A 230,686-nucleotide genomic window follows, 5' to 3' on the forward strand; every position below is an offset into this window, starting at 1 on the left:
ATCGCCACGGTGAGCCCGTCGGCCGGGCCGGGGCGCGCGGAGGGGTCGGAGGGGTGAGTGGTGGTCACGGCGGCGCTCTCCTGGAAGGGGTCGGGGTTCAGTATGCCGCCGGGGCCTGCGCCGTACTGTCCCGGGGTTCCAGCCGGGGCAGCTCGCTCTCCCGTACCCGCGGCGGGCCCCCGGCCAGGACGGCGAGGAGTTCCTCGGCCGCGAGCCGGCCGAAGGCCGTCGTGTCGCGGACCAGGGCGGTCAGCCGGGGGTGGGTGACGCGGCACAGGGCGGAGTCGTCCCAGGCCACGAGGGACAGCCGGGACGGGACGGGAATGCCGAGCTCGGCGGCGACGGCGGCGCCGGCCACCGCCATCACGTCGTTGTCGTAGACGAGGGCGGTGGGCGGCCTCGGATCGGCGAGTACGCGCCGGGTGGCTGCGGCGCCCTCCGCGTCGGAGTAGTCGGTCACCACCGAGCGGACCTGCCCGGGGCCCAGCCCGTGCCGCTCGGACCAGGCGCGCAGCGAGGCCATCCGGCGGGCGGTGTGGGCGAGGCCGGGCAGGCCGGCGATGTGGGTGATCCGGCGGTGCCCGAGCCGGTGGAGGTGGTCCAGTACCTGGGTCATGGCCCCGGCGTCGTCCGCCCACACCGTGGACAGGGTGGCGGGTACGCCCTCCGGACCGGGGGAGCCGTCCCGTCCGGCGCCCTCGGGAACCCGGCTCGCCGCGCCGCCGACCGGGTCGCCCACCGAGCCGTCCGTCACGTCGCCCGTCGGGCTCATCGCCGCCGTGGTCACCGTCGCCTCCGTCGCCTCCGTTGTCACCGTCGCCTCCGTTGTCACCGTCGCAGTCGTGCCGACCATCACCGCGGGGAGGCCGAGCCCGGTCAGCAGCTCCGGCCGGGGGTCGCGCGTACGCGGGTCCACGACGACGACCCCGTCCACGCGTCGTTCCGCCCACCAGCGCCGGTAGACCGCGCACTCCGCGTCGATGTCCTCCACCACCTGGAACAGGAGCGCGATCCGTCCGGCCGCCAGGACCTCCTGTATGCCGGAGACGAGTTGGAGGAAGAACGACTCCACGCCGAGGGTGTGGGCGGGCCGCGCGAGGACCAACCCGACCACACCGGCGCGCGCCCCCGACAGGGCCCGGGCCGCGCTGTTGGGCTGCCAGCCGAGCTCCTCGGCGACGCGCCGGATGCGGGCCCGGGTGTCCCGGGAGACGCCGGGCCGGTCGTTGAGCGCGAAGGAGACGGCGCTCTCCGACACCCCGGCGCGGCGGGCGATGTCCTTGATCGTGGGTCTGCGGGCCATGGCCGGCTCATCCTCCTGCGGTGGCGCGAACTGCGATGGCCGGACCGTACGCGATCCCGCGCGGGTGAGGCGCCTCCAAGTGGCATGGCACATCGGGGCGGGACGAACGGGCCGCACACTCGAAGGGGGAGTGGAAGTAGGGCCGCAACAAGGGCAGTTCACGAGGGAAATAGCCGCCGAAAAGACGACTGAAGCGCATCGGCGCGGCCGGGCGGCCGATCTGCGCACCCGTGCCCGCAGGGCCTTAAGCGCATAAGTTCCCCTGCCGACAATCCGGTTGCGTCAACTCCGCCGCGCGGCCCGCGCACGGCGCGAATGGCCCTGTTGACTTAGTCCCGAACACCCGGCAGTTTGCGGGGAGTCCGCTGAATTCCTGCGAACTCCGGGACCCACATGCCCGACGAATGCCCCCCTCCACCTCCCCTCCGCGCCCCACGCTTCGGCGTCAACTACACCCCCGCGCACGGCTGGTTCCACCACTGGTTGGACTTCGACCTCGACGACGTACGGGCCGACCTCGATTCGGTCGCCGCCCTCGGCCTGGACCACGTCCGCGTCTTCCCGCTCTGGCCGGTGTTCCAGCCGAACCGCACGCTGATCCGGCCGCGCGCGGTCGAGCAGCTCGTCGCGCTCGCCCACGCGGCCGCCGAACGGGGGCTGGACGTCGCGGTGGACGGTCTGCAAGGGCACCTGTCGAGCTTCGACTTCCTGCCCGCGTGGACCGGGACCTGGCACCGGCGCAACATCTTCCACGACCCGGACGTGGTCGCCGCGCAGGAGGAGTACCTGACCACGCTGGCCGCCGCCCTGGCCGACCGGCCGAACTTCCTCGGCATGACGGTGGGCAACGAGATCAACCAGTTCGCCGACGCCCCGCACCCCGACCCCGACCGCGTCGACTCCGCCCGGGCCGCCCGCTGGCTGGAGCGGATGCTGGCCGCCTGCGACAAGGGCGCTCCCGGCCGGTTCCACGTACACGCCGAGTACGACGCCGCCTGGTACCGGGACGGGCACCCCTTCACCCCTGCCCAGGCGGCCCGGCTGGGCGCGGCCACCGCGGTGCACTCCTGGGTGTTCAACGGCACGGCGCAGCGCCACGGGGCCACCGGGACGGCGACCGAGCACCACGCGGCGTACCTGATCGAGCTCTCCAAGGCCTGGGCCTCGGACCCGCACCGGCCGGTGTGGCTCCAGGAGGTGGGGGCGCCGGCCCCGCTGGTGCCGCCGGAGCGGGCCGCGCGGTTCACGGAGGCCACGGTGGCGAACGCGCTCGACTGCGCGGACGTGTGGGGGGTGACCTGGTGGTGCTCGCACGACGTGTCCCGGGAGCTCGCGGACTTCCCGGAGCTGGAGTACGGCCTCGGCCTGCTCACCAACGACGGCCGGATCAAGCCCGCCGGGGCGGCGCTGGCCCGGACGGTCGCCCTGTGGCGGGGCAGTGAGCACCGGCCCGCGCCCCGCTCGACCGCGCTCGCCGTCGATGTCGGCGGGGCGGAGGCCGCGCCCGGCCGGTCGGTGTGCGGGCCGGGCGGGGCGTTCTTCGAGGCCTGGGCGGCGCTGACCTTCCGGGGGCTGCGTCCGGCGGTGGTCCTGGCGGACCTCGCCCACGATCGGGGCCACCTGTCGGCGCGCGGCATCACCGAGGTACTGCGCGTGGACGACGTCACGGGCACCGCCTGAGCCCGCGCCGCGCCCACGCGCATCCCTGAACCCCACACCCCTGAACCCCGCACCGCTGAACCCCGCACCGCCTGAACCGGCACCGCCCGACCCGCCCCCGACGCACCGTCCGAGGAGCCCCCGTGCCCGAGTCCGGCAGCAGCGCCAACCCCCGCACCCCCGCCGCCCGCGCGCGTCCGAGCCGGCGCGGCCTGCTCGCCGGCGGGGCGGCCTCCGGGGCGGCCGCGCTCCTGGGAGCGGGAGCCCCGGCCCTGGCGGCCACCGCCCCGACCGCGCCCACCTCTCCCCCGGCCGCCCCGACAGCTCCCCCGGCGTTGGCCCCGTACGCCTCCTACTGGTTCCCCGACTCTCTGCCCGGTGGCGCCCCCGGCCCCGGGGTCACCTGGCGCTCCCTCGCCGGGTGGACGCCCGAATCGGACCCCGACCTGGCCCACAACGCCTCGTGCGTCCCGCTCGCGCCCCGGTTCACCCCGGTGCCGCCGCATCCGGGCGCCCGCGCCGACCAAGCCCGTATCTGCGCGCTGGTCTCCTTCGCGCCGACCGCGCGGAACCCCTCCCAGGGCTCCGCGACCGCGGACTACTACGCCCTCACCCACTGGGCGTACCTCGACGAGCTGGTGTTCTGGGGCGGATCGGCCGGCGAGGGCATCGTGCTCGCGCCGAACGCCCCCGTCGTCGACGCCGCCCACCGCAACGGGGTCCGGGTGCTGGGCAACGTCTTCCTACCGCCCGTCGCGTACGGCGGTGATCTCCAGTGGACCCGGGACCTGGTCCAACGGGACTCCCTGGGCCGGTATCCGATCGCCGCGAAGCTGGTCCGGGTGGCGCGCGCGTACGGCTTCGACGGCTGGTTCGTCAACGCCGAGACCGACGGAGGCGACAGCGCCCTGGCCACCCGGATGCGGGGGTTCCTGCGCGCGCTGCGCGGCGCGGGTGAGCCGTACGGTCTGCGGATCACCTGGTACGACGCCATGAACAGCACGGGGAGGGTCGGCTGGCAGGGGGAACTCGACGCCCTCAACCAGGAGTTCTTCGAGGACCGGGCCGGTCGGGTCGCGGACACGATGTTCGTCGACTTCCGGTGGACCGCGCGTTCCCTGGCCGCTTCCGGAGCGCTCGCCGCCCGACTGGGGCGGTCGGCCTACGAGTTGTGGGCAGCGGTGGACACCGAGGCCCGGGGCTGGGACACGCCCGTCGACTGGGACGCCGTCATCCCGCGCGACCGCGATCACGTGGTCGGCTACGGCTTCTACCGGCCCGAGTGGACGCTCGGCCACCTGTCCGACCGCTCCCCCGGCGCCTTCCACCAGGCCGACGACCGTTTCTGGACCGGCGAGTCCCTCGACCCCTCCCGGCCCGCGCCCGAAACGGGCTGGCGGGCCCCGGCGACCGCCGTGGCGGACCGCTCGACCGTCGCGGCGCTGCCCTTCGCCTGCGCCTTCAACACCGGGCACGGGTTGCGCTGGTACGAGGACGGGCAGGTCACCTCGGACGCGCCGTGGAACCACCTCGGGCTCCAGGACCGGCTCCCGGGCCGTCGCTGGGCCGTGGAAACCGACGGGGTGCGCCCCGCCGTGACCCTGGATTTCGCCGACGCCTGGCGCGGCGGCTCCAGCCTGCTCGTGGCGGGCGGGCTCACCGCGCCCGTCGTCATCGGCCTGCACTGCACCCGCCTGCCCCTGTCCGGTCCCACCATCGTGGAACTGGTCCACGCCGCCGGGTCGGGCCCGGTGGCGGTGGAGGTCGGGATCGCCCTGCGCGAGCCGGCCGCCCCGGGCGACCCGGTCCCGTACACCTGGCTCACGACCGCGACCCGGAGCACCGGGCGTGGTTGGCTGCGCGCCCGGGCGGCGCTCGACGCGCCGGCCGGGACGACGGCGTACGCGATCGCCGTACGGATCACCTCGCGCGGGACGGGGCCGGTGCTCTGGCGGCTCGGTGCCCTGACGGTGCGCGACGCCACCGCGCGGCGGCCCCCGGCTGCCCCGGACGCCCTGAGGGTGGACGCCTGCGCCCGGCGGGACGGTACGGCCGAGCTGCGCCTCTCCTGGCGCCGGGCGGCCGGGCCGGTCCGCCACTACGAGCTGCACCGGAGGCTCCCCGACGGCACCCGTCGCTTCCTCGGCGGCACCTGCGGCACTGCCCTGTACCTGCCCGCCGTCAGCCGCTGCGGTCGGGAGCCCGCGACCGTGTTCGAGGTACGGGCCGTCGACGAGCTGTACGCCGGCTCCGCCCCGGCCCGTACCGCACTCGGATGGGACTGAGCCTCAGGAGGCGTGCGGGCCGGTGCGCGGGACCGTGACCGTCACCCGAAGTCCGTGGGGCGGGTTCTTCTCGTACGAGAGGGACCCGCCGCCCGAGGCGAGCAGCGCCCGGGAGATGGACAGCCCGAGGCCGGAGCCCTTGACGTTCTGGTGGCGCCCGCTGCGCCAGAAGCGGTCGCCGACGCGCTGGAGTTCCTCCTCGGTCAGGCCGGGTCCCCGGTCGGCGACGACCACGTGGACCGTGCGGCCCTGCGCGGTGACCGACACCTCGACTTCCTCACCCTCGGGGGTGAACTTGAGGGCGTTGTCTATGACGGCGTCCAGCGCGCTGGACAGCGCGATGGGGTCGGCCCACCCGGTGACGGCGGCCGGGCCGGTCTCGGTCAGCCGTACGCCCTTCTCCTCGGCGTAGGGCCGCCAGGCGGCGACCCGTTCGGCCGCGAGCGCGCCCACGTCCGTCAGGGTGATCTCGGCGGTGGCGTGCTCGGCCAGCGCCAGGTCCAGCAGGTCGTCCAGGACCTGGGTCAGGCGTTTGCCCTCGGTGCGCACGGAGGCGATCTCCGCGTTTCCCTCGGGCAGTTCGAGCGCGAGCAGCTCGATCCGCAGGAGCAGCGCGGCGAGCGGGTTGCGCAGTTGGTGTGAGGCGTCGGCGACGAACGCCCGCTGCTGCTCCAGTACGTCTTCCACGTTGTCGGCCATCTCGTTGAACGAGTGGGCCAGCCGCTGGAGTTCCGGGGGGCCGCCGGCGGCGGCGACCCTGGAGTTCATACGTCCGGTGGCGATGCCGTGCGCGGCGGCGTCGAGGGTGCGGACGGGCTTGAGGACCCAGCTGGTGAGCCGCAGGGCGGCTCCGAAGGCCAGCAGCATGGCGGCGGCGAGGCCGCCCGCGATCAGCAGCCAGCCTTGCAGGATGCGGGCGCGCAGTTGGCCGGTGGGCGATTCGGTGGCGACGACGGCGACCACGTCCCCGTCCAGGACGACGGGGGAGGCGACGAGCAGTTTGGCGTTGGTCTGCCAGGGCCACACCTGACCCGGGTCGTGGCTTCGGCGTCCGGCGAGGGCTTCCTCGAAGGCCCGGCGGCCCTCGCCCGATTCCGGGAGCTGCCACCAGCCGGGGGCGCGGACCATGGCGTTGTCGTCGCGGTAGAAGATGCCGACGCGGATGCCGTACAGCTCCTGGTAACGGGCCAGTTCCAGCTGGAGGGTCTCGCGGCGCTGGTCGGCGCCGGTGGCGGCGGAGCCCTCGGCGTCGATGACGAACTGGGCGAGGGCGGCGAAGCGGGCGCTGTCGTCGATCCGGTCGACGACCACCCGCTGCTGCTGACCGGCGGCGAGGCTGACGGCGAGCGGGAAGCCGAGGGCGAGCAGGACGCCCGCCATGAGGACGACGAGCAGGGGAAGCAGCCGGGCGCGCACGACGGGACCTTGCTAGGGGGCGGGCGGGGCGACGAGCCGGTAGCCCACCCCGCGCACGGTCTCGATGAGGGCCGGCATACGGAGCTTGGAGCGCAACGAGGCGACGTGGACTTCGAGGGTCCGCCCGGTGCCCTCCCAACTGGTGCGCCACACCTCGCTGATGATCTGCTCGCGCCGGAAGACGACGCCGGGGCGCTGGGCGAGCAGTGCGAGCAGGTCGAACTCCTTGCGGGTGAGCGGGACGTCGGCGTCGTCCACGGTGACGCGGCGGGTGGGCAGCTCGATGGCGACGGGCCCGAGCCGGACCACGGACGGGACGCCGGTCCCCGTGGCGGCGGCCTCCTCGGAGGCGCCGGTGCGGCGGGCGACCGCGTGGATGCGTGCGAGGAGCTCACCGGTGTCGTAGGGCTTGACGACGTAATCGTCGGCGCCCATGTTCAGGCCGTGGATGCGCGAGCGTACGTCGCCGCGTGCGGTCACCATGATGACGGGCGTGGCGGTGCGCTTGCGGATCTTGCCGCAGACCTCGTAACCGTCCTGGTCGGGCAGGCCGAGGTCGAGCAGGATCACCCCGTAGGGAGAGGTCGGGGCACCCGCCGGCAGCAGGGCGTGGAGGGCCTCCTCGCCGCTGCGGGCGTGGGTGACCTGGAAGCCGTGCCGGGCGAGGATCGCGGACAGCGCGGCGGCGACGTGGTCGTCGTCCTCGACGAGCAGCAGTCTCACTCAGGTCCCCTTTCCTCGATCGGTCGATGGCACGCGCGCGTGGCCACCCTGCATCCACGCCGATGCAGAGTCCCACGTCAAGAGGGTTCAGGTCTCGCGAGTCTTCCGTTATGCACCCGGTACGCGTAAGAAAGAGCGTGGACCGCGGTCGCCCACGGAGCGTATCCGGGCGAGGCCGGATCGTTATGCTCAATTCTCCCTCAGATGTGATGACGGTGTGAGCGTCACGTCACTACTGTCCTCCCAACCGACGGAGGACGGAGCAAGAAGCCGATGAGCGGAGTATCAGTGACCAAGGACGTTCAGGACGCGGCGGGGGCCGCGGACGGCCTGGTCGTACTGAGCAACGTCAACAAGCACTTCGGCGCGCTGCACGTGCTTCAGAACATCGATCTGAGCATTGCCCGCGGTGAGGTCGTCGTGGTGATCGGTCCCTCGGGATCGGGCAAGTCCACGCTGTGCCGGACGATCAACCGGCTGGAGACGATCGATTCGGGGACCATCACGGTCGACGGCAAGGAACTGCCTTCCGAGGGCCGGGAACTGGCGCGGCTGCGGGCCGATGTCGGCATGGTCTTCCAGTCGTTCAACCTGTTCGCGCACAAGACGGTGCTGCAGAACGTGATGCTGGGTCAGCTCAAGGTCCGCAAGGCGGACAAGGCGGCGGCGTTGGAGAAGGCGAAGTCGCTGCTGGACCGGGTGGGGGTCGGCTCCCAGGCGGACAAGTACCCGGCGCAGCTCTCCGGTGGTCAGCAGCAGCGCGTGGCGATCGCCCGGGCGCTGGCGATGGACCCGAAGGTGATGCTCTTCGACGAGCCGACTTCGGCACTCGACCCGGAGATGATCAACGAGGTGCTGGAGGTCATGCAGCAGCTCGCCCGGGAGGGGATGACGATGGTGGTCGTGACGCATGAGATGGGCTTCGCCCGCTCCGCGGCCAACCGGGTCGTCTTCATGGCCGACGGGAAGATCGTCGAAGAGGCCACCCCGGAGCAGTTCTTCGCCAACCCGCGCAGCGACCGCGCCAAGGACTTCCTGTCGAAGATCCTTCACCACTGACGGTCCTCGTCTGGTAGTGATCCGGTGACGGCCCGGAGCCACGTGTCGTCCGCCGTCCAACAACGTCTCATTCGAGGGAAGTTCACGATGAAGGTTTACAAGGCCGGTGCGGCCGTCGCCGCGGCCGTCGCTCTCGCCCTGACCGCGACCGCCTGTGGCGGCAGCAGCGACAAGTCCTCCGGTGGCGGCGGTGCGTCCGGTGACTCCAAGGGCAAGATCGTCATCGGCATCAAGTTCGACCAGCCGGGTGTGGGTCTCAAGACCCCCGACGGCAAGTTCACCGGTTTCGACGTCGACGTCGCGACGTACGTGGCCAAGGAACTCGGCTACGAGGCGAACCAGATCGAGTTCAAGCAGGCCGTCAGCTCCGAGCGCGAGAACCTGATCGCCAACGGCGACGTCAAGCTGGTCGTCGCGAGCTACTCGATCAACGACAAGCGCAAGCAGAAGGTCGACTTCGCCGGCCCGTACCTCCTGGCCCACCAGGACCTGCTGGTCCGCGCCGACGACACCTCGATCACCAAGGCCGAGGACCTCAACAAGAAGAAGCTCTGCTCCGTCACCGGCTCCACCTCGGCGCAGAACGTCAAGACCAAGCTCGCCCCGGAGGCCGACCTCCAGGAGTTCCCGGGCTACTCCGAGTGCCTCACCGGCCTGGAGAACAAGGCCGTGGACGCCCTGACCACGGACAACTCGATCCTGGCGGGCTACGCCGCGCAGGAGAAGAACAAGGGCAAGTTCAAGCTGGTCGGGCTGAACCTGAGCAACGAGAACTACGGCATCGGCCTCAAGAAGGGCGACAAGGACCTGCAGACCAAGGTCAACGCCGCTCTCAAGAAGATGGTCGCGGACGGTGCCTGGGAAGCGGCCGTGAAGAAGAACTTCGGGCCGGCCGACTACAAGAACGAGCCTGCCCCGCAGATCACCGAAGGCAGCTGATTCCCCGGTGAGGAGCGTCGCCGCCCGCCTGCCGCGGGCGGCGGCGCGCCCCACCGGCCATCCTGGGGAGAGCGCAGGGCAACGTGTTCGACTTTCTTGATTCCGGGCAGTACGACCTGCTCGGAGCCTTCTGGGTGACGGTTCAGCTCACCCTCTACTCGGCGGTCGGTTCCCTCATATGGGGCACCGTCCTGGTCGGGATACGGGTCAGCCCGGTCCCGCTGATGCGCGGCTTCGCCGCCGTGTACGTCAACGTGGTGCGCAACACCCCGCTGACCGTGCTGATCCTCGCCTGTTCGCTGGGCCTCAGCCAGACCCTGGGCATCACGCTCGGCGGCGACACCTTCAAGGAGACCGGCTTCCGGCTGGCCGTCCTGGGTCTGACCGCCTACACCGGCACCTTCGTCTGCGAGGCGCTGCGCTCCGGCATCAACACCGTGCCCGTCGGGCAGGCCGAGGCCGCCCGCGCGCTGGGCCTGAGCTTCTTCCAGGTACTCACGCTGGTCGTGCTCCCCCAGTCCTTCCGGGCGGTCATCGCGCCGCTCGCGAACGTACTGATCGCCCTCACGAAGAACACCACCGTGGCGGCGGCCATCGGCGTGGCCGAAGCGGCCCTGCTGATGAAGGAGATGATCGAGAACGAGGCGCAGGCGCTCTTCGAGGTCTTCGCGGTGTTCGCCTTCGGCTTCGTCGTACTCACCCTGCCCACCGGCCTGTTGCTCGGCTGGGTGGCCAAGCGAATGGCGGTGAAGCGATGAGTACCGTGCTGTACGACACCCCCGGCCCCAAGGCCAAGGCCCGCAACTGGATCTACTCCGCCGTCTTCCTCGTGCTGCTCGGCCTGGCCCTGTGGTGGGCGCTGGGCCTCATGGCGGACAAGCACCAGCTCGACGGGGAGAAGTGGAGCCCGTTCGTCACCGACGGCCAGATCTGGACGACGTTCCTGATCCCCGGCCTGCTGGCGACGCTCAAGGCCGGTCTGATCGCGATGGTGATCGCGCTTCCGCTCGGCGCGTTGCTCGGCATCGGCCGGCTCTCGGACCACGCCTGGGTGCGCGTCCCGGTCGGCGCGGTCGTGGAGTTCTTCCGGGCCATCCCGGTCCTGATGCTGATGCTGTTCGGTTTCGCCCTGTACGTGAAGTTCTCGAACGTCGAGTCCGAGATCCGGCCGCTGTACGCGGTGGTCACGGGCCTGGTCCTGTACAACGCCTCGGTCATCGCCGAGATCGTCCGAGCCGGCATCCAGTCGCTGCCGCACGGGCAGACCGACGCGGCCAAGGCGATCGGCATGCGCAAGGGCCAGACCATGGCGTACGTCCTGCTCCCGCAGGCCGTGACCGCCATGCTGCCGGCGCTGGTGAGCCAGCTCGTGGTGATCCTCAAGGACACCGCGCTCGGTGGCGCGGTCCTGGGTTACGGCGAACTGCTGTCGATGAACCGGCAGATCTCGGCGAACTACAGCAACACCATCCCGACGCTGATCGTGATCGCGGCGCTGTTCGTCGCGGTGAACTACGCCCTCGCCGCCTCCGCCTCCTGGCTGGAGCGCCGGCTGCGGCAGTCGAAGAAGAGCACCGGCGCGGTCGTGGGTGTGGCGGAGGCGAGCGACCTGGCCACGGGCAACAACAGCACCGGGTGAGTGCCGCCCGGCGGTCGGCGACCGTTCGCGCGGACCACCCCCGCTGACGGTAAGTCCGCTGATGCGAAGTCAGTCATAGTGCGTAGCCTGTGTGGTGCGGCGGAACCCTCCGCCGCACCACACAGTGCTGTCCGGACCGGTGTCACTTGACGCAGGCACCTCCAGTCGGTTGCATACGTTGTGTGATCACATACCGGACATCGGGAGCCGCATCATGGACCCGGTGATCGTCGTCGGCGGGGGGCCCGTCGGGCTGTCGCTGTCCCTCGCCCTGGCCGGCCAAGGCGTGCCCTCCGTCGTCCTGGACGAAGGGCCCGGCAAGGACGAGCCCCGACCGGCCCGTTCCGTCGTCCTGCACTCCGACACCGCCTCCATGGCCCACCGGCTCGGTTGTACGACACTGCGCGACGAGGGCGCGTACTACGCCGCCTGGCGCACGATGCGGCGGGGCCGGGACTCCCGGCGGATCACCTTCGAGGACCACCCGGCGCCGCTGCACCTGCCGCAGCACGCGCTGACGCGCGGCCTGCGGGACGCCGCCGTCGCCGAGCCGCTGGTCCGGCTGGTCACCGATACCCGGCTGGACGCCCTGGAGCAGGACGGCCGCGGGGTCACCGCCCACACGCTGGGCGCCGAGACCACTTGGTGGCGCGGAAGCCACCTGGTGGGCTGCGACGGAGCCCGCTCGACCGTACGCAAGCTGCTCGGTATCCGCTTCCCCGGCCGGACCGCCGTCGAGCGGCACGCCGTCGCCGCCCTGCGTACCGAACTCCCCTGGCCAGGCGAGGCCTTGCTGCACCGGGGCGCGACGGGCGAGGTCACCGCGCGGCCGCTGCCCGACGGGGTGTGGCGGCTGGACTGGATGCTCCCGCCGCGCGGCGGCCTCGTCACCCCCGACGCGCTCGTCACCCTGATCCGCGACACCCTGGCGGCATGGTGCGGCGGCACGACCCCCCCGTACGACCTGATCGACACCGGCGTGCACACCCTGCACCACCGTCTCGCCCGGCGTTGGCGCGACGGTCGGGCATTCCTCGCCGGGGACGCGGCGCACCTGCTGGGCGCGCTCGGCACGCAGGGGGTCGAGGAGGGGCTGCGGGACGCCGAGAACCTGGCCTGGAAGCTCGCGCTGGACTGGCACCAGGGGGCATCCGAGGCGCTGCTGGACAGTTACGAGGAAGAGCGGCGCAGGGCGGTCGCTGCCCGGCTGCGCGTCGCCGACCAGGCGTTGCCGGCGCTGCGCGGTGGGGGCGGACTGCGTACGTACCTCCCCGGGGCGGCACGGTCCGCCGAGAGCCTGCTCACCGACGGCCACCTCGGCCGGGGCGCGTTGGGCGGGGAGCCGACGTACGCCCCGCCCGTGGCCGTACGGGAGGTGCCGACCGCCACCGAACCCGGCGGCCCGGTGGCGAACGTACCGGTGACCGCGCCCGACGGGTCGACGGTGCCGCTGCGGGACCTGCTGGGGCGGGGCAGGCTGCTGGTGCTCCTGGTCGCCCCGGGCACCGGGGTGTGGGACCGGCGGCACTGGCTGGGCGCCGGGCTGATGCCCCGGCTCGCGGCAGCCGTCAGCGCCCTCCCGGTGCGGGCCGAACTCCTGGTGGCCGACGGTTATCCGGGGGCTCCCGCGCACACCGTGCTGCTCGTCCGCCCCGACGGCCATCTGGCGGCGACCTTCGCCGGGGTCCGGCCGGCGGAACTGTACGAGGCGGCCGACGCCGTCCGCTGCGGTCCCCCCGCTCCGGCGGGCGGCGTTCCCTCGCCGCTGGAGGAGACGTCCACCACGCCCACCGGGGTGATCGATTGACCCTCTTGTCTTCTCGTGCTTCACTCGCGGTCATGACCGGCAACGACGTGCGCCTGTGGCGGAGGGTCCACATGGACCTGCTCCGCTACGCGGGCTGCGTGTGTCGCCCTTCCTGCTGATTCGCCCTTTCTTCCGCGCCGCCCCGGACCCTGGTCCCGTGTCCTTCCGGGACCGGCGGCGCGCACCTTCGCGAACTCCCAGGACGGTCATTCCTCATGTCTGCGCCCACGCACGCCCCTCCTCCTGCCACTGCCCCTGCCGCCGCCGCACCGACGACGGCGGAGTTGCTCGCCTTCGCGCTGCGCACCGCGGCCGACCCCGAGCTCGTCGCCTCGCTCCCCCTGGACCCGCAAGGGCGTACCTGGATCCGGCTGGACGGCCCCCGGGGCAGCGAGGCCTGGCTGATCGGCTGGCCGCCGGGCACCGGGACCGGCTGGCACGACCACGCGGAATCGCGGGGCGCGTTCGCCACCGCCCGAGGCAAGCTCACCGAGCACTCCTTGGCCGTACGCTTGCCATCGGAGGGGTGGCGGAGCCTGGAGCTGGCGCCGGACGTGGACCGCGGCCGGGGCGTCCGGGCGGGCGAGGGGCGCGGTTTCGGTGAGCACCACGTACACGAGGTGCTCAACGAGTCGCGGACCGAGCACGCCGTCTCGGTGCACGCGTACTACCCGCCGCTCCCGTTGATCCGCCGCTACAGCCGCACCGGCCCGGTGCTCAGGCTGGAGCACGTCGAGCGCCCGGCGGACTGGCAGTGAGCGGCGTGCCGCAGGGCATCGACGCCCTGGTCGACCGGCTCCGTACGACCTACGCGCGCGTCTCGCCCGACGAGGCCGACGCCGCACGGCGGAACGCGGGGGCCCTCCTGGTCGACATCCGCTACCAGGCGCTGCGCGAGCGGGACGGGCTGATCCCGGGCGCCGTGGTCGTGGAGCGCAACGAACTTGAGTGGCGGCTCGACCCCCAGGGGTCCCACCGACTCCCCGAGGCCACAGGTCATGACCTGCGGATCGTGGTGATCTGCAACGAGGGCTACGCCTCGACGCTGGCGGCGGCCTCCCTGCACGCGCTGGGCCTCCACCGCGCGACCGATCTGGCGGGCGGCTTCCAGGCCTGGAAAACGGCGGGCCTGCCGGTCGTCCCGCCGGACGCCGCCGCGCGATCGTGATCCCGGCGTCCCGCCGGCACCGATCCGGGGCCGTCCGGTGTCCCGCCGCGCCGGTGCCCCGGGGCTCAGTCCCCGGGGTATCCGTCCAGGTCCTCGCCCTCCGATTCCAGCGCGCGGCGGACCACCCGCAGGGCCATGCCCTCCGGGTACCCCTTGCGCGCCAGCATCCCGGCGAGGCGCCGAATCCGCTTGTCCCGCTCAAGGCCCCGGGTCGCCCGGAGCTTGCGCTCCACGAGCTCCCGGGCCGTCTGTTCCTCCTGGTCGGAGTCCAATTGTTCCAGGGCTTCCTGGACGAGCGTGGCGTGGACCCCCTTGGTCCGCAGTTCCTGGGCGAGCGCCCGGCGGGCAAGGCCGCGGCCCCGGTGGCGGGACTCGACCCAGGCACCGGCGAAGGCGGCGTCGTCGATCAGGCCCACCTCCTCGTACCGGGAGAGGACCTCCTGCGACACCTCTTCGGGGATGCCCCGCTTCTCCAGGGCGTCGGCGAGCTGGCGCCTGGTCCGGGGCATCCCGGTGAGCAGGCGCAAGCAGATCGCCCGCGCCTGCTCCTCGGGGCTCTGGGGCGGCAGCTCCTGACGGCCCTCCCGGCCGCTCTCCCTGTCGCCCCGTTCCCGCTCCCGCACGGGTCAGCTCTTGGCCACGGCGGCCTTGGCCGTCGTCTTGGCCTTCGACGCGGGGGCGGGCACGGCCGTGGCGTCGGCGGAAGCCTCCGCACCGGCCTCCGCGGCCGCGGCGTCCTTGCGCACGCCCACGCCCAACTTCTCCTTGATCTTCCGCTCGATCTCGTTGGCGAGATCCGGGTTGTCCTTGAGGAAGTTGCGGGCGTTCTCCTTGCCCTGACCCAGCTGGTCGCCCTCGTACGTGTACCAGGCACCGGCCTTGCGCACGAAGCCGTGCTCCACGCCCATGTCGATCAGGCCGCCCTCGCGGCTGATGCCCTGGCCGTAGAGGATGTCGAACTCGGCCTGCTTGAAGGGCGGCGCGACCTTGTTCTTGACAACCTTGACGCGGGTACGGTTGCCGACCGCGTCGGTGCCGTCCTTGAGGGTCTCGATACGACGGATGTCGAGGCGCACGGAGGCGTAGAACTTCAGCGCGCGACCACCGGTGGTGGTCTCGGGCGAGCCGAACATCACACCGATCTTCTCGCGGAGCTGGTTGATGAAGATCGCGGTGGTCTTCGACTGGTTGAGCGCGCCGGTGATCTTGCGGAGCGCCTGGCTCATCAGTCGGGCCTGGAGACCCACGTGGGAGTCGCCCATCTCACCCTCGATCTCCGCGCGCGGGACGAGCGCCGCGACGGAGTCGATGACGATCAGGTCGAGAGCGCCGGAGCGGACCAGCATGTCCACGATCTCCAGCGCCTGCTCGCCCGTGTCCGGCTGCGACAGGATGAGGTTGTCCGTGTCGACGCCGAGGGCCTTCGCGTACTCGGGGTCGAGCGCGTGCTCGGCGTCCACGAAGGCGACGGTGCCGCCGGCCTTCTGCGCGTTGGCCACGGCGTGGAGGGTCAGGGTCGTCTTACCGGAGGACTCCGGTCCGTACACCTCGATCACACGGCCGCGGGGCAGCCCGCCGACGCCGAGCGCGATGTCCAGCGCGGTCGACCCGGTGGGGATGACCTCGATGGGGTCGTTCGGCTTGTCGCCGAGGCGCATGACCGCACCCTTGCCGAATTGCCGTTCAATCTGTGCGAGCGCGGCGTCGAGAGCCTTCTCGCGGTCGGTGCCTGCCATGGGTTCCACCCGGTTTGCTTGAGTCGATCGCTTCACGCCATTGACGCTAACGCCTGCCACTGACAATGCGCTCCCACGCCCGGTTCGGCTGTGGATAACCCATGAGAATGCGTGTTCGATTTCCGTGTCAAGCCGGCCACGCCGAGGGCGACCGGATGGCCCAGGGGGCGGCGGGGCCACGCAGCACCGCGCATGCCCGCAGCTGCGGTGGGTACGACCCCCTCCGTGCACGGGCGCGGAAACGGTCGAGGCCTCGGACCGAGGCCACGGACCTACCCGTGGGCCCGAGGTGTGGCCCGAGGTGACGGGTCGAGGCGACGAGGGGTGTCGGAAGTGATTCGAAAGCTACAGGCGGTCGCGCTGGACTGCGCCGATCCGGTCCGGCTCGCGGAGTTCTACGCGGAACTCCTCGGTGGCCGGGTGGTCGCCGACCCGGACGACACCGACTGGTTCGAGGTGCACGGCTTCGAGGGAACGCCGCTCGCCTTCCAGCGGGTGGACGACCACCGACCGCCGCAGTGGCCGGGCGGGGAGCGCCCGCAGCAGATCCACCTGGACTTCGACGTGGACGACCTCGACGGGGAGGAGAAGCGGGCGCTCGCCCTCGGTGCGACCGTGTTGGAGCGGACGGACCAGCTCCGCCCGGAGGCCAACTGGCGGGTCTACGCGGACCCGGCCGGCCATCCGTTCTGCCTCTGCCTCCACTGACCGAGCCGTCACGGGCGTGGCGGGCCGTCGCCGGCCGGGGCGGCGCCGCCCCCTCGCGTGGGCGGTGGGGGCGGCGCGCGGGGTTACGGCTTGGGCAGGGTGCAGCCGGGGCGGGTGAGGTCGATCTTGTTGCCGGCGCCTATGCACGGGACGATGATGTAGGCCTCCTGGGCGTAGTTGATGCCCTCGCGGACCGTGACCACGCCGTTCTGGTCCACCTCGCACGGATTGTTGTCCGTGCAGCGCTCGCCGTTCTCGTTGCCCGTGTTGTTCACGGCGACGACCTTGCCGCTCGTGGTGTCGATCACCGGCGAGCCGGACGTCCCGCCGATGGTGTTGCACGACGAGGTGTAGCGGACCGAGTCCTTCCAGGTCCAGGCACCTTCCTTGAGGCGGTACGCGAACCCGTCGACGTCGCAGCTGTAGGTGCGCTTCCAGTAACCCGAGACCACCTTGATCGGCGTCCCCTGAACCGGGTGCGCGTCGTCGAGCGTCAGGGCGCTGATGCCGTACTGGCTCTGGATCTGCGCGTACGTCGAGGTCAGCTGGTAGATCGAGATGTCGGTGTCGGTCATCGTCGCGTAGGCGACCTTGCTCGCCCGCAACGTCGCCACCTTGCCGCCGTTGGCGTTGAGCAGTGAGAACGACCGGGTGGACCGCTGGTCCTTGATGACCTGGCCCGGCTCCGGGAAACCGGTCTCCAGGCAGTGCCCGTTGGACAGCACGAGCGCGGGGTCGGTCGGCTGCGAGCCGGGAGCGCGGACGACGGAGCCGGAGCAGTTGCTGAGCGCGACCGTCCCCGCGTAGTTGACCGTGACGGCCTGCGCGGCCCGATCCCGTGCGGCGGCCGGTGCCTGCGGGGCCGCGTCCCGGGGTACGGAGGCCACGGCCGGGGCCGCTCCCGCTCCGATCAGCAGCAGGGAGAGCACGGCGCCGGCGAGAGGCTTGTTCATGTGGGGGTTCCCCTCTTGTGACGATGCAACCGAAGATCCTCCGGTTGTCATGCGCATTGTTGGGATGTCGAGCCCCAACCCACAAGAGGGCATGGCCGGTTGGCGAAAGCCGCTATCACCCCGACAGTTGACCGCCTGCCGGCCGAAACCGCCCCCCTGACCGTCCCCCGCACCGCCCCCAACTGCCGCAAGGGGCCCATCCGGTCACGAACGGGGGCGGGAGCGGCATACCCGCCCCCATGGGTCCCCGACCGGACCCGGGCCCCGACTCCCCCGCGCCCATGGATACTCTGCGGTGCCCCCGAGACCGAGGGCGTTCATTCCGCTTTGGAGGAACCATGGCCATCAAGAAGGCCACGATCCAGCAGCAGGTGGCCGAGGCCATCGCCCAGATCAACCCTGCCGACCGGCCCATCGTCACGATCCAGGCCATCGCCGGCCCCAGCGTCTGGCTGATGAGCATGCTCGGTCTGATCGGCCAGATGTTCCTCACCTACTACTTCGTCACCGTGACCGAGCAGGCCGTGGTCCTGCACAAGGCGAGCCGGATGAGCAACCGGCCGCAGGAGATCGTCTTCGCCATACCGCCGGCCCAGGCCGTCGGCGCGGTCACCGAGATCAAGCGCAACGCCGTCTGGAGCTCGTTCCGCTTCCAGCTCCCGGGCCAGGAGCGGCCGACCCGGATGAACGTGCACCGCCTCTGGCGCAACGAGATGGACCAGCTCCTGGGCCTGCTGACGACCCAGGGGCAGCCGGTCGCCTGACACTGCCGCACCGGTGGCCGGATCTCGCTCCCACAGGGTCGGGGTCCGGTCACTGGACACGCACGGAGAAAGCCGACTCCGGTGACAACCTTGGGTTGACACTCTTCCGAGTGTCAACCTACGGTTGCGTCATGACGAACCCATCAGCGGAACCAGTTCGCATGACCAGTCCGGTACGCCTCGACGACCTGATCGAGGCGATCAAGAAGGTCCACCCCGACACGCTGGAACAGCTCAGCGGAGCCGTCGTGGCCGCCGAGCACCTCGGTGACGTCGCCGACCACCTCATCGGCCACTTCGTCGACCAGGCCCGCCGCTCCGGCGCCTCCTGGACCGACATCGGCCGCAGCATGGGCGTCACCCGCCAGGCCGCCCAGAAGCGCTTCGTCCCCAAGGCCGACAAGGCCGGGGGCGACGGCGGCGAGGGCACCGGGATCGATCCGGCGCAGGGCTTCGCCCGCTTCACCCCCCGCGCCCGGGGCGTAGTCGTGGCCTCGCAGAACGAGGCCCGCGCCGGCCGCAGCACCGAGATCCGCACCGAACACCTGGTGCTGGGCCTGCTCGCCGAGCCCGAGGGACTCGCCGCGCTCGTCCTGAACGGGCACCACGTCAGCGAGGACGCCGTGCGCGCCGCGGTCGCCGCGGTCCTGCCGGAGCCCGCGGACCCGGCCGAGTTGCCCGCCCTGATCCCCTTCGACGCGGGCGCCAAGAAGGCCTTGGAGCTGACGTTCCGCGAGGCCCTGCGCCTGGGTCACGCCTACGTCGGCACCGAGCACGTGCTGCTCGCCCTCCTCGAACTCGAGAACGGGCAGGGTGTGCTCAGCGGCCTCGGTCTGGAGAAGGCCGCCGTCGAGGCGACCGTCACCGACGCCCTGGCAGCGATCGTCGACGGGACGCGGGAGTAGCGGAGCCGGCGTCGGCCGCCCGGCCCCCGCCGTCCCGTCCCCCGCCGTCGGACGTGTCGGCGCCCTCCGTCAGCTCGTAGCGCTTCACGTACGCCCCGAGGAAGGCCTGGAGCGTGGCGACGGCCGGGATCGCGATGAGCGCCCCGACCGCTCCCAGCAGGGCGGTGCCCGCGATGACCGAGCCGAAGGCGACCGCCGGGTGGATGTCCACCGTCTTCGCGGTCAGCTTGGGCTGGAGCACGTAGTTCTCGAACTGCTGGTAGATCACCACGAATCCGAGCACGTACAGCGCGTACCAGGGGTCGACCGTGAAGGCGATCAGCATGGGCAGCGCGCCCGCCAGATAGGTGCCGATGGTGGGGACGAACTGCGACACCAGACCCACCCACACGGCGAGCGCGGGCGCGTACGGCACGTTCAGGACGGCGAACACCACGTAGTGGGCGACGCCGGAGATCAGCGCCATCAGGCCGCGCGAGTACAGGTACCCGCCCGTCTTCGCGACGGCGATCTCCCAGGCGCGCAGCACCTCCGACTGCTTGGCGGGCGGCAGTACGGAGCACAGCGCGCGCCGCAGCCGCGGGCCGTCCGCGGCGAAGTAGAAGGAGAACAGTCCGACGGTCAGCAGCTTGAACAGGCCGCCGAGCACGGTGGCGGAGACGTCGAGCACTCCGCTCGCGCTGTTGCGCACGTACTTCTGCAGCCAGTCCGAGTGCAGCAGGCTGTCCTGGATCTCCAGCCGGGACAGATCGGTGTGGAACGTCGTGTTGACCGTTCTGATCACGGAGTCGAGGTAGCGGGGGAAGCCCTCCACCATGTCGACGATCTGCCCGGCGAGCATCGAGCCGAGCAGCGCCACGAATCCGGCGGCCGCGACGAACACCCCGAGGAACACCAGGAAGGTGGCGAGGCCGCGGCGCATGCCGCGGGCCGCCATCCGGGACACGGCGGGTTCGACGGCGAGCGCGAGGAAGAAGGCGATCAGGATGTTGACGAGCAGCCCGATCAGCTGGTGGAAGGCCCAGCTGCCGAGCTGGAAGCAGGCGACGAGGGCCAGTACGAGGATCACCGCGCGGGGCAGCCAGCGCGGCATCCGGGCCCCGGCCGCCGCACCGGCCTGAGCCACCGGTCCGGTGGCTGGGGCCGACTGTGTGACGGAGCCGTCACCGGCCCGTCCGCCGTGCTCGGTTCGTTCGGTTCGTTCGGTTCCTTCGCTTCGTTCGGGTCGTTCGGGCTCTTCCGGTCGCTCGGGCTGTAGGGGGGTCGTCTCTTCAGTCGCTGCCACGCACCCCAGTCTGACCCACGCCGTACGGCGGCGGGGCGGGCCGGCCCGGTCAGCGCCGCGAGGCGGGCACGTCCATCGCCGAACACACCGCGCGCCACACGTCCTTGGCCTCCCAGCCGGCTTCCAGCGCCTGGTACACGGTGCGCCCGCCGAGCTCCGTCATGACGTGGTCACGCGCGAAGGAGTCCGCGTAGGCCGCCCCGAAGTGCTCGGCCATCCGCTCCCAGAAAATCGTCAACCGCATGCCACCAGTATCGCGCCCCGGAGAGTGCACCGGCCGCGTTCGCACCCCCGACCGCGCATCCGGCGCCCTACGGTTCCGACATGCCTGGAGACGAAGCCGCGTCGGCCGCGCCGACCCCGCTCGCCCGCGCCGAGCGGTTCATCTGGCTCACGGCGCGGGTGCTGGAGCAACACCGGTTCGCGTACCACTTCCTCGGCGGCGACCCCGACGCCGTGGACCGCGCCCTGGAGGCGTACCTGGGCGTCGACGGTGGTTACGGGCACGCGCTCGACCCGGATCTGCGCGGACCGCTGAGCCGGCCGCCGCACGCCGCGTACGCCCTTCAGGTGCTGGATGCCCTCGGCCGCTGCGGGGGCCGGCGGGTTGATCGGCTCTGCACCCACCTGGCCGCGGCCTCCACTCCCGACGGCGCGCTCCCGGCGGTGTTCCCCGCGGGGGACGACCGGCCGACGGCCCCGTACCAGCCGCCGTACGACGATCCGCCGAGCACGCTGCTGACCACCGGCCCGGTCGTCGGCGCGCTGCACCGCAACCGGGTCTGGCACGCCTGGCTGTTCCGGGCCACCGACTTCTGCTGGGACCGCGTCGAGACGCTGCGCCACTGGCACCCGTACGAGGTCCAGGGCGCGGTGGCATTCCTCGACGGCGTGCCCGACCGGAGCCGGGCGGCGGCGGCCGCGGACCGGCTGGGGCGGCTGGTGCGCGAGCGGCACCTGGTGGTGCTCGATCCGGCGCGCCGGGACGCGTACCCGACGGCTCCCGGGTACGCGTCGGGCGAGCAGCTGTTCCCGTACGACCTCGCGCGCCGCCCCGAGTCGTCGGCCAGGGGCTGGTTCACGGACGCGGAGATGAGCCGGTCCCTGGACTTCCTCGCCGCCCGGCAGCAGCCGGACGGGGGCTGGCCGGTGCCCCGCGGGGCCTCGGCTCCCGGCAACTCCCCGGAGCGGCGCCCGATCGCCACACTGGAGGCGCTCCTGACGCTCCGCGCCTACGGCCGGCTCCCGGCCTGATCCCCTACGCCTGATCCCCAACGCCTGACCGTCTACCGCTTGAACGCCCACGCCCGGCCTCCCACGCCCGGCCCTCCGTGGCGGGTTAGCCGCCCATGGCCCGCAGACCGGCCGTGACGAGGACCGCCGCGCCGACCACGACGAGGAACGGGGCGCGCAGCAGCAGCGCGAGCGCGGCGGCGGCCAGCCCCGCGGCGCGGGCGTCGAGTACGAGCTCGTGGCCGGTGCTGAAGGTCTGCTGGGCGGTGAGGGCCGCGAGCAGGGCGACGGGCAGCAGCGCGGACAGCTTGCGCACGGCCGGCCGCTCCAGGGCTCCGGCGGGCACGAGCTGCCCGGCGAGCTTGACGGCGTAGCAGCCGACGACGGTCAGCCCGATGGCGATCCAGACGTTCACGAGCGGCGTCCCTTCATCCACACCACGGCGGGGGCGGCCAGCGCCGCGACCAGCACGGGCACCCCGGAGGGCAGTACGGGCAGCAGGCCGAGACCGAGGACGAGCGCGAGGCCCGCGACGGCCCGCTCGGTGGAGCTCTTGAGCATGGGGGCGAGCAGGGCGAGGAAGACGGCGGGCCCGGCGGCGTCCAGACCCCAGACGGTGGTGTCGCCGATGGCCTCGGCGCCGAGCGCGCCGAGCAGGGTGGTGAGGTTCCACAGCACATACAGGCTCAGGCCGGTCACCGTGAATCCGAGCCGCGCCGACTTGCGGCCGGGCTGGGCGAGGGCGACGGCGGTCGTCTCGTCGATGACCCAGTGCGCGGCGAGGGGCCGGACGGCCTTCGGCAGGGCGAGCAGCTGGGACAGCCGCAGTCCGTAGAAGGCGTTGCGGGTCCCGAGGAAGAAGGCGCCGGCGGCGGCGGTGAACGGGTTCCCGCCCGCGGCGAGGGCGCCGACCAGCGCGAACTGCGAGGCGCCGGTGAAGACCAGCAGGCTCAGTACGCAGGCCTGGAGCACGCTGACTCCGGACCCGGCGGCGGTCACCCCGAACGCGAATCCCGACAGGCCGACGGCCACCCCGACGCCGAGGGCGTCTCGTACGACGGCTGCGCGCGGCCGCTCGACCCCCTGGGGGGCCTCTTGCATCACCATCTGATGTTCTCCCACGCGGTGACGCTATGCGCGGGGCCGGAGAGCGGTCTTGTACGTTCTTGCGCCCGTGGCCTGCGGCGCTCCAGGGGCCGGCGGCCCGCGGGACAGCCGTGGCCTGTGGGGCCGGGACGCCCGGGGCGCCCGGGACGCCCGGGGCCCGCAGGACATCCGGGGCAGGCCGGGCTGGGTCAGGAGGGGGGTCTGCGTTCCCTCCGGTAGGCGCCCGGCGGGACCCCGACGATCCGGGTGAAGTGCCGGTTCAGGTGCGGCTGGTCGGTGAAGCCGACGGCGACGGCCGCCTCCGCGGGCGGGGTGCCCGCGTCCAGCAGTCGGCGGGCGCGCCGCACCCGGGCGTCGGTCAGCCAGGTGTGCGGCGGCATCCCGTACCGCTCCCTGAAGGCCCGCAGCAGGGCGAACGGGCTCGTCCCCAGCTCCCCCGCGAGTTGCTCCAGCGACGGCGGCTCCGCGATCCGTTCCTCCAGTACGGCCTTGGCCCGCTCCGCGTCGGCGCCGCCCGCACGACGCACCGTACGGGCCGGCAGTGGTCCGGCGTGCCGGGTCAGCATCCGCGCCACGACACCGCGCAGCAACGTGTCCGCGGCCAGCGCGTTCCCGGTCTCGGCGGCCCGGTGCACCTCGGCGATCACCCGCGAGGCCTGTGCGTCGGGGACCATGTCGGCGGTGAAGCCGGGGGTCCCTCGCAGGGTGCCGATCTCGGCGGCGACCTCGGTGATCAGCGCGCGGGACGGGTAGAGGGTGGCGTACGCCCAGCCCTCGGGGACCCCGGCGCGTGCGGTGTGCGCCACCTCCGGATTGATCAGGACCACGCTGCCCGGGCCGGCGCGCAGGGTGCCCGCCGGCAGCCCGATCTCCTCGACCCCGCCGGTGACGGCCGCGATGACGTACCCGTCGTGGGCGTGGCGCGGGAAGGTGTGGCGTACGTAGTGGGCGCGCAGCAGGTCCAGCCCGGGCAGCTCCGGGTACCGCCAGTGCCGCGCCCACTCCCGGCGGCCGTCGTCCGTCCCCATTCCTCCATTCTGCATCCCGGTCCGTCGGCGCGTTTACGCAGGTCCGGCCGGTTGTCAGTGGTCGGGTGCACGATGGGGGCATGTTCGGTAGCGCGCTCGATTCGTTCTCCCCCGCGACCCGCTCGTGGTTCTCGGGGGCCTTCGTCATGCCGACGTCCGCCCAGGAGGGAGCCTGGCGGGCGATCGGTGCGGGCTCGGACGTCCTGGTCGTGGCGCCCACCGGCTCCGGCAAGACCCTGGCCGCGTTCCTCGCGGCCCTCGACCAGCTGGCGTCCACCCCGCCGCCGGCCGAGCCGAAGAAGCGCTGCCGGGTGCTGTACGTGTCGCCACTCAAGGCCCTGGCCGTCGACGTGGAGCGCAATCTGCGCAGTCCGCTGACCGGCATCCGGCAGGAGTCGGTCCGTCTGGGTCTGCCCGAGCCGGAGATCCGCGTGGGCATCCGCTCGGGGGACACCCCGCCCGCCGAGCGCCGGGCGCTGGTGACGCGGCCGCCGGACATCCTGATCACCACCCCGGAGTCGCTGTTCCTGATGTTGACGTCGGCGGCGCGCGACGCCCTCGCCGGCGTTGAGACGGTGATCTTGGACGAGGTGCACGCCGTCGCGGGCACCAAGCGCGGCGCGCACCTGGCGCTGTCGCTGGAGCGGCTGGACGAGCTGCTGCCCCGGCCGGCGCGCCGGATCGGCCTGTCGGCGACGGTCCGGCCGGTGGAAGAGGTGGCCCGCTACCTCGCGCCGCGCGGGAAGGTCGAGATCGTCCAGCCGCCGTCGACGAAGGAGTTCGACCTGTCGGTGGTCGTCCCGGTCGAGGACATGGGCGAGTTGGGCGGCTCCCCGGCGACGGAAGGGCGGGAGGGCGGGGACAAGCCCTCCATCTGGCCCCATGTGGAGGAGCGGATCGCCGATCTCGTGCAGGCCCACCGGTCCACGATCGTGTTCGCCAACTCCCGGCGGCTCGCGGAGCGGCTGTGCAACCGGCTCAACGAGATCGCGTACGAGCGGGCGATGGGCGAGAAGCTGCCCGAGGGGTCGTCGCCGGCCGAGATCATGGCGCAGTCGGGGGCCGCGCAGGGCGCCCCGCCGCTGCTGGCCCGCGCGCACCACGGCTCGGTGTCCAAGGAGCAGCGGGCACTGGTGGAAGAGGACCTGAAGGCGGGCCGGCTGCCCGCCGTGGTCGCGACGTCCAGCCTGGAGCTGGGCATCGACATGGGCGCGGTGGACCTGGTGGTGCAGGTGGAGTCGCCGCCCTCGGTGGCGTCGGGACTCCAGCGCGTCGGCAGGGCCGGCCACCAGGTGGGCGCGGTCTCCACCGGTGTGGTGTTCCCCAAGTACCGGGGGGATTTGGTGCAGGCCGCCGTGGTGACCGAGCGGATGCGTACGGGGTCGATCGAGTCCCTGCGCATCCCCTCCAATCCGCTGGACGTCCTGGCCCAACAGTTGGTCGCGATGACAGCGATGGACACCTGGCAGTTGGACGACCTGCTGGCCTTGGTGCGCCGGGCCGCGTCCTTCGCGGCGCTGCCGGAGTCGGCGTTCACCTCCGTGCTGGACATGCTGGCCGGCCGCTACCCGTCGGACGCGTTCGCCGAGCTCAGGCCCCGAGTCGTGTGGGACCGGGTGGCGGGGACGATCACCGGCCGGCCGGGGGCCCAGCGCCTCGCGGTGACCTCGGGCGGCACCATCCCGGACCGCGGCCTGTTCGGCGTCTTCCTCGCGGGGGCCGATCCGAAGAAGGGCGGCGGCCGGGTCGGCGAGCTCGACGAGGAGATGGTCTACGAGTCCCGGGTGGGGGACGTGTTCACCCTGGGCACCAGCTCATGGCGCATCGAGGACATCACGCGGGACCGCGTCCTGGTCTCCCCGGCGCCCGGGGTTCCGGGGCGGCTGCCGTTCTGGAAGGGCGACCAGCTCGGCCGTCCCCTCGAACTGGGCCGGGCGGTCGGCGCGTTCCTGCGCGAGCTCGGCGGCCTCACCCAGGAGGACGCCCGGCTGCGGCTGTTGGCGGCCGGGCTCGACGCCTGGGCCGCGGAGAACGTCCTCTCCTACCTCGCCGAGCAGCGCGAGGCCTGCGGCCACGTACCGGACGACCGGACGATCGTGGTCGAGCGGTTCCGGGACGAGCTGGGCGACTGGCGGGTCGTGGTCCACTCCCCCTTCGGCGCGCAGGTGCACGCCCCGTGGGCGCTGGCCCTCGGGGCCCGCCTGGCGGAGCGGTACGGGATGGACGCCCAGGTCATGCACGCGGACGACGGCATCGTGCTGCGCCTGCCGGACGCGGACCTGCTGTCCATGGACCTGCTCGACCACGATCCGGCGGCCCCCGCGCAGACCTTCGAGTTCGATGACGAACAGGCCCCGCTGGGCGCGGCGGACGTCGCCTTCGACCAAGGCGACGTCCAACAGATCGTCACCGACCAGGTCGGCGGCTCGGCCCTGTTCGCCTCCCGGTTCCGCGAGTGCGCGGCGCGCGCGCTGTTGCTGCCGCGCCGTAATCCCGGCAAGCGCACACCGCTGTGGCAGCAGCGCCAGCGCGCCTCCCAACTGCTACAGGTGGCATCGGAGTTCGGCTCCTTCCCGATCGTCCTGGAAGCCGTACGGGAATGCCTCCAGGACGTCTTCGACGTACCGGGCCTGACGGAGCTCATGGGGGACATCGAGGCGCGGCGGGTCCGGCTGGTCGAGGTCACCACGCCGGAGCCGTCCCCGTTCGCGCGTTCGCTGCTGTTCGGTTACGTGGCCCAGTTCCTCTACGAGGGGGACTCGCCGCTGGCCGAGCGCAGGGCGGCGGCGCTGTCACTGGACTCCCGGCTGCTGGCGGAGCTGCTCGGCCAGGCGGAGCTGCGTGAACTGCTGGACGCCGAGGTACTGGAGGAGCTGGAGCGCGAACTCCAGTGGCTCACGGAGGACCGCCGGGCCAAGGACGTCGAGTCGGTGGCGGACCTGCTGCGCATGCTGGGCCCGCTGACCGACGGTGAGCTGGCCGAGCGCGGGGCGCAGCCGTCCTGGGCCGGTGAACTCGCCGCCGCGCGGCGGGCGATCCGGGTCCGCGTCGGCGGCGCCGACCACTGGGCGGCGATCGAGGACGCGGGTCGGTTGAGGGACGCGCTGGGCACCGCGCTGCCCGTCGGGGTCCCGGAGGCCTTCACCGAACCGGTCAAGGACCCGCTCGGGGACCTCCTGGCCCGGTACGCCCGGACCCACGGTCCGTTCACCACGACCGCCGTGGCCGACCGTTTCGGCCTGGGCACGGCGGTCACGGAAGGCGCCCTGCACCGGCTGGCCGCGGCGGGCCGGGTGGTGCAGGGCGAGTTCCACCCCGCGGGCATCGGACAGGAGTGGTGCGACGCGGCGGTGTTGCGCAGGTTGCGCCGACGCTCGCTCGCGGCCCTGCGGCAGGAGCTGGAGCCGGTGCCTCCGGCCTCGCTGGCCACCTTCCTGCCGCAGTGGCAGCACCTGGGCGGCGCCCTGCGCGGGATCGACGGCCTGGCCCGGGCGATCGAGCAGCTCCAGGGGGCGCCGGTGCCGGCCTCGGCCCTGGAGCGGCTGATCCTGCCCTCTCGGGTCTCGGGCTACTCCCCCGCCCTGCTGGACGAACTGACCACCACGGGAGAGGTGATCTGGGCCGGGGCCGGAGCCCTCCCCGGCAAGGACGGCTGGGTCTCGCTCTACCTGGCGGAGGCGGCGCCCCTGCTGCTGCCACCGGCCCATCCGCTGGAGCCGACGCCGCTGCACCAGGCGATCCTCGACACGCTCTCGGGCGGGTACGGCCTGTTCTTCCGCCAGGTGGTGGAGTCGGTGCGGGCGAAGTGGCCGGAGGCGTCCGATCTCCAGCTCTCCGAGGCGCTCTGGGACCTGGCCTGGTCGGGGAGGCTGACGAACGACACCCTGGCGCCGCTGCGCTCGCTGCTGGGATCGGGCCGCACGGCGGGTTCCACCGCGCACCGGGCGCGCCGTACCGTCCCGCGCGGCCGCTACGGCACCCTGAGCGCGACGGTGTCCCGCACCGGCCCACCCACGGTCTCCGGCCGCTGGTCGCTGCTGCCCGGCCAGGCCCCGGACCCGACCCACCGGGCGCACGCCCTGGCCCGGACCCTGCTGGACCGGCACGGCGTGGTGACCCGGGGCGCGGTGGCCGCGGAGGGCGTGCAGGGCGGTTTCAGCGCCGTCTACCGGGTGCTGTCGGCGTTCGAGGACAGCGGGCAGGCCCGGCGGGGTTATGTCGTCGAGGGTCTGGGCGCGGCCCAGTTCGCGATGGACGGCGCGGTGGACCGGTTGCGCGCGGCGGAGCGGACCCCGCCGCCGCTGGCCGCCGTGGTGCTGGCCGCCGCCGACCCTGCGAACGCGTACGGCGCGGCCCTGCCCTGGCCGGAGCCGCCGGACGGGGCCACGCACAAGCCCGGCCGCAAGGCCGGCTCCCTGGTGGTCCTGGTCGACGGGGAACTCGTCCTCTACCTGGAGCGCGGCGGCAAGACCCTGCTCGCCTGGCCCGACGCCCAGGAGCCCCGCCTGGAGGCGGCCGTGGCGTCGCTGGCCGCGGCCTGCCGTGCGGGCACCGTCCCGCCCCTGACGGTCGAGCGGATCAACGCGGCGCCCGCACTGACCTCGGCGCTGGGCCGTTCCCTGGAAGCGGCGGGCTTCCACGCCACCCCGCGCGGCCTGCGCCTGAGGCCGTGACACGACCACGCCGACGGCCGGCCCGGGCGTCCGTCGCGGGGGCCCGTTCCGGCCCGACGATTCCGCTTATGTTGCGCTTATGTCCTGAGCCCGTCACGAAGGGCGCCGAGTGCGCGGCCGCCCGCTCCCCCGCGCCTAAGATCACCAGTGGCATCGGGATTGACGATGCGCAGTCAAACACATAGTCCATGGGGGACCTGAGAAGTGAGCACCACAACCATGCGCAGGACCGCCCTCGGCACCATCGGCCTGGCGGTCACCGCCACCCTGACGCTGAGCGGCTGCAAGAGCGGCAACGAGGACGCGGCCCCGGCGGCGCCCAGCTCGGCCGCACCCGGCTCGCCCACGGCCTCCTCGCCCGCGGCCGGCTACGCCCAGCCCAGTACCGCAGGCAGCCCGTCGGCCGCCGGCAGCGCGGCGCCGGCCGGCGCCGGGGGCACGGCCAAGCCGGGGCAGAGCTTCAAGATCGGCGAGGCGGCGACGGTCCCGTTCACCTACGGAACCACCACCAGCGGCACGATCGCCCTCACCGTGACCTCCGTCGAGCAGGGCCAGGCGGCGGACCTGGACTCGCTGAAGCTCGGCGACAAGGTGAAGGGGATGGTCCCCTACTACGTCCACTACACGGTGAAGAACGTCGGCAACACCGACCTCGCGTACGCCTCGGTCGGCCACATGAAGGGCCTGCTCCCGGACGGCAGTGAGGCCCAGGGGGTCTCCGTCATCGGCACGTTCGAGAAGTGCAAGGACGAGTCGCTGCCCAAGGGCTTCACCAACGGCCAGTCGCAGAGCAACTGCGTGATCGCCCTGGCGCCTTCGGCCCAGGTGAAGGTGGTCGGCGGAGAGTACTGGGGCGAGCCGTACAGCACCGTGGGCAACAAGGCCCTCACCTGGAAGTAGTCACCGCAGCAGGCACCACCGGCCCCCGCGCGGACACCCCGCCGCGGGGGCTCCGGCGTTTCACGGCGGCCACGGCACCGGCGCCCGGGCCTCCCCGCGCGGACCGGCGCCCGGAGCGACAATGGGGCCATGCCCGAAGGAGACAGCGTCTGGCGCGCCGCGACCCGGCTCCACGCCGCCTTGGCCGGCCACGAGATCACCCGCAGCGACCTGCGCGTCCCGCGCCTGGCCACCGTGGACCTCACCGGCCGCACCACCTTGAACGTGATCCCTCGCGGCAAACACCTGCTCACCCGTATCGACGGCGACGGCGGCCTCACCCTCCACAGCCACCTCCGCATGGACGGTGCCTGGCACGTCTTCCCCACCGGACGGAAGTGGCACGGCGGTCCCGGCTACGAGATCCGCGCCATCCTCGGCACCGCCTCCGACACCGCCGTCGGCTACCGCCTCCCCGTCCTCGAACTCCTGCACACCGCCGACGAGGACAAGGTCGTCGGCCACCTCGGCCCCGACCTCCTCGGCCCGGACTGGGACCCCGCCAAAGCCGCGGCGAACCTGCTGGCGCAGCCCGAACGCCCCTTGGGCGAAGCCCTGCTCGACCAGCGCAACCTAGCCGGCATCGGCAACGTGTACATGTGTGAGCTCTGCTTCCTCGCCCAGGTCACCCCCTGGACCCCGGTCGGCGCGCTCCCGGATCCCGAGGTCACCACCGTCCGCCTGGTCGGCGCCGCCCAGCGCCTCCTCGCGGCCAACCTCGGTTCCGGCGAGACCCGCAACACAACCGGCAGCCGCCGCCGGGGCCAGGCCCTCTTCGTCTACGGGCGCGCCCCGCACGGCTGCCTGCGCTGCGGCACCCCGGTACGCCGCTTCGTGAAGGAGGACCGCCCCACGTACTGGTGCCCCCGCTGCCAATCCGGCCCCACCCCATAGTTGACGATCCGTCAGATTCGGTCGTACCGTCCGGGCATGCCCACAGCCCCGTACGACCTCACCGGCCGCACCGCGCTCGTCACCGGCGCCGCGAGCGGGATCGGCCGTGCCACCGCCGTACTCCTCGCCCGGGCCGGCGCGGCCGTGCACTGCGCCGACCGCGACGCGGCCGGCCTGGGCGAGACCGCCCGCCTGGTCACGGAAGCCGGCGGAGAGGCCGCCACCCACACCCTCGACGTGACCGACCGCGCCGCGCTGCGGGAGGCCGTCGAGGCCACGGGCCCGCTCGACATCACCGCCGCCATCGCCGGGATCATGCACACCGGCAGCGTCCTGGACACCTCCGACGAGGACCTCGACCGGGTCCTGGACATCAACTTCAAGGGCGTCCTGCGTACCTGCCAGGAGGCCGTCCGCGCCATGATCGCCGCCGGCCGTCCCGGTTCGGTCGTCACCATGGCCTCCGGCGCCGTGGACGCCGCCCAGCCGGGCCTGCTCTGCTACAGCGCCGCCAAAGCGGCCGTCGTCCAGCTGACCAAGACCCTGGCCACCGAGGTCGGCCCGCACGGCATTCGCGTCAACGCCGTCGCGCCGGGCTGGGTCCGCACCCCCATGACCGGCCGCCACAGCGCCGAGGAACTGGAGCGGACCGAGGCCGCGATGATCCGGATGTCACCGCTGCGCCGGGTCGGCGAGCCCGAGGACATCGCCCAGGCGGTGCTCTACCTCGCCTCGGACGCCTCGTCCTTCATGACGGGCCAGATCCTTCGCCCGAACGGGGGGGTATCGATGCCCTGGTGAACGACGCCCTGCCGAGTGACGCGCCCTCGGCCGCCGGCCGCCGGCGTCCGCGCGCCGGTCCGGGCACACAGTGCACGGGAAGAAGCCCGAGCCCCCATCCGCCGACGGCCACGGCTCCCTCGACGGGTCCCGCGTCCGCGGGCTCCAGCGCCAGCCGCAGTACGGCCCACCACCAGAGCACCCCGGCCGTCAGCACGACGGGTATGAGTAGCCACCGCACGGCCGCCTCCCAGGAGGGCCGGAATCCGGACGGGCCCATCCTCCCGCACCGCCCCCGCCGCCGCACCCAGAACGGCAAGAAGCCCCGTCCGATGCCTCACGCACCGGCCGGGGCTCCGGCCACACTCATACGCGCTTCACGCGCTCGCCTTCACGCGGCTACGACGTTCACCGCTTCCACGGGCGCCTTGATGGTCACCCGCTCCGTGGTGCCCGCGACCGAGGCCACGGATACCGAGTTGAGCATCGGGCGCACCGGTGCCGGCACCGGTTCGCTTGCCGCGGCCGACTGCGCAAGCTCCGCCAGCGACAGCTCGTCACTGACTTCGCGCATCAGCTCGGACATCCGTACGTCCAACGCGTCGCAGATCGCGGAGAGCAGCTCGGAGGATGCCTCCTTCTGCCCCCGCTCCACCTCGGAGAGATAGCCGAGAGAAACTCGGGCGGACGAGGAGACTTCGCGCAGAGTACGGCCCTGGCGCTGGCGCTGCCGACGCAGCACGTCACCCAGCAGGCGACGGAGCAGAATCATCGGTGGCTCCCTCCTCTGACCGTGTAGCCGTAACCTTCACGCCCCACCGTACCGCCTCGCGCCGCGGCCGTGCGGGGAGCGATGTCGTGTTCACTCAGGGCTGCAAACATCAAATCCCCCCGTTCTGTTCCGTATCCTGCCCCCGCAGATTCTCGCGGAGTTCGCTCGAGAGGAGTTCGAGCACTGTCCGTGCACTCTCCCTACGGATTTCCGTCCGGGAGCCGTTCAACCGCAGCCGGGCCGTTTTCCTGACCCCCGGGCCGGCAACGGCGACGAAAACTGTCCCCACCGGCTGCCCGTCCTGGGGGTCGGGACCGGCCACCCCGGTCGTCGCGATCCCCCACGAAGCCCCCAGTGCCCGCCGCACCCCGGCCGCCATTTCCCCCGCGACCTGCGCGTTCACCGCCCCTTCGGCGGCCAGCAGCGCCGCGTCCACCCCCAGGAGCCGGTGCTTGAGCTCGGTCGCGTACGCGGTCACCGAGCCGCGGAAGGATTGCGAGGCCCCCGGTACGGCCGTGAGCTCCGCGGCGACCAGTCCACCGGTCAGGGACTCCGCCACGGCGAGGGTCTGGTCACTCTGCGCGAGCAGCCGCAGTACGGCAACGGCCACCTCCGCCGTCCCGTCCGGCGAGCCGGCCGATTCCGCGGCGCCGGCCGCCTCCGGAAAATCACCCGCCGCTCGCGTCACGTCGCTGTCCGCTCCGCAGCCAGCCCCCTGCGACGCAGGACGACGGCCTGGCGGATGTAGTCCAGACCGGTCACGACGGTCAGCACCACGGCGAGGGCCATCACCCAGAACCGCAGGGTCGCCAAAGGTCCGGTGAGGGCGAGCACGTACATGCCGACCGCCGTGCCCTGGGCGAGGGTCTTGAGCTTGCCGCCCCGACTGGCCGGGATGACCCCGTACCGGATGACCCAGAAACGCATGAGCGTGATCCCCAGTTCCCGCCCGAGGATCACGCCGGTCACCCACCACGGGAGGTCGCCGAGCCAGGAGAGACAGATGAGCGCCGAGCCCATGATCGCCTTGTCGGCGATGGGGTCGGCGATCTTCCCGAAGTCGGTGACCAGGTTGTACGTCCGGGCGAGGTGCCCGTCGAAGATGTCCGTGATCATCGCGACGGCGAACGCCGCCCACGCCAGCGCCCGCCAGACGGGGTCGTATCCCCCGTCGGCGAGCAGCAGCAGGACGAATCCCGGCACGAGCACGAGCCGGACCATCGTCAGGATGTTCGCGATGTTCCACAGGCCGGCCTGGTGGACGGCCGCGGTCCCGAGCCCCGCGCCGGGCGAGGGCCGGCGGCCTGTCCCGCCCGCCGCTGGTGCCGGGACTCCGGTCATCCGGCCGCCTCCTCGAGATCCAGGTCCAGGGGCTCGGCAACCAGGTCCACGCCCAGCGTGCCGACGACCTTCGCGGTCACGATGCGGCCGGGCACCAGACCGGTGCCGTCCGTGAAGACCACCTGGCCGTCCGTCTCCGGCGCCTGGTGGGCGGCACGCCCGTAGGCACCCTCGCCGTCCTCGTCGTCCTCGCCGATGGCCGTGACCGTCTCGACGAGTACCTCCAGGGTCTCCCCGATCCGCTCTTCCGCACGCTGGGAGGTCAGCTCCTCCGCGAGCCGCTGCATGTGCGCGAGCCGCTCCGCGATGGTCTCCGCGTCCAGCTTGTTCTCGTAGCCGACGGCCTCGGTGCCGTCCTCGTCCGAGTAGCCGAAGACGCCGATGGCGTCGAGCCGCGCGTGGGTGAGGAATCGCTCCAGCTCGGCGAAGTCCGCTTCCGTCTCGCCGGGGAAGCCGACGATGAAGTTGGAGCGGACGCCGGCCTGCGGGGCCTTGCCGCGGATGGTGTCGAGCAGCTCAAGGAACCGGTCGGTGTCACCGAAGCGGCGCATGGCGCGCAGCACGTCGGGGGCCGAGTGCTGGAACGACAGGTCGAAGTAGGGGACGACCTTCGGCGTCGAGGTGAGGACGTCGATCAGGCCGGGCCGCATCTCGGCGGGCTGGAGGTAGCTGACGCGGACGCGCTCGATGCCGTCCACGGCTGCCAGCTCCGGCAGCAGCGTCTCCAGCAGCCGGATGTCGCCGAGGTCCTTGCCGTACGAGGTGTTGTTCTCGGAGACCAGCATGACCTCCTTGACGCCCTGCTCGGCGAGCCAGCGCGTCTCGCCCAGCACGTCGCTGGGGCGGCGGGAGATGAACGAGCCGCGGAAGGACGGGATGGCGCAGAAGGAACAGCGACGGTCGCAGCCGGAGGCGAGCTTCACCGAGGCGACCGGGCTCTTGTCCAGACGGCGGCGCAGGGGCGCGCGCGGCCCGGAGGCGGGCGCGAGGCCTTCCGGCAGGTCCGCGGGGGCCTCGGCGGGCTCCTGGGCGTGTCCGGGCAGGGCCACCTCCGCGTCCTGGCGGGCGGCCGGGCTGATCGGCAGCAGCTTGCGCCGGTCACGCGGGGTGTGGGAGGCGTGGATGCCTCCGTTGAGGATGGTCTGCAGGCGGTCGGAGATGTCGGCGTAGTCGTCGAAGCCGAGCACGCCGTCGGCCTCGGGGAGCGCTTCGGCGAGTTCCTTGCCGTAGCGCTCGGCCATGCAGCCGACGGCGACGACGGCCTGGGTCTTGCCGTGATCCTTCAGATCATTGGCTTCCAGCAGGGCGTCTACGGAGTCCTTTTTGGCGGCTTCGACGAAGCCACAGGTGTTGACGACGGCTACGTCCGCGTCGGCGGCGTCCTCGACGAGCTCCCAGCCATCCGCCGCCAAGCGGCCTGCGAGCTCCTCCGAGTCCACCTCGTTACGGGCGCAGCCAAGAGTGACAAGGGCGACGGTACGGCGTTCGGGCATGGACTCAAGACTACTTCGTCCCGGCGGCGGCCCCCGCCCCACATCCCCCAAGACAAGATCCCCGGGCCGCCAATCGGCCTCCCGGGGATCTGGAACCACACGGTCCGCGCTGGTCAGCCGGCCTGGGCCTGGCCCTGACGCGGGTCGTCCTTGGTGTAGGTGAGCCGTTCGACCTGCCCCGGCTGGAACTGGTCCTTGATCTCCTTGCCGTTCACGAAGAGCTTGACGACCCCGGCATCACCGAGTACGAGGTCGATGGACTCCTTGTCGGTGAAGGTCTTCGACTCGCCCAGGGCCAGCGTGCCGTCGAACAGCGACCGACCGCTGTGGTCCTTGGCGGAGATCCAGCTCTCCCCGTCGTTGGCCGTCAGGACGACCGTGACGAGGTCCTTGGGCGCGGCGGCGATGGCGCTGTCGGAGGGCGCGGGCTTCGGCGCCTTCGTCGGCTGCTGGGGCGCGGCCGGCTTGCCCGCCGGTTTGGGCGCGGCCGAGGCGGCGGAACCTTCCGCCATCGGCCGGTTCTCCTTGGCGCCGCCGTCGCCGCCGAAGGCGGTGAAGCCCACGAAACCGATGACGGCGACGATCGCGGCGACCATGGCCGCCGTCCAGTTCGGCCGCTGCCGCTCGGGACGGATGCGTTCGGCCTCGAACATCGGCGCGGCGGGGGTGGGCGCCGGCCGGCCGCCGTGGGCCGCGTCGTAGGCCTCGACCAGGGGTGCCGGATCGAGGTGGACGGCGCGGGCGAGCGTACGGATGTGACCGCGGGCGTAGACGTCGCCGCCGCACCGCGAGAAATCGTCTTCTTCGATCGCGTGCACGATCGGGATGCGCACGCGGGTGGTGGAACTGACCTCGTCGACAGTGAGCCCGGCGGCGATCCGGGCCTTCTTGAGGGCCGTCCCGATGGACGGTCCTTCGACGGTGGGTTCGACGAGACGGTCCTCGGACCGGTCGTCGGTCGAAGGCCGCTCTTCTTCGGGGGAGTTGGCGTTGCCGATGGACACGAGGGCGCCTTTCGAGCGTGTAGCCACCTGCTGGCTGTCCAGTCTAGGGGGGTGACGAAAGGGTGGAGCAACCGGAGGGGTGGAGTCCCTAGGCCATCCGAATGGTGTTCGGGTCTCCGGGTGGTGCGGAGGCGGTACGACGGCACCGCGCCGGAGCGCGGTGTGAGCCGTATCCCTCAACTTGACGCACGACCGGGGGAAACGGTTGCCCGCCGGACCCTTACGGTTGGTCGTCCCCCCGGATGACCGCCAGGACCCCGTCCAGCTCGTCCGGTTTGACCAGGACGTCGCGCGCCTTCGAACCTTCGCTCGGGCCCACGACGCCCCGCGATTCCATCAGGTCCATGAGTCGGCCGGCCTTCGCGAAGCCGACGCGGAGCTTGCGCTGGAGCATCGAGGTGGAGCCGAACTGGGTGGAGACCACGAGTTCGGCCGCCTGGCACAGCAGGTCCAGGTCGTCGCCGATCTCCTCGTCGATCTCCTTCTTCTGCTTCTGGCCGACCGTGACGTCGTCGCGGAAGACGGGCGCCATCTGGTCCTTGCAGTGCTTCACGATCCCGGCGATCTCGTCCTCGGTGACGAACGCGCCCTGGAGGCGGACCGGCTTGTTGGCGCCCATCGGCAGGAACAGTCCGTCACCCTTGCCGATCAGCTTCTCCGCGCCGGGCTGGTCGAGGATGACCCGGCTGTCGGCGAGCGAGGAGGTGGCGAACGCCAGCCGCGAGGGCACGTTCGCCTTGATCAGGCCGGTGACGACGTCCACCGAGGGCCGCTGGGTGGCGAGCACCAGGTGGATGCCGGCCGCGCGGGCCAACTGGGTGATGCGCACGATCGAGTCCTCGACGTCGCGCGGGGCCACCATCATCAGGTCGGCGAGCTCGTCGACGATCACCAGCAGGTACGGGTACGGGCTGAGCTCCCGCTCGCTGCCCGGCGGCAGCGTGATCTTGCCGTCCCGGATCGCCTGGTTGAAGTCGTCGATGTGGCGGAAGCCGAAGGCGGCGAGGTCGTCGTAGCGCAGGTCCATCTCGCGCACCACCCACTGGAGGGCCTCGGCGGCCCGCTTGGGGTTGGTGATGATCGGGGTGATCAGGTGCGGGATGCCCTCGTACGCCGTCAGCTCGACCCGCTTGGGGTCGACGAGGACCATCCGCACGTCCTCCGGTGTGGCCCTGACCATCACCGAGGTGATCAGGCAGTTGATGCAGGAGGACTTTCCGGAGCCGGTGGCGCCGGCCACCAGGACGTGCGGCATCTTCGCGAGGTTGGCCATGACGTAGCCGCCCTCGACGTCCTTGCCGAGCGCCACGAGCATCGGGTGGTCGTCCTCGGCGGCGTCCGCGAGGCGCAGGACGTCCCCGAGGTTGACCATCTCCCGGTCGGTGTTCGGGATCTCGATGCCCACCGCCGACTTGCCCGGGATGGGGCTGATGATCCGCACGTCCGGCGAGGCGACGGCGTACGCGATGTTCTTGGCGAGGGCGGTGATGCGCTCGACCTTCACGGCGGCGCCGAGGGTGACCTCGTAGCGGGTGACCGTCGGCCCGCGGGTGAAGCCGGTGACCTTCGCGTCGACCTTGAACTCGGTGAACACGTTCGTCAGCGAGGCCACCACCGCGTCGTTGGCGGCGCTGCGGGTCTTGCCGGGCCCACCGCGCTCCAGCAGGTCCAGGGAGGGCAGCGCGTACGTGATGTCCCCGCGCAGCTGGAGCTGCTCGGCGCGGGGCGGCAGCGGTTCGGCGCGCGGGGGGGCCTTGGTGAGGTCGGGCACGGAGAGGGTGCCGGAGGCCGCTGCGGTGCTGTCGTGCGGACCCGCCGCGGGCCGGGCGGACCCGGGCACGGGCGCGGAGACGGCGGGCCCCGGGGCCGTGGCGGGCTGCTCCTCCCGCGCGGGCGGCACCGGGGTCGTGACCTCCACCGCCCCGGGCCCGCGCTCGGCGCTGATCCCGTGGGTGAGGTCGGCTACCACCGGGGAGGGCGGCAGACCTCCGTAGACCACCCCGTCCAACGCTGCGGCGGCCGCCGCCGCGACGTCGACGGCGTCCATCTCCCGGTCCATCGCGGGCCGGGTCGCGCTCGGACGCGGCTTGCGCCGCCGCGTCAAGGCCTCCTCCTCGGCGGCGCCCGCCGGGTCCACGACCCCGGCCCTACGGCGCACCGGGTCGGCGCCCGCCGGCCGGTCCTGCGGGGCCGCGCCCGCCGGCTGCCCGAAGCCCTCGTCGTAGGCGTTCGGCTGCACCAGCCCGAGCCGGATGCCGAGTCCGCGCAGCCGCTGCGGGATGGCGTTGACCGGCGTCGCGGTGACCACCAGCACTCCGAACAGAGTGAGGAGGACCAGCATCGGTACGGCCAGTGGCGCGCCCATGGTGAAGATCAGCGGCTTGGAGGCGGCCCAGCCGATGAGGCCGCCCGCGTCCTGCATGGCGGTGGTGCCCTCGCCGCGACCCGGCGCCCCGCAGGCGATGTGTACGAGCCCCAGCACCCCGATGACCAGGGCGGACAGGCCGATGCCGATCCGGCCGTTGGCGTCGGTCTGCTCGGGGTGGCGGATGAAGCGCACCGCCATCACGCCGAGCAGTATCGGCACGAGGAGGTCGAGGCGCCCGAACGCACCGGTGATCAGCATGGTGACCAGGTCCCCCACGGGCCCGCTGGGGTTCGACCAGGTCCCGGCCGCGACGATCAGCGCCAGGGCGAGCAGCAGCAGGGCGAGACCGTCCTTGCGGTGGGCGGGGTCGAGGTTCTTGGCGCCCCGGCCGACACTGCGGAAGACGGAGCCGACGGCGTGGGCGATGCCGAGCCACACCAGGCGCACCAGCCGCACCACGCCCCCCGTCGGGGACGGCGCGGGCTTGGCGGCGACCTTCTTGACGGGGGCGCGCCGGGCCGCCGCGGCCTTCTTCGCCGGAGGCTTGCGCGCGGGAGCCGCTTTCCCCGCCGGCGCCGTCGTACGGCCGGTGCGGCTCTTCGCGGCGCCCGCCGCGCTCTGGGAACCCTTGCCGGACGTACGAGAGGCCATGCGCCCGAGGTTACCGGTGCGCACGCCGGTGGACACGCGTGACCACCCCTTCACCCGTTCGTGTCGCGACGGCGGCCATGACGGGCCGCCAGACCTGACACACCCTCATGAGCGAGCGGTGGGACGCCCGGACCGCTCCCGCGGGGGGCCTCAACCCTGGAGGGGCAGCACGGTCGCGCCGCCGGCGGCCCCGGGTTCGAGCGCGTCCAGCGCCCTGCGCAGGCCGGTGAGCTTGCGCTCCAGGTGGGCCGCGGTCGCCACGACCGACGCGTCGGCCGCTTCCTCACCTAGCTGCTTGGTAAGTGCCTCCGCCTGCTCCTCGACGGCCGCGAGTCGAGCGGACAGCTCTGCCAGCAACCCGGGCGTCTCCTTGCCCGCGTCCACACCGTTCGAGCCGCCGCCCTCCAGTTGGAGCCGCAGCAGCGACGCCTGCTCGCGCAGCTGGCAGTTCTTCGTGTAGAGCTCGACGAAGACCGAGACCTTGGCGCGCAGCACCCAGGGATCGAACGGCTTCGAGATGTAGTCCACCGCGCCCGCCGCGTAACCGCGGAAGGTGTGGTGCGGACCGTGGTTGATCGCGGTCAGGAAGATGATCGGGATGTCCCGGGTCCGCTCGCGGCGCTTGATGTGCGCGGCCGTCTCGAAACCGTCCATGCCCGGCATCTGGACATCCAGCAGGATGACCGCGAAATCGTCCGTCAACAGCGCCTTGAGCGCTTCCTCTCCCGACGACGCCCTGACCAGTGTCTGATCGAGCGCGGAGAGGATGGCCTCCAGCGCCAGCAGATTCTCCGGCCTGTCGTCGACCAGGAGGATCTTGGCCTTCTGCACCATGCCCTGTCCTCCTCGCCCCGGCATGGGGCCTCCCCGGCTCCTGGCACCGGCCTGTACGCCGGGCCCCGCCCCAGAGGACGGCATCCTTGCGCCGTCCGTCCTTGTGCCGGTCATCGTAGCCCCAGTCCCGAGATCGCCACACCCTGTCACCAGGATGTCACTGTGCACGAAGCAGAAACGGTGTGGGAGAGCAGAAGGTTCCCCGTATCCCGCCCTTCCACACCGCTTCCGCCACACTGAGTCAACAATTGATATCAGCGCGCTCGCTCTTCGATCATTTCGCGTGCATCCACTGTTCCATGACGGAGAGCAGATAATCGGGTTCCACCGGCTTGGTGACATAGTCGGAAGCACCGGAATCGATCGCCTTCTCCCGGTCCCCCTGCATCGCCTTCGCCGTCAGCGCGATGATCGGCAGTCCCGCGAACTGGGGCATCCGCCGGATCGCCGAGGTCGTCGCGTACCCGTCCATCTCCGGCATCATGATGTCCATCAGGACGACCGTCACGTCGTCGTGCTGTTCGAGCACCTCGATGCCCTCGCGCCCGTTCTCCGCGTACAACACGGCCAGTCCGTGCTGCTCCAGCACGCTGGTCAACGCGAAGACGTTGCGCACGTCGTCGTCGACGATGAGCACCTTCTCGCCGTGGAAGTCGTACGTCCGCGGCACCGCCGGGAGTTCCTCCAGCTCACCGCTCCACCCGTCCGCGGCGCCCGCTGTGTCGGGCTGCCCCGGCACCGCCGTGCGCGGCTCCAGGTCGCTCAGCGACTTGCGCCGCCGCCGGAACAGCGCGGCCGGCCCGCCCTGTCCCTGCGCGGCCCGGTCGGCCCCGGCCGCGGGCAGCGCCGCACGCCGCTCCCCCGGCTCGACCGCCGGTACGTGCACGGTCGCGGCCGGGGTCACCGACGGCGCGGGCCGTGCCTCCTCGGCCGGCCTGCGGTACTCGCCGCGCGCCCCGCCGGGCGTCGGCGGGGCGTACCCCTGCGGCGGCAGCTCGCTCGGGTGCAGCGGCAGGTACAGCGTGAAGGTCGACCCCCGGCCGGGCTCGCTGGCCGCGTGGATCTCCCCGCCGAGCAGCCGGGCGATCTCCCGGCTGATGGACAGGCCCAGCCCGGTACCGCCGTACTTCCTGCTCGTGGTCCCGTCGGCCTGCTTGAAGGCCTCGAAGATCACCAGCATCTTGCTCGCCGCGATCCCGATCCCCGTGTCCGTCACGGAGAACGCGATCAGGTCGGCGTCGGCGTCCCGCAGCGAGCCCGCTTCCAACAACTGTTCCCGGATCGCGGAGGGCACGTCGGCCCCGGCCGGGCGGATCACAAGCTCCACGGCGCCGCCGTCGGTGAACTTCACCGCGTTCGACAGCAGGTTGCGCAGCACCTGCAACAACCGCTGCTCGTCGGTGTGCAGGGTTGCCGGCAACTCCGGGGAGACCCGGACCGAGAAGTCCAGCCCCTTCTCCGCGGTCAGCGGACGGAAGGTCGCCTCCACGTAGTCCACCAGCTGCACCAACGCGATCCGCGTCGGCGAGACGTCCATCTTGCCCGCCTCGACCTTCGACAGGTCGAGGATGTCGTTGATCAGCTGGAGCAGGTCCGAGCCCGCCCCGTGGATGGTCTCGGCGAACTCCACCTGCTTCGGCGACAGGTTCCCGTCCGCGTTGTCCGCCAACAGCTTGGCCAGGATCAACAGCGAGTTGAGCGGGGTGCGCAGCTCGTGCGACATGTTGGCCAGGAACTCGGACTTGTACCGCATCGACACCGCGAGCTGCTCAGCACGCTCCTCCAGGACCTGCCGCGCCTCCTCGATCTCGGTGTTCTTGACCTCGATGTCGCGGTTCTGACGGGCCAGCAGCTCTGCCTTCTCCTCCAACTCCGCGTTGGCGGCCTGGAGTGCCTTCTGCCTGTTCTCCAGCTCGTCGGAACGCTCGCGCAACTGCTCGGTCATCTCCTGCGACTGCTTGAGGAGCACTTCCGTCTTGGAGTTGACGCTGATGGTGTTGACGCTCGTACCGATCATCTCGGCGATCTGGCTGAGGAAGTCCTTCTGGATCTGCGTGAAGGGGGTGAAGGAGGCCAGTTCGATGACCCCGAGCACCTTCCCCTCGAACAGCACCGGAAGCACGATCACATGCGCCGGAGGAGCCTCCCCGAGCCCCGAGGAGATCTTGAGGTAACCGGGCGGGGTGTTCTCCACCAGGATCGTGCGCTTCTCCTCGGCGACCGTCCCGATCAACCCCTCGCCGGGCCGGAAGGAGATCGGCATCTGTCCGCCCGCGTACGCGTAGCTCCCGCGCATCCGCAGCTCGTACGAGCCTTCCGCGCCGCCGTCCGTCCCGATCTCGGTGCTTCCGCCGGTCGGCAGCGCGAGGAAGAAGGCGCCGTGCTGCGCGGAGACCACCGGGGTCAGCTCGCTCATGATCAGCGACGCGACGTCGTCCAGCTCCCGCCGACCCTGCATCAGGGCGGAGATGCGGGCCAGGTTGCCCTTGAGCCAGTCCTGCTCCTTGTTGGCCAAGGTGGTGTCGCGCAGATTGGCGATCATCGTGTTGATGTTGTCCTGGAGGACCTGGATCTCGCCCGCCGCGTCCACGTCGATCTTGAGGTTCAGGTCCCCGCGGGTCACCGCGGTGGCCACCGCGGCGATCGCGCGCACCTGCCGGGTGAGGTTCCCGGCCATCTCGTTCACGGACTCGGTCAGGTCGCGCCAGGTCCCGTCGACGTCTCGGACGCGGGCCTGGCCGCCCAGGATGCCCTCCGTGCCCACCTCGCGGGCCACCCGGGTCACCTGGTCCGCGAACGAGGACAGTTGGTCGACCATCGTGTTGATGGTGGTCTTGAGCTCCAGGATCTCGCCGCGCGCGTCGATGTCGATCTTCTTGGTCATATCGCCCTTGGCGATGGCGGTCGTGACCATGGCGATCTGCCGCACCTGACCGGTGAGGTTGGAGGCCATGAAGTTCACCGAGTCGGTGAGGTCCTTCCACGTACCGGACACACCCGGCACGTGCGCCTGACCGCCCAGCCGGCCCTCCGTACCCACCTCGCGTGCCACCCGCGTGACCTCGTCCGCGAAGGACGACAGCGTCTTCACCATCGTGTTGACGGTGTCGGCGAGCTGCGCGACCTCGCCCCGCGCCTCGACGGTGACCTTCTTCGTCAGGTCGCCGTTGGCGACGGCCGCCGAGACCTGCGAGATGTTGCGCACCTGCGAGGTCAGGTTGTTGGCCATCAGGTTGACGTTGTCGGTGAGGTCCTTCCAGATGCCCGTGACCCCCCGCACCCGGGCCTGCCCGCCGAGGATGCCCTCGGAGCCCACCTCGCGGGCGACCCGGGTCACCTGCTCCGCGAACGACGACAGCTGGTCCACCATCGTGTTGACCGTGGTGACCAGTTCCAGGATCTCGCCCTTGGCGTCGACCGTGATCTTCTTGGACAGGTCACCCATGGCGACCGCCGTCGTCACCTCGGCGATGTTGCGCACCTGCGAGGTCAGGTTGTTCGCCATGAAGTTGACGGACTGCGTGAGGTCCTTCCAGGTGCCGGAGACGCCCTTGACCTCCGCCTGACCGCCCAGGATTCCCTCGGTGCCCACCTCACGGGCCACCCGGGTCACCTGCTCGGCGAAGTTCGACAACTGGTCGACCATCGTGTTCAGGGTGTTCTTCAGCTCCAGGATCTCGCCCCGGGCGTCCACGTCGATCTTCTGCGACAGGTCACCGCGCGCCACCGCCGTCGCGACCTGCGCGATGTTGCGGACCTGCGAGGTCAGGTTCCCGGCCATGCCGTTGACGGAGTCCGTCAGGTCACGCCATACGCCGGCCACCCCGGGCACCTGCGCCTGACCGCCCAGACGCCCCTCGGTACCCACGTCGCGGGCGACGCGGGTCACCTGCTCGGCGAAGGCCGAGAGCTGGTCGACCATCGTGTTGATGGTGTTCTTCAGCTCCAGGATCTCGCCCCGGGCGTCCACGTCGATCTTCTGCGACAGGTCACCGCGCGCCACCGCCGTCGTCACCTGCGCGATCTGGCGCACCTGCGAGGTCAGGTTCCCGGCCATGAAGTTGACCGAGTCGGTCAGTTCCTTCCAGGTGCCGGACACCCCCTCCACCCGGGCCTGACCGCCCAGGCGGCCCTCCGTGCCCACGTCCCGCGCCATCCGCGTGACCTGGTCCGCGAAGGAGGACAGCTGGTCCACCATCGTGTTCACGGTGTTCTTCAGCTGGAGCATCTCACCGGAGACGTCCACCGTGACCTTCTGCGACAGGTCACCGTTGGCCACCGCCGTCGTCACCTGCGCGATGTTGCGAACCTGACCGGTCAGGTTGCGGAAGGCGGTGTTCACCGAATCGGTGAGGTCCTTCCACGTACCGGCGGCCCCGGGCACCTGGGCCTGACCGCCCAGCTCACCCTCAACACCGACCTCACGGGCCACGCGGGTCACCTCGGCACCGAAGGACTGGAGCTGGTCGACCATCGTGTTGACGGTGTTCTTGAGCTCCAGCATCTCGCCGGCCACATCGACCGTGACCTTCTGCGACAGGTCGCCGTTGGCCACCGCCGTCGTCACCTGCGCGATGTCCCGCACCTGCGTCGTCAGGTTCCGGAAGACCGTGTTCACCGAATCGGTGAGGTCCTTCCACGTACCGGCGGCGCCCGGCACCTGGGCCTGACCGCCCAGCAGGCCCTTGGCCCCGACCTCGCTGGCGACGCGCGTGACCTCGTCCGCGAAGGTCCGCAGGGTCTCCGTCATCTGGTTGATCGTCTCGGCCAACTGCGCGACCTCGCCGCGCGCGCTGACCCGTACCTTCTGCGACAGGTCACCGTTGGCGACGGCCGTCGTGACCTGCGCGATCCCCCGCACCTGCGCCGTCAGGTTCCCGGCCATGGTGTTGACGGAGTCGGTCAGGTCCTTCCACACGCCGGCGACCCCGGGCACCTTCGCCTGGCCGCCCAGCTCACCTTCCGTACCCACCTCACGGGCGACCCTCGTCACCTCGGAGGAGAAGGAGGACAGCTGGTCCACCATCGTGTTCACGGTGTTCTTGAGTTGCAGCATCTCACCGGCCACGTGCACCGTGACCTTGCGCGAGAGATCGCCCTTCGCCACCGCCGTCGTCACCAGCGCGATGTCACGCACCTGGGCGGTGAGCCGGTACGCCATCGTGTTGACGGAATCGGTCAGATCCTTCCAGGACCCGGACATGCCCCGCACCTGGGCCTGGCCACCGAGCTTCCCCTCGGTGCCCACCTCCAGCGCCACCCGCGTCACCTCGTCGGTGAACGCCGACAGCTGGTCGACCAGGTTGTTGACGGTCCGGCCGACCTTGAGGAACTCCCCGCGCAGCGGATGCCCGGACCCGTCGGCCGTCTGCGTCCGCAGGTCCATCCGCTGGTCCAGGTCGCCCTCGGCGACCGCCGACAGCACCCGGCCCACCTCGGACACCGGCCGGGCGAGATCGTCCACGAGTTGGTTCGAGGCATCGATCGCGGCCGCCCACGAGCCCTCACAGGCGCCTGTTTCCAGCCGTTCGCTCAGCTTCCCCTCGCGGCCCACCATCCGCCGCACCCGCGACAGCTCCCCCGTCAGGTGGAGGTTACGGTCGGCGACCTCGTTGTAGACGGCGGCGATCTCCGCCATCACGCCCTCGCCGGACACCGTCAGCCGCTTGCGGAAATTGCCGTCCCGCATCGACACCAGGGCCGTGAGCAGACGGTTCAGAGCGGCGGTATCGACCTCCGTCGTACCGCCGCGCCGGGAACGACCCCCCTTCGGGCGCGTTCCCGTACGCCGCACCGCTGCGCCAGACTCCACCGTGTCCCTCCCGAAAGGGTCGACCACTGTTCCACCGAAACCCGGCGAGTCAAACGCCCGGCTAGACCATCCTGCCCAGTGTTTCACCCTGGCCGAACCCGGCCATAACACTTCGGCACCATTGCACACCGGCCGCACTCCCCGGGTGGAATCCCGGACGACGGCACCATGCGGGCGGTGAAGGTAAGTAACCTGGCACCCGAATGTCCCACCGCGTCGAAGGAGACTTGTGATCACGGCACGGGCGGCTGCCAGTTTCGATCCCCTAGGGCGCTCTGTCGCCGGGGCCCGCGCGTTCGTCCGCGACACCCTCCAGGGCTGGGGCTTCGCGGACATCGTCGACGACGCCGTCGTGCTCACCAGCGAGCTCGTCACCAACGCCGTGGTACACGCCGGAACCCAGGCCGAAGTGCTGTGCCTGCGCACCGAGGGCGGCGTACGCGTCGAGGTCGCCGACCGGTACCCGGAACGCGAGCTCCCGCTCCAGCCCCCCGGCGAACGCCCCTACGCCGACCCCGACCGCGAGAACGGCCGCGGACTCATGCTCTGCGCCGCGCTCGCCACCCGCTGGGGAGTCGAGTACACCGGCACGCACAAACACGTGTGGTTCCGCCTCGACCTGCCGGACCGTCCGGTCGGTACCCGCTCGGCCGGACCGGTCGTCCCCGACCAGCTGCTCCCTCTCGCCGACAGCCGGGTGCGCGTCGCCGTCATCCAGATCGACGCCTCCGACGCCGTCTCCGCCTGGAACGAGGACGCCGAGCACATCTTCGGCCACGCCGCCCGCAAGGTCCTCGGCCGTCCGCTCGCCGAACTCGCCGCCTGGCCCCAGACCCCCGGCACCGGCACCGGCATCGCCGAGGCCCTCCGGCTGTCCCGCTGGGAGGGCAGCTACGGCATCCGCGGCGCCGACGGCCGCGTCATCCCGGTTTACGCCTCGCACCTGCGGGTACGCGATGCCCACGGCGAGCCGTCCATCGTGTGCCTCCTGGTCCACGACGACGAGCGCGCCCTCCTCCAGACCCCCGCGCGCATCCCCTCCAGCGACGCCGGACAGCTCACCGACGCCCGCCCCGTGGACCCCTTCGAGGTGTTCATCGGCTCCCCCGCCCCCGACGACCTGGACGGACTGCTCCAGCGCACCGTCGAGCGGGCCCGCGACATGCTCGACGCCGACGCCGCCTTCCTGCTGCTCGCCACCGACGACGAGACCGAACTCGAGGTCCGCGCCACCACCGGACTGCCCTCCACCCGCCAGCGCTTCGCCCGCGTCCCCGTCGAAGCGGGCACGAGCCGGTACGGCTCCGCCCGCATGCCCGCCGTCCACGACGACCTCATCGCCGTCCCCGGAGCCGTCCCGCTCCTGGAGTCCACCGGCATGCGCTCCGTGGTCACCGTCCCCCTCAAGGTGGAGGGCCGCCTCACCGGCTCCCTCGGCGTCTCCAGCGAGAACCCGGGCCGCTACTCCAACGAGGACGCCCTGCGCCTGCAGTTCGCCGCAGACCGGATCGCACTCGCCGTCGAATCCGCCCGCCTCGGCGAGTTGGAACGCCTGCGCCGCGGCTCGCTCTCCTTCCTCGTCGAAGCCTCCGACCTGCTCGCCGGCACCCTCGACCGGGACCAGACCCTGGCCCTGATGGCGCAGATGACCGTCCCGACCCTGGCCACCTGGTGCGCGGTCTACACCATCGCCGACCAGACCTCGGACCCGTACCTCTCCTACGTGCTGCACGAGGACGAGGAGCGCATCGACGGTCTCAAGGCCCTGCTCTCACAGGTCAGCCCGCCCGAGCCGCTCCGCGAGGCGGGCGCCCGCCCCTGGCCGGAGTCCACCCGCGCCGTCGGCGGTGAGACCGTCGTCCTCCCCCTCCTGGCCCGCAACCGCGTCATCGGCATGCTCACGTTGGGCAAACCGTCCGAGGAACACTTCCGCCAGGAGATCCTCGAACTCGCCGACGACCTCTCCCGCCGGGCGGCCCTGGCCCTCGACAACGCGCGCCTCTACTCCGAGCGCACCGCCATCAGCCGCTCCCTCCAGCGCAGCCTCCTCCCGCCCGGCTCCCCCGCCATCCCCGGCATGGAGGTCGAGGTCATCTACCGCGCGGCCGGCGAGGGCAACGAGGTGGGCGGCGACTTCTACGACGTCTTCCCCATCCGCCCCGGCGTGTACGGCTTCGCCATCGGCGACGTCTGCGGTACCGGGCCCGAGGCGGCCGCCGTAACCGGCCTCGCCCGGCACGCCCTGCGCCTGCTGGCCCGCGAGGGACTGGGCGGCCCGGCCGTACTGGAGCGACTCAACGCCGCGATCCTCGACGAGGGCGCCCGCAGCCGCTTCCTCACCCTCCTCTACGGAGAGCTCCACCCCCAGGCGGACGGCGGCGCCCTGATGAAGGTCGTCTGCGCAGGCCACCCGCTCCCGCTGCGCCTGCGCCCGGACGGCGAGGTGATCCCCGCCGCGGAACCCCAGCCGCTGCTCGGTGTGATGGACGACCTCGAACTCTACGAGCAGACTCTCACTTTGGACCCGGGCGACGTCCTGCTCTGCGTCACGGACGGTGTGACCGAACGCCGCGAGGGCACCCGCATGCTCGGCGACGACGGCCTCGCGGAAGTCCTCACCACCTGTACGGGCCTCACCGCCGGCGCCGTAGCCGCCCGTATCCTGCGCGCGGTGGAACGCTTCGCGGCCGAGCCCGCCTCCGACGACATGGCGATCCTCGCCTTCCGCGTACCCCAGCCACGCGAGGGCGCCTAGCCACGCGCGGCCGGGGGTTCACGTCGGGGGTTCACGCCGGGGCGCGGATCTGATGCCGCGGGTGGCGGACCGCAGGGCGAAGGCCATCACCACTTCGAAGACGCCGAGCAGGACGAGCCACAGCCCCAGCAGTCGGGTGAGGGCGACCGCGGAGTCGACCGGGAAGCAGAGCACGACGATGCCGGCGACGGTGCCGAGGGCGCCCAGGCCGAAGAGCAGGCCCCGGTGGGCGAGGCCCCGGTCGGCGATGGCGACGTACGCCGTGAGCACTCCGGTCAGCAGCCAGAACACTCCGAGGATCAGGGACAGCGCACCGATCGTCTGCATCGGATGCCGCAGTACTAGAACGCCCGCCAGCAAAGCCAGCAACGCGACCAGCACGCCGGCCAGCCGGCCACCACCGTCCTGGCTGTGCGAAAAGGCCGTGACGAAGCGGAAGACTCCTGCCGCGAGGAGTTGGAGACCGATGATGACGGCCAGGATGTGCAGCGTCTCATCGGGCCATACCAGGACCAGAATGCCCGGGATCAGGGTCGCGAGGGCGAAGCCCAGCGCCCAGCGCCACGACGCTCCGACTTGTTTGAGGACGTCTTCCGGGTCGCTCTGCGTGTGCCGCGGTGCCGCCGCGTCGGGGGGAAAGGTCATCACGCCTCCCAGGCAGGCCGGACGGCCCCCAGGACACGTCAAAGCCGCCGGTCGTACCTGTCTTGCCCTTCAAAACCACCTTAACCAGGGCCGGTACAACCCGCAACGCAAAAAGGCCCCCGCCAAATGGCGGGGGCCTTTTCTGTTGAGCCCTTTAACGGAATCGAACCGTTGACCTTCTCCTTACCATGGAGACGCTCTACCGACTGAGCTAAAAGGGCGGGTTGTTCGGCGGCGTCCTACTCTCCCACAGGGTCCCCCCTGCAGTACCATCGGCGCTGAAAGGCTTAGCTTCCGGGTTCGGAATGTAACCGGGCGTTTCCCTAACGCTATGACCACCGAAACACTATGAAGATATCCAACCGGATGAAAACACGGTCGTTACTTCAGAACTAACACAGTGGACGCGAGCAACTGAGGACAAGCCCTCGGCCTATTAGTACCAGTCAGCTCCACCCGTTACCGGGCTTCCACATCTGGCCTATCAACCCAGTCGTCTACTGGGAGCCTTACCCTCTCAAGGAGGTGGGAATACTCATCTCGAAGCAGGCTTCCCGCTTAGATGCTTTCAGCGGTTATCCCTCCCGAACGTAGCCAACCAGCCATGCCCTTGGCAGGACAACTGGCACACCAGAGGTTCGTCCGTCCCGGTCCTCTCGTACTAGGGACAGCCCTTCTCAATATTCCTACGCGCACAGCGGATAGGGACCGAACTGTCTCACGACGTTCTAAACCCAGCTCGCGTACCGCTTTAATGGGCGAACAGCCCAACCCTTGGGACCGACTCCAGCCCCAGGATGCGACGAGCCGACATCGAGGTGCCAAACCATCCCGTCGATATGGACTCTTGGGGAAGATCAGCCTGTTATCCCCGGGGTACCTTTTATCCGTTGAGCGACGGCGCTTCCACAAGCCACCGCCGGATCACTAGTCCCGACTTTCGTCCCTGCTCGACCCGTCGGTCTCACAGTCAAGCTCCCTTGTGCACTTACACTCAACACCTGATTGCCAACCAGGCTGAGGGAACCTTTGGGCGCCTCCGTTACCCTTTGGGAGGCAACCGCCCCAGTTAAACTACCCATCAGACACTGTCCCTGATCCGGATCACGGACCGAGGTTAGACATCCAGCACGACCAGAGTGGTATTTCAACGGCGACTCCACCATGACTGGCGTCACGGCTTCAAAGTCTCCCACCTATCCTACACAAGCCGAACCGAACACCAATATCAAACTGTAGTAAAGGTCCCGGGGTCTTTCCGTCCTGCTGCGCGAAACGAGCATCTTTACTCGTAGTGCAATTTCACCGGGCCTATGGTTGAGACAGTCGAGAAGTCGTTACGCCATTCGTGCAGGTCGGAACTTACCCGACAAGGAATTTCGCTACCTTAGGATGGTTATAGTTACCACCGCCGTTTACTGGCGCTTAAGTTCTCAGCTTCGCACGCCCGAAAGCGCACTAACCGGTCCCCTTAACGTTCCAGCACCGGGCAGGCGTCAGTCCGTATACATCGCCTTACGGCTTCGCACGGACCTGTGTTTTTAGTAAACAGTCGCTTCTCGCTGGTCTCTGCGGCCACCCCCAGCTCAGGAAGCAAGTTCCTTCACCAGTGATGGCCCCCCTTCTCCCGAAGTTACGGGGGCATTTTGCCGAGTTCCTTAACCATAGTTCACCCGAACGCCTCGGTATTCTCTACCTGACCACCTGAGTCGGTTTAGGGTACGGGCCGCCATGAAACTCGCTAGAGGCTTTTCTCGACAGCATAGGATCATCCACTTCACCACAATCGGCTCGGCATCAGGTCTCAGCCTTAATGAGGGACGGATTTGCCTACCCCTCGGCCTACACCCTTACCCCGGGACAACCACCGCCCGGGCTGGACTACCTTCCTGCGTCACCCCATCGCTTACCTACTACAAGTCTGGTTCGTCGGCTCCACCACTTTCCTTTCCCCGAAGGGTCCGGAACGGCTTCACGGACTTAGCATCGCCTGATTCGATATTGGGCGTTTCAAAGCGGGTACCGGAATATCAACCGGTTGTCCATCGACTACGCCTGTCGGCCTCGCCTTAGGTCCCGACTTACCCTGGGCAGATCAGCTTGACCCAGGAACCCTTAGTCAATCGGCGCACACGTTTCTCACGTGTGTATCGCTACTCATGCCTGCATTCTCACTCGTGAACCGTCCACAACTAGCTTCCGCTGCTGCTTCACCCGGCACACGACGCTCCCCTACCCATCACAACACCCGTTGGGGCTTATTGCTGCAATGACACGACTTCGGCGGTACGCTTGAGCCCCGCTACATTGTCGGCGCGGAATCACTTGACCAGTGAGCTATTACGCACTCTTTCAAGGGTGGCTGCTTCTAAGCCAACCTCCTGGTTGTCTCTGCGACTCCACATCCTTTCCCACTTAGCGTACGCTTGGGGGCCTTAGTCGATGCTCTGGGCTGTTTCCCTCTCGACCATGGAGCTTATCCCCCACAGTCTCACTGCCGTGCTCTCACTTACCGGCATTCGGAGTTTGGCTAAGGTCAGTAACCCGGTAGGGCCCATCGCCTATCCAGTGCTCTACCTCCGGCAAGAAACACACGACGCTGCACCTAAATGCATTTCGGGGAGAACCAGCTATCACGGAGTTTGATTGGCCTTTCACCCCTAACCACAGGTCATCCCCCAGGTTTTCAACCCTGGTGGGTTCGGTCCTCCACGAAGTCTTACCTCCGCTTCAACCTGCCCATGGCTAGATCACTCCGCTTCGGGTCTAGAGCGTGCAACTCAATCGCCCTATTCGGACTCGCTTTCGCTACGGCTTCCCCACACGGGTTAACCTCGCTACACACCGCTAACTCGCAGGCTCATTCTTCAAAAGGCACGCAGTCACGACCGTTGTTCCGAAGAACAACGGCGACGCTCCCACGGCTTGTAGGCACACGGTTTCAGGTACTATTTCACTCCGCTCCCGCGGTACTTTTCACCATTCCCTCACGGTACTATCCGCTATCGGTCACCAGGGAATATTTAGGCTTAGCGGGTGGTCCCGCCAGATTCACACGGGATTTCTCGGGCCCCGTGCTACTTGGGAGATTCTTAAGCAAGCCGCTGATGTTTCGTCTACGGGGGTCTTACCCTCTACGCCGGACCTTTCGCATGTCCTTCGACTACATCAACGGTTTCTGACTCGCCGACCGGCCGGCAGACCGATCAAAAGAATTCCCACAACCCCGCATGCGCAACCCCTGCCGGGTATCACACGCATACGGTTTGGCCTCATCCGGTTTCGCTCGCCACTACTCCCGGAATCACGGTTGTTTTCTCTTCCTGAGGGTACTGAGATGTTTCACTTCCCCTCGTTCCCTCCACACTGCCTATGTGTTCAGCAGTGGGTGACAGCCCATGACGACTGCCGGGTTTCCCCATTCGGACACCCCCGGATCAAAGCTCAGTTGGCAGCTCCCCGGGGCCTATCGCGGCCTCTCACGTCCTTCATCGGTTCCTGGTGCCAAGGCATCCACCGTGCGCCCTTAAAAACTTGGCCACAGATGCTCGCGTCCACTGTGTAGTTCTCAAGCAACGACCAGCCACCCATCACCCTGCACCGAAGCACAAGTTCACTGGGGCCGGCATCGCAGAAGGACAGCCATACGGCCGTACCCTCAGACACCCAACAACGTGCCAAGCACCGAAGACCTTCCGTCTCCTCTTTCCACGCCGAAGCAGTACTCGAGAACCATCAGACCATCCGGTGCCAACTAATCAACGTTCCACCCATGAGCTGACCGTGCAGAACATTTGTCTGCAATCGGTACTGTGCTCCTTAGAAAGGAGGTGATCCAGCCGCACCTTCCGGTACGGCTACCTTGTTACGACTTCGTCCCAATCGCCAGTCCCACCTTCGACAGCTCCCTCCCTTACGGGTTGGGCCACCGGCTTCGGGTGTTACCGACTTTCGTGACGTGACGGGCGGTGTGTACAAGGCCCGGGAACGTATTCACCGCAGCAATGCTGATCTGCGATTACTAGCAACTCCGACTTCATGGGGTCGAGTTGCAGACCCCAATCCGAACTGAGACCGGCTTTTTGAGATTCGCTCCACCTCACGGTATCGCAGCTCATTGTACCGGCCATTGTAGCACGTGTGCAGCCCAAGACATAAGGGGCATGATGACTTGACGTCGTCCCCACCTTCCTCCGAGTTGACCCCGGCGGTCTCCTGTGAGTCCCCATCACCCCGAAGGGCATGCTGGCAACACAGGACAAGGGTTGCGCTCGTTGCGGGACTTAACCCAACATCTCACGACACGAGCTGACGACAGCCATGCACCACCTGTATACCGACCACAAGGGGGGCACTATCTCTAATGCTTTCCGGTATATGTCAAGCCTTGGTAAGGTTCTTCGCGTTGCGTCGAATTAAGCCACATGCTCCGCTGCTTGTGCGGGCCCCCGTCAATTCCTTTGAGTTTTAGCCTTGCGGCCGTACTCCCCAGGCGGGGAACTTAATGCGTTAGCTGCGGCACCGACGACGTGGAATGTCGCCAACACCTAGTTCCCAACGTTTACGGCGTGGACTACCAGGGTATCTAATCCTGTTCGCTCCCCACGCTTTCGCTCCTCAGCGTCAGTAATGGCCCAGAGATCCGCCTTCGCCACCGGTGTTCCTCCTGATATCTGCGCATTTCACCGCTACACCAGGAATTCCGATCTCCCCTACCACACTCTAGCTAGCCCGTATCGAATGCAGACCCGAGGTTAAGCCTCGGGCTTTCACATCCGACGTGACAAGCCGCCTACGAGCTCTTTACGCCCAATAATTCCGGACAACGCTTGCGCCCTACGTATTACCGCGGCTGCTGGCACGTAGTTAGCCGGCGCTTCTTCTGCAGGTACCGTCACTTTCGCTTCTTCCCTGCTGAAAGAGGTTTACAACCCGAAGGCCGTCATCCCTCACGCGGCGTCGCTGCATCAGGCTTTCGCCCATTGTGCAATATTCCCCACTGCTGCCTCCCGTAGGAGTCTGGGCCGTGTCTCAGTCCCAGTGTGGCCGGTCGCCCTCTCAGGCCGGCTACCCGTCGTCGCCTTGGTGGGCCATTACCCCACCAACAAGCTGATAGGCCGCGGGCTCATCCTTCACCGCCGGAGCTTTCAACCCCCGCCCATGCAGGCAGGAGTATTATCCGGTATTAGACCCCGTTTCCAGGGCTTGTCCCAGAGTGAAGGGCAGATTGCCCACGTGTTACTCACCCGTTCGCCACTAATCCACCCCGAAGGGCTTCATCGTTCGACTTGCATGTGTTAAGCACGCCGCCAGCGTTCGTCCTGAGCCAGGATCAAACTCTCCATGAATGTTTACCCGTAATCGGGTGAAACACACACTTAGAGCGGGTCAACCAAGGTCGGAATAAGACCGGTCGACCACAACGTCCTCGCTGTGTTCATTGCCTGCCCCCAACGAATCGGGGCCAGGACTTTTTCAAAGGAACCTCATCCACCGAAATGGACGGGGTATCAACTTCTGGCGTTGATTTTTGGCACGCTGTTGAGTTCTCAAGGAACGGACGCTTCCTTCGTACTCACCCTCGCGGGTTTTCCTCCGGGCGCTTCCTTTGTTCTTCGTCTTGTTCTTGCGTTTCCGACTCTATCAGACTCTCTCGTGTCCGATTCCCGGTCGAAGCGGGGTTCGCTTTCCAGTTCTTCGCTTTCGCGTTTCCCTTTCCGGCGATTCCAACCTTACCAGACCATTTCCGCGCCGTTTCCGGAATCGGATTTGAATTCTGTGGCCGTCGGAGGGCCATTCCCTTTCGGGTGGGCCAGACTTTATCAGGTCTCCCCGGGTCTGTTTCCCACCCTCCTCGCGGACTCCGTCCGGGCACACGTGTGTGTCGGGGCGTCGTGCGAGGTGGAGACGTAAACGTACTGGAGCGGGCCCCCTCGGTGCAAATCGAGGGGAGCCCGCTCCTGTTGGGTCGCTGCGTCGAGGGTCAGACCTCGACGACGACCGGGAGGATCATCGGGCGGCGGCGGTAGCCGTCCGAGACCCACTTGCCCATCGTGCGACGGATGAGCTGCTGGATCTGGTGCGGTTCGGCGACGCCGTCGGCGGCGGCGCGCGCGATGGCTTCCTCGATCTTGAGGGCGACCGAGCCGAACGCTCCGTCGTCGATGCCCGAGCCGCGGGCCTGGATGTTCGGGCCGGTCACGACCTTGCCGGATGTGCTGTCGACCACGACGTAGACCGAGATGATGCCCTCGTCACCGAGGATGCGGCGGTCCTTGAGGGACGCCTCCGTGACATCGCCGACCGACAGGCCGTCGACGTACACGTAGCCGGCCTGGACCTTGCCGGAGATGCGCGCCTTGCCGTCGATCAGGTCGACGACCACACCGTCCTCGGCGATCACGATCCGGTCCTTCGGTACACCCGTGAGGGCGCCCAGCTCGGCGTTGGCGCGCAGGTGGCGCCATTCGCCGTGGACCGGCATCAGGTTCCGCGGCTTGCAGATGTTGTAGAAGTACAGCAGCTCGCCCGCGGAGGCGTGGCCGGAGACGTGCACCTTGGCGTTGCCCTTGTGCACCACGTTGGCACCCCAGCGGGTCAGGCCGTTGATCACGCGGTAGACCGCGTTCTCGTTGCCGGGGATCAAGGACGACGCGAGGATCACGGTGTCGCCGGGGACGATCCGGATCTGGTGGTCGCGGTTGGCCATCCGGGACAGGGCGGCCATCGGCTCGCCCTGGGAGCCGGTGCAGACCAGGACGACCTCGTGGGCCGGCAGGTCGTCGAGGGTCTTCACGTCCACGACGAGACCGGCCGGAACCCGCAGGTAGCCCAGATCACGGGCGATGCCCATGTTGCGGACCATGGAGCGGCCGACGAAGGCGACCCGGCGGCCGTACTCGTGGGCGGCGTCGAGGATCTGCTGGATGCGGTGCACGTGGCTTGCGAAGCTCGCCACGATGATCCGGCTGTGGGCGTTGGCGAAGACCGTGCGCAGGACGTTGGAGATCTCCCGCTCCGGCGGCACGAAGCCCGGGACCTCGGCGTTCGTCGAGTCGGAGAGCAGGAGGTCGATGCCTTCCTCGCTCAGCCGCGCGAAGGCGTGGAGGTCGGTGAGCCGGCTGTCCAGCGGGAGCTGGTCCATCTTGAAGTCGCCGGTGGCCACGACCAGGCCGGCGGGGGTCCGGATGGCCACGGCCAGGGCGTCCGGGATGGAGTGGTTGACGGCGATGAACTCGCAGTCGAAGGGGCCGAGGGCCTCCCGTTCGCCTTCCTTCACCTCAAGGGTGTAGGGGCGGATCCGGTGCTCCTGGAGCTTCGCCTCGATGAGGGCCAGCGTCAGCTTGGAGCCGATCAGCGGGATGTCCGGCTTCTCCCGGAGGAGGTAGGGGACTGCGCCGATGTGGTCCTCGTGGCCGTGCGTGAGGACGATGCCCTCGATGTCGTCGAGCCGGTCCCGGATGGACGAGAAGTCCGGAAGGATCAGGTCGATGCCCGGCTGCTCCTCCTCGGGGAAGAGAACGCCGCAGTCGACGATCAGGAGGCGGCCGTCGAACTCGAAGACGGTCATGTTGCGGCCGATCTCACCGAGACCGCCCAGGGGGGTGACCCGGAGGCCGCCCTTGGGAAGCTTCGGGGGCGGGCCGAGTTCAGGATGCGGATGGCTCAAAAGTTTCTCCTCACCACGCACGCCACATACCTCGAAGGCACATGGCGCGCATGTCATTCGTGCACTTGCTCTTGTCTGTTGTGATCTTGCTTGTTCAGTTGTGTTGGTCGTACCGGTCGTGCTTGTTCAGTTGTGAAGTCCGTTGTCAGAGCTGTACCCCGCCGGCGGCAAGATCGATCTTGAGCTGGGCCGTCTCTTCGGCGGTCAGCTCGACCAGCGGGAGCCGCAGTGGGCCCGCGGGCAGTCCCTGGAGGTTCAGCGCGCCCTTGGTGGTGATCACACCCTGGGTGCGGAACATGCCGGTGAACACGGGAAGCAGCTTCTGGTGGATCTCGGCGGCCTTCTGGACGTCGCCGCCCAAATGGGCTTCGAGCAGCGCGCGCAGTTCCGGGGTGACCACGTGGCTGACCACCGAGACGAAACCGACCGCGCCGACCGACAGGAGCGGCAGGTTCAGCATGTCGTCGCCGGAGTACCAGGCCAGGCCGCTCTGCGCGATGGCCCAGCTGGCGCGGCCGAGGTCTCCCTTGGCGTCCTTGTTGGCGACGATACGGGGGTGCTCGGCCAGCCGTACGAGGGTTTCGGTGTCGATCGGGACACCGCTGCGGCCCGGGATGTCGTAGAGCATGACCGGCAGCTCGGTGGCGTCGGCGATCGCCGTGAAGTGCCGGAAGAGGCCTTCCTGCGGCGGCTTGCTGTAGTACGGGGTGACCGCGAGCAGGCCGTGGGCGCCGGTGCGCTCGGCCTGGCGGGCGAGCTCCAGGGTGTGACGGGTGTCGTTGGTGCCGATGCCGGCGACCACGTGGGCGCGGTCCCCGACCGCTTCGAGTACGGCTCGTACGAGGTCGTTTTTCTCCGCGTCGGTGGTGGTCGGCGACTCACCGGTGGTGCCGTTGACGATCAGGCCGTCGTTGCCTGCGTCCACCAGGTGGACGGCGAGCTGCTGCGCGCCGTCGAGGTCGAGTGCGCCATCCGCCGTGAACGGCGTGATCATGGCGGTGAGGACCCGCCCGAAGGGGGTCTGCGGAGTCGAGATCGGAGCCATGGGTAACACGCTACTCGCTGCCACGCCCAGGGTGTCCCTTAGGGGGACGTCAACGAGGTGTGGCTCCCCCGTATGACTGCGGAGTGTGACCGCCGGATTGTTGGAGCCCGGCACTGCCTGCTCGGGGGTTCAAGCAGTGCCGGGTCCGTTTGATCAGCCTAGATGAACTTTCCGAAACGCCGCAATACGGACACTTGGGACTTGCCTTCGGACATCCGTGCGCGACCGGCCGTTTGCGGCCTTACGGAGCGACGCGGCCGTTCGCGTTGAAGGCGGCGTAGGTGAGCGGCATGAGCCCCGCCCAGTGCTGCTCCATCTTCTCGCCGACCATCTCGATCTCCCGCTGCGGGAAGGACGGGGTGGCCGCCAGCTCGTGCTGGGTGCGCAGACCGAGGAAGTGCATGAGCGAGCGCGCGTTGCAGGTGGCGTACATCGAGGAGAAAAGTCCGACCGGCAGGACCGAACGGGCAACCTCGCGGGCCACGCCCGCCGCGAGCATCTCCTGGTACGCCTCGTAGGCCTGGCGGTACGAGTCCTCCATGACGCGGCCGGTCAGCTCCTGCTGCGCCTCCGTGCCCTCCACGAACACGTACTTGCCGGGGCGCCCTTGCTGGACGAGCTTGCGCTCGGCGTCGGGGACGTAGAAGACCGGCTGCAGCTCCCTGTAGCGGCCGGATTCCTCGTTGTAGGACCAGCCGACGCGGTGGCGCATGAACTCGCGGAACACGAAGATCGGGGCGCTGATGAAGAAGGTCATCGAGTTGTGCTCGAAGGGACTGCCGTGGCGGTCGCGCATCAGATAGTTGATCAGGCCCTTGGAGCGCTCCGGGTCCTTCTGCAGCTCCTCCAGCGATTGCTCGCCGGCCGTGGAGACACGGGCGGCCCACAGGACGTCGGAGTCGGCGGCGGAGTGCTTCACCAGCTCCACCGTCACATCACTGCGGAAGCTGGGTTTCAGGTCTGAAGCGGCGGTATCGCTCACTGGGGTCCTTCCAAACGGGTCGCACCTGGGGCCGCGCCCACTCTACGGCGCCGGGCGACGCTCCCCTCCCGGGCCTGGGTGCCGCGGGCCGCTCACGAACGTCTGACGCTCCGCCGAACGAACCGGAAGGATGTCCGAAATCCGGCACCTATCGGGGTGTTCGCGCGTCCTACTGGGAGAAGGACCGTCCACCCGGCCCCCGGGGCCCCGAACACAAGGAGAGTCGCCTTCATGTTCCTCCGGCGCGAACCCGTCCCTTTCACCTTCGTCGCCGAGGCCGAGCGTTTTCGCAGCAACGTCACTCCGCCGCCGCGCGAGAGTCTGAGCAAGACTCAGCTCGCCGCCCGTACGCTGGTCGGACTGACCGTGGTGGCCGGGCTCGTAGGCTCGTTGCTCTTCGGCATGCCGGCTCTGCAGCCGCACATGGCTCCCGAGAAGTCACAGCAGTCGCAGGCCTCCGAGGGGCGGTAGCCTCACGGACACAGCCCAACCGAACGTGCATGTGAGTGAGGTCCAGCCGTGCCCCTGCCCTTCTTGACGGCCGACGGCGTAGCCGACGAGCACGAAGACGAAGCCCTCCCCCACGACGACCACGACCGATGGCGCCGGCCCTACCGACCCGGGCCCTGCCGGGTGGCGATCGCGGCGCTGCTGCTCCTGCTGACCGCCTTCATGCTCCTCGCCACGATGATCATCGCCTTCGCGGGGGCGTGGGGCGGCGCCGTCGTGTGTCTGGCCGCCGCGCTCACGGTGCTGGGCGCGACACTGCGTCTACTGCTGCGGGGCGTCTGGGTGAGCCGTACGGGTCTGCGCCACGTGGCCTTCTTCCGGACGCGCTCGATCCCGTGGAGCGCGGTCGACGGGATCGTGACGGTCCAACAGCCGGTGCGCTGGCTCGGACTGCCGCGGACCGTACAGGGCCAGGCGCTGACCGTCTCCGCGCAGGGCGAGGGCACGGCGCTCCCCGTGCTGCTCACCGACCACGACGCCGATTTCCTGGCGCGCGGCGAGGCCTTCGAGCGGGCCGCCGACGTGGTCGGGGCCTGGGCCGACGAATATCGGGCCGTGCCCGTCTGACGTTGCCCCGCGCCGTGCCCGTCTGACGTTGCCCCGCGCCGTGCCCGTCCGGGGTCGGCCGCGGCCGAGAAGCCCGTACAGGAGTCGTTCAGACCTGTACGGGCTTCTTGTCGTGCAGGGCGATCGCCCGCTGCATGGCCTTGCGCGCCCGCGGGGTGTCGCGGGCGTCGTGGTAGGCGACGGCGAGGCGGAACCAGCTGCGCCAGTCGCCCGGCGCGTCCTCGGTCTCGGCCTTGCGGCGCGCGAAGACCTCGTCGGCGGAGTCCCGCAGGATTCGGCCGTACTGGTCGCGTTCCAGCTCGTCGACGGGCAGGGCGCCCTCGGCCTCCAGCTCGGCGGCGAGCCGGTTGGCCTTGGTGACGAACCGGGTGTTCATCCACAGGAACCAGATCCCGATGACGGGCAGGACCAGGACCGCCACCCCGAAGGTGACGGTCAGCCAGGTGCCCTGCCCGATCAGCATCAGGCCCCGGCTGCCGACCAGGACGAAGTAGACGACCAGGACGGCGGCCGTGAGGAAGTACGTGATCTTCGCGCGCATGGGTGCTACTGCCTGCTCATCAGCCGAGGTCGAGGAAGTGTTCCAGGCCGAAGGTGAGGCCCGGGGTCTGCGTCACGCGGCGCGCGCCGAGCAGGATGCCCGGCATGAAGCTGCGGTGGTGCAGGGAGTCGTGACGAATGGTCAGCGTCTCGCCCTCGCCGCCGAGGAGCACCTCCTGGTGGGCCAGCAGGCCACGCAGGCGGATGGCGTGCACCGGCACTCCGTCGACGTCGGCGCCCCGGGCCCCGTCGAGGGCGGTGGCGGTCGCGTCGGGCTGGGCCCCGAGGCCGGCCTCGGCGCGGGCGGCCGCGATGAGCTGCGCCGTCCGGGTCGCGGTCCCGGAGGGGGCGTCGACCTTGTTCGGGTGGTGCAGCTCGACGACCTCGACGGACTCGAAGTAGCGGGCCGCCTGGGCGGCGAACTTCATGGTGAGGACGGCGCCGATGGAGAAGTTCGGGGCGATGAGCACCCCGGTCCCCGGGGAGCCGGCCAGCCAGGTGTCCAGCCGGGCGAGGCGGTCCTCGGTCCAGCCGGTGGTGCCGACCACCGCGTGGATGCCGTGGCCGACGAGGAAGTCGAGGTTCCCCATCACCGAGTCCGGGGTGGTCAGCTCGACGGCGACCTGGGCGCCGGCGTCGACCAGCGTCTCCAGCTTGTCGCCGCGGCCGAGGGCGGCGACCAGCTCCATGTCGTCGGCGGCCTCGACGGCCTTCGCCGCCTCGGAGCCGATGCGGCCCCGGGCGCCGAGGACCGCCACGCGCAGCTTGCTCATGTTCGCTTCCTTAGGTGCGTACGTGGGCACGTGGTGACGTGCCCACGGGACTAGGCGACCGCTTCGTCGAGGCGGGCGGCCTGCTTCTCCTTGAGCGGTCCGATCGCCGCGAGAGACGGCCGTTGGGCCAGTACGTCGCGGGCGACGGCGCGGACCTCGTCCGGGGTCACGGCGGCGATGCGGGCCAGCATGTCGTCGACCGACATCTGGTCGCCCCAGCACAGCTCGCTCTTGCCGATCCGGTTCATGATCGCGCCGGTGTCCTCCAGACCGAGGACGGTGGAGCCCGAGAGCTGGCCGACGGCCCGCCTGATCTCGTCGTCCGTGAGCCCGTCCGAGGCGACCTTGTCGAGTTCGTCGCGGCAGATGCGCAGGACGTCGTGGACCTGGTTGGGACGGCAGCCCGCGTAGACGCCGAAGAGGCCGGTGTCGGCGAAGCCGGAGGTGTACGAGTACACGCTGTAGGCCAGGCCGCGCTTCTCGCGGACCTCCTGGAAGAGCCGCGAGGACATGCCGCCGCCGAGGGCGGTGTTCAGCACGCCGAGCGCCCAGCGGCGCTCGTCGGCGCGGGCCAGGCCGGGCATGCCGAGGACCACGTGGGCCTGCTCGGTCTTTCGGCCCACCAGGTCGACGCGGCCGGCGGTGCGGATGCGCTTGGTGCCGCCGCGCGGGCCGACCGGCTCGGCGTCGGTACGGGTGAGCGCCCCGGCCTTCTCGAAGGCCGCGCGGACCTGACGGACGACCTTGTTGTGGTCGACGTTGCCGGCGGCGGCCACGACGAGGCGGGTCGGGTCGTAGTGCTTCTTGTAGAAGCGGCGGATCCGCTCGGCGCCCAGGGCGTTGATCGTGTCCACGGTGCCGAGGACCGGCCGGCCGAGGGGGGTGTCGCCATACATGGTCCGGGCGAACAGGTCGTGGACGCAGTCGCCGGGGTCGTCCTCGGTCATCGCGATCTCTTCGAGGATGACCCCGCGCTCGGCGTCGACGTCCTCCTCGCGGATCAGCGAGCCGGTGAGCATGTCGCAGACCACGTCGATGGCCAGCGGCAGGTCGGTGTCGAGCACCCGTGCGTAGTAGCAGGTGTACTCCTTCGCCGTGAAGGCGTTCATCTCGCCGCCGACCGCGTCGATCGCGGAGGAGATGTCCAGGGCACTGCGCTTGTCGGTGCCCTTGAAGAGGAGGTGCTCCAGGTAGTGCGTGGCGCCGTTCAGCGTCGGCGTCTCGTCGCGGGAGCCGACGTTCGCCCAGATGCCGAAGGTGGCGGAGCGGACGGACGGCAGCGTCTCGGTGACGATGCGCAGACCGCCGGGCAGGACGGTGCGGCGGACGGTGCCGATGCCGTTCTGCCCTTTGAGGAGGGTTTGGGTACGGGCGACGGCCCGCCCCTCGGAAGAGGGGCGGGCCGTCACACGGGGACTACGCGACGTCACTTGTCGGAATCGTCCTTCTCGGCGTCGGCAGCGTCTTCGCCCTCGACCACGGGGACGAGGGAGAGCTTGCCGCGGGAGTCGATCTCGGCGATCTCGACCTGGACCTTGGTGCCGACCGCGAGCACGTCCTCGACGTTCTCCACGCGCTTGCCACCGGCGAGCTTGCGGATCTGCGAGATGTGCAGCAGGCCGTCCTTGCCGGGCATCAGGGAGACGAAGGCACCGAAGGTGGTGGTCTTGACGACCGTACCCAGGTAGCGCTCGCCGACCTCCGGCATGGTCGGGTTGGCGATCTGGTTGATCGTGGTGCGGGCGGCCTCGGCGGCCGGGCCGTCGGCGGCACCGATGTAGATGGTGCCGTCGTCCTCGATCGTGATCTCGGCGCCGGTGTCCTCCTGGATCTGGTTGATCATCTTGCCCTTGGGGCCGATGACCTCACCGATCTTGTCCACGGGGATCTTGACGGTGATGATCCGCGGGGCGTTGGGGGACATCTCGTCCGGCGTGTCGATCGCTTCCATCATCACGTCGAGGATGTGGAGGCGGGCGTCGCGGGCCTGCTTGAGGGCGGCGGCCAGGACGGAGGCCGGGATGCCGTCGAGCTTGGTGTCCAGCTGGAGCGCGGTGACGAACTCCTTGGTGCCGGCGACCTTGAAGTCCATGTCGCCGAACGCGTCCTCCGCACCGAGGATGTCGGTGAGGGCGACGTAGTGGGTCTTGCCGTCGATCTCCTGGGAGATCAGACCCATGGCGATGCCGGCGACGGGGGCCTTGAGCGGCACACCGGCGTTCAGCAGCGACATGGTGGAGGCGCAGACCGAGCCCATGGACGTCGAACCGTTGGAGCCGAGGGCCTCGGACACCTGGCGGATCGCGTAGGGGAACTCCTCGCGCGTCGGCAGGACCGGCACGATCGCGCGCTCGGCGAGCGCGCCGTGACCGATCTCGCGGCGCTTGGGGGAACCCACGCGGCCGGTCTCGCCGACGGAGTACGGCGGGAAGTTGTAGTTGTGCATGTAACGCTTGCGGGTCACCGGGGAGAGGGTGTCCAGCTGCTGCTCCATGCGGAGCATGTTGAGGGTGGTGACGCCCAGGATCTGGGTCTCGCCACGCTCGAACAGCGCCGAGCCGTGCACGCGCGGGATGGCCTCGACCTCGGCGGCGAGGGTACGGATGTCCGTGATCCCGCGGCCGTCGATGCGGACCTTGTCCTTGATGACGCGCTCGCGCACCAGGGCCTTGGTCAGGCTGCGGTAGGCGGCGGAGATCTCCTTCTCGCGGCCCTCGAAGGCCGGGAGGAGCTTCTCGGCGGCGATGTCCTTGACGCGGTCGAGCTCGGCCTCGCGGTCCTGCTTGCCCGCGATGGTCAGCGCCTGGGTGAGATCGCCCTTGACCGCGGCCGCGAGGGCCTCGTACACGTCGTCCTGGTAGTCCAGGAAGACCGGGAACTCGCCCTCGGGCTTGGCGGCCTTCGCGGCGAGGTCGGCCTGGGCCTTGCACAGGACCTTGATGAACGGCTTGGCGGCGTCCAGACCGGCGGCGACGACCTCCTCGGTCGGCGCCTCGGCGCCGCCCTTGACGAGGGCGATGGTCTTCTCGGTGGCCTCGGCCTCGACCATCATGATCGCGACGTCGCCGTCCTCGAGGGTGCGACCGGCGACGACCATGTCGAAGACGGCGTCCTCGAGCTCGGTGTGCGTCGGGAACGCCACCCACTGGCCGCGGATCAGCGCGACGCGGACGCCGCCGATCGGGCCGGAGAAGGGCAAACCGGCCAGCTGCGTGGACGCGGAGGCGGCGTTGATCGCCACGACGTCGTACAGGTGGTCGGGGTTGAGCGCCATGATCGTGGCGACCACCTGGATCTCGTTGCGCAGGCCCTTCTTGAAGGACGGGCGCAGCGGGCGGTCGATCAGGCGGCAGGTGAGGATCGCGTCCTCGGAAGGGCGGCCCTCGCGGCGGAAGAAGGAGCCGGGGATCTTGCCGGCGGCGTACTGCCGCTCCTCGACGTCCACCGTGAGGGGGAAGAAGTCGAGCTGGTCCTTGGGCTTCTTCGACGCGGTGGTCGCGGAAAGCACCATCGTGTCGTCGTCCAGGTAGGCAACGGCGGAGCCGGCGGCCTGGCGGGCCAGACGGCCCGTCTCGAAGCGGATGGTGCGGGTGCCGAAGGAACCGTTGTCAATGACGGCCTCGGCGTAGTGGGTCTCGTTCTCCACTAGCGTTTTCTCCATTTTCGTCGTCTCCGTCCGCCACCCGTGTGGTGGTGGACGGTTGCGGAGAAGCGCTCCTGGCGTGCGGGCCGGTCTTCGATCGAAGCACCCGGTTCGTAGCCTTCCGGGGCTTTCCGGATGCCACTACCGAGGACCGGCGGCGTAGGGAGGGCGCTCCTCCTCTTCAGTTGTGCACCTGCGACCAGACTACAAAGCGTCCGGTACGTCTCGCACGTACAGCAAAGGGAGCGGCCCCATCGGTGTGGGAACCGCTCCCTTCACAGCGTCTTTACTTGGCGCCGGCCGCACCGCGGCGGATGCCGAGGCGCTCGACCAGCGTACGGAAGCGCTGGATGTCCTTCTTGGCCAGGTACTGCAGCAGGCGGCGACGCTGGCCGACCAGGATCAACAGACCACGACGGGAGTGGTGGTCGTGCTTGTGGGTCTTGAGGTGCTCGGTCAGGTCCGAGATGCGCTTCGAGAGCATGGCGACCTGGACCTCGGGGGAGCCGGTGTCGCCCTCCTTGGCACCAAACTCTGCGATGATCTGCTTCTTCGTAGCGGCGTCAAGCGGCACGCGTACTCCTCGTTTAGGTCTTCGTAGCCACCGAGTGCCCCAGGTCGAATTCTCTGGGGATCTTCCGTAACTCGGGAGGCGGGGTCCGCTGAGCGCAGCCTCCAGAGATGCTCCGGGGGCGCGTACACAAACGGCCGTTACACAGCGTACCAGGCTGCCGGGCCCCGACCGTCTCAGCTGGTGAGGGAGCGGGCCCGGGAGTAGACGTCGAGCACGGCCAGGGTCAGCGGGACCAGGCTGAGCAGTACCGCCGCCTCGGCGAGGTCGAGCAGCCGTCCCCAAAAGGGTGACAGACCCTTACGGGGGATGACAAGCGCGATTCCGGCGAGGAGGGCCGCGCCGGCGGCGACGGCGGCGGAGAGCCAGATCGTGCGCAGGTCAAGGCCGCCGCGGTCGTGGTACCTGACGAGCTCCGCGACCAGGTCGGCCGGCGGGTGCAGGGCGAGGCCCAGGACCAGCAGGGCGACGGCGCAGAACCCGGCCACCAGGGCGCACACCACCTGTGAGGTGTAGCGGAAGAGCCGGGCGCGCAGCAGCATCGCCAGTCCGGTGGCGAGGGCCAGCAGCCGGCCCCAGGTGTTGTCGGAGAAGCCGAGGACTGCGGCGGAGGCGACGACGACCGCGGCGCAGCCGCCCGTCAGGCCCAGGAGCATCTCGTGGCCGCGCCGGGCCTGGACCGCTATGGCCTCCGCGTCGAGGAGGGCGCCGGAGTCGTGCCGGTCGGCTCCGGCGGGGTCGCCGGGGTCGCCGTACGGGGTGTCGTGGCCGTCGGGCATCTCGTAGTCGCGGGTCGAGCTCTGCGGGGCGGCGTAGCCGATGGGCAGGCGGGCGAAGCGGGCGGAGAGGCCGGGCAGGAAGGCGACGAGGCCGATCGCGACGGGCGCGCAGACGGCGGCGGTGGCGGTGGCGGACGCTTCGGTGGTGATGGCCCCGAACGTGGCGAGCGTGCCGGTGGCGGCGAGGAAGGTGGCCGCGACGAAGGGGGCGTCGCCGTGCGGTGTGAGGACGACCAGGGCGACGGAGGCGACGAGCGCGCAGACGCAGCCGAGCAGGAACTGCAGGCGGCCCGGTCCGTGGCCGGCGGCGGGGGCGATGATGCCGGAGCCCGCGATCAGCAGGTGCGGGAGGGCGGCGAGACCGAGCGCGACGGCCGAGGCGCCGTCGCGGTAGACACGGGCGCGCACGCCTGCCGCGGCGGTGAGCAGGACTGCGACCGCGGCGGCGATGATCCCGAGCAGGCTGTGGGTGTCGTGGCGGACGGGATCGGCGTACCAGAGGACGAAGCCGAGCAGGACGAGCAGGACGGCGGCGCCGGCCAGGCCCGCGCCGCGCAGCATGTCGTCGCTCCAACGGTGCCGGTCGCGTACGACGGCGGACGCGACGGCGTCGGAGACATCGTCGAAGACCGCCGGCGGCAGGGACTCCGCGAAGGGGCGCAGGCTGAGCACCTCGCCGTCGAGCACCTGCTGGGCGGCGAGGGTGCGGGCGCCGTCGAGGACGGCGCCGGAGCGGCGTACGAGGTGGAAGCCGGTGGGGGCGCCGACGGGCTGCGTCTGGCCGGTGAGCCGCAGGAGTTCCGGATAGACGTCCGCGACGGCGATGTCCTCGGGGAGGGCCACGTCGATACGACTGTCCGGTGCCACGACGGTGACCCTGCAAAAGCCGGTCGCCTCGGCCGTACTCACCTGTCTGACCCCCTGGTTGCCGTTGCGGCGTCGTGTGTGGCGGCGACGGATCCGCTTCAAGCGCATGTCGCGCGGCCACCCTACCGGGCTTATGACGGACTGTAGGCAAGTAGGATCACCTCCCCCGGCCAGGCCCGGGAGTTGAGGGCGCCGGTTGTGACGTCCATCCGTTTTCGAGGGATTGATGCTCCGGTGAGCCAGATCGTCGTGAAACGCCCGCCCAGGTCGCTGCCGCCGGAGGTGCCGGCGGACGAGGTGCGCCTGGAGGCTCCGCCGGAACTCCCGCGGGGCCAGCAGGAGGGGATGCTGATGCAGCTCCTGCCGATGTTGGGCATGGGCTCGTCGGTCGTCTTCTTCTTCATGCCGGGCACGGCGCCCTTCATGCGCGTCATGGGCGTGCTGATGCTGGTGTCCACGGTGGGCATGGTGATCGCCCAGTTGGTGCGCCACCGGCGCGGCAGCCAGGGGCAGATGGCCGACGTGCGCCGGGATTACCTGAAGTACCTGGCGCAGACGCGGCGTCAGGTGCGCAGGACCGCGCGGGCGCAGCGCGACGCGCAGTTGTACCTGCACCCGGCGCCGGACCAGTTGTGGTCGGTGGTGGCGGAGGGGTCGCGGCTGTGGGAGCGGCGGGTCGGCGACGAGGACTTCGGTCAGGCCCGGTTGGGTTTGGGCTCCCAGCGGCTGGCGACGCCGCTGGTGGCCCCGGACACGGCGCCCGTCGACGAGCTGGAGCCGTTGACGGCCGGGGCGATGCAGCGTTTCCTGAAGGCGCACTCCTCGCTGGACGGGCTGCCGGTGGCGGTGTCGATCCGGGCGTTCTACCACGTGACGGTGTCCGGGGAGGCCGAGTCGGCGCGCGGTACGGCGCGGGCGCTGGTGGCGCAGCTGGCGACGCTGCACTCGCCCGAGGACCTGATGGTCGCGGTGGTGGCGGCGCCGGGCGCGGTGCCGTCCTGGGACTGGACGAAGTGGCTTCCGCACACGCAGCTGCCGGGGCAGGTCGACGGGGCGGGCACGAAGCGGCTGTTCGGGGACGACCTGGGCGAGCTGGAGGGGCTGCTCGGGCCCCGGCTGGAGGGGCGGCCCCGGTTCAGTCGGGACGTCTCGCCGGTGCTGGACCAGCCGCACCTGGTGGTCGTGCTCGACGCCAACTCGCCGCGTGGTGGTCTGGTGCCGCCGGACTCGGTGTTCGCGGCGGTCGAGGGGCTCCAGGGCGTGACCATCGTCGAGGTGGTGGCGGGCGAGCTGGACGAGCCGCGGGGCGGGCTCTCGGTCGTGGTGCGGCCGGGCCGGCTGCGGTTGGAGTCGGGTTCGGGCGTCGCGTACGAGGGGGTCCCGGACACGCTGTCGCTGCCGGCGGCGGAGGCCCTGGCGCGGCAGTTGGCGCCGCTGCGCACCGGTGGCGGTGACGACGACGAGCCGCTGCTGGCCAATCTGGACTTCACGGATCTGCTGAACCTGGGCGACGCGGCCCAGGTCGACGTGTCCCGCACCTGGCGGCCGCGGTCGGCCGGTGAGCGGCTGCGCGTGCCGATCGGCGTCGGCGAGAACGGCACGCCCGTCATGCTGGACCTGAAGGAGGCCGCGCAGGAGGGCATGGGCCCGCACGGCCTGTGCGTGGGCGCCACGGGTTCGGGCAAGTCGGAGCTGCTGCGCACGCTGGTGCTGGGCCTGGCGGTCACGCACACCTCGGAGACGCTGAACTTCGTCCTCGCGGACTTCAAGGGCGGTGCGACGTTCACGGGCATGGGGCAGTTGCCGCACGTGGCGGCCGTGATCACGAACCTGGCGGACGACCTGACCCTCGTGGACCGGATGGGCGACTCGATCCGCGGCGAGTTGCAGCGCCGCCAGGAGCTGCTGCGGTCGGCGGGCAACTATGCGAACATCCACGACTACGAGAAGGCTCGCGCGGCGGGTGCCCCGCTGGAGCCGCTCGCCTCGCTGGTCCTGGTCATCGACGAGTTCTCCGAACTGCTCACCGCGAAGCCGGACTTCATCGACATGTTCATCCAGATCGGCCGGATCGGCCGCTCGCTGGGTGTGCACCTGCTGCTCGCCTCGCAGCGCCTGGAGGAGGGCAAGCTGCGCGGCCTGGACACGTACCTGTCGTACCGGATCGGTCTGCGGACCTTCTCGGCGGCGGAGTCACGGACGGCGATCGGCGTGCCGGACGCCTACCACCTGCCCTCCGTGCCGGGTTCGGGGTACTTGAAGTTCGGCACGGACGAGATGACCCGCTTCAAGGCGGCGTACGTCTCGGGCACCTACCGCTCGGGCGGCCCGGACCTGTCGGTGGGGCCGTTCCCGGTGGAGCGGCGCCCCGCGCTGTTCACGGCGGCTCCGGTGCCGGTGGTGTACGCGGCTCCGGACCCGGCGTACCTCGCGGCGCGGGAGACCCGGGGGGACGACGCGCTCGCCGACACGGTGCTGGACGTGATCGTGGGCCGGCTGGAGGGGCAGGGGGTGCCGGCGCACCAGGTGTGGCTGCCGCCGCTCGACCAGGCGCCGCCGCTGGACCAGCTGCTGCCGGCGCTGGCGCCGAGCGAGGCGCGGGGGCTGCACGCGCAGGGGTACACCCGGCCCGGCGGGCTCGTCGTTCCCCTCGGGCTCATCGACAAGCCGTTCGAGCAGCGGCGGGAGGTGCTGTACCGGGACTTCTCGGGGGCGGCGGGCCACATGATGGTGGTCGGCGGCCCGCAGTCGGGCAAGTCGACGCTGATGCGGACGCTGATCTCCTCGTTCGCGCTGACGCACACCCCGCGCGAGGTGCAGTTCTACGGGCTGGACTTCGGCGGCGGTTCCCTTTCGTCGGTCGCCGACCTGCCGCACGTGGGCGGGATCGCCTCTCGTCTGGACCCGGAGCGGGTGCGGCGCACGGTCGCGGAGGTGGCGGGCGTACTGAACCGCCGGGAGGAGTTCTTCCGGGCGAACGGCATCGACTCGATCGGCACCTACCGGCGTCGGCGGGCGGCCGGCGAGCTGCCCGGCGAGGCGTGGGGCGATGTGTTCCTCGTCGTCGACGGCTGGGGCGGTTTCCGGGGCGAGTACGAGGGCCTGGAGCCGGTCGTCACGGACATCGCGTCCCGGGGTCTGGGATACGGCATCCACGTGGTGGTCACGGCGGCGCGGTACATGGAGGTCCGGGCCGCGCTCAAGGACCAGATCCTGAGCCGGCTGGAGCTGCGGCTCGGTGACGTCATGGACTCCGAGTTCGACCGCAGGGTCGCCGCGAACGTGCCGACGGGCATGCCGGGCCGCGGCCAGGTGCCGGAGAAGCTGCACTTCCTGGGCGCCCTGCCGCGCATCGACGGTTCGCACAGCGCGGAGGACCTCTCGGAGGGCACGGCCGCCTTCGTGGCCTCGGTCAAGGCGAACTGGGCGGGGCCCTCCGCACCGGGGGTGCGGCTGTTGCCGCGGCTGCTGCACGCGGACCAGTTGCCCAAGGGCGGCGAGTTCCCCCGACACGGCATCTCGATCGGCGTCGGGGAGACGGACCTGGAGCCGGTGTTCGTCGACTTCGAGACGGACCCGTTCTTCCTGGTCTTCGGCGAGAGCGAGTCCGGCAAGACGAACCTGCTGCGGCTCATCGCGCAGCGCATCGCCGAGCGGTACGGCCCGGACGAGGCCAAGCTCGTCGTCGGCGACTACCGGCGCGGTCTGCTCGGGGCGCTGCCTGAGGAGCACCTGCTGGAGTACGCGCCGATGGCGAATTCGCTGCAGACGCACATGGAGGCGCTGGGCGGGGTGTTCTCCCGCAGGCAGCCGCCGGACGACGTCACCCCGCAGCAACTGCGGGACCGCAGCTGGTGGACGGGCCCGGACGTCTTCATCATCATCGACGACTACGACCTCGTCGCCGGCAGTCAGGGCAATCCGCTGACGCAGCTCGTGGAGTTCCTGCCCTTCGCCCGGGACACCGGGGTCCGCTTCATCATCGCGCGGAACTCCGCCGGTGCCTCGCGCGCGCTGTACGAGCCGTTCATGCAGCGGATCAAGGAGCTGGGCGCGCAGGGCGTGGTGCTGTCGGGTGACCCGTCCGAAGGAGATCTGCTGGGCAACGTCAGGCCGCGTCCGCTGCCGCCGGGCCGGGCCCACTTCGTCTCGCGCCGGCGCGGTACGTCGCTGGTGCAGATCGGGCGGCTGCCGGTTTCGGGGGCGTGAGAAGCGCGAACGCTCCCCGTGACGCCACCCGGGCACCGATAATCGGGCCAGAACGCTGCACCGCAGTCGCACGAAGGGAAGGCCGCGCCATGGGGTCCCAGCAGGAGAAGGACGAGCTGTACGCGCTCGACATCAGCGACGTCGAGTGGGAGGGCCCGCCCGGGACCAGTCCCGACGAGGAGCGCGTGGAGATCGCGAAGCTGCCCGACGGGGCGGTGGCCATGCGGTCCTCGCTGGACCGGGACACGGTGCTGCGGTACACGGCGGCCGAGTGGGAGGCCTTCGTGCTCGGTGCCCGGGACGGGGAGTTCGACCTGCGCTGATCCGGCTTCGGTCCGGACGGCCCGAGAACGCGCGAAGGGGCGCGCCCGGTACGGGCGCGCCCCTTCGTCGTGGACCGGCGGGCTCAGTAGGCCTCGGTGAACAGGCGCGAGGCCTTGATGTCCGTGGCGTGGTAATCGCCCTTGCCGCGCTCGATGAGCTGGGCGACGGTCTCCAGCTGCTTGTGCATGTGGTCGGCGGCGGCCTTGTACTTCTTTTGAAGGGTGACGTACTCGCGGTGCGCCTCACCGTCCCAGGTGTCGGTGACCACCTTGACGGCGGTGTCCATCTCGTCCAGGTCCTTGAGGATGTTCTTCGAGACCACTCGGATGCGGTCCGCCATCTGCTGGACGGTTTCGTACCTGACCTTGGTGTGGCCGTCGGACACGGTCTTCTCCTTCGCGCGTGGGCGTTGTGGGCAACGGGGCCGGGATCAGATGCTGTTGAGGCCGGAATTGTTGGCGGCGGCGAAGGCCGCCCGCACGTCCTCGTCCTGGGCGTTGGTCAGGTTCTTGGTCTCCGACACCGCGTGGTGCAGGACGCCGAGCAGTCGGCGGATGTGGTCGTGGTCCAGGTTGATGTCCTCCTGGGCCTTGATGAAGCCGCCGGCGCCCACGCCGGTCCAGCCCGCGCTCACCGTGGCGATGATGTCGGCCAGTTCACGGGACTGCCGCGACACGGCGTCGGCCGTCTCGGAGATCCTGTTGGCCGCCTTGACGACCGGATCGTCCGCAAGTCCGAAATTGCTCGTCATCCGAAGCTCCTCACTTCTCAATTCGCCGGCAGAACCGGCGGATCGCGTGGCGGAGCAGGCGTTCCGAGCGCGGAATCAAGCCACGCGCTCACGGAAAATCCCCCTCCGCTTCACGCCATCCCCCGATCACAGTCGTGAAGCCTGCCGTCACTCTAGCCAGTCCATCGGCCCGCCCCAACACCGGTACGGCACTGCGGTGGTGGACCGGACCGCCGTCAGGGACGGCGTCGACGCCCCCGGGCGTCGCGCACGACGGTCGCCGTGCCCGCGATGACGGCGATGAGGACGACGGCGACTCCCAGGGCGTACGTACCGAACCGCTCGTCCCGCTCCTGCACGGTCTCGGTGAGGTGCAGCGCCGCCGCCTGCGGGGCGGCCGCCGGCGGCGGGCCCGGGTCCGGGGCGGGGGCCTTGGGGGGTTCGCGGTCCTGGGTGAGGGCCCGTACGGGGTCGACGACGCCCCAACCGACGTAGTCGTCGTGGCCGTTCACGGAGCGTTCGGCGGTGTCCTCGATCTGCCAGACGATCTGCTGCGCGCTCCAGTCCGGGTGCGCGGCGCGCAGCAGGGCGGCGACTCCGGCGACGTAGGGCGCGGAGAAGCTCGTACCGTTGTCGACGCACTGGCCGAAGCCGGGCACGGTGGAGACCATGTCGACGCCGGGGGCGGCGACGCCGATGAAGTCGCCGGGCTGGGAGAAGGCGGCCCGCTCGTTGTTGCGGTCGGAGGCGGCGACGGCGAGGACGCCGGGGAAGGCCGCGGGGTAGGTCTTGCGCTTCTGCCCGGTGAGGCCGTCGTTCCCGGCCGAGGCGACGACCACCACCTTCGCGTCGACGGCCCGCTGGACGGCCTTGGCCAGCTCGGAGTCCGCGGTCAGCGGGACGTCGGTGTCCTGGGAGATGTTGATGACCTGGGCGCCCTTGGACACCGCGTGGTCAATGGCCTGGGCCAGCGTCGCGGCGTTGCCGTTGCCCTGCCCGTCGTTCTGCCGGATCGGGATGACGGTGGCCTCCGGGGCGAGACCGACGAAGCCGGTGCCCTCCTGCGGCCGGGCGGCGATGAGACCGGCGACCTTGCTGCCGTGGCCCACCGTGTCGTTGGTGCCGTCACCGCCCTTGGGGTCGACGAAGTCCTTGCCCGCGCCGATGTCGAGGGCGCTGCCGAGCTGTGGGTTGGCACGGTCCACGCCGGTGTCGATGACGGCGACGCGGACGCCCTTGCCGCGGGTTCGGGCCCACAACGCGTCCAGGAGCAGCCGTTGCAGGGCCCAGGGGCGGTCGGCGATCTGCTTCTTCATCGGGAAGGTGCACTCGCCCGCGCCGGCGAGGGAGAGGGCGTACGGGACCGACGGTGCGGCGGGACCGGCCGCGGCCGCCGAACCGCAGGCCGCGACGAGGGCGAGGACGGCGCTCAGGAGCAGGCTGCGGGTGGGCGCGCAGCGGCGCCCGGACGGTCGCTGGGGCATCGGCGGCATCCTCACGAGCCCTGCGGCTGACGGGCGGAGTTGGTGTCCAGCCGGGGCCCCTTGGAGAGGAACTCCGACCAGGCGATGGGCACCATGGCGGGGGTGACCGAACCGTAGCCGAGCCGGATCTGCGCTTGGCTCGCCTCGGGCCGACCGTCGCCGGCGCCCTGCCCCTTGGGGCCGCCCGCACCGATCTTGGACTGTTCGGTGTCGCTGTCGCCGTTGGCCTGTACGGCGTAGCGCAGGCCGGTGTCGGTGACCAGGAACAGGGAGCCGCCGGCGGTGGTCTGGCGGCCTTGGACCTGGGTGTAGAGCAACCCGGAGCCGGGGGTGACGTACGCGCCGGTGCCGCTGGCGGCGATGTCGACGGGGAAGCCGGTACCGGCCCAGGTGCTGAGCGTCGGGTTGCCCTGTCCGTCGACGGAACGCAGCACCGCGCAGACCGTGTCGCGCGGGGCGGCGCCCTGCGCGGAGCCGGGGGCGGCGGTGACCCGGTTGACCTGGGCGCCCTTGCGCTGGGGCCACTTGGCGTCGCTCTTGAACGGGGTGGCGTTGTCCGGGTTGAGGGATTGCAGGTCCACCTCGCGGGGCTTGCCGTGCATGTTGAGGGCGTCGGTCGCGGGCGCCGAGATCAGCAACCAGGCCACGAACTCCGAGACGGGTGCGACCCGGTCGGGCAGGACGACGTAGTGCTGCGTGCCGGAGCCCGTCTGGGCGGTCAAGACCATGCCGACCTTGTTGTCGGCCGTGCCCAGGCCCTGGACGTTAGCCTTCTCGCCCGCTTTGCCGGGCAGTTGCGGGAAGGCCAGGTCGTCGCCGGGGGTGAGGGTGGCCAGCCACTGTTCGGTGACCGGCTGGGGGGTGGCGCCGGTGCCGACCAGGGCCGTGGTGAGGGTTCCCGCGTCGGCGGCGCCCTCGGGGAACCGGTACTTCGTGCCGGCCGCGTCGACCAGGTAACGCTCCTTGGAGCCGCCGGTGTTCTGCACGTACAGCACCTGCGTGTCGGTGGTCTTGCGGCCGTCGTCCATCAGCTTCGCCTCCCGGTCGGCGAGGACGAAGGCGGCGGTCTGCACGCCCTTGCCGTTGCCGCCGGGCTGCTGGCAGACGGCCCAGCGCTTGGCCTTGCCGGCGTCGGCCGGGGCGGGCAACCGGTCGGGCGCGTAGGGGATGCCGATGATCGGGCCCCGCGGGGGCTTGCCCGCGTCCAGGACCTTGTCGTCGATCTGGAGGACCTTGGACTTCGCCGGGTCCAGCAACAGGCGGGCGGAGGCCAGGTTGAGCACGGGGTGCAGCCGGGTCTGGTCCTTGCCGTTGACCTTGGTGGTCAGGACCACGTACCGGGTCGTCGACTGCTTGCCGACGATGACCTGCGTGCCGGGCTCGTCCCAACCCTTGGGGGCCTGGGGTTTGAACATGCCCCACGCGCCGAAACCCGCGACCACGAGCGCGCCGACCACCAGACCGGGGACCACGGCGCGCAACGGGCGGGGCGCGCCTTCCTCGGTGCCGGTGGCGGACGGCTGGAGGAACGCGGCCACCGTGCGCCGCTTCGCGAAGGTGTACGCGTTGAGCTCATCACGTCGTGATGCCATGACCGCCTGATTCTCGCCGCACGGCCCGGGTAGCGGACACCGGTCCCCGGGCCTCGATGATCGGACCGGGGACCTACTATGCCTCTTGACGGACGGTACGCACGGGGCGGGTAGGCTCAGTCGGCCGCCAAGCGGCCCGCGGACCAGGGCGGTCGGGGGCCCGTCGGGGCGGATTCGCAAGACTTCGGGGTGCGGCGGCGACCGCCGCGCAGGAGCGTACGGGGCCCGCCCCCGGGATGGGGAGGTGCGCGAGTGACGGCCACCGCGACGGAGCCACGGACGGCCTCGGCCACACCGGCACGCGCCGGGGTGACACCGCATCCGCGGTCGAGCCCGGGCCGGTTCGGACCGTTTCGACTGCAACAGCTGGTGCTCCTCCAGATCGCGGCCGCCGCCCTGTTGGTGGCCTGGGTCGTGGAACCGCTGTTGCTGGTGCCCGCGGGAGCGCTGGCCCTGGTCCTGGTGCCGCTCGCGGTCGTACGCCGCCACCAACGCTCCCTGCCCGAGTGGATCGGGGGCGCGATCGCCCTGCGCGCCCGGCGCCGCCGGGCCGCGGGCCGCTCCGTGCCGGCCGGCGTCGAGCCCGGCTTGGCCCCGCTCGTCGAGGCCGAACCCGCCCTGCGGACGCTGACGTTCAACGACCGCGACCGGCGGCCGGTCGGGATGGTCGGCGACGGGACGTTCCTGACGGCGGTCGTCCAGGTCGACATGGACGCCACCGCCCTGCGACCGGACCGGGGGGCGCGTCCGCTGCCCTTGGGCCTCGTGCGGGACGTCCTCGAAGTGGACGGAATCCGCTTGGAATCGGCCCAGTTGGTCCAGCACACACAACCGGCTCCCGCGCCGCACCTGCCGCCCCAGGCGATGGCCACCCGCAACTACGCCCCGCTCCAGGCCAGTACGGGCACCCCGGCGGTGCGGCTGACGTGGATCGCGCTCAAGTTGGACCCGGAGCTGTGCCCGGAGGCGATCACGGCGCGCGGTGGCGGACTGGGCGGCGCGCAGCGGTGTCTGGTGCGGATCGCGGACCAGCTCGCGAGCCGGCTGACGGGCGCGGGCTTCCGGGCCGTGGTGCTCACCGAGCAGGAGCTGACGAGCGCGCTGGCGACGTCCTCGTGCGCGAACCCGAGGGCGATCACCCAGGCCGGCCGGGCCGCGGGCACGGGGCGTCGCACGGAGGAGACGGCGCGGACGTGGCGCTGCGACGACCGCCGGCACACCACGTACTGGATCGGCCGCTGGCCGCAGTTGGGCGGTGCCGGCGCGGCGCTGCCGCAGTTCGTGGCGTTGCTGACCTCACTGCCCGCGCTCGCGACGAACTTCAGCCTGACGATGGCCCCGGCCGAGCGTCAGGGCGTGACGCTGACCGGGCACGTACGGGTGACCGGGCGCAGCGACGAGGAACTGGTGGCCGCCCGCCGTGAACTGGAGCGGACGGCCCGGGGCGTGAAGACCGGACTCGTGCGCCTCGACCGCGAACAAGTACCGGGCCTGCTGGCCTCGCTGCCGCTGGGAGGAGCGCGATGAGGGGCGGTTTCGGGCTGATCGGGCCGCGCCGTGAACGCCACGTGGTCCCGGCGGCCGACCTGGACGCGCTGGCCCTGCCCGTAGCCGACGACGGGGTCGTCATCGGGGTGGACGCCGAGGGCCGTCCGGCGGTGCTGGGCGTCAACCGGCCCACGCCGTACGAGGTGACGCTGATCGGCGGCCTGTGGACGGCGCAGGTGCTGGCGCTGCGCGCGGCGGCCACGGGGGCGCGGGTCGCGGTGGAGACGGGGCGCGGCCAAGTGTGGTCCGGGCTCGCCCAGGCGGCCGGCGGCGGTCAGCAGTGCGTCACGCTGCACGACGTCGGGCGGGTGCCGCCGCAGGGCGCCTCGGCCGGCAGCCCGGTGCTGGTGGTGCGGGACTGCGGTATGCGGCCGCCGCGCGGGCGGGTGGTGGCGGGGCCGTGGCAGTCGGTGCTGACCCTGCTGCCGTACCTGAGCCCGGCGGCGCCCCGGCTGATGCGCAACGCGTCCCTGGTGGGGGTGCAGCGGGTGTCCCCCGACGAGGCCGCGCAGATCGGTCGCATGATGCACCTGCCGCGGGCGGCGGTGGAGTCGCTGCCGACGCTGGGGGACGGGGTCACCTTGTGGTGCACCCCGCGCGACCGGAAGTTCGTCATGACGCAGGGCACGGAAACGGAGACGGGCCTGCTGGGCCCGGCGCGACGGATCGACTGACGCGCCGGCCGACGGGGCGGCTGACGGGCGAGGCGGCGCCGTGAGGGTGTGAGCCGGGGCACGGGGGCGAACTGGGCGGCGGCGCGCGATTAGGCTGAGCGTGGGCGCGGCGTCGAGGTGGGCGCCTGACCGGTGTTCGACAGACCAGGAGGACTCAGTGAGCGGCGATCGGAACGAGAGGCGCGGCGGGACGTGGGACGTCCCGACGGACGATCAGTCCGATGCGGAGCCCGAGGTGACGGGCGAGTTCACCATCGACTACACCCCTCCGGCCTGGTACACGCAGGGCGCGGCGCAGGCTCCCGCCGCGTCCGTGCCGGCGCTGCCCGAGGGCAGCGGCTTCGAACCGCACCGCCCGTCGGACGTGACGTCGCCTCCGACGATGCGGATCGCTCCCCCGGCCCCGCGTACGCCTTCGACCGACGCCGTGGTCCCGCCGCAGGTGTTCAGCACCGTTGCGCCGGCGGTCCCGACGCCGGTGGCCGACCAGGCACCTACGCCGGCACCGGCGCCTGCACCTGCACCGGTGACCCCTGAGGACGCGGCTCCGGCCCCTGCCCCCGTCGCCGCTCCGCAACCGGCTCCCGTGCCCGTGCTCGCCGAGGCCCCGGCCGAGGCGGCGCCGGCCGCCCCGGCGCCCATCGAGCCGACCCCGGTGAGCCGGCCCCCCGTGGAGGCGATCCCGGTGGAGGCGGCGCCCCCCACGCAGGCTCCCGCCCCGATCCCGGCCCCGGCCCCGGCCCCGGCAGACGCGGTACCGGCCGTCCCAGTACCGGCCCCGGCCGACCCGGCCCCGGCCGATGCCGTACCGACGCCGGTCCACGCGCCTGCGGCCGACGCCGCGCCGCCCGCGCAGCCCTACCGCACCGCCACGCCGCCAGAGGGCACTCCCGTGCCCCCCGCTCCCTACGCGGTGACGCCGCCCGGGCCCTACGCGCCGCCCGTCACCCCCGCGGACGCCGTCCCGCCCGCCGCGGAGCCCCCGTTCGGGGGACCGGGCGGTGAGCTGCCCCCGCTGCCGCACACGTACCAGGTCCCGGACGGCTACGGATTCCCGCCCCCCGCGCCGACCCCCGCCCCCGCGCATCCCCAGGCCCAGCCGCAACCCCAGCCGCAAGCGCAGCCCCAGCCCCAGCCGCCGCACGACCCCCGCGCCGGTGGCCAGTGGCCGCAGCCCGCCTACCAGGCCGGCCCGGCCACCGGCGGGGCGCCGCTCGGCTACACCGCCGCCGTCGAGCTGTCCTCCGACCGTCTGCTGCGCGCCAAGCAGAAGCCCAAGCCGACCCGTTCCGGCTTCCGCTTCGGCGGCAAGGCCGCCGAGGCCGAGCGCCTGCGCAAGCTCGAACTCATCCGCACCCCGGTCATGTCCTGCTACCGCATCGCCGTGATCAGCCTCAAGGGTGGCGTCGGCAAGACCACCACGACCACCGCGCTCGGCGCGACGCTCGCCACCGAGCGCCAGGACAAGATCCTGGCCATCGACGCCAACCCCGACGCGGGAACCCTCGGCCGTCGCGTCCGGCGCGAGACCGGGGCGACCATCCGCGACCTCGTCCAGGCGATCCCGTACCTCAACTCGTACATGGACATCCGGCGGTTCACCTCGCAGGCGCCCTCGGGCCTGGAGATCATCGCCAACGACGTGGACCCGGCCGTCTCGACCACGTTCAACGACGAGGACTACCGCCGCGCCATCGAGACGCTGGGCCGCCAGTACCCGATCATCCTCACGGACTCGGGCACCGGTCTGCTCTACTCCGCCATGCGCGGCGTCCTCGACCTCGCCGATCAGCTGATCATCATCTCGACCCCGTCCGTGGACGGTGCGAGCAGCGCCAGCACCACCCTCGACTGGCTGTCCGCGCACGGGTACGGCGATCTCGTCTCCCGCTCGCTCACCGTCATTTCGGGGGTCCGCGAGACCAGCAAGATGATCAAGATCGAGGACATCGTGCAGCACTTCGAGACCCGCTGCCGCGGCGTCGTCGTGGTGCCGTTCGACGAGCACCTCGCGGCCGGCGCCGAAGTCGACCTGGACCTGATGCGGCCCAAGACCCGTGAGGCGTACTTCAACCTCTCCGCCTTGGTCGCCGAGGACTTCGTCCGCGCCCAGCAGCAGGCCCCGCAAGGGCACTGGGGAGCGCCGCAGCCGGGCGCGCAGGCCGGGGTCCCCCAGCCGCAGCCCTCGTACCAGCAGCCGCCGGCGCCCCAGCCTTACGCCCAGCCGTACCCGCAGCCCGGACAGCCCTGGCAGCAGCCCCAGCCCGGCCAGTACCCGCAGCAGCCGCCGCAGCCCGGACAGCAGCCCCAGCCCGGTCAGCCGCCGCGCGATCCCCGGCTCGGCTGACCCGACGCCGCCCGGACGACGCGAAGGGCCCGTACCCGCCCCGAGGGGAGGTACGGGCCCTTCGCGTCGTCCGGGCCGCCGCTCAGCGCTGCGTGTCGTACGTCTCCGTGAGCACGCGGGACCGCTTCACGTCGTCCGCGATGGCCTCCAACAGCCCTTCCAGCGACTCGAACTTCGCCATGCCGCGCACGTAGGCGAGGAAGTCGACGCCCACGTGCATGCCGTAGAGCTCAAGCCCGACACGGTCGATCGCGTAGGCCTCCACCGTCCGCTCGGTGGCGTCGAACTGCACGTTCGTGCCCACCGAGATCGCCGCGGGCATCCGCTCGCCGTCCGCCGTGAGCCAGCCCGCGTACACCCCGTCGGCCGGGATCGCGGTGTGCGGCTGCGTCTCGACGTTCGCCGTCGGATAGCCGAGCTCCCGCCCGCGCTGCGCCCCGCGCACCACGACGCCCTCGACCCGGTGCGGGCGGCCGAGGATCTCGGCGACGCCCTCCATGTCGCCCTCGGCGACGAGCTTGCGGGCGAGCGTCGACGAGAACGGCACGCCGCCGCCCGCCTCTCCGCGCACGACCAGGTCCACGACCTCGACCTCGTAGTCATAGGTGGTGCCGAGCTCCCGCAGGAAGTCGACGTTTCCGGCGGCCTTGTGGCCGAAGCGGAAGTTCGGGCCCTCGATGACGGCGCGCGCGTGCAGCTTGTCGACGAGCACCTTCACGATGAAGTCGGCCGGGGACAGCTGCGAGAACTCCGCCGTGAACGGCAGGATCAACAGCGCGTCGACCCCGAGGCCCGCCATCAACTCGGCCCGACGCTCGTACGTGGCCAGGATCGGCGGGTGGCTGCCGGGGCGCACGACCTCGCTCGGGTGCGGGCTGAACGTCACGACGACCGAGGGCACGCCGAGTTCGCGCGCCTTGGCCACGGCCTGTCCGATGATCAGCTGATGGCCGCGGTGCACTCCGTCGTAGGAGCCGATGGTGACGACGCTGCGTCCCCAGTCATCGGGGATGTCCTCCAAGCCACGCCAGCGCTGCACTGAGACCGCTCCTCGCCCGAACCCGCGGGTAGACCCCGTACCGATTGCCGATTGCCGATTGCAGGTCTAAGACTGCCATGCCCTCCGCCGCGGCCCCGCATCGGCGTCGGCTGAGCGCCTTCCCGCCTCAGGTGATGTCCGGCGCGCCCCGGCTCAGTCTCTCGACCGTGCGCCGGGCACCCGGACCGAGCAGCGCGGCGGCCTCCGCCGTCGCCTCCCCCAGCCAGCGCGCCGTCACCGCGCCGAACACCGGGTCGGTCCGGGACAGCTCCACCGTCCGCCGCTCGAACACCGCGGGACCCCCGGGTAGGCGCAGCAGTTGCCGACCGGTGCGCCGCAGCAGGTCCCGGGTGCGCCGGTGGGGACGGACGGCGGCCCCGACGGCGACGGCGCCCAGGAACGCGTCCAGGACCGCCGGGTCGCTCTCCTCGCGCAGCAGTACGTCCGCCAGCTCGCCCCGCAGGGGGTACGAGGCCTCCCCGCCGGGGGCGGCCAACACCGCGGCCAGAGCGGCCCGGACCGCCGGCGGCGCGGACCGCAGGAGGTCCAGGACGAGGGGACGCAGGACCGGTTCGGCCACCGGGCCCTGCTCCAGGCGCCGGTCCACGAACGCGGCGGCGTGCGGGGCGTCCGCGGGGCACCGCGCCAGGTGCTCCCGTACGAGGTCACCCGCGCGCCGGGCCGGCGCGGGGGTGGTGAGCGCGGCCAAGGCGCGCATCACCTCGCCGTCGGCCCGGGCGCGCAGGGCGTCGAACACCGCGTCCGGCTCCGGCAGCACCGGCAGGGCCGCCACCAGCGCCTCGGCGGGGAGCCGGGCGCCGCACTCGGGGTCGCGGAAGCAGGCCAGGGCATCAGGCAGATATCGGGCGCGGACCTGGGGGTCGCGCAGCAGCGTCGCGAACGCGCCGCCGTGGAGGGGGGCGCCCGCCGGGCGGGCGAGCAGCGCCCGGGCGGCGCGGCGGAGCAGTTCCCGGTCGGCGGGGGTGCGCACGTGGGGGGCGGTGGCCTGCCCGTAGGCGGCGGCCGCGACCCGGCGTCCGGGCCGCTCGTCATGGGCCCAGCGGTGGACGGCCCGGCACATGGCGGAGGGCTCGTCTTCCGCGAGTACGGCCAGCAGCTCGTCGGCGCGGGGGTGCGCGGCGGTGACGAGGGCCTCGGTGAGGTCGTCCGCGGCGAGGCCGCGGTGGGTGTGCAGCAGGGCCTGGGCGGCGGTCGCGACCGTCGCGCCGGGGCGGCCCCGCAGGCGGCGCTCGTCGCCGAACCAGGCACAGATCAGGGGCTGGACGTACCCGGGGTCGCGGGCGAGGCGGCGGCCGGCCGCTTCGAGGTAGCGGTGGTCGCGGGGCAGCAGTCGGCGCAGCAGGTCCAGCCGGTCGGGCTCGGAGAGGCGGAGCCGGTTCCAGAACCGGCCGCAGAAGTGACCGGCGTCCGGCGCATCGCTCGCCCGGCCCGACAGGTGCTCCGCGAGGGCGTGCAGGACCGGCAGGTGCGGCGTGGCGTCGGGGGCCCGCAGCAGGGTCTCGCGCAGCAGTCGGGCGGCCCACCAGGCGCGGTCCCCCTCGGTGCCCTCGTGCGGGGCCGGGGCCTGTTCGCATGCGCTCAGGGCCTTGACCAGCCCGGCCGGCACCTTGCGCGCCTGCTCGGGCGGTAGCCGCCGCAACGCTTCCAGGACGGGCCCGATGCGGTGGCGGGGCACGGGCGGGCCGGTGGTGGCCGGCCCCCGGTGCACGAGGGCGTCCAGCGCGGTCGGCACGTCGAGGTGGCCGGCCTGGAGCCAGTCGGACAGTTCCTCGTGGGCGAAGCGGTAGCCGGGCCCCGCCGGTACCAGCAGCCCCTCGGTCAGCGCGGCGGACGCCCAGCCGGTGCGCCAGGGGAACAGTTCCTCGAACGCGGCCCGGTCCAACCGGCCCCGGCCCGGTCCCAGGCAACGCCGGGCGGCCTCGTGCACCCGCCCGGCCACCCGCGCGGCCAGCCGTCGCACCCCGGGTCCGTGCACGCCGGGCCCGTGCGGCGCGGCGCCCGGGGCGTCGGCGGTGGAGGCCGCGATCCGCAGGGCCACCCGCAGCGCGAGGAGGTCCAGGTGGGCGGCGAACACCTCGTCCCGGCCCGGACGGCCTTCGGTGACCCCGGCGGCCCGTACGCCGGCCAGCAGGCGCAACGTCAAGGGGTGCCGGGCGTCGCTCTCCCCGACGGCGTCGTCGGGGAGGCCGAGGCGGCTGCGCAGGGCGGCGGCCTCGTCCGGGGTCAGGTCACCCACGGGCAGTGCGGGCGGCAGCCCCCGGGCGGGCCGCGCGGGGGTGTGCAGCGCCCCGGGCGGGTAGAGGGCGCCGGCCCCCTCCCAGTACTCCGGCCGGGCGGCGACGATCAGCCGGGCGCCGGCCGCGTCCAGCCAGCGGGTGGTGGCCCTGGTCCACGGCCCGAGGTGCCGGGCGAGGCCCGGCGGCATCTCCTCGGGGGTGTCGAGCACCACCAGCAGCGGCCGCCCGGCGCCGACGGCCAGCCGCCCGACCTCGACCCCGACCCCGTCGGCCCCCGGGGACCCGGGAGCCTCGCCGGGAACGGGCGGACCGCTCTCGGCACCCGCGCCCCCGGCCCCCGGTCCCGCGCCGGACGGGACGGACAGGCGTGGCGGGACGGACGCGCCGGACAAGACGGACAGGCGTGGCGGGACGGACGCGCCGGACGGGACGGACAGGCGTGGCGGCCCAGGCGGGAAGGACGCAACGGGCAGGCGTGGCGGGACGGGCGCGCCGGACGGGACGGCGGAACCTTCGGGGACGCGGGCGCCGGGCAGAGCCCCCGAGGGCCGTTGGGCCGCCGCGACGATCCGCCCGGCGGCGCCCAGCGCCCGCTCCACGGCGTCGGCCAGCGACCCGTCGCCGTCCCGCAGCTCCGCCCCCCTCAGCCACAGCGTCGGCGCCGGACGCTCGCCGCGCGCCCGAGCGGCGGCCAGGACGGCGAGCGCGGTGGTGCGGCCGGTGCCGGGCTCGCCGACCAGCCCGAGCACGGGCCGGTGGGGCCGGTCGCCGGAGGTGAAGGCGTCGAGCTCGGCGGCGATCCGGGGGCGGGCGACGGGCTCCGGCTCGTCCGGCTCCGGCCCGGGCCCCGGCACCGGCACCGGCACCGGCACCGGCACCGGCCCGAGCGTGAGTGCGGTGAGTTCCAAGGCGCCCGCGAGGTTCAACTCCGGCCCGTACCCGGGCACGGTGGCGGCGTTGCGCCCCAGCAGCGCGTGCAGCGGGCCGCCGGGGTCCGACCCGGCCGCCGCGCGCAACGGCACGGCGAAGGCCCCCGAGCGGTGCTCCGCCCGCAGAGCGGTGACCAGGACCGCGAGCACCGCTCCGGTCGTGGCGTCGAGGACCGGGGCTCCGCAGGCCTCCCCGCCGCCGCCCACGGCGTTCCGCCCGTCCGTCCCGATGGCCAGCTCGACCGCCGCGGGCAGAGCGTGGCACCGATCCCCCGTCCGGTAGGCGACCCCCGCCCCGGCCGCGAGCACCCGCGCTTGGCGCCAGCCCCGCGCGGGCAGCCGTACGTACGTACCGGGCTCGACCGGATCGCGCCGGGCCACCGGCAGCGGCGTCGCCCCGAGGCCGTCGGTCCGTACGAGGGCGAGGGCGAGCGCGGGCAAGGCGGTGACATCGGCCGCCTCGGCGACCCACGTCCGGGCCCCGGGCCCGTGCAGGACCAGCCGGTCCATGCCGTCGACGGCCTCGTGGGCGGTGATCACCGTGCCGCGGTCGCCGGCCACGAAGCCGCTGCCGTGCACCCGCCCCGCGAGATCGCAGATCCTGACGAGTTCCGTCATCGCCGCACCACTCGCACCACTCCCCGCCGTTCCGTGCTCATGACGGTAGGCAGGTGAAGATCAGCGGGAAAAGCACACGAGGCGAAAGCGCCCCCTTGTGCTCCCTCCATTCACTCCGAGCGCCTGCTCGGACGGGTGAATAGAGGGCCTCGGGTGGATAAACACCTACCCGAGGGGGGTCGTGGAGCGGTGAGCAGCAGTAGGTGTGCGCTCACCGCTCCACGTCAACGACAGGACCGCCGAACGCGAGGCCCGGTCGGCCGGTAGGCCCCCGCGCGGTCAGACGACCCACGGTCAGACCGACCACGGTCAGACGAACACCGCGAGCGACTTCGCCTTCCCGCCCTTGTTCTCGGCCAGACCGAGCAGCTGTCCCTGCGGGCCGAACACCGCGACCGTCCGGCCTTCGGCGTACTCCTGCGGCATCTCGATGCGCACGCCGTTGGCGAGCAGCGAGGCCCGCCGGGCGTCCAGGTCCCAGCGCGGGAACGCCGCCGCGGCCGCCTCGCCGATCGGCATGACGGTCAGCTCCTCCTGGAGCTGGTCGAGCGTCCGCGCCCGGTCGAGCTTGTACGGGCCCACCCGCGTGCGCCGAAGCGCGGTGAGGTGGCCGCCGACGCCGAGGTCGGCCCCGAGGTCACGGGCGAGCGCGCGGATGTACGTACCGCTGGAGCAGACGACGGAGACGACGAGGTCGATGACCTTGGTCCCGTCCTCGGCCTCGGCGTCGCGCATGTCATAGACGCGGAACGACGAGACGGTCACCGGCCGGGCCGGGATCTCGAAGTCCTCGCCGTCCCGCGCGCGCTTGTAGGAGCGCACGCCCTTGATCTTGATGGCGCTGACCTTGGACGGCACCTGCATGATCTCGCCGGACAGTTTGGCGATGCCCGCGTCGACGGCTTCCCGGGTCACCCGGGACGCGTCCGCGCAGGAGGTGATCTCGCCCTCGGCGTCGTCCGTGAGGGTGTTCTGCCCGAGACGGATGGTCCCGAGGTACTCCTTCTCGGTCAGCGCGAGGTGACCGAGGAGCTTGGTCGCCTTCTCGACGCCCAGGACGAGCACGCCGGTGGCCATCGGGTCCAACGTGCCGGCGTGGCCGACGCGACGGGTCTTGGCGATCCCGCGCATCTTGGCGACCACGTCGTGCGAAGTGAATCCGGACGGCTTGTCCACGATGACAAGGCCGTCCGGAGTCGTTTTCCCTGCTTCGGTGCTCATTCCGCGGCTGCGTCCTCGTCGTCCTCGCCCGGCTTCTTGTACGGGTCGGCGTCACCGGCGTAGGTGGCACCGGAGGAGGCCTCGCGCACCTCGGCGTCGGAGGCGCGCACCTTGTCGAGGAGGTCCTCGATGGTCTTGGCGTTCTCCGGGAGGGCGTCCGCGATGAAGGTCAGGGTGGGCGTGAACTTGGTCCCCGCCGCCCGGCCGACCGCGGAGCGCAGTACGCCCTTGGCGCTCTCCAGGCCCGCTGCCGCGCTGGCCCGGTCCTCGTCGTCGCCGTAGACCGTGTAGAAGACCGTGGCCTCCCGCAGGTCGCCGGTGACGCGGGTGTCCGTGATGGTCACGTGCGTACCCAGGCGCGGGTCCTTGACACCGCGCTGCAGCTTCTCGGCCACCACCTCCCGGATGAGGTCCGCCAGCTTCTTCGCCCGCGCATTGTCGGCCACTGGTCCGTCTCCTTCTTTTCTTGCAGACAAGCAATCAGTCTTCATCACCGTGCAGCCGCCGTCTCGCCGACAGCAGCTCCACTTCCGGACGCGCCGCGACCAGCCGCTCGCAGCGGTCCAGTACGTCCGACACGAACCCCGCGTCCCCGCTCACCAGGGCGACCCCGATACGGGCCCTGCGGTGCAGGTCCTGGTCTCCCACTTCGGCCGCGCTCACGGAGAACTTGCGTTGGAGCTCGGCGACGATGGGCCGGACGACGGAGCGTTTCTCCTTCAACGAGTGGACGTCGCCGAGGAGCAGATCGAAGGACAGAGTCCCCACGTACATGCAGTTCCGGATATCCCGCCGGTGCGGGTTCGGTGGCCTGCCGGCCAGACGCTCGGCAGGGTCACCAGAACCGTACACGCAACGGCCGGGGCCGATCGACGGATATTCCGCCGACCGGCCCCGGTGCTGCCCGTACGACCAACGGCCGTACGAGCCCTACGACACGGTGCGAACCGCCTCGCGCTTACGCGCGGGGCTTCTCGCGCATCTCGTACGTCGCGATGACGTCGTCGATCTTGATGTCGTTGAAGGAGCCGAGGTTGATACCGCCCTCGAAGCCTTCGCGGATCTCGGTGACGTCGTCCTTGAAGCGGCGCAGACCGGAGATGGTGAGGTTCTCGGCGACGACCTTGCCGTCGCGCAGGAGCCGCGCCTTGGTGTTGCGCTTGACCTCGCCGGAGCGGATGAGGACACCGGCGATGTTGCCCAGCTTGGACGAGCGGAAGATCTCGCGGACCTCCGCCGTACCGAGCTCGACCTCTTCGTACTCGGGCTTGAGGAGACCCTTGAGGGCCGCCTCGATCTCCTCGATGGCCTGGTAGATCACCGAGTAGTAGCGGACGTCGACACCCTCGCGGTCCGCCATCTGCGCGGCACGGCCGGCCGCACGGACGTTGTAACCGATGACGATGGCGTCGGAGCCCATCGCCAGGGCGATGTCGGACTCGGTGACCGCACCCACACCGCGGTGCAGGACCCGGATGTCGACCTCTTCACCGACGTCGAGCTGGAGCAGCGAGGACTCGAGAGCCTCGACCGCACCGGACGCGTCGCCCTTGATGATGAGGTTGAGTTCCTGGACCAGACCGGCCTTGAGCACGGAGTCGAGGTCCTCGAGGGACACGCGACGGACGCGCTTGGCGAAGTTGGCGTTGCGCTCTCGCGCAGCACGCTTCTCGGCGATCTGACGGGCCGTACGGTCCTCGTCGACGACGAGGAAGTTGTCGCCGGCGCCGGGGACGTTGGTGAGACCCAGGACCAGGACGGGGGTCGAGGGACCCGCTTCCTCGACGTTGTTGCCCTTGTCGTCGAGCATGGCGCGCACTCGACCGTAGGCGTCGCCCACGACCATCGTGTCGCCGACGCGGAGGGTACCGCGCTGGACGAGGACGGTCGCGACGGCACCGCGGCCGCGGTCGAGGTGGGACTCGATCGCAATGCCCTGAGCGTCCTGCTCCGGGTTGGCGCGCAGGTCGAGCGAGGCGTCGGCGGTGAGGACGACGGCCTCCAGCAGGGAGTCGATGTGCAGACCCTGCTTGGCGGAGATGTCGACGAACATCGTGTCGCCGCCGTACTCCTCGGCGACCAGACCGAACTCGGTGAGCTGACCGCGCACCTTGACCGGGTCCGCGCCCTCGACGTCGATCTTGTTGACCGCGACGACGATCGGGACGCCGGCGGCCTTGGCGTGGTTCAGCGCCTCGATCGTCTGCGGCATGACGCCGTCGTTGGCCGCGACCACGAGGATCGCGATGTCGGTCGACTTGGCACCACGGGCACGCATGGCGGTGAACGCCTCGTGACCGGGGGTGTCGATGAAGGTGATCTTGCGCTCTTCACCGTTGACCTCGGTACCGACCTGGTAGGCACCGATGTGCTGGGTGATGCCGCCGGCCTCGCCCGCGACGACGTTCGTCTTGCGGATGGCGTCGAGCAGTCGGGTCTTGCCGTGGTCGACGTGACCCATGACGGTGACGACCGGGGGACGCGGCATGAGGTATTCCTCGCCGCCCTCGTCCTCGCCGAACTCGATGTCGAAGCCTTCGAGGAGCTCGCGGTCCTCTTCCTCCGGGCTGACGATCTGAACCTGGTAGTTCATCTCGCCGGCCAGCATCTCGAGCGTCTCGTCGGAGACGGACTGCGTGGCAGTGACCATCTCGCCGAGGTTCATCATCACGGCGACGAGCGACGCCGGGTTGGCGTTGATCTTCTCCGCGAAGTCGGTGAGGGACGCACCGCGCGACAGGCGAACGGTCTCGCCGTTGCCGCGGGGCAGCATCACGCCGCCGACGGACGGGGCCTGCATGGCCTCGTACTCCTGGCGCCTCTGACGCTTGGACTTGCGACCACGACGGGCCGGACCGCCGGGACGGCCGAACGCGCCCTGCGTGCCACCACGGGCACCGGGACCGCCGGGACGCCCGCCGAAGCCGGGACGACCGCCGCCACCGGCACCGGCCGGACCGCCGCCGAAGCCGCCGCCACCGGGACGGGGACCACCGAAGCCGCCGCCGCCGGGACGCGAGCCCGGACCGGCCGGACGGCCGGCGAAGCCGCCGCCCGCGGGACGGCCCGCGCCGCCACCGGGACGAGGACCGGGACCACCGGGACCACGGCCGCCGGGGCCGCCGCCGGGACGAGGACCGGGACCACCGGCAGCGGGACGCTGCGGCATCATGCCCGGGTTCGGACGGTTACCACCGGGGGCACCACCCGGACGCGGGGCGCCGCCCTGCGGACGGGGCATGCCACCGGGGGTGGGACGAGCGCCGCCGGGACCCTGCGGACGCGGAGCGCCGGCCGGACCGCCCTGCGGACGCGGGGCACCCTGGCCGCCACCGGCGCCGGGGGCACCGGGACGGGGAGCGCCGGCCGGACGGGGCGCCTGCGGGCGCGCCATGCCGGTGGAGCCACCGGAGGTGAAGGGGTTGTTGCCCGGACGGGGACCGGCCGGACGGGCGCCCTGCGGACGCGGGGCACCCTGGCCGCCGGCCGGACGCGAGGCCGGGGCACCGGGGGTGGAGCCGGCCGGACGCGGGGCGCCGGGACGGGCGCCGGCCTGACCCTGGCCACCCTGGGCCGGACGCTGCTGCGCCGGACGGGGACCGGGGGCCGAGGCGGGACGCTCGGTGCGCGCCGGGGCTGCCGGCGGCGCGGAGAACTCGGTCGCCACGGGCGCCGCCGGAGCGGGCTTCGGGGCGGCCGGAGCCTTGGGGCCGGGACGCGGGCCGGGGGCGGCCGGAGTCACGGGTGCACCCGCGGCCGGGGCCTCGGCAGCGGCGGGCTTGGGAGCCACCGGTGCGCCGGGCTTGGGGGCGGCGGGACGTGCCGCGGCGGCCGGGGACGGCGCTGCGGGGGTGGTGGGGGAACCCGCGCGGCCTGCGGCCGCGGCGGGGGAAGGCGCGGCCTTGCGGGGCGCGCCGGGCTTCGCAGCGGACTTGCCGGCGTTGCCGCCGGGCCCCTGCAGTGCGTCGGTCAACTTGCGCACAACCGGCGCCTCGATCGTCGAGGACGCCGAACGGACGAACTCACCGAGTTCCTGGAGCTTGGCCATGACGACCTTGCTCTCAACTCCGAACTCCTTGGCGAGTTCGTATACCCGGACCTTAGCCACTTTGCTCCTTTTAGGTCCGGGTTACGCCGGACCGTCGCTACTTCATGGGCGTACTCATCGCGTACTCATCGAGTGCTCATCGCAATCTCGACCTACTTCCAACTCGCGAGGTACCTGACCGCACGGGAATCCGTGGGTACTACTTCTTCTTACGGTGTTGCTTCGGTCTCACCGGCCACGACCCGGCGCAGTACCGCCGTGTCGAGCCCTCCGGCGGACCGGAGGGCCCGGGGGAACGCCCGGCGGCGGACCGCCTGGTCGAGACAGACCACGGCGGGGTGCAGGTAGGCACCCCGGCCGGGCAGCGTACCGCGTGGATCGGGGACGCATTCGTCCTCGATCGCCACGATGCGCAGCAGATCGCTCTTGGCCGCTCGTTCCCGGCACCCCACACAGGTGCGTTCGGGGCATGCGCGGGCTTGCGTCCGGCCAGACACGCCTAAGTCTACCTCCCCGTACCGACCTCACCCCTTCAGGCGAAAAATCGAACGGACGTTGTCGTGATCCATTCGGAATCATCCGGGCGGGCCCGGAGCCTTCCGCGTGCCGGGACCCCGGTCCTCCCGAGGTCCTGTCTACCCGCTGGTAAGCACCGGCGGGTAGTGGTTTATTCCCCGCGCCGGTCGGCGTGCTCGCCGGCCCGGCTGTCGCGACCGTCACGGCTGTCGCGGCCGTCGCGGCTGTCGCGGCTGTCGCGACCGTCACGGTCCGCGTCCCGGTCCGAGGGCTCCTCGGTGTCGGGGCGGATGTCGATGCGCCAGCCGGTGAGCCGCGCGGCGAGGCGGGCGTTCTGGCCCTCCTTGCCGATCGCGAGCGACAGCTGGTAGTCGGGCACGGTCACCCGGGCGGAGCGGGAGTCCCAGTCGACGACGTCGACCGCGCTCACCCGGGCGGGTGAGAGGGCGTTCGCGACCATCTCGGCCGGGTCGTCCGACCAGTCCACGATGTCGATCTTCTCGCCGTGCAGCTCCGCCATCACGTTGCGCACGCGGCTGCCCATCGGACCGATGCAGGCGCCCTTCGGGTTCAGGCCCGAGCGGGTGGAGCGAACCGCGATCTTGGTGCGGTGACCGGCCTCACGGGCGATCGCCGAGATCTCGACGCTGCCGTCGGCGATCTCCGGGACCTCCAGCGCGAACAGCTTCTTCACCAGGTTCGGGTGGGTGCGCGACAGCGTCACGGACGGACCGCGCACGCCCTTCGCCACCCGCACGACGTACGCCTTGAGGCGCAGGCCGTGCGTGTACTCCTCGCCCGGCACCTGCTCCTGCACCGGCAGGATGGCCTCCAGCTTGCCGATGTCGACCAGGACGTTCTTCGGGTCCTTGCCCTGCTGCACCACACCGGTGATGACGTCGCCCTCGCGGCCGGCGAACTCGCCGAACGTCAGGTCGTCCTCGGCGTCGCGCAGACGCTGGAGGATCACCTGCTTGGCGGTGGTCGCCGCGATCCGTCCGAAGTCCGACGGGGTGTCGTCGAACTCCTTGGGCTCCTGGCCCTCTTCGAGGTCCCTCGGGTCTTCCGTCGCCCACACGACCACGTGACCGTTGCTGCGGTCGAGCACGACGCGGGCACGGCGGTAGCTGCCCTCGGTGCGGTGGTACGCGATGAGGAGGGCCGACTCGATCGCCTCGACGAGCAGGTCGAAGGAGATCTCCTTCTCCCGGACCAGACCCCGCAGGGCACTCATGTCGATGTCCACGGCTACGCCTCCTCTTCCTTCTTGTCCTTGCGGTTGAACTCGATCTCGACACGCGCCTTGGCGATGTCGGTGAATGCGATGCGGCGGGCGGTCGCCTTGCGGCCCTTCACGCCCGGAACTTCGAGGTCCATGCCCTCGTCGTCGACGTCGAGGATGCGGGCGATCAGTTCGCCGCCCTCGGCCAGCTGGAACTTCACCAGACGTCCGGTCGCCCGAACGTAGTGACGGTGCTCGGTCAACGGACGGTCGGCGCCCGGCGAGCTCACCTCGAGGACGTACTCGTCCTCGCCCATCACGTCCGATTCGTCGAGCAGATCGGAGACCTCACGGCTCAGCTCGGCACACGCGTCCAGCTCCACGCCCTCATCGGAATCCACGATGACCCGCAGCATCCGTCGCTTGCCCGCCTTCGACAGCTCGATCTCCTCGAGGTCCAGGCCCTTGGCGGCGACGAGTGGCTCCAGCAGTCCGCGCAGCCTGTCGCTCTGGGTCGTGCTCATCCGGGTGACTCCTCGGCCGCGTGTGCTGTTGTGGTTTTCCGTCGCGTGTCAGGTCAAAGGGTATCCGGTCGCGGAGGGTGTTGCCGTCCGCGCGCCCGGCGGGGGCCCCGGGTACGGTGATCACACCCTGCCCCACCAGCACCTCCGGAGGACGTCGCCGTGCCCTGGACCATGCCTTCGATGCCCGCCGCGCCCCACACGCCCTCGCGACGGAGCGTGCTCGCCGGAGCCGCCGGGGCGGCCGGGGCCGCGCTGCTCACCGGCTGCACCGGCGGAAGCGGCGCGTCCGCCGAGGATCTCGGGATTCCACTCGAACGGCGGATGCGGGAGAACGCCGCGCGTGACACCGAGCGACTGCTGGAACGTTACGACGCCACCACCGCCGCCCACCCGGACCTGGCGGGGCGGCTCGCGCCGCTGCGCGCGGCCGTCGCGGCGCACGCGGTGGCGCTGGCCGTCCCCGGCTCCGGCCACCCGGCGGGGGCCCCCTCCGCCTCGTCGTCCGGTTCCGCCCGCTCGACCGGGACACCGGCACCGCGCCCCACGTCGGTACCGCCGACCCCCGCCGAGGCGCTGACCGAACTCGCCGACGCCGAGCGGAGCCTGTCCGAGGCCCGGACCGTCGCGCTGGCCGGCGCGCCCGGGGAACTGGCCCGGCTGCTGGCCTCGGTGGCGGCCTGTGGAGCAGTCCACGCGTACCTGCTGACCTCGACCCCGGGAGCCGCCTCGTGAAGCCCTCGCCCTCCCCCGCCGGCCGCCCGCTGGAAGCCGCGCAGTCGGCGCTGGCCGCCGAACACGCCGCCGCCTACGGCTACGGGGTGATCGGCGCGCACACCTCGCCGGAGCGCGCCACGGAGGCCCGCGAGGCCTACGGGAACCACCTCGCGCGCCGCGATTCACTCGCCCGGACGGTGCGCGAGATGGGCGGGGCACCGCGGGCCGCCGAGGCGGCGTACGCGCTGCCCTACGAGGTGCGCGGGCCGGCCGACGCCGAGCGGCTGGCGGCGGAGATCGAGGAGCGCGTCGCGGGCGCGTACTCCGATCTGGTGCGGGCCGCGGACGGCCCGCTGCGCCGCGAGGCGGCCGACGCGCTGAGCGCCGCCGCCGTGCGGGCGGCGCGGTGGCGTGGTGGCGGCGTAGCCTTCCCTGGGCTCGCCGAACGCGCGGATCGCGCCCAGACCAGCTGAAAGGGACCACGCACGCATGGCTTTCGAACCGCCGCAGCGGCTTGTACGGGCGCTCGGCGAGATGCCGGAATCGACGCAGGACGCGGACTGGCTGGAGCGACTGCCCCGGCTCGCCGAGGAGGCGATGGCCCGGCGTGAGGTGGTGGCCCAGCGGGTGCAGGCGCCCGGCGGGCGCAGCAGTCTCGTCGTCCTCGTGAGGTACTCCGACGGGACCCCGGCCGCCCTCAAGCTCGTCCCGCCGGCCGCCCGGCCGGACCTGGAACTGGCCGCGCTCGCGCACTGGGGCGGCTTCGGGGCGGTACGGGTCCTCGACTCGCGCCACCACGAGGAGGACGGCGGGCTGCTCCTGGAGCGGCTGCACCCGGAGGTTTCGCTGCGCTCGCTCCCGGAGGCGAAGGCCCTGTTGGAGGCCTGCGGTACGCTGCGCCGGCTGTGGGTCGCGCCGGACGCCGGCCACGGCTGGGAGACGGTGGCGCGGCGTACCGCCCGCCAGGCCGAGGCACTGCGCGAGGCCCCGCCGGAGTTGGAAGCGCTGGCGGCCGCGGCCCTGGCGATCCGGGAGGAGCTGACCGCGGCCCCGTCCGAGGAGGTGCTGCTGCACGGCAATTTCCGGCAGGGCAAGGTGCTGGCGGGCGAGCGGGCGCCGTGGCTGACGGTGGGCCCCGATCCGCTGGTCGGTGAGCGGGCCTACGACCTGGCCCGGTTGGTCCGGGACCGGTTGGAGGACCAGGTCGCCTCCTCCGCGGGGGCCTCGGGTGCCCGACGGCGGGTGAACAAACTGGCGGACGCGCTGGACGTGGACCGGGAGCGGCTGCGGGGCTGGACGGTGTTCCGCGCGGTGGAGTCCGGGAACCGCGCGTTGGCGGCCGGACGTCGGCGCGATGCCGAGTCGTTGCTGGAATTCGCCGCCTGGTTGTAGGGCATACCGTAGATATACGGATGTGTCCGGCGGGAGGCCGTCATGGTCCAGGAACTCCTGACAGTGGTGATCGCGGCGGGTGTGGGCGTCGCGGCCGTCGCGGGTGTCGCCTCACGGGTGGTGAGGCAGTACGAGCGGGGCGTAGTCTTCCGTTTCGGCCGGCTGCGTGAGGGCATCCGCGGTCCCGGCTTCACCATGGTCGTCCCGGGCATCGACCGGCTGCGCAAGGTGAACATGCAGATCGTGACGATGCCGGTCCCCGCGCAGGAGGGCATCACGCGGGACAACGTCACGGTGCGGGTGGACGCGGTCGTGTACTTCAAGGTCGTGGACGCGGCCAGCGCGATCATCGAGGTGGAGGACTACCGCTTCGCGGTTTCCCAGATGGCGCAGACCTCGCTGCGGTCGATCATCGGCAAGTCGGACCTCGACGATCTGCTCTCGAACCGGGAGCAGCTCAACCAGGGGCTGGAGCTGATGATCGACAGTCCGGCGGTCGGGTGGGGCGTGCAGATCGACCGGGTGGAGATCAAGGACGTCTCCCTGCCGGAGACGATGAAGCGGTCGATGGCGCGCCAGGCGGAGGCGGACCGCGAGCGCCGGGCGCGGGTCATCAACGCGGACGCGGAGCTCCAGGCGTCGAGGAAGCTGGCCGAGGCGGCGGCGGTGATGTCGGAGCAGCCGGCGGCCCTCCAATTGCGCCTGCTCCAGACGGTGGTGGCGGTGGCGGCGGAGAAGAACTCCACCCTGGTGCTGCCCTTCCCGGTGGAGCTGCTGCGCTTCCTCGAACGCGCCGCCCCGAGCCCCTCGGCCGCCCCGGCCTCGCACCCGGCGCCGCCGCCGGCCCCGCGCCCGCCGGAGCCGGCCGTGGAGGGCGCGGAGCCGCCCGCCGCGCTGCGAGGCTCGGAGCCGGATGCTGTGGGACCGGATGGTGTGGAGCCCCCGGACGCGTTCGCGGCCGGGCCCGGCGTCGGCCGTGTGAACGGCTCGCCGGGCCCGGAGCCGACGCCGCCCCCGGTCAGCCCGCCGGCCCCGCCCGCGGTGTCGGACGAACCGCCCGCCTGAGGTCACGGCGGACGGACCCGAGGGTTCAGGCGCCGTTCGTCCCGGTCAGCCGGGCCAGGGCATGCGCAAGGGGCAGTTCCTCGCGGGTGCCTGCGGCGCGGTCTTGGAGTTCGACCACCCCGTCGGCGGAGCGGCGGCCCGCGACCAGGATCCACGGCACGCCGATGAGCTCCGCGTCCGTGAGCTTCACACCGGGCGACAGGCCGGGCCGGTCGTCCAGCAGGACCCGGCGCCCCGCCTCGGCCAAAGCCGTGGCCGCGGCCTCGGCCAGGGCCAGCGGCACGGCCTTGCCCGCCGCCACCACGTGTACGTCGGCGGGCGCGACGGAAGCCGGCCAGCACAGGCCCCGCTCGTCGGCCGTCTGCTCGGCCAAGGCGGCCACCACGCGGGAGACGCCGATGCCGTAGGAGCCCATGGTGACCCGTACCGGCTTGCCCTCGCGGCCGAGCACGTCCAGCCCGAACGCGTCGGCGTACTTGCGGCCCAACTGGAAGATGTGCCCGATCTCGATCGCCCGGTCCAGCACGAGTCCGCTCCCGCAGACGGGGCAGGGGTCACCGGGCTCGACCACCACGACGTCCAGGTACCGGTCGACCTCGAAGTCCCGTCCGCAGACCACGTCGCGGGCGTGCGTGTCGGGCTTGTTGGCGCCCGTCACCCACGAAGTGCCGGGCGCGACGCGGGGGTCGGCGAGGTAGCGCACCTTCTCCAGACCCTGCGGGCCCACGTAGCCGCGTACCAGGTCGGGACGGCCGGCGAAGTCCTCCGCCGTCACCAACTCCACGACGGCGGGCGCCAAGTGCTCGCCGAGCTTGCCCAGGTCCACCTCCCGGTCGCCGGGCACGCCGACGGCGACGATCTCGCCGTCCACCTTGACGAGGAGGTTCTTGAGCGTGGCCGACGCCGGCACGCCCAGATGCGCCGCCAGCGTCTCGATGGTCGGGGTGTCGGGAGTGGGGATCTCCTCCAACGGGCCGTGCTGCGCCTCGACCGGCGTCAGGGCGAAGGTCACCGCCTCGGTGTTGGCCGAGTAGTCGCAGGAGGGGCAGTCCGCGAAGGTGTCCTCACCCGCGGCCGCCGGCGCCAGGAACTCCTCGGACGCCGAGCCGCCCATCGCGCCGGAGACCGCCGAGACGATCCGGTGGTCCAGGCCGAGCCGCTCGAAGATCCGCTGGTAAGCGGCGCGGTGGAGGGCGTACGACTGCGCGAGCCCCTCGTCGCTGACGTCGAAGGAGTACGAGTCCTTCATCTGGAACTCGCGGCCCCGCAGCACGCCGGAGCGCGGCCGGGCCTCGTCACGGTACTTGGTCTGGATCTGGTAGAGCATGACCGGCAGGTCCTTGTAGGACGTGCACTGGTCCTTCACGAGCAGGGTGAAGATCTCCTCGTGGGTGGGGCCCAGCAGGTAGTCCGCGCCCTTGCGGTCCTTGAGCCGGAAGAGCAGGTCCCCGTACTCCGACCAGCGGCCGCTGACCTCGTACGGCTCCCTCGGCAGCAGCGCCGGCAGCAGCACCTCCTGCGCCCCGATCGCGTCCATCTCCTCGCGGACGACGCGGGAGACGTTCTCCAGGACCCGCTTGCCGAGCGGCAGCCAGGTCCACACCCCGGCGGAGCTGCGCCGGACGTAGCCGGCGCGGACGAGGAGGCGGTGGCTGAGGGTCTCGGCGTCGGCCGGGTCCTCGCGGAGGGTCTTGGCCAGGAGGCGGGACATGCGCTGCACGTGTTGCGTCGACATGAAGGGAGCCTACCGAGGCGCTCCCCGACTCCTCACCTGATTACGGGCCTGCGCAGCGGCAGCGGGGCGCCCATCACGGCGTAGGGCAGGCTCGCGCTCGGGAAGTACACGCGGCGGGCGAGGTCGGTGTAGCCGAGCGCGCGGTACAGGGCGCGGGCCGGGCTGTCGGTGTCGATGGCGGACAGGATGGAGCGCGGCTCTGCGGCGGCGTCCGTGAGCCGGGTGATCAACGCCCGGCCGACGCCGTGGCCCTGGAAGCCGGGGTGCACGTGCAGTTCGGTGATGACGAACGAGCCGTCGAGCCAGCCCTCGTGGCCTCCGGCGCGCAGGTACGGCTCGACGACGGTGGACCACCAGTGGTCGCGGTCGTTCGGCATGCCGTAGACGAACCCGGCGAGCGCGTCGTCCTCGGTGTACGCGCCGAGCGCGCGGGCGCCCCGGCAGGTCATGTGGCGCTGGACGATGTAGCGGCGGATGGCCACTTCCTCGTCACTGAGCCCGAAGGCGACGGCCTGCACGCGCAGGGCCTCGTCCACGCGGGCGGCGAGGTCGAGGGGGCCGATGCGGAGTCCTGCGGGCCGGTGGGGACCGTCGCCCTCGGGGGTAGGCAGCATGCGGTGACCTTACTCGGCGGTAGCGGCGAGGGGTACGGGTCCGGCACCGGGTTCCGTGGGCCCGGGTGGGTCAGAAGAGCACGCTCATGAACGCGCCGACCTCACGGAAGCCCACGCGGCGGTAGGCCGCCCGCGCGGCGGTGTTGAAGTCGTTGACGTAGAGGCTGACCACGGGGGCCACGTCGCGCAGGGCGTACTCCACGACCGCGGCCATCCCCGCCTCGGAGTGCCCGCGTCCGCGGAACTCGGGGTCGACCCACACGCCCTGGATCTGGCAGGCGCGCGGGGTGGCCGCGCCGATCTCCGCCTTGAAGACGATCCTGCCGTCGTCGACACGGGCGAAGGAGCGCCCGGTGCCGACGAGTTCGGCGACCCGGGCCTGGTAGAGCAGCCCTCCGTCCCCGGCGAGGGGGGAGATGCCGACCTCCTCGGTGAACATGGCCACGCAGGCGGGCATGATCAGGTCCATCTCGTTCTTGCGGACGCGGCGGACCAGGGGGTCGGGTCGTACCGCCGTGGACGGCTGTTCGGTGATCATCAGCGGCTGGTGGGAGCGGACGTCGCGGGCGGGTCCCCAACTGGGTTCCAGGAGGCGCCACAGCAGCCGGGTGGCCTCGACCGGGCCGACGATGGAGGAGCAGCGGCGGCCGGTGCGGCGGGCACGGTCGGCGAAGGCGCGTACGGCGTCGGGGCCGGCGCAGACGGGGACGAGGTTGGCTCCCGCGTAGCAGAGGGAGCGGAGCTCGCCGTCGGCGTACCAGCCCCACATCTCGCCGCCCAGGCGCCAGGGGTCGAGGCCGGCGACCTGGACCCGGGAGGTGACGAAGGCGTTCTCGACCGGCTCGCGCCCGAGGACTTCGAGCGCGGAGTCGAGATCACTGGGTTCAAGGACCCGGGTGGTGGTCTGCGTCAACACTGGGGCCTCACCATGCAAGTCTGCTGATCTCCGCACTGTACCCGGCGCCGCATCGGGATGCCCGGTCCCAAAGGTCACGAAAAAACCCCGTCCCCGCCTCCGGTCTGCGCGAACGGTGGCGGGGGCGGGGCGAAGCGCGCGGAGCCGGACCGGCCCCTCGGAAATCAGACGCCGATGGCGACGGTGGGTTCGCCGGAGGGGATGCCGTCCTTCTCCATCTGCTCGGCGATCTTCATGGCCTCTTCGATGAGGGTCTCCACGATCTTCGATTCGGGGACGGTCTTGATGACCTCGCCCTTGACGAAGATCTGGCCCTTGCCGTTGCCGGAGGCTACACCGAGGTCGGCCTCGCGGGCCTCGCCCGGGCCGTTCACGACACAGCCCATGACCGCGACGCGCAGCGGGACCTCCATGCCCTCCAGGCCGGCGGTGACCTCTTCGGCCAGCTTGTACACGTCGACCTGGGCACGGCCGCACGACGGGCAGGAGACGATCTCCAGGCGGCGCGGCTTGAGGTTGAGCGACTCCAGGATCTGGATGCCGACCTTGACCTCCTCGACCGGCGGCGCGGACAGCGAGACGCGGATGGTGTCGCCGATGCCCTCGGAGAGCAGCGCGCCGAAGGCGACGGCGGACTTGATGGTGCCCTGGAAGGCGGGGCCGGCCTCGGTGACGCCGAGGTGCAGCGGGTAGTCGCAGGCGGCGGCCAGCTGACGGTAGGCGTTGACCATGACGACCGGGTCGTTGTGCTTGACCGAGATCTTGATGTCGCTGAAGCCGTGCTCCTCGAAGAGGGAGGCCTCCCACAGGGCCGACTCGACCAGCGCCTCGGGGGTGGCCTTGCCGTACTTCTTGAGCAGTCGGGCGTCGAGCGAGCCCGCGTTGACGCCGATGCGGATCGGGGTGCCCGCGTCGTTGGCGGCCTTCGCGATCTCCTTGACCTTGTCGTCGAACTGCTTGATGTTGCCGGGGTTGACGCGGACGGCGGCGCACCCGGCGTCGATGGCCGCGAACACGTACTTCGGCTGGAAGTGGATGTCGGCGATGACCGGGATCTGGGACTTCTTCGCGATCACGGCGAGCGCGTCGGCGTCGTCCTGCGTGGGGCAGGCGACACGGACGATGTTGCAGCCGGAGGCGGTCAGCTCGGCGATCTGCTGGAGCGTGGCGCCGATGTCGGAGGTGCGGGTCGTGGTCATCGACTGCACCGAGATGGGCGCGTCGCCGCCGACGGCCACCGAGCCGACCTGGATCTTGCGGCTGACCCGGCGGTCGGCGAGCTTCGTCGGCACGGACGGCATTCCGAGAGAGATGGCAGTCATCTGCTGTGCAACCCCAAGGTGTGGATCAAGGTCCCGAGATCGGCGGGCTCCAGGCTTCGAGATTACGCCAAGGGGCGCGCGACCCACGCATCGCCGGGGATGTGCCACCCGAACGTAGGGAGCCGGGCACGATCCGTGCCCGGCTCCCGTCGCGTGTGCCCGTAGGACGTCCCCGGGCTAACTGATCTTGATCGGGTTGACCACGTCCGCCACGAGCACCAGCAGGGTGAAGCAGACGAAGACTCCGGCGACGACGTACGCGGCGGGCATCAGCTTCGCCACGTCGAACGGGCCGGGGTCGGCGCGGCGGAAGACGCGGGCGACGCCGCGACGCACGGACTCCCACAGGGCGCCGGCGATGTGACCGCCGTCCAGGGGCAGCAGCGGCAGCATGTTGAACAGGAACAGCGACAGGTTGAACATCCCGAGGACGCCCAGCAGCGTGGCCAGACGCTGCTCGCCGGGAATGTCCAGGGTGGCGATCTCCCCGCTGATGCGCGCGGCGCCCACGATGCCCATCGGGGAGTCGGGCTGCCGTTCCGCGCCGTTGAAGGCCGCGTTCCACAGGGCGGGGATCTTCTCGGGGAGGCGCAGGAGCCCCTGCACGCTGCTCTGCGCGACATCGCCCATGTGATCGACGGACTCGCCGAAGGTGAGGGGCGCGATCACTTCCTTCGGACCGAAGCCGAGCCAGCCCGCCGTCACGTACTGGCCCTTGACGTATCCGCCGTGGCCGTCGGTCTTGGCGACCTTGTTCTCGATCAGCGTCGCCTGGAGGGTGACCTCGTGCCCGTCCCGCAGGACGGTGACGGTGGCGGGGCCGACCGTGTCACGGATCTTGGTCTGGAGCACCGCCCAGTCGGTCACCCGCTCGCCGTCGAAGGCCACGATCTTGTCGCCCGTCCGCAGGCCCGCCTTCTTGGCCGGGGCCACCGGGTCCCCGTCCTTGCAGATCTCGCGCTTCTCGCTCTGCTGGATGACGCAGGGGGAGACGGACGCCACCTGGGTGGTGGTCTGGCCGATGCCGTAGGTCATCCAGAGCCCGAAGAAGATCACCAGCGCCAGGACCAGGTTCATGAACGGGCCGGCGAACATCACGATCACGCGCTTCCATGGCTTGCGCGTGTAGAACAGCCGGCTCTCGTCCCCGGGCTGGAGTTCCTCGTACGCGGCCGAGCGCGCGTCCTCGATCATCGAGCGGAACGGGGAGGTCGAGCGGGCGCTGACCTTGCCGTCCTCACCGGGCGGGAACATCCCGATCATGCGGATGTAGCCGCCCATCGGGATGGCCTTGATGCCGTACTCCGTGTCGCCCTTCCTCCGCGACCAGACGGTCCGGCCGAAGCCGACCATGTACTGGGGCACGCGGATGCCGAAGAGCTTGGCCGTGGAGAGGTGGCCGAGCTCGTGCCAGGCGATGGAGAACAGCAGGCCGAGCACGAACACGACCACACCGATCAGGGTCAGCAAGATCGTCATGCGCGCGCCTCCACGGCGGCCCGTGCCGCCATCTCCCGTGCCCGGGCCCTGGCCCAGGTCTCCGCTTCAAGGACGTCCCGGACGGTGAGGGAAGTTCCCGCGTCCGGTGTTCCGTGCTCATCGACCACGGCAGAGACCGTATCCATGATTGCTGTGAACGGCAGCCGACCGGCCAGAAAGGCCGCCACGCACTCCTCGTTCGCCGCATTGAACACGGCGGGCGCGGTGGAGCCGAGCGTACCGACGTGCCGGGCCAGGTCCACCGCCGGGAAGGCCTCGGTGTCCAGCGGGAAGAACTCCCAGCTCGACGCCTTGGTCCAGTCGAACGCGGGGGACGCGTCGGGGACGCGTTCGGGCCAGCCGAGGCCGATCGCGATCGGGCCTCGCATGTCGGGCGGGGTGGCCTGGGCCAGGGTCGAGCCGTCGGAGAACTCGACCATCGAGTGGACGTAGGACTGGGGGTGGACCACGACCTCGATGCGGTCGAAGGGGATGTCGTAGAGCAGGTGCGCCTCGATGACCTCCAGCCCCTTGTTGACCAGTGTCGCCGAGTTGATGGTGATCACCGGGCCCATCGCCCAGGTGGGGTGCGCGAGGGCGTCCCGCACGGTGACCTTCGCCAGCTCGGCGCGGGTACGGCCGCGGAAGGGACCGCCCGAGGCCGTGACCACGAGCTTGCGGACGTCCGCCCGGGTCCCGGCGGCCAGCGCCTGGAAGAGCGCGGCGTGCTCGGAGTCCACCGGGATGATCTGGCCCGGCTGCGCGAGTGCTTTGACCAGCGGGCCGCCGACGATCAGCGACTCCTTGTTGGCCAGGGCCAGGGTCCGGCCCGCCCGCAGCGCGGCGAGGGTGGGCGCGAGACCGATGGAACCGGTGATGCCGTTGAGGACGGTGTGGCAGGGCGAGGCCGCGAGTTCGGCCGCCGCGTCCGGCCCGGCCAGGATCTCGGGCAGCGGCTCGGACCCGCCGTACTGGGCGCTCAGCGCCTCTTTCAGCGCGGGGACGGCGTCCTCGTCGGCCACCGCGACCGTCCTCACCCGCAGCCGCCGGGCCTGTTCGGCCAGCAGAGCGACGCGTCCGCCGGCGGCGGACAGGGCGGTCACCCGGAAGCGGTCCGGGTTGCGCAGGGCGAGGTCGATGGCCTGGGTGCCGATGGAGCCGGTGGAGCCGAGGATGACGATGTCCCGGCGGCCGACCGCGGGGTCGAAGAGGAGGTGCGGGTCGGCCAAGGGGGCTGGGCTGTCGGTCATGCCCCCATTGTTGCCGCAACTCAGGAGCGGTTGGACACGGAGTCCCCCTGAATGACGGCGGCCAGCAGCTCCGGGAGGGTCCCGGCGAAATCGGGGAGCGTCAGGGCCGCCCACCACCACGCCTCGGTGTCGGCGCCGAGCGCCGCCGTCAGCAGCCGGTCGGCCTCGGCGCGGGAGGCGAGCACGGCCTCCGGTCGGTCGTGCCGGTCGGGGTAGTCGACGTCGCCGAGCCAGTGGTCCTCGTCCAGGGCCCAGACGGCCGGGGCCTTGTGGCGGAGCACGTCGGCGCCGGTGAGCACGCCCGCGTCCAGGCAGGCGCGGACCCAGCGGACGTCCTCGCGGAGGTCGCCCATCGCGTTGGGGACGCCGAGGCTGGCGAGGGCCAGCTCGCGGTCCACGCTCGGCTCCGGTTCCCGCGCGGTGCCCGGTGCGAGGGCGTCGACGGCTTCGGTGAGGCCCGGCACGGCGGGTGCGGGGTGCGTCGGCGCCGTCCCGGCGGCGACCGCGGCGGCCAGTTCCGGGAGGGTGCCGGCGAATGCGGGGGCGGCGCGGCGCAGCCGCGCCCACGGGCCGGGGTCGTCACCGAGCACCGGGCGCAGGACGCGGACCAGGGCGGCCCGCATCCCCGCCCACTCGTCGAGGTTCCAGGCGAAGCGCCCGATGGCGTGGGCCTGTCCGAGCAGCAGGGCGCGGTGCGCGGGTGCGACCGCCGCCGCGAGGTCGTCGAAGGTCAGGGTGCCGGTACGGACGGCCCGGACGGCGGGGCGGTGCCAGTGGGGTCCGTACGTGTCCTGCGCGCGTGTGTCGAGCAGCGCGAGGACGGTCCCCCGGTCGAGCCCGGCGACCAGCAACAGGGCCTCGACCGAGCCGGGCGGCAGCGGGGCGCGGGAGTGCTCGCGCAGCAGGGCCGCCGGGTCGAGTTCGTGGGGCAGGGTCAGTATGTCGAGCGGTATCCGCGGCCTGCGGGAGCCGTGGCGGCGCAACAGGGCCAGGAGTTCCGCACCGCTCAGGGGCGGCCCGGGCTCCCCGGGTATCGAGGGGTGGCGGCCCAGTTCGGCGCCCAGGGTGGCGAGCAGCCGCGGCGAGGGACCGGGGCGACGCCGGTACCGGGCGGGTCCGGGCAACCCCGGCAGGGGACGCCCGAGCACGTGCGGGTTGCGGGCGACATTGCGGCGGTCCTCGTCGGTGCCGTCGCGCAGCAGCAGGGTGACGGCCGCGGCGGGCAGGTGCTCGTCCCGGCAGAGGTAGCGGCGGACGGCCGGGTCGAGCCGGCCGAGGAGACCGGCCGCGACCGCGTCCGGTGCGTGGCGCGACAAGAGCGCCACGCACCAGGCCAGCCGTCGGCTGTAACGGTCTTCCCCGGCCGTCGCCATCGCTGTGCCGCCTCGTGCTCGTGCCTGTTCCCGGACCCCGGTTCCGCGGATCCCGTACATCGGTCTGACCGCACGCCGATCATTACAAATCAGCGGTCGATCGTCAGCCTCAGCGCAGAGGCCGATGCACGTTTTCCTTCTGTGAGGGGCCGGGGGTGGCGTCCGCGATCCAGGGGCCGTCGCCCGAGGGGTCGAGGACGCCTTCCTCCAACCAGGTGTAGGTGCCGGAGAGGAGGCCCGCGACCACCTTGCGGTCCAGGTCGTCCGTGTTGGACCAGAGCCGGCCGAAGAGTTCCTCGACACGGAGCCGGGACTGGCGGCAGAACGCGTCGGCGAGCTGGTAGGCCTCGCGGCCGTGTTCGCCGTTGGTCCGCAGGTGCTCGGCGCGGACGCAGGCGGCGCTCATCGCGAAGAGTTCCGCCCCGATGTCGACGATACGGCCGAGGAAGCCCTGCTTGGTCTCCATCCGGCCCTGCCAGCGCGCCATCGCCATGAACGTCATCCGGGCGAGTTTGCGGGCGCTGCGCTCGACGTACCTCAGGTGGGTGGAGAGGTCGGTGTGGCCGCCCGGGTTGAACTCGCGGTAGGTGCCGGGCACCTGCCCGGCGCCCGTGGCCAGCTTGGGCAGCCAGCGGGCGTAGAACCCGGCGGCCCGGGCGCCCGCCTTGGCCTTGTCGCCGAGGTCCTTGTCGGGGTCGATCAGGTCGCCGGCGACCGAGAGGTGGGCGTCGACGGCCTCACGGGCGATCAGCAGGTGCATGATCTCGGTCGAGCCCTCGAAGATGCGGTTGATGCGCAGGTCGCGGAGCAGTTGTTCGGCGGGCACGGCCCGTTCGCCGCGCGCGGCGAGGGACTCGGCGGTCTCGAAGCCCCGTCCGCCGCGGATCTGGACCAGCTCGTCGGCCATCAGACAGGCCATCTCGGAGCCGTAGAGCTTGGCCAGGGCGGCTTCGATGCGGATGTCGTTGCGGTCCTCGTCGGCCATCTGCGAGGCGAGGTCGACCACCGCTTCCAGGGCGAAGGTGGTCGCGGCGATGAAGGAGATCTTCGCCCCGACCGCCTCGTGCCGGGCGACGGGCCGTCCCCACTGCTCGCGCACGCCCGACCACTCGCGGGCGATCTTGAGGCACCATTTGCCGGCGCCGACGCACATGGCGGGCAGCGACAGGCGTCCGGTGTTCAGCGTGGTCAGCGCGATCTTCAGGCCCGCGCCCTCGGCGCCGATCCGTTGGGCGGCGGGGACCCGCACGCCGTGGAAGCGGGTGACGCCGTTCTCCAGGCCGCGCAGCCCCATGAAGGAGTTGCGGTTCTCGACGGTGATGCCCGGCGAGTCCGCCTCCACGACGAAGGCGGTGATCCCTCCCCGGTGGTTGTCGCTCTTGGGGACCCGGGCCATGACCACGAGGAGGTCGGCGACGACCCCGTTGGTGGTCCAGAGCTTCACACCGTCGAGGACGTACGCCTCCTCCCCGTCCTCGGTGACCGGGACGGCGGTGGTGGCCAGGCGGGCCGGGTCGGAGCCCACGTCGGGTTCGGTCAGGAGGAAGGCGCTGATGGCGCTGGTGGCGCAGCGGGGCAGGTAGGCGTCCTTCTGCTCCTGCGTGCCGAACATCTTGAGCGGCTGGGGCACGCCGATCGACTGATGGGCGGACAGGAGCGCGCCGATGGCCGGGCTGACCGAACCGACGAGTGCCAGGGCCTTGTTGTAGTACACCTGGGTGAGGCCGAGTCCCCCGTACTTGGGGTCGATCTTCATCCCGAGGGCGCCGAGCTCCTTGAGTCCGCGCACGGTCTCGTCGGGGATCCTCGCCTCGCGCTCGATGCGCGGGCCGTCGATCTCACGCTCGCAGAAGTCCCGCAGCCGGGCGAGGAAGGCCTCGCCGCGCCGGACGTCCTCGTCGGCGGGCTGCGGATGGGGGTGGATCAGGTCGAGCCGGAACCGTCCCAGGAACAGTTCCTTGGCGAAGCTGGGCTTGCGCCAGTCCTGCTGCCGGGCCGCTTCCGCGACCTGCCTGGCCTCGCGCTCGGTCACCTTGGGCTGTGTTGCGGACATGCGGGGACTCACCTCGCCGCCAGTCGGATGACTTTCCGGAATACCGGTCGGTGCTACCTGTCAGTCGTACCCCCTCCACGGCGCCCGGAAAAGCCGGGCGGGGCAGGGTGGGGGAACGGGCGGGGGAAAAGGGGGACGGCCGGAGCCCCCGCACAGTGGGCTCCGGCCGTCGGTTCTCGGGCCGTACGAGTCGGCTCAGATGTCCAGTCCGGTGAGGACCAGGACCCGCTCGTAGGTGTAGTCGTCCATCGCGTAGCGGACGCCCTCGCGGCCGACGCCCGACTGCTTGACGCCGCCGTAGGGCATCTGGTCGGCGCGGTAGGACGGCGCGTCACCGACGATCACACCGCCGACCTCCAGCTCCCGGTGGGCGCGGAAAGCGGTCTGGATGTCGCGGGTGAAGACGCCGGTCTGCAGACCGAACTTCGAGTCGTTGACGGCGGCGAACGCCTCGTCGGTGTTCTCGACCTTCTGGAGCGTGAGGACCGGCCCGAAGACCTCTTCGACGGCGAGCTTCACGCCGGCCGGCAGTTCGGCGACGACGGTGGGCTCGTACGAGGCACCCTCGCGCTTGCCGCCGGTCAGCAGCTTGGCTCCGGCCGAGACGGCCTCGTCGACCCAGGACTCGACGCGCTTGGCGGCGTCCTCGGAGACGAGGGGGCCGACGTCGGTGGCGGAGTCGGACGGGTCACCGGTGACCTGCGCCTGGACCTTGGAGACGACCTTCTCGACGAGGCGGTCGTACACGGAGGCGTCGGCGATCACGCGCTGCACGGAGATGCAGGACTGGCCGGCCTGGTAGTTCGAGAAGGTCGCGATACGGGTCGCGGCCCAGTCGAGGTCGGCCTCGGAGGACCAGTCGGCGAGGACGACGGCCGCGGCGTTGCCGCCGAGCTCCAGGGTGCAGTGCTTGTGGGGCACCGACTGCTGGATGGCGTAGCCGACCGTGTCGGAGCCGGTGAAGGAGATGACGGGAAGGCGCTCGTCCTTGACCAGGGCGGGCATCTTGTCGTTCGCCACCGGCAGGACGGACCAGGAGCCGGCCGGCAGGTCGGTCTCGGCGAGCAGCTCGCCGAGGATCAGGCCGGAGAGCGGCGTGGCCGGGGCCGGCTTCAAGATGATCGGCGCGCCGACGGCGATGGCGGGGGCCACCTTGTGGGCGCACAGGTTCAGCGGGAAGTTGAACGGCGCGATGCCGAGGACCGGGCCCTTGACGAAGCGGCGGGTCAGGGCGAGACGGCCGACACCGCCGGCGTCGGTGTCGAGGCGCTGGGCCTCCCCGCCGTTGAAGCGGCGGGCCTCTTCGGCGGCGAAACGGAACACGGACACCGCACGGCCGACCTCACCGCGGGCCCACTTGATGGGCTTGCCGTTCTCGGCGGAGATCAGCTGGGCGATCTCCTCGGTGCGCTCGACGAGCCGCTTCGAGACGTGGTCGAGGGCGGCGGCGCGGACATGCGCGGGGGTCGCGGAGAACTCCGCCGTCACGGCGTGCGCAGCGGCCACGGCCTCTTCGACCTGGGCGTCGGTGGGCACGCTGACCGTGCCGACCAGGCGTCCGTCCCACGGGGAGTGGACGTCGAAGCTGTCCTCGCCGGTGGCCTGGCGGCCGGCGAGCCAGAAGGCGTGGGTGGAAGTCATGCGAATCCCGGCCCTTCGAAGTTGTGCGGGTCCTTGTCTCCTCCACCGTAGGACTCCGCCGGCGATTCGGCGTTTGTCCGGCATGGAGTACGCGCGCCGAAAGCTGCGCCGCTTTGTCACTGTCCCGACGCCCCGACGCGTGCGGTGCCGCCCTGCCCGGCCGCCGTGGCGGATCGGGGCCGCACCCGGCCCGCACGGGACACCGGCACAGAGCCCGGCGCCGCGTCCGCGCGACCCTCCCGGCCCGGCCCGGCCGTCCCTCGCCGCACCCCGTGCGGTGCGACCCTGCCCGGGGCCGTGGCGGCCCCCGCCCGGGCGAGACCCCGGGCGGCGACATCCTGCCGGGCGCCGTGGCCGCCCCTCGTGCCGCCCGGCCCCGGCCCGTACAGACAGGGGGGACCCCGGGGCGCCGCGTCCGCGCGATCTTCCCGGGACGGTGCGGCCGTACCACTCCCTGAACCGTGCGGTGCAACCCCGCCTGGGGCCGTGGTGTCCCCCGCCCGCGCGAAACATCGGCCAGACCCCGGGCGACACCCGGCTGGACGCCGTGGCCGGCCCGGGGACGCCCTGCCCGCACAGAACACGGGGGTCAGTGGCCCGAGGAGGCGGCGTCTGCGGCCGAGGCCGTTGCCAACGCCAGACGGCACCCGGCGCGTGCGGAAGACCGGGCCGGCGCCCGGGCCGCGTCCGAGCGATCTTCCCCGGCCGGTGCGGCCGTGCCCGCGCTGCCCTCCGCGCAACTGGGCCCGGGCGGCCCCCGCCCGGCGGCGTTCGCGCGATCCTCTCGGCCCGGTGCGGCCGTGCCCGCGCCTGTTCCCGGGTGCTGCGGCCCTTTCAGGCTGTGGCCGACCCCGAGGGCACCCGCTTCACGCGAAGATGCGGGCCGCGCCCCTGCGCTCTCCTCGGCCCCACGCCGACATGCCGCGTGGCCCTCCCCGCGCCTCGGCCAGTGCGGTGCGGCCCGGCTCCGGGCGCCGTGGCCGGCCCAGAAACGCCCGGCCCGCATGGAACACCGGGCGTGTCCACGCGGTCGTCCGGAGCCGGTGCCGTCGTCAGCCGTTGTGGCCGTGCTGCCTCCATGTGCCTGGGCCGTGCGATCCGGCCCTGGGGACGGACCCCGTTCCGCTCCCGGGAGCGCCCGGCCCGCGCGGGACCCGGGTCGCGTCCCAGCGATCTTTCCGGGAGCCGGTGCTGTGCGCCCGCGCCTGTCGTGCCGCGCTGCGATCCCCGCGCCTCGGCCCGCGCCGTCTGCCTCGGGCACCTTGTCCCCCTTGGGCGGCGCCTGCCTTGAGGCACCGCAGGTGGGGGCCGGTGTCCTGCGGGGGTCGGGCACGAGGGGCGCTGTCGCGCCGCGCGGATGGGTCGGTGGCGCGGCGAACCGTGGGCCGGTCACCGTCTTCACGGACGACCCGGGGGCCTGTGGCGGGCCGCGCCTCGGGGCGCGCCCGGTACCGCACCCCGTCCCCCACCTCGGAGCGCACGGACGCGGCGCCGGGCGCTCCGGGCCCTACCGGCGCCGCGGTGACGACAAGGAGCTAGGCGTCGGGGGGGCTGGCCTTGAGGGCGAGCCAGAGTTCCATGCGGACGTCCGGGTCGTCGAGGGAGCGGCCGAGGATCTCCTCCACGCGCCGCATCCGGTAGCGCAGGGTGTGCCGGTGCACACCGAGGTCGACCGCCGCCGCGTCCCACTGGCCGTGGCGGGACAGCCACGCGTACAGCGAGGCGACCAGGTCACCCCGGCCCTTCTCGTCGTGCTCGCGCAGCGCCCGCAGCGTGCCGTCCGCGAAGGCCCGTACCGCGTCGTCGGCCAGCAGCGGGAGTACGGAACCCGCCGCGAGGTCCTCGTGTTCGACCATCGGGCGGCCCCGGCGCCGGGCCACCGCGAGGGCTTGGTCGGCCTGCTTGCAGGCGGCCGCGACGCCCGAGGGGCCCGCCGGCGCGGACAGGCCGACCACCAGCTCGTCGGGTTCCGGCCCGGTCGAGTCCCGCCCGCGCCGTCCCTCCACCGCGTCCGCGTACTCCGCGCAGGCCTGCACGGCGGAGCCGGCCTCCGCGGCCAGGACCACCAGCCGTCCCTCCTCCGGGACCACCAGCAGGGCCTCCCCGGTCCGGGCCGCCGCCGATTCGACGGCGTCGGCCAGTTGCGCGAGCCCTTCCGGCTGGGCGGTCCCCGACAGCGCCGGCTCGGCCACGACGATGCGGAACGGGGCGTCCAGCAGAGCCCCGTAGAGGTCCCCGGCCACGGCCCGGGCGTGCTCCGCCTCGCCCGACATCAGCATCCGCAGCACCGCCGCGCCCAGCCGGGACTCCGCGTCGTGCAGCGACCTCGACCGCTCTGTGGTGAGGGTGAGCAGGGCCACGGCCGAATGCACCGCGTACCGCTCGGCGGTGCCCAGCGGAGCGCCCGTGCCCACGGCCAGCGCGCCCCGGGCCCGGCGGCCGGTGCCGAGCGACTGGAGCTCGACGCGGTCCTCCGTGCCGCCCACCACGGCGCTGGCCGGAGCGGGCCGCTCCCGCAGCCGCTCCACGTCCGGGGTCAGCCGGGCGGCCCGGCGCGCGGCCCAGTCCGGCGCGGCGGCGACGACCGCGCCGGAGGTGTCGTAGAGCGCGGCCCAGCCGTGCACGTGGGCGGCCAGCTTCGCCAGCAGCTCGGCCGGCCCGTCGGCGGAGAGCGCGGCGCGGGTCAGCTCCCGCTGTGCCTCGAAGCCGGCCGTCACCGCCCGGTACTGGTCGGCGGCGAGCGCCGCCGAGACGGCCTTGCTGATGGCGAGGAACGGGGTCCGGCGCGGTACCTCCAGCAACGGCAGGTCCTCCGCCCGCGCCGCTTCGACCAGCGCCTCCGGGATCGCCTCGTAGTTGACGCCGATCGCGAAGCCGATGCCGACGACGCCGGCCGCCGCGAGCCGCCGTACGTAGCGGCCCATCTCCTCGGGGTCCTCCGCGTCCAGTTTCATGGCGGTGATCAGCAGCAGTTCGCCGCCCTCCATGTACGGGACGGGGTCGGCGAGCTCGCTGACGTGGGCCCAGCGCACGGGGGTGTCGAGGCGGCTCTCCCCCGCCCGGACGCTGAGCTTGAGGGCCGAGTGCTGGACGAGCGAGGCGAGGGTGAGCGGCATCGGGTACCAGGGGCCTTAGAGGGGAGGCGGAAGGGATCGGTGCGGGAGGGGCAGAGGCGAGGAGGCTAGGGCACGAGGGGTACGGGTTTTCGCCGTGTCGTACGAAGAACTCCCCTCGATTCTGCCACCCCGTACGGGTCCGCTCAGCTCGATCCGATCAGCTCGGGCCGTCCAGCCTGACCAGGAGCGGAGCCGCCCGTTCCCCTCGGACGGAGGTCAGCGACAGCACCGCGTGCTCCGGGGGCACGGCGTGCGCGAGCTCCGACGCCGACCACCGTTCCCGCTCCACCTGCCGCACGGTCACCGCGTCCGTGGTGACGGACTTGCCGGTGATCAGCTTGCGGAAGGCGTGCATGGCCCGGGTCAACGGCTGGTCCGCGAAGACGGTCCGATGGGTGACGTCCCGCGTCTCGACCCACTCGGTGCCCCAGGCCTCCGCGAAACGCTTGCCGTCCCACGTGGTCACCCCTGAGAAGGCCATCCGGCAGCCGACCGCGCCGAGCAGCGGTGTGCGCAGCGCCTCCGGTACGTCGTCCAGCGTGCGCAGCGCCAGCAGCACCCCGGCGTTGGCCGAACGCAGCCGCTGGATTCCGCGCACGGACTCCGGGGTCAGGGTGTGGGAGGCGTCGTCGAAGGCGAGGAAGGCGAAGAGCGAGCGGTCGGCGCGCGCCGCGGCGGAGGCGTTGAACTGGGCGAGCAGCAGCCGGGCCAGCATCCGCGAGGCGTCGGCGTGCGCCCGCTCGGGCAGGTCGACGCGGACGCGCAGCGGGTGTTCCAGCGAGCGCAGGGAGAACGGCCGCCCCTGGCCGGTGGTGTCGAAGAACCCCGCGAAGGCGGGCCGGTCCAACAGCGCCACCCGGTCGGCGAGCACCGGGCCGGGGTCGCCGTGGGCTCCGTACTGGCGGGCGCGGGCGTCGAGTTCGCGGAGCATCAGGTGCCGGCCGCCGTCCTCCAGCGCCGTGCGCAGAGAGTCGAGCGCGGCGGGCACTTGGTCGAGGAGCTCGCGCAGCTCGGGCACGCCGGGGAAACGGCCGTACGCGGCGTGGAAGGGGCCCAGCAACTGCGCGAGGGCGGTCGCGGCCCGGCGGACCTCCGTCCCGGGGATGTCGCCGGTGAAGGCCTCGGCGAGCAGGGAGGCGGCCTCGTCGGGGTCGGTGGTGCCGCCGTACAGGTCAAGGTCGTAGACGGAGTCGGGGTCTGCGACGCGGACCACGACGTCGTAGGCGGTGTCGGGTCCCAGCGGGGTGCCGGCCGAGGCCACGACGATCACGGCGGCCTGTCCGGCCAGCGCTTGGAGGGCGAGCGTCTCGACGACGGGCCGGACCAGCCGCCGGGTCTTGCCGGAGCCGGACGGGCCGACGGCGAGCAGGGAGGTCCCGAGCACCTCGGGGTCGAGCGCGAGGCCGGTCCCGCGGCGGGCCCAGGGATTGCGCTCGCCGTCCTCGACGGTGCCGAGCAGCACCTGCCGGACCAGCAGGTCGTGCCGCGCGGCCCGCCCCGGCAGGTCCCGCGCCCCGGACGGGTGCACGCACGCCGCCGCCCCCTTGTCCCGCACGGCCTGCGCGAAGGCCCCGGCCCGCGCCGGATCGGCCCGCACGCTCTCCCACGCCCGCCGGATCCGCGCGTAGTCCACATCGTTCATCCGCCCGGAACCGATCTCCGCGGCGAGCCGCTCGGCGGCTTCCGGTACCCCGCCGGCGCGCAGTTCGTTCCAGGCGACGGGGTCCTCGGTGGGAGAAGGCGAAGCGAGTGCGGGGGCCGACGGCCCGCTCTTCGGTGCGCCCCTCCGCCGGGCGAGGCGGACGAAGAACACCACGACGGGCAAGGCGGTCACGCCGTAGACGAGGTAGGTGACCAGGGTCTGCGTGCCCGTGTTCATGTCCTCGTACGGCAGGTGGTCGCCGACGAGGCCGAGCAGCGTCAGCGTCCTCGTCCAGATGAGCATCAGGACGAACAGTGCCCCGAGCGTCGCGCCCCCCGCCCGCGCGGCGGGACCGCGCGCCGCGACGAGCCGGTCGAAGGCGAGGCTCCACGAGCCGAGGCGGCTGAACCACACCACCAGCGCGCCCGTGATCAGCAACATGTAGACCTGCATAGCTGCGACGCCCCGGCCGTCGACCGGGTCGTCGCCCAGCCGCCACCAGCTCTGGGGGGTGAGCGCCTTCACGGGTACGTCCACCTTCGGGATGTACCCGTTCGTCAGCAGGGACCAGAGCAGCACGCAGGCGAGGAACGAGATCACCGCACCGCTCAGCAACGCCCGGTCCTGGGCGGGCTCCGCCTCCGCCGTCGCGCGTGGCTGGTGCCCGAAACGCCAGGTGCCCGGTTCCGCCTTCGGTCGCGGGACGCGCAGCCACTGCGCGAACGCGGGGCCCGCACCCGGCGCGTAGCCGGGCTTCGGCGGTGCGGCCGGGGGGGCGCCGGGCATGGGCGGCGGGCCGGCGGGCTTCGGCACGCGCCCGCCTCCCACCCGCTGCTCCTGGTACGCGCCGTCGGTATCCATGAACCCTGCCCCCTGCCCGTTCACTGCGCTGCGCTCGCGCTCAATCTAGTGGCCGTCGGCGTCCCGCCGCCCGTACCCGGTCATGATCCACAAGACACGTGATCAAGGCGTCCTATGGCCGTCACGGACAAGGACACGCCCAGACCACTCCCGAACGGCGCATGCCTTCGGCCCTCCCCCGGGCCTAGCCTGCGGACAAAGACACAAGTGCGTCCGAAAACACCCCCCAGGAGCCCCCTATGACCGCTGTCCCGCAGGAGCGCCGCATCGTCACCGCGATCCCCGGCCCCAAGTCGCAGGAGCTGCAGGCCCGCCGCCTGGAGACGGTGGCCGGCGGCGTGGGCTCCGTGCTTCCCGTCTTCACCGCGCGCGCGGGCGGCGGCATCATCGAGGACGTCGACGGCAACCGCCTGATCGACTTCGGTTCCGGCATCGCCGTGACCTCCGTCGGCGCCTCCGCCGAGGCCGTCGTGCGCCGTGCCTCCGCGCAGCTCGCCGACTTCACCCACACCTGCTTCATGGTCACCCCCTACGAGGGCTACGTCGAGGTCTGTGAGGCCCTCGCCGAGCTGACCCCGGGCGACCACGCCAAGAAGTCGGCGCTGTTCAACTCCGGCGCCGAGGCCGTCGAGAACGCCGTCAAGATCGCCCGTGCGTACACCAAGCGCCAGGCCGTCGTCGTCTTCGACCACGGCTACCACGGCCGCACGAACCTGACGATGGCGCTGACCTCGAAGAACATGCCGTACAAGAACGGCTTCGGGCCGTTCGCCCCCGAGGTCTACCGCGTCCCGGTCGCCTACGGCTACCGCTGGCCCACCGGCGCCGAGAACTGCGGCCCCGAGGCCGCCGCCCAGGCGATCGACCAGATCACCAAGCAGATCGGCGCCGACAACGTCGCCGCGATCATCATCGAGCCGGTCCTCGGCGAGGGCGGCTTCATCGAGCCGGCCAAGGGCTTCCTGCCGGAGATCGTGAAGTTCGCCAACGACAACGGCATCGTCTTCGTCGCGGACGAGATCCAGTCCGGCTTCTGCCGCACCGGCCAGTGGTTCGCGTGTGAGGACGAGGGCATCGTCCCCGACCTCATCACCACCGCCAAGGGCATCGCGGGCGGTCTGCCGCTCGCCGCCGTGACCGGCCGCGCCGAGATCATGGACGCCGCGCACGCGGGTGGCCTGGGCGGCACCTACGGCGGCAACCCGGTGGCCTGCGCCGGTGCGCTCGGCTCCATCGAGACCATGAAGGAGCTCGACCTCAACGCCGCGGCGAAGAAGATCGAGACCGTCATGAAGGCCCGCCTGACGGCCATGCAGGAGAAGTACGAGATCATCGGCGACATCCGCGGCCGTGGTGCCATGATCGCCGTCGAGCTCGTCAAGGACCCGGCGTCCAAGACCCCCTTCCCGGAGGCGGCCGGCGCCCTCGCCAAGGCCTGCCACGCCGAGGGTCTGCTCGTCCTCACCTGTGGCACCTACGGCAACGTGCTCCGCTTCCTGCCGCCGATCGTCATCGGCGAAGACCTCCTGAACGAGGGCCTGGACATCATCGAGGCCGCTTTCGCGGGCATCTGAGCGAACGTCCGAACACAGGGACCCACCGGTACCGCCGGTAACGGTCGGGCGCTGTGAAGAAGATGTGGGGGGCCGATGGCAGGAGCGCGTTCCTGCTGTCGGTCCCCTTTTCGCTGCCGTACGGTTTCTGCAGATGAGTGAGACACCCCGCTCCCGGCCTCACGGGGGCGACACCAGTACCGGGCTTCCCCAGCGCCGCACTGGGCATGCGTTCGCGCACACTCCTCACCGATCGGACGGCCGTACGCCCCAAACCCCCCGGGGCGCACGGCAACCCGATCCGGGCGGCCGTCCCGGAACCACCCCCCCTGTTCCGGGACGGCCGGCCATTCTCCGAGCCGCCCTCTGCGCGCTGCTCTTCTCCCTCCTCACCTGGCAGGTCCTCGTTTCGGGGCCGTTGCTGACGCCGGACGCGCGCCTGAGCCGCGCGCTCGTCCGTACCGTCCCCGACGCGGTCACCGAACGCCTCTCGGACCTCGGCAACATCCCGGTCGCCCTGCCCGTGCTGCTCCTCGCCCTCCTCTACGCCCTGTGGCGCGGCGACCGACTCGGCCCCGCCGCGGCGGCGGTGGCCATGGCCGTGGTGCCGGCGCTGATCGTCCCGCTCAAGGAGTGGACGGGCCGCCCGGGCCCGCTGGAGCCCTGGGCCGCCGGCTACTACCCCTCGGGGCACACCGCGACCGCTTTCGTGGCGTACGCGGGCGCGGCCCTGCTCGTACGCCCGTACACGCGCGGCCCCTGGCCCACGTCGCTCGCCGTCCTCCTCACCGGGCTGACGGCGGCGGGCCTGGTCCTGCGGGGCTTCCACTGGCCCTCGGACGTCCTGGCGAGCCTGCTGCTGTGCGCCCCGCTGCTGTTCGGCGTGCGGTGGGCCGTGGGCCGGCCCCGCGCCTGACCCCGCCGGCCGGCTCAGGGCGTGTCCTCCCGCGTCGCCGTCCGGGCCGCCGCCTCGTGCATGGCGAGCTCCAGCACCACCGGGTCGGTGAGGGTGCCCCGGCCGTCCGGGGGCACGAGCCAGCGCAGGCCGCCCGTCGCGCGGCCCGGATACGGGACCGCGATCCACGTACCGCGTCCTGCTCCCCGTACCCCCGTACCGACCCACCGGGAAGCGGTGCCCGCGGGGACGAAGAAGCCGAGCCGAGTCGTCGGAGTGCGGCCCCGCCGGGCGGCGGGTAACGCGGCGAGCACCGGACCGGGCCGTTCCACGAGCAGTGTCAGGACGTCGAGGGTGGCCCGGCCCGGCGCGCCGGACGTGATCAGTACGTCCCAGCGCCGGCCGGCGGGCAGGAGGGCGACCCCGAGGGGGTTGCGCTCCCACTCCCACCGGCAGGCACCCGGGTCCGGCGCCGCCGATACCAGCCAGTCCACTGCCGTCCTGTTCCCGGGAACAGTCATCGCGCGGCCTCCGTTCGCTCCGGCTCGGTGAAGGGTTCTTCACTGGAGAGAGCGGGGCCGCACCCGTCTATGACGCGGGTTCCGGTACATCGTGGTGGTGAATCGGGTCTCCCGGCCGGGGGCGCACGCCGCGCGCCCTCGGCGAACCGCTCAGCTGTCGAAGCCCAGACCGACCCGGTCCAGCGCCTTGAGCCAGAGGTTGCGGCGCCCGCCCCGGGCGTCGGCGCGGGCCAGCGACCACTTGGTGAGGGCGATGCCGGTCCAGGCGAACGGCTCGGGCGGGAACGGCATGGGCTTGGACTTCACCATCTCCAGCTCGGTCCGCTCGGTGCGCGCGCCGTCCAGCAGGTCGAGCATCACGTCCGCGCCGAAGCGGGTGGCGCCGACGCCGAGTCCGGTGAACCCTGCCGCGTACGCCACCTTGCCGGAGTGCGCGGTGCCGAAGAAGGCGGAGAACCGGGAGCAGGTGTCGATGGCGCCGCCCCAGGCGTGGCTGAACCGGATGCCTTCCAACTGCGGGAACGCGGTGAAGAAGTGCTGCGCGAGTTTGAGGTAGGTCTCGGGGCGGTGGTCGTACTCGGAGTCCAGCTTGCCGCGGTAGGGGTAGACGGCGTCGTAGCCGCCCCACAGGATGCGGTTCTGCGGGGTGATGCGGAAGTAGTGGAACTGGTTGGCGCTGTCGCCGAGTCCCTGGCGGTTGCCCCAGCCGATGGCCTTCAGCTGCTCGGCGGTGAGCGGCTCGGTCATCAGCGCGTAGTCGTAGACCGGGACGGTGAAGGGGCGGACCCGCTTGACCAGGGACGGGAAGATGTTGGTCCCCAGCGCGACCCGACGGGCGAAGATCCGTCCGTACGGGGTGCGTACGGCCATGCCGGCGCCGGAGGCGGCCAGGGAGAGCCCGCGGGTGTTCTCGTAGATCCGCACCCCGAGGCCGAGGCAGGCGCGCTTGAGGCCCCAGGCGAGTTTGGCGGGGTTGAGCATGGCGACGCCGTCTGTGTCCCACAGGCCCGCTAGGAAGGTCGGGGAGTCGACCTCGGCCCGGACCTCGTCGCGGTCCAGCCAGCGCGTGCCGTCGGCGAGGCCCAGCTTTCGGGCCTCTTCGTACAGTTCGCGCAGCTCCTCGACCTGGTGGGGCTCGGTCGCCACGTCGATCTCGCCGGTGCGCTCGAAGTCGCAGTCGATGTCGTAGCGGGCGATGGCGGCCTCGATCTCGTCGAGGTTGCGGGCGCCCAGTTCCTCCAGCTTCGCCAACTCGCCGGGCCAGCGGGCCAGACCGTTGGAGAGGCCGTGGGTGAGGGAGGCGGCGCAGAAACCGCCGTTGCGGCCGGAGGCGGCCCAGCCCGCCTCCTTGCCCTCGATCAGGACGACGTCCCGGGCGGGATCGCGCTCCTTGGCGATGAGCGCGGTCCACAGTCCGCTGTAGCCGCCGCCGATGACCAGCAGGTCGCAGGCCTCGTCGGAGGTCAGCGCCGGCTCGGCGGCGGGCTTGCCGGGGTCGTCCAGCCAGTACGAGACCGGCAGTGCTTCGGAAAGGGATTGCGCAACGCTTCGCATGGCGACTGGGGCCATGTCTTCCAACTCCCCACAGAGTTACTTGGGCTGTGCCTTCTTGCGGCGGTTGCCGATCGTCTGACCGGCGAGGACCACCAGCACCGCGATGACGAACATCGCCGTGCCGATGACGTTGATCTGGACGGGCGTACCGCGCTGGGCCGATCCCCACACGAACATGGGGAAGGTGACGGTGTTGCCCGAGTTGAAGTTCGTGATGATGAAGTCGTCGAAGGAGAGCGCGAAGGAGAGCAGCGCGCCCGCCGCGATGCCGGGGGCCGCGATGGGCAGGGTGACGCGCAGGAAGGTCTGCGCCGGTCCCGCGTAGAGGTCGCGGGCGGCCTCCTCCAACCGCGGGTCCATGGACAGCACGCGCGCCTTGACCGCGGCGACGACGAAGCTGAGGCAGAACATGACGTGGGCGATCAGGATCGTCCAGAAGCCGAGCCGGATGCCCATGTTGAGGAAGAGGGCCAGCAGCGAGGCTGCCATCACGATCTCGGGCATGGCCATCGGCAGGAAGATCAGCGAGTTGACCGCGCCGCGCCCCCGGAATCGGTAGCGCACCATCGCGAAGGCGATCGCGGTGCCGAGGACGGTGGCGCCGATGGTGGCCCACAGGGCGATCTGGAGCGACAGGGACAGGGAGCCGCACAGGTCGGCGACCCCACAGGGGTCCTTCCAGGCGTCGAGGGAGAACTCCTGCCAGGCGTAGTTGAAGCGCCCGGTGGGGTTGTTGAAGGAGAACACCGTCACGACGACGTTCGGCAGGATCAGGTAGGCGAGGGTGCCCAGACCCGCGATCACGACGAGGTTGCGGCGCAGCCACGCTATGGGGGTGCGCATCAGACCAGGTCCTCCGTCCCCGCTCGGCGGATGTAGATGGTGACCATGATCAGCACGATGGCCATGAGGATGAAGGACAGCGCGGCCGCTGTCGGGTAGTCGAGGATGCGCAGGTACTGCGACTGGATGACGTTGCCGATCATCCGGGTGTCCGCCGAACCGAGCAGCTCGGCGTTGACGTAGTCGCCGCTCGCCGGGATGAAGGTCAGCAGGGTCCCGGACACCACGCCCGGCATCGAGAGCGGGAACGTCACCTTGCGGAACACCGTGGCGGGCCGGGCGTAGAGGTCTCCGGCGGCCTCGTGGAGGCGGGTGTCGATGCGCTCCAGCGAGGTGTACAGCGGCAGGATCATGAAGGGGAGGAAGTTGTACGTCAGGCCGCAGACGACCGCGAGCGGTGTGGCCAGGACCCGGTCGCCCTCGGTCATGCCGAGCCAGCTGGTGACGTCCAGGAAACCGATCTTGTTGAGCACGCCGACCACCGGGCCGCCGTCGGCCAGGATCGTCTTCCAGGCCAGCGTGCGGATCAGGAAGCTGGTGAAGAAGGGGGCGATGACCAGCACCAGCAAGACGTTGCGCCACCGTCCCGCCTTGAAGGCGATCAGGTAGGCCAGCGGGTAGCCGAGCAGCAGGCACAGGGCGGTGGCGGTGCCCGCGTAGACGAGCGAGCGCAGGAATTGCGGCACGTAGTCGGTGAAGGCCGCCCAGTACGTCTGGAAGTGCCAGGTGACCTTGAAGCCCTCTTCGAGGGAGCCGGTCTGCACCGAGGTGGAGGCCTGGTAGACCATCGGCAGGACGAAGAAGACCAGCAGCCACAGGATGCCGGGCAGCAACAGCCAGTACGGGACCAGTCGCTTGCGCAGCGACGGCTTGTGGACCGGGGGCTCGGTGGGGACGGCCGCCTCGGGCGGCGCGGCGACGGCCGTCACGCGGACTCCTCGAGGGTCTCGATGCCCGCGTCGATGGCCTGGGCCGCGTCCAGCCCGAAGGTGTGGTCCGGGTTCCAGTGCAGGACGACCCGGGTGCCGGGGGTCAGGCGGGCGTCGCGCTCGATGTTCTGGACGTACACCTCCAGCTCCGGGCAGATCGGGCTGTCGATGACGAACTGGGTGGAGACGCCGATGAAGGAGGAGTCGGCGATCGTTCCGGTGATCTTGTTCCGGCCGGTGGCGACGGTGTCCTCCTCGTCCGCGTGGACCAGGGATATCTTCTCCGGACGCACCCCGACCAGCAGCTTTCCGCCGGCTCGGGGTGTGGTCGAACATCGCGCGGCGGGCAGCCGGAGCTTCGTCCCCGCGCTGGAGACGACGACGTCGGCGGCGCCGGCTTCCAGGACCTCGGCCTCGATGAGGTTGGAGGTGCCGAGGAAGTTGGCCACGAAGGTGGTCTTCGGGTTCTCGTACAGCTCGGCGGGGGCGCCCAACTGCTCCACGCGCCCGCCGTTCATCACCGCGACGGTGTCGGCCATGGTCATGGCCTCCTCCTGGTCGTGGGTGACGTGGACGAAGGTGATGCCGACCTCGGTCTGGATGCGCTTGAGCTCCAGCTGCATCTGGCGGCGCAGCTTGAGGTCGAGGGCGCCGAGCGGCTCGTCGAGGAGCAGCACCTGGGGGTGGTTGATCAGGGCCCGGGCGACCGCGACGCGTTGCTGCTGGCCACCGGAGAGCTGGTGCGGCTTGCGCTGGGCGAACTGGCCGAGCTGGACCAGTTCCAGCATGTCGTCGACCTGCTTCTTGACCGACTTGATGCCGCGGCGGCGCAGCCCGAAGGCGACGTTCTCGTAGATGTTCAGGTGCGGGAAGAGCGCGTAGCTCTGGAAGACGGTGTTCACCGGGCGCTTGTGCGGCGGCAGCTGGGTGACCTCGCGGTCGCCGAGGCTGACCGTGCCGGTGGAGGGCTCCTCCAGGCCGGCGATCATGCGCAGGGTCGTGGTCTTCCCGCAGCCCGAGGCGCCGAGCAGGGCGAAGAAGGAGCCCTGGGGGATGGTGAGATCGAGCGGGTGCACGGCGGTGAAGGAGCCGTAGTGCTTGCTGATCCCGGCGAGGCGGACATCGCCGCCCGCGGTCTTGTCAGTCATGGACCTGGGCCTTCGGTGGTGGTGTCGAAAAGGGCGGGGCGCGGGTGCCGGTCGGGCCCGATCAGGCGCCGATGAGCTTGGTGAACTTCTCCTCGTACGCCGTCTCTTCCTCGCTGGTGAGCGAGCGGAAGGCGTGCGCCTTGGCGGCCATTTCCTTGTCCGGGACGATCAGGACGTTGTCCGCGAGGGCGGAGTCGATCTTGGCGAGGTCGTCCTTGACGCCGTCGACGGGGCAGACGTAGCTGATGAAGGCCGCGAGCTGGGCGGCGACGGCCGGCTCGTAGTAGTAGTCGATGAGCTTCTCGGCGTTGGTCTTGTGCCGGGCGTGCGCCGGCACCAGCAGGTTGTCGCTGGAGGAGAGGTAACCGGCGGCCGGGACGGCGTACTTGATGTCCGGGTTGCCGGCCTGGAGCTGGATGACGTCGCCCGCCCAGGCGAGGCAGGCCGCGAGGTCGCCCTTGTCGAGGTCCGCCGTGTAGTCGTTGCCGGTGAAGCGGCGGATCTGCTTGGTGTCGACGCCCTTCTGGAGGCGGCCGATCGCGCCGTCGAAGTCCGCGGTGGTGAAGTTCGCCGGGTCCTTGCCCTGGTCGAGCAGGGTCATGCCGACGCTGTCGCGCATCTCGGTGAGGAAACCGACCCGGCCCTTGAGGGTGGGGTCGTCGAGCAACTGCGTGACGGAGTCGACCTTCCTGCCTCCGGTGGCCTTGGCGTTGTAGGCGATGACCGTGTCGATGCCGGTCCAGGGGTAGCTGTGGGCGCGGCCGGGGTCCCAGTCGGGGTTGCGGAACTGAGGGATGAGGTTCGCGTAGGCGTGCGGGAGGTTGGCCGGGTCCAGTTTCTGCGCCCAGCCGAGACGGATGATGCGGGCGGCGAGCCAGTCGGTGACGACGATCAGGTCCCGGCCGGTGTCCTGGCCGGCGGCCAGCTGGGGGCGGATCTTGCCGAAGAACTCGACGTTGTCGTTGATGTCCTCGGTGTACTTGACCTGGATTCCCGTGCGCTTGGTGAACGCCTCCAGCGTGGGCCGGGACTTCTCGTCGTCACTGGTGTCCATGTACTCGGTCCAGTTGGAGAAGTTGATCTCCTTCTCGGAGGCCGAGTGGTCGTCGGAGGCCGTCGCCGCGTCGCCTTCCCGCTTGGCGGGCGGGATGCCGCAGCCGGTCAGCCCGTACAGGCCGCCGACGGTGAGCGCCCCGATGCCGGAGGCGCGCAACAGCGAACGCCGGGTGAGGGCGCCGCGGCCGCTGCCGAGGCTGCGGCGTATCGCGGCGAGTTGTGGCGGCGAGAGGCTGCCGGGCTCGAACTGCTCCATGCGCTGTGCCCTTTCGGGTGGGTGTGCCGCTTGGTCGGGCGGTCTCGGCTATCTGTCCCCGAAGATCGTGCGGTGCCAGTCCTTCGCGGCGACCGCGGTGTTGTCGTACATCACGTGCTTGACCTGGGTGTACTCCTCGAAGGAGTAGGCGCTCATGTCCTTTCCGAAGCCACTCGCCTTGTAGCCGCCGTGGGGCATCTCGCTGATGATCGGGATGTGGTCGTTGACCCAGACGCAGCCGGCCTTGAGCTCGCGGGTGGCGCGGCCCGCCCGGTAGACGTCCCGGCTCCAGGCGGAGGCCGCCAGGCCGTAGGGGGTGTCGTTGGCCAGCGCGATGCCCTCGTCGTCGGTGTCGAAGGGCAGGACGACGAGGACGGGCCCGAAGATCTCGCACTGGACGATCTCGCTGTCCTGCGCGGCGCCGGAGATCAGGGTGGGCCGGTAGTACGCGCCGTCCGCGAGGCCGCGCTCGTCCTCCGCGGCGCCCGGGATCTCGCCGCCGGTGACGACAGTCGCGTACGCGCGGGCGCGCTCGACGAAACCGGCGACGCGGTCGCGCTGGGCGTGGGAGACGAGCGGGCCGAGGTCGGTGTCCGGCTCGAAGGGGTCGCCGAGGCGGACGGTCTCCATCAGCTCGGCGACGCGGGCCACGAAGGCGTCGTGCAGGGGCCGCTGGACGTACGCGCGGGTGGCGGCCGTGCAGTCCTGCCCGGTGTTGATGAGGGAGGCGGCGACCGCGCCGTGCGCGGCGGCCTCCAGGTCGGCGTCGTCGAAGACGAGGAAGGGGGCCTTGCCGCCGAGCTCCAGGTGGAGGCGCTTGACGGTGGCGGTCGCGATCTCGGCTACGCGCTTGCCGACGGCGGTGGAGCCGGTGAAGGAGGTCATCACCACGTCCGGGTGCCCGACGAGGTGTTCTCCCGCGTCCCGGCCGGCGCCGGTGACGATGTTGATCACGCCGTCCGGCAGGCCCGCCTCCTTCGCCGCCTGGGCGAACATCAGGGACGTCAGCGGCGTGAGCTCGGCGGGCTTGAGCACGATGGTGTTGCCTGCGGCGATCGCCGGGAGGATCTTCCAGGCCGCCATCTGGAGCGGGTAGTTCCACGGCGCGATGGAGCCGACGACCCCGATGGCCTCACGGCGTACGTAGGAGGTGTGGTCGCCGGAGTACTCGGCGGCCGCCTGCCCCTGGAGGTGGCGCGCGGCGCCCGCGAAGAAGGCGGTGTTGTCGATGGTCCCCGGTACGTCGAACTCCGTCGACAGCTTGATCGGCTTGCCGCACTGGAGGGATTCGGCGTACGCGAAGTCATCGGCCTGCTCGGCCAGTACGGCCGACAGCCGGTGGAGCGCGTCCGAACGCTCGCCGGGGGTGGCGCGGGACCATGCGGGGAAGGCCCGCTTGGCGGCGGCGACGGCCTCGTCCACGTCCGCCGTGCCCGCGAGCTCGTAGGTGAGCACCTCGGCCCCGGTGGCGGGGTCCACGACGGTGTGTGACCGTCCCGAGGTGCCGGGCCGGAGCCGGCCGTCGATGTACTGCGCGCCGTCCGCGAAGCGGTCCTTGACCTGGAAGCGGTTGCCCATCACGCTCTCACGCTCTCCGTAGCTACAGTTCGGGGTAGACCCGAATTGAGTGCCGATCCTGACAGAGGTGCACCTCTCGGCCAAGTGATTCCGTTGTTGCCTTTTGATTACGCGACGGAATCGGTCGACCATGTGTCGAGGCACACCCGAAATCCCGTACGAAGTGTCAGTGGCGACTGCCAGACTCGCGTGCATGGAGAAGATCGACCACTTGATCGGCCAGGTCAGCCGTGGTGAGCGGGTGAAGTACCTGCCTTTCTGGGGGCATCGGCCGCGGCCCGACGGCAGCCTGGGACCGAGCTGTCTCAGCCAATGGTGGCCCGCGCCCTTCACTGTGGGTGAGGTCCGCTACGCCACCGCGGAGCACTGGATGATGGCCGGGAAGGCCCGCCTGTTCGCGGACCCGGAGGCGGAGCGCGCCGCGGTGGAGGCGAAGACTCCGGCTGCCGCCAAGAAGGCCGGGCGGCTGGTACGCGGTTTCGACGAGGCGGTGTGGGAGCGGGAGCGGTACGCGCTGGTCGTGGAGGGCAGCGTGCACAAGTTCGGCTCCGATCCGGCCCTGCGGGCGTACCTCCTGGGCACCGGTGACCGGGTCCTGGTGGAGGCGAGCCCGCTCGACCGGATCTGGGGCATCGGACTGGCCGCGGACGACGAGCGCGCGGGAGATCCGGCGCGCTGGCACGGCCTGAACCTGCTGGGCTTCGCCCTGATGGACGCCCGTGAGCGGTTGCGGACGGCGGACGCGGCGTGAGCGGGGCGGTGGCCGACCGCCGACGGGTCGCGGCGGTCATCGTCCGGGACGGCTGTCTGCTCATGGTTCGCGAGCGCGGCGTGGGCTCCACCGGGCGGCACGACGGACCGGAGTACTGGACCCTGCCCGGCGGCGGCATCGAGCCCGGGGAGGACCCGAGCGGGGCGGTCCGGCGGGAAGTGGCCGAGGAGACCGGCCTGGTGCCCCTCTCGGTGCGGTACGCCTACGAAGCCCCCTACCCGTCGGGGTGGACGTCCTGCTACCGGGTCGAGGTGGGGCCCGGGGAGCCCAGACCGGGCGTGGACGGGGACCTGGGGTGCGACTGTCCCCGGATGGTGGGGCTGGTCTGGGTTCCGCTCGCGCGGGCCCTCGCCGGGGAGGACGAGGTCATGGTGCCGACGCTGCTCATGGCGGCGCCGGTCTGACCCCGGTCGCGCTATCCCCGAACGGCCTGCGGCACCGGCTGCGGGAGCGGCGCGCCCGGTTGCGGCAGGGGCGCGCCCGGCTGTGGGAGCGGTGCGCCCGGGGCCTCGGCGGCCAGGCGCGCGAGGCGGTGGGCCGTCTCGGAGCCGGGCGGCGCCGTGTAGACGACCAGGAGCTGGTCGGGCTCCCCCGGCAGGGCGAGCGTCTCGTAGGGAAGTTCCAGCCTGCCGACCACGGGGTGGTCGATCAACTTCACGCCGTGGGTCTTCTCCTTCACGGTGTGGTCGGCCCACAGCAGTCGGAACTCCTCGCTGCGGTCCGCCAGCTCCCGGGTCAGCGCGGTCAGCAGTGGATCGCCCGGGTGCTGGCCCGCGTAGAGGCGCAGGTGGCCGACGGTCTCCTCGGCGATCCGCGCCCACTGGGGGTACAACTCCCGCGCGTCCGGGTCGAGGAAGACGTGACGGGCGATGTTGCGGGAGCCGGCGGGCATGTGGGAGTGACCCGCGACGGCGTCCGCCAGGGCGTTCCAGGCGAGGATGTCCATACGGCGGCCGAGGACGAACGCGGGCGCGGCCCCACCGACGGCCTCCAGCAGCAGCCGTACCCCGGGCCGGACCTCCTGGACCGCTTCGGGCGTGACGGCCGGGCGGGCCAAGGCGCGCAGATGGGAGTGCTCCGTGGGGTTCAGCCGCAGCACCCGGGCGATCGCGTCGAGCACCGCGTCCGAGACGCTCGGGCCGCGGCCCTGTTCGAGGCGGATGTAGTAGTCGACGCTGACGCCCGCGAGCAGGGCGACCTCTTCCCGCCGGAGCCCTGGCACGCGGCGCCGGCCGTGCGAGGGCAGGCCCGTCTCCTCGGGCTGGATGCGGGCGCGGCGCGAGCGCAGGAAGTCTCCGATGTCCCCGGTCATGCGTTCGATCTTAGCCAGGGCCGGCCGTGGGCCCGGGCGAGCGGCCCACGCGGCGCGACCGGGAGGCGAGGGCCGAACCTCCGTGCCTGGTACTGCCAGACCCAGGAAAAGCACGACCCTGGGCCGCTCCCGGCCGGGCGGACAGGCTGGGTCCCGTAGCCGGAACTCCTCCGGCACGAGACACGAGGGAGCCACCGCGATGACGTACGCGAACCTGGAAGGCCGTACCGCGCTGATCACCGGCGCCGCGAGCGGGATCGGCGCCGCGACCGCGCTGCTGCTCGCCCGCCACGGTGTGAAGGTGGCCCTGCTCGCCCGCCGGGCCGACCGGTTGGAGGAGGTCGCCGGCAAGATCCGGGCGGAAGGCGGCCGGGCGCTCGCTGCTGCGGCCGACCTCACCGAGCAGAGCGCTGTGGACGCCGCCGTCGACCGCGTCCACAGCGGGTTCGGGGCGGTGGACCTGGTGGTCAACGCGGCCGGGGTCATGATGCCCAACCCGATCCGGGACGGCCGAGTCGATCAGTGGCACCGGATGCTCGACACGAACGTCGGCGGGGTTCTGAGGATCATCCGTGCGTTCACACCGGACCTGGTGGCCCGCGCCGCCGAGGGCGGCACCGCCGACCTGGTCAACATCTCCTCCATCGCCGCGCACCTCCACTTCCCGGACTACGCGGTCTACGGTGCGACGAAGGCGGCACTGACCCACCTCTCCCAGTCCCTGCGCACCGAACTCGGCCCGCAGCGGGTGCGGGTCACGAACATCGAGCCGGGCCTGACCGACACCGAGCTGTCCCAGGGCATCGACAACCCGGCCCTCGCGTCGCAGCTGTCGGGGATGTTCGACGCGATCGGCCCGCTCGCGGCGGAGGACGTCGCGGACCTGGTCGCCTACGCCGCCGGCCGCGCCCGCCACGTCAACCTGCGCCAGTTGGTCATCCAGCCGACCACGCAGGCCTGACGGGCAGGCGGTCATATCTTCTCTTGCACCCGCGAGTCCGACGACGGACCCGGGCGGTCTTGGCCACCGGAGTCGGAGGAGAAACCCGGGCCGAACACGAGCAACAGCGTGAGGGCGGCGCCCATCACGATGCCCACCACGCCGCAGATGAGACCGGCCAGCGCCAAGCCGCCATTGGTGGCCTCCCCCCGGCTCGCCTTGCCCCGGGCCAGCGCGCCGAGCACCACCGCCGGGATACCGAACACGATGGGCCCGAAGATGGTGAAGCACGCCACCAGCGACAGCAGTCCGAGGACGAACGCGGCGACACCGAGGCCGTTGCTGGGCTGCGGATAGCCGGGGTACCCGGGCGCGTACCCGGGGTATCCGGCCCCGCCGGGATAACCCGGGTACCCGGGCGGACCCCCGTAGGGCGGCTGCGTTCCGTAAGGCGGCTGAGCCCCGTACCCGGGCTGGGCGGGCGGCGTCGGGGGGCCGCCAACGGGCCCGGGGTAGGCGTAGCCAGCGGTCGCGGGCGGCGTCGTCGACCCGGGGTAGGCGTAACCGCCGGGGCCCGGCTGCGCCGGATACCCGTAGGCCGCAGGGCCCCCCGCCCCGGGCATCTCCGCGATCGTCGGGTGCTCGTGGATTCCCGGCCCGCCCGGACCGCCCCGCGTGTCCCCCGGTCGGACCGAATCCGCCGGGGGCCGCTCGGGCGGCGGCGCCCACGGGTCTCTCGGCTCAGGGCCCTGGTGGTCGTTCATACGGCGCCCCCCTCTCGTACAGCCATGCTATGCGCCGGCACCGACACGGTCCGGCCTGCCTACGATGAAGCCGACCTGCCCGCACCCGCGTCCTCCCGGAGGCCTCCATGCCCGACCTGCACCGCTTCATCGCGGGGCTGCCGAAGGCCGAACTGCACGTCCACCACGTGGGCTCCGCATCGCCGCGCATCGTGGCGGAACTCGCCGCCCGCCACCCCGACTCGAAGGTCCCCACCGACCCCGAGGCCCTCGTCGACTACTTCACCTTCACCGACTTCGCCCACTTCATCGAGGTCTACCTGTCGGTCGTCGACCTGGTCCGCACCCCCGACGACGTACGCACCCTCACCTACGAGGTTGCCCGCGACATGGCCCGGCAGAACATCCGCTACGCCGAGCTGACCATCACCCCCTACTCCTCCACCCGCCGCGGCATCGACGAGGACGCCTTCATGGCGGCCATCGAGGACGCCCGCAAGGCGGCCGAGGTGGAGCTCGGCGTCATCCTGCGCTGGTGCTTCGACATCCCGGGCGAGGCCGGCCTGGAGGCCGCGGCCGAGACGGCCCGCCTCGCCGTCGACCTGCGCCCCGAGGGCCTGGTCTCCTTCGGTCTCGGCGGCCCCGAGATCGGCGTGCCCCGCCCGCAGTTCAAGCCGTACTTCGACCGCGCCCGGGCGGCCGGACTGCACAGCGTCCCGCACGCCGGCGAGACCACCGGCCCGGAGACGATCTGGGACGCCATCAACGAGCTGGGCGCCCAGCGCATCGGCCACGGCACCAGCGCCACCCGGGACCCGGAGCTGCTCGCCTACCTCGCCGAGCACCGCATCGCGTTGGAGGTCTGCCCGACCTCCAACATCGCGACCCGCGCCGTGACCGACCTCGACCTGCACCCGATCAAGGAGATGGTGCGGGCCGGCGTGCTCGTCACCATCAACAGCGACGACCCGCCGATGTTCGGCACCGACCTCAACAACGAGTACGCGGTCGCCGCCCGCCTCCTCGACCTCGACGAGCGCGGACTCGCGTCCCTCGCGAAGAACGCGGTCGAGGCCTCCTTCCTGGACCCGGCGGGCAAGGCGAGGCTCAACGCGGAGATCGACACGTACACCGAGGCGTGGCCGGCATCCTGACGTCCCAGCAGAATGGGGCCATGCGCACCCTGACTGCCGTCGGCCACCGCGGCGATCCCTACCGAGTCCGTGAGAACACCCTCAACTCGATCCGCTCCGCCTTCGCCCGGGGGGCGGACGCGGTGGAGGTCGACGTACGGCTGACCCGCGACGGGGTCCCGGTCCTGCTCCACGACGAGACGCTCAAGCGGTTGTGGGGCCACGACGTACGGCTCGGCGACGTCATGGCCGCGCAGCTTCGCGACATGACGGAGGGCGGGGTGCCGCCGCTGCGCGACGCGCTGGCGGCGGCGGGCCCAGGACGGCTGATGCTGGACCTGCCGGGAGCCACGCCGGAGGCGGTCCGGGCGGTCGTCGACGAGGTCCGCGCCTGCGGTGCGCGCGAGCGCACGTACTACTGCGCCGGGCCGAACTCGATGTTGGCCCTGCGCGCCGCCGATCCGGACGCGGAGATCGCCCTGACGTGGACCACGCTCTCCCCGCCGCGCCGGGTGCTGATCGACGCGGTGAAACCGGCCTGGCTCAACTACCCCTTCGGCCTCGTCAGCCGGGAGCTGACCGACGCCGTGCACCGGGACGGGCTGAAGGTGTCCGCCTGGACGGCGGACACGAAGCGGACGATGCGCGCGCTGGTCACGGCCGGGGTGGACTCCGTCACCACGAACCGGGTGGACGCGCTGGTGGCGGTACGGGCCGAGCGCGGGCGGTGATACGCGCCTGGGGGGAGTGGGTCCGGCGGGCCGATCCGCGGTGGCGGGACGTCGGGCTGACGGTGCTCGTGCAGTCGGCCGTCTCCATGCCGTTCGTGGTGCCCCGGGCGCAGGACCTGCCGCCGGCCGACTGGGCCTCGTACGCGATGACCACGCTCGGCGTGCTGCCGCTGGTCTGGCGGCGGCGGGCACCGGTGACGGTACTGGTGGCCGTCCTCGTCGTGGGCGGCGTGTACAAGCTGACCTTGGACGGACCGGGACAGCCGTTGCCGTACGCGGGACTGATCGCCTTCTACACGGTGGCCCTGCGGTGCACGGCCCGCGTGCGGCTGGGCGTGGGACTGTTCACGGTGGTGGCGGTCGCCGTGTCGGTGGGGTGGAACACGGGGACGCCGCGCGAGCTGCTCTTCACGCTCTTCGTATCGGTCGCCGCGTACGCGCTCGGTCGGCTTCAGTACACGCGGCAGGCGTACACGCGGGCCGTCGAGGCGCGGGCGGCGGAGCTGGAGCGGGCGAACCGGATAGAGGCGGAGCAGGCGGCGGCGCGCGAACGGGCCCGGATCGCCCGGGAGATGCACGACATCCTCTCGCACGCCGTCAGCATCATGATCGTGCAGGCGGAGGCCGGACCGGTGGCGGTGCGGCGGGCCCCCGAGCGGGCGGAGGCGGCGTTCGACGCGATAGCCGGGACGGGGCGGGAGGCGATGGCGCAGCTGCGTTCCATGCTGGGCGTGCTGCGCACCGAGGAGTCGGCGCCCCGGAGGCCGCAGCCGGGGGTGGAGGAGCTTGCGGGGCTGTTGGAACGGGTGCGGGGCAGTGGCTTGGAGGTGTCGTACGAGCGCTCGGGCGAGGTGCGTACCCTGCCGGCCACGCTGGAGACGACGGTGCACCGTGTCGTGCAGGAGGCGCTGACCAATGTGGTGAAGCACGCCGGGGCGTCGCGGGCCGCGGTGCGGCTGGACTACGGGTCGCGGACCCTGACGGTGTCGGTGACGGACGACGGGCGGGGGCCGGGTGTCCCGTCGGGCGGGCACGGGCTGATCGGCATCCGGGAACGTGCCGCCGCGCACGGCGGGACGGCCGAGTGTGGTCGGGGGCCGGGCGGGAGCGGGTACCGGGTGCGGGTGACCCTGGTGAACGGGTGACCCTGGTGAACGGGGTGACCCTTGCGGCTGCGCGACCCTTGCGGCCGCCGCTGTAACCTCGGCGCGGGAGGTGGGAGTTGACGATCCGTGTGGTGGTGGCCGACGACCAGGAGCTGGTGCGCAGCGGCTTCGCGATGATCCTGGACGCGCAGGAAGACATCGAGGTCGTCGCGGAGGTCGGGGACGGTGCGGCGGCGGTCGCGGCGGTGCGGGCGCTGCGGCCGGACGTGGCGCTGCTGGACATCCGGATGCCGGTGACGGACGGGATCGAGGCGTGCCGGGTGATCTCGGCGCAGAGCGCCTGCCGGACAGTGATGCTGACGACCTTCGACTCGGACGAGTACGTCTACGAGGCGTTGCACGCGGGGGCGAGCGGGTTCCTGTTGAAGGACGTGCGGCGCGATGACCTGGTGCACGCGGTCCGGGTGGTGGCGGCGGGCGAGTCGCTGCTGGCGCCCTCGGTGGCACGGCGGTTGATCGCGGAGTACACGGCGGTGACGGCTCGTCCGGCGCCCGGGACGGCTCCGTGGGCGGGGGCGGCCCCGACCGTCGGGCGGCTGGAGTCGCTGACGGCGCGGGAGCGGGAGACGCTGCTGCACCTGGGGCGGGGGCTGTCGAACGCGGAGATCGCGGCGGCGCTGACGGTGAGCGAGCACACGGTGAAGTCGCATGTGGGGAACGTGCTGTCCAAGTTGGGTCTGCGGGACCGGATCCAGGCGGTGATCTGCGCGTACGAGACGGGGTTGATCGCGGCCGGGGTGGGGTCCCCCAGGAGGGGTACTCCCTCTGGGGAGTGAGAGGCGGGGTGTCGACTCCCCCGCTCCGGTGAGTTGTCGTACCGCTGAAGACCCCTCTTGTTGGTGATCCGCGACTACGCCTGTGACCTGGAGCATTGAGGTCATCGGGCGGAGGTCGCCCGATGGACACCAAGGGGGATCCCATCATGAACGCGCGTACCCGCACCCGCACCCTGGTCGCGGCCACAGTGCTCCTGGGCATCGTGTCCGGCTCGGCCGTCGCCCATGCCGCACCGCGAGCGCCGGTTCCGCCCTCGGGCTCGGTCTCGGCCTCGACGGGCTCGGCCTCGGGCTCGGCGGAGGCCGTGGCGCCGGTCTTCTCCACCGCGCCGGATGCCAAGGCGCTGACGAAGGCGCTGGAGGGAGTGGGCGTCGGGAACGCGGACGCGACGGCCGCCCTGATACGGGTCGGAGGATCGAGCGGTCCCTGGCAGGGCGTCTCCGGCGTGGCGGATCTCCGCAGCGGGCGCCCGGCCCTGGAGCAGGGCCGCTTCCGGGCGGGGTCCGTGACCAAGACCTTCACGGCGGCCGTGGTCCTGCAGCTGGCCGCCGAAGGGAAGGTCGATCTCGACAAGCCGGTACAGCGGTACCTGCCCGGGACGTTCCCGGACCGTTTTCCCTCCGTGTCGGTGCGCGAGCTGCTGAACCACACGAGCGGGATCAAGGCGGCGGACGGCCCGGGGGACGCCTTCGAGGCGCAGTGGGACCACCGATTCGATGTCGTCGATCCGCACGACCAGATCGCCAACGCGCTGGCGCAGGGGCCGGAGTTCGTCCCGGGTTCGGCGCAGCACTACTTGAACATCGACTACACCGTCCTGGGTGTCCTCATAGAGAAGCTGACGGGCACGGCGTACGAGGAGCAGGTCGACCGTCGGATTCTGCGCCCGCTGGGGTTGCGCCAGACCTCTTTCCCGGGTCGGACGCAGACCCGGATACCGGGCCCGTACAACCACGGCTACCAGGCGGTGCCGCGTCCCGACGGCTCGGCCGAACTGAGGGACGTGTCGGTGTGGAACAGCTCCGGCCGGTGGGCGGCGGGGGACATCATCTCGACCACCGCGGACCTGGAGCGGTTCACCGTGGCCCTGTTCGGCGGGCGGGTCGTACCTCGGGCGCAGCTGGAGGAGATGTTCACCGTCCCGGCGGTGAAGGACGTCGAGAGCGGCAAGGACGCCGTCCTGACGGCGGGCCTGTCCAGGATCGTGATGCCGGACGGCACCGAGGTGTGGGGCAAGACGGGGAGCCGCTTCGGCTACAGCACCGGGATGGGCGCCACCCGGGACCTCTCCCGGACGCTGGTCTACTCGGTCAACTCCACCGACGCGAAGGGCGAGAAGATGAATCCGGTGGTGCTGAAGCTCCTGATGGCCGCCCTCACGCGGCCGCGCTCGTAAGCGCTTCCAGCCTCTTGATCAGACGACGCAGGACCAGCAGCGGGATGACGCCGAAGACGCCGAACGACATGTCGATGACGCTCCAGCCGAAGGGGATGCCACGGATCGGTCCGCAGATCAGGGCCAGCGGGATCACTCCGACGCACGCGATCACACCGGCTTCCACGATCCAGATGTTGCGCACCGGATCGCGGTGGACCCCGTAGAAGAAGACGGCGATCACAAGGTGGGCGAAGGCGAGCCAGTCCGTACCGTAGAGGAGGAAGGGGTAGCGCGCGTCGGCTTGGTCCAGTCCGTCGCCCACCCGCCGCAGCCACTCGTGGGACATCACCGAGTTCGCCCAGTGGAGCTCACTGACCAGGGGGAAGGCGGTGAGCCCGCTGAGCGCGAGGCAGACGATGAACAGGACCAGCCAGGCACGGATACGCCGTTGGAGGGCGCTTCTCTCGCTCATGGGGCAAGCGTACGCAGTTTCTGAACACGTTCAGCAAATTTCATGAACATGTTCAGTTCTGTGGCCGGACCGTGACGGACGGGGTCAGAGCCCGACGATGGCGTTCCAGCGCTTGGCGAAGGACTGGCGCTCGGCCGAGGAGATGTCCCGGGCCACGACGAGGCGCTTGCGCATCTCGTCGTCCGGGAAGATCAGCGGGTTCTCGGCCAGCTCGGCGGTCTCCTTGTCCGGGGAGGCGGCCAGCACCTCGCGGGCGGCCGGGACCGGGCAGACGTAGTTGACGGCGGCGGCGAGTTCCGCGGCCACCGCCGGGTCGTAGTAGTAGTCGACCAGGGCCTCGGCATTGGCCTTGTGCAGGGCGAGGTTGGGGATCAGCAGGCTCTCCGCCCAGAGTTCGGCGCCCTCCTCCGGGACCACGAACTCGATGTCGGGGTTGTCGGCCCGCAACTGGACGACGTCGCCGGAATAGGCCTGGCAGGCCAGCACATCGCCCTTGCTCAGATCGGAGGTGTAGTCGTTGCCGGTGAAGCGGCGGATGTGCTTCTTCTTCACCATGCTCTCGACCTGGTCGCACATCCGGTGGAAGTCGCTCTCGGTCCAGCGGGTGACGTCCACCCCGTTGCCCTGCATCAACAGGGCGAAGGACTCGTCGAGTCCGGAGAAGAGGGTCACCTTGCCCGCCAGGTCCGGCTGCCACAGGTCCTTGACGGACTTGATCTCCCGGCCGAGCGACTTGCGGTTGTAGGCGATGCCGGTGATCCCCGACTGCCACGGCACGGTGTGCAGCCGGCCCTCGTCGAAGGCGGGGGAACGCAACTGTGGGTCCAGGTACTTGACCACGTTGGACTGAGCCGAGCGGTTCATCTTCTGGGCCCAGCCCAGACGGACGAAGCGGGCGGCCATCCAGTCGCTGATGACCACCAGGTCGTGACCGGTCTGCTGGTGGTTCATCAGGGCCGGGCTGACCTTGCCGAAGAACTCGTCGTTGTCGTTGATCTCCTCCGTGTACCGGACCTCGATGCCGGTCTTCTCGGAGAAGGCGTCCAGCGTCGGACGGCGCTGTTCGTCCTCGTCGTCGGTATCGATGTAGAGCGGCCAGTTGGAGAAGGCGAGGCTGCGTTCACCGGCGGAGCGGTCCGGGCCCTCCCGACGGTCCTCGGGGACGAAGGCGGCGGGCACCCCGCAACCGCCGAGGGCGGCCGACAGGCCCACGGCACCGAGTCCGCGCAGCACCGCGCGGCGGGAGAAGGGGAGTTCAGGCATGCCCAAAGCCTGGGACAAGGCGAAGGGGCGGACAATAGACAACCTGTCTACTGCCCGCCCCCTCAGCGTTCTGCGCTGATCAGTGCGGGACGGCCGGGGCGGCCGCCGCCGCGACTCAGCCGTCGAGCGAGGTCATCACGTGCTTGATGCGGGTGTAGTCCTCGAAGCCGTAGGCGGAGAGGTCCTTGCCGTAGCCGGACTTCTTGAAGCCGCCGTGGGGCATCTCGGCCACGAGCGGGATGTGGGTGTTGATCCACACGCAGCCGAAGTCGAGGTTCTTGGACATCCGCATCGCGCGGCCGTGGTCCTTGGTCCACACGGAGGAGGCGAGGGCGAACTCGACGCCGTTGGCGTACTCCAGGGCCTGGGCCTCGTCCGTGAAGGACTGCACCGTGATGACGGGGCCGAAGACCTCGTTCTGGATGATCTCGTCGTCCTGCTTGAGGCCGGAGACCACGGTCGGGGCATAGAAGTAGCCCTTTTCGCCGACCTGGTGGCCGCCCGCCTCGACCTTGGCGTGGGCGGGGAGGCGCTCGATGAAGCCCGCGACCTGCTTGAGCTGGTTCGGGTTGTTCAGCGGCCCGTACAGCACGTCCTCGTCGTCCGGCTGACCCGTCTTGGTGTCCGCGGCGGCCTTGGCGAGCGCGGAGACGAACTCGTCGTGCACGGACTCGTGCACGAGTACGCGGGTCGCGGCGGTGCAGTCCTGGCCGGCGTTGAAGTAGCCGGCGACGGCGATGTCCTCGACGGCCTTGGCGATGTCGGCGTCCTCGAAGACCACGACCGGGGCCTTGCCACCGAGCTCCAGGTGGACGCGCTTGACGTCCTTCGAGGCGCTCTCGGCGACCTGCATGCCCGCGCGCACCGAACCGGTGATGGAGGCCATCGCCGGGGTGGAGTGCTCGACCATGGCCTTGCCGGTCTCACGGTCGCCGCAGACGACGTTGAAGACGCCCTTGGGCAGGATCGAGTCGATGATCTCGGCCATCAGGACGGTGGAGGCCGGGGTGGTGTCCGAGGGCTTGAGCACCACGGTGTTGCCCGCGGCGATGGCCGGGGCGAACTTCCACACGGCCATCATCATCGGGTAGTTCCACGGCGCGACCTGGGCACAGACGCCGACCGGCTCACGGCGGATGATCGAGGTCATCCCCTCCATGTACTCGCCGGCCGAGCGGCCCTCCAGCAGGCGGGCGGCGCCCGCGAAGAAGCGGATCTGGTCCACCATCGGCGGCAGCTCCTCGCTGGCCGTCAGGCCCAGCGGCTTGCCGGTGTTCTCCGACTCGGCGGCCACCAGCTCGTCGGCGCGCGCCTCGAAGGCGTCCGCGATCTTGAGCAGGGCCTTCTGCCGCTCGGAGGGAGTGGTGTCGCGCCAGCCCGGGAAGGCGGCGGCGGCAGCCGCCATGGCCGCGTCCACATCGGCCTGGCCGGAGAGCGGCGCGGTGGCGTACACCTCGCCGGTCGCGGGGTTGACCACATCGGTGGTCCGGCCGTCGGCGGCGTCCTTGAACTCTCCGCCGATGTAGTTGCGCAGACGACGCAGTTCGGTGGTCACTACAGCCACTCTCCTGATCACATGTCCAACGATTGAGACGAATCCCCAGCCTATCGCGTCTCCTGACGCTTTCGACAGAGCCGGATGCCACGAGCTGCGAAATCCGTGCAATCCGAGAGTCAAGACAACGAATTACATCGGTTACGGGTTGCGGAACCGACGACTCCTCGTGCACAGTGAGGTCGTGGTCAGTCGAAGCGCAGATTCCAGGAACAGACAACCGTCCCCTTCGGTCGATGCTGTGTCCCTGGCGATCATCGAGCAACTGCAAGAGGACGGTCGCCGTCCCTACGCAGCGATCGGCAAGGCCGTCGGCCTGTCGGAGGCAGCCGTACGCCAACGCGTACAGAAGCTGCTCGACCAGGGCGTCATGCAGATCGTCGCCGTCACCGACCCGCTCACCGTGGGCCTGCGACGCCAGGCCATGGTCGGCATCAACGTCGAGGGAGACCTCGACCCGGTGGCCGACGCACTGACCTCGATGGCCGAATGCGAGTACGTGGTGATGACCGCGGGCTCCTTCGACCTGATGGTGGAGATCGTCTGTGAGGACGACGACCACCTGCTGGAGACGATCAACAAGAAGATCCGCGCGCTCCCCGGCGTGCGCTCAACCGAAAGCTTCGTTTACCTGAAGCTGAAGAAGCAGACCTACATGTGGGGAACCCGATAGCCCGTGAGCCAAGACCTCTCCAAGACCGCGTACGACCACCTGTGGATGCACTTCACCCGCATGTCGTCGTACGAGAACTCCCCCGTCCCCACCATCGTGCGGGGTGAGGGCACTTACATCTTCGACGACAAGGGCAAGCGCTACCTGGACGGTCTCGCCGGACTGTTCGTGGTCAACGCCGGTCACGGCCGCAAGGAACTGGCCGAGGTCGCCTACAAGCAGGCGCAGCAGCTCGCGTTCTTCCCCATCTGGTCGTACGCACACCCGCAGGCCGTCGAGCTCGCCGAGCGTCTCGCCGGCTACGCCCCCGGCGACCTGAACAAGGTCTTCTTCACCACCGGTGGCGGCGAGGCCGTCGAGACCGCGTGGAAGCTGGCCAAGCAGTACTTCAAGCTGCGGGGCAAGCACACCAAGTACAAGGTCATCTCGCGTGCGGTCGCCTACCACGGCACCCCGCAGGGCGCCCTGTCCATCACCGGCCTGCCGGCCCTGAAGGCCCCCTTCGAGCCGCTGGTCCCCGGCGCGCACAAGGTGCCGAACACCAACATCTACCGCGCCCCGATCTACGGTGACGACCCGGAGGCCTTCGGCCGCTGGTGCGCCGACCAGATCGAGCAGGAGATCCTGTTCGAGGGCGCCGACACCGTCGCCGCCGTCTTCCTGGAGCCGGTGCAGAACGCCGGTGGCTGCTTCCCGCCGCCGCCCGGATACTTCCAGCGGGTCCGCGAGATCTGCGACGAGTACGACGTGCTGCTCGTCTCCGACGAGACGATCTGCGCCTTCGGCCGCCTCGGCACGATGTTCGCCTGTGACAAGTTCGACTACGTGCCGGACATGATCACCTGCGCCAAGGGCATGACCTCGGGCTACTCCCCGATCGGTGCCTGCATCATCTCGGACCGCATCGCCGAGCCGTTCTACAAGGGTGACAACACCTTCCTGCACGGCTACACCTTCGGCGGCCACCCGGTCTCCTCGGCGGTCGCGCTCGCCAACCTCGACATCTTCGACAAGGAAGGCCTCAACCAGCACGTGCTGGACAACGAGGGCGCCTTCCTGTCGACGCTGCAGAAGCTGCACGACCTGCCGATCGTCGGCGACGTCCGCGGCAACGGCTACTTCTACGGCATCGAGCTCGTCAAGGACAAGGTCACCAAGGAGTCCTTCACGGACGAGGAGACCGAGCGCGTGCTCTACGGCTTCCTCTCCAAGGCGCTCTTCGACAACGGCCTGTACTGCCGCGCCGACGACCGTGGCGACCCGGTCATCCAGCTGGCCCCGCCGCTGACCGCGGACCAGGGCACCTTCGACGAGATCGAGGGCATCCTGCGCTCGGTGCTCACCGAGGCGTGGACCAAGCTGTAAGCAACGCTGCCACCGGCCCCGGCCGGGCAGTAAATCGTCCGAACCACACGGCCCGGATCGCCCGTTCGAGTGAGAACGCGGGGGTCCGGGCCGTGTGCTGTCACCATCCGGGGCGTTCGTCTCTTTACATCTCCTTGCGGCGCCAGTGACCGAAGGGGCTCCGCTTCGTTCCCTCGGACGGAGGTGTACCCATGGTGGCTCCCGCAGACGATGCCCCGCTTGACAATGACGTCCTTTGGGCACGGTCCCTGCACTACTCCCACGATGGCTCGCCCGGCCTGATCGGCGTCTCCGTCGGCGTCCGCCAGGGCGAGATCCTGGCCCTGACCGGCCCGCGCGGGAGTGGCAAGACCACGCTGCTGCGCTGTCTGGCCGGCTCGCTCAAGCCGGAGCAGGGCGAGGTCTGGTTCAACAGCGTGCCCGTGCACACCATGGGAGCCCTGGCCCGCGAACGGCTGCGCCGCGACCGGTTCGGCTGGATCGGCCCCGAGCCGCATCTGCTGCCCGAGCTCAAGGTGTGGGAGAACGTCGCGCTGCCCCTGCTGATCTCCGGCGCCTCGCACCGCGCCGCCAAGCACACCGCCTGCGAATGGCTGGAGCGGCTCGACATCGGCGCCTTCGCCCGCAAGCGGCCGGGCGCGCTGACCCGCGCCGAGTCGCAGCGCGTCTCCCTGGCCAGGGCCCTGGTCCACGAACCCGCCGTGATCTTCGCCGACGAGCCGACGGCCCCGCTGCACCGCGCCGAACGGGCGCTGCTGCTGCGGACGCTGACCACCGCGGCCCGCTCGCACGAGATCACCGTCCTGCTCGCCACCCACGACGAGGAGAGCGCGGCCGTCGCCGACCGCCGATTCGCCCTGCTCGACGGCCGTACGGCCGCGGCCGTCGCCCCGTCCGGTCCCGCCGAGACGACGGAGGACCAGGCCGCGTGCTCCCTCTCCGCCTAGTCCGCGGCTCCCGGCCGCTGGTCCAGCTGCGCCGGCTCCTCGTCGCCGCCGCCTCGGCCGGCGCCGGGTTCCTGCTCCTCTACGTCCTCGCGGAGGCGACCGCCCGACCCGCCGGATCGTTCCCTCGGCTGCTGTGGGCGCTCGTCCCGCTCGCCGCCACCGTCCAGTTCGCGGTGGCCGTCGCCCGGACCGACCCCGCGACCCGGCCCCGGGAAGGGATGGACGCCGCCGGGCTGGGCCCCGTACGGCTCACCCTGGCCGCGGCCGTCTCCACCTCCGTCGCCTGCACCCTGGGCAGCGCCTTGGCCCTCGCCCTCTTCCTCCACCTGCGGGGCGACCTCGCCGGACTGCCCTTCGACGGGGCCGGCTCCGCGCTGCTCCACGCCGAGCAGCCGCTCCCCCTGGCGGCGGCGCTCACCCTGCTGGCCCTCGTCCCGCTCGCCGCCTCCGCCGCCACGGCCCTCGTCCTGCGCCCGCGCGCGGCGCCGGCCGGACTGCCGCCGCAGACGGGGGTGCCCTGGGGGGTCGCGGTGTGCGCGTGCGGGCTCGCCCTCCAGGCCTCCACCGGCCGAAGCGGCCCCGCGCTGCCGGCCGGGTGGGCGCTGATCGCGCTCGGGCTCGCCCTCGCCGGTCCCGGCCTGGCGTACGCCTGCGGGACCCTCGTACTGGCCGTCCGCCCGGGCGCGCTGCGCCTGCTCGCGGGGCGGGCGCTCCAGGAGGAAGCCCCTCGGCTGGGCCGCCCCCTCGGTGTGCTCTGCGCGGTCGGGGCGGCCGCACTCACGACGCCGGCCCTGCGCGAACGGGGCACGGTCTTCGCTCCGCTCGGTCCGCTGACCGGGTCCGCCGCGCTGCTCGTGGCGCTGTGCGCGGCCGCGACACTTCTCACATCGGCGGTGGAGTCCCGCCAGGCCCGGGCAGCCACCCGCGGCACCCTGACCGCCCTCGGCGCGCCGGGCACGGTCCTGCGGACGGCCGCCACCATGCGGGCTTCCGCGCTGGTGGTGGTGTGCGTACCGCTGAGCTGGGGTGTGGCACAACTGACGTCGCTCGCGCTGACCCGCTGATCGGTGCAGCCCTTAGGGTGGGCCGAATGGTCAACGCAGACATCGAGATCGAGACGCTCGCCGAATTCGACCAGGTCGTCGCCCGGGGCTCACTGAGCGGCTACCGGGTCCAGTCGGTCAACCTGCTGGAGCGGACCTTCGCCCTGCTGTCCGCCGACACCTCGGCCGCCGTCTTCCTGGGCTGCGCGATGGAGCCGGACGCCGCGGCGAAGGTGCGTGCCGACGGCGCCCTGGTCTTCCCACCGGTTCCGGACCTGCCGTTCAACCCGTACCGCAGCCTGCTGTACTCGGCCGACGAGCTGTTCACCGGACTGCCGGCGGGCTACGAGGCGACCCCGGACGCGCAGGCGTACGCCTGGTTCCAGGAAACGAAGTCCGACGGCGACGTCTTCTCCTCGATGCTCCGCTCCATCCACGACGACGCGATATCCGACGCCCTCGACGAGCACCTCGACGGCGCCCGGGTGGTCGGCGTGATGGGCGGACACGCGATGATCCGCGGCGCCGCCGACTACCGGGGCGCGGCCGAACTCGGCCGCACACTGGCCAGGTCCGGGCTGACCGTCGCCACCGGCGGTGGTCCGGGCGCGATGGAAGCGGCCAACCTCGGCGCCTATCTGGCCCCGGCCCCCGACGGGGCCCTCGGCGAGGCCCTGGAATTGATGGCCAATGCCCCGTCCTTCGTCCCGTCGGTGTCCGACTGGGCGCGGGCCGCCTTCGCCGTGCGCGAGCGCTGGCCCGCGGGCGGCGACTCGGTGGGCATCCCGACCTGGTTCTACGGGCACGAGCCGCCGAACGCGTTCGCGGGCCACGTCGCGAAGTACTTCGCCAACGCCACCCGCGAGGACGGGCTGCTCGCGCGGTCGAACGCCGGCGTGGTGTTCCTGCCGGGAGCGGCCGGGACGGTGCAGGAGATCTTCGACAACGCGACGCCGAACTACTACGCCTCGCGGGGCGAGCCGACGCCGATGGTCCTGGTCGACCGGCGGCACTGGACGGAGCGGCTGCCGGCCTGGCCCCTGCTCCGGGCGCTGGCGCGCGACCGCGGCATGGAGTCGCGGATCGCGCTGGTCGAGTCGGTGACCGAGGTCCCGGCTGCGCTCGCCGCGATGAGCTGACCGGGACAGGCAACTTCCGGGGCGCTCCGTACGTCTGCCTTAGGTAATCACACCGCAAAATCTGCCAGACGTGAACGGAGCCCCCGGTGCTCATAGGATTGCTGACCGCCATCGCGGCGTCCCTCTGCTACGGAACGGGCTCCGTCCTGCAAGCCGTCGGCTCCCGCCGGGCGGCCCGGCTGTCCCCGGCCGCCGCCGGGGTGACCGCGCACGGCGGCCCGAACCTGTCCTCGACCGCGAAGGCGGCGATGACCTGGGAGTTCATCGTCGGCACGATCCTGGACTTCGTGGGCTTCGGTCTGGGCGCGCTGGCGGCGCGGCTGCTGCCGCTGTTCCTGTCCCAGACGGTGATCAGCGCCAACCTGGTGGTCACGGCCGTGCTGAGCGTGAGGCTGCTGGGCATCCGGCTCTCGCGCAAGGAGTGGACCTCCATCGGGGTGGTCTGCGCGGCGCTGGTACTGCTGGCGACGGCCGCCGGCCACGAGGGCGGGCACCACGCGGCGATGGCCACGCACTGGTGGCTGCTGGCCGTCACGCTGCTGATCATCGTGGGCGGCACGGTGGCCGTACGTTTCCTCGGCGCGCGCGCCGCGATCCTGGCGGGCCTGCTGTCGGGCCTGGCCTTCGGCGCGCTGGGCGTCGGCGTACGCGTCCTGAACGGGATCGAGCCGTTTTCGCTCGGCGGGCTCCTCTGCGACCCGGCCCTGTACGCGATCGTCCTCGCGGGCGTCGGCGGCATGTACCTGCACACGGTCGCGCTGCAGATCGGGTCGGTGAACGGGGCCACGGCCGCGCTGGTGGTCGGCGAGACGGTGTTGCCCGGGGCGATCGGCGTGCTGTGGCTGGGCGACGCCTCCCGCCCCGGCCTCGCCTGGCTGGCGGTCCTGGGCTTCGTCCTGGCGGTGACGGGGGCGGTCGCGGTGGCCTGGTACGGCAACCACGACGCATCCGAACCCGAGGCGGCCCCGAACCCCGACCCGGTCCCGGCGTCCCGCTGATCCCGCCGGCCTGCTGACCCGCCGGCTCGCAAGCGGCCGAGCGGTGCCGGCCTACTCCGGCGGCAGGACCACCACCTCCGAGGGCGTGAAGGACACCGCCACGCGGTCCCCCACCCTCGGGGCGCCTTCCAGCCCGCACTCGGACTCCAGCACCGGCCCCGCCTCGGGCCGCAGCAGCAACGCGACGTGCGTCCCCCGGAAGGTGCGGGACACCACCTCGCAGCGGAGCCCGTCCGCGCCCAGAGTCACCCCGGCGGGGCGGATCAGCAGTCGCCGCGGCCCCTCGGGAGCCCCGGCCGGGACCGGGACCTTGCCCCACTCGGTGGCCGCGACCCCGCCGGACACCACGGCGGGGGTCACGTTCTCAAAGCCCAGGAACCGCGCGACGAACTCCGACGCCGGCCGCCGCCACACCTCCAGCGGCGTCCCGGCCTGCGCGATCCGCCCGTCCCGCATCACCACCACCCGGTCGGCCAGTGCGAAGGCCTCCCCCTGGTCGTGGGTCACGGCGAGCACGGTCGTCCCCAACCGGGCGAACAGCGCCCGCAGCTCGACCACCAACCGCTCCCGCAGCCCCCGGTCCAGCTGTCCCAGCGGCTCGTCGAGCATCAGCAGTCGCGGGGACGGCGCCAGCGCCCGGGCCAGCGCCACCCGCTGCTGCTCGCCCCCGGACAACGAGGCCACCGCCCGGCCCTGCGCCCCTGGCAAGCCGACCAGCTCCAGCAGCTCCGCGACCCGGGGCCCGCGAGAACCCCGCGCGACGCCCCGCATCCGCAGCCCGAAGGCGACGTTCCCGCCCACGTCCCGGTGCGGGAACAGTTGGTGGTCCTGGAACATCAGGCCCACCCCGCGCCGGTGCACCGGCACCCCGGCCTGGTCCGCTTCGCCCAACAGCACGCGCCCTCCCGACACCGGCTGGAGCCCGGCCACCACCCGCAGCAGCGTGGACTTCCCGCTGCCGCTGGGCCCCAGCACGCACACGGTCTCGTGCTCGGCGACCTCCAGATCCACGGCGTCCACGGCGGCCCGCCCGCCGAACCGGACCGACACCCCTTCCAACCGGAGCAACGTCATCAGAACTCTCCCGAAGTCTTGTCGGGCCGCAGTCGCTCCAGGACGAGCAGGGACACCGCGCACACCAGCATCAAGATCGTGCTCAGGGCCATCGCCTGCCCGTAGTTCATCTCGCCCGCCCGCCCCAGCAGCCGCGCCACGGCCACCGGCAGCGTCGGGCGGTCCGGCCGCGCGATGAAGACGGTCGCCCCGAACTCGCCCAACGACACGGCGAAGGCGAAACCGGCCGCGATCAGCAGCGCCCGCCGCACCAGCGGCAGGTCCACCTCCCGCCATGCCCGCCACGGCGACGCGCCGAGCACCGCGGCCGCCTCCCGCAGCCGCCCGTCCACCGCCCGCAGCACGGGCAGCATGGTCCGTACGACGAACGGGACACCCACCAGCGCCTGCGCGAGCGGCACCAGGATCCACGAGGTCCGCAGGTCCAGCGGCGGCTCGTCCAGGGTGATCAGGAATCCGAAGCCCACAGTCACCGCCGACACTCCGAGCGGCAGCATCAGCAGCGCGTCGAACCCGCGCACGAACCGCCCCCCGCGCCTGGTGAGCGCGGCCGCCGCGAGCCCTCCGACCAGCAGCGCGATGGCCGTCGCGGCCAACGCGTACTCCAGGGAGTTCCCGATCGACTCCAGCGGCGGGACCAGGAACGTCCCCGACCCGGCCTCCTCCAGCGCCCGGTAGAAGCCGAGCCCGTATCCGCCGGGGGCGTCGAGCGAACGCTCCACCAGCACGCCGAGCGGCAGCACGATCAACAGCGCGACCGACAGCAGTACCCCGGCCAGCAACGCGCGCTGCCCGGGCCGGTGCGGCCGGTGCGCGGTCCCCGCGGGGTCCACCAGCCTCAGGGCCGTCTCCCGTCGACGTACGGTCCGGGCGTGCACGGCCAGGACGAGCCCCATCGCGACGAACTGGACCATGGTCAGCACGGCGGCCGTCGGCAGGTCCAGCAGCTGCGCGGTCTGCCGGTAGACCTCCACCTCCAGGGTGGAGTACGAAGGGCCGCCCAGGATCTGTACGACGCCGAAGGAGGAGAAGGTGAACAGGAACACCATCAGCGCGGCCGCTGCCACCGCCGGGGCCAACGCGGGCAGCGTCACCCGCCGCCATGCCGCGAACCGTCCGGCGCCCAACACCCGGGCGGCCTCCTCCTGCCGTGGGTCGAGCTGCGCCCAGAGCCCGCCGACCGTCCGCACGACGACGGCGTAGTTGAAGAAGACGTGCGCGAGCAGGATCGCCCAGACGGTGGTGTCGAGCCGGACCCCCCACAGTTCGTCCAGCAGCCCGCCCCGGCCGACCAGCGCGAGGAAGGCCGTACCGACCACCACCGTCGGCAGCACGAACGGAACCGTGACCACCGCGCGCAGCAGCCCCTTGCCCGGGAACTCGAAGCGGGCGAAGACGTACGCGCCGGGAAGCGCGATCAGCAGCGTGAGCGCCGTCGAGGCGAGCGCCTGCCAGGTCGTGAACCACAGCACGTCGGCGATGTCGGGCCGGGCGAGCACCTCGCCGAACCGCCCGAACTGCCAGCCCGCGTCCGTCTTGAACCCGCGCCCGACGATCGCGGCGACGGGATAGGCGAAGAACAACCCGAAGAAGACGAGCGGGACGGCCATCAGGGCGAGCCGGACGGCCGTGGCCCGCCCGCGCTCCCGCTCCCGTCCCGCGGGAGCCGGAGCGGGAGTGGGAGCAGGAGCGTCGGCAGCGCTCCGGCGTGCTACTTCACGACGAGCGAGGACCATGCCTTGACCCACTGCTCACGGTTCTTGGCGATGGCGTCCGGCGCGACGTTCTCCGGCTTGTCGATCACCACGCCGTGCTTCGTGAACAGCTCCGGCAGCTTGGCGTCCTTGACCACCGGGTTCACGAACATCTGGAGCGGCATGTCCTCCTGGAACTTCTTGCTCACCAGGAAGTCGAGGAGCGCCTTGCCGCCGGCCTCGTTCTTCGCGCCCTTGAGCAGGCCGGCGAACTCGACCTGGCGGAAGCAGGTGCCGGTGGACACACCCGTCGGCGCCTCGGCCGGCTGGGGCTCGGCGTAGAGGACCTCGACCGGCGGGGAGGAGGCGTAGGAGACGACCAGCGGCCGGTCGCCCTTGGCCTTCTTGCCGCCGGCGGAGCCGGAGAACCGCTCGTTGTAGGCCTGCTCCCAGCCGTCGACGACCTCGACGCCGTTGGCCTTCAGCTTGCTCCAGTAGTCCTTCCAGCCCTCGTCGCCGTACTTGCCGACGGAGGCGAGGAGGAAGCCGAGGCCGGGCGAGGAGGTCGCGGCGTTCTCGGTGACCAGCAGGTTCTTGTACTCGGGCTTGATCAGGTCGTCCAGCGTCTGCGGCGGGGCGAGCTTCTTGTCCGCGAAATACTGCTTGTCGTAGTTGACGCAGATGTCACCGGAGTCCACCGGGGTGACCCGGTGCTGCTTGTCGAGCACGTACTCGGGCTTGACCTCGCCGAGGTTCTTGGCCTCGTAGGGCGTGAAGATGCCGTTGTCGAGGGCGCGGGAGAGGAGCGTGTTGTCCACGCCGAAGAAGACATCACCGCGCGGCGAGCCCTTGGTGAGGATCTCCTGGTTGAGGGCGGCACCGGCGTCCCCGGACTTCAGCACCTTGACGGTGTAGCCGCTCTGCTGCTCGAACTCCTTGAGGACCGGCTCGCTCACGGCGAAGGAGTCGTGGGAGACGAGGGTGACGGTCTTGGACTTCGGCGCGTCGCTCGCGCCGGCCGCGGGCTTGTCCTTGGCGTCGCCGCCGCAGGCACTGAGCGTCGTGACGCCCAACGCGGTCACGAGCAGGGCGCCCGCGAACTTCTTGGTGGTGCTCACTGGTGAATTCCTCCTGGGATGTCCAGGAGAAGACGCGGCCCTGCCCGGCGCTCCATGCGAGCGGTCGCCGGGCAGGGCGCAACAGCTTGAGTGAATGACCGAACTTCCTACCCCGAATGACCGGGGCGAGGTTCAGAGGGTCTGCGGATGACGGATACCGCACTCTCAGCGCTGTGGCGCTCCCCTGTCGGAATATGCAATTGGTTCGGCCACAGGGTACCCCGTGGCCGATCCGGCCCCCAGGAGAGTCCACCGAACCCCGTCAGGGCCGACGGAGCCCGGGTCTCGCTCGGCGAACGAGCACGCCGGCGCGGCTTATCGCTCCGACGCGGCCAGCTGGCCGCAGGCGCCGTCGATCTCCTGGCCGCGGGTGTCGCGTACGGTCACCGGCACGCCGTGCCGGGCGATCGCCTCGACGAACGCCTTCTCGTCCTCGGGCCGCGAGGCGGTCCACTTCGAGCCGGGCGTCGGGTTCAGCGGGATGAGGTTGACGTGGACGCGCTTGCCCTTGAGCAGCCTGCCCAGGAGATCACCGCGCCAGGCCTGGTCGTTGATGTCACGGATCAGGGCGTACTCGATCGAGACGCGACGGCCGGACTTCTCGGCGTACTCCCACGCCGCGTCCAGCACCTCGCGCACCTTCCAGCGGGTGTTCACCGGCACCAGGGTGTCGCGCAGCTCGTCGTCGGGCGCGTGCAGCGAGACGGCGAGGCGGCACTTGAAGCCCTCGTCGGCGAAGCGCAGCATGGCCGGGACCAGGCCGACGGTGGAGACGGTGATCCCGCGCTGCGACAGGCCCAGGCCGTCGGGCTCGGGGTCGGTCAGCCGGCGGATCGCGCCGACGACGCGGTTGTAGTTGGCCAGCGGCTCGCCCATGCCCATGAAGACGATGTTCGACAGTCGGGCCGGTCCACCGGGGACCTCGCCGTCGCGCAGGGCGCGCATGCCGTCGACGATCTGGTGCACGATCTCGGCGGTCGACAGGTTCCGGTCCAGCCCGGCCTGGCCGGTGGCGCAGAACGGGCAGTTCATCCCGCAGCCGGCCTGGGAGGAGATGCACATGGTGACCCGGTCGGGATAGCGCATCAGCACGGACTCGACGAGGGTGCCGTCGTGCAGCTTCCACAGGGTCTTGCGGGTGGTGTCGTCGTCGCACGAGATGTGCCGTACGACGTTCATCAGGTCGGGCAGCAGCTCCTGCTGGAGCTTCTCCCGGGAGCCCGCCGGGATGTCGGTCCACTCGGCGGGGTCGTGCGCGTAACGCGCGAAGTAGTGCTGCGAGAGCTGCTTGGCCCGGAACGGCTTCTCGCCGATCGCGGCGACCGCCTCGCGGCGTTCGGCCGGGGTCATGTCGGCGAGGTGCCGGGGCGGCTTCTTCGCCCCGCGAGGGGCGACGAAAGTGAGCTCTCCCGGAACGGGGCGGGCCATGGCGGGTACTCCTTGTAAGACGAAAGGCGCGCCGCAGAAGCAGCGCGCCTTCCAAGAGTAACCGCCCGGACCGACCCGGAGCCTTCTCATGTACGTCGCCCCAGCTCAGCGGGGGCTTCCCCGATGAACCGCCCGCGGGCCGGAACCCCCGGGGCCGTTGTCAGCCGGTGCCGACGAACGCGGCGAGCAGCAGCCACACCACCGGGGCGGTCGGCAGCAGCGAGTCGAGCCGGTCCATGATGCCGCCGTGGCCGGGGAGCAGGGTGCCCATGTCCTTGATGCCCAGGTCCCGCTTGATCATCGACTCGCCGAGGTCGCCCAGGGTGGCGCTGACCGCGACGGCCAGGCCCAGCAGCAGGCCCTGCCACCAGACGCCGTCGTCGATGAGGAACTCCATGCACAGCGCACCGGCCGCCATCGCGAAGGCCACCGCGCCGACCAGCCCCTCACGGGTCTTGCCGGGGCTGATGCGGGGAGCGAGCTTGGTCTTGCCGAAGCGCCAGCCCACCGCGTACGCCCCCGTGTCGCTGACCACGGTCAGCAGCAGGAAGGTGACGACCCGCTGGGGCCCGTCGTCGGCGGTGAGCAGCATGGCCACGAAGGTCGCGAGGAAGGGCACGTAGAAGGCGGCGAACACGCCCGCCGTGACGTCCTTGAGGTAGTCCTCGGGCGGCTCGGTCATCCGCCAGACCAGCACCGCCAGGGCGGTCAGCGCCATCGCCACCCAGGCGCCCTCGGCCCCCCGGACGTAACCGGCGATGACCATGGCGGCGCCGCCGACCGCGAGCGGGACGAGCGGCGCCTTGATGCCCTTCTTCTCCTGGAGCCGGGAGGTGAGCTCCCACAGGCCGACGACGACCGCGACGACGATGACGCCGACGAACACGGCCTTGACGATGAAGAGCGATGCGAAGATCACTGCTCCGAGGCCGACGCCGACCCCTATGGCGGCCCGCAGGTCCCGCCCCGCACGCTTCTTCGGCGGCGGGGAGGCGTCCTGGGGTGCAGGCGGGGGCGGGGGGCTGGGCATGGGCTCCTGCGGCGGCGTCTCGGCGCGGAAGAGGGGGCCGCTGTCGGCGGCGACCCCCCGATCGCGTGCTTCCCGGTCGTCGAAGTCACGGCCGGCGGCATCGGGCACGATGGGCATGGGCCGAGTCTGAGGGCCCACCTGCGCATCGTATGCGGGACCCGCCGGAACGGGCTCCGGCTGCCAGGAAGAGTCGTTCATCAGACTTCGAGGAGCTCGGCTTCCTTGTGCTTGAGCAGCTCGTCCACCTGCGTGACGTACTTCGCGGTGGTGTCGTCGAGCTCCTTCTCCGCGCGGCGGACCTCGTCCTCGCCGGACTCCTTGTCCTTGACGAGCTTGTCGAGGGCGTCCTTCGCCTTGCGGCGGATGGAGCGGATCGAGACCTTGGAGTCCTCGGCCTTGGTGCGCGCGACCTTGACGTACTCCTTGCGGCGCTCCTGCGTCAGCTCGGGGAAGGTCACCCGGATGATGCGACCGTCGTTGCTCGGGTTGACGCCGAGGTCGGAGTCGCGGATGGCCTGCTCGATGTTGCGCAGCGCGGACGAGTCGAACGGCGTCACGACGGCCATGCGCGGCTCGGGCACCGCGAAGGAGGCGAGCTGGTTGATGGGCGTGATGGCACCGTAGTAGTCCGCCACGATCTTGTTGAACATCGCCGGGTGCGCACGGCCCGTGCGAATCGCGGCGAAGTCTTCCTTGGCGACGACGACGGCCTTCTCCATCTTCTCCTCGGCCTCGAGGAGGATTTCTTCGATCACCACGTGCTCCTGCATGTCAGATATGGATGGTTCAGGCGGGGCGGACCGGCCCGGCCGGTCCGCTGTGGGCGCGGGCCCGACGGCGGGGGATCAGACCCTGGTGCCCTGGTCGCTCACGAGCGTGCCGATCTTCTCACCCTTGACGGCCCGGGCGATATTGCCCTCGGCGAGGAGCTCGAAGACCAGGATCGGCAGCCGGTTGTCGCGGCACAGCGTGATGGCGGTGGCGTCGGCGACCTTGAGGTCCCGGGACAGCACCTCGCCGTACTCCAGCGCGTCGAACTTCACCGCGTCCGGGTTGGTCTTCGGGTCGGAGTCGTAGACCCCGTCGACGCCGTTCTTGCCCATGAGCAGGGCCTCCGCGTCGATCTCCAGGGCGCGCTGGGCGGCCGTGGTGTCGGTGGAGAAGTAGGGCATGCCCATGCCGGCGCCGAAGATGACGACGCGGCCCTTCTCCAGGTGCCGCACGGCGCGCAGCGGGATGTACGGTTCCGCGACCTGGCCCATCGTGATGGCGGTCTGGACGCGGCTGTCGATGCCCTCCTTCTCCAGGAAGTCCTGGAGGGCGAGGCAGTTCATGACCGTGCCGAGCATGCCCATGTAGTCGGAACGGGCACGGTCCATGCCGCGCTGCTGGAGCTCGGCGCCGCGGAAGAAGTTGCCGCCGCCGATGACGATCGCGATCTCCGCGCCGTCACGGACCACGGCAGCGATCTCACGCGCGATGGCGTGCACGACGTCAGGGTCGACGCCCAGCCCGCCGCCGCCGGAGAAGGCCTCGCCCGACAGCTTCAGCATGAAGCGGCGGCCCTTCTTGTCGTGGTCGCTCTTGTCGTCGGAAGCGGTGTGGGGGTCCACGCCCTGATTCATGGGATCTCCTCGTGCACATACGAAGAAGGCCATTGCCGGTGGGTCCTCGCGGTTCCCTCTACGGCAATGGCCTCCTCGTCAGATCTGCGGTCGCCCTGCGCGAGCGCTGACGACTGCTTCAGACCCTACCGGGGTCCGGTGTCCGTCGCGTACGGACGGACTCAGATGCCGACCTTGATGCGGCTGAAGCGCACCAGGGTGACACCGGCCTCGTCCAGGACCTTCTGGACGGACTTCTTGTTGTCCAGCGCGTACGGCTGGCCGAGCAGCGTGGCTTCCTTGAAGAAGCCGTTCACGCGACCCTCGACGATCTTCGGCAGGGCGGCCTCGGGCTTGCCCTCCGCGCGGGTGGTCTCCTCGGCGACGCGACGCTCGCTCTCGACGACCTCGGCCGGGACGTCCTCCTTGGAGAGGTACTTCGGCGCGAAGGCGGCGATGTGCTGGGCGATGCCCTTGGCCAGGTCGGCGTCGGCCTTGTCCAGCTCGACCAGGACACCGATCTGCGGGGGCAGGTCGGGCATGGTGCGGTGCATGTACGCGGAGACGAAGGCACCCTGGTACTGCGCGAAGCGGTCCAGGACGATCTTCTCGCCGAGGTTGGCGTTGGCCTCGTCCACGAACGCCTGGACGGTCTGGCCGGGCTTGATCTCGGAGGCGAGCAGCGCCTCGATGTCCGCCGGCTTGGTGGCGGCCACGTGCTGGGCCAGCTCGTCGGCGACGGCGAGGAACTTCGGGCTCTTCGCGACGAAGTCGGTCTCGCACTTGAGCTCGACCAGAACGCCGGAGGTGTTGTCGTCGGCGATCAGGGAGGCGACGGCGCCGTTCTCGGCGGAGCGACCCTCACGCTTGGCAACGCCCTTGAGGCCCTTGACGCGCAGGATCTCGTTGGCCTTCTCGACGTCGCCGTCGGCCTCGACGAGCGCGTTCTTGCAGTCCAGCATGCCGGCGCCGGTGAGCTCGCGGAGCTTCTTGACGTCAGCGGCGGTGTAGTTCGCCATGAGTCTTGGATTCTCTCTCGAAGTCGTAGATCCAGGGTGAGCGGCGGAGGAGTCGCGCTTGTGGCGCGGCTCCCCCGCCGTCATCGTCCGTGCTGTGAGTGCCCGGCGCGTGAACGCCGGGCGCTCTCAGTGGGTCAGGCCTGCTCGGCGTCGGCGGCCGGAGCCTCGACAGCGGCCTCGGCGTCGGCGGCCGGAGCCTCGACAGCAGCCTCGGCGTCAGCGGCCGGAGCCTCGACAGCGGCCTCGGCCGAAGCGGCCTCGGCCGAAGCGGCCTCGGCGGGCTCGTCGGCCTTCTTCTCGCCCTCGAGCAGGTCGCGCTCCCACTCCGCGAGCGGCTCGGCGGCGGCCTTCTCGCCCGGCTTCGAGTCACCGGTCGCGGCACCGGAGCGGGCGATGAGGCCCTCGGCGACGGCGTCGGCGATCACGCGGGTGAGCAGGGTGACGGAACGGATCGCGTCGTCGTTGCCCGGGATCTTGTAGTCGACCTCGTCGGGGTCGCAGTTGGTGTCGAGGATCGCGACGACCGGGATGTGGAGCTTGCGCGCCTCACCGACGGCGATGTGCTCCTTCTTGGTGTCGACGATCCAGACGGCGCTGGGGACCTTCGACATCTCGCGGATACCACCGAGGGTCTTCTCCAGCTTGATCTTCTCGCGGGAGAGGACCAGGAGCTCCTTCTTGGTGAGACCCGAGGCGGCGACGTCCTCGAAGTCGATCGCCTCAAGCTCCTTCAGGCGCTGGAGGCGCTTGTAGACGGTGGAGAAGTTGGTGAGCATGCCACCGAGCCAACGCTGGTTGACGTACGGCATGCCGACGCGCGTCGCCTGCTCGGCGATGGCCTCCTGCGCCTGCTTCTTGGTACCGACGAACATGATGGAGCCACCGTGCGCGACGGTCTCCTTCACGAACTCGTAGGCGCGGTCGATGTACGACAGCGACTGGAGCAGGTCGATGATGTAGATGCCGTTGCGCTCGGTGAAGATGAAGCGCTTCATCTTCGGGTTCCAGCGACGGGTCTGGTGACCGAAGTGGACGCCGCTTTCCAGCAGCTCCCGCATCGTTACGACGGCCATGGCCATCTCCTTGTTTTCTCGGTTTGGTTCCTGACGCCCCGCCGCGCCCTGCCCCCGAGGAAGGGGACCGAGAGACGCTCTCACCTGGTCTGACGAGCCGGTGCTGGGGCGTGCGAAGTCGACCCGGTGACCCGGATCGCCACAAGAAGTGTACGGGACCCGGCGGTATGCCGGGTGACGCGCTTGTCCACACCGTCCGGGTTGTCCACAGGCCCGGGCGGCGCGTCCCGGACGCGCGGGACGCTGTTCCGCATGACGACACTGCTGCTCACACTGGTCCTGGCGCTGTCCCAGGCACTCACCTCCCCGGCATCCGCGGTCCCCGCGACCGCCACAGGACCCGCGACCCCGGCGACCACCACGACCGCCGCCGCCGTGCGCCCCCTGCCCCCGCCCCTGGTGGTGGCGCGGTGGTGGGACCCGCCGCCGACGCCGTACGCGGCGGGGCACCGGGGCGTGGACCTGTCGGCGCCCGTGGGGACGGAGCTGCGCGCGGTGGGTCCGGGCCGGGTGTACTACGCCGGGCCGGTCGCGGGGCGCGGGGTGCTCTCCCTCACCCTCCCTGGCGGCCTGCGCACCACGTACGAGCCGGTCCGACCGCTGGTGTCCGAGGGGGAGGAGGTCGCGGCGGGCCAAGTGGTGGCGGTGCTCACGGAGGGCGCCCACTGCGCGGAGCCCTGTCTGCACTGGGGTCTGCTGGCCGGCGAGACGTACCTCAATCCCCTGGTGCTGCTCCCGCGCCACACCCCGAGACTGCTGCCCACGACGCGGCCCGGCGGCTGAGGGGAACGAGCGGGGCAGTGGAGGGGCGCCGGCCGTCAGCCCCGTACGCCCCGCAGGGCCATGGCGACGGCGGCCTCGGTCACCACGCCCGGGTCCTCGGCGGCGCCGAGTTCGATCCGCCGGACCGCCGCGTCCACGACCCCCTGCAGGAGCATCGCGGCCAGCTTCGGTTCCGCCTGCCCGAGGGCTGCCAGCGCCTCCACGATCATCGCGACCAGCCCACCGTGGGCCGCGCGGATCTTCTCGCGCGCGGCGGCGTCGAGCTCGCCGGCGGAGATCGCCACCACCGCCCGGTGGCGCCGGTCCCCGACCAGGCCGAGCTGGCTGCGGACGTAGGCCTCGATCTTCGCCTCGGGCGTCGGGGCCGCCTCCATCGCCGCCTCGATCTCGGCCGCCCAGACGGGGAAGTCCACCGCGCACAGCTCCTCGACGACCGCCGCGCGGGAGCGGAAGTACTCGTACACGGAGGACCGGGCCAGCCCGGTGCGCTGCGCCAGGGCGGGGAAGGTCAGGGCCTCCGTACCGCCTTCGGACAGCAGGGAACGGGCGGCGTCCAACAGGGCGCCGCGCTGCATCGACCGGTGCTCGGCCACGGAGGCCGCTCTAATCCTTGGCACCGGACCACTCTACGGAGCAACGGCCTTTGCCACACGGGTGATCGGGCCGTCAATGCCGCCGATCCGTGTCGCCGTCACCGGCCGACGTCCGCGAGCTTGGCGCGCAGCTGGAGCACCGACTTGGTGTGGATCTGACTGACCCGGCTCTCGGTGACGCCCAGCACGTTGCCGATCTCGGCGAGGGTGAGGCCCTCGTAGTAGTACAGGGTGACGACCGTCTTCTCCCGCTCCGGCAGCGTGTTGATCGCGCGGGCCAGCAGCCTGCGCAGCTCGCGGTCCTCGGCCACCTCCACCGGGTCGTCGGCGGCGTGGTCCTCCAGGGTGTCCATCAGCGACAGCCGGTCGCCGCCCTCGCCGCCGACGTGCAGCAGTTCCTCCAGGGCGACCACGTTCGCCAGCGACAGCTGGCTGAAGACGGTGTGGAGCTCCTCCACCGCGATCCCCATCTCCCCGGCCACCTCGTGTTCGGTCGGGGTGCGCCGCAGCTGGGCCTCCAGCGTGGCGTACGCGCGCTCCACGGCCCGCGCCTTCTGCCGGACCGAGCGGGGGATCCAGTCCAGCGCGCGCAACTCGTCGATCATCGCGCCGCGAATCCGGGTGATGGCGTACGTCTCGAACTTGATGGACCGCTCGATGTCGAACTTCTCGATGGCGTCGATGAGCCCGAACACGCCGGAGGAGACGAAGTCGGCCTGTTCGACGTTGGGCGGCAGCCCCACGCTGACCCGGCCGGCCACGTACTTCACCAGCGGCGAGTAGTGCAGGATCAGTTGCTCCCGCAGTCGCTCGTCACCCGAGTCCTTGTACGAGCGCCACAGCACCTCCAGGGACGAGGGCGCGGTGGACCGCACACTGCCGCCGCGGGCAGCGGGGGGCACCGCAGCGCGGTCAGACCCTGAGGTGTGCTGGGGCATGCTTCGCCTTTGCCGGAGCCGGATTCCTTGGGAGCGTAGCGTGACGGAAGTGTCGCGGTGCGCGAAGAGTACGGGATGGCGCGGGGCCGCAGGAGCGCCCCGACCGGCACGGGCGGGCCGGGACCGGCGCTCGGCGCACGGTCCCGGCAACCGCCCTCGGGAAGACCGCGTCTCTCATCTGCGTCACTCTTTCACCGGAACGCCCCAGGTCAATGACCGCCTCGCCGGGTGCCACCGGTTCGAGTGCCTCCCCGGGGCCCGCGTGCGGTCAACTGCCAGCCGTCGCCCTGCCGTTCGACGAACCCCAGAGAGTGAAGTTCGTACAGTCTGCCGATGACTTCATCGGTGGCGGCGCCGGCGGAGAGGGCCACCTCCTCCGGTCCCGCCGAGCGGCCCGCGGGGAGGGCTTCGAGTACGCGGGCGGCGGCCGGGTCCAGCAGGTCCCTGGGGAGCACCGGGCCGCGCCGTTCGGGAGCCAGCTCGCCCATGCCGCCGACCAGCTCGACCACCTCCGCCGCGTCCGTGACGAGCACCGCCTCGTCGCGCAGCAGTTCGTGGACCCCGGCCGAGAGGCCGCTGGTCGCCGGGCCGGGCACGCCCATCGTGAAGCGCCCCAGCTCCCGGGCCCGGCGGGCGGTGACCAGCGAACCGCTGCGTACGGCCGCCTCCACGACGACCGTGCCCCTGGTGAGGGCGGCGATGACGCGGTTGCGCAACACGAAGCGGCTCGGGGTGGGGTGACTGCCGGGCGGGAGTTCACCCAGCACCAGTCCCTGGCCGGCGATCCGGCGGAGGAGCCCGGCGTGCCCGCGCGGGTAGGCCACGTCCGCCCCGCAGGCCAGGACCGCGACCGTGGCCCCGCCGGAGGCGAGGGCCCCCCGGTGGGCCGCTCCGTCGATCCCGTACGCCGCCCCGGAGACCACCACCCAGCCGCGTTCGGCGAGACCCGCCGCCAGGGTCTGTGCCATGTGTGCCCCGTACGGGGTACAGGCGCGGGCGCCGACCACGGCGACAGAGCGCAGCGCCCAGGTCCGCAGGTCCGCCCCACCCCGCAGCCACAGCCCGACCGGCCGGGCGTCGCCCAGGTCGTCGAGCTGGGTCGGCCACTGCGCCGACCCGGGGCAGAGGAACCGCACCCCGGCCTCGGCGGCCTCCGCCAGGTCGCGCCGGGGGTCGGCGAGGGCGGCCCGTCTGCGGTATCCGGCCAGCCGCTCCGGCCCCACCCCGACCAGCCGCTCCAGCGCCGGGCGGGCGTCGGCGCCGGTCAACAGCCGCATCACGCCCACGGCGCCGAACTCGCGCAGCCAGCGTCCGCCGTGCTCGTCGCCGGGCTCCAGCACCCGGGTCAGCGCGGCCCGCGCCGGCAGCTCCGGCCCCGCCCCTCCCCACCCCCCGGGCCCCGCGTCCGTCCCGGAGGCGTCCGGCCCGCCGTCCGGCTCGGCGGCGTCCGGTTCCGGTTCGGCGCTCACGACCCCGCCCCCATCGCCGACATCGCCCCCATCGTCCCGCGTGGGATCCCGGTGCGCAGCTCCAGCGCGACGGCCACGTCCAGCGCGTCGGGGCGCTCGTTGCCGCGCAGGTCGGCCACGGTCCACGCGACCCGCAGTACCCGGTCCAACCCCCGCGCCGTGAGCAGCCCCCGCTCCAGGTCCCGCTCGGCTTGGGCCAGCGCGCCCGGGGCCGCCTGACAACGGGTGCGCAGCTCGTGCCCCGGCACCTCGGAATTGAGCCGCCACGGGGTGCCGTCCAGCCGGGCTGCGGCCCGGTCCCGGGCCTCACGGACCCGGTCGGCGACCACGGCGGTGGCCTCGCCCCGGCCGCCCCGTCCCAGCAGGTCGGAGCGGGTCACGGGCTCCACCTCGACGCGCAGGTCGACCCGGTCGAGCAGCGGCCCGGACAGTCTCGCCTGGTAGCGCCGGATCACCGAGGGCGGGCATTCGCAGCCGGCGCCCTGGAGCGTGTGTCGCCCGCAGGGGCAGGGATTGGCGGCCAACACCATCAGGAAGCGGGCCGGCAGCCTCACCACCCCGGCGGCCCGGGCGATCACCACGTGCCCCGCTTCGAGGGGCTGGCGCAGCGCGTCGAGTGCCTTCGAGCCGAACTCGGCGGCCTCGTCCAGGAACAGGACGCCCCGGTGGGCCAGGGAGACCGCCCCCGGCCTGGGCACCCCGGCCCCGCCGCCCACCAGGGACTGCATGGTCGCGGAGTGGTGCGGGGCGCAGTACGGCGGCCGCGCGAGCAGCGGCTCGCCCGGTGGCAGGATTCCCGCGACCGAGTGGACGGCCGTCACCTCCAGGGAATCCTGTCGGGTGAGCGGCGGCAGGAGCCAGGGCAGGCGCTCGGCGAGCATCGTCTTGCCCGCGCCCGGGGGCCCGCTGAGGAAGAGGTGGTGTCCTCCGGAGGCGGCCACCTCCAAGGCCCGGCGGGCCGCGTGCTGGCCCGCGACATCGGCGAGGTCCGGGAAGTCGGCGCCGTCCCCCGCCGCTCCACGGCCGCGGGCGATGCCGGTACCCAGCCCCGCCCCTGGAACGATCAGCCCGGCCAGTATCGGGTCGGGCCGACCTGCCCCCGGACGCTCCTCCTCCTCGGGCACCTCCCCGTCGGTCAGGACGGCGATCAGCTGCCGCAGGCTGCGTACGCCGAGCACAGTGACGTCCGGGACGAGCATCGCCTCGGCGGCGCACTGCTGTGGCACCACCACCTGGCGGTACCCCGCCTCGGCCGCGGCCAGGACGGCGGGCAGGATGCCCCGCACCGGCCGCACCCCGCCGTCGAGCCCGAGCTCCCCGATGAGGACCAGGTCGGCGATGGCGCCCGGCTCGACCACCTCGGCCGCCCCCAGCACGGCCGCGGCCACGGCGAGATCGAACCCCGAACCCCCTTTGGGCACGGAAGCCGGGCTGAGTCCGACCGTGAGCTTCTTCTGCGGCCAGGCGGCGCCGGAGTTGACCACGGCGGCCCGCACCCGGTCCCGGCTCTCGACCAGGGTCTTGTCGGGCAGCCCCACCAGGGTGAAGGCCGCAACGCCGGGTTCCAGGTCGGCTTGGACCTCCACGACCACGCCCTCGACCCCCACCAGGGCCACCGAGCAGGCCCGCGCGAACCCCATCAGGCCGCCCCCCTGACGTGCTCCACCACAGGCGCACCGCGCCGAGGCAGCAGGATTCCGACGAGGTCGATCCGCACTCCGCCCGGCGGCGGCCCCCCGTGATCGGCCAGCCAGCGCCCTGCGAGCCGGCGCAACCGCTCCGCCTTGCCGGCCCGGACGGCGGCCATCGGATGCTCGAACACCGTCTGCCCGGCGGCCCCCGCCCTGCGCGTCTTCACCTCGCAGACGACGAGACAGTCCCCGTCCCGAGCGACGATGTCGATCTCCCCGCTCCGGCACCGCCAGTTCCGGGCGATCACCGTCATCCCGGACTCGGTGAGCCGCCGCACCGCGAGTTCCTCGCCGTACCGGCCCAATGCCTGCTGCGCCACGCTCTTCGCGTTCATCCGGCACCACCTCCGGCACCGACGATCCCGCGCCCCCGCCCCCTCTGTGGATCTTGGTGGACAACCGTGGCGTTGTGGAAAACCCGGTCACCCTCTCGGGTGAGACCGGGTCTTCGGGCGGATCAGCTCCCGGGGAGTTCGAGGTCGCTCTTGTTGAGCTCCTCGATGTTCACGTCCTTGAAGGTCAGCACGCGTACCTGTTTCACGAAGCGGGCCGGGCGGTACATGTCCCAGACCCACGCGTCGGCCATGGTGACCTCGAAGAAGACCTCCCCCTGGACCGAGTGCACCTGCATCTCGTAGTCGTTGGTGAGGTAGAAACGGCGTTCCGTCTCGATCACGTACTTGAACAGACCGACGACGTCGCGGTACTCCCGATAGAGCTTCAGCTCCATCTCGGTCTCGTACTTCTCGAGGTCCTCGGCACTCATGGCATGTTCCCCTTCAGCCGTGCGTCCCCCTATTGTGCGCCAGAGCCCCGCGCCCCTAAACGATTTCCGGGGCCAGGACCACCGGCGCACCCGGAGGACCGTCGTCGAGCAGCGTACGGAGCAACCCGGCGAGTCTGGTCGGGTACACCGTCTCATGTGCCGAGAGAAGTTCCTCGGAGGTCCACCACCTCGCTCCCGTGACGGTGCGCCGCTCCAGCTCCGTGAAGCCGGTCGTCACGGTCGCGGTCCGGGTCGTGCGGGCGAGGAAGTACCACTCGTCCTGCTCCCAGCGCCGCCCGTCGAAAGGGAAGGCGCAGTACCGGTGCCACAGCACCGGTCCCAGTTCCACTTCCGTGATGCCGGTCTCCTCCGCGAGTTCCCGCAGCGCGGCCTCGGCACGCGTCTCGTCGCCCTCTACCCCACCACCCGGGGTGAACCACCAGTCGTTCGCCGGATCGTCCGGTTCGAAGCCGTGCAGCAGCAGGATGCGGTCCTGCGGGTCCAAGAGGATGACCCGGGACACCTTTCGGACCTCGTCAGCGGCCATCGCCGCGCTCCCGCCGGCGCCCGCGTCCCAGTACCCGCGTGACGGGCCCGTAGGCGGCCCCCAGCAGCACCAGGGCGGCCCCGGCCACGACCGCGGCGAGCTGGAGCCGCAGGGGCCCCGGCTCGGAGGTGCCGCCGGGGAGCGCGGCGTATGCCCGGGGGCGCTCCACCATCGACATCGACGGCCATGCCAGCGCGTCGACCCGGGCGCTGACCGCGGAGCGGGCCACGGTGCCCTGCCCGCTCTCCTGGAGGTGGGCCCGGGAGTCCAGCGAGGCCGCCCGGTGATCACCGAGCAGGAAGAGGTTGCCCTGGGGGACCTTCACCTCGAAGTTGGTGTCGGAAGCGCCGCCGGGCACCGGGACCGTCGTCGGATCCAACGGGGTGACGCGGGAGTCGTCGAGGTAGGGCTCGTCCAGCTCCTTGCCGTTCACGGTGAGCTTTCCTCCCGCGCCGCAGCACTTCACGGTGTCGCCGCCGATCGCGACCACCCGCTTGACCATGGGCGAGTTGCTCCACACGGAGTCGGTGAAGATCACCACGTCACCACGGCGCACCTGGTCGCCGTCGATCCGTTGCGCGAGGACCCGGTCACCGGGCCGCACGGTCGGCACCATCGAATCGGTCGGCACCGTGTAGGGCTGGTACGTCAGCGCGCCCCAGACGAAACCGCCGAGGAAGAGCACAAAGCCGATGGCCACGGCGATTCCCGACAAAACGTTGCCGAGACCGCCGCGGCCATTGCCACCACCACGTATGACCTGTGTACCGCTTGTTCGTGTTCCGCCCATTGCAGCGCCCCCACACTCCGGGATCGTCGACCTGGGCGGCACCCTACCCGGCGGTACGGCTGCCGGCCGGCTGCCGCCTGCGCCACAGGACGATCGGAACCGCGCCGGTGAGCCCCAGGGCCGCCGGCGCGAGGCCGACCGGCGCCAGTCCCGAGGCGTCGAGACCGAGGGCCGCGGCCTTGGCCTGGTTGCCGATGCCCGGCTGGTCGAAGGTGTCCGGGACGGGGAGGGTGGCCCAGCGGGTGACGGGCCACGCGACGACCACGGCCCGGCCGACCACGTCCTTGACCGGCACGAAGCCCTGGGTCGAGTCCTGCATGTGGTAGCGGGAGTCCTGCGAGTTCTGCCGGTGGTCGCCCATCACCCAGATCTTGCCCTTGGGGACGGTGATCGGACCGAACGGGGCGTCGTCGCAAGCGGTGTTGCCCGGGAAGATGTACGGCTCGTCCAGCGGCTTGCCGTTGACGACGACCGGTCCGCCGCGCTTGCACTCGACGGTGTCACCGCCGATGGCGATCGTCCGCTTGATCAGGTCCTTCTCCTCGGCGGACGGCATCAGACCGATCCAGCTGAGGGCCTTCTGTGCGAAGTTCGGCTCCGGAGTGGCCTCGCCCGCGAGCCAGTTGGCGGGGTCGTGGAAGACCACGACCTCACCGCGCTCGGGCTCCGAGCCGAACCACGGGGTCAGCTTGTCCACCAGCACCCGGTCGCCGCGCTGGAGGGTGTTCTGCATCGACTCCGACGGGATCGAGAACGCCTGTACCAGGAAGGTCTTGATCAGCAGGGCCAGCAGCAGGGCGATGCCGATGAGGAGCGGCAGCTCCTTCCAGAACGAGCGTTGGGGGCGCGCCCCGGTACCGCCGTCCTCGGTCTCGCTCTCGACGCCGTCCTCCGGCCGCTCGTCACCCTCGTCGCGTCCGGACCGCGCGCCTACCGCCACATCCCCCACATCCACTCCCTCACTCGGATTCGCCGCCCGCGCCGGTACGAACACGGGCCCTCCCCTCCCTTAACGAGCGGGAGTTCCCTAAGGCGCGGGAGACCGAGGACACACTATGCGAACCGCGCACCCCGACGCCGTCCTCCGCGTCCGCGCCGCCCGCGCCGTGCCTGATCGGGCACCGTGAGGAAGGTCGCGGGCTGTTCCAGTTCGCGCCAGTGGCCGTAGGGCCAGGCGATCACCACGGCCCGTCCGACCACTCCGTTCTCGTCGATCGTGCCCTGGAACCCCTCGTCGAGGTGGTAGCGGGAGTCGGCCGAATTGGCCCGGTGGTCCCCCATCACGAAGAGCCGTCCCCGCGGCACCTTCACCTCGAAACGAATCTCGGAGGGGGCGTTGCCCGGGTTCACGTACGGCTCATCCAGCGGCGTCCCGTTGACGGTGATCCGCCCCCGCGCGTCGCAGCACGCGACATCGTCCCCGCCGACGCCGATGACCCGCTTGATCAGGTCCTGTTCGTCCGCCGAGGGCAGCAACCCGATGAAGGTCATGGTCTGTTTGATCTGTTTGACGACGATGGGGTCCTTGGCCGGCCGGGCCGCCTCGCCCCTGAGCCAGCCGCCGGGGTCCTTGAACACGACGACGTCGCCCCGCTCGACCTTGGAGCCGAACCAGGGCGTGAGTTTGTCGACCAGGACCCGGTCGCCGATCCTGATCGTCTGCTCCATGGAGCCCGACGGGATGAAGAAGGCCTGTACGAGGAAGGTCTTCAGGAGCAGGGCGATGCACAGCGCGACCACCACCAGCAGGGGCAGTTCCCCCGCCCTGCGGGTCCGTCTGCGCCGCCGCACCCTGCGCGCCAGCCGGCGCCGCTGGGCCCGGCCGCCCTCGGGCTCCGCCTGTGGCGGCGCCCCGGAGCCCGCTTCGGGCTCCGGCTCCGGCTCGGGGTCCCGCTCAGGGCCCCGCCGTCCTCTCGGACGCCCCCGGCTACCCATGTCCGCCCCCCGCGCTCCCCGTCGCGCCCAAGCGCGAGACGGGCCAGCCGATCCAGTCGGCCCGCCCGATCACCTTGTCCACCGGCACCATCCCCCCGCCGGGCTCGCCCAAGTGGTCCCGGGAGTCCCGCGACTGCGACCGGTGATCACCCATGACCCACAGGGTCCCAAGCGGTACGACGATGCGGAAGGGCACCTTCGAAGAGGTGTCGCCGGGGTAGAGGTACGGCTCGTCCACCGGTACCCCGTTGACCTTCATCCGGCCGTTCTCGTCGCACACCACGTCGTCACCGCCGACGCCCACGACCCGCTTCACGAAGTCGGTGTCGGACGGCTCCGCGAGCCCGAGCACCGAGGCCGCGTCGTGCAGGGCCCCGCCCACCGGATCGCCCTGCGGTCCCTCCGGGACGAAGGAGCCCGTGCCGTCGAAGACGACCACGTCGCCGCGCTTCGGCCGGTCGCCGAAACGGTACGCCAGCTTGTTGACCAGCACCCGGTCCCCGACCCGGAGCGTCGGCTCCATCGACCGGCTCGGGATCAGGAAGGGCTGTACGACGAAATTGCCGAGCAGCAGCACGAAGACCGTGCAGATCAGTCCCAGCACCCCCGCCCGTCGCCAGGTCAGCCCACGCGGCGCCAACGCACGGCGCGGCCGCCCCTCCCCCTCGTCGGGGGAAGAGCGGCCGCGCTGTGTGAGCTCTGCTTCGGTGTCCATCGGGGGGAGCCTATCCGGCCGCCCCTCGGACCCGGAGAGGAGATCAGCGGTCGCGCTTCTCCTTGATCTTCGCGGCCTTGCCGCGGAGCTCACGGAGGAAGTACAGCTTGGCGCGACGCACGTCACCGCGGGTGACGATCTCGATCTTCTCGAAGATCGGGGAGTTCACCGGGAAGGTGCGCTCGACACCGACGCTGAAGGAGACCTTGCGAACGGTGAAGGTCTCGGAGACGCCAGAGCCCTGGCGACGGATGACAACACCCTTGAACTGCTGGATACGGGAGCGGTTGCCCTCGATGACGCGGACGTGCACGTTGATCGTGTCACCCGGGCGGAAGGCCGGGACGTCGGAGCGGATCGAGGCGGCGTTGACGCCATCGAGCAGGTGAGACATGTTCTTCGTCTGCTTTCTTCGCACGACGCCACAGGCCGCCGGTGCGGATTTCCGTAGAGAATTCGGGAGCTGCGCCCTCTCGCGGACGACGGTCCCCCTGTGGCAGGGGCGTACGCGAGCACACAACAGCCGCCTATTCTTCCACGCTCTGCGGCCTTCGCCAAAATCGGCCGTCGGGGGTCGGCTTCCAGCCCAGGAGGCTCAGGATCTCCCGGTCCTTCTTGTCGAAGGCGTGGGCGTCACAGCGCTCGATCAGGTCGGGGCGGTTGCGGGCCGTCCTGCGGAAGGCCTCGTCCCGCCGCCACCGCGCGATCTTTCCGTGGTGCCCGCTCAGCAGGACGTCGGGGATCTCCCGGCCGCGCCACCGCGGGGGCTTGGTGTAGACGGGCCCCTCCAGCAGGTTCGCCATCTCACCCGGGGCGAAGGAGTCGTCCCGGTGCGATTCGGCGTTGCCGAGCACCCCGGGCAGCAGCCGGGCCACGGCCTCGGTGACGACGAGCACGGCCGCCTCGCCCCCCGCCAGGACGTAGTCGCCGATGGAGACCTCGTACACCGGCATCCGCGTCGCGTACTCGTCCATCACACGGCGGTCGATGCCCTCGTAGCGGGCCGGCGTGAAGATCAGCCACGGCCGCTCGGACAGTTCGACGGCCAGTTCCTGCGTGAACGGGCGCCCGCTGGGCGTGGGGACGACCAGGACCGGCCCGTGGGCGCCGGCCTCGTACCCGTCGGCGAGCGCCGCGTCCAGGGCCTCGCCCCACGGCTCGGTCTTCATGACCATGCCGGGACCGCCGCCGTAGGGGGTGTCGTCGACCGTGTTGTGGCGGTCGTGGGTCCAGTCCCGCAGGTCGTGGACGTGCACGTCGAGCTGTCCGCGCGCCCGCGCCTTCCCGACGAGGGAGACGTTCAACGGCTCCAGGTACTCGGGGAAGATCGTGACGACGTCGAGACGCATCAGGCGTCGTCCCCGGCGGCTGCGGCCTCTTCGTCACGGCTGGAGACGACCTCGGCACGGTCGTCGATCAGACCGGGCGGCGGCGTGATGACGCAGCGCTGCTCCTCCAGGTCGATCTCCGCGACGATCTCCTCGACGAAGGGGATCATCACCTCGGTGCCGTCGGGCCGCTCCACGATGAACAGGTCCTGCGAGGGCAGGTGGGAGATCTCGGTGATCCGGCCGATCCCGGTACCGTCCTCCAGCACCACGTCCAAGTCCATCAGCTGGTGGTCGTAGTACTCGTCGGGCTCCTCCGGCAGCTCCGTCGGGTCCACTTCCGCGATCAGCAGGGTGTTGCGCAGCGCCTCGGCACCGGTGCGGTCCTTGACTCCCGCGAAGCGCAGCAGCAGGCGTCCGCTGTGCACCCGACCCGTCTCGATGGTCAGCGGGCCCGCCGTCGCCGGCTCCGTCATGAGCACCGCGCCGGGTGAGAGCCGCAGTTCGGGCTCGTCGGTCCGCACCTCGACGGTGACCTCACCCTTGATCCCGTGGGCGCGGCCGATCCGCGCGACTACCAGCTGCACTTCTAAGTCTCCTGTTCAGACGACGACGGGCCGGGGCGGGCGCATTCGCCCTCCCCGGCCCGTGCCGGTGGTTCAACTCTTCAGCGGACCTGGTCCACGTCGACGAGGTCGACGCGGATCCCCCGACCGCCGATGGCGCCCACGACGGTACGCAGCGCACGTGCGGTGCGGCCGTTGCGGCCGATCACCTTCCCGAGGTCGTCCGGGTGGACCCGGACCTCGAGCACCTGTCCGCGGCGCAGGTTGCGCGAGGCGACCTGCACTTCGTCGGGGTTGTCCACAATGCCCTTCACGAGGTGCTCAAGAGCCTCCTCGAGCATGATCAGGCCTCGGTCGACTCGGCGGCGGCCTCAGCCTCGTCCGCCTTCTTGTCGGCCTTCTTCGCCTTCTGGGTGATGGCCTCGCCCTTGCCCTCGCCGATGCCCTCGAGGGCCTTGGCGAACTCGTCGAAGGAGCGACGCTTGCTCTCCTTCGTCTCCGGCTGCAGCAGCGGCGCGGGGGCGGGGAGACCCTTGTGGGCCTGCCAGTCACCGGTCAGCTTCAGGATGGCGAGCACAGCCTCGGTGGGCTGGGCACCGACGGACAGCCAGTACTGCGCACGCTCGGCGTTGACCTCGATGCGCGACGGGTTGTAGGTCGGCTGGTAGATACCGATCTCTTCGATCGCGCGACCGTCCCGGCGGGTGCGGGCGTCGGCGACGATGATGCGGTAGTGCGGCTGGCGAATCTTGCCGAGACGCTTGAGCTTGATCTTGACTGCCACTGGAGTGGTGTCTCCTGAACTTGACGTGGTTGGGCACATGAGATGCCACGTGGGGTTGCGGTACTCGGATGCCCGATGGACGCGTCAGCCGGAGGAGAGAGGGGTCCTGTGCGACTGTCGAGTACAGCTAGCCATTGTGCCACATGCCCGCGGCGCGCTCAGCCGGTAGGGGTGGCCCCAAGGACCGGTGGGAGCGGGCGCCGGACACCACGGGGCCCCTCCCCGGCCGGACGGCGGCCTGACCGCCACCGGTTCGCGCCCCCGGGCGCCACGAACCGGTGGCGCCACGGCCCGCGCGGCCGCGGCCGGCCGTGACTCAGGAGGCGGCAGCCGAGACGGCCACCTCGGGGATGCGGAACGGCTTCATACAGCCACCGCAGACGATGGGCGCCTGCGCCAGCACCGACGGGACCACCCGCACGTTGCGCCCGCAGTCACAGACCGCCTTGACCCGTACGCCGCCGCCGGAAGAGCCGTGTCGGGCGGCCGGCCCGCGGAAGCTGCGCTTGGTGTCGGCGGCCGTGGCGACCGTGTGCGCCTTGAGGGCGCGCTGCAACCGCTCCATGGTGGGGCGGTAGCGCTTCTTGGCCTCGGGACTGAGCGAGACCAGGGAGAACCCGCTGCTGGCGTGCGGCTCCTCGGAGTGGTCCAGCCCCATCTCCTCGGCGATCGCGAGGAATCTGCGGTTGTGGTAGCGGCCGGCCCGCGAGGTGTCGCGGACTCCACGGGCGGCTGCGATGCCGTGGACTGCCTCGTGCAGCAGTCGCTCGAAGGAGAGCTCGGCGCCACAGGCGGACGACGACTCTCCGATCAGGGACTCGGGCGCGGCAAGGTCAGGCAGCTCGGGGTGGTACCGCTGAATATCGGCCCACGCCTGCGCCAGCTCTGCGGCGAGAACAGGTGGTGTCGTGCTCACGTCGTGACAACGAGCCGAGGTGCCCCGGTGTTCCGATTCCGGGCCATTCCAAATTTTTTGCACGTACCAGTCAGTTCAGTCTGATGCGTCCCGACGAGGACGGGTGCGCATATCCCCGGAGGAGTCGGTACGTAACGGGGACCAATGCGAGACCGTCCCGGCGCGCGGCAAGGGCCGCACGCCGGGGCGTGTCCGCGATCAGCGGGGGGGGGCAGCGGGACGATCAGTACGAGCGCGCCACGATGGCGAGGGTACCGGGGGCGTCGTCCGCCTCCGGGACCGAGCCGTCCTCGGCGATCAGGCAGCGCACGGAGACGGCCTGCTCGGCCAGCTTCGCCTCGCCCTCAGGGCCCAGGTCGGCCCACGGGATGCGCGCCCAGCCACCGGCGACGGCGGCCTCGGCGGCCTCCTCGATCGTCGCGACGTCGGACGTACGGGCCTCACGGCGCTCGCGGGACTCGCGCAGCAGCTGCGCCTGGTCCTCCTCCAGCACCTTGGGCAGCAGGTCGGCCAGCGCGGAGATCTGCACGGCCTCCTTGCCGCCGGGGATGCGACGGGCCAGCATCGCGGTGCCGTTCTCCAGGTCGCGGGGACCGATCTCGACGCGCACGGGTACGCCCTTGAGCTCCCAGTCCACGGCTCGGCGCCCGAAGGGGGTGTCCACGCGGTCGTCGACGTGGACCCGGATTCCGGCGGCCTTCAGCCGGGCCCCCAGCTCGCGGACCTCGGCCACGGCCTCGTCGCCCTTGATCGCCATGACGACGACCTGGACGTGCGCGAGGCGCGGCGGCACCCGCAGGCCGTTGTCGTCCCCGTGGGACATGATCAGGCCGCCGACCATGCGGGTCGAGACGCCCCAGGAGGTCTGCCAGACGAGTTCCTGCTTGCCTTCCTTCGACAGGTACTGCGTGTTGAAGGCCTTGGCGAAGTTGGTGCCCAGCTCGTGGCTGGTGCCGAGCTGGAGGGCCTTGCCGTCGCCCATCATCCCCTCCAGCGTGAGGGTGTTGATGGCGCCGGCGAAGCGCTCCTTGGCCGTCTTGCGACCGAGCACGACGTCGATGCCGAGCACGTTCGTCATGAAGTCGCCGTACACGTCCCGGTGGATGCGCGCCGCGTAGTCGCGGGCGTCCTCGTACGTGGCGTGGGCGGTGTGGCCCTCCTGCCAGAGGAACTCGCTCGTGCGGAGGAACACGCGCGGGCGCATCTCCCAGCGGACCACGTTGGCCCACTGGTTGATCAGCAGGGGCAGGTCCCGGTAGCTCTGGACCCACTTGGAGAAGTAGTCGTTGATGATCGTCTCGGAGGTGGGCCGGACGACGACCGGCTCGTCCAGCTCCTTGCCGCCGCCGTGCGTGACGACGGCGAGCTCGGGGGCGAAGCCCTCGACGTGCTCGGCTTCCCTCGTCAGGTAGGACTGCGGGATGAACAGCGGGAAGTACGCGTTCTGGGCGCCCGCGTCCTTGATGCGCGCGTCCATCTCCTGCTGCATCCGCTCCCACAGCCCGTAGCCGTACGGCCGGATGACCATGGTGCCGCGTACCGGACCGTTGTCGGCCAGCTCGGCCTTGTTGATCAGATCCTGGTACCAGCGGGGGAAATCCTCCGCCTGGGGGGTGAGAACGGGTGCCTTTGCCATGGCGCGAATGGTACGGCGCCGGGCGCCGGATGCGTGAATCGGGTGGCGCACTCCTCTGGACGCGGGGGCCGATGGGGAGTTCCCTGGCAACGGGGGCCAGGGGGCGACACGGAATCAGGAGCGCTCTTTCAGATGACATCGACGCCGACGACGACGCTCGTCGCCCGGGACTGGGCGGAGATCCAGGAACGGATGCTGGTACCGCTGTACGAGGCGGTCTACGACCGGCTGGAGGTCGGGCCCGGCGCCCGGCTGCTCGGCCTGGGGTGCGGGGCCGGGCTGGCCCTCCTGCTGGCGCAGCGGCGCGGAGCCGCCGTGGCCGGCGTGGAGGCGGACGCGGCGCGGCGTGCGCTGGCCCGGGAGCGGCTTTTGGAGGTGCGGCCGGACCCGCCGTCCACCGCGCGGCCGTACGACGTCCTGCTGGCGTTCTCGCCCGGCCGCGAGACCTTGGCCGCCGCCCTTCCGGCGGTCCGCCGGGGCGGGGCGGTGGTCCTGGCGGACTGGGGGCCGGCGGAACGGTGCACGGTCCCGGCGGTATCGGGCGGCGGCCCCTCGCCGCACGACCTCGACGCGTTGGTGGCGGGCTCGGGGCTGGTACCGGACGGGTCCGGGCGGGTGTTCTGCCCGTTCGGCTACGCGGATGTGGACAATGCCGTACGGGGCCTGCTCTCGACGGGGCTGTACGAGTCCGCCTCCGACCCGGCCCAGGTGGAGAAGGAGCTGGCCGAGGCGCTTCACCCGTACGAGCGGCCGGACGGCTCCGTGTGGCTGCCGAACATCTTCCGCTACGTGATCGCCCGCGTCCGCCGGTCCGCCTAGGGCGTGTCCGGGCCGGCGGGGCCGGGTTCCGTTTCGGGTGCCTGTTTCGACAGGCGCGGGATGCCGGCGGCGGCGTAGGCGGCGGCTTCGTCGAGGGTTTCGGCGGCGAGGAGGGCTTCGGCGAGGTCGTCGAGCTGTGAGCGGTGCTCCCGCAGCAGGCGGCAGGCCTCGGCGTAGCACTCGTCGACGATCCGCCGCATCTCGGCGTCGACGGCGTCGAGCGTCGCGGGGGCGGCGGAGAGGCCGTACGCGCTCTGGCCGTCGGACGGGATCGCGGTCAGCCGGCCGACGCGTTCGCTCATGCCCCACCGGCCGACCATGCCGCGGACGAGGTTGGTGACCTGTTCGAGGTCGTTCTCGGCGCCCGTGGTGATCAGGTCGTACACGACGTGCTCGGCCGCCATGCCGCCGAGCGCGCCGATGATGCGCCCGCGCAGGTACTCCTCGGTGTAGGCGTAGCGGTCGGCGTCCGGGGTGGAGAGGGTGACGCCGAGTGCCCGGCCGCGCGGGACGATGGTGATCTTGCGGACGGGGTCGGCGCCGGGCTGGAGCATGCCCAGCAGGGCGTGGCCGCTCTCGTGGTAGGCCGTGCGGCGCCGTTCCTCCGGCGGCATGACGAGCGGGCGTTCGGCGCCGAGCTGCACCTTCTCCAGGGCCTCGGAGAGATCGGCCTGGGTGACCTGCGACTGCTTGCGCTTGACCGCCAGCAGGGCGGCCTCGTTGGCCAGGTTGGCCAGTTCGGCGCCCGTCATGCCGGGTGTCGTACTGGCGACCCGGCCCAGGTCCACGCCCTCGGCGAGGGGGATCTCGCGGGTGTGGATGCGCAGGATCGCCTCGCGGCCGCTCTTGTCCGGCGGCGAGACCTGCACCAGCCGGTCGAAGCGGCCGGGCCGGGTCAGCGCCGTGTCGAGGACGTCGGCGCGGTTGGTGGCGGCGAGGACGACGACGCCCTCCGAGCCGGAGAAGCCGTCCATCTCGGTGAGGATCTGGTTCAGCGTCTGTTCGCGTTCGTCGTGGCCGCCGAGTCCGCCGCCCGCGCCGCGCACGCGCCCGATGGTGTCGATCTCGTCGATGAAGATGATCGCGGGCGCGACCTTGCGCGCCTCGGTGAAGAGTTCGCGGACGCGCGACGCGCCGACGCCGACGATCATCTCGATGAACTCGGAGGCGGAGGCCGAGAAGAAGGGGACTCCGGCCTCTCCGGCGACGGCGCGGGCGAGGAGGGTCTTGCCGGTTCCGGGGCGGCCGGCGAGGAGGACGCCGCCGGGCATGCGGGCGCCCATCTTCCGGTACGCCTGCGGGTTCTTGAGGAAGTCGACGACGTCGTCGAGCTCGCCCTGCACCTCGTCGATGCCCGCCACGTCCTCGAAGGTGGTGCGTTTGGCGCCCGTCTCGAGTTCAACCGGTTTCGGCGGCGCCTTGCGGCCGAGACCACCGAGGCCCCCGCCCATGGCCGACCCCATCCGGCGGGCGATGACCACCCACAGCACGACCAGCAGCAGCATCGGGGCGAGCGAGAGGAGGAGGTTGGCCAGGAAGCTGCGCTGGACCACGACGGGCGAGGCGGTCACCGTGACCTGGTGTTTGGTGAGGTTGGCCCACAGGTCGTCGTCGGCGAAGGCCGGGCGCTGGGTGACGAACTTGGTGTAGTCGCCCTTGCCGCCGTCCGGCTTCGGCGCCTTGGCCTTGAGCTGCCCCTGGATGGCGTCGCCCTTGGAGTAGATCTTCGAGACGTTGCCGGCCGCGACCTGTTTGCTGAACTCGGTGTAGGAGACCGTCGGCTCGTCGCCCGCGTTGAAGAACGACAGCACCAGGTTGGCGATCAGGAAGACGATCAGGGCGACGAGGATCAGCCCGCGCCATCCGCCGGCCATCCTCCTCCTCGGCGGCGGGGTGGGCGGCGCGCCCTCGGAACGCCAGGGGGTGTCGGCCCGGTCGCGGGGCGGTGCGGGGGTGGGGCTGGGCACGGGGCCTCCTTCTGCCGTCCTCCCGGCCGACCATAAGGGAGATATCGGGCTATTGCCCCCTGGGCAACCCCTACCCGGGTACGACGGAGGGGCCCCGGCCGGCTGGTCACTCCCGGGCCGGCCAAGGCCCCTCCACGCGACGCCAGGCGCACCGCGCCGCCGTTACTCCACGGACCGAACCGCCCTTACTTCATGAACTTCTTGAACTCGTCCGGAAGGTCGAAGTCCTGGCCCGCCTGCGCCCCGCCCGCGGGCAGCCCGAACGGGTTGCCGCCGGCGGCCGGCTCGCCGGCCTGCGGCCCCTGCTCGCGCCGGGCCGCTGCCGCGGCCTCCTCTTCCTTGCGCTTCATCGGGTTGCCGCTCTTGCGCTTGCCCTTGGCCTGCTTGATCTGCTTCTTCTGCCGGCCGGGGCCGCCACCCATCCCGGGGATGCCTGGCATGCCCGGCATCCCGCCGCCCTGGGCCATGCGGGACATCATCTTGCGCGCGTCGAAGAACCGCTCGACGAGGCTCTTGACGGCGCTGACCTCGACTCCGGAACCCTTGGCGATACGGGCGCGGCGGGAGCCGTTGATGATGTGCGGGTCCTGGCGCTCGGCCGGGGTCATCGACTTGATGATCGCGGCCGTGCGGTCGACGTCGCGCTCGTCGATGTTGTTGATCTGGTCCTTGATCTGCCCCATGCCGGGCAGCATGCCGAGCAGCTTGGAGATGGAGCCCATCTTGCGGACCTGCTCCATCTGGGCCAGGAAGTCGTCGAGCGTGAACTCCTTGGGGCCCTTCGCCAGCTTGGCCGCCATCTTCTCGGCCTCGGCCTGTGAGAAGGTCTTCTCGGCCTGCTCGATGAGGGTGAGCATGTCACCCATGTCGAGGATCCGGCCCGCCATGCGGTCGGGGTGGAAGGCGTCGAACTCGTCGAGCTTCTCACCGTTCGAGGCGAACATGATCTGCTTGCCGGTGACGTGCGCGATGGAGAGCGCGGCACCGCCTCGGGCGTCGCCGTCGAGCTTGGAGAGCACGACGCCGTCGAAGCCGACGCCGTCGCGGAAGGCCTCGGCGGTGTTGACCGCGTCCTGGCCGATCATGGCGTCGACGACGAAGAGGATCTCGTCGGGGCTGACGGCGTCGCGGATGTCCGCGGCCTGCCGCATCAGCTCCTGGTCGATGCCGAGGCGACCGGCGGTGTCGACGATGACGATGTCGTACTGCTTGGTACGGGCGTACTCGATGGAGTCCTTGGCGACCTGGACCGGGTCACCGACGCCGTTGCCGGGCTGCGGCGCGTAGACGGCCACACCCGCGCGCTCGGCGACGACGCTGAGCTGGTTGACGGCGTTGGGGCGCTGGAGGTCGCACGCGACGAGGAGCGGGGCGTGGCCCTGCCCCTTGAGCCACAGGCCGAGCTTTCCGGCGAGGGTGGTCTTACCGGCACCCTGGAGACCGGCGAGCATGATGACGGTGGGCGCGGTCTTGGCGAAGCGCAGGCGTCGGGTCTCGCCACCGAGGATCGAGACGAGCTCGTCGTTGACGATCTTGAGGACTTGCTGCCCGGGGTTCAGGGCCCTGCTGACCTCTTCGCCGCGCGCGCGTTCCTTGACGTTGGCGATGAAGGAACGGACGACGGGGAGCGCGACGTCGGCCTCGAGGAGGGCGATACGGATTTCCCGCGCCGCAGCGTCGATGTCCTGCTCGGAGAGGCGACCTTTGCCCCGGAGGGACTTGAAGGTCGCGCTGAGGCGGTCGGAAAGCGTATCGAACACGGTGGTCGCGATTCCTCGGGTCGGGGGCGTGTGGTCGCCCCCCAGGGTATCGGCCCTTTCCCCGTGGTGGGCCCTGCGGTCCGTCTCCGGTCCCGGGCCCACCGTCGGGCGTGCTCAGCGCAGGGCCGTCTCGACCGTCCCCGCCAGCTCCGCGGCGGCTCGGGGCGACAGGGGTTTGCCGTCGGGGTCGACCACGTAGAGGGTGTCGACCGCGTTCGCGCCGAGCGTGGAGACGTGCGCGCTGCGGACCCGGACGCCGCTCTCGTCCAGTGCCCGGCCGATCCGGTGGAGCAGTCCCACGGCGTCGGGGGCCCGCACCTCCAGGACGGTGGCCGACGAGGAGGCGTCGGGCATCACCGTCACCCGGGGCGGCGGCGGGACCACCCCGCGCCGTCTCTTGTACGCGGCCTCGCGGTCGGCCAGCCTCGCCGGGACGTCCAGGGAGCCGTCCAGCGCCCGGACCAGGTCCGTGCGCAGCCGGGCGGCCTCCGGCAGGGCCCCGTACTCGGCGGCCACCCGCCAACGGAACACCAGTACCTCGCCCAGCCGGTCCGGCAGCTCCAGCGAGCGCAGGTCGGCCGCGCGGACGGTCAGTCGGTGCAGCGCCAGCACCCCGGCCAGGGCGGGCAGGACCCCGGGCTGGTCGGGGACGGTCACGACCAGGTCCACCCCTACCCCGTCGTCCTCGTGGCGGGTCTCCAGGGCCAGGACCGGCTCCCCGGTGCACAGCGCCTCCACCGCGAGGCGTTCCTGTTCGGTGACGGGGATGCCCAGCTCGGTGGGGGTGGGGGCGGCGCCCCGCAGGACCGCCCGGACCCGGGAGACCAGGTCCGCCACGAGCGAGCCGCGCCAGGTGCTCCAGGCCGCCGGGCCGGTGGCCAGCGCGTCGGCCTCGGTCAGCGCGTGCAGGAGCTCCAGGGTGCCCACGGAGCCGACGGTCTCGGCGACGGAGCGCACGGTGGCCGGGTCGTCCAGATCGCGCCGGGTGGCGGTGTCGACGAGCAGCAGGTGGTGGCGCACGAGGGTGCCGAGCACCGCGACGTCCTCGGCGTCGAAGCCCACCCGGGCCGCCATGTCGCGGGCGATGGTCTCCCCCGCCACCGAGTGGTCGCCGGGCCACCCCTTGCCGATGTCGTGGAGCAGGGCGGCCGTCAGGAGCAGGTCGGGACGGCTGACGCGGCGGGTGAGGGCGGCGGCCCGGACCGCCGTCTCCACCAGGTGCCGGTCCACCGTCCAGGTGTGTACGGGGTTGCGCTGGGGCCGGCAGCGCACCCGCTCCCAGTCGGGCAGGAGCCGGGTGATCAGTCCCTCGGCTTCGAGCGCCTCCCACACCCCCACGGTCGGCTCGCCCGCCCCGAGCAGGGTGACCAGCTGCTCCCGCGCCTCCGCGGGCCAGGGCACGGGCAGTGCCTTCCCCTGGGCCGCGAGACGCCGTACGGAGTGCAGGGAGACGGGCAGGCCCGCCTGTGCGGCGGCCGCCCCGAAGCGCAGTGCCAGCACCGGGTCCCGGTCGGGCCGGGCGGCGAGGGCCAGGACGGCCTCACCGTCGGACTCCACGACGCCCTCGGCCAGCGGCGCCCGCTCCACGGCGGGCTCGCGCGTGCCCGGCAGCAGGCGGCGCAGCCTCGGCCGGGCCGCCCGGGACCGCAGTACGCGCCCGACCTCCCGCCAGGTGACGTCACCGGCGTACGAGATGACCCGCGCGGCCTCGTACACCTCGCGCAGCAGCGCGTCCGCGTCGAGCAGCCCGAGCCGGGCCGCGACCTGGTCCTGCTCCTGGAGGGAGAGCCGGTCGGTGGCGCGGCCCGTCACCAGGTGCAGGGCGTCCCGGGCGTCGAGCAGCCGGCGCCGGGCCTCGGCCAGTCCCTCGCGCGGGGCGTCGGCGAGCCACGACGCGGCGACGGCGCGCAGCGCGGCGGCGTCGCGCAGCCCGCCGCGGGCCTCCTTGAGGTCGGGTTCCAGCAGGAAGCGCAGCTCCCCCGCCTTCTCGGCCCGGTCCCGGCACAGGGCGTGCAGTTGCGGGAGCCGTTTGGCGGCTTGGTTGCGCCAGTCGGCCAGGACGGAGGTCCGCAGCCCGGCGAGGAGTCCGGCGTCGCCGGCGACGGGCCGCGCGTCGAGCAGCCCGAGCTGCACCTTGAGGTCCTCGGCGGCGGTCTTGCGGGCCTCGGCGGGGGTGCGCACCGAGTGGTCCAGGGCCACGCCCAGGTCCCACACGGGGTACCAGAGGCGGTCGGCGAGGGCGCTCAGCGACTTGGTGGCGGCCTTGCCGTCGTGCAGGAGCAGCAGGTCGAGGTCGCTGCGGGGGGAGAGTTCGGCCCGGCCGTACCCTCCGACGGCGACGAGGGTCGCGCCCCGGACGCCGGTCTCCCGGACGGCCCTCGTGAACAGGGCGTTCAGCCAGTCGTCGGTCAGGGCGGACAGCGCGGAACGCCGGGAAGGCCCGGACCGCGACTCCTCCCGCAGGAGTCGCAGCCGGGCCGCGGCGTAGCCGCCGGGTCCCGAGCCGTCCGGATCGGACGGTTCGGCGGTCGTGTTCTCCACACTCGTCACCCGGGGCTCCCGTCGCCTAGAGCGCGTCCGCGCCGCGTTCGCCGGTGCGGACCCTGATGATCGAGTCCACGGGGACGCTCCACACCTTGCCGTCACCGATCTTGCCCGTGTGGGCGGCGGTGACCAGTACGTTCATCACGTCGTCGGCCGTGTCGTCCTCGACGACCACCTCGATGCGGATCTTCGGTACGAGGTCCACGGTGTACTCGGCGCCCCGGTAGACCTCGGTGTGGCCGCGCTGGCGGCCGTAGCCGCTGGCCTCGGAGACCGTGAGCCCCTGGACACCGAACCGCTGGAGGGCGTCCTTGATCTCGTCGAGCCGGTGCGGCTTGACGATCGCGGTGATCAGCTTCATGCGTCAACCTTCTTGGTCGCGGCGGCAACGTGGGCGGGTACGGCGGTGCTCCGGGAGGAGGCGCCGCCGCCTGCCCCGCTGAAGTCGTAGGCGGTCTCGGCGTGCTCGACCTGGTCGATGCCCGAGACCTCGTCGTCCTCGCTGACCCGCATCCCGATCGTCTTGTCGAGCAGGAAGGCGAGCAGCGCGGACGCGAGGAGAGAGTAGGCGAGGACGGCGAAGACGCCGACGGCCTGCTTGCCGAGCTGGTCCAGTCCGCCGCCGTAGAAGAGGCCCTTGGCGTCGGACTGGACGCCGCCGGTGGCGAAGAGGCCGACGAGGAGGGAGCCGATGATCCCGCCGACGAGGTGGACGCCGACCACGTCGAGGGAGTCGTCGAAGTCGAACCGGTACTTCAGGCCGACGGCCATGGCGCAGACGACGCCGGCGATGGCGCCGATGGCGATCGCCCCGAGCGGGGAGCAGGAGCCGCCGGAGGGGGTGATCGCGACGAGGCCGGCGACCGCGCCGGAGGCGGCGCCCAGGGTGGTGAAGGAGCCGTGGCGCAGCTTCTCGTAACCGAGCCAGGCGAGCATGGCGGCGGCGGCGGCGACCTGGGTGTTGACGAACATGACGGCGCCGACGCCGTCGTCGTTGCCGAGCCAGGAGCCGGCGTTGAAGCCGAACCAGCCGAACCAGAGGAGGCCGGCGCCCAGCATGACCAGCGGGAGGCTGTGCGGGCGCATCAGGTCCTTCTTGAAACCGACGCGCTTGCCGATGACGAGGATCACCCCGAGCGCGGCGGCGCCGGCGTTGATGTGGACGGCGGTACCGCCCGCGAAGTCGATGACGCCGAGCTTGAAGAGCCAGCCGCCCGAGCCCCAGACCCAGTGGGCGACGGGGAAGTAGACGAGGCTCACCCACAGGGCGGTGAACAGGGCCCAGGCGCTGAACTTGACCCGGTCGGCGAGGGCTCCGCTGATCAGGGCCGGGGTGATGACGGCGAACATCAGCTGGAAGACGGCGAAGACGTAGACCGGGATGGTGTAGCCGTCCCAGAGCTCGGTGATGCCGATGCCGCTGAGCCCCACGTAGTCGGAGTTCCAGCCGATGAGCGAGCCCGCGTCGGTCCCGAAGGCGAGGCTGAAGCCGTAGAGGACCCACAGGATCGTGACGATCCCGAGGCTGATGAAGCTCATCATGAGCATGTTGAGGCTGCTCTTGACGCGGACCATGCCTCCGTAGAAGAAGGCGAGTCCCGGGGTCATCAGCATGACCAGGGCGGAGCAGATGAGCATGAACCCGGTGTTCGCGGCAGAGAGGGAGGGGGCGTCTGCCGCGAGGGTCGTGATGGCTGATGCCATCGGCGTCTCCTCGTCGTCGGTACGTTCGCGTGCGGGCGATCGTGGCTACCTAAGCGGCGCGGGGTATGAGGCCCGCTGGTGTGTGCCTGGAGGCCGGCCGGTTAATGCCCCTGAGATTCGCGCAGCCCGGTTTCCGGAGCCGCCGCTCGATGTTTCGCCGCCGTGACGAAGGGACCGCGCCTGTTACGGCGCGGTGAACGGGATGAACGGGACCGTGGACGCCGCGACCGTCGATCGGGGAACCGCGACGGCGGGCAGCCCCCGCGCGCGAGCGGCGCCGGTTCGGGCGCGAGAGGGGTGACCGGCCGCGGCGGGGACCCGGGTGGCCTGGCTGGGGGAGCCTGATCGGGCTTCACGGGGTCGGCCGCCGCGGCCGGGGTTCGGGGGACGGTCGCCAGGACCGTCAGACGGCCTCCGCCGCTTCGGGGAGCCGGGAGGCGAGGTGATCGGTGAGCCGGACCACCTCGGCTACGTCGCCGTACTCACGGGCCGCGGTGTCGACGGTCTTGCGCAGCCGGGTGTTCACCCGTTCGGACCGTACTTTTCGCGCCACGTCGAGCGCCTGGTCCACGAGGACGGTCGCCTGCTCGGGCTCGCGCTGGAGGAGGTGGACCGTGGCCATGCCGATGAGGTTCAGGGCGTACGAGCGCTGGTGCTCGGGGTCCTTGGCGAACAGCTCGACGGCCCGTTCCATGACGGGCTCGGCGAGGGAGGCGTAGGTGGGGCTGCGCCCGGCGACGTAGGCCAGGTCGCGGTAGGAATGGGAGTTCTCGCCGTTGAGCTCGGCCTCGGAGAAGAAGCGGATCCAGTCGGGCTCGGGCTCACCGTCGAAGCCGACGTCGCCGAAGGTGTCCTCGGCCATCCGCACGGCGCGCTTGCAGCGGCTGGGCTGGCCCATGTTGGCGTAGGCGCGGGCCTCCATCGCATACAGCATGGCCTGGGTGCGGGGGCCGGCGCAGTCGCGGCTTCCGTACTGGGCGAGGTGGATGAGCTCCAGTGCGTCCTCGGGGCGCCCGAGGTGGATCATCTGGCGGCCCATGTTGGAGAGGATGTAGGAGCCCAGCGGCTTGTCGCCGCCCTCCTTGGCCGCGTGCAGGGCCAGGACGAAGTACTTCTGGGCGGTGGGGTGCAGCCCGATGTCGTAGCTCATCCAGCCGGCCAGTTCGGCGAGCTCGGCGGCGACCTTGAAGAGGCGTTTCATCACGGGGGCCGGGTGGCCCTCCTGGAGCAGGTCGGTGACCTCGTGGAGCTGTCCGACGACCGCCTTGCGGCGCAGGCCGCCGCCGCACTGGGCGTCCCACTGGCGGAACATCACGGTGGTGGCTTCGAGCAGGTCGAGTTCCGGATCGGAGAGGCCGGCCGGGCGGTAGCTTCCGGTGAGGCCCGCCGGGCCGCCCTCGCCGCGCGCTCCGGGGTCGGCGGCCGGGGCCGGGACGAGCCAGCGCTGCATGGGCTCGATGAGGGCGGGGCCGGCGGAGAGGGCGAGCGAGGTCCCGAGGAAGCCCCGGCGGGCCAGCATCAGGTCGCTGCGGGAGAACTCACTGAGCAGCTCGACCGTCTGCGGTCCGGCCCAGGGCAGGTCGACGCCGGAGACCGACGGCGTCTGGTGCGCGGTGCGCAGGCCGAGCTGTTCGATGGCGACGACGGAGCCGAACCGTTCGGAGAACAGCTCGGACAGGATGCGCGGGACGGGTTCGCGGGGCTGTTCCCCGTCGAGCCAGCGGCGTACGCGCGAGGTGTCGGTGCTGATGTGGTGGGCGCCCATCTGGCGGGCCCGGCGGTTGACCTGGCGGGCGAGTTCGCCCTTGGACCAGCCGCTGCGCACGAACCAGGAGCTCAGCTGCTCGTTGCGGACGTCGGCGTCCGACGGCGCCTGCGCGGGCGCGGACGACCGCCCGTTCGTTCCGCTTGCGCCGTTGCCGCTCACTGGAACGCCCCCATCCGTTGCGCCTCTTCGCTACAAACCCTGTCCGGAATGACGGCTACCGCCACGAACTTCACAAGTCCTTCACGTATTGCCTCCGGCATACCCACGGATGGGCGCGCTTCCGGGGGTCGTGCACCGAAAGTAATCCTACGATCACCCCTGCGGCGAGGCCGACCGTGTAAACGCCACCATTCGCCACCCCTTCGAATGAACTCGCCACCGGCCAGGCGCGATTCACTTGACAGGAAGGCGAAACGGAATGGTTGGACGGGAGCGCGGCCGGGGCGCGCGCGGCGAGGAGTGCGCCGGGCAGCCCCGATGGAGGTCGCACCCCGCCCTGCCGGACACCAGGTCTCGCCGGCGTCGTAACCACCGGCGCGTCCGACCCGTTGGAGGGGGCATGGGCATGGGCTTCACGATCGGCGGCAGCCGCGGCACCAAGGAGTTCCGTTCCGGCTCGCGGCGACGCGGACGGTCCTCGGAGTGCACGGCGGTGGCCGAGTACACGGGACTGTGGGGTTGGGACGCCGTCCCCGGTGCCCGAGCCGCGGCGCCCGGCCGCGACTGCTCCTGCGGTCATATGAATTGCCGTGCGCCGGGGGCGCACCCGCTGGACTTCGCGCCCACCGTACCCGCCGGAGCGACCCTGGACGAGGTCGCCGAGATCTGGGACGAGTACCCGGGCGCCGCGATCATGCTCCCCGTGGGCCGCGTCTTCGATGTCATCGAGGTGTCCGAGGAAGCCGGCCGGCGCGCGCTGGTGCGGCTGGAGCGCATGGGCCTGCCGCTCGGGCCCGTCACCGTGACACCGGACGGCCGGGCCCAGTTCTTCGTGGCTCCGGGCGCGGCGGCCGGGCTGCCGCAGCTGCTGTACCGGATGGGCTGGGACGACGCGGATCTGGACCTGCGCGCCCTCGGCAGCGGCGCGTACCTGACGGCCCCGCCCTCCGACCACGCGGGCCTCGGCCCGGCGACCTGGCTGCGCGCCCCCGCACTCGACTGCGTGGGCGGGCCGCCACAGGCCCGGCTGCTGCTGGGGACGCTCGCCTACATCTGTCACCGCTTCCGCCGCTGAGGCGCCTGCCGCCGCGCCGCCCGTACACACGCCGGTGCCCCCGCGTCCGGTACGGATGCGGGGGCACTGGTGCGTACGGGCGGCGCGGGCGCGGCGCCCGCGGCTCTCAGTCGCCGATCAGGGCGTCGACGAACGCCTCCGGCTCGAACGGGGCCAGGTCGTCGGGGCCCTCACCGAGACCGATGAGCTTGACGGGGACACCCAGCTCGCGCTGGACGGCGACGACGATGCCGCCCTTCGCGGTGCCGTCGAGCTTGGTCAGCACGATGCCGGTGATGTCCACGACCTCGGCGAAGACGCGTGCCTGGGTCAGGCCGTTCTGTCCGGTGGTGGCGTCCAGGACCAGCAGGACCTCGTCCAGCGGGCCGTGCTTCTCCACGACGCGCTTGACCTTGCCGAGCTCGTCCATGAGGCCGGTCTTGGTGTGCAGCCGACCGGCGGTGTCGATGAGCACGACGTCCGCGCCCTCGGCGATGCCCTCCTTGACCGCGTCGTAGGCGATCGACGCGGGGTCACCGCCCTCGGGGCCGCGGATGGTGCGCGCGCCGACCCTGTCGCCCCAGGTCTGCAACTGGTCGGCGGCGGCCGCGCGGAAGGTGTCCGCCGCGCCGAGCACGACGCTGCGTCCGTCGGCGACCAGCACACGGGCCAGCTTGCCGGTGGTCGTGGTCTTGCCGGTGCCGTTGACGCCGACCACCATCACGACACCCGGGGTGTCGACGCCGCTCTCGGTCTTCACCGCGCGGTCGAAGTCCGTGCCGACCAAGGTCAGCAGCTCTTCCTTCAGCAGGGTTCGCAGTTCGGCGGGCGTGCGGGTACCGAGCACCCGGACCCGCTCGCGGAGCCGGTCCACCAGCTCCTGCGTCGGCACGACACCGACGTCGGCGATGAGGAGGGTCTCCTCGATCTCCTCCCAGGTGTCCTCGTCGAGGTGCTCGCGGGAGAGCAGCGTGAGCAGCCCCTTGCCGAGCGAGTTCTGCGAACGGGCGAGCCGCGCGCGCAGCCGGACCAGACGGCCGGCGGTGGGCTCGGGCACCTCGATCTCGGGGGCGGGCGCGAGCCCGACCACCGGGTCCTCGACGGCGACCGGCGAGTCGACGGCGGTCTGCGCGTCGGGGAGGTCGACCTCCTCGATCGTGCGGCGCGGCTCTTCCGCCGTCGGTGCGGCGTCCTCCCCCACCTGCGGTTCGGCGGGCGGGGCAGTGATGGTCGGCGTGCTCGGCGGCGCCGTGGGAGGCAGCTGCTTCTTCTTGCGGCTGCTGACCACGAGCCCGCTGATCGCGCCGACCGCGACCAGGGCGATGACTACAGCGAGAATGAGGATTTCCATAACCCACCCAGTATGGCGTGAGCTCTCCCGGGTCCCGTGAGCCGGAGCTGCGCCCGGGGTGCGAATCCTCAATTTGTGCTTTTCCAGACGAAAATACGATGATGTACGACTCCCCCCACATCCCACGGAGTCGTACATGCCTGCCGAGCCCGCAGAGTCCGCGGTGGAGACCCGCGGCCTGGAGCCCGTCCCCGACAGCGAGCGCGGCGGCCGTGTCCGCGAGCTCGTCCCCACCTGGGTCGCCGCGAACATCAGCGTGCTGCTGCTGACCATGGGTGCGGGGCTGGTGATCTTCAACAAGCTGAACATCTGGCAGGTGCTCGTCGTGGCGCTCGCCGCGCCCGTCGTCTCGTACGGGATGGTCGGACTGATCTCGATCGCGGGCAAGCGCGGCGGTTCCCCCGGCATGGCCCTCTCCCGGGCCGTATTCGGCCAGCGCGGCAACCTCTTCCCCGGCGCGCTGATCTGGGTGGCCCGCTGGGGCTGGGAGACCATCAACGCGGTGAGCGGCGCGTACGCCGTCCTGACCGTCCTCGACCTCCTCTTCGACGTGCGGCCCGGCACCCCGCTCATCGTCGTCACGCTGTTGTTCTTCGTCACCTGCACGTTCGTGGTGTCGGGTCTGGGCATCAACGCGCTGCGGGTCTGCTCGAAGTGGTCGACCTACCTCTTCGGCGCCTTCAGCGTGCTGGTGCTCGGCTATCTGGTGCTCACCACCGACTGGGCCGCCGTCTTCGACAAGCCGGCCGGCTCCACCGCGATGATGATCGCGGGCATCGGCACGATCGCGGCCGGCGGCATCAGCTGGGTCCCCTCCGGCCCGGACTTCACCCGCTACCTGCCGCGCACCGCCTCCGCCAAGGGCATGGTCGGCGCGACGATCGGCGGCGCGGGGATCGTCGTCCTGCCCATGGTCCTGATGGGCGCGGTCATGGCCGTCGGCACCCCGGACCTCGCCACCGCCGCGGACCCGGTCTCCTTCATCGGGGAACTGCTGCCGGTCTGGCTGGCGGTTCCGTACCTGTTGATCGCCCTCGTCGGGATGCTGCTGATCAACTCGATGTCCATGTACTCGGCCGGCTTCACCGCGCAGACACTGGGCATCAAGGTGCCGCGCGCCTGGGCCGTCAGCGTCAACGCCGTCATCAGCCTGGTGTTCGGCTTCCTGCTGATGGTGGTCGCCAAGAGCTTCTTCGGTTCGTTCATCTCCTTCCTGACGCTGCTGGCCGTCGCCTTCTCCGCGTGGATCGGCGTCTTCGGCGTGGACATGCTCCGGCGCAAGACCTACGACGGCCCCGCGCTGCTGGACACGACGCCGGGCAGCGCCTACTGGTACCGGGCCGGCTTCGCCTGGCAGGCCATGACGGCCTGGGGCGCGGCGCTGGTCGTGGGCCTGCTGTTCACGAAGGTGGACTGGTTCGCCGGACCGCTGTCCGGGAGCTGGATCGGGCGGAACGGGCTGGGCTGGGCGGTCGGCGTCATCACCTCGGGCGCGCTGTACGCCGTACTGCCGCGCAGGGCGCCGCTCGACGAGGCGACGGACACGGCCGACGCCGTCGAGGCTGCCGACGCCGAGGAACCGGCGCTCGCCGAACCCCTGTCCAACTGACACCACGTCAGCTAACGTCCCCCTTCGCCCGCCCACCCCGCCAGGCGAAGGGGGACTCATCCATGCCCACCACCGTGCTCCGGTTCAATCTGGTCGACCCGAACGGCACCCCCGAGAGTCTGCGCACCCGCTACCGGACCGCGCTGGAGATGGCCCGGTACGCGGACGACCTCGGGGTCGACACCATCCAGACCGAGGAGCACCACGGCACCGGCAACAACTGGCTGCCCTCGCCCTTCGCCTTCGCCGGAGCCGTGTTCGGGGCCACCCGCCGGATCGCCGTCACCGTTTCGGCGATCATCGGACCGCTCTACGACCCGTTGAAGGTGGCGGAAGACATCGCCGTCCTCGACCTGCTGAGCGGCGGCCGGCTGGTGACCGTGGCGGGCATCGGCTACCGGCCCCAGGAGTACGAACAGCACGGGGTGGAGTGGGGCCGGCGCGGCAGGCTCCAGGACGAGTTGCTGGAGACGCTGCTACGGGCGTGGACCGGCGAGCCCTTCGTCTTCCGCGGTCGCACGGTACGGGTCACCCCGAGGCCGTTCACCCGACCGCACCCGCTGCTGCTGGTCGGCGGCAGCTCCGAGGCGGCGGCCCGGCGCGCGGCCCGGCTGGGGCTTCCGTTCTTCCCGAGCGCCCACCTCCCGGAGCTGGAGGCGTACTACCGGCGGAAGCTGGCGGAGTACGGCACGGAGGGCTATTGCATGATGCCCGCCGCCGAGACCCCGCTGCTGCACGTCGCGGAGGACCCGGACCGGGTCTGGGCCGAGCACGGCGAGTGTTTCCTGCACGAGGCGCGGACGTACGCGTCCTGGCAGTCGAAGGACATCCGCAGCGCCGTGCGCTCGACGGCGCGGTCAGTGGCGGAGCTGCGCGCGGAGGGCGTGTACCGGGTCTTGACCCCGGAGCAGACGGTGGCGTACGCCCGTGGCGTGGGCGAGGCGGGGAACCTGGTATTGCACCCGTTGTGCGGCGGGATGCCCGTGGACGAGGGCCTGCGCAGCCTGCGACTGCTGTGCGAACAGGTACTGCCCCGGCTCAAGGGCTGAGCCGGGGCAGTACCTGTGTGAGAGGAGAGGGGGTGGTGGCGGGGATGGTTACCCCATCTCCTCCAACGCCTTGCCCTTGGTCTCCGGCACCCACTTGAGGATGAACGGGATCGAGAGCGCGGCGAAGACCGCGTAGATGACGTACGCCCCGGACAGGCTCCAGTCGGCCAGCGAGGGGAACGTGACGGTGATGAGCCAGTTGGCGATCCACTGGGCGGAGGCGGCGACACCGAGCGCGGCGGCGCGGATGCGATTGGGGAACATCTCGCCGAGCAACACCCAGACCACCACGCCCCAGGACAGCGCGAAGAAGAGGACGAACGAGTGCGCGGCGACCAACGCCACCGTGCCCTGGGTGTCGGGCAGGGTGATGTTGTCCCCGGTGCCCTCCTTGAAGGAGAACGCCCACGCGGCGGTACCGAGGGAGATCGCCATGCCCACGGAGCCGATCAGGGCGAGCGGCTTGCGGCCGAGCCGGTCCACGAAGATCATCGCGATCACCGTTCCGATGATGTTGATCATCGAGGTGGTGAAGGAGTAGAGGAACGAGCTGGTGGGGTCGATACCGACGGACTGCCACAGCGCGGAGCTGTAGTAGAAGATCACGTTGATGCCGACGAGCTGCTGGAAGACGGAGAGGCCGATGCCGATCCAGACGATGGGCAGGAAGCCGAAGCGGCCGCCGAGCAGGTCCCGGAAGGTGGACTTGTGCTCGGAGCGCATCGCGTGCTCGATCTCGGCGGCCCGCGCTTCGAGGTCGACGCCCGAACCCTCGACCTCGCCCAACACCTTCTTGGCCTCGTCGGTACGGCCGACCGAGATCAGGAAGCGCGGGGACTCCGGGATGACGAAGGACATCAGCCCGTAGAGCACGGCCGGGACGACCATGACGCCGAGCATCCACTGCCAGGCCTCCAGGCCCGCGATCTCGCCGCGCTGGTCGCCGCCGGCCAGGTTCAGGATGCCCCAGTTGACGAGCTGCGAGACGGCGATACCGATGACGATGGCCGCCTGCTGGAAGGAGGCCAGCCGGCCGCGGTAGGCGGCCGGGGAGACCTCGGCGATGTAGGCGGGACCGATGACCGAGGCCATACCGATGCCGAAGCCGCCGATGACGCGCCACATGGCGAGGTCCCACAGGGCGAACGGCAGGGCTGAGCCGACGGCGCTGACGGTGAAGAGGGTGGCGGCGATCTGCATGCAGCGGATCCGGCCGATCCGGTCGGCGATGCGGCCGGCGGTGGCCGCGCCGATCGCGCAGCCGATCAGGGCCGCCGCGATCACCTGCGCGAGGGTCCCGGAACCCACGTCGAAGCGGTCGCGGATCGCGACGACGGCGCCGTTGATCACCGAGCTGTCGTATCCGAAGAGGAAACCGCCCATGGCCGCGGCCGCGGTGATGAAGATGACGTGCCCGAGGTGGTCGGGGTGGGGCGCGCGTCCGCCGCCCGAGGCCGACGCCTGCTCTGTGCTGCTGGTCAAGGTCTGCTCCTGCGTGCCCGGCTGCGGTGGCGGGTGGGGGTGGTTCCTTCCAGTGGCGCACAGGTGGAGGACCGGCACCACCCGAAGGGAAAAGGCAGCGGAGCAGAGCTTATGTCTTCAGTTCCTGAAGTCAACACCTCGATGCAAATACCCAAGGAAGAGTTGAGCTTCACTTCTTGAATGAACCACGGTCGGCTGCGACGATCCCGTCAGCGCAGTCGCTGACTGATGACCTTCGACACCCCATCGCCCTGCATCGAGACGCCGTAGAGGGCGTCCGCGATCTCCATCGTCCGCTTCTGGTGGGTGATGACGATCAGCTGCGAGCTTTCCTGGAGCTCCGCCATGATCCGGATGAGCCGTTGCAAATTGGTGTCGTCAAGGGCTGCCTCCACTTCGTCCATCACGTAGAACGGGCTGGGCCGGGCCTTGAAGATGGAGACCAGCAGGGCCACGGCGGTCAGCGACCGCTCCCCACCGGACAGGAGGGAGAGCCGCTTGACCTTCTTGCCCGGCGGCCGGGCCTCCACATCCACGCCGGTGGACAGCATGTCGTCCGGATCGGTGAGGACGAGCCTGCCCTCACCGCCCGGGAACAAACGCGCGAACACGCCCTCGAACTCCCGGGCCGTGTCCCGGTACGCCTCGGTGAAGACCTGCTCCACCCGCCGGTCGACCTCCTTCACGACTTGAAGGAGATCGGCACGCGTCTTGCGCAGATCCTCAAGCTGCTCGCTGAGGAACTTGTGGCGCTCCTCCAAGGCCGCGAATTCCTCCAGCGCCAGCGGATTGACCTTGCCGAGCTGCTGGTAGGCGCGCTCCGCGGCCTTGAGTCGCTTCTCCTGCCGCGCCCGGTCGAAGGGACCGGGACGGTTGCGCGGGTGCTCCGGGTCCTCGGGGAGCTCCTCCCCCTCGGCCGGCGGTGACGGGGGCACCGGCTGGTCGGGGCCGTACTCCGCGACGAGACCCGCCGCCTCCACCCCGAACTCCTCCAGGGCCCGACTCTCGACCTGCTCGATCCGCATCCGTTTCTCGGCGCCGAGCACCTCGCCGCGGTGCACGGAGTCGGTGAGCTTGTCCAGCTCCCCCTTGAGGTCACGCCCGCGGGCACGGGCATCGGCCAGCTCCCGTTCCCGCAGGCCCTTGGCCTGCTCGGCGAGGGACCGCTCCTGTTCGGCGCGGCCGATCGACACCTCCAGGTGCGCGAGCAGCTGCCGCGCCCCCTCGGCAACCGCCCGGCCGACCTCGGCCTCGTGGCGCAGCCGCTCACGGCGGCGCTCCGCCCTGGCGCGGGCCTCGCGCTCCGCGCGGGCGGCGCGGTCGAGCGAGTCCGCGCGACCGGCCAGGCCCTTGACCCGCTCCTCGTGGGTCCGCAGCTGGAGCCGGGCCTCCATCTCCGTCTGCCGGGCGTTGGCCCCGTCGGCGGCGAGCCGGTCCCGGGCGGAGGTGTCGGGCTCGTCCTCAACGGGCAACTCCTGCGCCGCCGCGAGCCGCTCGGCGCACTCCTCGACCTCCAGGCGGGCCAGGTCCAGCGCGTCCTGGGCCCGGGCCGCGGCCGCGGCGCTCCGCTCGGCCTCTCCGGCGGCCCCCTTGGCCTGTCCGGCGAGCCGGCCGAGCTGTTGGGCGACCCGGGCGCGGGCCCGCTCCCCGGCCCGGCGGCGCTCGCCCAGCTCCTCCACGAGGGCGGCCGCCGCCCGGCGCTCCTCCTGGGCGGCGGTCTGGGCGGCGCCGAGTTCCGCGCACTCAGCCTCCAGACGGGTGAGTTCCGCGTCGGCCTCGTCCACCGCTGCCCGCACTTCGAGGAGGCTCGGCGCACCGGCTGAACCGCCGTGGGCGACATGGGCGCCCAGCACATCCCCGTCGGCGGTCACCGCGACGAGGTCGGGGCGCTCGGCGACCACGTCCTCGGCCCGCGCCAGGGTCGACACGACGACGTAGTCCCGCAGCACCCACCCCAAGGCCCGAACGACCGCCGGGTCCCCTTCCACCATTCGCGCGGCCACAACCGCGCACTCCACGCCCACGCCGGCCGGCGGAGCCGCCGAGCGGCCCGGCCCGGCCGTGACGGTGGCGGACTCCGGGCCGGCCGCGTGGGACTCCGCCGGAGCGGGCGGTGCCGTGGCGGGGGCCTGGAAACCGGTCCCGGCCGGCGGTACGGGCTGCGCGGGGACCCCTGCGTTCGGGTCGGCGCCGGCGTTGGCCTGCGGTGCGGGAAGGAACGGGGTCGCGCCCGAAGTGGCGGGGCCACCCCGGTCGGCGGGCGGTACGGGGTCCGCGTCGGGGGCGCCGGCCTGACCCGGCAGCGGGACCGCGGGACCCGCTCCCGGAGGGGTGATCAGCAGTGTCACGCGGCCGGCGTCCGCCTCGCGCAGGTACCGGATCGCCTCCGCCGCCTCCCTGGGCGACGCGACCGCGACCGCGTCGGCCGCCGCGCCCAGCGCCGCCGCCACCGCCACCTCGTACCCCGCCGCCACCCGCAGCCGCTCGGCCGCCGGCCCCAGCAGCCCGGCGAGGCGATCCCGTGCCTCCTGCCCCAGCAAGGCGCCGGTGCCGTCCTTGCGGCGCAAACCCAACGCGAGGGCGTCCCGGCGCGCCGAAACCGCCGCCCGCGACCGCTCCGCCCCGGTCAGCTCCTCGCGCGCTCCCGCCAGCGCCGCCTCCGCCTGTTCCAGCCGGGCCCGCGCCGCCTCGTACTCCCCCTCCGCCGACGGCTCGTCGAGGCCTCCGACCTCGCGCGCCAACGCCTCGTACTCCGCCTGTGCGGCCTGCGCCCGGGCGCCCGCCTCGTCCCGCGCCGCGATCAACCGGTCGATCTCCGCCTGCGCCGCGCCCGCCCTGGACCGCGCGGCGCCGAGCCGCCCCGTCAGCCGGGCCAGTCCCTCGCGACGGTCGGCGATGGCCCGCGCCGCGTCCCGCAGCCGCCGTTCCTCGTCGGCCAGCGCTCGCTCCAGCTCCGCCCGGTGCTCGACGGTGTCCTCCAGCGCCCGCGAGGCGGCCTCCAGCGCGGCCGTCAGCTCCGCCTCCTGCTCGCGGATTCGCCCGGCCTCGCGTTCCAGCTCCTCGGGATCGCGGCCGCGCCGCTCCTCCTCCGCCGGGGCCGAGGCCGACTTGACCCGCGCCTCGGCCAGTGACGCCGTCCCCCGTACCCGCTCGGCGAGCTGGGACAGCTCGTACCAGGTCTGCTGCGCCCGGTGCAGACGCGGCGCGAGGTCCCGCACCGCTTCCTCCAGCTCGGCCTCGCGCCGCAGCGCCCCCGCCAGTTCGCGCTCCGCCGACTCCTTGCGTTCCTTGAGCGCCGCCTCGTCGGCGATCTCCGCTTCCAGCGCGCCCCGCAGCGTGACCAGGTCGTCGGCGAGCAACCGCAGCCGCGCGTCCCTGAGGTCCGCCTGGATCACCGCCGCCCGGCGGGCCACCGCCGCCTGCCGGCCGAGCGGCTTCAACTGGCGCCGCAGCTCATCGCCCAGGTCCTGCACGCGCGCGAGGTTCGCCCGCATCGCGTCCAGCTTCCGCAGCGCCTTCTCCTTGCGCTTGCGGTGCTTGAGCACCCCGGCCGCCTCCTCGATGAAGGCGCGGCGGCCCATCGGGTCGGCGTGCAGGACGGAGTCCAACTGCCCCTGTCCGACGATGACGTGCATCTCGCGGCCGATGCCGGAGTCGGAGAGCAATTCCTGGATGTCGAGCAGCCGGCAGGTGTCCCCGTTGATCTGGTACTCGCTGCTGCCGCCGCGGAACATGATCCGGGTGAGGGTGACCTCGGCGTACTCGATGGGCAGGGCGCCGTCGGAGTTGTCGATCGTCAAGGACACCTCGGCGCGGCCGAGCGGGGGGCGCCCCGTCGTGCCGGCGAAGATGACGTCCTCCATCTTCCCGCCGCGCAGGGACTTGGCCCCCTGCTCCCCCATGACCCAGGACAACGCGTCCACCACGTTGGACTTCCCCGACCCGTTCGGGCCCACGACGCAGGTGATCCCGGGTTCGAAGCGCAGGGTGGTGGCGGAGGCGAAGGATTTGAAGCCACGCAGGGTCAGGGACTTGAGGTGCACGCCGCCGGACTCTACCTCTCACGTGCGGTTTCGCCCTCGAAGGTCAGGGGCAGATCAGACGTTGAAGGAAACAGCCCCCACCTGGCCCAATGCCCCCGTACGGCCCATCCGCTACCACGGCGCATCCGTACGACGACTGGGGACGGCGACGGGGAACGGCGACGGGGAACGGCGTGCGGAGAGGGACGCGGGAGAGCGGCGCCGGAAAGGAAGAAGGGACGCCGAAGCGTCCCTTGCAGAGCGTGCTGGCTGGAGTCTAGCGTCGACGCGAGCGCGGATCAGGTGAGAGCAGGCTCGGCCTGGGATACGTCGAGGGTGTCCAGCAACGTGTCTCCGTGCTGAGCGGCGGCCGCATTCAGTGCGTCGTTCTCGGACTGGATTCGTCCGAGTTCGGACTCGAGGTCCTGGACGCGCTGCTGAAGCCGTCGCATCTCGGCGAGGAGTCGCGGGTCAGAACCGCCGACGTAACCGAGAAGCGCCTTTGCCATGATGGATGGTCCTCCACACTGAGTGACCGACCGAAGCGGTGTGGGTCGTATGGGAATCGCACCCGCGGCGGTCCGGCGGCGACTGTCAGTCACTGCGCTTACTACTGTCAGCGCTGCCAAACAGCTCAGGTGCGCGGGGCTTCCAGCGTCTCACCAAAAAGTTTGACGGTCAACACGATCACGCCCTGTATCGGCGGGCGACCCGGCCCCCGCGGCGGAGGCGGAGATCAACCTCTCCTACGAGCCTTCCACGTTCCGCCCCGCGCGGCAATGCCGCCGCCGGGAATCCGCAGTTCCGAGCGGGTGCGGACCGGCTCCGGGTCGGATCAGCCCATGATCGGTCGATCGGTCACCGGATCGCGAACCCGTCGTAGCCACCGCGCGGTGTGCCCCAGATCTCTGTCACTCCGTCCACCCGCCCGGGCGTGTCGGCGGAGCGCAGCCACTCCAGCAGCCGGTGGCAATTCTCACGTTGACCCTCGGCCACAACCTGCACTCGACCGTCGTCCAGGTTCAGCGCGAAGCCGACGACGCCTCCGATCTCCAGCGCGTTGGCCCTGGTGAACCAGCGGAAGCCCACTCCCTGTACACGGCCGCGCACCCAAGCGGTCAGCCGGACGTCTTCACTCATGCGTGAACGCTAGCCGGACGATCACTTTCCAGTCACATCACCCCCCTGGGCCCATGGCGTACAGTCGCGCACCAATGAACTCACCCATTTGGGGGAGTTAGGGATGATCTTGTGAGGAAGGCCAGCCGGATGGGACGCCACCGACTCCACGCCACACCGCCCGGCGGCGGCAAGCGCCACACCGCCGTGCGCAATGGTCTGCTGGGCGTCTCCGTGGCCGTGGCCCTCGGCACGGCGGCCGTCACCACCGGCCTGGTGCCGGTCGGCGACTCCTTCCCCTACGTCGGCACGGACTCCGGCTCCACGACCGAGGCCAAGGCTTCGCCCACCCCGGACGCCGGCGGCTACACCCAGCAGCCCGGCGGCCTCACCGGCCTCCCGGGCCGGGCCGTTCCCTCCTACGAGGCGACCAGCGCCCCCCCGACCCCCTCCGCTTCACCCTCCCCCTCCGCCTCCCCAACACCGACACCGACGCCGACGCCCACCCCCACCGCGTCCAAGAAGGCCCCGGAGCCGGTGAAGACCACCACCATCCCCAAGCCCCCGAAGCCGGCGGCCCCCAAGCCCCCAGCCCCCAAGCCCCCAGCCCCCAAGCCCGCCGCCCCGGTGACGGGCGGCTCCTCCGAGGAGGCGGCCGTCCTCACCTTGGTGAACCAGGAGCGCGCCCAGGCGGGGTGCGGCCCGGTCCGCGCCAACCCGCCACTCGCCTCCCTGGCGGCGGCGTTCAGCAAGGACATGGCGGTACGGGGCTTCTTCGACCACACCGACCCCGACGGCCGCACCCCCTGGGACCGCGCCCAGGCCGCGGGCATCTCCGGCCTCGGCGGCGAGAACATAGCCCGGGGCCAGGGTGACGCGGCTTCGGTGATGAAGGCCTGGATGGACAGCCCGGGCCACAAGGCGAACATCCTCAACTGCGAGTTCCGCACCCTGGGCGTCGGCGCCTACTTCGGCGCCGGCGGCCCGTGGTGGACCCAGGACTTCGGTTTCTGACCCAGGAGGAGCGAAGCGGGTCAGGCCGCCAGGGCGGCGCGGCCGGCCAGGATGACGCGGGTGTGTTCCGCGACACGGCGGCCGAGGTGCTCGGCGGTGGCTATGTCGGCCTTGTGGACGCCCTCCGCACCCTGATCGGTGTGCGACTGGGCAGCCGCACCGGCGAAGAACCCCAGACGGTTGAGGTCGTACTCGGAGGCGGTGCTGCTGTTCCAGCCCGGCTTGAGACCGAGATTGACCCAGCTCATGGCGTGCTGCGCGGCGAGCGTCTGGAAGAAGCCCAGCGTGCCGGACTTGTCCCCGCTCTTCGAGCCGGAGTTGGTGAAGCCGGCGGCCACCTTGTCCTGCCAGACGTCCCCGAACCAGCGCTTCGAGGTCGCCTCGGCGAAGGTGTGGAAGGCGCCCGAGGCGGTGCCCATGTAGGTCGGCGAACCGAAGACGATCGCGTCCGAGGCGTCGAGGAGCTCCCACCGCGTCTCGTCGATCTCGTCGACCTTGATCAGGTGGACCGTGGCTCCGGCCTCGGCGGCGCCCGCCCGGACCGCCTCCGCGAGGACCGCGGTGTGCCCGTAGCCGGAGTGGTAGGCGATGGAGACGACGGGGGCGTGGGCAAAGGCGGACATGGCGGTACTCCTCAGGAATGCTTGGGGCGTTCGCCGCTCACCGCGACGAGAACACAAGAGAAGCACTAACTTTCGGAAAGCGCAAGCATCCGGTTAGCGCTGTGGAGGAGTACGCTGGAGTCATGCAGAAACCCGTCAGCCCCGAGACGACGTTCACGGACCTGCCGTTCGACGTGTTCGCGCGCGCATGCCCGTCGCGGGAAACCCTGGAGCACGTCACCGGCCGCTGGGGCAGCCTCACCGTGGGCGCCCTGCGCGAAGGCCCGTGCCGTTTCAACGAGCTGCGCCGCCGGGTCGAGGGCGTGAGCGAGAAGATGCTCTCGCAAACCTTGCACGCGCTGGAGCGGGACGGCATCGTCACCCGTGACGCCCAGCCGACGAACCCGCCCCGCGTGGACTACGAGCTGACGCCCCTCGGCCGCGAGGTCGCCGACCGACTGCTCTCCCTGATCCACTTCCTGGAGGGCAGCATGCCTGAAGTCCTGTCCTCCCGGCAGACCTACGACGGCAGCCGCGGCGGCCGCTGACAGCGCGGGCAGAAATAGCTCGACCGGTTCATCCACGGCCGGCGCCGCATCGGCGTGCCGCAGCGCCGGCACGGCTCGTCCTCGCGCCCGTAGGCGTCGAGCGACCGGTCGAAGTAGCCCGACTCCCCGTTCACGTTGACGTAAAGGCTGTCGAAGCTGGTCCCGCCCACGGCCAGGGCGGCGTTCATGACGTCCCGGACATGGGTGAGGAGCTCCGCGCTCCGCGGGCGCGTGAGCGTGGCGGTCGGGCGCTCGTAGTGCAGCCTCGCGCGCCACAGCGCCTCGTCCGCGTAGATGTTGCCGACCCCGCTGATCAGCGACTGGTCCAGCAGCGCCCGCTTGAGGGTGGTCCGCTTGGCGCGCAGGGCCAGGTGGTAGGAGGGCTCGTCGAAAAGGGGGTCCAGCGGATCGCGCGCGATGTGCGCGATGACGTCGGGCAGCCCCTCGGGGCTCCCGGGAACGGTCTCGTGCAGCGAGAGCCCGCCGAAGGTGCGCTGGTCGACGAAGCGCAGCTCGGTCCCGGCGTCGTCCGTGAAGCGCACCCGGATGCGCAGGTGCTTCTCGTCGGGCGTGTCGGTCGGCTGCACCAGCAGCTGTCCGCTCATCCCGAGGTGGCCCAGCACCGAGAGGTCCCGGCCCTCCAGCGGCAGCCACAGGTACTTGCCGCGCCGCATCGGCACCCCGAAGGTCTGGCCGGTCAGCCGCGCGACGAAATCGGCCCCGCCGCCGGCGTGCCGGCGCACGGCGCGCGGATGCAGCACCTCCACGGCGCCGACGGTGCGCCCCGCCACCCAGCGTTCCAAGCCCCGCCGCACCACTTCGACTTCGGGCAGCTCGGGCACGGGTTCCTCCGACGGGTACGGTTCTGCGGCGCTCACCGTGAGCGTACCGGCCTTCCCCCACAGGGCCTGCCCCAGGTCTTCGCTTCCGGATCATCCCCGGCCGGGGCCCGCGAACAACACCGCCCGCCCCTGCCAGGCAGGGGCGGGCGGTGTTGTTCCCGAAGGAAGCGTCAGGCGCTCGGCGCCGGACCGGCGGGCGTCGGCGCCCCGCCGTCCACGGCCGCGACGTCGGACTCGGCCGGAGCCGGGACCTCCGCCGGAGCGGCGGCGGCCGCGGCGGCCGCCGCGATCCGCTCGTCCGCCGCGGCGCGGATACCGCGCCACGCGGACTCCGCCGCCTGCTGTTCCGCTTCCTTCTTGCTGCGGCCGGTGCCGGTGCCGTACGAGACACCACCGACGCGAGCGGCAGCTGTGAAGGTCTTCTCGTGGTCCGGTCCGGTCTCGGTGACCAGGTATTCCGGCACACCGAGGCCTTCGGCCGCCGTGAGCTCCTGGAGACTGGTTTTCCAGTCCAGGCCGGCCCCGAGGTTGGAGGACTTCTCGATGAGCGGGTCGAAGAGCCGGTGCACCAGCTCCGAGGCCGCGTCGAGACCCTTGTCGAGGTAGACCGCGCCGATCACCGCTTCAAGGGTGTCGGCGAGGATGGAGGCCTTGTCCCGGCCACCCGTGCCCTCTTCGCCCCGGCCGAGCCGGATGAAGGAGCCGAGGTCGAGGCCGCGCCCGACCTCCGCCAGTGCGCGCGAGTTGACCACCGCGGCCCGCAGTTTGGCCAGTTGGCCTTCCGGCAAGTCGGGGTGGGTCGTGTACAGCGTGTCCGTGACCACCAGGCCCAGCACGGAGTCCCCGAGGAACTCCAAGCGCTCGTTGGTGGGCAGACCGCCGTTCTCGTACGCGTACGAGCGGTGGGTCAGCGCACGCACCAGAAGGGCGGACTCGAGTTGGTACCCGAGCCGCCCTTCCAGAAGCACGTGGGACGAGGCCGCGTTGTTACTGTCTGCCTGCTTCTCAGCGTTGGACAGCTCAGACATTGCGCCTCTCACCAGCCGCTCAGACCTCGAGGACCTGGCGCTTGTTGTAGGTGCCGCAGCTCGGGCACGCAATGTGCTGGAGCTTCGGCTCCTGGCAACGCTCGCACGAAACCAGGGTGGGGACCGCAGCCTTCCACTGCGACCGGCGGTGGCGCGTGTTGCTGCGCGACATCTTCCGCTTCGGAACAGCCACGGCTACTTCTCCTGCTTCTCGGCGGCGCTCTGAACTCCGTCAGATGCAGTGCCGCTCATGTTGTCCTTCTCGTCGTCCTGATCGGTAACGACGAGTTCCTGCAGAGCCGCCCAACGGATGTCGACGGCGTCATGGTGGTGGTCCGGGTCCTCGTTCAGATTGAGCCCGCATTCGGGGCACAGTCCGAGACAGTCCTCCCGGCACACCGGCTGCAGCGGCAGTGCGAGCACCACCACGTCACGCAGCACGGGTTCGAGGTCGAACAAGCCGTCCTCAAGGTGGAGCGTGTCCTCGTCGTCCTCGGCGTCGTCGGCCGGCTCCGCCTTGGAGCGGCTCCGGTCGTCGGCGTCAGGGTACGAGAACATCTCCTGGAAGTCCGCCTTGAGCTCGCGCTCGACGGACTCCAGACACCTTACGCACTCCCCCACGGCCCGGCCACGAGCGGTGCCTGTGACAAGCACCCCTTCCATGACCGACTCCATACGGAGGTTGAGCTTCAGCGGGGCGCCCTGCGGCACTCCGATGACGTCGGCGAGACCGAGGTCCGCCGGCGCCGCGACCTCACGGGACAGCCGCTGCATGGCACCAGGACGCCGACCCAGCTCGTGCGTGTCGAACACGAGGGGGTTGCGGTGGTCGAGGTGGGTGTTCAGGGCTGTTCCTGCTTTCACGGATCGCTGAAGATCGAAGAATGCGGTATTCATGCCGCACCTAAGGGCAGCACTGATCGCGGTGCATACGCGCGACCGAAGAGCCAGGATACCCGGCGCCGCGCCCAGAGCCCAATCCGGCCTAGCGTCCCTCCTCGTACTGACGCAGCCGGTCCAGGTCGATCATGCCCGTGTCGAAGAAGCTGGTCTCGTCGAGCGCGGGCTGCTGGGGGCCCTGGGGCTGGTGGTAGGCCGCGTAGGGATCGGGCTGCTGCTGGTAGGGCATGCCGTACGGGTCCGGCTGCTGGACCTGCTGCTGGTAGCCGTACGGGTCCTGGTAGCCGGAGTACGGGTCTTGGTGCGGCTCTTGCTGCGGCGGCTGCGGCTGCCCGTAGGCGTACGCGTCGTAGGCCGGCTCCTGCCGGCTCTGGGCGGGGACGGGGACGGGCGCCGCCGCGGGCGCGGGTTCCGCGAGGCCGGCCAGGAATTCGGCGTCGCTGGCGGAACGGGACTGCGCCGAGCCTGCCGCGTCCTGGGCGGCCATGTGCGCGCCGAGGTCGTCCGTCGGCGCCCGGCCCAGCAGCTTCTGGCGGCCCCGGCCGACGGCCTCCAGGGTCTTGGAGAGCACCGCTTCGAAGGTCGCCAGCTTGGTGTCCACGTAGGCGTCCGCCTGCTCGCGCTGCGTCCGCGGGTCGTCGCTGCGCTCGGGGGCGTCCGTTTCCGGGTACCCGTGCTCGTCCAACCCCGGGCCCCGTCCCAGCAGCTTCTCTCGGCCCCGGTCCACGGAGCCGATCGTCTTGCTGAGCACCACCTCGAAGTTCGCGAGCTTGCTGTCGACGTAGTCGTCCGCCTCGGCCCGGACCCCTTCGGCCTCCCGGCGGGCATCCGCCATGATCCGGTCGGCCTCGGCCTGCGCGCGCCGCACGATCTCGGTGTCGGAGATCAGCGAACCGCGCTGGGCGTGCGCGGACTCGATGATGCGGTCCGCCTCCCGGCGGGCCTCCTCGACCATCTGGTCCCGGCCGCCGATGAGCTCCTGTGCCTGCGCGAGCGAGCCGGGGAGCGCCTTGCGGACCTCTTCCAGCCCGGAAAGCAGCTCCGCTCGGTTGATCACGCAGGAGGCCGACATGGGCATGGACCGGGCACCGCTGACGGCCGCGACGATCTCGTCAAGCTTCTTCTGCACGTCCATGGGGGCTCGCACTCTCTCGGCCTCGGGCGGTTCCCGAGTCGGACGGGACGACTGTAAGGCCGCCGGACGGGCGCGCGCGGCCGCCCGGGGAAAGGCCCGGGGAAAGGGGGGAGGGTCAGCGTTCGGCGAGCCGCGCCAGGAGAGCCGCGTGGACGTGGGCGGGCAGCAGGTGGCCGACGTCACCGCCCCAGGTCGCGACCTCCTTGACCAGGGAGGACGACAGGAAGCTGTAGGTGGGGTTGGTGGGCACGAACAGCGTTTCGACGCCCGACAGACCCATGTTCATCTGGGCCATCTGGAGCTCGTAGTCGAAGTCGCTGACGGCGCGCAGGCCCTTGACGATCGCCGGGATGTCCCGCTGCTTGCAGAAGTCGACGAGCAGCCCGTGGAAGGACTCGACCTGGACGTTCCCGTAGTCGGCCGTCGCCTCGCGGATCAGCTCGATCCGCTCCTCGACGCTGAACAGTCCCTTCTTGGACTGGTTGATCATCACGGCGACATGGACGACGTCGTAGAGCCGGGAGGCCCGGCCGATGATGTCGAGGTGTCCGTTGGTGATGGGGTCGAACGACCCGGGACAGACGGCGCGGCGCAAGTGAGCTCCCTCGCTCTCCGGTGCGGGCATCATGATTCTTCGCTGGTGAAGGCGGCGCGACCGTACCAAAGGGTGCCCTCGCCGTACTTCCGCGACCGGAGCGGCTCGAACCCGTCGGGCCAGGGGAAGGCGCCGCTCCTGGTGCTGCGTTCCACGGTGACCAGTGCGTCGTCCGTGAGCCAGCCGTTGGACCGGAGTGTGAGCAGGATCTCCCGAAGATCGTCGTGCCCGACGGCGTAGGGCGGGTCGAGGAACACGATGTCGTAGGGCTCCGTGTGGGCGGCGACCGCGACGATCTGCTCGGCTTTCCCGGCCCGGAAGTCGGCGCCCGGCAGGCCGACCGACTTGATGTTGTCGCGGATCGCCTTGGCGGCCTTGGCGTCGGGCTCGACCAACAGGGCGTGGTCCGCGCCGCGCGAGAGCGCCTCCAGGCCGACCGCGCCGGAGCCCGCGTACAGGTCCAACACACGGGACCCCTGGACGCCGTGCAAGGACTCCCAGGTGGAGAAGAGCCCTTCGCGCATCCGGTCCGAGGTCGGGCGGGTGCCGGTGCCGGGCGGCACGGTCAGCCGTCGCCCGCCGGCGCTGCCGGCGATCACGCGGGTCATCTGGGTCCTTCGGGGTGGGGAGGGCGGGGTGCTCGGTGGCTCCAACGATATGTCGTACCGGTCAGCCCTTCTCCAGGTACTGCTCGCGCTCGGTGTCCAGCAGGGCGTCCAAGGCGTCGCGCAGGCCCGGCAGCCGGGCCAGTTCGGGGTCCTCGGCGACCACGCGGGTGGCCTCCTCACGGGCCTCGGCGATGACCTCCTCGTCCTCGATGACCGCGAGCATCCGCAGCGAGGAGCGCACGCCCGACTGGGCCTGGCCCAGGACGTCGCCCTCCCGGCGCTGCTCCAGGTCGATCCGGGACAGCTCGAATCCGTCGAGGGTGGCGGCGACGGCGGCGAGCCGGGCCCGGGCGGGGCTCGCCTCGTGCATCTCGCTGACCAGCAGGCACAGCCCGGGCGCGGAGCCGCGACCGACGCGCCCGCGCAGTTGGTGGAGCTGGGAGACGCCGAACCGGTCGGCGTCCATGATCACCATCACGGTGGAGTTCGGGACGTTCACACCGACCTCGATGACGGTGGTGGCGACGAGCACCTTGACCTCGCCCGCCGCGAAGCGGCGCATCACGTCGTCCTTGTCGGCGGGGTCCATCCGGCCGTGCAGCACTTCGACCGACAGCCCGGCGAGCGGCCCCGTGCCCAACTGCTCGGCGATCTCCAGGACGGCCAGCGGGGGTCGCTTCTCGCTCTCGTCCTCGGCGGACTTCTTCTTGGGGTCGTCCTCCCCGTCACCGATGCGGGGGCAGACCACATACGCCTGGTGGCCGTTCTCGACCTCCTCGCGGACCCGCTCCCAGGCGCGGGCGAGGAAGTGCGGCTTGTCCTTGGCCGGGACCACGTGCGTGGCGATCGGGGAGCGTCCGGCCGGCAACTGGTCGAGGACGGAGGTCTCCAGGTCGCCGAAGACGGTCATGGCGACGGTGCGCGGGATCGGGGTCGCCGTCATGACCAGCAGGTGGGGCGGCTGCTTGCCCTTGGACCGCAGGGCGTCGCGCTGTTCGACGCCGAAGCGGTGCTGTTCGTCGACCACGACCAGGCCGAGGTCCTGGAAGCGCACCTTGTCCTCGATCAGGGCGTGCGTGCCGATGACGATGCCGGCCTCGCCGGTGACGAGGTCGAGGAGCGCCTGGCGCCGCGCGGGCATTCCCATGGAACCGGTGAGCAGTACGACCTTGGTTCCCCGGTCGGAGCCGCCGAGCATCCCGCCCTCCGCGAGCTCGCCCATCATCTCGGTGACGGAGCGGTGGTGCTGTTGGGCCAGCACCTCGGTGGGCGCGAGCATCGCCGCCTGCCCGCCGCAGTCCACGACGGCGAGCATGGCCCGCAGCGCGACCAGCGTCTTGCCGGAGCCGACCTCGCCCTGGAGCAGGCGGTGCATGGGGTGTTCGGTGGCGAGGTCGTCGAAGATCTCCTTCGAGACGGTCTGCTGGCCCTCGGTGAGGGTGAAGGGCAGCTTCGCGTCGAAGGCGTCGAGCAGGCCTCCCGGGGCGGGCCGGCGGGGGACGGCCGGGAGTTGGGAGTCGGCGTGCCGACGGCGGGCCAGGGCGACTTGGAGGACGAACGCCTCGTCCCACTTGAGGCGTCGGCGGGCGTCCTCGATGTCGGCCTTGGTGCCCGGCCGGTGGATCTTCAGCAGCGCCTCGGGGAGCGGGACCAGGTCCCGTCCCTCGCGCAGCGCCGCGGGGAGCGGGTCCACGGTCTCCTGGGCCCTGGGCAGTACGGCGTCCACGCACTTGGCGATCTTCCAGGACTCCAGTTTGGCGCAGGCCGGATAGATCGGGATGAGCCGGCCGGCGAATGCGGCCGCCGCGCCGCCGGTGTCCTGCGCGTCCTGGCCGAGCGGCTCGTAGGCGGGGTGGGCGAGCTGGAGCTTGTGGTTGAACTTGGAGACCTTGCCCGCGAACATGGCGCGGCTGCCGGGCAGCAGGTCCTTGTGCGGTTTGTGGACGCCCGAGCCGAAGAAGACCAACTGGAGCCGGCCGCTGCCGTCGGTGATGGTGACTTCGAGGCGCTTCCCGCCGCCCCGGCTGCCCTGGTAGGTCAGGAGTCTCGCGTCCGCCACCTGCGCGACGACCGTCACGTGCTCGTCGAGCTGGTCGGCGAGGTCCGCGAGGGGCGTCAGTTCACCGCGCTCCGCGTACCGCCGGGGGTAGTGGTGGAGCAGGTCCAGGGCCGTGTGCAGGCCGAGCTGCTCGGCCAGCACCTTCGCGGTGGCGGGGCCGAGCGTCTTCTTGAGGTCTTCGTCGAGCGCGGGCACGTGTTCCATTGCACACCATGGCGCCGACAACGCGGCTATTCGACCCCGATGAGCAGCGGCGCCGAGTACCGGCCGCCGCGGTAGGTGACGGTGTCGACGGCGAGGTGACCGTGTTGGACGTAGGCCTCCAGGCGGGCGGCGAGCGCGTCGGGGACCTCCGGTCCGAGGACGAGGGTGACGAGTTCGCCGCCGGAGCCCAGCATCCGTGCCAGGACGGCCTCCGCGGTCTCCGGCAGACCGGACCCGATCACGGCGATGTCCCCGTCGATGAGGCCGAGCACGTCCCCGGCCTGGCAGATGCCGGCGGAGGTGAAGGACTGCCGTTCGGCGACCGCCAGTTCCCCGTAGCGGGTCGCGCCCGCGGCCGCGGTCATGGCCACCACGTCCTCGTCGAAGGTGGCGTCCGGGTCGTGCACGGCGAGGGCGGCCAGGCCCTGGACGGCCGAGCGGGTGGGGATCACGGCCACCCGCACGCCGTCGCCCCGGGCCGCCTCGGCGGCTGCGGCGGCCGTCGAGCGCCACTCGGTACCGCCCGGCAGCACCACCACCTCGCGGGCGTGGGCCCGCCTGATCGCGTCGACCAGTTCGGCGACCGCCGGCGCCTGCCCGGGCCGGGCGAGGACGGTGGTCGCGCCCGCGTCCCCGCAGAGGCCGGCGAGCCCTTCGCCGGGGACCACGGCGACCACGGCCCGCTGGACGCGCTCGCCCCGCGCGCGGCGCCGCTCGTCGCCGAAGTGGGTGATGCGGATGCGGTAGGGCCGCCCGGCCACCACTCCGGCCTCCACGGCCGCCCCGGGATCGTCTACGTGCACGTGGACGTTCCAGAGCTCGCCGCCACCGACCACCACCAGCGAGTCCCCGAGCCCGTCGAGGCGGCCCCGCAGGGTCTCCACGGCGGCTTCGGAGGCCTCCAGCAGGTAGATCACCTCGTACGCGGGCCCGCCCAGGTCGTGCGCGTCGCAGGGCCGCGACGGCCGCGGTACGGGTACGGCCCGGCCCCGCACCGGCTCCGGGGCGGGCTCCTGGCCGGACAGTGCCTGCCACAGCGCCCCCAGTACGGCGACCACCCCGCACCCCCCGGCGTCGACCACCCCGGCCCGGCCCAGCGCGGCCAGCTGTCCCGGGGTCTCGGCGAGCGCCGCGCGGGCCCCGTCGTAGGCGGCGCGGGCGACGTCGGCGGCGGTCCCCGCCACGTTCCCCGCGGCCCGCGCCGCGGCGGTGGCGACGGTGAGCATGGTGCCCTCGACGGGGTGCGCGACGGCCTGGTACGCCTCTTCCGCCGCCCGGGCCAGGGCCTGCGCGAGCATCGGCCCGGGCGCCCGCCCATCGGGTTCGGTGCCGAGTACGTCGGCCACCCCGCGCAGCAGTTGCGCGAGGATCGTCCCGGAGTTGCCCCGGGCGCCTATGAGCGCGCCGTGCGCGTAGGCGCGCACGGCTTCGGGGAGCGAGGGGGCGGCCGTGTCCCGCGTCACGTCCTCGAAGGCCGCCGCCAGCTCGCGGTCGGCGGACTCGGCGGTGAGGAAGAGGTTGGTGCCGGTGTCGGCGTCGGCGACGGGGTAGACGTTGATGGCGTCGATGTCCTCGCGGGCCCGGTCCAGGGCGGCCAGGGCCAGCGAACTCCAGGTGCGCACCGCGTCGGCGTCGAGCGTGTGCGGCTGATGCTCGTGCGGCACCGGGCGTTCCTCCTTGTGCGGGCCAGGGTTCACCGCAGGGTAACGAAGGCCGGCCGCCCGAGGCGGGTGCGGCGGAGCCCATGGTAGTTTTCTTGGACGGGCGCAGTCGTTGTATGCTGCTCCGGTTGCCCGATGAGAGTCGGGTCTTTTCCCCCGGCAAACCACTTCGGATCTCTGATTCCGGTGCGCCGGATTCACTGTAAGTGCATCTGAAGTCTTTGGAGTGACCTGTGGCTGCCAACTGCGACGTTTGCGCCAAGGGGCCGAGCTTCGGCAACAACATCTCCCACTCGCACCGCCGCACCTCGCGTCGCTGGAACCCGAACATCCAGCGCGTCCGTGCCGTGGTCAATGGGACGCCGAAGCGCCTCAACGCCTGCACCTCGTGCATCAAGGCCGGCAAGGTCTCGCGCTGACGCCTCCCGTCGTCGTAGCGCAGCCCTTTCCGGTTGCCAAAAAGGCCGGTCCACCTCGTGGGCCGGCCTTTTGCCTTTCCTGCGGCCCTTTCCGGCGCTGACGGGGGCGGGTCCGGTGGAACGACCGGGCCCGCCCCCGTCCGCCGTTACCGGGACCTCCACCGCCAGGCGTGGTCCACGGGCCCGATGCCGGCGCCGAGCGCGAACCCGGCCGCGATGGCGCCGGTGACGTACTCCTTGGCCGCCGTGACGGCTTCGGGTACCTCCAACCCCTGAGCCAGGCCCGCCGCGATGGCGGCGGCCAGGGTGCACCCCGTTCCGTGGGTGTGCCGGTTGTCGTGGCGGGGCGCGCGCAGCCAGTGTTCCGCGGCGCCGTCGGTCAGCAGGTCCACGGCCTCTCCGCCGTGCGTCGCCAAGTGGCCGCCCTTGATCAGGGCCCAGCGCGGCCCGAAGCCGAGCACGGCGTCCGCGGCCCGCCGCATGTCGTCCTCGCTCCCGACCTCGATGCCGGTGAGCTGCGCCACCTCGTCGAGGTTGGGCGTCGCCACCGTGGCCCGGGGCAGCAACCGCGCGCGTACGGCGTCCAGGGCGGAGGCGGCGAGCAGCGCGTCGCCGTGCTTGGAGACGCCCACGGGGTCCACGACCGCCGGGGCATCGGTGCCCGCGAGGAGCTCGGCCACCGTCTCCACGAGCACCGCCGAGGACAACATGCCGGTCTTGACGGCCCGCACCCCGATGTCGTCCACCACGGCCCGGTACTGGGCCCGCACGGCTTCCGCGGGCAGCTCCCAGGCTCCCCGCACGCCGAGCGAGTTCTGGGCGGTCACGGCCGTCACGACGCTCATGCCGTGCACGCCGAGCGCCAGCATCGTCTTGAGGTCGGCCTGGATGCCGGCGCCGCCCCCGGAGTCCGATCCGGCGACGGTCAGGCACAGCGGCGGGCGGTTCACCGCGAGGGCTCCTCGGCGGCCGGGTCGGCGCCGAAGTGGTCCCAGCCGCCGGTGCTGGTCCAGGGGGCGCCGTCGACGGTCACCTGGGGCAGCGCGGAGCGGTTCTGCACCTCGCCGATGACCTTCCAGCGGGCGGGCAGCTTCACATCGGGCGGGAAGGTCGCCACGATGGCGTGGTCCTCGCCGCCGGTGAGCACCCACTGGAGCGGGTCGACGCCGACGGCCTGGCCGATGTCGTACATCTGGCTGGGGATGTCGACGGCCGCCGAGCGCAGGTCGATCCGCACCTTGCTGGCCTCGGCGATGTGCCCGAGGTCGGCGACCAGGCCGTCACTGACGTCGGTCATGGCGGTGGCGCCGAGTCCGGCGGCGGCGGGGCCCGCGTGGTAGGGCGGCTCGGGGCGGCGGTGGGCCTCCACGAAGGCCCGTGGGGAGCGGAATCCGCGCGAGAGGACGGCGAATCCGGCCGCGGACCAGCCCAGCCAGCCGGTGACGGCGACCACGTCGCCGGGCCGGGCGCCGGAGCGCAGGACCGGTTCGTGGTTGCGCAGGTCGCCGAGTGCGGTGATCGCCACGGTGATGGTGTCGCCGCGTACGACGTCACCGCCGACCACGGCCGCGCCCGCGACCTGGCACTCGTCGCGGATGCCGTCCATCAGCTCGGTGGGCCAGGTCACCGGCAGTTCCGCCGGTACGACGAGGCCGAGCAGGAGCGCGGTCGGCACCGCGCCCATGGCGGCGATGTCCGCGAGGTTCTGAGCGGCGGCCTTGCGGCCGACGTCGTAGGCCGTGGACCAGTCGCGCCGGAAGTGCCGGCCCTCCAGCAGGATGTCCGTGCTCGCCACGACCCGCCGGTCGGGGGCCGAGACCACCGCCGCGTCGTCCCCGGGTCCGAGCCGGACCGCCGGGGTGGTGGTGAGCCGTGAGGTGAGCTCTCGAATGAGCCCGAACTCCCCCAGCTCGCCCACAGTGCCCTTCATCGCTGTGCCCCTTCTTGCCCAGTCCGCTTGCGGTCGCGAGCCGTCACAGCTCTGGGTACCGTCAACAGATACGTCAACTTCTGCTCTATGTGCGCCCCGCCGTGCGCGGCCGGGCTCGCGGGTTTCCCCGCGGCGCTCGACGACGCGGTACCGTGGCGTCCCTTCCTCACCGGGCCCACCCGCAATTCCAGGGCCCAACCGAAGGTTAGGGGAAATGCTCCTCGTGGCCGCCCTGGAGGTTCCGTGGTACAGGCGTACATCCTCATCCAGACCGAGGTGGGCAAGGCGTCGTTCGTCGCCGAGTCCATCGGCAGGATCCCGGGGGTGATCCAAGCCGAGGACGTGACGGGCCCGTACGACGTGATCGTGCGCGCACAGGCCGACACCGTCGACGATCTCGGCCGCATGGTGGTCGCCAAGGTCCAGCAGGTGGAGGGGATCACCCGCACCTTGACCTGCCCGGTGGTCCATCTGTAGCCCCGTCTACTCTTGGCCGGTGATATCTGTCCACCGCCGGCCGCTGCGTCTCCTGGCCCTGCCTGCCTGCTCCGCCCTGCTGGCCCTCGCGGGCTGCTCCCCGGACGGTTCCCGGGCCCGGCTGGACCCACCGCCCACGCCGCCCGCCGAGGTCGCGGGACTCTGTGCGGCACTGCACAAGGAGCTCCCGGACACGGTGGCCGGTCTGGCGCGGACCGGCACCACACCGGAATCGTCGCTGACCGCCGCTTGGGGCGGCTCGGCGATCGTACTGCGGTGTGGTATCCCCAAGCCCCCGAAGATGGCCGATCCGAAGCAGGACGGGCTCGAGGTCAACGGAGTGGGCTGGCTGGTGGAGAAGGTGCCCGACGGCGAGGGCGGCGGTTACCGGTTCACGACCGGGCTGCGGCTGGCGTACACCGAGGTCCGGGTGGACAAGGAGCACGCCACCGACGCGCAGATGCTGGTCGGGCTCTCCGCGGCGGTCGCCAAGACCGTTCCCGAGGGCATCTCCTCCTACTGAGGCCCCGCCCCGGGCCCCGTTCCCACGAGGACCGCCCGCCGGAGATCCGGCGGGCGGTCCTTTCGCACGTACGGCGCCGCGGGCTCAGCGCAGTCCGGTGGACCGGCGCAGCGCCGCCTGGATCAGAAGGTCGACCAGCTCCGGGTACTCGACGCCCGACTCCTGCCACATGCGCGGGTACATGGAGATGGGGGTGAAGCCGGGCATGGTGTTGATCTCGTTGATGACGAAGGTGCCGTCCTCGGTGAGGAAGAAGTCCGCGCGCACCAGGCCCTCGCAGGACGCGGCCTCGAACGCCTCGATCGCGAGCCGCTGCACCTCGGCGGTCTGCTCGGGGGTGAGCGGGGCGGGCACGAGCCCGGAGGCGGAGTCGATGTACTTCGCCTCGAAGTCGTAGAAGTCGTGGCTGGACACCGGCGGGATCTCGGCCGGGGCGCTCGCGCGGGGCCCGTCCTCGAATTCCAGCACTCCGCACTCGATCTCGCGGCCGCGCAGCAGCGCCTCCACGATGATCTTCGGGTCGTGGCGCTGGGCCTCCGCGACGGCGGCGTCGAGGGCGGAGGCGTCGTCGACCTTGGTGATGCCGATGGAGGAGCCGGCCCGGGCGGGCTTGACGAACAGCGGCCAGCCGTGTTCGGCGGCGAAGTCCAGGATCTTCCCGCGGGCGGCGTCCGGGTCGGACCACTCGCGGGGGCGGATGGTCACGTACGGGCCGACGTTCAGCCCGAAGGAGGTGAACACCCGCTTCATGTAGTCCTTGTCCTGGCCGACGGCCGAGGCGAGGACACCGGAGCCGACGTACGGGACGCCGGCGAGTTCCAGGAGCCCCTGGAGCGTGCCGTCCTCGCCGTACGGGCCGTGCAGCACGGGGAAGACGACGTCGACCTCGCCCAGGGCCTTGGGGACGGCACCCGGCTCGGTGTAGACGACCTCGCGGTGAGCGGGGTCGACGGAGAGGACGACGGCGCCGTCCTCGGAGTCCGCGAGCTCGTCGACGTCCGGGAGCTTCCGGTCGGTGATGGCCATCCGGGAGGGTTCGTCGGCGGTCAGCGCCCACCGGCCGTCCGTGGTGATGCCGATGGGCAGCACCTCGTACTTGGACCGGTCGATGGAGCGCAACACGGCGCCCGCGGTGACGACCGAGATGCCGTGTTCCGAGCTGCGGCCGCCGAACACGACGGCCACGCGGGGCTTGCGGCCCTGCTGCTCAGGGGTCTGGGGAAGGTTCTCGCTGCTCATATCGCCACGAGAGTACCCGCTCGAACGTCCGGAAAGGACTCAGCGCCGTTCCGGTTTGGCGCTGCGGCTCATGAGTTCCTTCAATGCGACCAACGTGGGCTTGCCGTGGTGCACGATGTCGACGACCGTCTCGGTGATCGGCATGTCCACTCCGTGCCGGTGGGCCAGATCTGCCACGGACTGGCAGGACTTGACCCCTTCCGCCGTCTGCTTGGTGACGGCGATGGTCTCCTCCAGGGTCATCCCGCGGCCGAGGTTGGTGCCGAAGGTGTGGTTCCGGGAGAGCGGCGAGGAGCAGGTGGCGACGAGGTCGCCGAGCCCGGCGAGGCCGGCGAAGGTGAGCGGGTCCGCGCCCATCGCGAGGCCGAGGCGGGTCGTCTCGGCGAGGCCGCGGGTGATGAGCGAGCCCTTGGTGTTGTCCCCCAGGCCCATGCCGTCCGCGATGCCGACGGCGAGGCCGATGACGTTCTTGACGGCGCCGCCGAGTTCGCAGCCCACCACGTCGGTGTTGGTGTACGGGCGGAAGTACGGGGTGTGGCAGGCGGTCTGGAGGCGTCGGGCGACGCCTTCGTCCACGCAGGCGACCACGGACGCGGCGGGCTGGCGGGCGGCGATCTCGCGGGCCAGGTTGGGGCCGGTGACGACGGCGACGCGCTCGGCGGGGACGCCCGCGACCTCTGCGATGACCTCGCTCATCCGCTTGGCGGTGCCGAGTTCGATGCCCTTCATCAGGGAGACGAGCACGGTGTCGGGGGCCAGCAGGGGAGCCCACGCGGCCAGGTTGCCGCGCAGGGTCTGGGAGGGGACGGCGAGGACCGTGAAGTCGGCGCCCTCCGCGGCCTCGGCCGCGTCGGTGGTGGCCGAGATGTTCGCGGGGAGTTCGACGCCGGGCAGGTAGTCCGGGTTGGTCCGGCCGCTGTTGACGGCGTCGGCCAGTTCCTTGCGGCGGCCCCAGAGGGTCACCTCGCAGCCGGCGTCGGCGAGGACCATGGCGAACGCCGTGCCCCAGGAGCCGGTTCCGTAGACGGCCGCCTTCACGGGACGTGTCACTTCTTGCCCTCCCCCGCGGCCTTGCGCCGCTGTTCCGCCCTGGCCTTGCGGTGGTCGTACGGCTGCTCGGGCGCCTTCTCCCCGCGCAACTCCTCCAGCAGCCCGGTGACGGCCGCCATGATGGTCTCGGTGGCCGCCTTGAGCACCTCGGGAGTGGGTTCCCGGTCGTAGAACTCGGAGAGGTCCACCGGTGGTCCGGCCAGTACCCGCAGGGTCTTGCGGGGGAACAGGCTGACCTTGTTCTCCTTGGCGTAGGGCGGCATCACGTGGTTCGCGCCCCATTGGGCCACCGGAATGACGGGCGCCTTGGTGACCAGGGCCACCCTGGCCACGCCGGTCTTGCCGGCCATGGGCCACATCCCGGGATCACGGGTGAGGGTGCCTTCCGGGTAAAAGGCCACGCATTCCCCGCGTTCGATGGCGGCGACGGCCGCCCGGAACGCGTCCAGCGCGTTGGTGGTCTCCCGGTAGACGGGGATCTGTCCCGAACCGCGCAGGATCATGCCGACGAAAGGCACCTTGAATAGGCCGGCCTTCGCGAGCAGCCGCGGCACCCGGCCGGTGTTGTACTGGAAGTGCGCGTAGGACAGCGGGTCCAGGTACGAGTTGTGATTGACGGCGGTGATGAAACCGCCGTCGGCCGGAATGTGCTCCATTCCCCGCCAGTCCCGCTTGAAGAGCACTACCAGCGGCGGTTTCGCGATGACCGCCGCCAGGCGGTACCAGAAGCCGATTCTGCGGCGGGACACTCGGACACCTTCCTCTAGGACCGGGGGCGCGGGTGCGGGCACCTCGTGGGCCGGACAAGTGTCGCCCCGGGTCCGGTCTCTGTCGAGAACACCGTACGCCCCGCGCAGGCCGCCGGACCCACCGTGTCCGGGCGGAGGGGACAATGGGCCGACTGACGACCGGGACGTGACCTGACCACGGCCCGAACACGTGCGGGGCGCACCGGAGGGAAGGGGGGCCGCGACGAACGCCGTCTGGAGTCTGGTGGTCCCGCTGAAACCGCTGGCGCTGGCCAAGAGCCGGCTCGCCGCGGCCGTCGGCGGCTCCCGCCCGGGGCTCGCGCTGGCCTTCGCCCAGGACACCGTGGCGGGGGCGCTGGCCTGCGCGGCCGTGGCGGATGTGGTGGTCGTCACGGACGACGAGGTGGCGGGAGCGGAACTGGCGCGGCTGGGGGCCCGGATCGTCCCGGACGCCCCGGGCGCCGGGCTCAACGCGGCGCTGGCCCACGGGGCGCGGGCCGTACGGTCGGGCCGGCCCGGGTCGGCGGTGGCCGCGCTGAACGCGGACCTGCCCGCGCTTCGGCCTCCCGAATTGCTACGCGTGCTCGATACCGCTTCGGTATTTCCGCGTGCTTTTCTGGCGGATGCGGCGGGAATCGGGACGACCTTGCTTTCCGCTGCTCCGGACGTGGAATTGGCGCCCTCGTTCGGCGGCCCGTCACGGTCCCGGCATTCGGCGTCCGGTGCGGTGGAAATCCGTCTGACCGGCGTCGACAGCGTCCGCCGGGACGTGGACACGGGCGCCGATCTACGGACGGCCCTCGCCCTCGGGGTGGGCCGTCACACGGCCCGATACAGTGCCGGTATGCAGGCGACCGCGTACACGTACGACTCCCAGACCCGCAGCGGCAGTGTGTTGCTGGACGACGGCACCCCGGTGCCCTTCGAGGCAGCGGCGTTCGACGCGGGCGGCCTGCGGCTGTTGCGGCCCGGGCAGCGCGTGCGGATCGAGACGGAGGGCGCGGGCGCGGACCTGCGCATCACGCTGATCACCCTGCAGACCTTCTGACGTCGCCGGCGCGGCTCGCGCCGGGACGCTCCCGCCGCGGGCGTGCGTATGGCCGGCCCGGCGTGCCCCTTGCACCTGCGCGGATCGACCGCGTGAACGCACCGCGGGCCGGCTTCCCCGCCCTGGGGAAGCCGGCCCGGCGTGTGTGACTCGCGCCCCTGTTACTTCTTGCGGGCGGTGGCCTTCTTCGCGGTGGTCTTGCGCGCCGTCGTCTTCTTGGCGGGCGCCGTGGTCTTCGCGGTGGTCTTCTTGGCCGCCGGAGCCGTCTTCTTGGCCGTGGACGTGGCCTTCTTGGCGGTGGTCTTCTTCGCCGTGGCCGCGGGGGTCCCGGCGGACGTCTTCTTCGCGGCGGTGGTCTTCTTGGTGGCCGCGGTCGTCTTCTTCGCGGCGGCCTTCTTGGTGGTGGCGGCGGTCGTCGTCTTGCGCGCGGAGGTCGACTTCGCCGCCGTCTTCTTCGCGGTGGCCTTCTTGCCGACGGCCTTGGCGACGGTGGGCGGGGCGCCCGAAAGGCTGCCCTTCGGCGCCTTCTTGACGGCGACCTCTCCGCCCTTGGGGAGCTTCTTGGTGCCGCTGACCAGGTCCTTGAAGCCCTGTCCCGCGCGGAACCGGGGAACCGAGGTCTTCTTGACCCGGACGCGCTCACCCGTCTGCGGGTTACGGGCGTAGCGGGCCGGACGGTCGACCTTCTCGAACGAGCCGAAGCCGGTGACCGAGACCCGGTCGCCCGCGACGACCGCGCGGACCATGGCGTCCAGTACCGCGTCGACCGCGTCGGCGGCCTGCTGGCGGCCGCCGACCTTGTCGGCAATCGCTTCTACGAGCTGCGCCTTGTTCACGTCTTCCCCTTCGGAGACTTCGCCAGAACGAATGTGTTCAAGCTTATTTCGCACGTTAGGCGGATATATACCGCAAATCAAACACGAAACGGGCTAATCACCCTAGTGCCGCAACGTTGTAAGCCGTTACGGAGTTCCTTCGCATCAGTCGCCTTCAGGGAATCGACCCTCGTCGAGGTCCTTCATCAACCTGTCCAGGCGCCTTGCCGCATCGGCGAGATCATGCTTCGCCGCGGCCGTGACGACCAACAGCTTCCGGGACAGCGCCATCCTTACGCCCTCCGGGACTTGCAGCGTGCGCACCCTTGCGTGTGCTTCTTTCAATCGGTTCGCGACCACTTCGTAGAGCTCAAGTTGACTGTCGCGTTCCATGCACAGATTGTGCCATCTGGGGCGAGTTGTCGCCTCACGGGGCCTCAACACGCAGCTGTGCCCCCCGCCGGGAGGCGGGGGGCACAGTGGGGGCGATCAGATCACCCGAGAGCGAATAAGCGCTGATCAGGCGGGAATCACGCCTGAATCGTGCGCGGCTTGAAGGTCGGCCGGGTGCTTTCGTACGTCGCGATGTCCGCTTCGTTCTGAAGGGTGAGGGAGATGTCGTCCAACCCCTCCAGCAGACGCCAGCGGGCGTTGTCGTCGAGTTCGAACTCCGCCTCGACGCCTTCGGCTCGCACCTTGCGGTCCACCAGGTCGACGGTGATCTCGGCCGTGGGGTCGGCCTCGGTCAGCTGCCACAGCCGCTCGACGGTCTCCTGCGGCAGGACGACGGTCAGCAGACCGTTCTTCAGCGAGTTGCCGCGGAAGATGTCGGCGAAGCGCGAGGAGATGACCGTCTTGAACCCGAAGTTCTGCAAGGCCCAGACGGCGTGCTCGCGCGAGGAGCCGGTACCGAAGTCGGGGCCGGCGACCAGCACGGTCGCGCCGGCGCGCTCCGGACGGTTGGTGACGAACTCCGGGTCCTTGCGCCAGGCCTCGAAGAGTCCGTCCTCGAACCCGTCGCGGGTGATCTTCTTCAGCCAGTGGGCCGGGATGATCTGGTCGGTGTCGACGTTGCTGCGGCGCAGCGGGACGGCCCGGCCGGTGTGGGTGGTGAAAGCTTCCATGATTCAGACTCCGGCGGGGGCGGTGACGTCGGACAGGTCGGCGGGCGAGGCCAGGTGGCCCAGTACCGCGGTCGCGGCGGCCACCTGCGGGGAGACCAGGTGGGTGCGCCCGCCCTTGCCCTGGCGGCCCTCGAAGTTGCGGTTGGAGGTGGACGCGGAGCGCTCACCGGGGGCCAGTTGGTCGGGGTTCATGCCCAGGCACATCGAGCAGCCCGCGTGCCGCCATTCGGCCCCGGCCTCCTTGAAGACCTTGTCCAGTCCCTCTTCCACGGCCTGCAGCGCGACCCGGACCGAGCCCGGGACGACCAGCATCCGTACGCCGTCGGCGACTTTGCGGCCCTCGACGATGCCGGCGACGGCCCGGAGGTCCTCGATGCGGCCGTTGGTGCAGGAACCTACGAAGACGGTGTCGACCTTGATGTCGCGCAGCGGCTGCCCGGCCGTCAACCCCATGTACTCCAGGGCCTTTTCGGCGGCGAGGCGCTCCGAAGCGTCCTCGTACGAAGCCGGGTCGGGGACGCTCGCGGACAGCGGCACGCCCTGTCCCGGGTTGGTGCCCCAGGTGACAAACGGGGAGAGCGAGGCACCATCGATGACGACCTCGGCGTCGAAGACGGCGTCGTCGTCGGTGCGCAGCGTCTTCCAGTAGGCGACCGCCGCGTCCCAGTCCTCGCCCCGGGGCGCGTGGTCCCGGCCCTGGAGGTAGTCGAAGGTGGTCTGGTCGGGGGCGATCATGCCCGCGCGGGCGCCGGCCTCGATCGACATGTTGCAGATGGTCATGCGGGCTTCCATCGACAGCTTCTCGATGGCCTCGCCGCGGTATTCCAGGATGTAGCCCTGGCCGCCGCCGGTACCGATCCGGGCGATGATCGCCAGGATGAGGTCCTTGGCGGTGACGCCGTCGGCCAGCGCGCCCGTGACGGTGATCGCCATCGTCTTGGGACGGGCCAGCGGCAGCGTCTGCGTGGCCAGCACGTGCTCGACCTGGCTGGTGCCGATGCCGAAGGCCAGCGCGCCGAAGGCTCCGTGCGTGGACGTGTGCGAGTCGCCGCAGACCACGGTGGTGCCCGGCTGGGTCAGTCCCAGCTGCGGTCCCACCACGTGGACGACACCCTGCTCGACGTCGCCCAGCGAGTGCAGGCGGACCCCGAACTCGGCGCAGTTGCGCCGCAGCGTCTCCAGCTGCATCCGGGAGACCGGGTCCGCGATCGGCTTGTCGATGTCGATGGTGGGGGTGTTGTGGTCCTCGGTCGCGATGGTGAGGTCCAGGCGACGGACCTTGCGGCCGGCCTGACGCAGTCCCTCGAAGGCCTGCGGGCTGGTCACCTCGTGCAGCAGGTGCAGATCGATGAAGAGGAGATCGGGCTCGCCCTCGGCGCGCCGGACGACATGGTCGTCCCAGACCTTCTCCGCGAGTGTCCTACCCATCGCTTTCCCTCCGGCCGGCCGGTTGTGCCGGCGCTTCATAGAGATCTTGTGCGCCTGTATCGCCCGTACCCCACGTCCCGGACGACGGCTCGGACCCAGTGGTTCGTGGACCCGCACATACAGACTCGCTCGTTCTTGGAAAAATTGAACTTGCGTTTCACAGTGTGAGACGTGAATATCGTTTCATGGACAACTCTAGCGGCGTCGGCGTTCTCGACAAGGCGGCTCTGGTACTGAGCGCACTGGAGTCCGGTCCGGCCACCCTCGCCGGGCTGGTCGCGGCGACAGGGCTCGCACGACCCACGGCACATCGCCTCGCCGTGGCACTGGAACACCACCGGATGGTGGCGAGGGACATGCAGGGCCGGTTCATCCTCGGTCCGCGGTTGGCAGAGCTTGCCGCCGCGGCCGGCGAGGACCGCCTGCTGGCCACGGCCGGACCGGTGCTCACCCACCTCCGCGACGTGACGGGCGAGAGCGCGCAGCTCTACCGGCGTCAGGGCGACATGCGCATCTGCGTGGCGGCGGCCGAGCGGCTGTCGGGCCTGCGGGACACCGTCCCCGTGGGCTCCACGCTCCCGATGAAGGCCGGTTCCGCCGCGCAGATCCTGATGGCATGGGAGGAGCCCGAGCGGCTCCACCGCGGCCTCCAGGGTGCGCGGTTCACGGCGACGGCCCTGTCCGGCGTACGACGCCGCGGCTGGGCCCAGTCGATCGGCGAGCGGGAGCCCGGCGTGGCCTCCGTCTCGGCACCGGTGCGCGGCCCGTCGAACCGGGTCGTGGCCGCCGTGTCGGTCTCCGGCCCGATCGAGCGCCTGACCCGACACCCCGGGCGGATGCACGCCCAGGCGGTCATCGATGCCGCCGGTCGGCTTTCGGAGGCCCTGCGCCGCTCCGGCTGACCGGGCCGCCCTTTCCCCCCGTCCCTCCGGGCCCGGGGGCGCGTACGACGCCGCACACGTCCTGACACGCGCCTCCGGGCCCGCACTTCTGCCCTTTTCCCGCACCGGACATGACGAAGAGGCCCTCCGCGATGATCGCGGAGGGCCTCTTCTCCTGTACCCCCGACCGGATTCGAACCGGCGCTACCGCCTTGAGAGGGCGGCGTGCTAGGCCGCTACACAACGGGGGCAAAGCACTGCGTTACCGCTGCACTGCGCTGGGCTACCAGGACTCGAACCTAGAATAAGGGAACCAGAAACCCTCGTGTTGCCAATTACACTATAGCCCATAGTGGTCTAGACCATGCTAGACATCGTACCCCCGACCGGATTCGAACCGGCGCTACCGCCTTGAGAGGGCGGCGTGCTAGGCCGCTACACAACGGGGGCCCTAGCGATCCTGCATCAAGACGTCCGGGAGCTACCCGATGGAGGTCTTGCGGGAAGGATCTGTACCCCCGACCGGATTCGAACCGGCGCTACCGCCTTGAGAGGGCGGCGTGCTAGGCCGCTACACAACGGGGGCAAAGCACTGCGTTACTGCTGCACTGCGCTGGGCTACCAGGACTCGAACCTAGAATAAGGGAACCAGAAACCCTCGTGTTGCCAATTACACTATAGCCCACCAAAACGCAAGCCCCTGAGGGACTTTCATTCGGTTAGCGCCTCCCTCCGGCCTTTCGGCCCGCTCGGGCGGCGCAGAAAGAACATTACCGGATGCCTGACCGTGCTCCAAAACGGGTATCGGAGGCCACCAGCGCGGAGAGCTGGGCAAGACCGGAGATCCGGTGCACTCCTTCGGGGGCCGGTCCGGGCGCGCCGTACCGGTCGAGCCAGACGGCCGTGAGGCCCGCGTCCCGGGCACCGCGGGCGTCGATCTCCGGCTGGTCTCCCACGTAGGCCACTTCCTCCGGCGGCAGCCCGAGCGCGTCGCAGGCCCCGAGGAAGGCGGCGGCGTCCGGCTTGCTGACGCCGAGTTCGGCGGCGCAGACCAGCACCTCGAAGCGGTCGCGCAGCCCGAGCCGGCGCAGCTTGACGTCCTGGTTGGCCGTGGAGGAGTTGGAGAGCACCCCGTGCCGGAAGTCGGCGGCCAAGGCGTCCAGTACCGGCACCACGTCCGGGAAGAGTGCCCAGGCCGCTTCGTAGTGCACGACGTACCGGTCGAACCAGGTGTCGGCCTCGCCGTCGCTCATCCCGGGGGCCGCCAGGAAGTCCCGGACCCGGTCCCGACGCTGGGCGCGGTAGGTCGTCTCGCCGGCGGCGAAGCGCGCCCAGTGGCGCTCGGTCGCGGCGCGCCACAGCGCGAGGGCCGACGCCGGGGTCCCGTACCGCTCCGCCAGTCCGTCGTCGGCCAGATGCCGTGCGAGCCCGGCGGTATCGGCCCCGGTGTAGTCGAACAGGGTGTCGTCGACGTCCCACAAAAACGCACGGATCGGCATGCCGCCGAGGCTACCGGGCGCCCTCCCCCGGCGGGGGCACGACGAGGAAGTCCGTCACGAGACAGGTGGGACCGCCGGGACCGACGACGCCGAAGGGGCGGCCGCCGGGAAGGCGGCCGCCCCTTCGGGGGTGCGTGCGGGTCAGGCGGTGAGCTTCGCCAGGGCCGCGTCGACGCGGGCCAGGGAGCGCTCCTTGCCCAGGATCTGGAGGGACTCGAAGAGCGGCAGACCGACGGTGCGACCGGTGACGGCGACGCGGACCGGGGCCTGGGCCTTGCCGAGCTTGAGGCCGTGGGCCTCGCCGGCGGTCAGGACGGCCTGCTTGAGGGCCTCCGGGTCGTTCCAGTCGGCCGTCTCCAGGTTCGCGCGGACGGTGGTGAGCAGCGCCGCGGGCTCGCCCTTCATCGCCTTGTCCCAGGACGCCTGGTCCTCGACGGGCTCCTTGCGGAAGAGGAAGTCGACGTTCGCGGTGATGTCCGACAGGACGGTCACCCGGGTCTGGGCGTACGGCGCGATGGCCTCCCACGCCCGCTCGTCGAAGTCCTCCGGCTCCCAGTTGGCGTGCGGCGGGCGCAGCCACGGCGTGCACGCGTCGGCGAACGCCTTCGGGTCCATCCGGCGGATGTGGTCGGCGTTGATCGCCTCGGCCTTCTTCAGGTCGAAGCGGGCCGGGTTGGCGTTCACGTCCGGGATGTCGAACTTCGCCACCATCTCCTCGATGGTGAAGATGTCCTGGTCCTTGGAGAACGACCAGCCGAGGAGGGAGAGGTAGTTCAGCAGGCCCTCGGGGAGGAAGCCGCGCTCGCGGTACAGGTTGAGCGAGGCCTCCGGGTCGCGCTTGGAGAGCTTCTTGTTCCCCTCGCCCATGACGTACGGCAGGTGGCCGAACTCCGGGACGCCGGTGGCGATGCCGAGCTCCATCAGCGCCTTGTACAGGGCGATCTGGCGGGGCGTGGAGGACAGCAGGTCCTCGCCGCGCAGCACGTGCGTGATCTGCATCAGCGCGTCGTCGACCGGGTTGACGAGCGTGTACAGCGGAGCGCCGTTGGCCCGCAGGATGCCGAAGTCCGGCACGTTCTCCGGGGTGAAGGTCAGCTCGCCGCGGACCAGGTCGGTGAAGGTGATCGGCTCGTCGGGCATCCGGAAGCGGACGATCGACAGGCGGCCCTCGGCCCGGTAGGCGGCCACCTGCTCGGCGGTGAGGTCACGGCAGTGGCCGTCGTAGCCGGAGGGCTTGCCGGCAGCGCGGGCGGCGTTGCGGCGCTCTTCGAGCTCCTCGGTCGTGCAGAAGCAGTCGTAGGCGTAGCCGCCGTCCCGCAGGCGCTGGGCGACGTCCGCGTAGATGTCCATCCGCTGGGACTGGCGATACGGGGTGTGCGGGCCGCCGACCTCCGGGCCCTCGTCCCAGGTGAAGCCCAGCCAGCGCAGCGAGTCGAGCAGCTGATGGTAGGACTCCTCGGAGTCGCGGGCCGCGTCGGTGTCCTCGATGCGGAAGACGAACGTACCGCCGTGGTGGCGGGCGAACGCCCAGTTGAAGAGGGCGGTCCGGACCAGGCCCACGTGGGGGTTGCCGGTCGGGGAGGGACAGAAACGTACGCGGACGGGTCCGTTAGCCACGCTTGATCACCTTGTTGGTGAGAGTGCCGATGCCTTCGATGGTGACGGCGACCTCGTCGCCGACGTTGAGGGGGCCGACTCCGGCCGGGGTCCCCGTGAGGATGACGTCGCCCGGGAGCAGCGTCATGGCCTCGGTGATGTGCACGATCAGGTCCTCGATCGAACGGACCATGTCGCTGGTGCGGCCGAGCTGGCGTTGTTCGCCGTTGACGGTGCACTGGATGGTCAGGTCGCGCGGGTCGAGGTCGGTCTCGATCCAGGGGCCCAGCGGGCAGGAGCTGTCGAAGCCCTTCGCACGGGCCCACTGCTTCTCGCGCTGCTGGACGTCGCGCGCGGTGACGTCGTTGGCGCAGGTGTAGCCGAGGATCACGTCCTTGACGCGCTCCTTGGGGACCTCGCGGCACATCCGGCCGATGACCACGGCCAGCTCCGCCTCGTGGTGGAGGTCCTGGGAGAAGGAGGGGTACGTGATGGGGTCACCCGGGCCGACCACCGAGGTGGAGGGCTTGAAGAAGGTGATGGGCGTCTCCGGGACCGTGTTGCCGAGCTCCGCCGCGTGCTCCGCGTAGTTGCGGCCGATGGCCACGACCTTGTTCGGGAGCACGGGCGGCAGCAGTCGGACCTTGTCCAAGGGGACCTTGGTGCCCGAGAGCTCGAAGTCCGCGAACGGGATGCCCTTGATGATGTCGAGGACGAGCTCACCTTCGGCGCCGGGGGCAGTGCTGCCCTCGACCGCGCCGAACGCGACGTTGCCGTCGATCGAGAACCTGGCGATGCGCACCTGTTGCGTCTGCCCCTCTGTATTTCCGCCGGCTGGAGTTGCGGACTCCAGGCTAACGCGGTGGGAGGGGGCGCTTCGCTCCTTGTCCGGCGGCCCTACTGCGCGGCGGCGGCGACCGGCGCGTCCATCAGCACGGTGCGGCGGGGGTTCGCCGTCTGCGTGGGCAGCTCGACGGAGTGCTCCGGGGCCAGGGCCGACTGCAGTTCCTCGGCGTCCGCGAGGTGCGCCAGGGTGGTGCGGCGGGGGTTGGCTATGTTGCGGAAGATCAGCGTCGTCTTGTGGGGGTTCTGGGGGTTCTGCGGAGTCTGCGGATTCATCGGAGTTTCGGGCCCCTGGCTCGCTCGTAGTGTGGTGGTGCTCGGATGCGCCAACCCTGCAAAGGGAAAGGCTAAACATCCGAATCCCCCGCCGAACCGGGAAGTAATGGCCACAGCTGTGTGAGTTTCCTCACCAGTGACCGGGCATTGCGGGCATAACGGACGGTCAACCGAGGGCCCCGAAACGGACATTGCGCTACTGAACGCGTTATTCCGCTCCTGATCATCTCGACTGGGACACCTTGACAGCCACGGTGTTTGGTCAACGTAAGTCCGGTTCGCCCCGAAAGGCCTTCCACGTCGGGTAGTGCTCCTGTCACAAGCCGTGACGGGCTCGCCGGGGGGAGCCGCGCACCTTGTTGGAGATCCCCCACTGTGCTGGAATTCGCGGGACCGCCGCGGGAATCAGCCGGCGCGCAGGTGGCGCGACTCAGCGCCGAGCGCGGCGGCAAGGAGAGGGAGACGCGCCGGTCACCGACGACCACCATGGGGCCGTCAGTGCCCCACGACTCGACACCGTCCCACCGCTCCACCGGCGGGACGCCTGGTCCAGAGGTTGCGACGCTAGTGCAGGGACGATTCAAGAGGGATGGCAAGGGTTCTCCCCAGGCCCACGAGGGCCGAGGGGAAGCTGCGTCGGAGCAGGAGCCGCGCGGCGGGACCGACCGTGGCTCCTCGCCCCAGCACGCCCAGAACCGAGGGCCGGCTGTCGAAGGAGCGAGCCCCGATGCCGCCAACCCCGTGAAGGGGAAGGCCAAGGGTCGCGCCAAGCCGAAGGGCGCGGCGCGGGCCAAGGGCAAGGGCAAGGGCGAACCTGCTCCCGAGCAGGACGTGGCGATACCGAAGGCCCCCAGCGGGCCCGGTTCACGCATGGCCATGCAGAACTGGCGCATCAGCACGCGCCTGGTGTCGCTGCTGACCCTGCCGGTCGTCGCCGCCACCACGCTCGGTGGTTTCCGCATCAACGACTCGCTCAACGACATCGCGCAGCTGGACCACATGCAGCTGCTGACGACGATGACCCGGCAGGCCACCAACCTGGCCGCCGCGCTCCAGGAGGAGCGCGACAAGTCCGCGGGTCCTCTGTCGGTGGACAAGTCGGGCAAGCCGAACTCCCTCGTCCAGGGCGTCCGCGACCAGACCAACACCGCCATCGAGGCGTTCGGCGTCGCGACCGACAAGGTCGACAGCACGCAGGACAAGGACGACACCCTCAAGTCGATCCGCAACAACATCCTGCAGATCGGCCGCCAGCTCACCGGCATCGAGGACATCCGCAAGAAGGCGTACCAGAACGGCGCCCAGCAGACGGTCACCGAGTACAACGCACTCATCGTCTCGCTGCTCTCCCTTTCGCAGGACATGGCCCAGGCCACCTCCAACCCCGAGATGATCAAGCGCACGCGCGCCCTGGCGGCCTTCTCCTCCGCCAAGGAGTACGCCTCCATCCAGCGCGCGATCATCGCCGCCTCGCTCCCCGAGAGCGGCGACAAGCCGGGCAACCTGACCGAGAACGACCGCCTGTACGCGCTGTCCGCGCTGCGCGGCGAGAGCCAGTCGAAGAAGACCTTCGAACTCGTCTACCAGGGCAAGTCCGAGGAGCTCCTCGCCAGCCTCGGCGACGGCAACGCGGAGATCAGCAAGGCCGACCACTACACCCGTCGCGTCCTGTCCACCCAGGGCCAGTTTGGCAAGGAGCAGGCGTACCACTCCTGGATGGACTGGTACGACGCCGACGGCACCAAGCTCACGGCCATGAAGGTCATCGAGCTCACCCTCCTCGAGGACATGGAGCAGAAGGCCCGCGAGCTGAAGAGCGCGTCGCAGCAGGACGCCATCATCAACGGTGCCCTGATCCTCCTCGTCCTCGGTGTCTCCCTCGTCGGCGCCTTCGTCATGGCCCGCTCCATGATCCGCTCGCTGCGCCGCCTCCAGGACACGGCGACCCGCGTCGCCCAGGACCGTCTGCCCGAGCTCGTCAAGCAGCTGTCCGAGACCGACCCGCAGGACGTCGACACCACGGTGGAGTCGGTCGGTCTGCACACCCGCGACGAGATCGGCCAGGTGGCCGCGGCCTTCGACGACGTGCACCGCGAGGCCGTCCGCCTCGCCGCCGAGCAGGCCCTGCTGCGGGGCAACGTCAACGCGATGTTCACCAACCTCTCGCGCCGCTCGCAGGGTCTGATCCAGCGCCAGCTCTCGCTCATCTCCGAGCTGGAGTCGCGCGAGGCCGACCCGGACCAGCTGTCCTCGCTCTTCAAGCTCGACCACCTCGCGACCCGTATGCGCCGTAACGGCGAGAACCTCCTCGTCCTCGCGGGCGAGGAGCCGGGCCGCCGGTGGACCCGCCCCGTCCCGCTCGTCGACGTGCTCCGCGCCGCGGCGTCCGAGGTGGAGCAGTACGAGCGCATCGAACTCTCGTCGGTGCCCGGCACCGATGTCGCCGGCCGCGTCGTCAACGACCTCGTGCACCTGCTGGCCGAGCTGTTGGAGAACGCCACGTCGTTCTCCTCCCCGCAGACCAAGGTCAAGGTCACCGGCCACGCCCTGCCGGACGGCCGCGTCCTCGTCGAGATCCACGACACCGGCATCGGCCTCTCCCCCGAGGACCTCGCCGCGATCAACGAGCGACTCGCGTCGCCGCCTACCGTGGACGTCTCCGTCTCCCGCCGCATGGGTCTGTTCGTGGTCGGCCGCCTGTCCCTGCGACACGGCATCCGCATCCAGCTGCGCCCCTCCGACTCGGGCGGTACCACCGCGCTCGTCATGCTGCCGGTGGATGTCGCCCAGGGCGGCAAGAAGCCCGCGCCGATGCCCGGCCAGGGTGGTCAGGGTCCCGGTTCCGGTGCCCCGCAGGTCGGCACGGGCGGTCCGGGCGGTTCCGCGGGACAGGGGTCCGTCGGCGGTGGGGGCGGCCCCCGTCCCCCCGTGGGCGCCGGTCCGCAGCGCGGTCAGGTCTCCGCCGCCGGGCAGCGTGCCGCGCTCCCCGGGCGGGACGGTTCCGCGGGCGCACAGCAGCGGCCCCAGGGCCAGGGTCCCGGCCCGCAGGGCGGTGCGGGCGCGCGGCCCCAGCAGCAGGGCGGCCCGATGGCCCGTCCGCAGGCGGGTCCGGGTGCCCCCACGGGTCAGGGCGCGGGCGGTTTCACGACCCCGCTCCCGGCCCGGGGTCCGGCGGGCGGCGCTCTCGGCGGTCCCGTCGGCGGTGCGCAGTCCCGGCCCGGTACCGGTCCCTCCGCCTTCCCGCAGGGCAACGGCTTCGAGCGGCCGCAGCAGCAGCCCGCCCAGGCCGGCGCCCAAGGCGGTCAGGGTCAGCCCCCGGCTCCCGTCCAGCGCAAGCGGCCGCAGCTGCCGCCGCGCGGCGGCGCCCCGCGTCCGGAGCTCCCGGGTGCGGGTACCGCGGCCCCGCAGAGCACCAGCTGGGGCGCCGGCCAGGGCGGTCACGAGGTCCCGCGCGGGCACGACGAGCTGTCGGGCCCCGGTGCGACGGCCGAGTTCCCCCGTCCCGACTTCAACGCACCGGCCCCGTACGCCGGCGGCAACGCGGCAGGCAGCACCACCGGACAGTTTGAGCGCCCCGACGTACGCGGTCCCCTGGACCCGTCGGCCACCGGGCAGTTCGAGCGACCGGGGGACCTCCAGGCACCCCGCGGCGGCGGTCCCGGCGTGGGCGGCTACAACGGCGGCCGGCCCCAGGCCCCGCAGTCCGGCGGCTACTCCCCGGCGCCGCGTCCGCAGACGCGGCCCGAGGCGCTGCCGCCGGCCCCGGGTCCCGGTGAGGCGCGCAGCCCGATCTTCGATACCCTCGAGTCGAACTGGGTCCGCCAGGACGGCGGTCCCTCCGTACCCCAGCAGCCGCAGCAGTACCAGCAGACTCCCGCCGCGCCGGCTCACCAGCAGCCGCTCCCCCAGCGCGGTCAGGAACTGTCGGCCGACCAGACGGCGACCGGCGCGGTGCCGACCGTCAGTTGGCGGTCCTCGCCGAACGACGAGCTGATGCGGCAGGCCGAGCGCGTGCGCCAGCCCGCCGCCGGCGGCATCACGACCTCGGGCCTGCCCAAGCGGGTACCGCGGGCGAACCTCGTGGCCGGTACCGCTCAGCAGCAGGCCGAGACCCAGGCGGGTCCGCAGGTCTCGCGCGCCCCGGACGACGTCCGCGGTCGCCTCACCAACCTCCGACGCGGTATCCAGCAGGGGCGCCAAGCCGGCACCGCCGGCCCCGCGACCGGCAGTTACCAGATCGACCCCACTTACCAGCAGGAGCGATAGTTGAGTTCGATGAGCCAGGCGGCACAGAACCTGAACTGGTTGATCACCAACTTCGTGGACAACACCCCCGGGGTGTCCCACACCGTGGTGGTCTCCGCCGACGGACTCCTTCTGGCGATGTCGGAAGGTTTCCCCCGTGACCGGGCCGATCAGCTGGCGGCCGTGGCCTCCGGCCTGACCTCGCTGACCGCCGGGGCCTCCCGCATCTTCGAGGGCGGCGCCGTCAACCAGACCGTGGTGGAGATGGACCGGGGATTCCTGTTCCTCATGTCCGTCTCCGACGGTTCCTCGCTGGCCGTACTGGCGCACCCGGAGTGCGACATCGGCCTCGTGGGCTACGAGATGGCCCTCCTCGTGGACCGGGCCGGCAGCGTCCTCACCCCGGAACTGCGCTCGGAACTCCAGGGCAGCCTCCTCGGCTGACCGCGAACCTCCCGGCCGGACGGTACTTCCGGCCGGGGGGCCGGGGCACCCGCCCCACACCCAAGTACCACCGCCAGGCCGTCATACCGTCCCCCCCACCGGCCGCCCCGTGAGACGGCACGCTGACCACTGCTGTCCAGCCCGGAGGATCAATGACCCCGCCCCCCGCCTACCCGGATTCGTACGGAGACTCGTACTCGGAAGGCGACCAGCCGCTGGTGCGTCCCTACGCGATGACCGGCGGCCGGACCCGGCCCCGCTACCAGCTCGCCATAGAGGCGCTGGTCAGCACCACGGCCGATCCGATGCACCTGTCCGGCCTGCTGCCGGAGCACCAGCGCATCTGCACCCTGTGCCGTGAGGTGAAGTCGGTCGCGGAGGTCTCCGCACTGCTGTCGATGCCGCTCGGTGTCGCCCGGATCCTCGTCGCCGACCTGGCCGAGGCCGGAATGGTGGCCATCCACCAGCCGGGCAATGGAGAGGCCGGCGGAACGCCGGATGTAACGCTGCTCGAGAGGGTTCTCAGTGGACTTCGCAAGATCTGACGGCGGAGCGGCTCCTCGCTCCACCACCTCCGCGAAGATCGTGGTGGCGGGCGGTTTCGGCGTGGGCAAGACCACGTTCGTCGGCGCGGTCTCCGAGATCAATCCGCTGCGTACCGAGGCCGTGATGACGTCCGCGAGCGCGGGCATCGACGACCTCACCCACACCGGGGACAAGACGACCACCACGGTCGCCATGGACTTCGGCCGCATCACCTTGGACCAGGACCTGATCCTGTACCTGTTCGGTACCCCGGGTCAGGACCGCTTCTGGTTCATGTGGGACGACCTGGTCCGCGGCGCCATCGGCGCGATCGTCCTGGTCGACACCCGCCGTCTCGCCGACTGCTTCCCCGCCGTCGACTACTTCGAGAACAGCGGCCTGCCCTTCGTGGTGGCGCTCAACGGATTCGAGGGACACCAGCCGTACACCCCGGAGGAAGTCCGCGAGGCCCTGCAGATCGGCCCGGACGCCCCCATCATCACCACCGACGCCCGCCACCGCGGGGACGCCAAGAGCGCGCTCATCACGCTCGTGGAGCACGCCCTGATGGCGCGGCTCAAGTAGTCGGGTCCCAAATCGTGTTCGAAAGAGGGCGGGCTGTGTCATGGAACACGGCCCGCTCTCCTCGTTCATAACGTTTCGACAGAGAATTACCCGCCAGTCGGGCACAGGGTGCGTTCACCCGGTACCGCTGTGCTCACAACGAGCCCGGCATTTGCCGCAGGTCGCTCTTTATGTCCGATTTATGCGGGACATAAGGCTGTTGGAATGGCCGATTCCGAGTGTTTGGAGCAGGGCCGTCAACCGTGCTGGAATTCAACGAACTAGCTAGTAGCACCGCCGAGAGGTTGTTGGTCGAGTGAGGCGAAGCAACGCGAGCCCCGGGGTCGAACCCGCGCGGGGCAACTTCACCCCGCCGCCGCGAGCGGCCGCGTCGCCCGTCGACGTGCCCGTGGAGCCACCCGCCGCGAAGGGCAGCGCCAGCAAGTTCGCCCCGCGCAACTGGCGTGTGCCGACCAAGCTGAACGCCATCCTCCTCGTACCCGTCCTCGTCGGACTGGTCATGGGTGGCTTCCAGGTGAAGGGCTCGGTCGACAGCTGGAACGAGGCCAAGGACGCCGAGAAGACGGCGCGCATCGTCCAGGCGGCGGCCGAATACGGCCAGGCTCTCCTGAACGAGCGTGACCTCACCGCCGAACCCCTCCTCAAGGGCGAGCGCAACAGCCCGGTCGTGGCGAAGGCCTACGCGGCCACCGACGCGGCCAAGCAGAAGTTCGCCGACGCCGCCAAGGACCTCCCGGACAACCAGAGCCTGGAGCACCGCCTGGCGCTCTTCCGCCAGGAGGAGCCCAAGCTGGAGCAGGTCCGCAAGACGGCCTACGTGGCTCCGGAGACACCGAAGAAGTCGCTGCCCAACTCGGCGGGTCCCATCCCGACCGAAGAGGGTTACGTGCTGGTCCAGCACTACCTCATGACGTTCTCCAACGAACTGGGCCTGGGCACCGGCAACGTCACCAGCTACGGCCGCATGGTCTACGCGGTGGAGCTTGCCAAGGCCGCCAACTCGCTCCAGCGCTCGGTGGGTACGCACCTCCTGGTCCGCCCGAACGAGAACGAGGAGGTCCGCAGGGGCCAGCTCGTCGCGTTCTCCTCCTACGCCTACCTCGAAGAGATCGCCATCGGCGAGTACGTCGCGGCGGGCACCGACGCGGACACCAACCGCCTCAAGGAGGTCATGGCCGACAAGGCCAAGGACGGCGCGGCCAAGCTCACCGCCGCCAAGCTGGCGGCCGACCAGGCCGGCACCACGTTCAAAGCGCCGCCGGTCGTCAACGGTTCCGCCCTCACCGGCATGACCGAGGCGATAGCCAGTGGCGCGAGCAAGGAGAAGCTCGCCGCCGCCGGTACCACCGCCCCCGCCTGGCAGGCCGCGGCCACCGCCAAGTTCGACGGCTACGCCGAGATCGAGAACGAGCTCCTCGACAAGGCCGTCAAGGACTCCGTCGCGGTCTCCGACTCGGCCCGCAACGACGCCATCATCACCGGTGCCGCCGTGGTCGTGGCCCTGCTGGCCGCGTTCATCCTGGCCGGCATGATGGCCCGCCAGATGAGCCGCTCCATGCGCCGTCTGCGCGCTGCCGCCTTCGACGTCGCCGAGCAGCGCCTGCCGATGCTCGTCGACCAGCTCTCGCGCACCGACCCCGGCAAGGTCGACACCCGCGTGACGCCGATCCCGATCGACTCCCAGGACGAGATCGGCGAGGTCGCCCGCGCCTTCGACCAGGTCCACCGGGAAGCGGTCCGGCTCGCCGCCGAGCAGGCCCTCCTCCGAGGGAACGTCAACGCGATCTTCACCAACCTCTCCATGCGCAACCAGTCGCTGATCGAGGGTCAGCTGACCCTCATCACCGACCTGGAGAACAACGAGGGCGACCCCGACCAGCTGGAGAACCTCTTCCGGCTGGACCACCTGGCCACCCGTATGCGGCGCAACGGCGAGAACCTCCTCATCCTCGCGGGTGAGGAGCCGGGCCGCCGCTGGGACCAGCCGGTGCCCCTCGTCGACGTGCTGCGCGCCGCCTCCTCCGAGGTGGAGCAGTACGAGCGCATCGAGTTCTCGGGCGTCTCCGAGGCGGAGATCCACGGCCAGGCCGTGACCGACCTCGTGCACCTGCTCGCCGAGCTCCTGGAGAACGCGACGACGTTCTCCTCCCCCCAGACCAAGGTCCGTGTCAACGCCACGCGTCTGCCCGACGGTCGCGTCATGGTGGAGATCCACGACAAGGGCATCGGTCTCACCGCCGAGGACTTCGCGGACATCAACCACAAGCTGGCCAACCCGCCGACCGTGGACGCCGCGATCTCGCAGCGCATGGGTCTGTTCGTGGTCGGCCGGCTGGCGGACCGCCACGGCATCCGCGTCCAGCTGCGCCCCTCCGGAGAGGCTGCCGGCACCACCTCGCTGGTCATGCTCCCGGACGCCATCACCCACGGTGGCGGTGGCGAGGGCATACCGGACGACGACTTCACTGTCTCCTCGATCATCCCGGAGCAGCGGGCCCAGGCGGCCCCGCCGCTGCGCACGGCCGCCGAACTCGGTTTCGACGACTCGCGCTACGACGCCCAGGGCGGGGAGGAGCACTCGCTCGACCCGGTCGGGCGGTCCCTGTCCCAGCAGGAGCGCCGGGCCGCGCTGGCGGCCCAGGTCGGCTTCCCGCAGGAGCAGGACCAGCAGCAGGAGTCCGGATACTCCTCTCAGGAGTATCCGGAACCCCAGCCCGAGCACGGGTACCAGGAGTACCAGGGCTTCGAGCAGCAGTCCGGACAGGGCTACGAGGCCTCGTACGAGACTCCGCTTGCCGAGCAGGCGTACGAGGCGTACCCGGAGCAGAACTACGCTTATCCGGAAGCCGAATACCAGGACCAGGGGCACAACGCCCAGTCCTATGAGGACGGCTACGCATCTCAGTCCCAGCAAGGCGAATGGCCCGAACAGAACACCTACTCGGACGCCTACCAGCAGGACTACCGGACTGAATCGGAATCCCAGGCCGCTCCCGAAGCGGCTTCGGACCGCGTAGGCTTCGACCGTCCGGGTGCCGCTGCCGACACCGGTCACCAGATGACCGGGGCGGGCCTGCCGCGTCGCGGCAGCCAGCAGCAGTCGGGACAGCAGAAAGCGGAGTCCACCGGATCTCTCTTCGAGCAGCGGCCGCAGCGTCAGCAGCAGCCGGCTGAGGCGCAGAGTGCTCCGGAGGAGACGGAAGGCAGCGCGACATGGCGTTCGAACAACGACGAGCGCTGGCAGCAGGCCGCCAAGCTCCGTGAGCCGAAGGCGGGCGGGGTCACCCCGTCCGGTCTTCCTCGGCGGGTGCCCAAGGCCAACCTGGTCGAGGGTGCTGCGGAGACGACCCCGCAGGGCGGCCCCCAGGTCTCCCGCGCCCCGGAGGACGTCCGCGGCAGGTTGAGCAACCTGCGGCGCGGTGTCCAGCAGGGACGCAGCGCGGGTTCCGAGCAGTCAAGTAACAGCTATGACCAGGAGCGTTAGTGTGAGCCCGATGAGCCAGGCGGCACAGAACCTGAACTGGTTGATCACCAACTTCGTGGACAACACCCCCGGGGTGTCCCACACGGTGGTGGTCTCCGCCGACGGCCTTCTTCTGGCGATGTCCGACGGATTCCCGCGCGACCGCGCCGATCAGCTGGCGGCCGTGGCCTCCGGTCTGACCTCGCTGACCGCAGGGGCCTCCCGCATCTTCGAGGGCGGCGCCGTCAACCAGACCGTGGTGGAGATGGACCGGGGATTCCTGTTCCTCATGTCCGTCTCCGACGGGTCCTCGCTCGCGGTGCTCGCGCACCCCGAGTGCGACATCGGCCTCGTGGGCTACGAGATGGCCCTCCTCGTGGACCGAGCCGGCAGTGTCCTCACCCCGGAACTGCGTTCGGAGCTGCAGGGAAGTCTTCTCAACTAGCAAACAGGCAGTGCGTTTCGCGTCATCGCACCATAAGGTGCGGTGGCGCGGTTCTACAGGGAGTACTGCGTTCTTGGAGCAGGAGGAGGAAGCGTGACAACACCCGGAGGACATCCTTATGGCGGCGCGCAACAGCCGCAGGGTGGGCACGACCAGAACCGCTTCAATTTCCCCTCCGCTCCAAGCCGGCCCGTGCCGGAGCACGACCCCTACCAGCAGCAGTACGGTCAGCACCAGCCGCCGCAGTACGGTCAGCCGCAGCAGCCGCAGGCTCCTCACCGGCTCCCGCAGCAACCGCCCCGGGCCTCGCGTCCGCAGGCGCCCAAGGCGCACAACCCGCTGGTGCGTCCGTACGCGATGACCGGCGGCCGTACCCGGCCGCGCTACCAGCTCGCCATCGAGGCGCTGGTCAGTACCACGGCTGATCCCGCTCGGTTGCAAGGGCAGTTGCCCGAGCACCAGCGCATCTGCCGTCTGTGCCAGGAGATCAAATCCGTCGCGGAGATCTCGGCACTCCTCTCCATTCCTCTTGGTGTCGCCCGCATCCTCGTCGCCGACTTGGCGGAGGCGGGCCTTGTCGCCATTCATCAGCCCGGCGGCGACGAGTCTGCCGGCGGCCAGCCAGATGTGACACTGCTCGAAAGGGTGCTCAGTGGACTTCGCAAGCTCTAACGGCGGAGCGGCTCGCTCCACCACCTCCGCGAAGATCGTGGTGGCGGGCGGCTTCGGCGTGGGCAAGACCACGTTCGTCGGCGCGGTCTCCGAGATCAATCCGCTGCGTACCGAAGCCGTCATGACCAGCGCTTCCGCCGGTATCGACGACCTCACCCACACCGGGGACAAGACGACCACCACGGTCGCCATGGACTTCGGCCGCATCACCTTGGACCAGGACCTGATCCTGTACCTGTTCGGTACCCCGGGTCAGGACCGCTTCTGGTTCATGTGGGACGACCTCGTGCGCGGAGCCATCGGCGCCGTGGTCCTGGTCGACACGCGCCGTCTCGCCGACTGCTTCCCCGCCGTCGACTACTTCGAGAACAGCGGCCTGCCGTTCGTCATCGCCCTCAACGGGTTCGACGGCCACCAACCGTACACCCCGGAGGAAGTCCGCGAGGCCCTGCAGATCGGCCCGGACGCCCCCATCATCACCACCGACGCCCGCCACCGCGGGGACGCCAAGAGCGCGCTCATCACCCTGGTCGAGCACGCCCTGATGGCCCGCCTGCGGTAACCGGCCGGTCCGGCCCACGCGAAAGGGCCCCCAGCGCTCCGAGGAGTGCGGGGGGCCCTTCGTCGTTCGGGCCGCTACGGGGTCAGACCGCCGCCGGGTCCAGCCGCTGGGGTCTAGCCCCGCCAGCTGTGGGCCGAGCGGAAGCCGGGGCTGCGCTCCAGGCGGCGCCAGCGGGCCTGGGAGCCGATGCGGTGCACCGGGGCGGCCGCGGGGGCGGCGGCGGCGCGGGCGAGCAGGATCGCGGTGATCGCGGCCAGCTCCTCGGGCTTGGCGTTGCCCTTCTCGACCTTGAGCAGCGTGTCTGCGGTGACGCTCATGGGTGGCAGGTCTCCTTCGCTCTTACTGCGGCGGGTTGCCGTGCTTGCGGGACGGCAGATCGGCGTGCTTGGTGCGGAGCATCGCGAGGGCGCTGACGAGGACTTCGCGGGTCTCGGCGGGGTCGATGACGTCGTCCACGAGGCCGCGCTCGGCCGCGTAGTACGGGTGCATCAGTTCGGCCTTGTACTCCTTGACCATGCGGGCGCGCATGGCCTCGGGGTCCTCGGCGTCCGCGATCTGCTTGCGGAAGATGACGTTGGCCGCGCCCTCGGCGCCCATCACGGCGATCTCGTTGGTGGGCCAGGCGTAGGTGAGGTCGGCGCCGATGGACTGGGAGTCCATGACGATGTACGCGCCGCCGTACGCCTTGCGCAGGATCAGCGAGATCCGCGGGACGGTCGCGTTGCAGTAGGCGTACAGCAGCTTGGCGCCGTGACGGATGATGCCGCCGTGTTCCTGGTCGACGCCGGGCAGGAAGCCGGGGACGTCGAGCAGGGTGATGATCGGGATGTTGAAGGCGTCGCACATCTGGACGAAGCGGGCCGCCTTCTCGGAGGCCTCGATGTCCAGGACGCCGGCCAGGTGGCCGGGCTGGTTGGCGACGATGCCGACGACCTGACCGTCCATGCGGGCGAGGGCGCAGATGATGTTGCGGGCCCAGCGCTCGTGGATCTCCAGGACGTCGCCGTCGTCGACGAGCTCCTCGATGACCTTGAGCATGTCGTAGGGGCGGTTGCCGTCCGCGGGCACCAGGTCCAGCAGGACGTCGGAGCGGCGGTCCGCCGGGTCCGTGGACGGGTGGAGCGGCGGGTTCTCCCGGTTGTTGGAGGGCAGCATCGTGATGAGGTAGCGGACCTCGGCGATGCAGGTCTCCTCGTCGTCGTACGCGAAGTGCGCGACGCCCGAGGTCTCGGCGTGCACGTCGGCGCCGCCGAGCCCGTTTTGGGTGATCTCCTCGCCGGTCACGGCGCGGACCACGTCCGGGCCGGTGATGAACATCTGCGAGGTCTCGCGGACCATGAAGACGAAGTCCGTCAGGGCCGGGGAGTACGCGGCGCCGCCGGCGCAGGGGCCGAGCATGACCGAGATCTGCGGGATGACGCCGGAGGCCTTGGTGTTGCGCTGGAAGATGCCGCCGTAACCGGCGAGGGCGGAGACGCCCTCCTGGATGCGGGCGCCCGCGCCGTCGTTGAGGGAGACCAGCGGGGCACCGGCCGCGATGGCCATGTCCATGATCTTGTGGATCTTCGTGGCGTGGGCCTCGCCCAGCGCGCCGCCGAAGATCCGGAAGTCGTGGGCGTAGACGAAGACCGTGCGGCCCTCGACGGTGCCCCAGCCGGTGATGACGCCGTCCGTGTAGGGCTTCTTGCCCTCCAGGCCGAAGCCGCTCGCCCGGTGTCGGCGCAGCTGTTCGACCTCCTTGAAGGAACCCTCGTCGAGCAACAGCGCGATGCGCTCGCGCGCGGTCAGCTTGCCCTTGGCGTGCTGCGCCTCGGTCGCCCGGTCACTGGGGCCGCGCCGCGCCTGCTCGCGCAGGGAATGCAGTTCGGCCACGCGCCCGCGGGCGTCCGTCGGCTCGCTCTGGGTCTGGTCCACAACGGTCATGTACCGACCTTACGAAGTGACGGGCCGAAAACCCTCCGTTGGTTCCACACAGTCTCCGGAGCGATCCGCTGTGCGGCCCGGACAGAACCACCGGAGGATGCGCGAACTCCACCAGCCCGGACCGTCGCCCGTTATGGAGATCCTACAAATCACCCCCCCAGAGGCGAAGAGGTTGAAATTTGAACGGAATGGGTCTAGCGTCGCTATCGTTGAAAATTAAACAAAACTTCGACCCTTCGACCGAGGAGTGATCATGGGTATCTTCACCCGCCGCACCGGCAACCAGGACAACGCCACCACCGCACCCGTCTCCACCTTGGACGTGGACCCCGCGCTCGCCGCCCTCACCGGCGACTACGCCATCGACGCGGCCCACAGCAACATCGGCTTCACCGTCCGGCACGCGATGGTCACCAACGTCCGCGGCGCCTTCAGCGACCACGAGGGCCTCCTCCACCTCGACGGCGCCGACCCGTCCCGCTCGACGGCCACCATCGAGGTGAAGACCGCCTCCGTGGACACCGGCATCGCCGATCGCGACGCCCACCTGCGCGGCGCCGACTTCTTCGACGCCGAGACCTTCCCGCTGATGAGCTTCCGCTCCACCGGGGCGGCCGCGCTCGGCGGTGACACCTACCGCATCACGGGCGACCTCACGATCAAGGACGTCACCCGCCCGCTCTCCATCGACCTGGAGTTCGGCGGCTCGGCCACCGACGTCTACGGCAACCAGCGCGTCGGCTTCGAGGGCTCCACGCAGATCCTGCGCTCCGACTGGGGCCTGACCTGGAACGCCGCACTGGAGGCCGGCGGCGTGATGGTCAGCGACAAGGTGAAGCTGACCTTCGACATCTCGGCCGTCAAGCAGGCCTGAGCCGTTCGTCGGCGATACCCGGGGGCGGCCGGGCCCGGGCCGTGAGCCCCGAGCCCTAGAAGCCGCCCCCGCCGTCGAACCCGCCGCCACCCCCGTCGAAGCCCCCGCCGCCGCCGAAGTCCCCACCGCCG

197 protein-coding genes, 6 tRNA genes, 3 rRNA genes and 1 pseudogene (2 of these 207 cut by a window edge) are annotated in these 230,686 nt (G+C 71.2%); 67 read left to right on the top strand and 140 right to left on the bottom strand.

Annotated elements, in window-relative coordinates:
* Together ACV7NM_RS09010 and ACV7NM_RS09015 are read right to left on the bottom strand one after the other, a co-directional pair.
* Positions 1–68 carry the 5' end (the start) of an ROK family protein gene (locus ACV7NM_RS09010; RefSeq protein WP_463409811.1) on the bottom strand. The gene continues 943 nt to the left of window position 1, outside the view, so only the first 68 of its 1,011 coding nucleotides appear in the window; it begins with the start codon at positions 66–68; its stop codon lies beyond the left edge, outside the window.
* A 29-nt stretch (positions 69–97) separates the two neighbouring features.
* A complete protein-coding gene (locus ACV7NM_RS09015) occupies positions 98–1,303 on the bottom strand; it encodes a LacI family DNA-binding transcriptional regulator (protein WP_463409812.1) in 1,206 nt (401 codons plus the stop codon).
* A gap of 393 nt (positions 1,304–1,696) precedes the next feature.
* On the opposite strand from ACV7NM_RS09015, the gene ACV7NM_RS09020 reads away from it, so the two are divergent.
* Both ACV7NM_RS09020 and ACV7NM_RS09025 read left to right on the top strand, forming a co-directional pair.
* Positions 1,697–2,983 carry a glycoside hydrolase 5 family protein gene (locus ACV7NM_RS09020; RefSeq protein ID WP_463409813.1) on the top strand — a complete coding sequence of 429 codons (1,287 nt, stop codon included), beginning with the start codon at positions 1,697–1,699 and terminating at the stop codon, positions 2,981–2,983.
* A 122-nt stretch (positions 2,984–3,105) separates the two neighbouring features.
* A complete protein-coding gene (locus ACV7NM_RS09025; RefSeq protein WP_463409814.1) occupies positions 3,106–5,247 on the top strand; it encodes an endo-beta-N-acetylglucosaminidase in 2,142 nt (713 codons plus the stop codon).
* A gap of 3 nt (positions 5,248–5,250) precedes the next feature.
* On the opposite strand, the gene ACV7NM_RS09030 is transcribed toward ACV7NM_RS09025, so the two are convergent.
* A complete protein-coding gene (locus ACV7NM_RS09030; protein WP_463409815.1) occupies positions 5,251–6,663 on the bottom strand; it encodes a sensor histidine kinase in 1,413 nt (470 codons plus the stop codon).
* A gap of 12 nt (positions 6,664–6,675) precedes the next feature.
* Positions 6,676–7,386, bottom strand: coding sequence for a response regulator transcription factor (locus ACV7NM_RS09035; RefSeq protein WP_463409816.1), 711 nt, complete (start codon positions 7,384–7,386; stop codon positions 6,676–6,678).
* Positions 7,387–7,659: 273 nt separating this feature from the next.
* Between ACV7NM_RS09035 and ACV7NM_RS09040 the strand changes: the two genes are divergently transcribed.
* The 8 genes from ACV7NM_RS09040 (at position 7,660) to ACV7NM_RS09075 (ending at position 13,998) form a co-directional block, all read left to right on the top strand.
* The gene (locus ACV7NM_RS09040) at positions 7,660–8,445 is read left to right on the top strand and encodes an amino acid ABC transporter ATP-binding protein (RefSeq protein ID WP_361318239.1); all 786 of its coding nucleotides are present in this window, start codon (positions 7,660–7,662) and stop codon (positions 8,443–8,445) included.
* An 87-nt stretch (positions 8,446–8,532) separates the two neighbouring features.
* The gene (locus ACV7NM_RS09045; protein ID WP_463409817.1) at positions 8,533–9,384 is read left to right on the top strand and encodes a glutamate ABC transporter substrate-binding protein; all 852 of its coding nucleotides are present in this window, start codon (positions 8,533–8,535) and stop codon (positions 9,382–9,384) included.
* Between the two features lie 83 nt (positions 9,385–9,467).
* Positions 9,468–10,142 (top strand): amino acid ABC transporter permease, encoded by a 675-nt coding sequence (locus tag ACV7NM_RS09050; protein ID WP_463409818.1) that lies wholly within the window; start codon positions 9,468–9,470, stop codon positions 10,140–10,142.
* The gene (locus tag ACV7NM_RS09055; protein ID WP_463409819.1) at positions 10,139–11,023 is read left to right on the top strand and encodes an amino acid ABC transporter permease; all 885 of its coding nucleotides are present in this window, start codon (positions 10,139–10,141) and stop codon (positions 11,021–11,023) included. The genes ACV7NM_RS09050 and ACV7NM_RS09055 overlap by 4 nt, the downstream gene beginning before the upstream one ends.
* A 214-nt stretch (positions 11,024–11,237) precedes the next feature.
* Positions 11,238–12,830: an FAD-dependent monooxygenase gene (locus tag ACV7NM_RS09060; RefSeq protein ID WP_463409820.1), complete on the top strand. Its 1,593-nt coding sequence runs from the start codon at positions 11,238–11,240 to the stop codon at positions 12,828–12,830.
* A 32-nt stretch (positions 12,831–12,862) separates the two neighbouring features.
* Positions 12,863–12,949 (top strand): putative leader peptide, encoded by an 87-nt coding sequence (locus tag ACV7NM_RS09065; RefSeq protein WP_311318651.1) that lies wholly within the window; start codon positions 12,863–12,865, stop codon positions 12,947–12,949.
* Between the two features lie 96 nt (positions 12,950–13,045).
* Complete coding sequence (locus ACV7NM_RS09070) at positions 13,046–13,588, top strand: cupin domain-containing protein (protein WP_463409821.1); 543 nt, start codon at positions 13,046–13,048, stop codon at positions 13,586–13,588.
* Complete coding sequence (locus tag ACV7NM_RS09075) at positions 13,585–13,998, top strand: rhodanese-like domain-containing protein (RefSeq protein ID WP_463409822.1); 414 nt, start codon at positions 13,585–13,587, stop codon at positions 13,996–13,998. The genes ACV7NM_RS09070 and ACV7NM_RS09075 overlap by 4 nt, the downstream gene beginning before the upstream one ends.
* A 65-nt stretch (positions 13,999–14,063) precedes the next feature.
* Here ACV7NM_RS09075 and recX read toward each other — a convergent pair whose 3' ends face one another.
* A complete protein-coding gene (recX, locus tag ACV7NM_RS09080) occupies positions 14,064–14,621 on the bottom strand; it encodes a recombination regulator RecX (protein WP_463409823.1) in 558 nt (185 codons plus the stop codon).
* 3 nt (positions 14,622–14,624) lie between these two features.
* Positions 14,625–15,743, bottom strand: coding sequence for a recombinase RecA (gene recA, locus ACV7NM_RS09085; RefSeq protein WP_463409824.1), 1,119 nt, complete (start codon positions 15,741–15,743; stop codon positions 14,625–14,627).
* A 324-nt stretch (positions 15,744–16,067) separates the two neighbouring features.
* Between recA and ACV7NM_RS09090 the strand changes: the two genes are divergently transcribed.
* On the top strand, positions 16,068–16,442 hold the full coding sequence (locus tag ACV7NM_RS09090; protein WP_463409825.1) for a VOC family protein: 375 nt from the start codon (positions 16,068–16,070) through the stop codon (positions 16,440–16,442).
* Positions 16,443–16,525: 83 nt separating this feature from the next.
* On the opposite strand, the gene ACV7NM_RS09095 is transcribed toward ACV7NM_RS09090, so the two are convergent.
* The gene (locus ACV7NM_RS09095; protein WP_463409826.1) at positions 16,526–17,395 is read right to left on the bottom strand and encodes a S1 family peptidase; all 870 of its coding nucleotides are present in this window, start codon (positions 17,393–17,395) and stop codon (positions 16,526–16,528) included.
* Positions 17,396–17,733: 338 nt separating this feature from the next.
* Between ACV7NM_RS09095 and ACV7NM_RS09100 the strand changes: the two genes are divergently transcribed.
* Together ACV7NM_RS09100 and ACV7NM_RS09105 are read left to right on the top strand one after the other, a co-directional pair.
* Positions 17,734–18,159, top strand: a complete 426-nt coding sequence (locus tag ACV7NM_RS09100) for a hypothetical protein (protein ID WP_463409827.1) — start codon at positions 17,734–17,736, stop codon at positions 18,157–18,159.
* A 161-nt stretch (positions 18,160–18,320) separates the two neighbouring features.
* On the top strand, positions 18,321–19,064 hold the full coding sequence (locus ACV7NM_RS09105) for a Clp protease N-terminal domain-containing protein (RefSeq protein WP_463409828.1): 744 nt from the start codon (positions 18,321–18,323) through the stop codon (positions 19,062–19,064).
* Here the strand turns inward: ACV7NM_RS09105 and ACV7NM_RS09110 are convergent.
* Positions 19,021–20,157, bottom strand: coding sequence for an AI-2E family transporter (locus tag ACV7NM_RS09110; RefSeq protein WP_463413879.1), 1,137 nt, complete (start codon positions 20,155–20,157; stop codon positions 19,021–19,023). The two genes, ACV7NM_RS09105 and ACV7NM_RS09110, sit on opposite strands and share 44 nt — an antisense overlap.
* Positions 20,158–20,398: 241 nt before the next feature.
* A complete protein-coding gene (locus tag ACV7NM_RS09115) occupies positions 20,399–20,593 on the bottom strand; it encodes a DUF3046 domain-containing protein (protein ID WP_136212524.1) in 195 nt (64 codons plus the stop codon).
* An 80-nt stretch (positions 20,594–20,673) separates the two neighbouring features.
* Between ACV7NM_RS09115 and ACV7NM_RS09120 the strand changes: the two genes are divergently transcribed.
* Positions 20,674–21,603 (top strand): hypothetical protein, encoded by a 930-nt coding sequence (locus ACV7NM_RS09120; protein ID WP_463409829.1) that lies wholly within the window; start codon positions 20,674–20,676, stop codon positions 21,601–21,603.
* An 85-nt stretch (positions 21,604–21,688) separates the two neighbouring features.
* Here ACV7NM_RS09120 and ACV7NM_RS09125 read toward each other — a convergent pair whose 3' ends face one another.
* The 3 genes from ACV7NM_RS09125 to ACV7NM_RS09135 form a co-directional block, all read right to left on the bottom strand.
* Positions 21,689–21,997, bottom strand: coding sequence for an AzlD domain-containing protein (locus ACV7NM_RS09125; protein ID WP_463409830.1), 309 nt, complete (start codon positions 21,995–21,997; stop codon positions 21,689–21,691).
* Positions 21,994–22,683 (bottom strand): AzlC family ABC transporter permease, encoded by a 690-nt coding sequence (locus ACV7NM_RS09130; RefSeq protein WP_463413880.1) that lies wholly within the window; start codon positions 22,681–22,683, stop codon positions 21,994–21,996. The genes ACV7NM_RS09125 and ACV7NM_RS09130 overlap by 4 nt, the downstream gene beginning before the upstream one ends.
* Positions 22,684–22,877: 194 nt before the next feature.
* A complete protein-coding gene (locus tag ACV7NM_RS09135; RefSeq protein ID WP_463409831.1) occupies positions 22,878–23,717 on the bottom strand; it encodes an AraC family transcriptional regulator in 840 nt (279 codons plus the stop codon).
* Between the two features lie 80 nt (positions 23,718–23,797).
* Between ACV7NM_RS09135 and ACV7NM_RS09140 the strand changes: the two genes are divergently transcribed.
* The 4 genes from ACV7NM_RS09140 (at position 23,798) to ACV7NM_RS09155 (ending at position 31,024) form a co-directional block, all read left to right on the top strand.
* A complete protein-coding gene (locus ACV7NM_RS09140) occupies positions 23,798–28,390 on the top strand; it encodes an ATP-dependent helicase (protein WP_463409832.1) in 4,593 nt (1,530 codons plus the stop codon).
* Positions 28,391–28,594: 204 nt separating this feature from the next.
* Positions 28,595–29,290 (top strand): hypothetical protein, encoded by a 696-nt coding sequence (locus tag ACV7NM_RS09145; protein WP_463409833.1) that lies wholly within the window; start codon positions 28,595–28,597, stop codon positions 29,288–29,290.
* A 129-nt stretch (positions 29,291–29,419) separates the two neighbouring features.
* Positions 29,420–30,223 carry an Fpg/Nei family DNA glycosylase gene (locus ACV7NM_RS09150; RefSeq protein WP_463409834.1) on the top strand — a complete coding sequence of 268 codons (804 nt, stop codon included), beginning with the start codon at positions 29,420–29,422 and terminating at the stop codon, positions 30,221–30,223.
* Positions 30,224–30,259: 36 nt separating this feature from the next.
* The gene (locus ACV7NM_RS09155; RefSeq protein ID WP_463409835.1) at positions 30,260–31,024 is read left to right on the top strand and encodes an SDR family NAD(P)-dependent oxidoreductase; all 765 of its coding nucleotides are present in this window, start codon (positions 30,260–30,262) and stop codon (positions 31,022–31,024) included.
* Here the strand turns inward: ACV7NM_RS09155 and ACV7NM_RS09160 are convergent.
* From ACV7NM_RS09160 to ACV7NM_RS09200, 9 genes are all read right to left on the bottom strand, one after another.
* A complete protein-coding gene (locus ACV7NM_RS09160) occupies positions 30,972–31,283 on the bottom strand; it encodes a hypothetical protein (protein ID WP_463409836.1) in 312 nt (103 codons plus the stop codon). The two genes, ACV7NM_RS09155 and ACV7NM_RS09160, sit on opposite strands and share 53 nt — an antisense overlap.
* A gap of 111 nt (positions 31,284–31,394) precedes the next feature.
* Entirely contained in the window at positions 31,395–31,775 is a 381-nt protein-coding gene (locus tag ACV7NM_RS09165; protein WP_136212514.1) for a helix-turn-helix domain-containing protein, read from the bottom strand.
* Between the two features lie 109 nt (positions 31,776–31,884).
* Positions 31,885–32,385: a CinA family protein gene (locus ACV7NM_RS09170; RefSeq protein WP_463413881.1), complete on the bottom strand. Its 501-nt coding sequence runs from the start codon at positions 32,383–32,385 to the stop codon at positions 31,885–31,887.
* Positions 32,386–32,459: 74 nt separating this feature from the next.
* Complete coding sequence (gene pgsA, locus ACV7NM_RS09175; RefSeq protein ID WP_463409837.1) at positions 32,460–33,116, bottom strand: CDP-diacylglycerol--glycerol-3-phosphate 3-phosphatidyltransferase; 657 nt, start codon at positions 33,114–33,116, stop codon at positions 32,460–32,462.
* Positions 33,113–34,609: a 30S ribosomal protein S12 methylthiotransferase RimO gene (gene rimO, locus ACV7NM_RS09180; RefSeq protein ID WP_463409838.1), complete on the bottom strand. Its 1,497-nt coding sequence runs from the start codon at positions 34,607–34,609 to the stop codon at positions 33,113–33,115. Before rimO ends, pgsA begins: the two co-directional genes overlap by 4 nt.
* Before the next feature lie 113 nt (positions 34,610–34,722).
* A complete protein-coding gene (locus ACV7NM_RS09185) occupies positions 34,723–35,613 on the bottom strand; it encodes a helix-turn-helix domain-containing protein (RefSeq protein WP_463409839.1) in 891 nt (296 codons plus the stop codon).
* Between the two features lie 220 nt (positions 35,614–35,833).
* Complete coding sequence (locus ACV7NM_RS09190; protein ID WP_463409840.1) at positions 35,834–38,632, bottom strand: DNA translocase FtsK; 2,799 nt, start codon at positions 38,630–38,632, stop codon at positions 35,834–35,836.
* A gap of 150 nt (positions 38,633–38,782) precedes the next feature.
* Entirely contained in the window at positions 38,783–39,466 is a 684-nt protein-coding gene (locus ACV7NM_RS09195) for a response regulator (RefSeq protein ID WP_463409841.1), read from the bottom strand.
* 274 nt (positions 39,467–39,740) lie between these two features.
* On the bottom strand, positions 39,741–45,278 hold the full coding sequence (locus ACV7NM_RS09200; protein WP_463409842.1) for a HAMP domain-containing protein: 5,538 nt from the start codon (positions 45,276–45,278) through the stop codon (positions 39,741–39,743).
* Positions 45,279–45,507: 229 nt separating this feature from the next.
* Between ACV7NM_RS09200 and ACV7NM_RS09205 the strand changes: the two genes are divergently transcribed.
* Entirely contained in the window at positions 45,508–48,033 is a 2,526-nt protein-coding gene (locus tag ACV7NM_RS09205; protein ID WP_463409843.1) for a SpoIIE family protein phosphatase, read from the top strand.
* Between the two features lie 18 nt (positions 48,034–48,051).
* Here the strand turns inward: ACV7NM_RS09205 and ACV7NM_RS09210 are convergent, their stop codons facing one another.
* The 8 genes from ACV7NM_RS09210 to thyX form a co-directional block, all read right to left on the bottom strand.
* Complete coding sequence (locus tag ACV7NM_RS09210; protein ID WP_463409844.1) at positions 48,052–48,678, bottom strand: HdeD family acid-resistance protein; 627 nt, start codon at positions 48,676–48,678, stop codon at positions 48,052–48,054.
* A gap of 148 nt (positions 48,679–48,826) precedes the next feature.
* A tRNA-Thr gene (locus ACV7NM_RS09215) sits at positions 48,827–48,899 on the bottom strand.
* A gap of 5 nt (positions 48,900–48,904) precedes the next feature.
* Positions 48,905–49,021, bottom strand: a 5S ribosomal RNA gene (gene rrf, locus ACV7NM_RS09220).
* A gap of 73 nt (positions 49,022–49,094) precedes the next feature.
* Positions 49,095–52,218, bottom strand: a 23S ribosomal RNA gene (locus tag ACV7NM_RS09225).
* A 283-nt stretch (positions 52,219–52,501) separates the two neighbouring features.
* Positions 52,502–54,026, bottom strand: a 16S ribosomal RNA gene (locus ACV7NM_RS09230).
* The 16S, 23S and 5S rRNA genes sit together here with 1 tRNA gene alongside, the layout of an rRNA operon.
* Positions 54,027–54,661: 635 nt before the next feature.
* On the bottom strand, positions 54,662–56,347 hold the full coding sequence (locus ACV7NM_RS09235) for a ribonuclease J (protein ID WP_463409845.1): 1,686 nt from the start codon (positions 56,345–56,347) through the stop codon (positions 54,662–54,664).
* Positions 56,348–56,492: 145 nt separating this feature from the next.
* Positions 56,493–57,392 (bottom strand): 4-hydroxy-tetrahydrodipicolinate synthase, encoded by a 900-nt coding sequence (dapA, locus tag ACV7NM_RS09240; RefSeq protein ID WP_463409846.1) that lies wholly within the window; start codon positions 57,390–57,392, stop codon positions 56,493–56,495.
* A 241-nt stretch (positions 57,393–57,633) separates the two neighbouring features.
* Complete coding sequence (gene thyX, locus ACV7NM_RS09245) at positions 57,634–58,374, bottom strand: FAD-dependent thymidylate synthase (protein WP_463409847.1); 741 nt, start codon at positions 58,372–58,374, stop codon at positions 57,634–57,636.
* 231 nt (positions 58,375–58,605) lie between these two features.
* Here thyX and ACV7NM_RS09250 point away from each other — a divergent pair, with 231 nt between their 5' ends.
* Both ACV7NM_RS09250 and ACV7NM_RS09255 read left to right on the top strand, forming a co-directional pair.
* Positions 58,606–58,845: a hypothetical protein gene (locus ACV7NM_RS09250; RefSeq protein ID WP_463409848.1), complete on the top strand. Its 240-nt coding sequence runs from the start codon at positions 58,606–58,608 to the stop codon at positions 58,843–58,845.
* Between the two features lie 48 nt (positions 58,846–58,893).
* Positions 58,894–59,451, top strand: coding sequence for a hypothetical protein (locus ACV7NM_RS09255; protein ID WP_463409849.1), 558 nt, complete (start codon positions 58,894–58,896; stop codon positions 59,449–59,451).
* An 88-nt stretch (positions 59,452–59,539) separates the two neighbouring features.
* On the opposite strand, the gene ACV7NM_RS09260 is transcribed toward ACV7NM_RS09255, so the two are convergent.
* The 6 genes from ACV7NM_RS09260 to eccD all read right to left on the bottom strand — a co-directional run bounded on the left by ACV7NM_RS09260 (position 59,540) and on the right by eccD (position 66,666).
* Positions 59,540–59,992 (bottom strand): hypothetical protein, encoded by a 453-nt coding sequence (locus ACV7NM_RS09260; RefSeq protein WP_463409850.1) that lies wholly within the window; start codon positions 59,990–59,992, stop codon positions 59,540–59,542.
* Between the two features lie 19 nt (positions 59,993–60,011).
* Positions 60,012–60,764 (bottom strand): 4-hydroxy-tetrahydrodipicolinate reductase, encoded by a 753-nt coding sequence (gene dapB, locus ACV7NM_RS09265; RefSeq protein WP_463409851.1) that lies wholly within the window; start codon positions 60,762–60,764, stop codon positions 60,012–60,014.
* 50 nt (positions 60,765–60,814) lie between these two features.
* Complete coding sequence (locus ACV7NM_RS09270) at positions 60,815–62,194, bottom strand: M16 family metallopeptidase (RefSeq protein WP_463409852.1); 1,380 nt, start codon at positions 62,192–62,194, stop codon at positions 60,815–60,817.
* Positions 62,191–64,410, bottom strand: coding sequence for a polyribonucleotide nucleotidyltransferase (locus ACV7NM_RS09275; protein ID WP_463413882.1), 2,220 nt, complete (start codon positions 64,408–64,410; stop codon positions 62,191–62,193). The genes ACV7NM_RS09270 and ACV7NM_RS09275 overlap by 4 nt, the downstream gene beginning before the upstream one ends.
* A 283-nt stretch (positions 64,411–64,693) precedes the next feature.
* Positions 64,694–64,981 (bottom strand): 30S ribosomal protein S15, encoded by a 288-nt coding sequence (rpsO, locus tag ACV7NM_RS09280; RefSeq protein ID WP_136213493.1) that lies wholly within the window; start codon positions 64,979–64,981, stop codon positions 64,694–64,696.
* 173 nt (positions 64,982–65,154) lie between these two features.
* Positions 65,155–66,666, bottom strand: coding sequence for a type VII secretion integral membrane protein EccD (eccD, locus tag ACV7NM_RS09285; RefSeq protein ID WP_463409853.1), 1,512 nt, complete (start codon positions 66,664–66,666; stop codon positions 65,155–65,157).
* 192 nt (positions 66,667–66,858) lie between these two features.
* Here eccD and eccCa point away from each other — a divergent pair, with 192 nt between their 5' ends.
* Positions 66,859–70,833 carry a type VII secretion protein EccCa gene (gene eccCa, locus ACV7NM_RS09290; protein WP_463409854.1) on the top strand — a complete coding sequence of 1,325 codons (3,975 nt, stop codon included), beginning with the start codon at positions 66,859–66,861 and terminating at the stop codon, positions 70,831–70,833.
* An 89-nt stretch (positions 70,834–70,922) separates the two neighbouring features.
* The gene (locus tag ACV7NM_RS09295; protein WP_463409855.1) at positions 70,923–71,156 is read left to right on the top strand and encodes a DUF397 domain-containing protein; all 234 of its coding nucleotides are present in this window, start codon (positions 70,923–70,925) and stop codon (positions 71,154–71,156) included.
* A gap of 83 nt (positions 71,157–71,239) precedes the next feature.
* Here the strand turns inward: ACV7NM_RS09295 and ACV7NM_RS09300 are convergent, their stop codons facing one another.
* From ACV7NM_RS09300 to eccB, 4 genes are all read right to left on the bottom strand, one after another.
* Positions 71,240–71,542, bottom strand: coding sequence for a WXG100 family type VII secretion target (locus tag ACV7NM_RS09300; RefSeq protein WP_463409856.1), 303 nt, complete (start codon positions 71,540–71,542; stop codon positions 71,240–71,242).
* Positions 71,543–71,587: 45 nt separating this feature from the next.
* Positions 71,588–71,908 carry a hypothetical protein gene (locus ACV7NM_RS09305; protein WP_463409857.1) on the bottom strand — a complete coding sequence of 107 codons (321 nt, stop codon included), beginning with the start codon at positions 71,906–71,908 and terminating at the stop codon, positions 71,588–71,590.
* A gap of 215 nt (positions 71,909–72,123) precedes the next feature.
* The gene (gene mycP / locus ACV7NM_RS09310) at positions 72,124–73,371 is read right to left on the bottom strand and encodes a type VII secretion-associated serine protease mycosin (protein WP_463409858.1); all 1,248 of its coding nucleotides are present in this window, start codon (positions 73,369–73,371) and stop codon (positions 72,124–72,126) included.
* 11 nt (positions 73,372–73,382) lie between these two features.
* Positions 73,383–74,963: a type VII secretion protein EccB gene (gene eccB / locus ACV7NM_RS09315; protein ID WP_463409859.1), complete on the bottom strand. Its 1,581-nt coding sequence runs from the start codon at positions 74,961–74,963 to the stop codon at positions 73,383–73,385.
* A 252-nt stretch (positions 74,964–75,215) separates the two neighbouring features.
* On the opposite strand from eccB, the gene eccE reads away from it, so the two are divergent.
* From eccE to ACV7NM_RS09330, 3 genes are all read left to right on the top strand, one after another.
* Positions 75,216–76,490 (top strand): type VII secretion protein EccE, encoded by a 1,275-nt coding sequence (eccE, locus tag ACV7NM_RS09320; RefSeq protein WP_463409860.1) that lies wholly within the window; start codon positions 75,216–75,218, stop codon positions 76,488–76,490.
* Positions 76,487–77,185 (top strand): hypothetical protein, encoded by a 699-nt coding sequence (locus ACV7NM_RS09325; RefSeq protein WP_463409861.1) that lies wholly within the window; start codon positions 76,487–76,489, stop codon positions 77,183–77,185. Before eccE ends, ACV7NM_RS09325 begins: the two co-directional genes overlap by 4 nt.
* 157 nt (positions 77,186–77,342) lie before the next feature.
* Positions 77,343–79,532, top strand: coding sequence for an SCO5717 family growth-regulating ATPase (locus ACV7NM_RS09330; protein ID WP_463409862.1), 2,190 nt, complete (start codon positions 77,343–77,345; stop codon positions 79,530–79,532).
* A gap of 82 nt (positions 79,533–79,614) precedes the next feature.
* Here ACV7NM_RS09330 and ACV7NM_RS09335 read toward each other — a convergent pair whose 3' ends face one another.
* The 9 genes from ACV7NM_RS09335 to rimP form a co-directional block, all read right to left on the bottom strand.
* On the bottom strand, positions 79,615–80,571 hold the full coding sequence (locus tag ACV7NM_RS09335; RefSeq protein WP_463409863.1) for a bifunctional riboflavin kinase/FAD synthetase: 957 nt from the start codon (positions 80,569–80,571) through the stop codon (positions 79,615–79,617).
* 127 nt (positions 80,572–80,698) lie between these two features.
* A complete protein-coding gene (locus ACV7NM_RS09340) occupies positions 80,699–84,376 on the bottom strand; it encodes a trypsin-like peptidase domain-containing protein (protein ID WP_463409864.1) in 3,678 nt (1,225 codons plus the stop codon).
* A gap of 309 nt (positions 84,377–84,685) precedes the next feature.
* The gene (gene truB, locus ACV7NM_RS09345) at positions 84,686–85,597 is read right to left on the bottom strand and encodes a tRNA pseudouridine(55) synthase TruB (protein WP_463409865.1); all 912 of its coding nucleotides are present in this window, start codon (positions 85,595–85,597) and stop codon (positions 84,686–84,688) included.
* On the bottom strand, positions 85,594–86,043 hold the full coding sequence (gene rbfA, locus ACV7NM_RS09350; RefSeq protein WP_453355814.1) for a 30S ribosome-binding factor RbfA: 450 nt from the start codon (positions 86,041–86,043) through the stop codon (positions 85,594–85,596). The genes truB and rbfA overlap by 4 nt, the downstream gene beginning before the upstream one ends.
* A gap of 34 nt (positions 86,044–86,077) precedes the next feature.
* Complete coding sequence (locus tag ACV7NM_RS09355; protein ID WP_136213480.1) at positions 86,078–86,371, bottom strand: DUF503 domain-containing protein; 294 nt, start codon at positions 86,369–86,371, stop codon at positions 86,078–86,080.
* A gap of 184 nt (positions 86,372–86,555) precedes the next feature.
* Positions 86,556–89,705, bottom strand: coding sequence for a translation initiation factor IF-2 (infB, locus tag ACV7NM_RS09360; RefSeq protein WP_463409866.1), 3,150 nt, complete (start codon positions 89,703–89,705; stop codon positions 86,556–86,558).
* A 149-nt stretch (positions 89,706–89,854) separates the two neighbouring features.
* Complete coding sequence (locus ACV7NM_RS09365; RefSeq protein WP_463409867.1) at positions 89,855–90,142, bottom strand: YlxR family protein; 288 nt, start codon at positions 90,140–90,142, stop codon at positions 89,855–89,857.
* Positions 90,143–90,312: 170 nt separating this feature from the next.
* Positions 90,313–91,407, bottom strand: a complete 1,095-nt coding sequence (gene nusA, locus ACV7NM_RS09370) for a transcription termination factor NusA (protein ID WP_463409868.1) — start codon at positions 91,405–91,407, stop codon at positions 90,313–90,315.
* Between the two features lie 2 nt (positions 91,408–91,409).
* Complete coding sequence (gene rimP / locus ACV7NM_RS09375; protein ID WP_463409869.1) at positions 91,410–91,907, bottom strand: ribosome maturation factor RimP; 498 nt, start codon at positions 91,905–91,907, stop codon at positions 91,410–91,412.
* Positions 91,908–92,087: 180 nt separating this feature from the next.
* Between rimP and ACV7NM_RS09380 the strand changes: the two genes are divergently transcribed.
* From ACV7NM_RS09380 to ACV7NM_RS09395, 4 genes are read left to right on the top strand one after another with little or no spacing between them, the layout of a single operon-like run.
* Positions 92,088–92,639: a hypothetical protein gene (locus ACV7NM_RS09380; RefSeq protein WP_463409870.1), complete on the top strand. Its 552-nt coding sequence runs from the start codon at positions 92,088–92,090 to the stop codon at positions 92,637–92,639.
* Positions 92,636–93,094 (top strand): ferritin-like domain-containing protein, encoded by a 459-nt coding sequence (locus ACV7NM_RS09385; RefSeq protein ID WP_463409871.1) that lies wholly within the window; start codon positions 92,636–92,638, stop codon positions 93,092–93,094. The genes ACV7NM_RS09380 and ACV7NM_RS09385 overlap by 4 nt, the downstream gene beginning before the upstream one ends.
* 16 nt (positions 93,095–93,110) lie before the next feature.
* Positions 93,111–94,013: an aminoglycoside phosphotransferase family protein gene (locus tag ACV7NM_RS09390; protein WP_463409872.1), complete on the top strand. Its 903-nt coding sequence runs from the start codon at positions 93,111–93,113 to the stop codon at positions 94,011–94,013.
* Between the two features lie 42 nt (positions 94,014–94,055).
* Positions 94,056–95,078: a slipin family protein gene (locus ACV7NM_RS09395; protein WP_463409873.1), complete on the top strand. Its 1,023-nt coding sequence runs from the start codon at positions 94,056–94,058 to the stop codon at positions 95,076–95,078.
* 25 nt (positions 95,079–95,103) lie between these two features.
* Here ACV7NM_RS09395 and ACV7NM_RS09400 read toward each other — a convergent pair whose 3' ends face one another.
* The 11 genes from ACV7NM_RS09400 to ACV7NM_RS09450 form a co-directional block, all read right to left on the bottom strand.
* Positions 95,104–96,813, bottom strand: a complete 1,710-nt coding sequence (locus tag ACV7NM_RS09400) for a proline--tRNA ligase (protein WP_463409874.1) — start codon at positions 96,811–96,813, stop codon at positions 95,104–95,106.
* A gap of 32 nt (positions 96,814–96,845) precedes the next feature.
* Positions 96,846–97,427, bottom strand: a complete 582-nt coding sequence (locus ACV7NM_RS09405) for a GNAT family N-acetyltransferase (protein ID WP_463409875.1) — start codon at positions 97,425–97,427, stop codon at positions 96,846–96,848.
* Positions 97,428–97,497: 70 nt separating this feature from the next.
* Complete coding sequence (locus ACV7NM_RS09410; RefSeq protein WP_463409876.1) at positions 97,498–98,343, bottom strand: GNAT family N-acetyltransferase; 846 nt, start codon at positions 98,341–98,343, stop codon at positions 97,498–97,500.
* Between the two features lie 164 nt (positions 98,344–98,507).
* Positions 98,508–99,665 carry a flavodoxin-dependent (E)-4-hydroxy-3-methylbut-2-enyl-diphosphate synthase gene (ispG, locus tag ACV7NM_RS09415; RefSeq protein WP_389663986.1) on the bottom strand — a complete coding sequence of 386 codons (1,158 nt, stop codon included), beginning with the start codon at positions 99,663–99,665 and terminating at the stop codon, positions 98,508–98,510.
* Between the two features lie 177 nt (positions 99,666–99,842).
* Entirely contained in the window at positions 99,843–101,144 is a 1,302-nt protein-coding gene (locus tag ACV7NM_RS09420; protein WP_463409877.1) for a M50 family metallopeptidase, read from the bottom strand.
* Positions 101,141–102,394 (bottom strand): 1-deoxy-D-xylulose-5-phosphate reductoisomerase, encoded by a 1,254-nt coding sequence (dxr, locus tag ACV7NM_RS09425; RefSeq protein WP_463409878.1) that lies wholly within the window; start codon positions 102,392–102,394, stop codon positions 101,141–101,143. The genes ACV7NM_RS09420 and dxr overlap by 4 nt, the downstream gene beginning before the upstream one ends.
* 20 nt (positions 102,395–102,414) lie before the next feature.
* Complete coding sequence (locus ACV7NM_RS09430) at positions 102,415–103,767, bottom strand: hypothetical protein (RefSeq protein ID WP_463409879.1); 1,353 nt, start codon at positions 103,765–103,767, stop codon at positions 102,415–102,417.
* A gap of 109 nt (positions 103,768–103,876) precedes the next feature.
* Positions 103,877–105,820, bottom strand: coding sequence for an acyl-CoA dehydrogenase family protein (locus ACV7NM_RS09435; RefSeq protein ID WP_463409880.1), 1,944 nt, complete (start codon positions 105,818–105,820; stop codon positions 103,877–103,879).
* Between the two features lie 195 nt (positions 105,821–106,015).
* Positions 106,016–107,461 (bottom strand): aldehyde dehydrogenase family protein, encoded by a 1,446-nt coding sequence (locus ACV7NM_RS09440; protein WP_463409881.1) that lies wholly within the window; start codon positions 107,459–107,461, stop codon positions 106,016–106,018.
* A gap of 1,535 nt (positions 107,462–108,996) precedes the next feature.
* On the bottom strand, positions 108,997–110,577 hold the full coding sequence (locus tag ACV7NM_RS09445) for a PucR family transcriptional regulator (RefSeq protein ID WP_463409882.1): 1,581 nt from the start codon (positions 110,575–110,577) through the stop codon (positions 108,997–108,999).
* Between the two features lie 157 nt (positions 110,578–110,734).
* Positions 110,735–113,080 carry an ATP/GTP-binding protein gene (locus ACV7NM_RS09450; RefSeq protein ID WP_463409883.1) on the bottom strand — a complete coding sequence of 782 codons (2,346 nt, stop codon included), beginning with the start codon at positions 113,078–113,080 and terminating at the stop codon, positions 110,735–110,737.
* A 239-nt stretch (positions 113,081–113,319) separates the two neighbouring features.
* Between ACV7NM_RS09450 and gabT the strand changes: the two genes are divergently transcribed.
* The gene (gabT, locus tag ACV7NM_RS09455; protein WP_463409884.1) at positions 113,320–114,654 is read left to right on the top strand and encodes a 4-aminobutyrate--2-oxoglutarate transaminase; all 1,335 of its coding nucleotides are present in this window, start codon (positions 113,320–113,322) and stop codon (positions 114,652–114,654) included.
* A 397-nt stretch (positions 114,655–115,051) separates the two neighbouring features.
* The gene (locus ACV7NM_RS09460; RefSeq protein ID WP_463409885.1) at positions 115,052–115,549 is read left to right on the top strand and encodes a phosphatase PAP2 family protein; all 498 of its coding nucleotides are present in this window, start codon (positions 115,052–115,054) and stop codon (positions 115,547–115,549) included.
* A 14-nt stretch (positions 115,550–115,563) separates the two neighbouring features.
* On the opposite strand, the gene ACV7NM_RS09465 is transcribed toward ACV7NM_RS09460, so the two are convergent.
* From ACV7NM_RS09465 to ACV7NM_RS09495, 7 genes are all read right to left on the bottom strand, one after another.
* On the bottom strand, positions 115,564–116,049 hold the full coding sequence (locus ACV7NM_RS09465; RefSeq protein ID WP_463409886.1) for a hypothetical protein: 486 nt from the start codon (positions 116,047–116,049) through the stop codon (positions 115,564–115,566).
* Between the two features lie 150 nt (positions 116,050–116,199).
* Positions 116,200–117,618 (bottom strand): NAD(P)/FAD-dependent oxidoreductase, encoded by a 1,419-nt coding sequence (locus tag ACV7NM_RS09470; protein ID WP_463409887.1) that lies wholly within the window; start codon positions 117,616–117,618, stop codon positions 116,200–116,202.
* 21 nt (positions 117,619–117,639) lie between these two features.
* The gene (locus ACV7NM_RS09475) at positions 117,640–118,446 is read right to left on the bottom strand and encodes an ABC transporter permease (protein WP_463409888.1); all 807 of its coding nucleotides are present in this window, start codon (positions 118,444–118,446) and stop codon (positions 117,640–117,642) included.
* Positions 118,446–119,375, bottom strand: coding sequence for an ABC transporter permease (locus ACV7NM_RS09480; protein ID WP_463409889.1), 930 nt, complete (start codon positions 119,373–119,375; stop codon positions 118,446–118,448). Before ACV7NM_RS09480 ends, ACV7NM_RS09475 begins: the two co-directional genes overlap by 1 nt.
* Positions 119,372–120,523, bottom strand: a complete 1,152-nt coding sequence (locus tag ACV7NM_RS09485) for an ABC transporter ATP-binding protein (RefSeq protein WP_463409890.1) — start codon at positions 120,521–120,523, stop codon at positions 119,372–119,374. Before ACV7NM_RS09485 ends, ACV7NM_RS09480 begins: the two co-directional genes overlap by 4 nt.
* 61 nt (positions 120,524–120,584) lie before the next feature.
* Positions 120,585–121,835, bottom strand: a complete 1,251-nt coding sequence (locus ACV7NM_RS09490) for a polyamine ABC transporter substrate-binding protein (RefSeq protein WP_463409891.1) — start codon at positions 121,833–121,835, stop codon at positions 120,585–120,587.
* A 48-nt stretch (positions 121,836–121,883) separates the two neighbouring features.
* On the bottom strand, positions 121,884–123,413 hold the full coding sequence (locus ACV7NM_RS09495; protein ID WP_463413883.1) for a gamma-aminobutyraldehyde dehydrogenase: 1,530 nt from the start codon (positions 123,411–123,413) through the stop codon (positions 121,884–121,886).
* A gap of 193 nt (positions 123,414–123,606) precedes the next feature.
* On the opposite strand from ACV7NM_RS09495, the gene ACV7NM_RS09500 reads away from it, so the two are divergent.
* Positions 123,607–124,164, top strand: a complete 558-nt coding sequence (locus ACV7NM_RS09500; RefSeq protein ID WP_463409892.1) for an NADAR family protein — start codon at positions 123,607–123,609, stop codon at positions 124,162–124,164.
* Positions 124,161–124,589, top strand: coding sequence for an NUDIX hydrolase (locus ACV7NM_RS09505; protein ID WP_463409893.1), 429 nt, complete (start codon positions 124,161–124,163; stop codon positions 124,587–124,589). Before ACV7NM_RS09500 ends, ACV7NM_RS09505 begins: the two co-directional genes overlap by 4 nt.
* Before the next feature lie 11 nt (positions 124,590–124,600).
* Here ACV7NM_RS09505 and ACV7NM_RS09510 read toward each other — a convergent pair whose 3' ends face one another.
* Positions 124,601–125,497: a helix-turn-helix domain-containing protein gene (locus ACV7NM_RS09510; RefSeq protein ID WP_463409894.1), complete on the bottom strand. Its 897-nt coding sequence runs from the start codon at positions 125,495–125,497 to the stop codon at positions 124,601–124,603.
* A gap of 199 nt (positions 125,498–125,696) precedes the next feature.
* Here ACV7NM_RS09510 and ACV7NM_RS09515 point away from each other — a divergent pair, with 199 nt between their 5' ends.
* Complete coding sequence (locus tag ACV7NM_RS09515; protein ID WP_463409895.1) at positions 125,697–126,458, top strand: SDR family oxidoreductase; 762 nt, start codon at positions 125,697–125,699, stop codon at positions 126,456–126,458.
* A gap of 11 nt (positions 126,459–126,469) precedes the next feature.
* On the opposite strand, the gene ACV7NM_RS09520 is transcribed toward ACV7NM_RS09515, so the two are convergent.
* Positions 126,470–127,060 (bottom strand): DUF4190 domain-containing protein, encoded by a 591-nt coding sequence (locus tag ACV7NM_RS09520; protein WP_463409896.1) that lies wholly within the window; start codon positions 127,058–127,060, stop codon positions 126,470–126,472.
* A 248-nt stretch (positions 127,061–127,308) separates the two neighbouring features.
* Between ACV7NM_RS09520 and ACV7NM_RS09525 the strand changes: the two genes are divergently transcribed.
* From ACV7NM_RS09525 to ACV7NM_RS09545, 5 genes are all read left to right on the top strand, one after another.
* Complete coding sequence (locus ACV7NM_RS09525; protein WP_463409897.1) at positions 127,309–128,334, top strand: adenosine deaminase; 1,026 nt, start codon at positions 127,309–127,311, stop codon at positions 128,332–128,334.
* Positions 128,335–128,354: 20 nt separating this feature from the next.
* A complete protein-coding gene (locus tag ACV7NM_RS09530) occupies positions 128,355–129,044 on the top strand; it encodes a glycerophosphodiester phosphodiesterase (RefSeq protein ID WP_463409898.1) in 690 nt (229 codons plus the stop codon).
* Positions 129,041–130,189: a sensor histidine kinase gene (locus tag ACV7NM_RS09535; RefSeq protein WP_463409899.1), complete on the top strand. Its 1,149-nt coding sequence runs from the start codon at positions 129,041–129,043 to the stop codon at positions 130,187–130,189. Before ACV7NM_RS09530 ends, ACV7NM_RS09535 begins: the two co-directional genes overlap by 4 nt.
* Positions 130,190–130,266: 77 nt before the next feature.
* Complete coding sequence (locus tag ACV7NM_RS09540; RefSeq protein ID WP_463409900.1) at positions 130,267–130,986, top strand: response regulator; 720 nt, start codon at positions 130,267–130,269, stop codon at positions 130,984–130,986.
* Between the two features lie 146 nt (positions 130,987–131,132).
* Positions 131,133–132,383: a serine hydrolase domain-containing protein gene (locus tag ACV7NM_RS09545; RefSeq protein ID WP_463409901.1), complete on the top strand. Its 1,251-nt coding sequence runs from the start codon at positions 131,133–131,135 to the stop codon at positions 132,381–132,383.
* On the opposite strand, the gene ACV7NM_RS09550 is transcribed toward ACV7NM_RS09545, so the two are convergent.
* The 3 genes from ACV7NM_RS09550 to ACV7NM_RS09560 all read right to left on the bottom strand — a co-directional run bounded on the left by ACV7NM_RS09550 (position 132,364) and on the right by ACV7NM_RS09560 (position 135,655).
* Positions 132,364–132,837 carry a hypothetical protein gene (locus tag ACV7NM_RS09550; protein WP_463409902.1) on the bottom strand — a complete coding sequence of 158 codons (474 nt, stop codon included), beginning with the start codon at positions 132,835–132,837 and terminating at the stop codon, positions 132,364–132,366. The genes ACV7NM_RS09545 and ACV7NM_RS09550 overlap by 20 nt on opposite strands.
* An 84-nt stretch (positions 132,838–132,921) precedes the next feature.
* Entirely contained in the window at positions 132,922–134,100 is a 1,179-nt protein-coding gene (locus tag ACV7NM_RS09555; protein ID WP_463409903.1) for an ABC transporter substrate-binding protein, read from the bottom strand.
* A gap of 115 nt (positions 134,101–134,215) precedes the next feature.
* Positions 134,216–135,655 (bottom strand): gamma-aminobutyraldehyde dehydrogenase, encoded by a 1,440-nt coding sequence (locus tag ACV7NM_RS09560; RefSeq protein WP_463413884.1) that lies wholly within the window; start codon positions 135,653–135,655, stop codon positions 134,216–134,218.
* Positions 135,656–135,824: 169 nt separating this feature from the next.
* Here ACV7NM_RS09560 and ACV7NM_RS09565 point away from each other — a divergent pair, with 169 nt between their 5' ends.
* The 6 genes from ACV7NM_RS09565 to ACV7NM_RS09590 all read left to right on the top strand — a co-directional run bounded on the left by ACV7NM_RS09565 (position 135,825) and on the right by ACV7NM_RS09590 (position 141,820).
* Positions 135,825–136,328, top strand: coding sequence for an Lrp/AsnC family transcriptional regulator (locus ACV7NM_RS09565; RefSeq protein ID WP_053675186.1), 504 nt, complete (start codon positions 135,825–135,827; stop codon positions 136,326–136,328).
* A gap of 3 nt (positions 136,329–136,331) precedes the next feature.
* A complete protein-coding gene (locus ACV7NM_RS09570; RefSeq protein WP_463409904.1) occupies positions 136,332–137,693 on the top strand; it encodes an aspartate aminotransferase family protein in 1,362 nt (453 codons plus the stop codon).
* A 191-nt stretch (positions 137,694–137,884) separates the two neighbouring features.
* Entirely contained in the window at positions 137,885–138,640 is a 756-nt protein-coding gene (locus ACV7NM_RS09575; RefSeq protein WP_463409905.1) for an ABC transporter ATP-binding protein, read from the top strand.
* Entirely contained in the window at positions 138,622–139,704 is a 1,083-nt protein-coding gene (locus tag ACV7NM_RS09580) for a hypothetical protein (RefSeq protein ID WP_463409906.1), read from the top strand. The genes ACV7NM_RS09575 and ACV7NM_RS09580 overlap by 19 nt, the downstream gene beginning before the upstream one ends.
* 26 nt (positions 139,705–139,730) lie before the next feature.
* Positions 139,731–140,822 (top strand): LOG family protein, encoded by a 1,092-nt coding sequence (locus ACV7NM_RS09585; protein WP_463409907.1) that lies wholly within the window; start codon positions 139,731–139,733, stop codon positions 140,820–140,822.
* A gap of 86 nt (positions 140,823–140,908) precedes the next feature.
* Positions 140,909–141,820 (top strand): DMT family protein, encoded by a 912-nt coding sequence (locus ACV7NM_RS09590; RefSeq protein ID WP_463409908.1) that lies wholly within the window; start codon positions 140,909–140,911, stop codon positions 141,818–141,820.
* Between the two features lie 51 nt (positions 141,821–141,871).
* Here the strand turns inward: ACV7NM_RS09590 and ACV7NM_RS09595 are convergent, their stop codons facing one another.
* From ACV7NM_RS09595 to rpsB, 9 genes are all read right to left on the bottom strand, one after another.
* Complete coding sequence (locus tag ACV7NM_RS09595) at positions 141,872–142,894, bottom strand: ABC transporter ATP-binding protein (protein WP_463409909.1); 1,023 nt, start codon at positions 142,892–142,894, stop codon at positions 141,872–141,874.
* Positions 142,894–144,504, bottom strand: a complete 1,611-nt coding sequence (locus ACV7NM_RS09600; protein ID WP_463409910.1) for an ABC transporter permease — start codon at positions 144,502–144,504, stop codon at positions 142,894–142,896. Before ACV7NM_RS09600 ends, ACV7NM_RS09595 begins: the two co-directional genes overlap by 1 nt.
* A 101-nt stretch (positions 144,505–144,605) precedes the next feature.
* Positions 144,606–145,706 carry a thiamine ABC transporter substrate-binding protein gene (locus ACV7NM_RS09605; RefSeq protein ID WP_463409911.1) on the bottom strand — a complete coding sequence of 367 codons (1,101 nt, stop codon included), beginning with the start codon at positions 145,704–145,706 and terminating at the stop codon, positions 144,606–144,608.
* Positions 145,707–146,021: 315 nt separating this feature from the next.
* Positions 146,022–147,134 (bottom strand): dual-specificity RNA methyltransferase RlmN, encoded by a 1,113-nt coding sequence (gene rlmN, locus ACV7NM_RS09610; protein WP_463409912.1) that lies wholly within the window; start codon positions 147,132–147,134, stop codon positions 146,022–146,024.
* A 160-nt stretch (positions 147,135–147,294) separates the two neighbouring features.
* Positions 147,295–148,362, bottom strand: coding sequence for a phosphatidate cytidylyltransferase (locus tag ACV7NM_RS09615; protein WP_463409913.1), 1,068 nt, complete (start codon positions 148,360–148,362; stop codon positions 147,295–147,297).
* A complete protein-coding gene (gene frr, locus ACV7NM_RS09620; protein ID WP_329198704.1) occupies positions 148,362–148,919 on the bottom strand; it encodes a ribosome recycling factor in 558 nt (185 codons plus the stop codon). Before frr ends, ACV7NM_RS09615 begins: the two co-directional genes overlap by 1 nt.
* A gap of 90 nt (positions 148,920–149,009) precedes the next feature.
* Complete coding sequence (pyrH, locus tag ACV7NM_RS09625) at positions 149,010–149,789, bottom strand: UMP kinase (protein WP_463409914.1); 780 nt, start codon at positions 149,787–149,789, stop codon at positions 149,010–149,012.
* Positions 149,790–149,950: 161 nt separating this feature from the next.
* Complete coding sequence (tsf, locus tag ACV7NM_RS09630) at positions 149,951–150,787, bottom strand: translation elongation factor Ts (RefSeq protein ID WP_463409915.1); 837 nt, start codon at positions 150,785–150,787, stop codon at positions 149,951–149,953.
* 134 nt (positions 150,788–150,921) lie between these two features.
* The gene (gene rpsB / locus ACV7NM_RS09635) at positions 150,922–151,860 is read right to left on the bottom strand and encodes a 30S ribosomal protein S2 (protein WP_463409916.1); all 939 of its coding nucleotides are present in this window, start codon (positions 151,858–151,860) and stop codon (positions 150,922–150,924) included.
* 252 nt (positions 151,861–152,112) lie between these two features.
* Between rpsB and ACV7NM_RS09640 the strand changes: the two genes are divergently transcribed.
* Positions 152,113–152,643 carry a M23 family metallopeptidase gene (locus ACV7NM_RS09640; RefSeq protein ID WP_463409917.1) on the top strand — a complete coding sequence of 177 codons (531 nt, stop codon included), beginning with the start codon at positions 152,113–152,115 and terminating at the stop codon, positions 152,641–152,643.
* A 35-nt stretch (positions 152,644–152,678) separates the two neighbouring features.
* Here the strand turns inward: ACV7NM_RS09640 and ACV7NM_RS09645 are convergent, their stop codons facing one another.
* From ACV7NM_RS09645 to proS, 18 genes are all read right to left on the bottom strand, one after another.
* A complete protein-coding gene (locus ACV7NM_RS09645; RefSeq protein WP_168714036.1) occupies positions 152,679–153,218 on the bottom strand; it encodes a TetR/AcrR family transcriptional regulator in 540 nt (179 codons plus the stop codon).
* 116 nt (positions 153,219–153,334) lie between these two features.
* Positions 153,335–154,174, bottom strand: coding sequence for an RNA polymerase sigma factor WhiG (whiG, locus tag ACV7NM_RS09650; protein WP_463409918.1), 840 nt, complete (start codon positions 154,172–154,174; stop codon positions 153,335–153,337).
* A 209-nt stretch (positions 154,175–154,383) separates the two neighbouring features.
* Positions 154,384–155,643: a DNA-processing protein DprA gene (gene dprA, locus ACV7NM_RS09655; RefSeq protein ID WP_463409919.1), complete on the bottom strand. Its 1,260-nt coding sequence runs from the start codon at positions 155,641–155,643 to the stop codon at positions 154,384–154,386.
* A complete protein-coding gene (locus ACV7NM_RS09660) occupies positions 155,640–157,283 on the bottom strand; it encodes a YifB family Mg chelatase-like AAA ATPase (protein ID WP_463409920.1) in 1,644 nt (547 codons plus the stop codon). The genes dprA and ACV7NM_RS09660 overlap by 4 nt, the downstream gene beginning before the upstream one ends.
* Positions 157,283–157,669 (bottom strand): YraN family protein, encoded by a 387-nt coding sequence (locus tag ACV7NM_RS09665; RefSeq protein WP_463409921.1) that lies wholly within the window; start codon positions 157,667–157,669, stop codon positions 157,283–157,285. Before ACV7NM_RS09665 ends, ACV7NM_RS09660 begins: the two co-directional genes overlap by 1 nt.
* Positions 157,670–157,791: 122 nt before the next feature.
* Positions 157,792–158,100 (bottom strand): DUF2469 domain-containing protein, encoded by a 309-nt coding sequence (locus ACV7NM_RS09670; RefSeq protein WP_006139554.1) that lies wholly within the window; start codon positions 158,098–158,100, stop codon positions 157,792–157,794.
* 55 nt (positions 158,101–158,155) lie between these two features.
* Positions 158,156–158,647 (bottom strand): NUDIX hydrolase, encoded by a 492-nt coding sequence (locus ACV7NM_RS09675; protein ID WP_463409922.1) that lies wholly within the window; start codon positions 158,645–158,647, stop codon positions 158,156–158,158.
* Positions 158,637–159,437, bottom strand: coding sequence for a signal peptidase I (lepB, locus tag ACV7NM_RS09680; RefSeq protein WP_463409923.1), 801 nt, complete (start codon positions 159,435–159,437; stop codon positions 158,637–158,639). The genes ACV7NM_RS09675 and lepB (ACV7NM_RS09680) overlap by 11 nt, the downstream gene beginning before the upstream one ends.
* Before the next feature lie 43 nt (positions 159,438–159,480).
* Positions 159,481–160,386, bottom strand: coding sequence for a signal peptidase I (gene lepB, locus ACV7NM_RS09685; RefSeq protein ID WP_463409924.1), 906 nt, complete (start codon positions 160,384–160,386; stop codon positions 159,481–159,483).
* Positions 160,387–160,490: 104 nt separating this feature from the next.
* Positions 160,491–161,372 (bottom strand): signal peptidase I, encoded by an 882-nt coding sequence (gene lepB / locus ACV7NM_RS09690; RefSeq protein WP_463409925.1) that lies wholly within the window; start codon positions 161,370–161,372, stop codon positions 160,491–160,493.
* On the bottom strand, positions 161,365–162,087 hold the full coding sequence (gene lepB / locus ACV7NM_RS09695) for a signal peptidase I (RefSeq protein WP_463409926.1): 723 nt from the start codon (positions 162,085–162,087) through the stop codon (positions 161,365–161,367). The genes lepB (ACV7NM_RS09690) and lepB (ACV7NM_RS09695) overlap by 8 nt, the downstream gene beginning before the upstream one ends.
* A 43-nt stretch (positions 162,088–162,130) precedes the next feature.
* A complete protein-coding gene (rplS, locus tag ACV7NM_RS09700) occupies positions 162,131–162,481 on the bottom strand; it encodes a 50S ribosomal protein L19 (RefSeq protein ID WP_463409927.1) in 351 nt (116 codons plus the stop codon).
* A 133-nt stretch (positions 162,482–162,614) separates the two neighbouring features.
* Positions 162,615–163,436, bottom strand: coding sequence for a tRNA (guanosine(37)-N1)-methyltransferase TrmD (gene trmD / locus ACV7NM_RS09705; RefSeq protein WP_463409928.1), 822 nt, complete (start codon positions 163,434–163,436; stop codon positions 162,615–162,617).
* Positions 163,436–164,002, bottom strand: a complete 567-nt coding sequence (gene rimM / locus ACV7NM_RS09710) for a ribosome maturation factor RimM (RefSeq protein ID WP_463409929.1) — start codon at positions 164,000–164,002, stop codon at positions 163,436–163,438. The genes trmD and rimM overlap by 1 nt, the downstream gene beginning before the upstream one ends.
* 80 nt (positions 164,003–164,082) lie before the next feature.
* Positions 164,083–164,322, bottom strand: coding sequence for an RNA-binding protein (locus ACV7NM_RS09715; RefSeq protein WP_030011889.1), 240 nt, complete (start codon positions 164,320–164,322; stop codon positions 164,083–164,085).
* A gap of 2 nt (positions 164,323–164,324) precedes the next feature.
* Entirely contained in the window at positions 164,325–164,765 is a 441-nt protein-coding gene (gene rpsP / locus ACV7NM_RS09720) for a 30S ribosomal protein S16 (RefSeq protein ID WP_136213353.1), read from the bottom strand.
* 316 nt (positions 164,766–165,081) lie between these two features.
* Positions 165,082–165,681 carry a hypothetical protein gene (locus tag ACV7NM_RS09725; protein ID WP_136213352.1) on the bottom strand — a complete coding sequence of 200 codons (600 nt, stop codon included), beginning with the start codon at positions 165,679–165,681 and terminating at the stop codon, positions 165,082–165,084.
* Positions 165,682–165,904: 223 nt separating this feature from the next.
* A complete protein-coding gene (gene proS / locus ACV7NM_RS09730; protein ID WP_463409930.1) occupies positions 165,905–167,317 on the bottom strand; it encodes a proline--tRNA ligase in 1,413 nt (470 codons plus the stop codon).
* Positions 167,318–167,449: 132 nt separating this feature from the next.
* Here proS and ACV7NM_RS09735 point away from each other — a divergent pair, with 132 nt between their 5' ends.
* Positions 167,450–168,136: a methyltransferase type 11 gene (locus ACV7NM_RS09735; RefSeq protein ID WP_463409931.1), complete on the top strand. Its 687-nt coding sequence runs from the start codon at positions 167,450–167,452 to the stop codon at positions 168,134–168,136.
* Here ACV7NM_RS09735 and ftsH read toward each other — a convergent pair.
* The 6 genes from ftsH to nsdA all read right to left on the bottom strand — a co-directional run bounded on the left by ftsH (position 168,133) and on the right by nsdA (position 178,038).
* Positions 168,133–170,103, bottom strand: coding sequence for an ATP-dependent zinc metalloprotease FtsH (gene ftsH / locus ACV7NM_RS09740; RefSeq protein ID WP_463409932.1), 1,971 nt, complete (start codon positions 170,101–170,103; stop codon positions 168,133–168,135). The genes ACV7NM_RS09735 and ftsH overlap by 4 nt on opposite strands.
* Positions 170,104–170,288: 185 nt before the next feature.
* Entirely contained in the window at positions 170,289–171,863 is a 1,575-nt protein-coding gene (gene ffh, locus ACV7NM_RS09745) for a signal recognition particle protein (RefSeq protein WP_463409933.1), read from the bottom strand.
* A 114-nt stretch (positions 171,864–171,977) separates the two neighbouring features.
* Complete coding sequence (locus tag ACV7NM_RS09750) at positions 171,978–174,413, bottom strand: [protein-PII] uridylyltransferase (RefSeq protein ID WP_463409934.1); 2,436 nt, start codon at positions 174,411–174,413, stop codon at positions 171,978–171,980.
* A gap of 16 nt (positions 174,414–174,429) precedes the next feature.
* Positions 174,430–174,768, bottom strand: coding sequence for a P-II family nitrogen regulator (locus ACV7NM_RS09755; protein WP_136213346.1), 339 nt, complete (start codon positions 174,766–174,768; stop codon positions 174,430–174,432).
* Positions 174,765–176,111 carry an ammonium transporter gene (locus ACV7NM_RS09760; protein WP_463409935.1) on the bottom strand — a complete coding sequence of 449 codons (1,347 nt, stop codon included), beginning with the start codon at positions 176,109–176,111 and terminating at the stop codon, positions 174,765–174,767. The genes ACV7NM_RS09755 and ACV7NM_RS09760 overlap by 4 nt, the downstream gene beginning before the upstream one ends.
* Positions 176,112–176,514: 403 nt before the next feature.
* On the bottom strand, positions 176,515–178,038 hold the full coding sequence (gene nsdA / locus ACV7NM_RS09765; RefSeq protein ID WP_463409936.1) for a transcriptional repressor NsdA: 1,524 nt from the start codon (positions 178,036–178,038) through the stop codon (positions 176,515–176,517).
* Between the two features lie 406 nt (positions 178,039–178,444).
* Here nsdA and ACV7NM_RS09770 point away from each other — a divergent pair, with 406 nt between their 5' ends.
* A complete protein-coding gene (locus ACV7NM_RS09770) occupies positions 178,445–179,113 on the top strand; it encodes a bifunctional DNA primase/polymerase (protein WP_463409937.1) in 669 nt (222 codons plus the stop codon).
* Between the two features lie 106 nt (positions 179,114–179,219).
* Here the strand turns inward: ACV7NM_RS09770 and ftsY are convergent, their stop codons facing one another.
* Positions 179,220–180,443, bottom strand: coding sequence for a signal recognition particle-docking protein FtsY (ftsY, locus tag ACV7NM_RS09775; RefSeq protein WP_463409938.1), 1,224 nt, complete (start codon positions 180,441–180,443; stop codon positions 179,220–179,222).
* Between the two features lie 136 nt (positions 180,444–180,579).
* Between ftsY and ACV7NM_RS09780 the strand changes: the two genes are divergently transcribed.
* The gene (locus ACV7NM_RS09780; RefSeq protein WP_463409939.1) at positions 180,580–182,052 is read left to right on the top strand and encodes a cytosine permease; all 1,473 of its coding nucleotides are present in this window, start codon (positions 180,580–180,582) and stop codon (positions 182,050–182,052) included.
* Between the two features lie 62 nt (positions 182,053–182,114).
* Entirely contained in the window at positions 182,115–183,101 is a 987-nt protein-coding gene (locus ACV7NM_RS09785; protein WP_463409940.1) for an LLM class flavin-dependent oxidoreductase, read from the top strand.
* 48 nt (positions 183,102–183,149) lie between these two features.
* Here the strand turns inward: ACV7NM_RS09785 and ACV7NM_RS09790 are convergent, their stop codons facing one another.
* The 4 genes from ACV7NM_RS09790 to ACV7NM_RS09805 form a co-directional block, all read right to left on the bottom strand.
* Positions 183,150–184,583 carry a sugar porter family MFS transporter gene (locus ACV7NM_RS09790; RefSeq protein WP_463409941.1) on the bottom strand — a complete coding sequence of 478 codons (1,434 nt, stop codon included), beginning with the start codon at positions 184,581–184,583 and terminating at the stop codon, positions 183,150–183,152.
* Between the two features lie 209 nt (positions 184,584–184,792).
* On the bottom strand, positions 184,793–188,626 hold the full coding sequence (locus ACV7NM_RS09795; protein WP_463409942.1) for an AAA family ATPase: 3,834 nt from the start codon (positions 188,624–188,626) through the stop codon (positions 184,793–184,795).
* A 278-nt stretch (positions 188,627–188,904) separates the two neighbouring features.
* Positions 188,905–189,114, bottom strand: a complete 210-nt coding sequence (locus tag ACV7NM_RS09800) for a hypothetical protein (RefSeq protein ID WP_136213338.1) — start codon at positions 189,112–189,114, stop codon at positions 188,905–188,907.
* 349 nt (positions 189,115–189,463) lie between these two features.
* Entirely contained in the window at positions 189,464–189,745 is a 282-nt protein-coding gene (locus ACV7NM_RS09805; RefSeq protein WP_463409943.1) for an acylphosphatase, read from the bottom strand.
* A 129-nt stretch (positions 189,746–189,874) separates the two neighbouring features.
* Between ACV7NM_RS09805 and ACV7NM_RS09810 the strand changes: the two genes are divergently transcribed.
* Positions 189,875–190,738 (top strand): CAP domain-containing protein, encoded by an 864-nt coding sequence (locus ACV7NM_RS09810; protein WP_463409944.1) that lies wholly within the window; start codon positions 189,875–189,877, stop codon positions 190,736–190,738.
* A gap of 20 nt (positions 190,739–190,758) precedes the next feature.
* Here ACV7NM_RS09810 and ACV7NM_RS09815 read toward each other — a convergent pair whose 3' ends face one another.
* Complete coding sequence (locus ACV7NM_RS09815) at positions 190,759–191,361, bottom strand: flavodoxin family protein (protein ID WP_463409945.1); 603 nt, start codon at positions 191,359–191,361, stop codon at positions 190,759–190,761.
* 122 nt (positions 191,362–191,483) lie between these two features.
* On the opposite strand from ACV7NM_RS09815, the gene ACV7NM_RS09820 reads away from it, so the two are divergent.
* On the top strand, positions 191,484–191,888 hold the full coding sequence (locus tag ACV7NM_RS09820) for a winged helix-turn-helix transcriptional regulator (RefSeq protein WP_463409946.1): 405 nt from the start codon (positions 191,484–191,486) through the stop codon (positions 191,886–191,888).
* Here ACV7NM_RS09820 and mutM read toward each other — a convergent pair.
* The 9 genes from mutM to ACV7NM_RS09865 all read right to left on the bottom strand — a co-directional run bounded on the left by mutM (position 191,861) and on the right by ACV7NM_RS09865 (position 200,923).
* The gene (mutM, locus tag ACV7NM_RS09825) at positions 191,861–192,730 is read right to left on the bottom strand and encodes a bifunctional DNA-formamidopyrimidine glycosylase/DNA-(apurinic or apyrimidinic site) lyase (RefSeq protein ID WP_463409947.1); all 870 of its coding nucleotides are present in this window, start codon (positions 192,728–192,730) and stop codon (positions 191,861–191,863) included. The genes ACV7NM_RS09820 and mutM overlap by 28 nt on opposite strands.
* 170 nt (positions 192,731–192,900) lie before the next feature.
* On the bottom strand, positions 192,901–193,758 hold the full coding sequence (gene rnc, locus ACV7NM_RS09830; RefSeq protein ID WP_463409948.1) for a ribonuclease III: 858 nt from the start codon (positions 193,756–193,758) through the stop codon (positions 192,901–192,903).
* 19 nt (positions 193,759–193,777) lie between these two features.
* Entirely contained in the window at positions 193,778–193,951 is a 174-nt protein-coding gene (gene rpmF / locus ACV7NM_RS09835; protein ID WP_003965982.1) for a 50S ribosomal protein L32, read from the bottom strand.
* Between the two features lie 2 nt (positions 193,952–193,953).
* Positions 193,954–194,655, bottom strand: a complete 702-nt coding sequence (locus ACV7NM_RS09840; RefSeq protein WP_463409949.1) for a YceD family protein — start codon at positions 194,653–194,655, stop codon at positions 193,954–193,956.
* An 88-nt stretch (positions 194,656–194,743) separates the two neighbouring features.
* Positions 194,744–195,793 (bottom strand): ATP synthase F0 subunit B, encoded by a 1,050-nt coding sequence (locus ACV7NM_RS09845; protein WP_463409950.1) that lies wholly within the window; start codon positions 195,791–195,793, stop codon positions 194,744–194,746.
* A 115-nt stretch (positions 195,794–195,908) separates the two neighbouring features.
* Positions 195,909–196,388 carry a pantetheine-phosphate adenylyltransferase gene (gene coaD, locus ACV7NM_RS09850; RefSeq protein ID WP_463409951.1) on the bottom strand — a complete coding sequence of 160 codons (480 nt, stop codon included), beginning with the start codon at positions 196,386–196,388 and terminating at the stop codon, positions 195,909–195,911.
* 29 nt (positions 196,389–196,417) lie between these two features.
* Positions 196,418–196,996 carry a 16S rRNA (guanine(966)-N(2))-methyltransferase RsmD gene (gene rsmD, locus ACV7NM_RS09855; protein WP_463409952.1) on the bottom strand — a complete coding sequence of 193 codons (579 nt, stop codon included), beginning with the start codon at positions 196,994–196,996 and terminating at the stop codon, positions 196,418–196,420.
* Positions 196,997–197,057: 61 nt separating this feature from the next.
* Positions 197,058–199,259 carry an ATP-dependent DNA helicase RecG gene (recG, locus tag ACV7NM_RS09860; RefSeq protein ID WP_463409953.1) on the bottom strand — a complete coding sequence of 734 codons (2,202 nt, stop codon included), beginning with the start codon at positions 199,257–199,259 and terminating at the stop codon, positions 197,058–197,060.
* A gap of 26 nt (positions 199,260–199,285) precedes the next feature.
* On the bottom strand, positions 199,286–200,923 hold the full coding sequence (locus tag ACV7NM_RS09865) for a DAK2 domain-containing protein (protein ID WP_463409954.1): 1,638 nt from the start codon (positions 200,921–200,923) through the stop codon (positions 199,286–199,288).
* A gap of 230 nt (positions 200,924–201,153) precedes the next feature.
* On the opposite strand from ACV7NM_RS09865, the gene rpmB reads away from it, so the two are divergent.
* Entirely contained in the window at positions 201,154–201,339 is a 186-nt protein-coding gene (rpmB, locus tag ACV7NM_RS09870; RefSeq protein ID WP_007266795.1) for a 50S ribosomal protein L28, read from the top strand.
* A gap of 146 nt (positions 201,340–201,485) precedes the next feature.
* Here the strand turns inward: rpmB and thiD are convergent, their stop codons facing one another.
* Together thiD and ACV7NM_RS09880 are read right to left on the bottom strand one after the other, a co-directional pair.
* Positions 201,486–202,289: a bifunctional hydroxymethylpyrimidine kinase/phosphomethylpyrimidine kinase gene (thiD, locus tag ACV7NM_RS09875; protein WP_463409955.1), complete on the bottom strand. Its 804-nt coding sequence runs from the start codon at positions 202,287–202,289 to the stop codon at positions 201,486–201,488.
* A complete protein-coding gene (locus ACV7NM_RS09880) occupies positions 202,286–203,269 on the bottom strand; it encodes a thiamine-phosphate kinase (protein ID WP_329198635.1) in 984 nt (327 codons plus the stop codon). The genes thiD and ACV7NM_RS09880 overlap by 4 nt, the downstream gene beginning before the upstream one ends.
* 243 nt (positions 203,270–203,512) lie before the next feature.
* Here ACV7NM_RS09880 and ACV7NM_RS09885 point away from each other — a divergent pair, with 243 nt between their 5' ends.
* Together ACV7NM_RS09885 and ACV7NM_RS09890 are read left to right on the top strand one after the other, a co-directional pair.
* Entirely contained in the window at positions 203,513–203,746 is a 234-nt protein-coding gene (locus ACV7NM_RS09885; protein WP_190186891.1) for an Lrp/AsnC family transcriptional regulator, read from the top strand.
* Between the two features lie 19 nt (positions 203,747–203,765).
* A complete protein-coding gene (locus ACV7NM_RS09890; protein ID WP_463409956.1) occupies positions 203,766–204,269 on the top strand; it encodes a DUF3515 domain-containing protein in 504 nt (167 codons plus the stop codon).
* Positions 204,270–204,353: 84 nt separating this feature from the next.
* On the opposite strand, the gene ACV7NM_RS09895 is transcribed toward ACV7NM_RS09890, so the two are convergent.
* The 3 genes from ACV7NM_RS09895 to ACV7NM_RS09905 are packed head-to-tail and all read right to left on the bottom strand — an operon-like array spanning position 204,354 to position 207,307.
* A complete protein-coding gene (locus ACV7NM_RS09895) occupies positions 204,354–205,508 on the bottom strand; it encodes a D-alanine--D-alanine ligase family protein (RefSeq protein WP_463409957.1) in 1,155 nt (384 codons plus the stop codon).
* Between the two features lie 39 nt (positions 205,509–205,547).
* Positions 205,548–206,558, bottom strand: a complete 1,011-nt coding sequence (locus tag ACV7NM_RS09900; RefSeq protein ID WP_463409958.1) for an NAD(P)H-dependent glycerol-3-phosphate dehydrogenase — start codon at positions 206,556–206,558, stop codon at positions 205,548–205,550.
* Positions 206,555–207,307: a lysophospholipid acyltransferase family protein gene (locus tag ACV7NM_RS09905; RefSeq protein ID WP_463409959.1), complete on the bottom strand. Its 753-nt coding sequence runs from the start codon at positions 207,305–207,307 to the stop codon at positions 206,555–206,557. Before ACV7NM_RS09905 ends, ACV7NM_RS09900 begins: the two co-directional genes overlap by 4 nt.
* A 190-nt stretch (positions 207,308–207,497) precedes the next feature.
* On the opposite strand from ACV7NM_RS09905, the pseudogene cofC reads away from it, so the two are divergent.
* A pseudogene (cofC, locus tag ACV7NM_RS09910) lies at positions 207,498–208,154 on the top strand (2-phospho-L-lactate guanylyltransferase); the annotation flags it as partial.
* A 362-nt stretch (positions 208,155–208,516) separates the two neighbouring features.
* Here the strand turns inward: cofC and ACV7NM_RS09915 are convergent.
* The 4 genes from ACV7NM_RS09915 to leuC all read right to left on the bottom strand — a co-directional run bounded on the left by ACV7NM_RS09915 (position 208,517) and on the right by leuC (position 211,722).
* Positions 208,517–209,191 carry an HU family DNA-binding protein gene (locus ACV7NM_RS09915; RefSeq protein ID WP_463409960.1) on the bottom strand — a complete coding sequence of 225 codons (675 nt, stop codon included), beginning with the start codon at positions 209,189–209,191 and terminating at the stop codon, positions 208,517–208,519.
* 144 nt (positions 209,192–209,335) lie between these two features.
* Positions 209,336–209,563: an SCO5555 family protein gene (locus ACV7NM_RS09920; RefSeq protein ID WP_136213320.1), complete on the bottom strand. Its 228-nt coding sequence runs from the start codon at positions 209,561–209,563 to the stop codon at positions 209,336–209,338.
* 137 nt (positions 209,564–209,700) lie between these two features.
* The gene (gene leuD, locus ACV7NM_RS09925) at positions 209,701–210,294 is read right to left on the bottom strand and encodes a 3-isopropylmalate dehydratase small subunit (RefSeq protein WP_329198621.1); all 594 of its coding nucleotides are present in this window, start codon (positions 210,292–210,294) and stop codon (positions 209,701–209,703) included.
* Positions 210,295–210,297: 3 nt separating this feature from the next.
* Positions 210,298–211,722 (bottom strand): 3-isopropylmalate dehydratase large subunit, encoded by a 1,425-nt coding sequence (gene leuC, locus ACV7NM_RS09930; protein ID WP_463409961.1) that lies wholly within the window; start codon positions 211,720–211,722, stop codon positions 210,298–210,300.
* Between the two features lie 185 nt (positions 211,723–211,907).
* Between leuC and ndgR the strand changes: the two genes are divergently transcribed.
* The gene (gene ndgR, locus ACV7NM_RS09935; RefSeq protein ID WP_365955387.1) at positions 211,908–212,624 is read left to right on the top strand and encodes an IclR family transcriptional regulator NdgR; all 717 of its coding nucleotides are present in this window, start codon (positions 211,908–211,910) and stop codon (positions 212,622–212,624) included.
* A 157-nt stretch (positions 212,625–212,781) separates the two neighbouring features.
* On the opposite strand, the gene ACV7NM_RS09940 is transcribed toward ndgR, so the two are convergent.
* From ACV7NM_RS09940 to ACV7NM_RS09980, 9 genes are all read right to left on the bottom strand, one after another.
* Positions 212,782–212,854 (bottom strand) — tRNA-Glu (locus ACV7NM_RS09940).
* Between the two features lie 27 nt (positions 212,855–212,881).
* A tRNA-Gln gene (locus ACV7NM_RS09945) sits at positions 212,882–212,953 on the bottom strand.
* 27 nt (positions 212,954–212,980) lie between these two features.
* A tRNA-Glu gene (locus tag ACV7NM_RS09950) sits at positions 212,981–213,053 on the bottom strand.
* 63 nt (positions 213,054–213,116) lie between these two features.
* Positions 213,117–213,189: transfer RNA gene (locus ACV7NM_RS09955), tRNA-Glu, on the bottom strand.
* 27 nt (positions 213,190–213,216) lie between these two features.
* A tRNA-Gln gene (locus ACV7NM_RS09960) sits at positions 213,217–213,288 on the bottom strand.
* Between the two features lie 85 nt (positions 213,289–213,373).
* On the bottom strand, positions 213,374–214,102 hold the full coding sequence (locus ACV7NM_RS09965; protein WP_463409962.1) for an HAD family hydrolase: 729 nt from the start codon (positions 214,100–214,102) through the stop codon (positions 213,374–213,376).
* Between the two features lie 141 nt (positions 214,103–214,243).
* A complete protein-coding gene (gene gltX / locus ACV7NM_RS09970; RefSeq protein WP_463409963.1) occupies positions 214,244–215,719 on the bottom strand; it encodes a glutamate--tRNA ligase in 1,476 nt (491 codons plus the stop codon).
* Positions 215,712–216,500 carry a fumarylacetoacetate hydrolase family protein gene (locus ACV7NM_RS09975; protein WP_463409964.1) on the bottom strand — a complete coding sequence of 263 codons (789 nt, stop codon included), beginning with the start codon at positions 216,498–216,500 and terminating at the stop codon, positions 215,712–215,714. Before ACV7NM_RS09975 ends, gltX begins: the two co-directional genes overlap by 8 nt.
* 95 nt (positions 216,501–216,595) lie before the next feature.
* Positions 216,596–216,817, bottom strand: coding sequence for a hypothetical protein (locus tag ACV7NM_RS09980; RefSeq protein ID WP_463409965.1), 222 nt, complete (start codon positions 216,815–216,817; stop codon positions 216,596–216,598).
* Positions 216,818–217,384: 567 nt separating this feature from the next.
* Between ACV7NM_RS09980 and ACV7NM_RS09985 the strand changes: the two genes are divergently transcribed.
* The 8 genes from ACV7NM_RS09985 to ACV7NM_RS10020 all read left to right on the top strand — a co-directional run bounded on the left by ACV7NM_RS09985 (position 217,385) and on the right by ACV7NM_RS10020 (position 227,758).
* Positions 217,385–221,083, top strand: coding sequence for a sensor histidine kinase (locus tag ACV7NM_RS09985; RefSeq protein WP_463409966.1), 3,699 nt, complete (start codon positions 217,385–217,387; stop codon positions 221,081–221,083).
* 9 nt (positions 221,084–221,092) lie between these two features.
* Positions 221,093–221,506, top strand: a complete 414-nt coding sequence (locus ACV7NM_RS09990; RefSeq protein ID WP_306432442.1) for a roadblock/LC7 domain-containing protein — start codon at positions 221,093–221,095, stop codon at positions 221,504–221,506.
* Positions 221,507–221,658: 152 nt separating this feature from the next.
* A complete protein-coding gene (locus tag ACV7NM_RS09995; protein WP_136214587.1) occupies positions 221,659–222,051 on the top strand; it encodes a DUF742 domain-containing protein in 393 nt (130 codons plus the stop codon).
* A complete protein-coding gene (locus ACV7NM_RS10000; protein WP_463409967.1) occupies positions 222,032–222,616 on the top strand; it encodes a GTP-binding protein in 585 nt (194 codons plus the stop codon). Before ACV7NM_RS09995 ends, ACV7NM_RS10000 begins: the two co-directional genes overlap by 20 nt.
* A gap of 295 nt (positions 222,617–222,911) precedes the next feature.
* The gene (locus tag ACV7NM_RS10005) at positions 222,912–226,100 is read left to right on the top strand and encodes a nitrate- and nitrite sensing domain-containing protein (RefSeq protein WP_463409968.1); all 3,189 of its coding nucleotides are present in this window, start codon (positions 222,912–222,914) and stop codon (positions 226,098–226,100) included.
* Positions 226,101–226,110: 10 nt separating this feature from the next.
* Positions 226,111–226,524 carry a roadblock/LC7 domain-containing protein gene (locus ACV7NM_RS10010; RefSeq protein ID WP_008739857.1) on the top strand — a complete coding sequence of 138 codons (414 nt, stop codon included), beginning with the start codon at positions 226,111–226,113 and terminating at the stop codon, positions 226,522–226,524.
* 93 nt (positions 226,525–226,617) lie between these two features.
* Entirely contained in the window at positions 226,618–227,196 is a 579-nt protein-coding gene (locus tag ACV7NM_RS10015; RefSeq protein ID WP_463409969.1) for a DUF742 domain-containing protein, read from the top strand.
* Entirely contained in the window at positions 227,177–227,758 is a 582-nt protein-coding gene (locus ACV7NM_RS10020; protein ID WP_079429940.1) for a GTP-binding protein, read from the top strand. Before ACV7NM_RS10015 ends, ACV7NM_RS10020 begins: the two co-directional genes overlap by 20 nt.
* A gap of 113 nt (positions 227,759–227,871) precedes the next feature.
* Here the strand turns inward: ACV7NM_RS10020 and ACV7NM_RS10025 are convergent, their stop codons facing one another.
* Both ACV7NM_RS10025 and ACV7NM_RS10030 read right to left on the bottom strand, forming a co-directional pair.
* Positions 227,872–228,075, bottom strand: a complete 204-nt coding sequence (locus ACV7NM_RS10025; RefSeq protein ID WP_463409970.1) for an acyl-CoA carboxylase subunit epsilon — start codon at positions 228,073–228,075, stop codon at positions 227,872–227,874.
* 22 nt (positions 228,076–228,097) lie between these two features.
* Entirely contained in the window at positions 228,098–229,681 is a 1,584-nt protein-coding gene (locus ACV7NM_RS10030; protein WP_463409971.1) for an acyl-CoA carboxylase subunit beta, read from the bottom strand.
* A gap of 253 nt (positions 229,682–229,934) precedes the next feature.
* On the opposite strand from ACV7NM_RS10030, the gene ACV7NM_RS10035 reads away from it, so the two are divergent.
* Positions 229,935–230,555, top strand: coding sequence for a YceI family protein (locus ACV7NM_RS10035; RefSeq protein WP_463409972.1), 621 nt, complete (start codon positions 229,935–229,937; stop codon positions 230,553–230,555).
* Between the two features lie 55 nt (positions 230,556–230,610).
* On the opposite strand, the gene ACV7NM_RS10040 is transcribed toward ACV7NM_RS10035, so the two are convergent.
* Positions 230,611–230,686, bottom strand: partial view of a hypothetical protein gene (locus ACV7NM_RS10040; protein ID WP_463409973.1) — the final stretch only. The gene runs 1,271 nt beyond the window's last position; 76 of the gene's 1,347 nt are visible here — the last part of the coding sequence; its start codon lies off the right edge, out of view; it ends in the stop codon at positions 230,611–230,613.

It is taken from the genome of Streptomyces sp. Tek67B01 (assembly GCF_055231995.1).

Coding starts and splice junctions, on each gene's coding strand:
- ACV7NM_RS09015 (WP_463409812.1), bottom strand. CDS start 1,303: ATGGCCCGCAGACCCACGATCAAGGACATCGCCCGCCGCGCCGGGGTG.
- ACV7NM_RS09020 (WP_463409813.1), top strand. CDS start 1,697: ATGCCCGACGAATGCCCCCCTCCACCTCCCCTCCGCGCCCCACGCTTC.
- ACV7NM_RS09040 (WP_361318239.1), top strand. CDS start 7,660: ATGAGCGGAGTATCAGTGACCAAGGACGTTCAGGACGCGGCGGGGGCC.
- ACV7NM_RS09045 (WP_463409817.1), top strand. CDS start 8,533: ATGAAGGTTTACAAGGCCGGTGCGGCCGTCGCCGCGGCCGTCGCTCTC.
- ACV7NM_RS09055 (WP_463409819.1), top strand. CDS start 10,139: ATGAGTACCGTGCTGTACGACACCCCCGGCCCCAAGGCCAAGGCCCGC.
- ACV7NM_RS09060 (WP_463409820.1), top strand. CDS start 11,238: ATGGACCCGGTGATCGTCGTCGGCGGGGGGCCCGTCGGGCTGTCGCTG.
- ACV7NM_RS09065 (WP_311318651.1), top strand. CDS start 12,863: ATGACCGGCAACGACGTGCGCCTGTGGCGGAGGGTCCACATGGACCTG.
- ACV7NM_RS09070 (WP_463409821.1), top strand. CDS start 13,046: ATGTCTGCGCCCACGCACGCCCCTCCTCCTGCCACTGCCCCTGCCGCC.
- ACV7NM_RS09095 (WP_463409826.1), bottom strand. CDS start 17,395: ATGAACAAGCCTCTCGCCGGCGCCGTGCTCTCCCTGCTGCTGATCGGA.
- ACV7NM_RS09100 (WP_463409827.1), top strand. CDS start 17,734: ATGGCCATCAAGAAGGCCACGATCCAGCAGCAGGTGGCCGAGGCCATC.
- ACV7NM_RS09105 (WP_463409828.1), top strand. CDS start 18,321: ATGACCAGTCCGGTACGCCTCGACGACCTGATCGAGGCGATCAAGAAG.
- ACV7NM_RS09110 (WP_463413879.1), bottom strand. CDS start 20,157: ATGCCGCGCTGGCTGCCCCGCGCGGTGATCCTCGTACTGGCCCTCGTC.
- ACV7NM_RS09115 (WP_136212524.1), bottom strand. CDS start 20,593: ATGCGGTTGACGATTTTCTGGGAGCGGATGGCCGAGCACTTCGGGGCG.
- ACV7NM_RS09120 (WP_463409829.1), top strand. CDS start 20,674: ATGCCTGGAGACGAAGCCGCGTCGGCCGCGCCGACCCCGCTCGCCCGC.
- ACV7NM_RS09130 (WP_463413880.1), bottom strand. CDS start 22,683: ATGCAAGAGGCCCCCCAGGGGGTCGAGCGGCCGCGCGCAGCCGTCGTA.
- ACV7NM_RS09135 (WP_463409831.1), bottom strand. CDS start 23,717: ATGGGGACGGACGACGGCCGCCGGGAGTGGGCGCGGCACTGGCGGTAC.
- ACV7NM_RS09140 (WP_463409832.1), top strand. CDS start 23,798: ATGTTCGGTAGCGCGCTCGATTCGTTCTCCCCCGCGACCCGCTCGTGG.
- ACV7NM_RS09150 (WP_463409834.1), top strand. CDS start 29,420: ATGCCCGAAGGAGACAGCGTCTGGCGCGCCGCGACCCGGCTCCACGCC.
- ACV7NM_RS09155 (WP_463409835.1), top strand. CDS start 30,260: ATGCCCACAGCCCCGTACGACCTCACCGGCCGCACCGCGCTCGTCACC.
- ACV7NM_RS09160 (WP_463409836.1), bottom strand. CDS start 31,283: ATGGGCCCGTCCGGATTCCGGCCCTCCTGGGAGGCGGCCGTGCGGTGG.
- ACV7NM_RS09165 (WP_136212514.1), bottom strand. CDS start 31,775: ATGATTCTGCTCCGTCGCCTGCTGGGTGACGTGCTGCGTCGGCAGCGC.
- pgsA (WP_463409837.1), bottom strand. CDS start 33,116: ATGACCGGAGTCCCGGCACCAGCGGCGGGCGGGACAGGCCGCCGGCCC.
- rimO (WP_463409838.1), bottom strand. CDS start 34,609: ATGCCCGAACGCCGTACCGTCGCCCTTGTCACTCTTGGCTGCGCCCGT.
- ACV7NM_RS09190 (WP_463409840.1), bottom strand. CDS start 38,632: ATGGCCTCTCGTACGTCCGGCAAGGGTTCCCAGAGCGCGGCGGGCGCC.
- ACV7NM_RS09195 (WP_463409841.1), bottom strand. CDS start 39,466: ATGGTGCAGAAGGCCAAGATCCTCCTGGTCGACGACAGGCCGGAGAAT.
- ACV7NM_RS09210 (WP_463409844.1), bottom strand. CDS start 48,678: ATGACCTTTCCCCCCGACGCGGCGGCACCGCGGCACACGCAGAGCGAC.
- dapA (WP_463409846.1), bottom strand. CDS start 57,392: ATGGCTCCGATCTCGACTCCGCAGACCCCCTTCGGGCGGGTCCTCACC.
- ACV7NM_RS09250 (WP_463409848.1), top strand. CDS start 58,606: ATGTTCCTCCGGCGCGAACCCGTCCCTTTCACCTTCGTCGCCGAGGCC.
- ACV7NM_RS09260 (WP_463409850.1), bottom strand. CDS start 59,992: ATGCGCGCGAAGATCACGTACTTCCTCACGGCCGCCGTCCTGGTCGTC.
- dapB (WP_463409851.1), bottom strand. CDS start 60,764: ATGAGCAAGCTGCGCGTGGCGGTCCTCGGCGCCCGGGGCCGCATCGGC.
- ACV7NM_RS09295 (WP_463409855.1), top strand. CDS start 70,923: ATGGGGTCCCAGCAGGAGAAGGACGAGCTGTACGCGCTCGACATCAGC.
- ACV7NM_RS09305 (WP_463409857.1), bottom strand. CDS start 71,908: ATGACGAGCAATTTCGGACTTGCGGACGATCCGGTCGTCAAGGCGGCC.
- mycP (WP_463409858.1), bottom strand. CDS start 73,371: ATGCCCCAGCGACCGTCCGGGCGCCGCTGCGCGCCCACCCGCAGCCTG.
- eccB (WP_463409859.1), bottom strand. CDS start 74,963: ATGGCATCACGACGTGATGAGCTCAACGCGTACACCTTCGCGAAGCGG.
- ACV7NM_RS09325 (WP_463409861.1), top strand. CDS start 76,487: ATGAGGGGCGGTTTCGGGCTGATCGGGCCGCGCCGTGAACGCCACGTG.
- ACV7NM_RS09340 (WP_463409864.1), bottom strand. CDS start 84,376: ATGACGGAACTCGTCAGGATCTGCGATCTCGCGGGGCGGGTGCACGGC.
- truB (WP_463409865.1), bottom strand. CDS start 85,597: ATGAGCACCGAAGCAGGGAAAACGACTCCGGACGGCCTTGTCATCGTG.
- ACV7NM_RS09355 (WP_136213480.1), bottom strand. CDS start 86,371: ATGTACGTGGGGACTCTGTCCTTCGATCTGCTCCTCGGCGACGTCCAC.
- rimP (WP_463409869.1), bottom strand. CDS start 91,907: ATGAGCACGACCCAGAGCGACAGGCTGCGCGGACTGCTGGAGCCACTC.
- ACV7NM_RS09380 (WP_463409870.1), top strand. CDS start 92,088: ATGCCCGCCGCGCCCCACACGCCCTCGCGACGGAGCGTGCTCGCCGGA.
- ACV7NM_RS09390 (WP_463409872.1), top strand. CDS start 93,111: ATGGCTTTCGAACCGCCGCAGCGGCTTGTACGGGCGCTCGGCGAGATG.
- ACV7NM_RS09395 (WP_463409873.1), top strand. CDS start 94,056: ATGGTCCAGGAACTCCTGACAGTGGTGATCGCGGCGGGTGTGGGCGTC.
- ACV7NM_RS09400 (WP_463409874.1), bottom strand. CDS start 96,813: ATGTCGACGCAACACGTGCAGCGCATGTCCCGCCTCCTGGCCAAGACC.
- ACV7NM_RS09405 (WP_463409875.1), bottom strand. CDS start 97,427: ATGCTGCCTACCCCCGAGGGCGACGGTCCCCACCGGCCCGCAGGACTC.
- ispG (WP_389663986.1), bottom strand. CDS start 99,665: ATGACTGCCATCTCTCTCGGAATGCCGTCCGTGCCGACGAAGCTCGCC.
- ACV7NM_RS09420 (WP_463409877.1), bottom strand. CDS start 101,144: ATGACGATCTTGCTGACCCTGATCGGTGTGGTCGTGTTCGTGCTCGGC.
- dxr (WP_463409878.1), bottom strand. CDS start 102,394: ATGACCGACAGCCCAGCCCCCTTGGCCGACCCGCACCTCCTCTTCGAC.
- ACV7NM_RS09430 (WP_463409879.1), bottom strand. CDS start 103,767: ATGGCGACGGCCGGGGAAGACCGTTACAGCCGACGGCTGGCCTGGTGC.
- ACV7NM_RS09435 (WP_463409880.1), bottom strand. CDS start 105,820: ATGTCCGCAACACAGCCCAAGGTGACCGAGCGCGAGGCCAGGCAGGTC.
- ACV7NM_RS09440 (WP_463409881.1), bottom strand. CDS start 107,461: ATGACTTCCACCCACGCCTTCTGGCTCGCCGGCCGCCAGGCCACCGGC.
- ACV7NM_RS09445 (WP_463409882.1), bottom strand. CDS start 110,577: ATGCCGCTCACCCTCGCCTCGCTCGTCCAGCACTCGGCCCTCAAGCTC.
- ACV7NM_RS09450 (WP_463409883.1), bottom strand. CDS start 113,080: ATGGATACCGACGGCGCGTACCAGGAGCAGCGGGTGGGAGGCGGGCGC.
- gabT (WP_463409884.1), top strand. CDS start 113,320: ATGACCGCTGTCCCGCAGGAGCGCCGCATCGTCACCGCGATCCCCGGC.
- ACV7NM_RS09465 (WP_463409886.1), bottom strand. CDS start 116,049: ATGACTGTTCCCGGGAACAGGACGGCAGTGGACTGGCTGGTATCGGCG.
- ACV7NM_RS09470 (WP_463409887.1), bottom strand. CDS start 117,618: ATGGCCCCAGTCGCCATGCGAAGCGTTGCGCAATCCCTTTCCGAAGCA.
- ACV7NM_RS09475 (WP_463409888.1), bottom strand. CDS start 118,446: ATGCGCACCCCCATAGCGTGGCTGCGCCGCAACCTCGTCGTGATCGCG.
- ACV7NM_RS09485 (WP_463409890.1), bottom strand. CDS start 120,523: ATGACTGACAAGACCGCGGGCGGCGATGTCCGCCTCGCCGGGATCAGC.
- ACV7NM_RS09490 (WP_463409891.1), bottom strand. CDS start 121,835: ATGGAGCAGTTCGAGCCCGGCAGCCTCTCGCCGCCACAACTCGCCGCG.
- ACV7NM_RS09495 (WP_463413883.1), bottom strand. CDS start 123,413: ATGGGCAACCGCTTCCAGGTCAAGGACCGCTTCGCGGACGGCGCGCAG.
- ACV7NM_RS09500 (WP_463409892.1), top strand. CDS start 123,607: ATGGAGAAGATCGACCACTTGATCGGCCAGGTCAGCCGTGGTGAGCGG.
- ACV7NM_RS09510 (WP_463409894.1), bottom strand. CDS start 125,497: ATGACCGGGGACATCGGAGACTTCCTGCGCTCGCGCCGCGCCCGCATC.
- ACV7NM_RS09515 (WP_463409895.1), top strand. CDS start 125,697: ATGACGTACGCGAACCTGGAAGGCCGTACCGCGCTGATCACCGGCGCC.
- ACV7NM_RS09520 (WP_463409896.1), bottom strand. CDS start 127,060: ATGCCCGGGGCGGGGGGCCCTGCGGCCTACGGGTATCCGGCGCAGCCG.
- ACV7NM_RS09525 (WP_463409897.1), top strand. CDS start 127,309: ATGCCCGACCTGCACCGCTTCATCGCGGGGCTGCCGAAGGCCGAACTG.
- ACV7NM_RS09530 (WP_463409898.1), top strand. CDS start 128,355: ATGCGCACCCTGACTGCCGTCGGCCACCGCGGCGATCCCTACCGAGTC.
- ACV7NM_RS09545 (WP_463409901.1), top strand. CDS start 131,133: ATGAACGCGCGTACCCGCACCCGCACCCTGGTCGCGGCCACAGTGCTC.
- ACV7NM_RS09550 (WP_463409902.1), bottom strand. CDS start 132,837: ATGAGCGAGAGAAGCGCCCTCCAACGGCGTATCCGTGCCTGGCTGGTC.
- ACV7NM_RS09555 (WP_463409903.1), bottom strand. CDS start 134,100: ATGCCTGAACTCCCCTTCTCCCGCCGCGCGGTGCTGCGCGGACTCGGT.
- ACV7NM_RS09575 (WP_463409905.1), top strand. CDS start 137,885: ATGGTGGCTCCCGCAGACGATGCCCCGCTTGACAATGACGTCCTTTGG.
- ACV7NM_RS09585 (WP_463409907.1), top strand. CDS start 139,731: ATGGTCAACGCAGACATCGAGATCGAGACGCTCGCCGAATTCGACCAG.
- ACV7NM_RS09595 (WP_463409909.1), bottom strand. CDS start 142,894: ATGACGTTGCTCCGGTTGGAAGGGGTGTCGGTCCGGTTCGGCGGGCGG.
- ACV7NM_RS09600 (WP_463409910.1), bottom strand. CDS start 144,504: ATGGCCGTCCCGCTCGTCTTCTTCGGGTTGTTCTTCGCCTATCCCGTC.
- rlmN (WP_463409912.1), bottom strand. CDS start 147,134: ATGGCCCGCCCCGTTCCGGGAGAGCTCACTTTCGTCGCCCCTCGCGGG.
- ACV7NM_RS09615 (WP_463409913.1), bottom strand. CDS start 148,362: ATGAACGACTCTTCCTGGCAGCCGGAGCCCGTTCCGGCGGGTCCCGCA.
- pyrH (WP_463409914.1), bottom strand. CDS start 149,789: ATGAATCAGGGCGTGGACCCCCACACCGCTTCCGACGACAAGAGCGAC.
- tsf (WP_463409915.1), bottom strand. CDS start 150,787: ATGGCGAACTACACCGCCGCTGACGTCAAGAAGCTCCGCGAGCTCACC.
- rpsB (WP_463409916.1), bottom strand. CDS start 151,860: ATGGCCGTCGTAACGATGCGGGAGCTGCTGGAAAGCGGCGTCCACTTC.
- ACV7NM_RS09640 (WP_463409917.1), top strand. CDS start 152,113: ATGACGACACTGCTGCTCACACTGGTCCTGGCGCTGTCCCAGGCACTC.
- ACV7NM_RS09645 (WP_168714036.1), bottom strand. CDS start 153,218: ATGCAGCGCGGCGCCCTGTTGGACGCCGCCCGTTCCCTGCTGTCCGAA.
- whiG (WP_463409918.1), bottom strand. CDS start 154,174: ATGCCCCAGCACACCTCAGGGTCTGACCGCGCTGCGGTGCCCCCCGCT.
- ACV7NM_RS09660 (WP_463409920.1), bottom strand. CDS start 157,283: ATGGGGTTCGCGCGGGCCTGCTCGGTGGCCCTGGTGGGGGTCGAGGGC.
- ACV7NM_RS09665 (WP_463409921.1), bottom strand. CDS start 157,669: ATGAACGCGAAGAGCGTGGCGCAGCAGGCATTGGGCCGGTACGGCGAG.
- ACV7NM_RS09670 (WP_006139554.1), bottom strand. CDS start 158,100: ATGAGTGCCGAGGACCTCGAGAAGTACGAGACCGAGATGGAGCTGAAG.
- ACV7NM_RS09675 (WP_463409922.1), bottom strand. CDS start 158,647: ATGGCCGCTGACGAGGTCCGAAAGGTGTCCCGGGTCATCCTCTTGGAC.
- lepB (WP_463409923.1), bottom strand. CDS start 159,437: ATGGGCGGAACACGAACAAGCGGTACACAGGTCATACGTGGTGGTGGC.
- lepB (WP_463409925.1), bottom strand. CDS start 161,372: ATGGGTAGCCGGGGGCGTCCGAGAGGACGGCGGGGCCCTGAGCGGGAC.
- lepB (WP_463409926.1), bottom strand. CDS start 162,087: ATGGACACCGAAGCAGAGCTCACACAGCGCGGCCGCTCTTCCCCCGAC.
- rplS (WP_463409927.1), bottom strand. CDS start 162,481: ATGTCTCACCTGCTCGATGGCGTCAACGCCGCCTCGATCCGCTCCGAC.
- trmD (WP_463409928.1), bottom strand. CDS start 163,436: ATGCGTCTCGACGTCGTCACGATCTTCCCCGAGTACCTGGAGCCGTTG.
- ACV7NM_RS09715 (WP_030011889.1), bottom strand. CDS start 164,322: ATGCTCGAGGAGGCTCTTGAGCACCTCGTGAAGGGCATTGTGGACAAC.
- proS (WP_463409930.1), bottom strand. CDS start 167,317: ATGGCAAAGGCACCCGTTCTCACCCCCCAGGCGGAGGATTTCCCCCGC.
- ACV7NM_RS09735 (WP_463409931.1), top strand. CDS start 167,450: ATGACATCGACGCCGACGACGACGCTCGTCGCCCGGGACTGGGCGGAG.
- ACV7NM_RS09755 (WP_136213346.1), bottom strand. CDS start 174,768: ATGAAGCTGATCACCGCGATCGTCAAGCCGCACCGGCTCGACGAGATC.
- ACV7NM_RS09760 (WP_463409935.1), bottom strand. CDS start 176,111: ATGGCATCAGCCATCACGACCCTCGCGGCAGACGCCCCCTCCCTCTCT.
- ACV7NM_RS09770 (WP_463409937.1), top strand. CDS start 178,445: ATGGGCTTCACGATCGGCGGCAGCCGCGGCACCAAGGAGTTCCGTTCC.
- ftsY (WP_463409938.1), bottom strand. CDS start 180,443: ATGGAAATCCTCATTCTCGCTGTAGTCATCGCCCTGGTCGCGGTCGGC.
- ACV7NM_RS09780 (WP_463409939.1), top strand. CDS start 180,580: ATGCCTGCCGAGCCCGCAGAGTCCGCGGTGGAGACCCGCGGCCTGGAG.
- ACV7NM_RS09785 (WP_463409940.1), top strand. CDS start 182,115: ATGCCCACCACCGTGCTCCGGTTCAATCTGGTCGACCCGAACGGCACC.
- ACV7NM_RS09800 (WP_136213338.1), bottom strand. CDS start 189,114: ATGGCAAAGGCGCTTCTCGGTTACGTCGGCGGTTCTGACCCGCGACTC.
- ACV7NM_RS09805 (WP_463409943.1), bottom strand. CDS start 189,745: ATGAGTGAAGACGTCCGGCTGACCGCTTGGGTGCGCGGCCGTGTACAG.
- ACV7NM_RS09810 (WP_463409944.1), top strand. CDS start 189,875: ATGGGACGCCACCGACTCCACGCCACACCGCCCGGCGGCGGCAAGCGC.
- ACV7NM_RS09815 (WP_463409945.1), bottom strand. CDS start 191,361: ATGTCCGCCTTTGCCCACGCCCCCGTCGTCTCCATCGCCTACCACTCC.
- ACV7NM_RS09820 (WP_463409946.1), top strand. CDS start 191,484: ATGCAGAAACCCGTCAGCCCCGAGACGACGTTCACGGACCTGCCGTTC.
- rnc (WP_463409948.1), bottom strand. CDS start 193,758: ATGTCTGAGCTGTCCAACGCTGAGAAGCAGGCAGACAGTAACAACGCG.
- ACV7NM_RS09840 (WP_463409949.1), bottom strand. CDS start 194,655: ATGAATACCGCATTCTTCGATCTTCAGCGATCCGTGAAAGCAGGAACA.
- ACV7NM_RS09845 (WP_463409950.1), bottom strand. CDS start 195,793: ATGGACGTGCAGAAGAAGCTTGACGAGATCGTCGCGGCCGTCAGCGGT.
- rsmD (WP_463409952.1), bottom strand. CDS start 196,996: ATGACCCGCGTGATCGCCGGCAGCGCCGGCGGGCGACGGCTGACCGTG.
- recG (WP_463409953.1), bottom strand. CDS start 199,259: ATGGAACACGTGCCCGCGCTCGACGAAGACCTCAAGAAGACGCTCGGC.
- ACV7NM_RS09880 (WP_329198635.1), bottom strand. CDS start 203,269: ATGAAGGGCACTGTGGGCGAGCTGGGGGAGTTCGGGCTCATTCGAGAG.
- ACV7NM_RS09895 (WP_463409957.1), bottom strand. CDS start 205,508: ATGAGCAGCGAGAACCTTCCCCAGACCCCTGAGCAGCAGGGCCGCAAG.
- ACV7NM_RS09920 (WP_136213320.1), bottom strand. CDS start 209,563: ATGGAACGCGACAGTCAACTTGAGCTCTACGAAGTGGTCGCGAACCGA.
- leuD (WP_329198621.1), bottom strand. CDS start 210,294: ATGGAAGCTTTCACCACCCACACCGGCCGGGCCGTCCCGCTGCGCCGC.
- leuC (WP_463409961.1), bottom strand. CDS start 211,722: ATGGGTAGGACACTCGCGGAGAAGGTCTGGGACGACCATGTCGTCCGG.
- ndgR (WP_365955387.1), top strand. CDS start 211,908: ATGGACAACTCTAGCGGCGTCGGCGTTCTCGACAAGGCGGCTCTGGTA.
- ACV7NM_RS09965 (WP_463409962.1), bottom strand. CDS start 214,102: ATGCCGATCCGTGCGTTTTTGTGGGACGTCGACGACACCCTGTTCGAC.
- ACV7NM_RS09980 (WP_463409965.1), bottom strand. CDS start 216,817: ATGAATCCGCAGACTCCGCAGAACCCCCAGAACCCCCACAAGACGACG.
- ACV7NM_RS09990 (WP_306432442.1), top strand. CDS start 221,093: ATGAGCCAGGCGGCACAGAACCTGAACTGGTTGATCACCAACTTCGTG.
- ACV7NM_RS09995 (WP_136214587.1), top strand. CDS start 221,659: ATGACCCCGCCCCCCGCCTACCCGGATTCGTACGGAGACTCGTACTCG.
- ACV7NM_RS10010 (WP_008739857.1), top strand. CDS start 226,111: ATGAGCCAGGCGGCACAGAACCTGAACTGGTTGATCACCAACTTCGTG.
- ACV7NM_RS10025 (WP_463409970.1), bottom strand. CDS start 228,075: ATGAGCGTCACCGCAGACACGCTGCTCAAGGTCGAGAAGGGCAACGCC.
- ACV7NM_RS10030 (WP_463409971.1), bottom strand. CDS start 229,681: ATGACCGTTGTGGACCAGACCCAGAGCGAGCCGACGGACGCCCGCGGG.
- ACV7NM_RS10035 (WP_463409972.1), top strand. CDS start 229,935: ATGGGTATCTTCACCCGCCGCACCGGCAACCAGGACAACGCCACCACC.